Raw genomic sequence first — 228,394 nt, forward strand, 5'->3', positions numbered from 1 at the left:
GTACGCCGGTGGAGTAGTCCCGGACGACCCCGGGCAGCAGGCCGCCCAGCTGTGCGTACCGGAGACGCTGGCGGGGCCTCGGCCGCCGCGCCACAGGTGCGGTGTCAGGAGCCGGCCGGGGTCAGCCCGTCCGGCAGGTGACGGTCGGCCAGGTCCAGTTGCCGTTGGCCATGATCGTCACCCCGAAGTTGTTGCCGTTGCCGTTCGGCCTGGCGGTGATCGTTCCGCTCGTGCCGCTGACGGAGGCGTTCCAGCTGTTCTGCAGGCTCTGGCTGCCGCCGAGGCCGAGGCTGACGACCCAGGTGTTGGTGCCGCTGACCGCGACGTTGAGGTTGAACCGGTCGCCCCACTGCTGGCCGGCGGAGAGCGTCGCGGTGCAGTTGCCGGGGTTTCCGGGCGGGTTGCTGGTGGTGGGCCCGGTGGTCGGGTTGCCGCCCTCCCTGACGGTGATGTCGGAGCTCCCGCTGCTCTGGTAGCCCTCGGTGGCGACGATCTGGTACGCGTGGTTGGTGCCGAGGTTCAGCCCGGCGCGGGCCCAGGCGTCGAAGTGGTTGGCGGTGGTGATGGTGCCACCGGTCCGCTTCTGCTGGCGGACGCTCCAGTACTGGTAGAACGTGGCGGTGCCGTCGATCGACGGCTGGTTGACCCGCTGGGTGCGGTAGAGGTCGTAGGTGCTGCCGTCGCTGGTGACCGAACCCATCCGGGTGGCGCCGGTGCTCGGGTTGTACGTCCCGAAGTTCTCCACGACGTAGTACTCGATGAGCGGGTTGCGGGTCCATCCGTACAGGGCGAGGTAGCTGTTGCCGTTCGGGCTGTAGCTGCCCGAGTAGCTGATCGTCCTGCGGGAACCGGTTGCCCAGCCCTTGCCGCCGACCCAGTTGTTGGTGCCGCTGCCCCAGTTGCTGGAGTACCGGCCGTCGGCGCGCAGCGTCATGCTCGCGTTGCCGCTGTCCTTCCAGAACGAGTAGTAGAACCCGTTGTGCGTGCCCGTGGAGTTCGAGCTGACGGTCCGGTCGGCCTCGGCGTACGCGTTGGGCGCGGCTATCACCGTGGCGCCGACGGCCATCACTGCGGCGCACGCGGCGCCGAGGAGCAGCCGGAGGCCGCGCCTCCTCGGTTCGGTGGGGATGTCGTTCATGTGCTTGCTTCCTCCTCGTGACAGCTGGCGGGAGGCCAGCAGCGCGGTACGACCCTGCGGGCTGTCGGGCGTCGTACCACGCGGTGGGGGCCGGTCGTCCTGCACGACCGGAGGAGCGGGTCGCGGTGGTTGCCATCGACGGTCATGAGTCCCGTCGATGGCGACGGTATGAGGCCACCCAGCAGCGTGTCAACAACTTTCGGTAACCTTCCGGAAATCCGATGTTGACAATGGATCGATGATTGCCACGTCGTGCTGATCTGGTCCGAGATGATCACCACGGCTTTTTGACAGGAGGTTCAGGGATCCGAGCAGGAATTTCCGGAAGTTCCGGAGCTCTTCCGAACAGGATGCGGCCAGACCGGCGGGCCGCGCGCACCTCGCTCGACGCGCTGCGGAAGCTCATCGGCGGTGCCATCGGCCGATGAGAGAAGGGGCGCCGGTCAGCGCAGCGGGCCGAAGAAGGCCTGCAGGTCCGCCGCCAGCTGGGCGGGCGCCTCCATCGCCGGGAAGTGCCCGCCGCGCTCGAACTCGGACCAGTGCGCGCCCGGCGGCGCGGGGACCAGCTTGCGTACCGTCGCGTCGGCGCCGAAGACCGCGAAGCCCTGCGGCACGGCGGGTGGCGCGCCCCAGTCCGACGAGTGCGCCTGCTCGTACAGGGTGTGCGCGGCGGTGGCGCCGCAGCCCGTGTACCAGTACAGGCTGACCGTGGTGAGCAGTTGGTCGCGGTCGATCGGCAGGTCGGCCCACTCGTGGAACTTCTCCGCGATCCAGGCCAGCTGCAGCAGCGGCGAGTCGACCAGGCCGTAGCCGATGGTCTGCGGCCGGCTGTTCTGAATGGACAGGTAGCCGGAGCCCTCCTTGGTGAACGCGGTCATCCTGTCCAGGATCAGCTTCCCGACCGGGTCGCCGTCGTCGAGCCGGCCGGCCATCCCCGGAATGAACGTGGCGACGTTCGCGGCGGTCAGCGGATCGGTCACCACGTGCACGCCGATCACCTGCTCCCCGTCGATGCCGGCGACCGTGCCGGAGACGCCGGCGCCCACGTCGCCGCCGTGCACCCCGTACCGCCGGTAGCCGAGCCGGCGCATCAGCTCGACCCAGGCGTGCGCGGTGCGGCCCATCGCCCAGCCCGTCCCGGCCAGCGGGGTCGAGAAGGCGTACCCGGGCAGCGAGGGCGCGACGACGTGGAAGGCCTGACCGGCGGCCGGGTCGACCAGCGGGTCGATGAGGTTCAGGAACTCGGCGACCGAGCTCGGGAAGCCGTGCGTGATCAGCAGCGGCTTCGCGTCGGGCCGTTCGGACCGGACGTGCAGGAAGTGGATGCGCTGGCCGTCGATCTCGGTCGTGAACTGCGGGTACCCGTTGAGCCGCGCCTCCTGGGCCCGCCAGTCGTACCCCGCGCGCCAGTACTCCGCGAGGTCCTTCAGGTAGTCCAGCGGAACGCCGCGGGACCAGCCCACGTCGGGCAGTTCACCGGGCCAGCGGGCGCCGGCGAGCCGGTCGTGCAGGTGGTCGACCTCCGGTTGGGGGATCTCGATGCGGAAGGTTCGGATGTCGTCGCTCATCGCGCTTCTCCTCGTGGCCCGGCGCACTTGTGCTCACAGGTAGAAGGCTATGGGGTGGTCCAGCCCATGGGCGAGGACCGATGCGCGTGCGAATCCGGCTAGGACACCCGGAACCCGCCTGCGCTGAGGCGTCGCTCAGGCGGCGTGGTGATCGAGCAGGCTCAGCGCGCGGTGTACGTGTCCGTCCGTCTCGGCCAGCGCCCGGCCGGCCGCCTCGGTGCTGGTGCCGGCGATCAGCGTCACGACCGCGACCTTCGCGTCGCCGTCGGCCGCGCGCAGCGCCTGCCGGCAGCGCTCGGGGTCGGCGCCGGTCGCCTCGGCCAGGATGCGCAGCTGCCGGTCGCGCAGCTTGGCGTTGCTGGCCAGCATGTCGGTCATCAGGTTCGAGTACGTGTGCCCGAGACGTACCAGCGTCGCGGTGGAGAACGCGTTGAGCACCAGCTTCTGCGCGGTGCCGGCCTTCATCCGGGTGGATCCGGTGAGGACCTCCGGCCCGGTGTCCGGCGCGACGTGCACGTCCACGCCGGACGCGATCGGCGAGGCCGGGTTCGCCGACAGCAGCACGGTACGCGCGCCGCGAACGCGCGCCGCGGAGAGCGCCGCCCGGACGTACGGGGTGCGCCCGCTCGCCGTGACACCCACGACGAGGTCTCCCTCGCCGACGTCCGCGGCGGCCGCCGCCCCGGCGTCCTCGTCGTCCTCGGCGCCCTCGGACGGATGGGTGAGCGCGTGCGACCCGCCCGCGATGTGTGCCACCACCCGGCCGGGTGCCAGCCCGAACGTGGGGATCAGCTCGGCCGCGTCCAGCACCGCGATCCGCCCCGAGGTGCCGGCGCCGACGTAGTGCACGCGATGCCCGCCGGCGAGCGCCGCCACGGCCAGTTCGACAGCGGCGGCGAGGTCGGGCAGCACGTCGGCGACCGCGCCCGGCACCTGGTGGTCCTCGGCGTTGATCAGGCGCAGCAGGTCCAGCGTGGACATCCGGTCGATCGCGGCGCTGCGCGGGTTGCGTTGCTCGGTGCGCGACAGCGGCGCCTCGTCCAGGGGCCTCACCCACGACTCCGATCGGTGCCGATCCGCCGTCCGCGCACCGCCGCGTAGGTGGCGTCGAGCGCGGTCCGGGTCTCCTGGTACGTGCGCTGGGCGACGCCGACGAACACGCAGTCGATGACGGTGAGCTGGGCCAGCCGGCTGGCCATCGCGCCGGAGCGGAACGTGGTCTCGCGGGCCGCGGTGGTCAGCACCAGGTCGGCGACCCGCGTGATCGGCGCCTTGGGGAAGTTGGTCAGCGCGACCGTACGCGCGCCGCGCCGCCCCGCCTCGGTGAACGCGTCGATGGTGTCGCTCGTCGTGCCGGTGTGCGAGATGCCGAACGCCACGTCCCGCCCGTCCAGCAGCGCGGCGCTGGTCAGGGCCAGGTGGGTGTCGCTCCACGCGAACGCGACCCGGCCGATCCGGTGCAGCTTCTGCTGGAAGTCGCTGGCCACGAAGGCGCTCGCGCCGACGCCGTAGATGTCCACCCGCCGCGCGCCGGCCACCAGGTCGACCACCTGCTTCAGCACCGCGATGTCGATCTGCGTGGCGGTCTCCTCGACCGCCCGGGCGTCCGCGAAGGCGATCTTCTTGACCACCTGGGCGAGGTCGTCGCTCTCGCTGATGTCGCTGCCCACCGGCTCGTCGTCGGCGGTGGCGGCCTCGTAGGCGCGGCCGGCCTCGCGGGCCAGCGTCAGCCGCAGCTCGGAGTAGCCGGCGAAGCCCAGCGCCCGGCAGAACCGGATCACCGTGGTCTCGCTGGAGCCGGCGCGCTCGGCGAGGTCGGTGATGGTGAGCCGGGCGGCGGTGGCCGCCTCGTCGATGACCACCTGGGCCACCCGCCGTTCGGCCGGCGACAGCGATGGCAGCAGGCCACGCACCCGTACCGTGGTTTCCGCTGCTGGCGACTGCGGCGTGCCGCGCTTCCGGCCTGTCATGGAGAAAAGTTTCCTTCGCTCGGCGTCGATCGTCAATTGTCTCCACCGACGGGGTACGGTCACCGGACTATGGGCACGACGATGGTGGTCGGCGTCGATGCGGGTGCCACGACCACCCGGTGCGTGGTCGCGACCCTCGACGGCGCGGTGGTGGGCCGGGGCGCGGCCGGCGGCGCGAACCGCAACAGCAGCGGCGGCGAGGCGAGCACGGCCCTGCGCGCGGCGCTGACCGCGGCGCTGGGACCGGTCGACCGTACCCGGGTGCGCCTCGGTGTTCTCGGCGCGGCCGGTTCGGCCGGCGCCGGCCGCGAGGCCTTCCGCGCGGCCGCCGTCCGGGCCTGGCACGATGCCGGGCTGACCGGCGAGGTGGTCGCGGTGACCGACCTCGAGGTCGCGTACGCGGCCGGCACGGCCGGGCCCGACGGCGTGCTGCTGCTGTCCGGCACCGGCGCGCTGGCCGCCCGGTTCGCCGGCGGGGTGCTGCGGCGCCGCTGCGACGGCTACGGCTGGCTGCTGGGCGACGAGGGCTCCGCGGTGTGGATCGGGGTGCGCGCGTTGCGCGCGGTCCTCGCCGCACTCGACGGCCGCGGTGCGCCGACCACCCTGGTGGACGCCGCCCGCGCACACTTCACTCTGGAGCCCGGGTCGTGTCGCGAGGACCTCGCGCAGGCGCTGGTCGCGGCCGGGTTCGCGGCACCGCCCGCCGCCCTCGGCCGGCTGGCGCCCGCGGTGGGCGCCGCGGCCGGGTCCGGCGACGCGGTCGCCGGGCGGATCTGCGCCGCGGCCGCCGGCCGCCTGCTGCACACCTTCGACAGCGTCGAGCCGCCGCCCGGCGCCGTCGTGGTGCTGGCCGGGTCGGTGCTGCTCGGTCCCGGACCGGTCGGCCGGGCGGTGCGCGCCGGCCTGCTGGCGCGCACCGGCGCCGAGCCCCGCGCGGCGCTCGACGGCGCCGGCGGTGCCGCCGCGCTGGCCGTCGGCCTGCTCACCGGCGCCCCCGTGGCGCCGGTGGTGCACGCGCGGCTGACCGGCAGCGTTCACGAGCCGAGCCGGGAGTAGCGCAGGTACGGGCGGCGCCGCGCCTCGAACGCGGCCAGCTCGCCGGCCCACGCACCGACCACGTCGCCGGCCGGCGCGCCCGCGTCGATCATCGTGCGCAGCCGCGACGACCCGGTGAGCAGGTCGATCCAGTACCGGGTGCCGCCGTCCACGCGCCAGGCGAACGCCGGTTCCCGGCGCGCCTCCACCAGCATGGCGACCGCCGTACGGATCGGGTCGTACGCGGCCTGGTCGGTCACCTTCACCTCGATCCCGGCGCAGAGCCGGTTGGCGAACTTGTTGAACGTCGGCGTGAAGTAGGCCTCCCGGAACTCCACGCCGGGCAGGTTCAGCCCCGTCACCCGGTCGCACCAGCGGTGGTCGAAGCCCGGACCGCCGATCAGCTCGAACGGCCGGGTGGTGCCGCGGCCCTCGGACAGCGACGACACCCCCTCGAACATGCCGGTGCCGGGGTAGACGATCGCGGTGTCCGGTGTGGGCATGTTCGGGCTGGGCAGCACCCACGGCAGATCGGTGTCGCCGGCGCGCAGCCGGCCGGTCCAGCCCCGGCAGGCGATCACGTCGAGGCTCACCTGCCGTCCCGCCTCGGCGGGCAGGAACTCGCCGTTGTAGAAGCGGGCCAGCTCGCCGACCGTCATGCCGTGCTGCTGCACGATCTTCAGTCGGCCCACGCCGGAGGTGAAGCCGTCCGTCATCATCGGCCCGTACGCGCGGCCGCCCACCGGGTTGGGCCGGTCCAGCACCACGTAGCGCAGGCCCAGCCGGGCGGCCGCGACCATCGAGTCGTACAGCGTGTAGATGTAGGTGTAGAAGCGGGCGCCGACGTCCTGGATGTCGAAGACGACCGTGCGCACGCCGGCGGCGGTGAACATCTCGGCCCACCTGGCCTGCGAGGCGAGGTACGCGTCGTACACGGTCAGCCCGGTGCGCGCGTCGGTGCCGGTGTCCTCGCTGCCGCCGGCCTGCGCCGAGCCGCGGAAGCCGTGCTCGGGGCCGAAGACGCCGCCGATGGTCACGCCGTCGGCGTGCATGCGGTCCACCAGGTGCCGGTACCCGCGGTCCACTCCGGTCGGGTTGGAGACGACGCCGATGCGCTCGCCCCGGACCGCGTCCCAGCCGGCGGCGGCGAGCCGGTCCATCCCGGTCTGCACCGGAAGGCGGGGGAGCAGGCCGGGTTTCGCGGCGGCCGGCGCGGCGCCGCTCAGCCCGGCGGCGACGCCGGCCGCGCCCGCGGTCAGCAGGCCTCGCCGCTTCACGGGACCTTCCAGGTCAGCCCGTGCCCGTACGGGTAGAGCCCGGGTAGCTCGACCGGCAGCTTGCCGCGCGGTCGCTCGGTGCCGAGCAGGACCTTGGCCAGCGACTCCATGGAGACACCCGTGTGGCTGTAGGTGGCCAGGTACGTGGTGACCTCCGGAAAGGCCGCGAGGTCGTACGGGTCGCGGACCGCCACCACCACGACCGGCCTGCCGGTCGCGACCAGGGCCTTGACGAGGGCTCGCTGCCGGCCACCCGGGTCGGCGACCGTGGTGTCCCACGCCCTGCTGGTGAGCACCACGGTGCGGTCGTGGGTGCGCGCCGCGGCGACCGCCTCGGCGATCTTGGCGTCGTTCGGCAGGTCGGTGACCAGCGGCGTGCCGCCGAGCGCGCCGGCCAGCGCCGCGACGTTGTGGTGCGCGCTGGAACTCCACCCCGTGACCAGCACCGACCCCCCGGCGCCGGAGAAGGGGAGCAGGCCCGCGTCGTTGCGGATCGCGGTGACGGTGCGGTCGGTGACGGCCCGGACGACGCGGACGTGCCCGGGCGAGCCGACGACGCGTTCGGCGGCGGCCGGGTCGAGCGGCGTCCAGGACAGCAGGCCCCGCTTCTGCTTGAGGGCGAGGATCCGGCGCACCGAGGAGTCGATGCGGGCCTCGGTGAGCTCGCCGGAGGCGACCGCGCCGAGCACGGCGTCGTAGGCCACCCGCATGTCCGGCGGCATCAACAGCATGTCGACGCCGGCCTTGAGGGCCAGCACGGGTACGCGGTCGTCGCCGTACTTCTGCCGTACCCCGGCCATCTGCAGCGAGTCGCTGACGATCACGCCGCGGTAGCCGAGCTCGCCGCGGAGCAGCCCGGTGATGATCGGCTTCGACAGGGTGGCCGGGTCGAGGGCCGGGTCGAGCGCCGGCACCACGATGTGCGCGCTCATGATGGCGTCGACGCCGGCCGCGATCGCGGCCTTGAACGGCGGCGCGTCGATGCGCTGCCACTGCTCGCGGGTGTGCGTGATCACCGGCAGGCCGGTGTGGCTGTCGGTGGCGGTGTCGCCGTGCCCGGGGAAGTGCTTGGCGGAGGCGGAGGTGTTCGCGCCGCGCTGAAGCCCGAGCACCTGGCTCGCGGTGAGCGCGGCGGCGAGGCGCGGGTCGCTGCCGAACGAGCGCACCCCGATGACCGGGTTGGCCGGGTTCACGTTGACGTCGGCCACCGGCGCCCAGGCCTGGTTGATGCCGACCGCGCGCAGCTCGGCCCCGGTGACCTGCCCGGTGCGGTACGCGTCGCGCGCGCTGCGGCCGGCGCCGAGCGCCATCCCGCCGGGGAACTGGGTTGCCGGCGCCGGCATCCGGGAGACGATGCCGTGCTCCTGGTCGGTGGAGATGGTCAGCGGGGCGGCGGTGGCGGCGGCCTGCAGCCCGTTGCCGAGCGTGGTGATCTGGCGCGGGTTCTGCAGGTTGTTCGTCCAGCCGAAGTAGATGACGCCGCCGAGGTGGTACTTCGCGACGACCTCCGCGGGGGTGTCCACGCCGTACAGGCGGCGGTTGGCGGCGGCGTCGGCAACCGACGGCGTGTTCGCGTCGTTGCCGTAGACGTAGGTGGTGAAGAGCTGGCCGATCTTCTGCGGCAACGTCATCCGGGCCAGGATCGAATCGACCGGCGACGATGCGGGTTTCGCGGCGGCCGGAACGGCGGGGACCGTGAGACCCAGAGCGGCGAGAGCGAGAACAGCCACGGGACGCGTTCGCATGGTGTCAGAACGTAGTCGGGTGGGCGCGGGATGGCAATAACATTCGCCCCCCTTGCCAGCTACGAAGGAAACATTCATCCTCGACAGATCGACGTATGGAGAATCGTTGATGATCAGACTCCGGTTCGTACCCCCGTTCTGCGTGGTCGCCTGCCTCGTCGCCGGCACGCCCGCGGCGGCCGCCCGGCCCGTGACCGCCGAGCCCGCCCAGGCGCCGGCCGTCACCCCCGCCGACATCCGGTTCCGGCGCGACGTGCTGCGCACCGGCACCGCGCGCCAGGCCGGCCTGCTGCCGGGACCGGTCGCCGCCCTGCCCGGCACCGCCGCGTCGTACCTGGAGCCCACGCCCGACCACCCCGGACACCCCGCGTACGCGGGCGCCACCGTGCTCGCCGCGCACCACGGCGTCGTGATCTCGCGTTTCGCGGTCGGAGACGCGGTCCGCTACACCGCGGGCGCCGGCGGGATCGTCGAGCTGCCCCCGGGGCGGCGCGTCCCCGCCCGTACCGACACCGTGTGGGACCTCGCCTCGATCTCCAAGCTGTTCACCACGATCGTGGTGCTCCAGCAGGTCGAGGCCGGCCGGGTGGACCTCGACGCGCCGGTGGCGGACCACGTCGCGGAGTTCGCGGCCGGCGGCAAGGAGCAGGTGACGGTCCGGCACCTGCTCACCCACACCTCCGGGCTCCCCGCGTTCCTGCCGTTCTACTCGAGGTACGACACGCCCGACCAGCGGTTCGCCGCCGCCCTCGCCACGCCGGTCACCGCCGGGTCCGCGCCCGGCAGGCAGTACGTCTACTCCGACATCGGCCTGATCGCGCTCGGCGTGCTGATCCAGCGCGTCACCGGCGAGTCGCTCGCGGACGCGGTCCGCGCCGGGGTGACCGGCCCGCTCGGCATGCGCGACACCGGCTACAACCCCGGCCCCGGGCAGCGGAACCGGACCGCCGCCACCGAGTACCAGCCGGATGTGAACCGCGGCGTGGTCCGGGGCGAGGTGCACGACGAGAACGCCTGGTCCCTCGGGGGCGCCGCCGGGCACGCCGGCGTCTTCTCCACCGCGGACGACCTCGCGGTCCTGTGCCAGACGCTGCTCGACGGCGGCACCTACCGGGGCCGGCGGATCCTGTCCCGGCCGATGGTCCGGCAGGCGCTCGTCGACTACAACGCGGACCTGCGGCAGCGGTACCCCGAGAGCGCCCGCGGGCTCGGCTTCGAACTCGCCAAGCACTGGTACATGGACGGGATGACCTCGCCGGTCACCTTCGGGCACACCGGGTTCACCGGCACGTCGATCGTCATCGACCCGCTCGACCAGTCGTTCCTCATCCTGCTCAGCAACCGGGTGCACCCGGACCGGGCCTGGGGGAATAACAACGTGGCCCGGCGCGCCCTGGCGCGTACGTTCGCCGCCGCGCACCCGATACACACACCCGCCGGCGGCGCGCCGTGGCGGGCCGGCACCCGCGACGGGGCGGTCATGACGCTGACCGCCCCGCTGCGGCGCCCGGCGGGTGAGCGGGCGCGGGCCTCGTTCCGCTTCTGGTACGACACCCAGCCGGTCCGCGACACGGCGGCGGTCGAGTCGTCGGCCGACGGCGTGACCTGGGTGCCCCTGCCGGCGACCCTGCGCGCCGGCCGCGAGCGGTTCACCGGCGACGGCACGTACACCGGCTTCGGCGCCCGCCACTGGTGGCTGGCCGGCGCCGACGTGCCGGCCGGCACGACCCGGCTGCGTTTCAGCTACCGCACCGACGCCGACTCGCAGGGACGCGGCGTCCTGATCGACCGTCTCCGGGTGTTCGAGCCCGGAGCGATTCTCGTCGACGGCACGACCACCCTCGCCGCCGACGGCTGGAACCCAGTGAACTCATAGGCGGGAGTCGGACATGGGATACGGGATCAGTCGGCGCGGGCTGCTGCACGGCGCGGCGGGCGTCGCCGCCGCGGGCACACTCGCCGGGTGCGCCGTGGGCGGCGACGACGGCGCCGAGGGCGGTGCCAAGGGCGAGACCAGCGCGGGCAACCCGCTGGGGGTCAAGCGGGACGCGCCGCTGGAGGTGGTCATCTTCAACGGCGGCTTCGGCGAGGAGTACGCCAAGGCGCACGAGGCCATGTACCGGCAGCGCCACCCCGAGGCGGAGATCAAGCACTCCGCCACCCAGAAGATCGCCGAGACGTTGCAGCCCCGGTTCGTGGCGGGCGACCCGCCGGACGTGGTGAACAACTCCGGCGGCAGCCAGATCGACTTCAACGGCCTGGTCTCACAGGGCGCGCTGGCCGATCTCGGCGAACTGCTCGACGCGCCGAGCCTCGACGACCCGAACAGGAAGGTCCGCGACACGCTGCTGCCCGGCATCGTCGACGTCGGCTCGTACGACGGCAGATTCCTGTCGCTGAACTACGCCTACTCGGCGTACGGCGTCTGGTATTCGCGGAAGCTCTTCGAGTCGAGGGGCTGGGAGTACCCGAGGACGTGGGACGAGATGATCGCCCTCTGCAAGACCATCAAGGCGGCGGGCATCGCGCCCTGGACCTATCCGGGCAAGCACTCGCGCTACATGAGCTGGCCGATCCTGGCCGCGGCCGCGAAGCTGGGCGGCATCGAGGTGATCAAGGCGATCGACAACCTGGAGCCGAACGCCTGGAAGCACGACGCCGTCAAGGCGGCCGCCGAGGCCTATCACCGGCTCGCCGTCGACGGCTACCTCCAGCCGGGCGCCGAGGGCATGGATCACGTCCAGTCGCAAACCGAGTGGTCCCGGGGCCACGCCGCGTTCGTCTCCTGCGGATCGTGGCTGGAGAACGAGCAGAAGGCGGTCACCCCGCCGGACTTCCGGATGGCCGTCGCGCCGACGCCCAGCCTCACCGGAAGCGACCGGATGCCGTTCGAGGCCTTCCGCGGCACCGGCAGCGAGCCGTTCATCGTGCCGGCCAAGGGCAGGAACGTCCGCGGCGGCCTGGAATACCTGCGGGTCATGCTCTCGCGGCAGGGCGCCTCCGACTTCACCCGCAAGGTCAGCAGCCTCACCTGCGTCGAAGGGGCCGCCGCCGGCATCGAACTCGGCCCGGGCCTCACGTCGGTGACCGGGCTGATCGAGGCATCCAAGGGCGGCGCGTTCACCTGGCTCTACTCGTCCTACTACCGCAAGCTGGAGCGCGAGCGGGTGGACGCGGCGTGCGCCGAGCTGTACACCAGGCGGATCAACGCGGCGCAGTGGTGCGAGAAGATACAGCGGTCGGCCGACGAGTTCGCCCAGGATCCCGCGGTCAAGAAGTACAAGCGGGCCTGAGGTGCGCGGCAAGCGGCTGTTCATCGCCACCTTCCTGATCCCGCCCCTGCTGCTGTACGGCGTCCTCGTCGTCTCGCCGTACGCGCAGGCGTTCCAGATCGCCGGCACGAACTGGAGCGGGCTGTCGCCGACGTACGACTTCGTCGGGCTGGACAACTTCCGGCGGCTGTTCGGCGACGCCTACTTCTGGAACGCGCTGCGGCACAACGGGCTGATGCTCGTGCTGCTGCCGGTGGCGACGATCCTGCTCGGGCTCTTCCTCGCCTCGATGATCAGCGTGGGCGGGCGCTCGGACCGGGTGGGCGTGCACGGCGTACGCGGAGCCGGCTTCTACCGCGTCGTCTACTTCTTCCCGCAGGTGCTGTCGGTGGCGATCATCGGCGTGCTCTGGAAGGAGATGTACGCACCGCACACCGGCATGATCAACGGTGTCCTGCGCTCGGCCGGGCTGGACGGGCTCGCCGTGGCGTGGCTGGGTGACCCGAGATTCTCGTTCTGGTGCGTGCTGGCCGTGCTCGTCTGGATGAACGTGGGCTTCTACGTGGTCCTCTTCAGCGCGGCCATGCAGTCGATACCCCGCGACCTCTACGAGGCGGCGCTGCTGGACGGCGCGAACCGGCTCACCACCCTGGTCCGGATCACGGTGCCGCTGGTGTGGGACACCATCCAGGTGGCCTGGGTGTACCTGGCGATCATCGCGATCGACGGGTTCGCCGTGGTGCAGATCATCACCGACGGCGGGCCGAGCTCCTCGTCGGACGTGGTCGGCCTGCGGCTGTACAAGACCGCGTTCGCCGACGGGCAGTTCGGCTACGCCTCGGCCATCGGCGTGGCGATGTTCTTCATGACCCTCACGGTGGCGGTCACGTTCCTGCGGGCAACCCGCCGCGAGCGGGTGGAGCTGTGATGGCGGTGCTCACCGAGAGCCACCGGGAGTCGCCGCCGCTGGCGAGGCCGCCGGCTCCGCAGCGCGGGGTCCCGGTGCTCTCGCACGTGTTCCTGATCGGCTGGGCGCTGCTCACCACGCTGCCGCTGCTGTGGGCGGTGCTCAGCTCGTTCAAGAGCGACAACGAGATCCTGACCGACCCGTGGAGCCTCCCGTCGCGGCTGCGGTGGGAGAACTGGGGGCGGGCCTGGAACGAGGCCCACATCGGCCGGTACTTCCTGAACAGCGCGATCGTGGTGACCGGCGCGCTCGCCCTCACCATGCTGCTCGGCGCCATGGCCGCGTACGTGCTGGCCCGCTACCGGTTCCGCGGCAGCCGGATCGTCTACTTCGCCTTCGTCGGCGGCATGATGTTCCCGGTCTTCCTGGCGCTCGTGCCGCTCTTCTTCGTGGTGCGCAACCTCGGCCTGCTCGGCACCCTGCCCGGCCTGACGTTGGTGTACGCGGCCTACTCGCTGCCGTTCACGGTGTTCTTCCTGACCGCGTTCTTCCGCACCCTGCCCACCTCGGTCGCCGAGGCCGCGATGGTCGACGGGTGCGGACACTTCCGGCTGTTCTTCGCGATCATGCTGCCGATGGCCCGGCCCGGGCTGGTCAGCGTCGGCATCTTCAACTTCCTGTTCCAGTGGAACCAGTACGTCCTGCCGATCGTGCTCATGCAGGGTGAGGGGGCGGAGCGGAGGTGGGTGCTGGCGCAGGGGTTGACCGCGCTCGCGGTCAACGAGGGGTACCGCGGTGACTTCAGCGGCCTGTTCGCCGGGATGACCATCGCGATGCTGCCGGTGATCGCCGGCTATCTGCTGTTCCACCGGCAGGTGCAGAGCGGCCTGGCCGCCGGCCAGCTCCGCTAGGCAGGCCGGCCCGTATCCCACCGCGTCGCAGTGGCTCCCGACGAACCTCGACGTGCTGCCGGCGCTGCTGAGCCGGCTGGGCGACAGAGCAGGTAATGCCTCGCCAGGAAGCCTGGCTTGGTAAAATGGCGCGGGAGGATCACGATGTCATCCTCAGTCGCCCTCGATGATTTCGAGGCGGTTCTGTTCGATCTCGACGGGGTTCTGACCGCCACCCGTCCGGTTCATGCGGCGGCGTGGAAGCGGACGTTCGACGATTTCCTGCGTAGCTGGGATGCCGGGCACGGCACCAGCAGCGGCTGGTTCGACGAGGCGTCCGACTACGCCGCCTACCTCGGCGGCAGATCACGTCAGGAAGGCGTGCGTGAATTCCTGGCCGCCCGCGGGATCGAGCTCTCCGAGGGCAACCCGGACTCCCGGCCGGGGGAGGATTCGATCTGGGGGCTGGGCAACCGGGAGCGGTTGCTGGTCGACCGCGAGTTGCGGCGGACCGGTGTGGAGGTCTTCCCCGGGTCCATCGCCTGGGTGCGGGAGCTGCGCGAGGCCGGGCTCAAGACCGCGGTGGTGTCGAACAGCGGCAACTTCGAGCGGGTGATGGCGCACGCCGGCATCACCAATCTGTTCGACATCCAGGTCGACGGTGAGGCGGCGCCGGCACTGCGTCCGCGCGACGAGCCCGCGCCGGACGGCTTCCTGGAGGCCGCCCGCCGGCTCGGCGTCCCGCCCGAGCGGGCGATCGTGGTCGAGGACGCCATCGCGGGCGTCGAGGCCGGCCGGGCCGGCGGGTTCGGGCTCGTGGTCGGGGTCGACCGGGACGGGCATACGGAGGAACTGGCCGCCCACGGCGCCGACATCGTGGTCGCCGACATCGGCGAACTGCTCGCCGCGCCCACCGCCGAGGTGCACCGGGCAGGTCCGCGGGACCACCGGTTGGTGGCCGCGGCGCGGCGGATCATCGCGGACACGGGGGATTACCCGCCCGATCCCTGGCGCATGGTCGAGCGCGCCTACAACCCCGACTACGTCGAACAGACCGAGACGCTGTTCGCGGTATCGAACGGATTTCTCGGCATCCGGGCCTCGTTCGAGGAGGGCGAGCCGTCCTACCGGCCGACGACCCTGCTCAACGGCTTCCACGAGACGTGGCCGATCGTGTACCCGGAGAGGGCACACGGGTTCGCCAGCACCGGCCAGACCATCCTGCCGGTTCCCGACGGCACCACCATCCGCCTGCTCGTCGACGACGACCCGGTGACCTGCGAGACGACCGAGGTCCAGGAATTCGAGCGGGCACTGGACATGCGGCGAGGCGTCCTGGAGCGCTCGGTGGTGTACCAGCTGGTGGACGGCCGGCGGTTCCGGCTGCGCACCACGCGCTTCGTGTCGCTGGCTCAGCGGCATCTGGCGTGCATTCGTTACGAACTGACCGCACTCGACGCCCCCGGACACCTGACGCTCTCCTCAGACCTGGTCACCCGTCATCCGGCGGCCCAGGAACCGGCGGACGATCCGAGACGGAGCCGGGTCCTCACCGGCGAGGCGCTTGCGCCCGACGTCGAGTGTGTCGAGGACGCCCGGGTCATCCGGACCTATCGAACGCTGCGCAGCGGGCTCGTGGTCGCGGCCGGGATGGACCACGAGTTCGACGGGAATGCGATCACGTACGCACGTACCAAGCTCGACGCGGACCGCGCCAACGTCGTGTTCGACGTCGACGCCCGGCCGGGGCAGACCGCCACGCTGACCAAATGGCTGGCCTACCACTACGACGCCGCGGATGCGACGGATCTGTCCAGCCGCGCCGAGGCGACGCTGCACCAGGCTCGAGCCGCCGGCTACGCGGCCGTACTGGCCGAGCACGAGGGTCGGATCGGCGATTTCTGGACGCGCAGCGACGTCGTGTGGGAGGGCCGTCCCGCCGTGCAGCACGCCCTGCGCTTCAACCTGTTCACCATCATGCAGGCGGCATTGCGCAGCGAGGGACACGGAGTACCCGCAAAGGGCCTGACCGGCACCGGCTACGAGGGCCACTACTTCTGGGACACCGAGGTGTACGTGCTGCCGTTCCTGATCCACACCACCCCGGCAGTGGCCCGCAGCCTGCTCATGCACCGCGTACGGATGCTTCCGTACGCCCGCCGCCGGGCACGCGAGGTCGGCTGCGCCGGGGCGTTGTTCCCGTGGCGCACCATCATCGGCGATGAGGCTTCGGCCTACTACGCGGCGGGCACCGCGCAGTACCACATCGACGCCGACATCGCCTACGCCCTCGACCAGTACGTCCGCGTGACCGGCGACACCGACCTGCTGTTCCGGCACGGCGTCGAGGTCCTGGTCGAGACGGCGCGCATGTGGACGGACCTGGGCTTCTTCTCCGAGCGCCGCGGCGGCCGGTTCGTGATCCACAAGGTGACCGGACCCGACGAGTACAGCACGGTGGTGAACAACAACCTGTTCACCAACCTGATGGCCGCCGAGAACCTGAGAATCGCCGCGGACGCCGTGGACCGCGTGCGGGTGGAATCCCCGTCGGACTACCGCCGGATGGTCGATCGCACCGGCCTGCGTGACGGGGAGCCGGCGACGTGGCGCCGCGCCGCCGAACAGGTCTACGTCCCGTACGACGAGCAGGCCCGTGTCCATCTCCAGGACGACGGCTTCCTCGACCAGGCACCGTGGGACTTCGCCGGGACGCCCCTGGATCGTTACCCGCTCCTACTGCACTACCATCCGCTGGTCATCTACCGCCACCAGGTGATCAAACAGGCCGATGTCGTCCTCGCCACCGTGCTCCTGCCCGATCGTTTCACCGCCGCGCAGCGGAGCGGGATCTTCGACTACTACGACCCGCTGACCACCGGGGACTCGTCGCTGTCCGAATGCATCCAGGCGATCGCGGCGGCAGATGTCGGCAAGTACCGCAGCGCGGAGGAGTACCTCTTCGACGCCGCGGCGGTGGACATGGCCGACACCGCGGGCAATCTGCGAGACGGCGTCCACGTCGCGTCCGCCGGCGGCTCCTGGATGGCACTCGTGTACGGATTCGCGGGATACCGTTGGCGCGGACAACGGCCACAGTTCTCCCCGATGCTGCCCACGCGCACCAGCCGGCTGCGTATTCCGCTGCAGATCCGCGGATCGCTCCTCGAGGTGGACATCGAAGAGCATCTCGTCACCTACTCCCTGCGAAGCGGAGACCCGGTAACGGCGCAGCACTACGGCCGGGAGTTCACCGTCAGCGCGACCTCGCCCGCCTCCTTCCCCGGCGAATACCGCACGCACGACGCCGGACCGCGCTCCGCGGATCCCGCGGCGGTGTGACCGCCCAGGGTCCTCAGCGGTCGAGCAGCTGGGCCAGGTGCACGGCGGGCCGGTCCCGCAGGTCGGCAACCTGGGTGCGGCAGGAGAAGCCGTCGGCGAGGACGACCGCGTCGGGGGCGGCGTCGAGCGCGGGCAGCAGGTTCTGCTCGGCAACGGCGACGGAGACCTCGTAGTGGCCGAGCTCGACGCCGAAGTTGCCGGCCAGGCCGCAGCAGCCGGCCAGGCGCCGCACCCGGGCGCCGCTGGCGGCGAGCAGGTCGGCGTCGGCCTTCCAGCCGAGGACGGCGTGGTGGTGGCAGTGCGGCTGGGCGACGAGGTCGACGCCGGACAGGTCCGGCGGGGTCCAGCCCGGGGTCTTCGCGAGCAGCTCGGCGAGGGTGTGCACGGACTCGGCGACGAGCGCGGCGTCGGCGTCGCGGGGCAGCAGCTCGTGCACGTCGGAGCGCAGCACCGCCGTGCAGGACGGCTCGATGCCCACGATCGGGACGCCGTCACGGGCGTCGGCGGCCAGCGTCGCGATCGTACGCGAGAGGATCTTCCTCGCCGAGTCGAGCTGGCCGGTGGTGATCCAGGTCAGGCCGCAGCACACCGAGCCGGACGGCAGCCGCGGTTCGTAGCCGGCGGCGCGCAGCACCCGTACCGTCGCCTCGGCGACCTCGGGCGAGAAGGCGTCGGAGAAGGAGTCGGCGAAGAGCACCACCGGCTTGCGGCCCTCGGCCGCGGCCGGGGTGAAGCTGCGCCGGAACGGGCGCCGGGCGAAGGCCGGCACGGAACGCCGCCGGTCGACACCGGCCAGCCGGAGTGCGAGGCCGCCCAGGACGGGCAGCCGGACGGCCGCGTTGGCCAGCCGTGGCATCCACCCGGCCAGGCGGGCCCAGAACGGCAGCCTGCCGAGCGTGTAGTGCGAGCGCGGCCGCAGCCGGCCGGAGTAGCTCTGGTGCAGCACCTCGGACTTGTAGGTGGCCATGTCGATGCCGGTCGGGCAGTCGGAGGCGCAGCCCTTGCAGGCCAGGCACAGGTCCATCGCGTCGTGCACCGACGGGTGCGACCAGGACAGTTCGCCGCGCACGACCTCCTGCAGGATCCGGGCGCGTCCGCGGGTGGAGTCCTTCTCCTCGCGCGTGGCCAGGTAGGACGGGCACATGACGCCGCCCGCGGCGGAGTTGTCGGCGCGGCACTTGCCGACGCCGGTGCAGCGGTGTACGGCCTGGCCGAGGTCGCCGTCGTCGTGCGGGTACGCCATGGCGAGGTGCTTGACGGGGAAGCGCCCGGCGGGCCGGACGTCGGCGTCGACCGGGTCCGGATCGACCAGCACGCCGGGGTTGAGCAGGTTGCCCGGGTCGAAGGCGTGCTTGACCCCGGCGAACAGGGCGATCGCGTCCGCGGAGTACATGTGCGGCAGCAGCTCCGAGCGGGCCCGGCCGTCGCCGTGTTCGCCGGACAGCGATCCACCGAACTCGCCGACGAGCCTCGCCGCGTCGGTGAGGAACTCGCGCAGCACCGTCGTGCCGCCGGGCTGGTCGAGCGGGTAGTCGAGCCGCACGTGCATGCATCCGTCGCCGAAGTGGCCGAACGGTGCGGACGTCATGCCGTAGGAGGAGACGAGGTCGTCGAAGCGCGCGAGGTAGGCGCCCAGCTTCTCCGGCGGCACGGCGGCGTCCTCCCAGCCGGGCCAGGCGGGCTTGTCGGAGGGCGCGCGGCCCGCCAGGCCCGCGCCGTCCTCCCGGATGCGCCACAGCCGGGCCTGGCGCGCGGGGTCCGTGACGACGAGGGAGTCCTCGCCGATGCCGTCGGCCGCCAGCTTCTGTGCCCGGGCGGCAACCTCGCCGAGTTCCTCGCCGGCCAGCTCGACGAAGAGCCAGGCACCGCCGCGCGGCAACGGCGGGACGGCGTCCGGGCCGCGGCGGGCCCGCATCACGTCGAGCAGCCGCGAGTCGAGCCCCTCGCAGGAGGTCGGGCCGTGCGCGACCACCGCCGGTGCGGCCTCGCCGGCCGCGATGATGTCCGGGAAGCCGAGCACCACGACGACCCGGACCGGCGCGTCGACGACCAGCTTCACGCTCGCCCGGGTGATGACCGCCAGGGTGCCCTCCGAGCCGACGAGCGCCCTGGTGAGGTCGAACCGCTCGGGCAGCAGGTGCTGCACGGCGTAGCCGGACACCTGGCGACCGAACCGGTCGAACTCGGTCCGGGCGGTGGCCAGGCGTGCGCCGACCGCGTCCCGGACAGCGGCGATCACGGAGTCGGCGCCGTGCACGAAGGAGGCGCCGTTGTCGTCGTAGCCGGTGGTGAGGCGGTCGCCCGCGGCGGTCAGCAGCTCGAGCCCCGCCACGTTGTCGGAGGTGCGGCCGTACGCGAGCGACCGCGAGCCGCAGGCGTTGTTGCCGATCATCCCGCCGATGGTGCAGCGCGGATGGGTCGACGGGTCCGGCCCGAAGCGGACGCCGTGCGGCATGACGGCCTTCTGCAGGACGGCGTGCACGGTGCCGGGCTCGACCACCGCCGTGCGCGCGCCGGGGTCGACGTCGAGCACCCGGTTCAGGTGACGGGAGAAGTCCAGCACGATGCCCCGGCCGACGGCGTTGCCGGCCACCGACGTGCCGGCGCCGCGGGAGGTGAGCGGCACCCCGGCCTCGCGGGCGACGGCGAGCGCCGCGGCGACCTCGTCGACGTGCCGGGGCCGCACCACGGCGAGCGGGGGGATCCGGTACAGCGAGGCGTCGGAGGAGTACATCCCCAGGGTGCCGGCGTCGGCCCGCACCTCGAGCCCCGCCCTTCGCAGGGACTCCACCACTCCGTGCGGCCGCTCGCTCATAAGTAACATGTTACTCATGCCCGAGCTTGCCCTGCCGCCGGATGCACACACCCTCGCCGACGCCGTCGCCCAGGCCGTCCGGGACGGCGTCGCCGCCGGCGAGCTCGTGCCCGGCACGACCTACTCCGTCTACCAGCTGGCCGAGCTTCTCGGGGTGTCACGCAGCCCCGCCCGGGAGGGCCTGCTCCGCCTCGCGGAAGCGGGACTCATCGAGATCCGCCGCAACCGCGGCTTCCGCGTCCTGCCGCCGAGCGCGCACGACATAGAGGAGATCGTCGACATCCGCCTCGCCCTCGAACCGCCCGCCGCCCGCCACGCCGCCGAGCGGGGCACCGACGAGCAGCACGCCACCATCCGGGCTGCCCTGGACGCCATGGCCGCGGCGGCCGCGTCCGGCGACGAAGTCGCCTTCTGGCCGGCCGACCGCACCCTGCACGACCTGCTGCTGCGCGCCTCGGGCCGGCACCGCACCGCCGCCATCGTCGAGCGGCTGCGCACCACCACCGCACTGCTCGGCCCGCCGACCACCGCCAGCGGCCGCACCCTGCCCGAGATCCACGCCGAGCACGAACCGGTGGTCACCGCCGTCCTGGCCCGCGACGGCGCCGCCGCCGAGGCCGCCATGCGCGCCCACCTCGAGGCGACCCGGGGCCTGCTGGTGGGAAACCTGCGCCGCGGCCGCCCCTGACCCGCTACACGGCGAAGCCGCGGCGGGCGGCGACCTCGGCGAGGTCCGCCCATTCGTCGCCGCTCGCGCGCGGCTGGGGCAGGCAGCCGAAGGTCAGCGGCCGCGGAACGCGGTACCGGGGCGCGGCGAGCACCGGCGGGTTCTCGAAGTCGAGGACCTCGGCGAGGTTGTTGGCGGCCGCGTCCCGCACGGTCAACGGCGCCAGCCGGAACCGCCACTCGATCATCTTCAGCACCGACGTGTGGTCGTAGAGGCCGTGCGCCACCGTTCCGCGCCGCGACCGCGGCGAGATCACCAGGCACGGTACGCGGAAGCCGCGCAGCCCGGCGCCGAGCTCCGGGTTCGGGTCCGGCCCCTCCGGCGGTGGCACGTGGTCGAAGAAGCCGCCCCACTCGTCGTACGTGATGACGAGCGCGGTGCGCGGCCAGTTCGGGCCGGAGACGACCGCGTCGTACACCTTGCCGAGGAAGTGCTGGCCGAGCCGGATGTCGGCCAGGGGGTGCTCGTCCTCGGAGAGCCCCGGCACGATCCGGCCGAGGAATCCCGGCTCCACGAAGCTCACCGCCGGCAGCGTCCCGGCCTCGGCGGCCGCGTAGAACGCCGAGATCCGTTTGCTGATGCCCAGGTGCCGGGTGCCCCACAACGCGGTGAACGGCACGTCGCTGTAGTAGTAGCGCCCGGAGACCCCGGCCGCGGCGAGCCGGTCCCAGACGGCCGGCATCCGGGCGATCCGGTCGATCGACGTGGTGATCCGGTCGGTCTGTCCGGAGTGCAGGAAGAGCCGGTTGGGGTACGTCGGCGCCATCATCGCGGTGAAGTACCGGTCGCAGACCGTCCAGTCGAGGGCGGCGCGTCCGTGGAACCCGAGGTCCGCGGCCTCGAAGTAGCCGATGGAGAACACGTCGTTGTCGCCCGCGCGCAGCCAGCCGTCGCACGCGCCGCCGTTGAGCTCGACCCGGCCTCCGGCGTACGAGTGATCGGGGTCGTTGAACCCGCAGCCGTGCGGGACGGTCAGGTGGTGGGTCTGGCGCGCGACGCCGTCCCGGTCGACGAACGTGAGGCCGGCCTGCCTGCCGTCGGCGCCGGGCAGCCAGCCGAGATAGTGGTCGAACGACCGGTTCTCCATCATGACCACGACGATGTGGTCGACGCCGGAGTCCTGGGGTGCCGGCAGCGCCGCCGCCGCGGCGGCTTCCGGATCGAGGGCGGCGCCGGTCGCACCCGCGGCCGCGAGGGCGAGAGCTCCGGACAGGAAGTCACGCCGGGTCACATCACTCATCTACGGCCCCTTTGCCGCGCGGGATTGACGTTAATCGATGTTACGGCCGCCTGTGATCGACAGGAAGGGGCGCTCGAAAACCGGCTCGTCGATCGCCGGCAGGCATGGCAGGGTCACATCGACCATTGATGCCGGAGGGTGGGCCGATGCCGTTGCTGCGCCAGATCCGCGCCGACTTCGACGCCGACACGATCGTGCTGTACCAGGCGTTCCCGCCGGCCATCGCCGACTCCGCGCTGGCCGCGGGGCGTTTCGTGGCGCCGTTCTCGCTCACCCGGATGACCTGGATCAAGCCGTCGCTGCTGTGGCTCATGCACCGCAGCAACTGGGCACGCAAGCCCGGCCAGGAGCGCATTCTGGGGGTACGCGTCACCCGCGCCGGCTGGGAACAGGCGCTGTCGCAGGCGGTGCTCACCGCACCCGAACCGGCCGTCCACGGCAGCGCCGTCGCCTGGAACGCGGCGTTCGCCGCCGCCGGCGTGCACGTGCAGTGGGATCCGGAACGGTCGCTGCGGGGCGCGGCACTCAACCACTACAGCATCCAGGTCGGCATCGGCCGCGCCCTGATCCGCTCCTACGCCGAGGAGTGGGTGGTCGGACTGACCGAGCTCACCCCCACCGTACGGAAGATCGACGCACTGGTCCGCGCGGGCCGGCACGCACAGGCCCAACGGCTGCTGCCACCGCAACGCCCCTACCCGCTGGGCCGGACCATCGCCCGGCGCATTCAGGCCGACGCCTGATGCCGACGGCACCGGGCCCGCCGCGACGGTCGCGGCGGGTCCCGGTCGGCTCTGTCGCGGGTCAGGCCGGCGGCGCCTCCCACACGAACCCGTCCGGGTCGGTGAAGGGACCGGCGTCGCCGCCGACGACTATCCGGTGGGATCCGGTGCCTTCCGGCGCGACGCCGGCGTTCTTGGCGGCGGCTCGGCGGCCGTACAGCGCCAGGTTGATGGGGGAGCCGGCGGTGTCGAACTCGACGTACTTGCTGCCGAAGCTCTTCTTCACGGCCAGTCCCCGGTCGACGTAGAACTGCTTGCTGGCCTTCACGTCCGCGACTCCGAGCAGGAGCACGATGTCGTCGATCTGCCGGGTCGCCGGGCCGCTGTCCTTCTTCGACGAGGTCGCGACGCTCCAGATCGTGCCGTCCGGTGCCTGTACGGCCGCGCCGTAGCCCCAGAGGCTCTTCTTCGGCGGCTTCAGCGTCGTGGCGCCGGCCGCGAGGGCGGTGCCGACGAGGCTGTCGACGGTGCTCGGCTGGGACACCACCAGGGAGAGCGTGAAGCCGCGGAAGCCGGTCGTCGGCGCCTGCGAGGCGCGGAAGTCCACCATCTTGCCCAGGCCGAAGGCCTCGCCGTAGAAGGCTTCGGCGGCCGCGGGATCGGTGACCTCGAGGGACACGTACTCGATGGCGGTCACTTGGACACCTCCTGGATCCGGACCATGTTGCCGGCGGGGTCGCGGAAGGCGCAGTCGCGGACGCCGTACGGCTGCTCGGTCGGCTCCTGAACGACCTCGGCGTCGCCGGCCTGGACCCGCTCGAAGGCGGCGTCGAGGTCCTCGGTGGCCAGCAGGACGCTGGCGAAGGTGCCCTTGGCCATCATCTCGCGGATCGTGCGTCGCTCGTCGTCGGTGAGGCCGGGGGTCGCGGCCGGCGGGTACAGGACGATGGAGGTGCCCGGCTGTCCCGCGGGGCCGACCGTGATCCAGTGCATCCCGTTGTACCCGACGTCGTTGCGGACCTCGAAGCCGAGCGTGTCGCGGTAGAAGGCCACGGCGGCCTCCGGGTCGTCATGTGGAAGGAAGCTCGAGTAGATCGTGATGTCCATGCCAGCAACGCTAGGTGCGCCCCGCGGCCCGCGCTTCTCGATTCCTGATCGGTCTGGTCGCGTCCGGCGGCGGCGGGCCGGCCGCGAAACGGACATCGGTGACGCTCAGGTCAGCGGGGTTCCGGCGCGCAGCAGTTCGGGGGTCAGCGTCGCCGCGGCGAGGTCGCGGGTCTGCACGGCCGTCGCGCCCGCCCGGGACGCCTGGCGCAGGCATTCGGTGAGCGGGGCGCCGCCGAGGTGCGCGGCGAGGAAGCCGGCGAAGAAGGCGTCGCCCGCGCCGTTGGTGTCGATGACCTCGCCGGCCGGGGTGGCCGGTACCCGGATGACCCGCCCGCCCCGCTCGCAGGCGATCGCGCCCTGCGCGCCCAGCGTGCAGACGGCCAGGCGGCTGCCGGCGGCCGTCCGCTCGCGCAGGAACGCCTCGGGGTCGGCGAGGCGTTCCCCGCTGAGGAACAGGTAGTCGGCCGCGTCGCGGAACTCGCGTTGGAACTCGCTGACGCCGTCGTAGTCGTGCAGGTCGCACCAGACGGGCTTGCCGGCGCGGCGCGCCGCGCGCAGCACCGGACGGGCGTGGTCGGCGAGGTCGGCGACGACCACGTCGGCGGCGTCGATCAGTTCGGGCGCGACCGCGACGGTCTGCGCGGGCATGGGCAGGGTCAGGTACACCGAGAGCCGCTGTCCCTGATCGTCCATCAGGTTGACGTGGCGCTCGGAGCCGTTGGCGCTCGGTGAGACCACCAGGTCGATTCCGGGTATGCGCAGCCCGGCGGTGATGCGCGAGCCGGCGTCGTCGTCGCCGACCAGGGTGAGCAGGGTGACCTGCATGCCGAGCCGGGCGAGGTTGAGTGCCTTGCCGGCGGAGGTGCCGCCCAGGCTGTCGTGATGCGACCGGGCGAACAGGGCGTGCGGCTGCGGGGGCGGCAGATCCGCCACGCGGACGATGAGGTTCCATGCGGCTGGGCCGGCGACGAGGACGCGATGCATGACGTCATCCTCCCGCACCGGACGCCGATTGCAAGAAGTTTCAGTTACGACTGCGAGGCGCGCCGGTTTCGCGGGGCGAAGGCTCGGCCCGATGCGGGCGACGCCCGCCGCCTCGGTCTTCGTGATTAGGCTCACCATCGCTGGTAGGGGCGTACTGGTCGGCGTCCGCGTGAGCTGGGCGCGGGGCCGGATCCTCCCGTCCTGGCGCATTGACTGGAGTTGACGTCTCTTGCAAGAACTTGCAAGGCTCTGCGTGCCCGGACGCTGTCGACGCGATGACCGGCGCCGCCGGTCCCGGCGTTTTCCGGGCAGCCGACTCACCCTTGATGCGGAGAAACCAGCATGCGCCTCACCCACCGCCCGACCGCCCGCCCGACCCGCTCGCGTGCCGCCGCGGTCCGCGCCGGCATCGCGATCCTGCTGGGCGTGACCGCCGCGACCCTGGCGTCCGCCGCACCGGCGTCCGCCGCACCGGGCACCGCCGCGGCGCCCGTGATCCGCTTCTCGCCGGACTGGAGCACCACCGTCGAGGGCGCCATCGTGGCGAACGCCCCGGTGCTCATCGACTTCGACCCGGCGCGCCTGCCGGCCTGCCGCGCACAGTACGCCGGCGGCGACGCGTGGAGCATCGGCGTGGAGTACCGGATCGACGGCGGCGCGGTGCAGCGCCGGCCGGTCACCGAGCTCAACAGCAACCGCCGGCAGGTCAAGGTGCTGGCGTCCCTCGCGCTCGGCGCGGGCACGCAGGAGCTGGAGTTGTGGTTCGTCTCCGGCGACCGGGCCGGCTGCCGGGAGTACGACTCGCAGTACGGGGCGAACTACCGGTTCGCGGTCGCATCCTGACGACCCGAGCGCCGACAGACCACCACCGCGAAAGGTTACGCATGCGCGTAATAGTCCGTGCCCTGCTCACCGTGCTTCTCGGCGCTTCGGCCGCCCTCGGCGTGTGGGCCGCCCCGGCCGTCGCCTCGCCCCGGCCACCGGACCACCTCGGTGCGCCCGACCTGGGCGGCTACTGCCGCTCGCTCGGCTACGCCGACGCCATCGCGCTGGGCCGCTCGGCGTACGACTGGCACTGCCGCACCGAGGACCACCGGTACGCCGACCTGACCCTGGACGCCGCCTGCCGCTGGACCTACGGCAACCCCGACGCGGTCGACCGCATCGGCGACTTCTGGCGCTCGGGCAGCGTCCAGTGCTGGCGGGTACGCGACGAGATCATCGCACCCGACCTCGACCGCTACTGCCGCACCACCGGCGCGGACGGCGCCGTGCTGGTCGGCGGCGACGCCTACAGCTGGCGTTGCGTCACCGGCGCGGACGAGCCGGCGTACACCGGCATCGAGATGCTTGTCGCGTGCCGGGAGAGCACCTTCGGGTACGCCACTGTCGACCGCTTCGCCGACTTCCGGAACCCGTACTCCTGGCAGTGCCGGGTCTGAGCGGGTGGATCGAACGGGCGCCCGGCACGCCGCCGGGCGCCCGACCCGTCGGCGTCAGCCGAGCCGGCCGTCGTAGTCCGGGAGCTTGAACGTGCGCTCCGCGTGCCCGCCGGCCAGGTCGCTCGCGCTGTTGCCGATGTTCGCCACGATCGTGTAGCCGCGGTTCTCGATCGCCGTGCGGGCGGCGGTCTTCAGCGCCTGGTCCGGCTGCGTGTCGAACCACGGGCGCAGGTAGATGCCGGCGAACGGGTACCCCTCCCAGCGCAGGTTCGCCTCGGACTGCCAGCCGAGTATCTGCGGCCGCGCCGTCACGAAGAACACCGCCGCGCCCGAGTCCGCGGCCTGCCGGGCGACCTCGAGGACCGCCGGCGTCGCGGGCGACGTGAGGCCGGGCCGGTACGCCGTCTGCAGCGCCGTGTTGTCGATGTCCAGCACGATCGCGGCGCGCACCGACGAGTCGGGCAGGCGGTCGTCCAGATAGCTCTCCGCCCGGTCCGCCACGGCCGTGACGTCGTCGAGCCAGGTCTGGTACGGCGGCAGCGAGAGGCTCGCGGCGGCCCGGTGGGAGGTGCCCTGCACGGTGGGGGTGGCGTGTGCGGGGGCGGGTACGCCGGTGGCGAGCGCGGTGGCGGTCGCGACGGCGGCGGCACAGCGAAGAAGGCTGTTCATGCGAGCCACTCTAGGGCCGAATGCATCGTCTGGCATCAATATCTGGTTGCCGGTGGCCGGACGGCGGCTGGACGCACGGCGTCGCAATCGGGATTCCGGAATCGCCGGGAACTTCGGGCCGGGGCGCGACGACTAACTGGCTGAACTTCGCCCGGCGGGTCCACCCGGCGCGGCGACCGACCCCCTGGATGCCAGGCGCCCCGGGCGCCGCCGACACCCCCGACGAGGACAGCCGTGGCCGTAACCCCCGACCTCACCGAGCCCGCGACACCCACCAGCACGCCCGTCCGCCCGATCCGCCGGCCTTCGGCGTTCGCCGCGTTGCTGCTGCGCCTGCACTTCTACGCGGGCGTGCTGGTCGCCCCGTTCCTGGTGGTGGCGGCGCTGACCGGCCTGCTGTACACCCTCACCCCGCAGCTGGACTCCGTGCTCTACGGCGACAAGCTCGTCGTGGCCGAAGCCGGTGACACGGCGCGGCCGCTGGCCGAGCAGATCGCCGCCGCCCGCGCCGCGCATCCCGGCGGCACCCTCGCCGCGGTGCAGCCCGGCACCGGCGACGGCACCACCAGGGTCGTGTTCTCCCAGCCCGACCTCGGCGAGAACCAGCACACCGTCTACGTCGATCCGTACACCGGCGCGGTGCGGGGGCAGCTCACCACCTGGTGGGGCTCGACCCCGGTCACCACCTGGCTCGACGACCTGCACCGCAACCTGCACCTCGGCGTCGTGGGCCGGCACTACTCCGAACTCGCGGCGAGCTGGCTGTGGGTGCTCGCCCTCGGCGGAATCGTCCTGTGGTGGCGGCGGCGCCGCAGCGTCCGCAGGATGTTCGCGCCCGAGCTCGCGGCGAAGAAGGGCGTGCGCCGCACCCGCGGCTGGCATGCCGCCACCGGCGTCTGGCTCAGCGTCGGCCTGCTCATCCTCTCCGCCACCGGACTGACCTGGTCCCGCTACGCCGGCGCCTCGTTCACCGCCGTCCTCGACGGCTTCGACGCGCACACCCCGGACCTCGACACCGGCGGGGCGGCCGCGGCGGGCGGCCACCATGGCGGCGCGGCCGCCACGGCACCCGTCGATCCGGCCCAGGCCGACACCGTGCTCAAGGTCGCCCGCGACAACGGGCTGACCGGCCCGATCGAGCTCTCCGTTCCCGAGACCGGCGGCCGGCCGTGGACCGCGGCCGGCATCGACAACACCTGGCCGGTCAGTCTCGACCGGATCGCCGTCGACCCCGCCACGTCGACCGTCGTGGCGCGCAGCGACTTCGCCGACTGGCCGCTGCTCGCCCAGCTCAGCAAGCTCGGGGTGCAGGCGCACATGGGAGTCCTGTTCGGCGCGGTCAACCAGATCCTGCTCGCCGCGCTCGCCGTCGGCCTGCTCTGCGTCATCGTCTGGGGCTACCGCATGTGGTGGCAGCGCCGCCCCACCCGCGTCGCCGGCCGCGCCCTCGTCGGCGCACCGCCGGCCCGCGGCGCCTGGCTCGGCCTGCCCGCCTGGGCCGTTGCCGCCGGCGTGCCGGTCGTCTTCGCGATCGGCTGGGCCATGCCGCTGTTCGGCGTCCCGCTGGCCGCCTTCCTCGTCATCGACGCCGTCGTCGTCGGCGTCCGCGGGCGGGGCGACACCGACGTGCCGGTCTCGCCGGCACCCGCCGGCAGGTGACGGTTCCTCATCGCCGCGCTCATCCGCCGGCGAGGTGGGCCAGCTGGGCGCGCCGGACGTCGGCGCTCTGCCCCTGTACCAGAACGAACAGGGCGGAGCGGGCGTGCAGCTGCGCGGTGTCGTCGCCGGTCAGGCCGCGGCCGGCCCGGGCGACGACCAGCGCGCGGGTGAGCGCGGCGAGCGCCTCGCCGCTGGCGACCTTCGCGTCCAGGCGCTCCTGGAGCCGGTGCGGCCCGCCGCCCGCGGCGGCCGCCTCGTCGGCGAGGGCGTAGGCGGTCTCCCGGATCCGCGCGACGCGCGGGCGCCAGGCGGTGGCGACCGCCTGTACGAGCGGGTCCGGGGTCTCCGCCAGCTCCCGCAGGACCGTCTCGGCGAGTCCGAAGTGGTGGCCGCGCGCGTCGCCGGCCGTCGCGATGTCGTCGAACCGGGTCCGCTCCAGCGTCTGCCGCGAGATCACGTGATCGTCGGGGACGAAGGCGCCCTCGAGGAGCACCCGCTCGGTCCGGCTGCCGGCGACGGCGGCCAGGTCGAGCGGGGCGGTCGCGCGGGTATGCGCACCGACCCCGACCAGGGCGGTCACGACGGTCTCGGTCGACGGCTCGACCGCCGCGACCGTCAGCGCCGAGTGCAGGCCCCAGCCGCTGACCCAGGAGATGGTCCCGCTGAGAACCCATCCGCCGCCGACGCGCCTGGCCTCGATGAACCGCTTGGGGTACGCGCGCACGTCGCTGATGCAGGCGCCGAGCAGGATCTCGCCGGTGAGGGCTCTGCGGGCGGTCTCGGGCAGCGGCGACCGCGGCAGGCGCGCGGTCACCGCGGCGTGCTGGGCCCACACCAGCCAGGTGTTGAAGCAGGCGCCCGCCACGATCTCGTGGATCCGGCGGTCGGCGCCGCGGTCCAGGGACCGGCCGCCGTGCTCGGCCGAGGCGAGGTGGTTGAGCAGGCCCAGCTCGCGCAGCTCCCCGATGCGCTCCGCGGTGACGCCCTCGCGGTCGGTACGCAACGCCGTCGGGCGCAGCACCCGCTCGGCGTACTCCCGGACCCCGCGTACGAAGGGATGGTCGTCGCCGGCATTGACGGCCTGCGCGGAGGTCGGAGTCGTCGGGCTCGTCGCCGCCATGCTGCGCCGCCTTCGCTCGGGTTCCCGTGTAGTCGAACTGTAGTGTCCGATGGACCTGTGATCGACCGGAAGCGACAGGTACAGGCGGGTGGCCGAGGTGTTGTCGGCGGCCGCGTGCAGCAGCGGGGTCTCGCCGCGCTCGCGCATGCCGGGTTGTCCAGCGCCGCCGTGTCGAGGGTTGTCATAGGGCGGCTTCCGCGACGGCGACACCCCGCTCGGGAACCGCCAGCCCGAGGTGGTCCCGAAGGGTCGTCCCGGTGTATTCGGTGCGGAACGCCCCCCGCTCCTGCAGCAGCGGCACGACGGTGTCGGCGAACTCGTCGAGCCCGTCCGGGGTGACGTGCGGTACGAGGATGAAACCGTCGGCGGCGTCCCGTTGTACGAGCTCGTCGATGGTGTCGGCGACCGTTGTCGCCGTACCGATGAAGGTCTGCCGGCCGGACACCTCGATGATCAGCTGGCGGATCGACAGGTTGCCCGCCTCGGCGCGCTCGCGCCACTCGCGCGCGGTGGCCAGCGGATCGCGGTGCATCCGCACGCTGGCCCGGCCGCGCGCGATGTGGGTGTCGCCGACGTCGGGATCGATGTCGGGCAGCGGGCCGTCCGGGTCGTAGCCGCTCAGATCGCGGTTCCAGAGCTGTTCGAGCAGGCGCAGCGCGGTCTGGCCGCTGATCTGCTGACGGCGGATGACCGCCGCCCTCTCCCGGGCGTCGGCCTCGGTGTCGCCGAGGGCGAAGGTCGCGGCGGGCAGCACGAGCAGCTGGTCGTGGGTGCGGCCATAGGTGGCGAGGCGCCGCTTGACGTCGGAGTAGAACGCCTGTCCCGCCTCCAGGGTGCCGTGCAGGCTGAAGATCGCGTCGGCGGTGCGGGCGGCGAACTCGCGGCCGCCGTCGGAGTCGCCGGCCTGGAGGATCACCGGCCGGCCCTGCGGGCTGCGGGGGACGTTGAACTGCCCGGTGATGTCGAAGTGCGCGTCGCGGTGGCCGAAGGCGCCGATGCGGGGGTCCTCGATGAACCGCCCCCGGTCGCGGTCGGCGGGGACACCCGGCCCGGGCCACGAGTCGAACAGCTCGGTCGCGGCCTCCAGGAACTGGGTGGCCCGGCTGTAGCGGTCGTGCTCGGCGAGGAACCCGCCGCGCCGGAAGTTCTCCCCGGTGAACGCGTCCCACGAGGTGACGACGTTCCAGGCGGCCCGGCCGTCGGAGAGGTGGTCGAGGCTGGCGAACTGCCGGGCCACCTCGTACGGCTCGTTGAAGGTCGAGTTGATCGTGCCGGCCAGCCCGAGCCGGTCGGTGACCGCCGCGAGGGCGGCCAGCACGGTGAACGTGTCCGGCCGTCCCACCACGTCAAGGTCGTAGATCTTGCCGGCCTGCTCGCGCAGCCGCAGGCCCTCGGCGAGGAAGAAGAAGTCGAACTTGGCCCGCTCGGCGGTCTGCGCGAGCCGCACGAAGGAGCCGAAGTCGATGTGGCTGCCGGAGCGGGGGTCGGTCCACACGGTGGTGTTGTTGACGCCGGGGAAGTGCGCGGCGAGGTGGATCTGCTTGCGGGGCTTGCTCATCATCGCTCCCGGCGCTCACGTGGTGGCGTGTCGGTTGGCGGGGCGGGGCAGGCCGAGCAGCCCCCGCAGCGTCGCCGCCTCGTACGCGTGGCGGAACGCGCCCCGGTGCCGCAGCTCGGGCACCAGCCCGCGGGTGATGCCCTCGAGGTCGTCCGGCAGTGTGCCCGGGCGCAGCCGGAAGCCGGTCAGCCCGGCGCCCTGCCAGCGGATCAGCAGGTCGGCGAGCCCGTGCGGGGTGCCGGTGAACACGGTGGCGTCGGAGGTGAACGCGGCTCCGGCGAGGTCGTCCAGCCGGGCCCTGCGGTCCCGGGCGCCGGCGTCGGTGTCGCCCAGGAAGACGACCAGGTCGGCGAAGACGTGTACGGCCTGGTCCGCGCGGCCGGCGATCGCCTGTTCCTCCCGGATCTCCCGCACGATCGCCTCCGCGTGCGCGGCGTCGGCCGGCGTCACGTACACGATGTCGGTGCTCCGGGCCCCCAGCCGGTACGGGATGGCGGCGTGCGCGAGCGCGGTCACCGGCGGCTGCCCCTGCGGCGGCCGGGGCGTGATCGACGGGCCTTTGACGCTGAACCTCGCGCCCTTGAAGTCGATGTAGTGCAGCTTGTCGCGATCGATGAACCGGCCGGTGGCCGCGTCGCGGATCTCCGCGTCGTCCTCCCAGCTGTCCCAGAGGCGGCGGACCACCTCGATGTGGTCCGCCGCCTCGTCGAAGAGATCGCGGAGCAGGTCCCGGGCCTCGGGGGTGTCGAGGTCGTCGATCCGGGGCGGCGGGATCGTCCGCCGTCCGAAGTGTGCCGCCTCGTCGGGCCGGCCGGACACCTGTGCCCGCCAGCCGGCCCGCCCGTTGCTGACGTGGTCGAGGGTGGCGATCGCCTTCGAGATGTGGAACGGCTCGGTGTGGGTGACCGTCGCCGTGGGCACCAGGCCGATGTGCCGGGTGAGCGGCGCCACCCGGGCGGCGATGAGCACCGCGTCGAGGCGCCCGCGGACCTGGTCGGTGCGGTCGTCGGGGCCGTCGCGGCGCGACGACTGCAGCCCGAGGGAGTCCTCGATGGTGACGAGGTCGAGCAGGCCCCGCTCCGCCTCCCGTACGAGATCGACCCAGTAGCCGGGCCGGAACAGCTCGGTGGGGCGGGCGTTCGGTGCGCGCCAGGCGGCCGGGTGCCATCCGGCACCGTCGAGCGCCACCGCCAGGTGCAGGGGTGTGGCTGCGGGCATCGATCTCTCCTTCGTTGGCGATGACCGTAGAGCCCATCCATGATGCCCACAAGTCCTATGGGCTTGATATGCTTTACGCCGCAACCCCGGCGTCACCCCTTGCGCATATCCCAGTTTAACGATAGGAAATATGGGTATCCCTCGGCGTGCGTATGCAGGAGTGACACAGTGAGCACCTCCCTATCCACTCCGCCGGTCACCGGGAGGCCGGCGACGCCCGGCGCCCCGGCCGTCGCCGAGCCGGCCGCCACGCGTTCCCCGCGCGCGCCGGCCGGCCGCCGTCGCCGGATCGGGCTGCGGGTGCTCGCCCTCGTCGTGCTCTACCTGCTCTTGGAGCTGACCGCCAGGGCGACCCGGAACCCGACGTTCATCCCCTCGCCGGCCGCGGTGTGGGACCAGCTGGTGCAGTTGAAGAAGACCGGCATGGTCCTGGTCACCAGTCGCGAGCTGGCCACGGCGGGCAAGCCGACCCTCGACCTCGGCGTGGTCTCCACCGCGTTCGCCACCGCGCACCCGGACGCCGTCGACGCGTGGCGCAAGGCCGAGGCACAGGCGCTCGACCTGATCGCGAGCGACCCGGCGGCCGCCGCCACGGCGGTCGGCAAGGAGCTCAACATCAGCGCCGCGGACGCGCAGGCGCAGCTCGCACAGGGTGTCTTCCTCAAGCCGGCGGACCTGTCCTCGGACGAGTGGCTCGGCACCGAGGCGGAGGTCGGCAAGCTCGCACAGAACCTGGTGAGCGCCGCCGAGTTCCTGAAGGCGCAGCAGAAGATCGACGCCGTGCCCGACCTGGCCACCGTCGAGAAGGCCATCTACGTGAAGGGGCTGCCGAGTGCCCTCTCCTGAGCCCGGAACCGCCGCCGCCGGGGCCGTCGTGGCCCCGGCGGCGGAGGCGCCCGCCATCGAGATCGACCACGTCGAACACGTGTACGGCACCGGCGCCGGCGCCGTCACCGCCGTCGGTCCCGTCGACCTCACCGTGGCCGCGGGGGAGTTCCTCGTCCTGGTCGGCGCGTCCGGCTGCGGCAAGAGCACCCTGCTGCGCCTCATCGCCGGGTTCGAGGAGCCGACGTCCGGCAGCGTGCGCGCCGGCGGTGCCGTGCCGCGCCCCGGCCGCGGCGCGGGACTGGTGTTCCAGCAGCCGCGGCTGTTCCCCTGGAAGACCGTCGGCGGCAACGTCGAGCTGGCGCTGCGCTACGCCGGTGTGTCCCGGCAGGAGCGGGCCGCCCGGGTGCCCGAGCTGCTGGCGAAGGTCGGCCTGACCGACGTCGCGCACCGCCGTACCTGGCAGATCTCCGGCGGCCAGCAGCAGCGCGTGGCCATCGCCCGCGCGCTCGCAGTCGAGAACCCGCTGCTCCTGCTCGACGAGCCGTTCGCCGCGCTCGACGCACTGACCCGCGAACGCCTTCAGGAGGACCTGCGCCGGGTCAGCGCCGCGACCGGCCGCACGTCGGTGTTCGTGACGCACAGCGTCGACGAGGCCGTCTTCCTGGGCAGCCGGGTCGTCGTCCTCAGCGCCCGCCCCGGCCGGGTCGCCCTCGACGTCGCCGTGGACCTGCCGCGGACCGGGCTGCAACCCGACGAACTGCGCGGGCTGCCCGCGTACGCGGCGCGGCGCGCCACCGTCGGCCATGCAGTTCGCGACGCCGCCGCCACTTAGCCCGCCTGTCCCGGCCGGTGTCCGCCCGGCCGGGACAGGCGTCGTCGGCTATGTGATCGCCGAGGCCGACTGGTGGATGACGGCGCAACACGCGAACATCCGGAGCGCCGGAGGTATCCGCCGGTCAGGCTGAACGCTGGCTGCGGGCCAGGCTCGCGGCTCGACTTCGCCGGGACGGGGACAGCACATCCACACCCGCTCCGGCGCCCTCGCCAGGTGTCGCCTCCCACCCGCGGAGCTTGTCGGCTACCTTCCGCACCCGCTTGTCGTGCGGACCGACTGCGATGTAGAACAGCGACTCATCCACCTCACGATCGTCGCCGCCCCAGCGCACGACACCCTCGCATTCGGCGAGGATGTCCCGCAGAACCATTTCCTGCAGCGGGAAGAACCCGCCCTTCGCACTGGCGCCCGGCCGAATACGCACCGCGGTACCGGAAGCGAGGTTGGACTCCGGCAGCCCCTTGCGGAGCGTCCCGATCTCCCGCCAGCCGGTCAGGTCAATTTGCTGGATCTCCTCGATCTCGTAGTGGAAGCGGCGCACCACGTGAAGCAGCATCGCCTCGACGTCGCCGATCCACACCGCCACGCTCAACCCCGCTCCGGCTACCGACCGGGTCCACACCTGCGAGTCGCGGTCCAGGTTCGTCTGGATGGTCCACCCGTTGGCCGAGGTCTCCGGACGCTTCGGTTTGCGGGCCTCGGCTGCCGATGCGGACGAGGTGGGCAGGGCCGAGCCGACGGCGAGGGCCGCGCCCGTTAGGGCAGCGGTTCTGAGGACGGTCCGCCTATTTGTCTGGTGGTTCATGTTTCCCGTGTCTCTTTCCTGAAGTCGTCAGAACAGAAGGAAGCCCGTGAAGTACGGCAGGAGGGATGCCAGCACGCACGCGATCCAGTAATGGGACGTCCGGACGGGCGTCCTGCTGCGCATCCAAAGGTTGATCAGGGCCCAGATGGAGCCGAACAGGCCGAACACCACAGCGGCGATGACCAGCCAAGGGAGCATTCCGTCGTTCTCGGTCGGTTCCCGCTGCGTCCATCCGAGGGCAGCCAGTGGCCAGTTCACCATGATGTACCAGGCGAGGAACAACGGGACGATGGCCGGAATCCCAAGCAGCAGGTTCACACCGATGGGTAGCAGCAGCTTCCGCCTGTGGTCGTTCTCCATGATCGGCGTCCCCGGCTACTGCGCGCGACTGAGCTTGTTGTAGTTCTCCAGCACGTTGTACAGGCCGATCAGCTCGCGTCCGTACTGCTTCACGTTCTCGCCGCCCTCGTCGTTTTCGTCGCCGTTGTACCGGGCCAGGATCTTCTGGGAGTCGGCCTGACTGGTGGTGAGCGTCGGGCCAGGAAGCCCGACCTGAAACGCGTTGTACATCGTCAGGTAGGCCACAGATGAGATGTTGTAAAGCGGGTCCTGGAGACGATCCCAAACCGCACGCTTGTCATTGGTCTCGTGCAACGGCGTTCCGTTGATGATATGCCGCTCGATGCAGAAGTTGCGGGACTCGATGGTCACCCAGGCGAAGATCTGTCCCCAGCCGGTGCTGCTGTCATCCAACAGCCCGCTTCTGACGAGGTCATCCCCCAGAGGATCGCCCGGATTCAGCTTGCGCAGCTCCCACAGCACGGGTGCCTGGATGAGCGCCTTGCGGATCTTCAGCTGCCGGGCCAGGTTCGTGAACATCCAGTCGGCGTCCATGATGCGGGTGAACGCCTCCGTCGTCGTCATCATGTTCCAGGTGACGAGATCTTTGTCCTTCCAGCCCGAGCCGCCGGTCTCCGGGACGCCGATCGACGTCAGATACGTCTGGACGTCGGCGAGCAGCGCTGCCCGATACTTCGTCTTGTCGAAGTCCACGTCCAGATCGTTCGTGTTGGGGTTCGGCGGGTCGAAGTCGCCCTGGCCCGTGTCGCGGCCGGAGGCGATGTTGTTGTCGATCTCGATCTTGCCGTCGCCGGAGCCAACCGAGATCGTGGCGATCTGGTCGAACGCCCAGTTCGTCGGCAGCGGGTAGCCAAGGTTTCCGGAGAACCCGGACGACATGTCGGAGACGAACGAGGTGGCCGCGTATCCTGCGTCGGACACGCGCTGGCAGATGTTGCGGGGACCGTAGATGCCGACGCCGTAGCTGGAGAGCTCGCCGATGGTGCGGTAGATGCCCTGGAAATGCGGGAGGATGTAATCGGTCACCTCGCCGTCCATAGCGTCGTAATCGACGGCGAAGTAGATGATCGAACCTGGCTTGAAGCCGTGGATCTTCGCCCATTCGATGGCGTTCGACGCGTCGATACAGCCCTGTGGGTAATTGAAGTAATCCGCGGACCGGGACCACGTCTGGTAGATCGGGAAGCAGCGCAGCCCGTACTGCTTGATCGTGGCGAGTTCGCCCGGCTGGATCTGCTTCTCCGGCAGGCTGGTGCTGGAGGGGTTGTAGAGGTACCGGCCGATGTACTTGACGCCGGCGGCCTTCAGCGTCTGGGCACGCGCCGGCGTGATCTTCGTGACGCCGTCGCACGCCTCGCCTTTGCGGGTCTGGTCGCCATAGGAGACGAGCAGCGACGCCCACGTCTGGAAGTCACCAGCTCCAGTGATAGGAAGCTTCGCGAACGACTGGAACTCCTGCACGGCGGCCCGCACGGAGGTGGTGAAACTTCCGAAGGGAACGTTCCGCCCGTTCAGGGTCATGGCCGCGGTAAACAGGTGCGCCCACGTGTCGGTGGCGCCGACCACGACTGTATGGGACTTCAGCCCTGCCTGTGTGCCAGGCCCGAATGTGCCGTTCGCGGTGCCGTCGGCCATGCCAATCTCGTACTGGACCGCCAGCAGCATAGATTTTGCGACATCGCGCGAGTGGTGGCCGTCGCAGGGAATGATGTAGAAGTCCCTACGATTGACGTATCGGCCGTTCAGCCACTGCTGAATGGAACGAATCACCGCCGACCCGTTGTTGACGGTGACGTAAGCGTCCATATTAAACAGCGCCTTGACCACCTTGGGTTCAAGTGAACTGCCCGGGAATGCGTTGGCGACTCCCATGTCCTGCTTCAGCTTCGTTACTGCATCCTGGACGCGGGAGTTGTAGGTGCCGTCGATACCGCCGCCGTCGTAGCCCTTGCAGTACAGGGCAGACTGAAGAATGCAGGCGAAGCTCCACGACGGAACAGTAGATTGATTGAGCTTAGGATACTTTGTTTGAAGCGTCGAAAGTGTCGTCGGGCCGAAGGAGTCCGATAGCCCGGTGATGCCCATCTCGTACTGCAGCGCCCTGGTCAGGGCGTACATCGTGGTCCAGCCGGTGCGGCCGTCCTCAGCCAGCTTGGATATGCCGAGGGTGGCACCGTTGTTATACGTGCTGTTGATGAACCGCTGAGCCCGAAGGACCAGCTCGTCAACCTGGGGCATTTAAGATCCTTATTCGAGGGATGCGTGACAGTGCGAACTGCAGCGGGACTGCAGGGCGGGCCTTTCCTGGGGATTCACCCGCGAGTCTTCGCTCAAGTGGCAGGCGGCTTACACAATCTTGATCACGCTTTGTCGGTCCCGCCGGCATTAATTGGGTAGGTGCCACCGCGGGGCTCATCGCTGCGTTTCGAGAACGCGATCATCCATTCAGATGCCCCGCTAAATTGACCTAGCATTTACGATTTGCGTGAAGATCATATACGGAGCAAAACGCGCATCCAGGTTAAGTGTTTTTTGTCACACGTGGGTTATCTGAATCTCCCTAGGAGCTACCTCGTCGCACTTTTGGTCACCCTTGTACTCAAGGCTCGGGCAAAGTTGCCAGGCGTTCCGGCCTGGCGGCAATCACGTAGATACGCCCTTTCTGGTAACAGTGGTGCAAGTGTGTCCGATTCGATGGAGTAATCAATGTCCGTTAACGCCTTTCGATCGCCCAATAGGAGCTGCATCCGCCAATGGGTGATTCGCCAGCGGCTTGTGACCCTCGCCATAGGCGGCGTTTACGCTCTTGATTTTGCGGCCCGGCGCCGTCAGGATATGTCCGGCTCGAGTGCATTTGTGCGCTGGGTTTTGCCCGACTCACGTGCATTCGACCAATGGCCCCTTGGCCAGAAAGATCTGGCGAATAGCAACGGGGCGAACGCTTTTCGGTCGTAATCATTTCGCGGTCCGAGGGTGCGCGAGCCGACGGACGCACCCGTGTCGTCCTTGCTCATTCGCGCCAAAGCCTCGGTGATTTCGAACAGGCTAACCCCGCCTGCCATTCGCTAAATTCCGAATTACCACATACGGCTGGTTCTGTATGTGGACGCTTTCGTGGAGGACCAAACAGTTATGGGCGCAATGCGCATGTTCGCTGCCGCGGTGGTCGGTGCCGCCACTCTGGCGGTCTCGCCGGTGGCGGCTCACGCCGTCGACCGTGGTGACCAGAAGGCCGCTTGCAACAGCGGCGAGATCTGCTTCCAGTACATCTGGGACGGATTCAGCACCAGCCAGTACCAGCGGCACTTCTGGTACAACGACGCCAACCACACCGACGACCAGTTCGGCAACACCCCGGACCTGTACCCGTTGATGGACCTCGATGGCAACGCCAAGGGCATCTGGAACCGTGACAGCAGCTGCGCGGTGACGCTGTACGTCTCCACCAGCTACCGGAACGGGTACGCCACCATCGCCCGCGGTAAGGAGCAGTCCATCTCTCCCTGGAACCAGTCCCACAAGCGCTGCGCCTGATATCGATTCGCGTGGGTGGCGGCCCTTCGGGTGCCGCCACCCACGCGAGCTTTGCTGAGAAGGATGAAATGCGGAGGCAAGAAGCCGTGAAGAAGAAGTGGTGTGCGGTCGTTGCCGCCGCAGCTCTTACGCTGGGGCCACTGGCCGCCTGCTCGGACCAGGGCGTCGGGGCGACGCCGGCCGATGCGGCCGGCCAGCAGGTGGAGCAGCCCTTCGCCATCTTCCGCGGCGCAAGCTTGGGGGCTGTCGACTACGCCCAGCTGAAGGTGCTCAATCAGTGCCTGGCGGACAAGGGCTACCCGCAGAACCTGCAGGTCATGCTTGCGGCGCCGAGGAATCCCTTCCCGCAGTTGATCGTCACCGAGAAGACTTTCGGCCCTGCCTCTGAGGAGGAAGCGCGACGGGACGGCTTCGGGCAGGACGAGCCGGCCATTCCTCCGTCCGTCGTCAGCTTCGACCCGAACTACGACCGTGCTTCCGAGCAGTGCTCCGAGGACGCCTGGAAGAAGCTTTCGGCAAACGCCAAGAAGGTGTACTACAGCTATTTCGACCTGGGTAACTCCTTGAGTATGCCGTTTCATCTGACGGTGAATGAGCGGATGGGTCGTGCGCGCTGGACGAAGCTTCTGTCCTGCCTCGCTGACAAGGGATACCGAACGAACGACGAGGACGCCTTCTACCGCTTCCCCGATCCAGGTCTGTTCGGTGTGCCGATCGGCGCGGGCGCCGAGGACCCGGCGGCAAGCTGGACGCCGAAGGGCGTACCGGGCACGGTCGAGGTGGGCCCGGCGACACCGGCTCGGAAGTACCGGCCCAGCGCTCAAGAGTCCGATCTTGCGGTCGCCTGGTTCCGGTGCCGGCGCGACACCGGTATCGCGAAGGATCAAATGGACCTGGTCATGCAGGTGCAACGCGGCCTCGTCGCGAAGAACGAGTCCGAGCTGACCGAGCTGAACCCCCAGATTGAGCAGATCGCCAAGCAGGCGGCCACGCTGATCGGTCAGGCATGACCGCGGTGGACGGTCCGGTCCGGCGGCGGCGGCGCTTCGTGGCGCTCATCGCGACGTCGTTCCTGGCAGTGATGCTCGTGGCCGGGGCGGGAGCGTTCTTCGGGCCCCAGCTGCGGTCACCGGCTCAGGTCGCCGCGGAGGCCGCACCGCCGCCGCCGTCCGTGGTGACGGCGGAGGCCGCCCGTCGAGAACTGAGCGAGCCGGTAGTGCTCCGGGGCCAGCTGCGCCCAGGTCAGAGCATCAAGGTGCTGGCGCCGGCGGCGGCTCTGGGACCGAACAGCGTGGTGACCAAGGTCGCGGTCAAGAAGGGCGAACGCCTCCGGGAGGGCCGCGTCGTGCTGGAACGCGCCGGCCAGCCGATGTTCGTGCTGAATCTCGCATTTCCCCTGTACCGCGACATCACCGCCGGCCTGACCGGGCCGGATGTGGCCGAGATCCAGCGTGCCCTGCGTCGGATCGGCTACCGGGTGCCCGTGTCCGGCAAGTTCGACAGCGTCACCCGGCAGCAGGTCAGCCGGTTCTACCAGGATCGTGGTTACCCTGCCGGCTCTGTTGGCGACGATGACCGCAGGCCGGCGACCAACGTCGACGAGACTGATGCCGAAGAGGCGGGCGAGGACCGGCAAGGCGCGCGCCTCGAGCGAACCAGTGAGATCCCCCAAGCGGCGGTCCTCGTGGTCAACCGCCCCAATAAGATCATCACTGCGGTGCCTGCCCGCGTCGGCCAAGTGCTGACCGACGCCAAGTCAGCCCTGCTCGAGCTCGACGGCAAGGCGCCAGCCGTCGTCGCCATCGCGGATCGCGACCAGGCGGCCCTGCTGCGTGCCGGGCAGAAGGCCACCGCCACCGACGACCTCACCGGCGAGGACGCGACGGCGACCGTCACCACCGTGGGAAAGGATCCGGTGGCCGACGCGGCCGGCCAGAACGGCTTCCAGGTGCGGTTCCAGTTCACCGGCGAGCCGATCGGTGGCGGAGTGAATCGGTCCCTGCGACTCGATGTGCAGTTGGCGTCCGGCGGAGCCGAGGTGCTGGCTGTCCCGGTGACGGCCATCTACTCCCGCCCTGACGGAACCACTTTTGTCACCACCGTGTCGCCCGAGGGCAAGCAGGCTGATGTCACCGTGACGACCGGACGGACTGCCGGCGGCTGGGTCGAGATCGTTGAGCCCGACGAATCATCCCTCAGCGAGGGCGTGCCGGTCGTGGTCGGCGACCAAGCGGGCGAGTGAAATCAGATGTTGACCATGCAGGGAGTGACTCGCACCTACGACGATGGCCAACCGGTGCATGCACTGCGCGCCACTGACCTGCACATTGCCGCGGGTGACTACGTTTCGATCACCGGACCGTCCGGGTCCGGAAAATCGACGCTGCTAAACATCTTCGGTCTGCTGGACGTTCCGTCCACCGGCTCCTACAAGGTCGCCGGCGCAGAGACGGTGACCTGCGGGCAGGCACTGCGCGGCGCGATCCGTGGCCAGGTCTTCGGATTCGTCTTCCAGTCCTTTCATCTGCTGGCCGGCCGCACGGCTCTGGAGAACGTCGAGATCGGCTTGCTCTACGGGCCGCACCGGCGACGGAAACGCCGGCAGTTGGCCACCGAGGCTCTGGAACGTATGGGTCTCGCGCATCGGATGCTGGCCGACCCGCGTCAACTTTCGGGTGGCGAGCGTCAGCGCGTTGCCATCGCTCGTGCGGTGACAGCGCAGCCCCGGGTGTTGTTCTGCGACGAACCGACCGGAAATCTCGACAGCGAGAACACCGAAGTCGTGTTGAACCTGCTGCGCCAACTCAATACCGACGGACTGACCGTGGTCGTGGTCACCCATGATCCAGTGGTGGCGGCACAGGCAGGACGGCTGCTCCAGGTGACTGACGGCGTGGTGAGAGAAGCATGAAGAGATTCGGTCCCGGCCGGCACAATCAGCTTCACGAAGGGTCCCTGCAACTACGGATCGCGCGACTCAACTGGGGCGATCTGATCCGTGAGGCGTCGTTGTCGGTGCTGCGCAATCCCGGCCGTTCCCTGGCCACCGTCCTCGGCACCGTCCTCGGAGCCGCGGCCTTCGTGGCCAGCCTCGGTCTGGGAACCACCTTGAACCAGCAGGTCTCCTCGGCATTCGACATGCGACGAGCCACCGAGGTCCTGGTGGAGCCGGAGAGCGACCAGACACCGGCGAGTTGGCTTGACCAAACCGCACTGGCCCGGCTTACCCGCCTCAACGGCGTGGTCACCGCTGGCCGACGAGTGACCCTCGACGAACACCCGATCAGCCGCACCGTCGATCTCCGGCAGTCAGGCACGTCGATCACCGTCATCGGAGCCGATCCCGCCGCGGTGCGGGTCATGGCACCGAGTCTGACGCAGGGACGCGCCTACGACGACTTCCAGGAACGCAACGCCAGCCCGGTTCTCCTGCTGTCCGAGCCGATAGCGCACAAACTGAATATCGGGCGGATCGGCGTCGCGGTCTTCCTGGAAGGCCGCGCCTACACGGTCATGGGGATCTATCGCGACGTCGCGCGTCGCCCGGAAGCCATGGCCGCCGTGATCATGCCCTACTCCGTCGCCACGAAGCTCTCGGGCACCACGGCCGGCGCCGCTGCCAACCACGACGTTCTGATCGAAACAGCATTCGGGGCAGCCCAGCTGATCGGTACCCAAGCACCACTCGCGCTGCGGCCCGAAGCCCCCGCCGACCTGCGCGCCCTGGCGCCCCCCGACCCACGAACCCTGCGCAACGACATCGAGTCCAGCGTGACCGAATCCACGGTCATCATCAGCGCCGCCGCCCTGCTCATCGGAACCATCTCGATCGGCAACGCGGCCACCGCCGGTATCGCCTCGCGAACACAGGAAATCGGACTCCGTCGAGCCGTCGGCGGTCGGCGACGCCACATCTTTCTACAGCTCATCCTCGAGACCGGCGCTCTCGGCGGATTCGGTGGAGTGATCGGCGTACTCCTGGGAATCCTGGTTACCTGCGTCGTGTCGCTGGCAAAGGGATGGACGCCGGTCATCGGCATCTCATCGGCGCTCGGAGCCTGCGCGATCAGCGCCGTCGCCGGCCTGCTCGCCGGACTGATCCCGGCTACTCGGGCCGCACGAATCCCGCCGGTTCGCGCACTCCAGCGTTGACGCGTCAGCTGCCTCAGCCGCGCAGCAGGGGCAGCAGCCGGCTGCCCTGGCGCTTGATTCCGTGCAGGTAGGGCGTGTCTGAGGGGACGGGAGTGGGTGATGCCGACGCCCGTGCGGTCCGCGACGCGCCCGCCGCCTCGTAGGACGGCTCCTGGGCGGCGGCTGGCGTGCGGGCGGGCGGTCGGCCAGGATGGGTAGCCATGGCCGACCTCACCGCCTCCACGTTCGTCGATCGCCTCCGCGCGGCGCCCCGCGGCGCCGGCGGACCGGTGCCGAGCGCGGACGAGGGCGAGCCGCGCCTCGGCCTGGCGATGGGAACGATCTTCAACCTGGCCAAGGAGTACCTCGATCTTCCCCTCGGCGAGATCGAGGTCCTCCTGGACACCCCCGTCTACGAGGCCCGCGTCGGCGCTCTGTCGATCATGGACAAGAAGGCGCGCCGGAGAAGGACGGGCGCGGAGGAGCGCCGCGGGCTCTACGAGCTGTACCTGCGCCGGATGGACCGCATCGACGACTGGGGGCTCGTCGACCTCGGCGCACAGTACGTCGTCGGCGGCTACCTGCAGGACAAGCCGCGCGACGTGCTGTACCGGCTGGCGCGGTCGTCGAACCTGTGGGAGCGGCGCACCGCGATCTGGGCGACCATGTTCTTCGTGCGCCAGGGCGACACCGACGACATGTACGCCATCGCCGAGCTGCTCGTCGACGACCCGGAGCACTTCGTGCAGACGGTCGTCGGCGGGATGCTGCGTACGGCTGGTGATCACGACGGTGACCTGCTGCGCGCCTTCCTCGACCGGCACGCGGCGACGATGCCGCGCACGGCGCTCCGGTACTCGATCGAGCACCTGGACCGGCCGGAGCGTGACCACTACCTGTCGCTGGCCAAGGGCGGGGGGTCTCAGCCGCGCAGCAGCGGCAGCAGCCGGCTGCCCTGACGCTTGATCTCCGGCAGGTAGGGCGTGTCGGAGAGGACGCAGTGGGTGATGCCGAGGTTCTGGTACTTGCGCAGGGACTTGGCGACGTCCTCGGCCGATCCGACCAGCCACGTGATGCCGGCGCCACCGCCGCCGAACCGGCCCGGCGCGGTGTAGAGGTTGTCGTCCAGGACGTCCCCGCGCGCGGCCAGGTCAGCGCCTCGGCCTACCGTCGCGCTGAACGCGGACCGGCCGGTCGCCTGCGGGGCAGGCCGTCCCGGGGCATGCTGGGGGGATGGCAGCGATGACCCGGCAGGAAGCGATCGATTTCATCTCCGTCGGCAGCCGCACCGGGAAGCTGGCCACGGCCTCGCCGGCGGGTGAGCCGCATGTGGCACCGGTCTGGTTCGTGGTCGACGGCGACGATCTGGTGTTCACCACGGCGGAGCAGACGGTCAAGGGGCGCAACCTGCGGGCCAATCCGCGGGCGGCGCTCACCGTGGACGTGTCCGAATACCCCTACGACTTCGCCGTGGTCCGCGGCCCGGTCAGCCTCGAACCCCGGGACCCGGACCTGCTCGGGTGGGCCACGAGGATCGCCGAGCGGTACGTTCCGGCCCGGCTGGCGCCCGACTACGGCAAGCGCAACGCCGTCGACGGCGAGCTGTTGTGCCGGCTGCGCATCGACCGCATCAGCGGCGCCAGGGACATCGCCCTGTGACGGCCCCGCCGCTCACATGTACAGGTCGACCCCGGTGCCGTCGGACAGCCGGGCGGCCGCGATCGCGGGCAGGCGGAGACCCATCAGCGCCTGCAACAGGTCCGCCTGCGCGTTGACCTCGGCCTGCTGGGCGGACGGGGACGGCGTGCCCGCCCCGGTCGCGGCCCTGAACGCGAACATCGCTCCCGCACCGACGGAACTGACCGACATGGGTCGCCTCCTCGCAACTGGCCGGATCGCCCCGGCCCTATCGAATCCGCTCGCAACCATCGGCCGCCGTACCGCCGATGTGAGGCGAATGCCGGGCGGACCTCACCGGGTGAGGGCGTGTGCGATGTCGTTCGCGTGATCGGTAACGGACGCCGCGGTCACCGTCGCCCGTACCGGCAGGATCTCCAGGCAGCGGCGCAGCGCCGTGGCGAGCAGCGGGTTGGGCACCCGCAGCGAGACCGTGCAGTGCGGCACCCACCGGCCCGGCCGGTAGTGGTCCCACACGTCGATCCCGGCCGCGGTCAGGCGTTCGTGCACCGCCCGGTGCACCTCCAGCAGCTCCGCGGTGGGGGTGACGCCCAGCCACAGCACGCGGCCCACGAACTGGCCGACGAAGTCCAGGTCCAGCGTCAGCCCGACGCCGAGGTCCAGGTCCGCGAGCGCGGCCGCGACCGGTTCGGGCTCCAGCCGGGCCGCCGCGACCAGCGACAGGTGCGGGCGGTGCCGCTCGGCCAGCAGCGAGGCCAGGGTCGGAATGCCCTCCGCCTCCAGCGCGTGCCACAGCGTACGGAGCCGCCGCGTCGCGTTGACGTCCAGATAGAGTTCGAGAGCCGCGACCACGAGGACACCGTAGCGGCCCGGCGCCGCCGGGCATGGGATGACCCGGGCACACGGCGAGCGCGTACCCGGGTCACGGATCTCCTGCGGTTACGGGGTCAGCGGGTGCCGTTGAGCGTGGACGTCGGAATCCGGTCCGCCACCGGCGGGAGCTGCTTCGACTCGTCGGCCCGCATGGCCGTCATCCGCTGCGGCTCGCCCGTCTCCAGCGGCTCGGTGAACGGCTGGACGTCACCCTGGCAGACCTTGCCCTTGGCCGGGAGCGTGCCGCGGAGCAGGTAGTCGTCGATCGCCTCGGTGGCGCACGCCCCGGTGCCGTACGCGGTGTGCCCGAAGTTGGTGCTGGACAGCAGCCGGCTGTTCGGCAGCAGCTTCGCCGACGAGACCGCCTCCTCGTAGTTCGTGGCCGGGTCCCAGTAGCTGCCGACCACGAGCACCGGTGCCGCCGTGCGGCGGGTGAACGGCCCCGTGTAGGCGTCCTCGTCGCGCACCGTCCACGAGTTGCGGGCGCACTGCACGCTGCCCCACGCCCAGGCGCGGCCGAAGTACTTGGCGCGCTTGTCCGCCTTGGCGGTCGCCGCCGGCCAGGAGTTCGCGTCCTTGGGGTGCAGGCCGTCCGTGCACATGACGCCGCTGAACGCCTCGAAGCCGTGATCCCCATCTACGATCTGCCGTACGAGGCCACGGCGGCCGTGCAGGACGCGTGGAACCCCAAGGACCCGGCCGGGGTGCAGCTGATGGCGTGCGCCGAACAGGTGTCGGTCGGCGCGAAGGTGAAGGACTGCCAGGTCGACGAGCCGAAGCCGCAGAAGGTGCCGATGAAGGTGAGCAACTTCCGGGTGACGTTGTACGAGGTCGCCACCCGGCGCAGGCTCGCACAGGTGCGGATGAGAGGCGAGGACGAGACCTGCGGGCCGTTCATGATCTTCGTCGGCGCGGACGGGGCGACGTACAGCGACGTCGACGATCGGCAGCTTGTCGAGGCCCTGCGCCGCTACGTCGAGGAGTAGAACGCACGCCGGATCCCGGCGCCATCGGTACGGTGACGACAGAGCCCGAAGGCCCGGTGACGAGAGAGGGATCTGCCATGACGGTCAACTCTGTACAGGACGCAGGCCTGCTGGACACCCTGCAGGAGGCGGTGGACACCGCGACGGTCGGCAAGGCGTTCGGCGCCCCGATTCTGCATGAAGGGGCATTGCTCCTGCCGGTGGCCCGGGTCGGCGGCGGCGCCGGCGGGGGAAGCGGCAGCGGGCAGGAGGACGAGGGCCGGCAGGGGCGAGGGATGGGCGGCGGTTTCGGCACGGCGACCAAGCCCCTCGGGGTCTTCGTGCTCAAGGACAACGAGGTCAGCTGGCGTCCCGTCGTCGACGTCAACCGGATCGTTCTCGGCGGCCAGCTGGTCGCGGTGGCGGCGCTGCTCGTGGTCCGCGCCTTGATCAAGAGGCGGGCGCGGAATTAGCGCCTGTTTCGTAAGGGATGGCCGGGCTGCGGCGGCCCAGCCGCCGTCTCACGTCGGCCGGCGGGCCTGTACGGCCGTCCGCACCGCGGTGAGCAGTTGCGCCGTGGTGAACGGCTTGGCCAGCAACGCCGTGCCCGGCGGGAGCATGCCGTGGCGGTCGATGAGGCCCTCGGCGTAGCCGGACATCAGCAGCACCCGGCTGCCGGGGCGGTCGGTGGTGAATCGGCGGGCGAGCTCGGGGCCGGTCATGCCGGGCATCACGACGTCGCTGAGCAGCAGGTCGATGGTGCCGTGGTCGGCGGCCAGGGTGAGTGCCTCGCTGCCGTCGGCGGCCGCGATGACGGCGTAGCCCGCGTTGGACAGGTTGCGGGCGACCGTCTCGCGGATACCCTCCTCGTCGTCGACGACGAGGACGATCTCGTGGCCGCCGGAGGCCGGGACGTCGGTCGTCGCCGGCGGGGCCTCGATCGCGTCCTCGGTGGTGGGCAGGTGGATGGTGACCACGGTGCCCAGCCTCGGTGCCGACTCGATGCGCAGCGAGCCGGCCAGCTGATTGACGAGGCCGTAGGTGGTGGCGAGGCCGAGCCCGGCGCCGGTGCCCTTGGGCTTGGTGGTGAAGAAGGGTTCGAGGGCGCGGTCGAGGATCTCGGGTGTCATCCCGACGCCCGTGTCGCGCAGGGTGAGCCGGGCGTACCGCCCGGGCGGGAGGCCGGTCTCGGGGCTGTCGTCGGCGCCACTGACGTCCACGGTGGACGTGGTGATGGTGAGGGTCCCGCCGGTGGGCATGGCGTCGCGGGCGTTCATGGTGAGGTTGAGCAGGATCTGGCCGATGTTGACGGGCTCGGCGAGGATCGGGCGCAGGTCCGGCGCCAGGCGGGTGACGACCTGGATCCGGCGGCCGATGCTGGGGGCGAGCAGGTCGTTGGACTCGCGGATCGCGTCGTTGAGATCCAGCGGGGTCACGGACAGCTGCTTGCGGCTGCCGAACGTGAGCAGCTGCTGGGTGAGGTCGGTGGCCCGCCGTCCGCCCTTGCGGATCTGTGCGAGGTCGTTGAGCAGCATGCGACCGGTCTCGGCCGGCAGCCGGCCGGTCTCGGCGAGTTCGGCGATGGTCTCGGTGATCAGACCCTCGAAGCCGAGCATCGCGCCCAGGATGTTGTTGAAGTCGTGTGCGACCCCGCCGGCCAGGCGGCTGAGTCCCTCCAGGCGCTGGGCGGCCCGGATGCGGGCGTCGACGTAGCGCTTGCGCTCGTCCGCCTGCTGCTGTTGCTCGGTCTCGACGGCGGTGGTGATGTCATCGACGGTGGCGATGAAGCCGTGCGCGGCGCTGTCCGGGATCGACTGGACGTTGACCTGCAGCCATCGCTGGCGGTTGTCGGGCATGGTGACCTGACCGCGGAAGTGGTGTTGCGCGCCGGCCTGCCCGCGTCCGCCGACCACGGCGAGGATGGTCTCGCGCCGGTCGGGCGCGACACAGCGCAACCAGCGCAGACCGAGCAGTTCCTCGGGGGGTAGACCCATGATGGCGACGAATCTGCCGTTGACGTAGTTGGCGGAGCCGTGCCGGTCACCGAACACGGTGCCGACGGGGGAGTGGTCCGCCATCAGCTGGAAGCGGGCCGCGGTCTCGGCGAGCACGTTGGTCCGTTCGAGCAGTTTCGCGTCGACGGCCCGCCGGCGTGCCCGGGCGGCGTTGTCGGGATCGAAGCGGGTGTGCGTCTCGGCGGCGGTGGCGATCGCCTCGTCGACGGTGCGCAGCAGGGTCTGCGGGTCGGTGGATTTCAGCAGGACGCCGGCGACGCCGCAGGCCTCGGCGACGGGCTGTGCCTCGTCGGGCAGGTAGTTGGCGGTGAGGAAGAGGATGGGGGTGTCGGCGGTGTCGGGGGCCGCGCGCAGTTCGTGTGCGAGCTGGTAGCCGTCCATGCCGGGCATGAGCACGTCGGTGAGCACCAGGTCGGGGTGCCGGGCGTGGGCCAGCCCGAGCGCTTCGCTGCCCTCGTGTGCCTCGATGACGGTGTGCCCGCGGTAGGTCAGGATGTCGCGGACCAGCTCACGGTTGGCTCTCTGGTCATCGACGACGAGGACGGTGCTCATCGCATGTTCCCATCTCGAGACACGTAACGATGAATGATACTCACCTTGCGCTTACATATGCCTACGTTTCTAGTATTTTAGGTACTTTTGTACTCACTGCTCGCCCGGCTCGGAGCGCGGGTGAAGGGCGCCCCGGACGCCGGCGAACTCGATGTGCAGCCGGCCGAGCGCGTCGCGCGCGCCGGTCAGATCATGATTGTGTGCCGACACCTCGAGGATCTCGCAGACCGACGCCATCGCACCGGCGCCGAGGTTCGACGCCGCGCCCTTGAGGCTGTGCGCGGCGTGCCGGACCGCGTCGGCGTCGCCGGCGGCGACGGCGAGGTCCAGCTCGGCGAGCTGGCTCGGTGCCTCGTCCAGGAACGTGGTGATCAGGTTCGTGATGGTCTCGGGCTGGGCGTACTGCCGCAGGTCGGCGAGGCGATGGGCGATCGTCTCCGCGGGGAGGCCGGCACCGGGCGAATCCACCGGTTCCGCCTCCGCGTGATCCAGCCACCTGCCGAGGGCGGCGGCGAGATCGTCGGGCTCGAACGGCTTGCTGAGGTAGTCGTCCATGCCGGCGGCCAGGCACCGTTCACGATCCTCCTTCAGCGCCGCCGCGGTCATCGCGATGATCGGTGTGCGGGCCGGGGCCTCGCCCCGCGCGGCGGCCTGTTCCTCGCGCTCGCGCCATCGGCGCGTCGCCTCGTATCCGTCCATGCGCGGCATCTGACAGTCCATCAGGACGGCAAGGTAGGTGCGATCCGCGCCGCGGCTGAGGGCCTGCACCCCGTCGGCGGCGATGTCCACCTCGAACCCCAGGTGGTCGAGGACGCCGGCCGCGACGATCTGGTTGGTGGCGTTGTCCTCGACCAGCAGCACCCGTCCCCGCCGCGGCTGGGGCGTGACGGACTCCGGGCCGGTCGCCGGCTTGAGCTCCGCCGCCGGCACCTCCTCCCCGGCGATCTCGATCAGACAGTTGAACAACGCGGACTGCTGTACCGGCTTGCGGACCTCGGCGGCGATGCCCACCTCCCGCAGCCGCTCGGGCGACACGGTCTCGCTGCTCAGCAGCACGACCGGTAGCGGCGGGATGCCGGGGTGCTCCCGGATCCTGACGGCCAGCTCCGCGCCGTCGCCATCGGGCATGACCTGGTCGATGAGGGCGACGTCGTACGGTTGCCCGGCGATCGACGCCTGCCACAGCTGCTCGACCGTCTGCTCTCCCGAGTCGACCGCCGTGGTCACGATCTCCCAGCTGGTGAGCTGCTCCTCGAGCACCTCCCGGGTGGTGGCGTTGTCGTCGGCCACGAGCACCCGCAGGCCCGCGAGGCTCGCCAGATGGGCCTGCGGCACCCGCGCGGACGCGTCGCGCTTCAGCGGGATGTCGCACCAGAACGTGCTGCCCCGGCCGGGTTCGCTGTCCACGCCGATGTCGCCGTCCATCGCCGTGACCAGCTCGCGGCAGATCGCCAGGCCGAGACCGCTCCCGCCGTACTGGCGCGTGGTGGAGACGTCCGCCTGGGTGAACGCGTCGAACAGCCGGTCGTGCATCTCCCGGCTGATGCCGATGCCGGTGTCGGTGACCTGCAACCGGACGACGACCGGCCCGTCGGGTTCGGACGGCGACCCGGGCGCCAGCCGGATGACGACGGAGACCTCACCCCGGTCGGTGAACTTGATGGCGTTGGTGGTGAAGTTCAGCAGGATCTGGCGAACCCGCACCGGGTCACCGCGGAGCCACTGCGGCACGTCGTGGTGGCACTGGCCGATCAGCTCCAGCTTCTTGACGCGCGCCGTCTCGGCCACCATGTCGAGCACATCCTCGAGGATGCTGCTCAGGTTGAGGTCGGTCTCGTCGAGCATCAGGGCGCCCGCGTCGATCTTGGAGAAGTCGAGGATGTCGCTGATCACCGCCACCAGCGCCCGCCCGGCGGCGCGGATGCTCTCGGCGTAACGGCGCTGGGTCTCGTCGAGATCGGTACGCAGCAGCAGCGCGACCAGGCCGATGACGCCGTTCATCGGCGTGCGGATCTCGTGGCTCATCGTCGCCAGGAACGCGGACTTCGCCGCGGTGGCCGCCATCGCCTCGTCCCGGGCCGACGCCATGACCTGCATCGAGGTGTTGACCAGGGCGGCCATCTGCGCAAGGTCGGATGGACCGGTCACCTCGACCCGCTCCGCCAGATCCCCGTCGATGATCCGCCGGGCGGCCGTCGTCACCCGGCTCACCGGCAGGCTCACCGCGCGGGTCACCGCGTACCCGACGCCCGCGACGGCCACCAGGCACAGCAGGGAAGTCCACAGGATTAGCTGCTGCGTCGTCTCGGCACGGGCGGCGCTGGCCTGTTGCAGCTGCTGCAGCTGATGCATCTTCTGCGCATGCAGCTGCTCCAGGAGGGTCTCGATCCGATCCATCGCCACCGCGCCGCGTTGGGTGAGGACCAGCCGCACGGCGGCCTCGAACCCCTGATCGCGCCGGATCGAGATCGTCTGTTTCATCTCGCCCAGCTTCTCCGTCAGGGTCCCGTTCAGGTCGGACAGGAGCTGCTCCTGGGCCGGGCTGCCGGCCATGAGCTGCCGAAGACGCGCCAGGCTGTCGTCGAGGCTGCCGAGCGCCTGGTAGTAGGGCGCCAGGTACGACTCCTGGCCGGTGATGAGATAGCCACGCTGACCACGCTCGGCGTCCTGTACGTCGGAACGGACCACGTCGATGTGGTGCAGCGCCTCATTGGCGCGGGTCACCGGCACCTGGTCCGCCACCAGCGAACCGATCCGCACGTACGAGCTGACCGCGACCAGTATCAACCCCGCCGCGGCGACTCCGAAGCCCGCGATCAGCAGCCATCGGACGGGCCACCGCCACATCCGGCGCAGCGCCCTGTCGAGCGTCCGCCCGTCCGGCGCGGGCCCGGCCCCTCCCGACGTCGCCGCCGCGGAATCATCCGCCGTCACAAGGGCGACGCTATGTCCCCGACATCGGCCGTGTGGGCCCTTTGGAGAACCCGGCGGACTCAGCCGTCGTCCCCGTCCGGCGGCGGGTTCTTCGCGAGCAGGTCCGCGACGAGTCCGGGCAGCGCGCGGGTGTCGATGGGCTTGCTCACGTACCCGTCGCACCCGGCCTCGAGTGCCGTCCGATCGTCGCCCTTCATCGCGGCCGCGGTCACCGCGACGATCACGATCGGCCGCGTCGCCGGGTCGCCCTTGAGCCGCCGCGCCAGCTCCAGGCCGCCCATCCCCGGCATCTGCAGGTCGAGCAGGATCATGCGAGGCCGCCAGTCCTGCAGCACGAGGAGGGCCTCCTCCGCACTCGCCGCGGTGCGGACCTCGTAGCCCGGCCGGGCCAGCACGAAGTCGAGGAGCTTCAGGTTCGCCGCATGGTCATCGACGATGAGTATCGGCTCACCCGGCATTGTTCTCACCTCTCTGTTCGTCGGTCGGGACGGTGCCGGCGTGCCGCGGGAACACCGCGAAGAAGAGGCTGCCCTCGCCGAGCACGCTGGAGACCCCGACCGAGCCGCCCTGCGCCTCGACGAGCCTCTTGGTGAGCGCGAGCCCAAGGCCGGTGCCGCCGAGCTCGGGATCCGCCCCGGTCTCGAGCTGGACGAACTCCGTGAAGAGCCGCGTGACGTCCGTCGGTGCGATTCCGGCTCCGTTGTCCTGCACCTCGAGGCGGAGGCGGTCCCGGCCCTCGGTGCGGGCCCGGACCACCACGCGTCCCGCCTCCGGCGTGAACTTCAGCGCGTTGGACAGGTAGTTGAAGAGCACCTGCTTGAAGCGGGCGGGGTCGAGAGTGGCGTCGAGCCCGGGCTCGACCTCCAGCTCGACGCGGATGTTCTTCTCGGCGGCGGCCGTACGCACGATGCCGTAGACCTCCTCGACGACGGTGCGGACATCCATGGCCTCGGGCCGGAACACCCACCCGCCGGCCTCGACCTTCGACAGGTCGAGGATGTCGTTGATGAGCTGAAGCAGATGGCGTCCGCTCGTCAGGATGTCGCCCATGAACTCCCTCGCCTGCGGCGATCCGGGATCGACCTGCCCGTCGTAGAGGATCTCGCCGAAGCCGATGATCGCGTTGAGGGGTGTCCGGAGCTCGTGTGACATCTGCGCGAGGAACGTCGACTTGAAGCGGTCGGCCGATTCCGCGCGTGCCATGGCCGCGTGAAGTTCGACGGTACGCTCGGCGACCTTGAGTTCGAGGCCCTCGTTCAACTCCCGCACCTCGTTCTCCGCCTGCTTGCGCAGCTTCACCTGGCCGTTGAGATCCTCGAAGGACCTCTGCAGTCGTTCGGCCATGTCGTTGAAGGAGCCGGCCAGGCTGTCCAGTTCCGCGAGGCGGCTGCCGGGTACCCGCTGATCCAGATCTCCCATCGCCAGCAGGCGGGTGGCGGTCGAGAGTCGCTGCAGCCGCCGGGTCACCGAGGACGCGAGCACGGCGGACATCGCGAGCGACAGGAGCAGGGCCAGCGCGAAGACCATCGCCGAGCGCCTGCTGCCGGTCTGCACCCCGCCCTGGTAATACGATTCCGGCATCACCGTGAGCACGAGCCAGTCGTCGCGCCCGGTCCGCGGGTCCTGGAACGCGGCGACGTACGCCAGCCAGGTCTCCCGGTGCAGCGGCTTGGCCGTGACCTGATCGAAGCGGTACTGAACACCCGTACGGAACCGGTCCAGACCCGGCGGCGACGCGGCGAGGCCGGCGATCGCCTTCGCCGCCACCGGGTCGCCCGGCTCGGCCGACGAGCCGATCACGTTGCCCCAGCGGTCGACGACGAGCGCCATGCCTTGACGCGCCACCGGCAGGCTCCGGAGCAGGGCGCTGATCTCGCCGGCGGCGCCGGCCGGCGGCGTCGTGCGCCCGGCGAGCCGGAGGCGGATGTTGTCCGAGGTCTCCTCCTGCAGCCGGGAGGCGAGCTTGTCCGCATCGTCCTCCGCGGCCCGCAGCGTGACGTACGACGTCGCGCCCACCATGAACAGCACGAGGGTCATGAACGGCGTGAGCAGTGCTATGCGGATCGGCCAGGCGTCCTCCGCGGCGGTCGCCGCGGGGTCCTCGTCGCCCGTGCCGGCGACCCAGACCCACTCCTTGCGGCTCAGGCTCCGTTCCCGGACGTGGCCGGGGATCTCGGCCCAGAACAGGCCGAACCTGCGCGCCGCCGGCAACGCGACAAGCATCGCCACCGGTGCCAGGATCCAGGTGATGGTCGTGGTGAAGAACAGCGCGGAGCTGATGTTCTGATAGGAGATCGCGGGGGTGAACTTCTCCGAGCAGAGGTAGCCCCAGAGCATCGGCTCGACGGCCAGGAACACCGCGACGAAGAGCAGGTACCTCTTCCAGGTCCGGCGCCGGCGGAAATCGGGGTTCCGGCCGATGAGAAGGTAGGCGACCCAGAAGCAGGCCGGGTTGATGAGGTAGCCCGGCACCCACTCCAGCACGAACTCGGGAGGCACGCCCTCGATCAGGTCGGACAACGCGTAGGCGAACGGAACCGTGATGAGGGCCGGATATCCGAAGAGCAGGATGCAGACGAAGACGGCCAGATCCTTCAGGACCTCGAAGGTCTGTGCCTCGGGGACGAGCACGATGAAGGATCCGAGGTAGCCCGCCGCGGTGATCAGAATGAAGGTCAGCGGGATGCTCAGGACGGCCTTCACGTCCCATGCCTGCCGCTCCCTTCCCAGCCCCCACCGTCCGCCGGGCCTGAAGGTGAAGCCGCCGAAGGCGACGATCGCGAGCACGAACCCGACGAGGTAGGCGAGTCTTCCCCAGGCTTGCAGGACATCGGCCGGCAGGGCGGCGATCGAGTCTTCGATCCATCGGATGGCCGCTTTCATGCCGGCCGCGCATCAGGGCCCGCCATTGGCCACGACGAACCGACCGCGTCGGGCCCTCCGCCGAGCTCGCTCATTGCCCCGACTGAGCCTCCTGTCCGTAGGACCACCCTGCCATCCTCTTGCGCAAACTTCAGGGCATTGGACAGATGCGCCGGGATGCGTCTCCCACCTCAGTAGCGGAAGTCGGCGAGCCGGGCGGTGAGGCTGTCGGCGAGGCCGGTCAGGTCGTCGGCCGCCCGATGGGTGGCCCGGGCGCCGTCGGCGGTGGTGTTGGCCACCTGCGCCACGCTGGACACCGTGGTGGCGACGTCGCTGCTGCCCGTGGCCGCTTCCGAGATCGATCTGCTCATCTCCTGGGTGGTGGCGGTCTGCTCCTCGACCGCGGCGGCGATGGTGTTGGTGTAGGAGCCGACCTGCTCGATCACCTGGTGGATCTGCCCGATCGCCGTCGCGGTGGAGCCGGTGGAGGCCTGGATCGCGGCGATCCGGTCGGTGATCTGCCCGGTGGCATGCGCGGTCTGCTGCGCGAGCTCCTTGACCTCGCCGGCGACCACCGCGAAGCCCTTGCCGGACTCTCCCGCCCGGGCGGCCTCGATGGTGGCGTTGAGGGCGAGCAGGTTGGTCTGCTCGGCGATGCTGGTGATCAGCTTGACCACGTCACCGATCTCCGCGCTCGCCGCCGTCAGCTGACCGATCTCCTCGTTCGTGGTCTTCGCCGTCGTCATGGCCTGCGCGGACACGGAGGCGGCCCGGGTGGCGTTGGAGGAGATCTCATTGATCGACGCGGTCATCTGTTCGGTGCCGGCGGCGACCGTCTGCACCGCGCTGTTGACCTGGTCGGTGGCGGTCGCGGCCCGGGTGGCCTTCTCCGCGGAGTCCGTGGCGCCGGAGGCCAGTTGGGTGCTGATCGTGGACAGGTCCGCCGCCGCACCGGACAACGTGGTCGCGGTGGTGGAGATGGCCTGCAGCGACTCCCGCATGCTGCCGGTGCTGCGGTCCAGGGCCTGCGCCAGGCGACCGAGCTCGTCGGTGGTGTCGACATCGGCCCGGCGGGTGAGGTCACCCTCGGCGACCGAGTGCAGCACCTCGACGACGTGGGCAAGCGGCCTGGTGATCGACCGGGTCACCAGGAAGGCCAGGACGAACGCCAACAGCAGGCAGGCGACCCCGGCCGCACCCGCCATCCAGAAGGCTCGGCCACCGGCCGATTCCGCGTCGCGCTGCACCTGCTGCTGGCTCTGCAGGGCGTCGGAGGACAGGTCCGCCACGTTGGTGGCGACCTCGCCGAACCGCTCCAGGGACTCGCCCGAGGCCAGCGCGCCGCCCTCGCGCAGGCTCGCCGGCGTGCCCTGGCGGTAGAGGGCGACGATCTTCTGGTCGACCTGCATGAACTTCTCGTACGCGGCCGCCGCGCCGGCGACCAGGCCGCGCTGGAACTCGGTGAGCGGCTGCCCGTCGAGCTCGCTCAGCAGCTGTTGCAGCCGGGCGGCCGAGGCGACGAACTCCTTGCGCTGGCCGACGTCGTCGCTGGTGGCGTCCGGCACACCGCGTAGCGAGTCGAACAGGTAGCCGGTCTGCCAGCCCGCCATGTCCGCGGCCTGGAACCGGGCCTCGTCGGCCAGGTGCGCCACCGTCGCGGCGGCGGCCATCCGGGAGGTGCTGTCCCGCCCGGACTCGATGCCGTTGAGCCCGATCACGAGGGCGACGGCAAGCAGGACCGCGACCGTACCGAATGCCAACCCGAGCCGGGCGGCGACCCGGAGCCTCTGCAGTGCACGCGTCATTACCCATGTGAGCATCTCGGCCCGGTCGATGAGAGTGCATTGCCCGAATAGCAACCGGCTCGCGCTGCGGTCGCGGCCGGCGGCGCCATAATGAGTGGCGATCCTTCATCCAGGCCGCCTTTACGGAGGGAACGAGATGAGCGAGCACACCTACCGAGTGACGGAGATCGTTGGCAGCTCACCCGACGGCGTCGACCAGGCGATCCGCAATGCCGTGAAGCGGGCCTCGCAGACCCTGCATCACCTCGAGTGGTTCGAGGTGACCGAGATCCGTGGTCACCTGGAGAACGGCGACATCGGGCACGTCCAGGTCACGTTGAAGGTCGGCTTCCGGCTCGACGAGGTCTGAGCCCGCGACCGTGCCGGGTCTTGTACCCCCTACGTAATGGTGATTACATGATTACCCCAACATGAGGGGGACATGTGGCGACCATTCGTATCACTGAGGACGGGCCGTACCGGGTCGAGGGTGAAGTGTCGATCCGGGACACCGACGGCAACGAACTGCGTACCGAGGGGATCTGGCATCTGTGCCGGTGCGGCGGGTCGCGCAACAAGCCGTTCTGCGACTCCACCCACGGGCTGAAGGGCTGGACCGGACCGGAGACGGCCGATCGCGGCGGCGACGCTCCCGCCGACGGCCCGCCGTCCATAGCCGCCACAGTGGACGGGCCCTATGAGGTGTGCGGGGCGATCCGGCTCGTCGGCGCGGACGGTGAGCCCTACGCCGCGCGCCGGCGGCGGAAGCTGTGCCGGTGCGGGCACTCCGGCACCAAGCCGTTCTGCGACGGCTCGCACCGCTACGCCGGCTTCCGGGATCCGCTGCCGGCCGAACTGGAGAACACCCCGACGGTGTACGCCTGGCTGGGCGGGCGCGAGGCGCTCGAGCGGCTGACCACCGCGTTCTACGACGGCATCCTGACCGAGCCCGACGACCTGCTCGAGCCGGTCTTCCGCGGGATGGACCCCGAACATCCCAAGCACGTGGCCGCCTGGCTGGGCGAGACCTTCGGCGGGCCGGCCGACTACACCGCACACCACGGCGGCTACGAGCACATGGTCCAGGCGCACCGGGGCCGCGCACTGACCGAGGAGCAGCGGCAGCGCTGGGTGAGCCGGCTGGCCCGCACGGCCGACGAGGTGCTGCTGCCGGACGACCCGGACGTGCGCCAGGCGTTCCTTTCCTACCTGGAGTGGGGCTCGCGGATCGCGCTGTTCAACAGCCAGCCGGGTGTCGAGGTGATCGCGCATGCGCCCGTACCGAAATGGGGCTGGGGTAACGCGACGCCCTATGTGCCGCAGCCCTGGGACGATCCGGAGGCTGCGGCCAAGGGCCGCGCCGGCTACGCGGGTTCGTAGGCGAGGTTCGGTCGCAGCCACCGCTCGACGTCGGCGACGGTCATGCCGCGGCGGGCCGCGTAGTCCTCGATCTGATCCCGGCCGAGGCGGCCCACCGTGAAGTACTTCGCCGCCGGGTTGGCGAAGATCAGGCCGCTGACGCTGGCGGCCGGCGTCATCGCGAAGGACTCCGTCAGGGCCAGCCCTAGCTCGGTCGCCTTCAGCAGGTCGAAGAGTTCCCGCTTCTCGCTGTGGTCCGGGCAGGCCGGGTAGCCGAGCGCCGGCCGGATGCCGCGGAAGCGCTCCGCGTGCAGGTCCGCCAGCGCCGGCTCGGCGTCCGGCTCGAACCAGTCGCGGCGGGCCCGCAGGTGGATGTACTCGGCGAACGCCTCGGCGAGACGGTCGGCCAGCGCCTTGACCATGATCGCGCGGTAGTCGTCCTGCTGTGCCTCGTAGTGCGCGGCCAGGGTCTCGGCGCCGTGGATCGTCACCGCGAAGCCGCCCAGGTGGTCGTCCTGCGGCGCCACGTAGTCGGCCAGGCAGCGGTTCTCGCGGCCCTCCGGCTTGACCGTCTGCTGGCGCACCATCGCGAAGCGCACACCGTTGTCGAGGACGATGTCGTCGCCCTCGGAGCGCGCGGGCCAGTAGCCGTAGACGCCCTTCGCCTGTAGCGAGTCGTTCGCGATGATCTCGTCGAGCAGGGCGTTCGCGTCGTCGTACAGCTCGCGGGCGACCGGCTGGTCCAGGATCGCCGGGAACCGGCCCTTGAGCTCCCAGGCCAGGAACAGGAACTGCCAGTCGATCATCTCGCGCAGCGCGGGCAGGTCCGGCTCGACGGTACGCAGGCCCGTGAACGCCGGCGTCGGCAGGTCGCCGAAGTCGACCTCCTCGCGGTTGGCCCGGGCCTGTGCCAGGGTCAGCATCGGCTGGGTGTGCCGGTTGGCGTGCGCCTCGCGCAGCCGGTGCTGCTCGATGCGGTTGGCCGTGTCCAGCCGCTCGGCGCGCTCGTCGTCGAGCAGGTCGGAGACCACGCCGACGACCCGGGACGCGTCGAGCACGTGCACGGTCGGCCCGTCGTACGCGGGAGCGATGCGCACGGCGGTGTGCTGGCGCGATGTCGTGGCCCCGCCGATCAGCAGCGGCAGCTTCAGGCCGCGGCGCTGCATCTCGGCGCCCACCGCGACCATCTCGTCCAGCGACGGCGTGATCAGTCCGGAGAGCCCGATCGCGTCGGCGCCCTCGGCGACGGCCGTGTCCAGGATCCTCGCCGCCGGCACCATCACGCCCAGGTCGATGACCTCGTAGTTGTTGCAGCCCAGGACCACGCCGACGATGTTCTTGCCGATGTCGTGCACGTCGCCCTTGACCGTGGCGAGCACGACCCTGCCCTGCCCGCGGCCCGGGTCGACCCGGCCGGCGAGCCGGGCCTGCTCCTTCTCGGCCTCCATGAACGGTTCCAGGTAGGCGACCGAACGCTTCATCACCCGGGCGCTCTTGACCACCTGCGGCAGGAACATCTTGCCGGCGCCGAACAGGTCGCCGACGATCTTCATGCCGTCCATCAGCGGCCCCTCGATCACCTCGAGGGGCCGGGCCAGCCCCTTCCGGGCCTCCTCGGTGTCCTCCTCGATGAAGTCGACGATGCCGTGCACCAGCGCGTAGGACAGCCGCTCGGCCACCGGCGCCTCGCGCCAGGACAGGTCGACCTCGCGCCGGGTGCCGGAGCCGGTCACGGTCGACGCGAACGTGACCAGGCGGTCGGTGGCGTCGGTGCGCCGGTCGAAGAGCACGTCCTCGACCAGCTCCAGCAGGTCCGCGGGGATGTCGGCGTACACGGCGAGCTGGCCGGCGTTGACGATGCCCATGTCCAGCCCGGCGCGGACCGCGTGCAGCAGGAACGCCGAGTGCATGGCCTCGCGGACCACGTCGTTGCCGCGGAAGGAGAATGACAGGTTCGAGATTCCGCCGCTGGTGCGGGCGCCCGGGCAGCGCGCCTTGATCAACGGGAGGGCGTCGATGAACGCCTTCGCGTACCCGTTGTGCTCGGCGATGCCGGTCGCGACCGCGAGGACGTTCGGGTCGAAGATGATGTCCTGCGGCGCGAAGCCGGCCCGCTCCACGAGCAGGTCGTACGCCCGGCCGCAGATCGACACCTTGCGCTCGGTGGTGTCCGCCTGGCCCTGCTCGTCGAAGGCCATCACCACCACGCCGGCGCCGTAGTCGCGGATCCGGCGCGCCTGCGCCAGGAACGGCTCCTCGCCCTCCTTGAGGCTGATCGAGTTGACCACGCCCTTGCCCTGCACGCACTTGAGGCCGGCCTCGAGGACCGTCCACTTCGAGCTGTCGATCATCACCGGGATCCGGGCCACCTCCGGCTCGGTGGCGATCAGGTTGAGGAAGGTCGTCATCGCCTGCTCGCTGTCGAGCAGGTCTGCGTCCATGTTCACGTCGAGCAGGTTGGCGCCGCCGCGGACCTGCTCGAGGGCCACGTCGACCGCGCCTTGGTAGTCGTCCGACTCGACGAGCCTGCGGAACTTCGCCGAGCCGGTGACGTTCGTGCGCTCACCGATCATCACGAACCCGGTGTCCGGCCCGATCGCGAACGGCTCCAGCCCGCTGAACCGGGTGGTCTCGGCCGGGGGAGCGATCGCCCGCGGCGCCAGCCCGTCGACCGCGGCGGCGATCCGGGCGATGTGTGCTGGCGAGGTGCCGCAGCAGCCGCCGACGAGGTTGACCATGCCCGACGCGGCGAACTCGCCGACCAGGGCGGCGGTCTCCTCCGGCGTCTCGTCGTAGCCGCCGAACGCGTTCGGCAGGCCCGCGTTGGGGTGACACGCCACGTACGCGTCGGCGACCTTGGCGAGCTCCGCGACGTGGGGGCGCATCTCGGCCGCGCCGAGCGAGCAGTTCACGCCGACGATGAGCGGCTCGGCCCGCTCGATCGAGCGCCAGAAGGCCTCGACGGTCTGCCCGGACAGGGTCCGGCCGCTGAGGTCGACGATCGTCACGGAGATCCAGAGCGGCAGGTGCGGCGCGACCTCCCGGGCCGCGGCGATCGCCGCCTTCGCGTTCAACGTGTCGAAGATCGTCTCGATGAGCAGCAGGTCGACGCCGCCCTCGGCCAGGGCCGAGATCTGCTCCGCGTACGCCGCGCGCACCTGATCGAAGTCGACGGCGCGGTACGCCGGGTCCTCGACCCGGGGCGACAGCGACAGCGTTACGTTCAGCGGCCCGACCGATCCGGCGACGAACCGCCCGCCGACCTCGTCCGCCGCCTGCCGGGCCAGCCGCGCACCCTGCACGTTCATCTCACGAACCAGAGACTCGAGGCCGTAGTCGGCCTGTCCGATGCTCGTCGCCGTGAACGTGTTGGTGGTGGTGATGTCGGCGCCGGCGGCCAGGTACCGCCGGTGCACGTCCAGGATCACGTCCGGCCGGGTCAGGTTGAGCAGGTCCGGGTCGCCGGTGACGTCCCGCGGGTGGTCGACGATCAGGTCGCCGCGGTAGTCCGCGGCGGTGAGCTTCGCGTCCTGCAGCATCGTGCCCCAGGCGCCGTCCAGCACCGCGACGCGCTCGGCCAACAGCTGTCGCAGCGATGCAGTAGTGCCCTGACTTGACGTGCTCACCCAGCCACCTCCGTGATCGGAGGCGCCCTTGTCGAAGAAAGCAGGCCGAGCGTGGCGGGTTTCACCCCGTCGCAGCGCCCCTCGACCTGACAGCCGAGAATACCCGAACCCGGTCACCGGGCCGCATCGCCGGTTATGTCGGATTCCCGCCACGGCGTGCCGGCCGGCCCGGCACGATCAGGCCCGACTCGTACGCCACCACCACGGCCTGCGTGCGGTCCCGCAGCCCGAGCTTGCCCAGCACCCGGCTCACGTGCGTCTTCACCGTCTCCTCGCCGACCACGGCCGGGGTGTGGCGAACCGACGAGGTGGCCATGCCCGAGCCGCCGATGCCCGAGGGCGAGCACGACAAGGGCGAGGGGACACGGGGGAGCGTGACCGAGGCGAACGGCAACTACACCATCAGGGGTACCGGCAAGATCGGTCCCGAGATCCCGCCGGACGACATGGTGCAGATCTCCCTGTTCGGCGTGCTGGCCGGGCTCATGGCGCTGAGCGATGGACGCGGGCCTCAGCGTCCAGACGACGCGGGACTTCGCGACGGCCCACATGGGACCGTGGTCGGGGCTCGGCGTGCTCGCCGCGTACGCGGGCGTGGCCATCGTGGCGGGGGCGATCGCACTCCGGTCCCGTGACGCCTGAGCCGCCGCGGTGATCCCGGCCATAAAAGAGGAACCTCATACTCCGGTTTAGGTACGGTCGGTCCGTGCGACTCAACCGATCCACGGACATCGGGCTGCGCATCCTCATGCTGGGTGCGACCCGCACGGACCTGCTCACCGTCGACGAGCTGGCCGATTCCCTCGCGGTCGCCCGCCACCACCTGGCCAAGGTGGTCCAGCGGCTGCAGCATCTCGGGCTGCTGGAGACCGTCCGCGGCCGGCACGGCGGCGTACGCCTCGCCGTCGGTGCGGGCACGGCCTCGATCGGTGCCCTGGTCCGCGAGCTCGAGGGCGCCACCGAGGTCGTCGACTGCGACGGCGAGCCGGCCTGCCCGCTGAGCTCCGGCTGCCGCCTGCGCGGCGCGCTGCGCCGGGCGCAGGAGGCCTTCTACACGACCCTCGACCCGATCACGGTCGGTGACCTTGCCGCGCCGCCGACGCGGCAGGTGCTGCTCAGCCTCGGCCGCCGCTGAACGGCTCCCACCATCACACCTGGAGGAACAATGCTGTCCGCAACCAGTGCCCCGGTCGTCGAGGCCACGCTGCCGGTCGTCGGCGCCAACCTTCCCGCCATCACCGACGTCTTCTACGAGACGATGCTCGGCGAGAACCCGGAGCTGCTGCACCTGTTCAACCGCGGCGCCCAGGCGACCGGCGAGCAGCGGCAGGCGCTGGCCGGCGCGGTGGCCGCCTTCGCCGCGCACCTGATCGGCGCCGGACCTGGCGAGGTCGCCGTCGAGCACCTCGTGGAACGCATCGCGCACCGGCACTGCGCCCTGGGCGTCCGACCGGAGCAGTACACGATGGTCGGCCGCTACCTGCTCGGCGCGGTCCGGGCCGTGCTCGGCGATGCGGTCACCCCGCCGGTCGCCGCCGCTTGGGACGAGGTGTACTGGCTGTTCGCCGCCCGGCTGATCGGCCGCGAGGCGCGGATCTACGGCGAGGCCGGTGTCGACGGCGCCGACCCCTGGCGCGACTACCTGGTGCTGAGCCGGATCGCCGAGGCACACGACACGATCTCGTTCGTGCTGGCCCCGGCCGACGGCGGACCCGCGCCGGCCTTCCGGCCCGGCCAGTACGTCACCGTCGCCGCCGACCTGCCCGGCGGGGGCCGGCAGCTGCGGCAGTACTCGCTCTCCCAGGCGGCAGCCTCCGGGTGCCTGCGGATCACCGTACGCCGGGTCCGCGGCGCCGCCGGAGCGCCGGACGGCATCGTCTCCGGCTTCCTGCACGACCACATCCACGCGGGTGGCAGGCTGCGGCTGAGCCAGCCGTACGGGGAGCTCACGCTCCGCGACAACGACACGCCCCTGGTCCTGATCAGCGCCGGGGTCGGCGTCACGCCGATGGCGGCGATCCTGGATCACGTCGCGCGTACCCAACCCGGCCGCGACGTCACCGCGGTGCACGCCGACCGCGGCCCGGACCGGCACCCGCTGCGCGCGGAGATGGCCGCCAACGGCTCCCGGCTGCGTTCCTTCCGCAGCGTCGTCTGGTACGAACGGCCAGGCGACGCGCCGGGCGTGCGGCCCGGCCTGATCGACACCGCCGGGATCCCGCTGCCGCCGGACGCCGACGTCTACCTCTGCGGCCCGGTCCCGTTCATGCAGGCGGTCCGCGCCGGCCTGCACCGCCGCGGCGTACCGGACGAGCGCATCCGATACGAGGTCTTCGGCTCGGAGCAGTGGCGCCCGTCCCCGGAGCCCGCCACCGTCTGACCCGCCGCGCCGCCGGTGCGCAGGCGGCGGATCCGACGGCTACGCTCCGGCTGTGTTGCGGATTTCCTACCCCTTCGCCGACGCGGGGATGCGGGGGAGTGCGCGCCGAGGCCTGGGAGCAGTGCGCTGAGCGGGAGGCTCCAGGCTGGGACGTCACGGCGTTCATCGACGCTTCGAACGGATGATGATCGGGAACTCTTCAGTGGATGGCATGGCCGAGGCCTCGCCCGGAGTCGAACCGGAATCGGGTCACCCGCTTTGCAGGCGGGGCGCTCCGCCGGGAACGCCACGAGGCCGTCGCGCCGGTCCGCGGTCGCGGGTCCGGCGGTGTTGCGTGCCCCCGGCTGGACTTGAACCAGCGGCCTCGACGTTCGGAACGTCGCGCTCTGTCCTGCTGAGCTACGAAGGCATACCCACGGCGACCGATCGGCCGGTGGGACGTGTGTGCGGGCGGAGGGATTCGAACCCCCTCAGCCGAGGCACCTGGTTTACAGCCAGATCCGACTCTCCAACGTCGGCGCGCCCGCAGGTGTGTGACCGTCGTGTCGTGCCCTGGGTGGGATTCGAACCCACGTCCCCGTGTCGACGGTGAGGCAACGCGCTTCCCTGCCGGGGGCTGAGGTTCCCTGTCCCGTGGTCTTCTACACCACTGGCCCGGTCCCGGTGCATCCGCAACTCTCCCGCCGTGCCGCCGTTTCGTTTTCGGCCGCTCTATCCGCTGAGCTACCAGGGCATACGCAGCGCGGACGGGACTCGAACCCGCACCTTCCCGGGTGAAAGCCGGGTGACTCTACCTGTTCGTCCACCGCGCCAGGGTGCTGAGAAGTGTTCCGGCCTGGACTCGAACCAGGGCCCTCCGTCTTGTCGAGGCGGCGCTCTACCAACTGAGCTACCGGAACGGGAGCGGGGACCGGACTGCTCCACCCCGCGGTACGCCGCCAGGGACTCGAACCCTGCTCCCCGGATTAAAAGTCCGGAGCATAACCATCCATGCTCGCGGCGCGAGCTGTCTCCCGGGCAGGACTCGAACCCGCAACCCGCGCGTTAGGACCGCGCAGCTCTGTTCCGTTGAGCTACCGGGAGGTGATTTCGGCCCCTGGGCGGGACTCGAACCCGCAACCGTCGCCTTAGAAGGGCGCCGCTCGATCCGATTGAGCCACCAGGGGATGTTGTACGCCGTCACAGATTCGAACTGTGGACCCGAGGCTTAAGAGGCCCCTGCTCTGACCGGACTGAGCTAACGGCGCAAGGCGGAGGAGGGCGGGGTCGAACCGCCACGGGCGGCAAAGCCCCAACCGTTTTCGAGACGGCGGCCGGCGCCAACTTTCGGCTGGCTCCTCCAAGGGTGTTGCGGTCACAGTCGATCCGCGGGACCCGGTAGCTAACCCGGGTGTCGCGGCCATCTGCTTCGTCGGGCCAGTCGGATTCGAACCGACGTCCTCTCGCTCCCAAAGCGAGCGCGCTGACCAAGCTGCGCCATAGCCCGTTGGTCGGGATGGCCGGATTCGAACCGACGACCGCGCGGCCCCCAGCCGCGAGCGCTGCCAAGCCGCGCCACATCCCGATGATCTTGCGTGCCTCCACGAGGATTCGAACCTCGGACCCCCGGATCCGTAATCCGGTGCTCTATCCGCTGAGCCATGGAGGCTTGGTCTCGCCGGCAGGAGTCGAACCTGCGCCCTCCTCGTTATCAGCGAGGCGCCCCTACCAACTGGGCCACGGCGAGACGAAGCGGAGGGTGAGGGGATCGAACCCCCGCAGGACCTGGGCCCTGTCGACGGCGTAGCAAGCCGCAGCCTTCCCACTCGGCCAACCCTCCTTGCGCGCCGACGACGGGAATCGAACCCGCGGCCCTCCGCTCGACAGGCGGATGCTCTACCACTGAGCTACGTCGACATCGTGGACCCGGTCGGATTCGAACCGACAAACCTTCGCTGTGCAAAAGCGCTGCTCTACCAGTTGGAGCTACAGGCCCAATAAACGTGCTGCGTACCCGGAGCAGGATTCGAACCTGCACTGCCCGCGTTCTGGGCGCGGTGCCTCCTGCCAGTTGGGCTACCCGGGCATGGTGTGTTCGGCGTTGCGTGCCCTCGGCGCGATTCGAACGCGCACTGTACGGTCCCTCAGACCGTCGCCTCTGCCGTTGGGCTACGAGGGCGGGAGCTGCGAGCGGAGGATTCGAACCTCCATCGTCCGGGTCAGAGCCGGGTGTGCTGCCGTTGCACCAGCTCGCATCGCCCGGGCCGGCGGGGGTAGCGGTTCCCGCGGCCCGGACTTACTCAGCGCGTGGTGAGCTCTGCCCAACTGGGAACCCAGGGAGTGGTTCGCAGCGGCATCCCGGCCTCGGCCGGGGTCCGGTCACCCTTGCGCTGGTTACACCGGCCGCACGCGGCGACGGTGTTGGTCCACGTGTTGGCTCCGCCGCGCGAGCGCGGCAGGACGTGGTCGATGGTCGAGGCCTCCTTGCCGCAGTAGGCGCAGCGGCGGCCGTCGCGGACCAGCACGCCGGGCCGGGACCAGGCGGGGCCGCGGCTGTGCCGCCACCGGGTCACCACGTAGGCGACGAGCCGGACGACCTTCGGCATCGGGTAGACGCCGATGAGCCGGTCCGGTTCGGCGTCGTGGATCTCGGCGACCCTGCGGCACAGCATCCGGATCGCGTGTTTGAGGGTGACCCGGTGCAGCGGGCCGAGGTCGGCGTTCAAGACGAGGACCGCGGTCACCGGGTCCACCTCCTTCCTATCTCGTCGTCGGTACTGCTGGACATGAGTGGCTGCGGGGAGTCGAACCCCGGTCTCCGCCATGGCACGGCGGCGCACGACCGTTGTGCTACAGCCACGGGACACGCGCCTTGCCGGCGCGCGAGAGCCTTCGGCGGGGCTCGAACCCGCGGTGCCCGCCGTACCAGGGCGGGGCCCGACCCGTCGGGCGAAGGCGTGCCGCGAGCGGGATTCGAACCCGCACTGAGCCGATCTTGAATCGGCGGCCTCTGCCGTTGGGCTACCGCGGCATTCGGTGCTGGGGGTGCAGGACTCGAACCTGCACAGCCGAGGTCAAAGCTCGGTGGCCTGCCGTTAGCCGAACCCCCATGGAGCCTGGAGCGGCAGCGGGGTCTCGAACCCCGCACCTCCACGTTGGAAGCGTGGCGCTCTGGCCTGATGAGCTACTGCCGCATGTTGTCGCGTCGCCCGTCCGGGGGTTGAACCCGGTCTTCCGGATCGAGAGTCCGGTGGTCTACCTACCTCAGCCTCACGGGCGGTGTGCCCGGCGTGGGCACGAGAATCTCTTCGTGCCCACGCCGGATCGTCACCGGCGACCCACAAAAAATGGGCGCCGGAAATACATGCCATCCACTGTTGAGTTACCAAAAACCAATTCCACTGAACGTATTCAGGGCACGCACGGGTGGCAGGATTCGAACCTGCAACCTTCGGATTTGGAGGCCGGTGCTCTATACCGTTGAGCTACACCCGTAAGACGATCCGGGAACGAAAAAACCGCCCGTTCCTCGGGTACGGAGGTGGGCGGCGTAGACGCAGATACAGCTGCGCTACCCGTTCCAACGCTCCAGATCACGACTGGTTTCGTAACCTTTGAGGTGCGGCTTCACCGTCACGACGGGCGTGGCTAGCCCACACCGCGTCGGCCTCGATTGGGCGATTGCGCAGATCGGCTGCCACGACATGACGGTTCAACTCCCCTCGGAACGCTCGGTGCGGTATCGGCATCCAGGATGGCCGATAACGCTTCATTCGTCAACGGTTTTGTGAGCCGGACTTCGACCCCGCCGCTGGCGTTGGGATCACTCTGCCGCATACCGCGGAATACCCGCCAGTGATTTATCGCGGCCGACACTCGGCGTCCATTGTGAAGTGACCGAGCCGCCCCGGGCGGGCCTCCGATGCGCGGAGTGCGTCAGCCGCCGAGATTCCGCGGTCCGCGGGGCAACCGGACCGCGGTGTATCCGGTCTGGTCGGGGTGAGAGCTCAGAGCCGGCAGAGGGAGCGTCCGTGGCTACGGACATCGAGACCGAACTGCGGGCGTTGTCGGGGACGGTTTGAACGCCGGCCATCTCGCCGGAACGGGTTCAGCGGCGTTGCCATTCGGCGGGTTGTGGAACAGGCGCCGGGCTCAGGCCTTGGCGGACTCACGATCGTCGGCCGGCAGCCACGTGCCCACATACCGGAGATCCTGCAGGTATCGGACTCGGCGCAGCTCATCGTCGCGGGGTGCCCAGTCGCGGTGCGGCAGGTAGGCCAGGCGCCACGCGATGACCGGGAACAGCCACAGACCACCGATGCCGGTGAGCCACCAGAACGCGTCGCGGCGACGGTAGGAGACCTTGGGCGCCAGCCATGCGGTCACGCAGATCAGCGCCGCGGTGGGGATCAGAAAAACCAGCAGGTCGCTGCCGGTCGCATCCTCGATGGCGAGTCGGAGCGCGATGTCGCCGCCGATGACCGAAATGTCGAGGGCGGCTGCCAGTAGGACGCGCGCCAGGTGACTTCGGGGGGCAGCGGCTTCGGGCACCAGAGCAGCGTAGGAGGCCGGGCGGACCTTGGCAGTCGGCCTGGCACGCCGTTGTCGTCGGAAGTCGCTGCCGCGCGGTGCCGTGTCGCCGGGTTCCCGGCGTCATTCGGTTGTCCGTCGTCGTCCGACAGGATGATCCGTTCCTGTCTCTGACGCTCAGCGGCCCGCGATCTTTGCGTGTGCGTTCAGGGGCGGAGCAGCAAGCCGGCGGCCAGGCCGGCGGCGGTCAGCAGGAAGCCCGCGACCAGGGCGGGAGTGCGGACCGGGCGGCCGGCCAGGAGACCGGCGAGACCGGCGAGCAGGCCCAGGAGCGCGGCCGCGCCGGGCAGGGGGCGGGCCCAGTCCGGACCGCTCGTCGGGCAGACGATCTGCCCGCCGGCGTCGAAGCAGTGGTTCGACATGAGGTAGCTCGAATCGAAGATCGTGTACCCGGCGAAGAGGAAGAGCACGCCGAAAACGCCGACGAATCCGGCGACCGTGCCCGGACCGCCGTACCGCCTGTTGAGTCGGCCGGGGCGCACCGCCGCGGTTTCTGTTGCTGTCACACCGCTCCTGACTCGCGGACAAAACCAGGTGCCGGCAAACCTGCGGCGCGCATCCGACTCGGATGCGCGCCGCAGGTCTCGAAGTACCGGTCTCTCAGTGCACCATCACCGGGGTCTCGACGCGGCCGGCGTCGTCACCGCCGGCGTCCTGCTGCGCGGGTATGCGCTTGCGGGGCAGGAACGCGATCGGGATGAACGTCAACAGCACCAGAGCGAAGGCGACCATGAACGTCGTGGCGAACGAGTCGGCCACGAACGTAAGGCCGCGTTCGATCACCGACGGCTCGACCGGCAGCTGCGCGCCGTGCTGGCTGGCGATCGCGGCGCCGGCCTCGGTGACCGGCTTGCCGGTCTTCTCGTCGACCATGCCGGGGATCGGGGTCGACTCGTTGAGCTGGCTGGTCAGGATCACCGACATGATCGCGGAACCGATCGAGCCGCCGATCTGCTGGAGGATGTTCACCAGCGTGGAGCCGCGCGCCACGTCGTGACTGCCCAGGGTCCGCAGGGCCGACGTCATGATCGGCATCATCGTGCCGCCCATGCCGAGGCCCATCACGAACAGCGAGCCGCACAGCAGCCAGTACGAGGTGTCGGTGCCGACCTGGGTGAAGGTGAAGAACCCGGCGGCGATGAGCGCCATCGCGAACGGCACGGTCCGGCCCACCGGGATCTTGTCGGCCAGGGCTCCGGCGATCGGCATCGTCAGCATCGCGCCGATGCCCTGCGGCGCCATCAGCAGGCCGGCGTTGAGCGTCGACTCGCCGCGGACCTGCAGGAAGTAGCTCGGGAACAGCAGGCCGGCGCCCATGAACGCGATGATGAACACGAACAGTGAGATCGACGCGACGGCCAGGTTGCGGTTGCGGAACAGGCGCAGGTCCAGCAGCGGGTGCTTGGGCTTGAACGAGTACAGGACGAACCCGATCACCAGGAGGGCGCCGAGGAGCATCGGGATCCAGACCTTGTTGGCCGTGATCGTGCTGGTCTCGGGCAGCGACGAGACGCCGAACAGGAAGAGCGCGAGACCGGGCGAGAGCATCAGCATGCCGATGAAGTCGAACGACTCCGACGGCTGCGGGTTGTCCTTCGGCAGCGCGAACTGGGCGTAGACCAGCCCGATCGCGCCGATCGGCAGGTTGATCAGGAACACCCAGTGCCAGCTGGCGGCCTCGATCAGCCAGCCGCCGAGGATGGGGCCGGCGATCGGGCCGAGCAGCATCGGAACGCCGAGGACCGCCATCAGCCGGCCGATCCGCTGCGGGCCGGCCGCGCGCGTCATGATCGTCATGCCGATCGGCATGAGCATGCCGCCGCCGAGGCCCTGCAGCACCCGGAAGGCGACGAGCTGTTCGATCGAGTCGGCGGTGGCGCAGAGCGCGGAGCCGAGCGTGAACAGCAGCAGCGCGAGCATGTACAGCCGCTTGGTGCCGAACCTGTCGGCGGCCCAGCCGCTGAGCGGAATCACCGTCGCCAGCGCCAGGGTGTAGCCGGTCATGGTCCAGGCGACCTCGGCGTACGTGGCGTTGAACTCGGACTGGAAGGTCGGGATCGCGACGCTGACCACGGTGATGTCGAGGATCGACATGATCGCGCCGAGGACCACCACGCCGGCGATCTTGAATACGGCAGCGTCCAGTTTCGTGGGCGGCGCAACGGCCTGATCGGTCACAAAGAGCTCCATGTTTCGTAGGGCCGGCTGCCGCCCGCGGCACACCGAAACCCAAGGCCGCGCGCGCTGCGGGCGACCATGGTGTCATCTCGGCCGGGTTGCGATCATCCGGTTTTCCCAGCATCTCAGGGGCGACCACGCAACGGGCAGGTCGGTGACCGACGGCACAGTCACCCCTCTCCCGAATCGCGCGGCATATACGGCGACCTGGTGGGCATTGCAGCGATTAGCCCGCTTTCTAGAGCCAACCCTTTTGCCCGAACTCCATGTGATACGCACCATGTCGACGCGCAAAACGTGAGCGGTCGGATCTTGGACATCGGCGTGGCACCGCCGATTCGGTAGGTGCGACCCTGATGCCGGTCCTACCTGCTCAAGCGTTTGAGCTCCGACGGTCAGGGCGGCCGATGACCTTTCGATCACGGGTACGCGCGCTGGTGCGCCGATCGGGGCACGCACGCGACCTCGACCGGCGGATCATGAAGTTGCGGGCCGGGGTCGACGCCGCCGCGCCCGGTTCCACCGAGCAGGCCGAGCTGCTCAACAGCCTTGGCAACCGCCTGCTGGACCGCCACCGGCTGGCGGGGAACGTGGACGACCTGGCGGCGGCCATGGACTGCTACCGCCGCTGCCAGGACCTGGTGCCGGGTTCCGAGCTCGCCACCCTCGCGCGGGGGAACCTGGCGGTCGCCCTGGTGAACCGGTACTCGCAACTCGGTGGGCTCGAGGACCTGGAGGCCGCGATCACTAACGGCCGCGCCGTTCTCGCCGGCGTACAGGCACCGGCGGACCGGGCGCGCAACCTGAGCAACCTGTCGCACGCCCTGCACGAGCGGTACTACCGCACCCGCCATCGCGAGGATCTGGACGAGTCGGTCACCAGTGCGGAGATCGCCGTCGAGCTCGCTCCGGTCGGCGCGCCCGAGCGGGTGGCGGCGATGGTGAACCTCGCCGTGGCGCTTCTCGAACGCGCCGCCGCCACGGAGTCGTTCACCGATCTGAACCGCGCCGCCGGGCTCTACGAGGGCGCCGCCGCCATCACTCCCCCCGATTCCTGGCTACGGTCACCCGTGGCCGCGGGCCTGAACACGGTGCGGCTTCTCCAGCTCCGCCGGTCGGAGGAGCTCCAGGCCGCGGGGGAGGAGTCACGAACGATCGCGGAGCTGCGTGCGATCGCCGATCGCGCCCCGGCGGGTTCGGTGACGCGTCATGCGGCCTACTACGCGATAGGCGGCACGTTGTGGGGGCGGTACCTGCGTGACGAGGATCCCGCACGGTTGGCGGCGGCGATCGAGGCGCTGGAGGCGGCGGTCGCGGCAAGCCCCGAAGGGGCCGGCGAACTGCCGCGGTATCTCAACGCCCTCGGCATCGCGCTGAGCGAGCGGACCGTCGTGTCGGGAAGCGCCGCCGGGCTGGCCGCGGCGCTCGCGGCGTGGGTACGCGCCCTCAACCTGCTGGACAACGGCTTCGGCTCGGTGCCGATGGCCTACAAGCTCGGTCAGCAGAGCGTTGCGGCCGATCTCGGCATCGCCGAGCGGGTCGTCTCGGCGTACCTCTGGTTCGCCGAGGCGGTCGCGACCAGGGACGGCCTCGATCGCATGCTGCGCAGCGCGATGCTGGTCGCCGAGGCGACGAAGTCCCGCCTCCTGACGGAGCTGATCGGGCGCGGCGACCTGCCGGCGCCGCCGGGTGTGCCCGCGGACCGCGCCGTTCGGGAGCGGGAGATCTTCGCCGAGCTGCGGATGCTGGACACCGTGGAGCTCGTCGGTCACGGCCGGGACACCGGGTTGACCGACACCGGCGCGGGCGGCCGCCTCGCCCGGCGTGCGGCGCTGCGCGGTGAGCTCGAGGCGGTCTGGGCATCGATGACGGCCGCCGACCCGCGCGCCGCCGAGTACGTGGCGCTGCGCCGCGGACGCCCGCTCAGCTGGGAGACCCTGGCCGGTCTCGCGCAGCGGCTGGGGCCGGAGACGGCGTTGTTGTCGGCGTTCTCGACGAACCTCCGGACGCTGATCTTCGTGCTGCGCTCCGGCGAGGAGGCGCCGGACGTCTGTTCGGCCGAGATCGATTCGTCCGGGTGGCGCGACCTCCTGAACCGCTTCGACCGGGAGGTGCGTTCCGGCTCCGGCCGGCGCGCCGAGACGTGGGACCGGCCGCTGCGCCCGCTGCTCGACGCGGTCTGCGCGCATCTCGACGGCGTCGACCGGGTCGTCCTCGCGCCGTACGACGCCGCGCTGCGACTGCCCTGGTCGCTGCTGGCGGCACGGGCCGGCTGGCGACGAGGGGACGGCGGCGCGCTGCCGCTGGTCACAATGGAGTCGCTGGGCCTGCTGCCGTTCCTGCTCGATCGCCGACCGGCCGCGCGCGGACCGGCCACCGTGGTCGGCGACCCCACCGGAAATCTGACGCACGCCGAGGCCGAGGCGGTGGAGATCGCGGCGATGATGGGTGTCGATCCGCTGCTCGGGCCCGCCGCGACGAAGGACCGCGTGCTGAACGGGCTGCGCCGGTCGCCGGTCGCGCACATCGCGGCCCACGCGCTCTTCTCGCCGGGCTCTCCGCTGGATTCCGGCATCGTCCTCGCGGACGGGGTGCTGACGGCGAGGGAGATCCTGGCCGAGTCCATCACGCTCGACCTGCTCGTCCTCTCCGGCTGCGAGACCGGCGTGGCCGAGTCCCTCGGTGGATACGAGTTCGCCGGGCTTTCCCAGGCATTCCTGCAGGCGGGCGTCCGCTGTCTGGTCGCGAGCCTGTGGCGGGTCGACGACCCGGCCACCGCCGCGCTGATGACCTCGTTCTACGGCGACTGGCGCGCCGGCCTCGACCTGGACCGGTGCCTGGCCCGGGCGGTGTTCGCCGGAAGGCTCGCCGCCGGGCCGGGCCGGGCGGACTCGTCAGACGCATTCGTGCTGTCCGGTGACTGGTCGATCAAATGGCCGGTGACAGCCCCGAGATGAGAGGCGCGCCATGCTGCTTCAGGTACCAGACGTGATCGAGACGCCACTGTGGGAGGGCGAGCTGGAGCCGGACGACACCGTGCCGCCGGCGGCGTCCCAGCGCGGCCCGGAGTCCACCGGATCGGGCGCCCCGATGCGAAACCTGCCGGTCGTCAGCATCGGACGCCCCGAGGTCTGGAACGTCGTCGACTTCTTCGACGCCGGCGCGCTGCCGGCGCCGATGCGCTCGAAGCTGTCGGAGGCCGACTTCTACCTGGTACGGCTGGCCTGCTCGTTCCGGCCGGAGCACGACAACACCGAGATCGAGTGGGCGAGATTCTCGGTGTCGTTGCAGCGGGACGAGGCCGGCCTGATTCCGAGCGCGTTCGACCTTCATCCCCTGTTCGTCACGAGCGAGGTGAAGCGCAACGTGACGATCAGCCTGGCGCCCACGTTGAAGTTCCTCGAGGTCGAGGCCGGTATCGGCTCGGTCGGCTTCGGCATCGAGTACCAGGAGATTCAGCCGATCATCAGTGCGTCCGGCGCGGGCGAGTCGGAACCGGCGTGGGACTTCCAAGCCGCCAAGGGCACGCACGTCCACGGAAGCAAATGGATGCATCTGCTGGTCCGGGCCAGTCCGGCCATGACGACCTGTCACGCCCGGCTCGAGCTCAGCGCCGACGTCGTCCGCAGCGGCCTGCGGATCGCGGCGTTCAGCCGGCCCAGGCAGACCATGGCCGACCCGCTCACCGTACGTCTCTGGGGATGATCGACGGCGCGGCCGGTACGTCGGTCAGCCGTTGATCGAGTCCCGGCCGCGCTGCACGAGCAGGGGATCCGCGGGGTAGACCACCGAGGTGTCCTTGCCCTCGTACTCGAACTGGTTGAGGAAGAACCGCATCGCGTTGATGCGGGCGACCCGGGCGGCGCGCGGGTTGAGGTGTTCCATGAACCGCTTGATCGTGCCGCCTTTGCCGGCGGCGTCGCGGCCCTCGAACAGGATGACGTGCTTGGTGGCGGTCTCCAGGGACCAGTACTGGAACTTCAGCAGCTCGATCTGGCGCTGATACTTCTGCTCCTCGTAGACGTCGCGGTCGAGCCGCTCGGCCGTAGGGGTAGTCCTCGCGCCAGGTCTCCACCGGGTTGCCACCCGGGACATGATTTGATCATGGCTGTGGATACGTCTCCTTCCTTGAACCCGCCGGGTCGGCGGTGGTGGAGCGTGCTCCGCGCCGTGCTGCTGGCGATGTGGCTGCTCGCGTCCGCGGCTAGCTGGTGGTCGGCCCCCCGGCCGGCGAGCTACGCCGAGGCCAAGGCGGCCGTGGCCGAGAAGCGCCTGACCGCGTACCAGTGGGGTGACTCGTGGGACACCCAGGTCTCGCACCTCATCTGGTTCGACGGCGCGGAGCTGACTTCGACGGGCACCATCGGCCCGCTGTTCGTGTGGCGTACCGGTGACGGCCGGGTCCGCTGGACCGACACCGAGAAGTTCGACGAGGTGACGGTCAACGGCGCCGTAGCGGAGAACGACTACTCGGGGCCCGGGGCCACCGGTCTCGCCCAGGACCTGGTGGCCGCCGGAGTGGCGGACCGGACGGGTGCCGTCGACACCACGGGTCCGTGGCTCGCCGGCGCCGGTCTCGTCCTCGCGCTGCTCGTGCTCGGGGTGATCGTCGCCGGGCCGGCACCGGTGCTCGGCACCCGGTGGTTCTGGTTCTGGCTGACGCTCACCGCGCCGTACGGCCTGGGCCTGGTGTTCTGGTTGCTGCGTGACCGGCCGTGGTCGCGCACCGCCCGGCCCGCCCTCGGCGCCGACGGCAGGCAGCGGCGGGACCGGGGCTTTCTCGGTCTGCTGATCGGCATCCTCGCCTCATTGCTGGTCAGCGCCCTCGTCCTGGTTCTCAACATGGCGCTCGGCGATTGGTGGGTGCCGTCGGGAACAAGCCCGTACTGACCTTGTCGTACGTCGTTGGTACCGTTCCGCGCGGTCTTGATCACGAGGTTTGCGTACGCGGAAGGGGGTTCGCCATGGGGTTGTGGGGCAAGCTCAAGGGCGAGCTGGTCGACGTCATCGAGTGGACCGACGACAGCCGGGACACCATTGTGTGGCGGTTCCCCCGCTACGACAACGAGATCAAGATGGGCGCCACGCTCGTCGTGCGGGAATCGCAGACGGCCGTCTTCGTCAACGAGGGCCGGATCGCCGACGTGTTCCAGCCCGGCACGCACACCCTCACCACGCAGAACCTGCCGGTCCTCACGACCCTCAAGGGCTGGAAGTACGGCTTCGAGTCGCCGTGGAAGGCCGAGGTGTACTTCGTCAACACCCGGCAGTTCACCGACCTCAAGTGGGGCACGCAGAACCCGGTCATCGTCCGTGACCCCGAGCTCGGTGCGGTGCGGCTGCGGGCGTTCGGCGCCTTCGCGATGCGCGTCGTCGACCCGGCCCGGCTGCTGCTGGAGCTGGTCGGCACCGACGCGCGGTTCCGCACGGAGGACGTCCGGGAGTATCTGCGTCAGCTGGTCGTCGGGCATTTCGGCAGCGCCCTCGCCCGGGCGAACGTGCCGCTGCCCGACCTCGCGGCCCAGCAGCTGTCCATCGGGGACACCCTCGCCGCGGTGCTCACCGACGAGCTGACTGCCAACGGCATCGCGATCGCGAAGTTCATCATCGAGAACATCTCGGTCCCGCCCGAGGTGGAGGCGGCGCTGGACAGGCGCACCTCCATGGGCGTGGTCGGCAGCCTGGACGACTACACCAGGTTCCAGACGGCGAACGCGATCGAGGCCGCGGCCGGTAACCCCGGCGAGGCCGGCTCCGCGATCGGCCTCGGCCTGGGCATGGCGGCCGGTCAGCTCGCCGTGCAGTCGATGAACGTCGCGTCCGCCCCGGCCGGGCCGCCGCCCCTGCCGACGGCCGGATGGTTCGTCGGGGTCGACGGGCAGCGGCACGGCCCGTTCGACCTGGCCGTGCTGGCCGGGCAGGTCAGGTCGGGCACGCTGACCCGGGACACCGTGGTCTGGAGGAACGGCATGGCGGGGTGGGTCGCCGCCGGGCAGGTGCCCGAGCTGAGCAGCGCGTTCGCCGCTGTCCCGCCGCCCCTGCCGCCCCGATGAACCAGTACCCGTGCTCCAGCTGCGGAGCCAACGTCGAGTTCGCGCCGGGCACCGCGGTGCTCAGGTGCCCGTACTGCGCTGCCGAGACGCCGCTGGTGCCGACCGGCGCCCGGGTGCGCGAGCACCCGTACGCGGAGTTCGCCCGGATGCCCCGCGAGCCGGTCGCGATGCTGGCCGCGTACACGTTCACCTGCCGCGGCTGCGGCGCGGTGACGCACAGCGACAAGATCTCCGACCGGTGCCAGTTCTGCGCCGCGCCCCTGGTCGCGGACGCCACCGCCGGCGAGATGGTGGCGCCCGAGGCCGTGCTGCCGTTCGTCCTGGACCGGCCCGCGGTGCGGTCGGTGCTGAGCGGCTGGGCGGCGTCGCGCTGGTTCGCGCCGAACTCGCTGAAGAAGGTGTCCGAGGCGGAGTCGGCGCACAGCACGTACGTGCCGCACTGGACGTACGACGCGCGCACGATGTCGTGGTACACCGGCCAGCGCGGCACGCACTACTGGGTGACCGAGACACACACCGTGAACGGGAACTCGCAGACCCGCCGGGTGCGCAAGACGCGGTGGCATTCGGTGTCCGGCACCGTGGCCCGTGACTTCGACGACGTGCTGGTCGCGGGGACCGGCCGGCTGGCGGTGAGGCATCTGGTCAAGCTGGAGCCGTGGCCGCTGCCGCAGGCGCAGCCGTACCGGCCGGAGTTCCTGGCCGGCCACGAGACCCTGCGCTACGACGTGGAGCCCGAGGCCGGGCTGGTTTCCGCGAAGGCCCGGATGGCCGGCGTGATCGAGCGGGACTGCCGGGCCCGGATCGGCGGCGACGAGCAGCGGGTCACCTCGTTGCGTACCTCCCACTTCGACATCACGTTCAAGCTGATGCTGCTGCCGGTGTGGCTCGCCTGCTACCTGCACGCCGGAAAGACGTACCACGTCATGATCAACGGGCGCACCGGCGCGGTCGCCGGGGAGCGGCCGTACAGCGTCGCCAAGATTGTTTCCATGGGGCTCGCGGCGCTGGCGCTGATCGCGGCCCTCGTCGTCGCGGTGGACCTGTACCTCGGCGGCGCGCAGGACTGAGGCGAGCGGGCCGCGAATTGTGTCGCCGGCGACCGGCCGGTCTGCAACGCTGATCGCCATGGCAGTGCCTGATCCGCCGGGGAGGTAACCGCGCGCGGTGCTGCGGGGGACACACGCTGTGGGCCTACAACGACGCGCATCTGACGCTGCTGGAGGACTACGTCGCCGCGAGGCTGCGCGAGCGGGACCCGACCCGATCCGGCATGACACTCGTCGCCCGGCTGCCGGCCTGGATGAAGTCGGCCAAGAACCGCGACGAGATCCTCCGCGTCATCACCCGCCTCCGCGCGGCCCGCGGCGGCGACCCGGCGGGAGCCGTCAGACCGTGACGACGGGCTCGACCGCGTCCGGGCCGGCGATAGAAGCGGTCATGCGGCTGTTGCACGTCACCTAGCATGCGGTGATGCAGGAGATCGAGAAGCCGTCGCCGAGGCAACTCATCGAGGCCGCGCGCGTCACGCGGTCGCCGACGCTGGACCTGGACAGGTGCGGGCTGGACGAGCTGCCGAAGGCCGTGCGCCGGCTCACCCATCTCGAGTCCCTCAACCTGCGGTTCAACAACATCGAGGAGCTGCCGCACTGGCTGACGGAGCTCGACCGGCTGGCCGAACTCGACCTCCAGGCGAACGACATCGCCGAGGTGCCCGAGGTGATCGGCGAACTCACCGGGCTGCGCGTGCTCAGCCTGAGCGAGAACAACCTGGAGGACGAGCCCCTCGACTTCCTCGGCGGGCTGAAGAACCTCACCAGGCTCTCCCTCGTCGACACGCGGTCGGACCGGCTACCGGAGAGCATCGGCGACCTGACCCGGCTCACCGAGCTGAACCTGTACATGGACTGGTTCAACTGCTCGCCGGAGAGCCTCCCGGACAGCCTCGGGCAGCTCACCAACCTGACCCGGCTGGAGCTGTCCCGCAACGGCCTGTCGACGCTGCCGGAGTGGGTTCGCCGCCTGACGAGCCTCCAGGAGCTCGGGCTGTGGATGAACGAGGGCATGACCGAGATCCCGGAGTGGATCGGTGAGCTGACCGCGCTCACGGAGCTGTCCCTACCCTGCGCACCCGACGACGAGGTCCTGGCCGTTCTGCGTCGGCTGCCCCGGCTGCGGAAGCTCAGCCTGGACGGCGAGGACGTGGATCTTGCGTGAGTTCCGGCGGGTGGCATGATTGCGTGCCATGGCCAGGTCCGTGGATGTTCTCGCCGGCGTCGGCGAGGTGGCGTGGGAGTCGATGACCCACGCATACGGCGCCGCGACCGACGTACCGGAGGGCCTGCGCGGGCTCACCGACACCGACCCGGCCGTGCGCGAGGCAGCCCTGGATTTCATGTACGGCTCCGTCCACCACCAGGGCGACATATACGACAGCACGCTGGCCGCCGTCCCGTTCCTGCTGCGCGTGGCGGCCGACCGGCGCCGTCCGGGACGCGCCGCCGTGGTGGAGCTGCTGGCCAGCATCGGCAACGCCGCACACGCCGGGGCGCTGACCCCGGAGGAGACGCGGGCCAACGCGACGGTGGGTGCGGCGTACCCGATCCTGCTCGAACTGCTGACCGACCGCGCGCCGTCGGTCCGCGCGGCGACCTGCACCGCGCTGCTCGCCTGCCGGGACCGCGCGGCCGAGGCGCACGCCGCGCTTCGGCAACGCTTCGACACCGAATCCGACGCCGGCGTCCGCACGGCCGTCGTCGGCGCGGCCGCGGAGCTCGCCCGCCGTGCGGGCGACGGCGCCGAGACCGGAACCTGGCTCGCCGGGGTGCTCTCCGACGACCCGGACCACGGCGTACGCGTGGCGGCGCTGACGCAGGCGATCACGCTGACGGAACACGGCGGACCGCCGGTCGCCGTGGAGACCTCGCTCGCCATGCTGACACAGCACGGCGACGGCTCGCGGCGGCGCCGGGTCGACCTGGGTGAGCTGGTCATCGGAGTGAGCAACTCGATGGGGGACCGGCTCGAGGCGCGGATGGAACTGCTGGTCGCGCTGCTGCGCTCGCCCGACCCCAAGTGCCGCGAGAGCGGCATTCGGGCCGCGGGATACATGGTCAACTGCTGGCGTGCCGACTACGCGTCGCTGGCCGCGCTCGTCGCCGAGCAGGTGACCCGCGGGCCCGCGACCGCCCGGGACCGGGCCTACCAGGCGCTCGGGATAATGGACGTACACGCGGCGCCCGCGGCCGACGCGCTCGTCGCCGCGCTGATGAGCTCCGACCGGATCGTTGCGGAGTCCGCCCGGAACAGGAAGGCGGCGTGGGTCATCGCCTCGGGCTCCGGCGCCGTCGTGGGCCCGGCGCTGTCCGCGCTGGTCGGCACCGGCGACCCACGCGCGCTGCCGATGCTCGCCTGGGTGCTCGAGGCGGAGGTGGTGCCCCGCGGCATCGGCGCCCTCGTGGGCCGGTACGGCGCCCGCGCCGCCGACCTGGCCCCGCTGCTCGTGCGACGCCGGCGGGAGATGCCCGACGCCGACCAACGCCGTTCCGATCTGATCGGCGCGCTGGTCCGGATCGGTCCGGCCGCCGCCGCGACCACCGACGACCTGCTGGCCGAGCCGCTGGACCGGGGCGCCATCCGGGCGCTGGGCGCCTTCGGCCCGGCGGCGCGGCGCTCGGAGCAGCGGCTGAGGGAGATCATCGGCACCGGGCACCGGATCGAGGCGGCCTTCGCCGCCGCCGCGATCTGGCATGTGTGCGGCGACGACACCGCGGCCCGGGAGGTGCTCGACCGGTACCGCGACGAGCAGTACGGCAAGCGCGACATGACGTCGCTCCTCGCCCAGGTGGGCGCCCCGCTGGCCGACTTCGCGCCGTACCTGCGCGAGCTGCTCCAGGACGAGGACTTCTGGGTACGGATGGACGCCGCCCGCGCCCTGTGGTCGGCGGCCGGCGACGTCGACGCCACCATGCCCGTGCTGGAGTACGGGTGGCGGGAGAGCGCGGAGACCCGCCGGGCGGCCGCCGAGGTGTGGGCGCGGATGGGACCGTCGGCGGCGCCGGCCCGGCCGCTGCTGCTGGCCGAGCTGCGAGAGCGCCGCCGGTACACGATGGAGCCCTTCGCGCACAGCATCAACCCGGTACGCGACGACGAGGACCTGCTGAACCTGTGCCGCAAGGCCCTGGAAGCGATCGGTTGAACACCTGACGCCTTCGCCTACCGCGATCCGTGCCAGCGCACGGCGGCGGCGCCGGCGAAGTCGCCGGCGTGTGCGAAACCGCCGAACACCACCAGGTCCCCGTCGTGTACCCGGCCGGTGCGCACCACGTGGTCCAGGGTGACCGGCATGGCCGCGCCGAACAGGTTTCCGCACCGCTCGAAGGTGTCCGGGTGCCGGGCGGCGGGCACTCCCAGCGCCTGCCGCCAGTTGTGCAGGAAGGTCCGGTTGGGCTGGTTGGTGATCAGCACATCGATCTCGCTGCTCGGCACGCCGAGCCGGTGGCAGAGCTCGCCAACCGCCTCCGGGACCAGGCGGTTTCCGCGCTCCAGCACGGCCGCGACGGCCGGCTCGGTGAAGCCGATCCGCAGCTGCGACTGCCGGGTCTGCCAGTACCGCCGCCCGTCGTCGGCCACCAGCCGCATCTCCCCGGCGTACTCGCCGAGGTGGCGGGTGGTCACGTCGAGGATGGGCGACGGGCCGCCGACGGTCAGGTAGGCCACCCCGCAGCCGTCGCCGGGGATGGCCGCCTGGCCGAGGCGGCGCACCTCGGACTGGGTGAACAGCTGGCCGGCGGCGGTCTGTGCGTTGCACACCAGCGCGCTCCTCGCACGCGTCGTGGTGAGGAGCTGCCGGGCCAGCCGCAGCATGTGCACGAACGAGGCGCAGCCGGCGTTGGCCACGTCGACGAGCCACTCGGGGCGTAGCCCGAGGCGCCGGGCGATCTCCGTGCCGGCGCCCACGATGGGCAGGTCGGGGAGCTGGGTGTGCACCAGCAGCACGTCCACGCCGCGGATCGCGTCCGCACCGTGCCGGTCGATGAGCGGCCACACCGCGCGTTCGACCAGGTCGACGTTGGTCTCGTCGGCGGCGACGTGGTGGCGCCAGCGCGGCGCCGTGAACATCGTGCTGTCGCGCGACGGGTCCGGGCTCTGCGGGTACCGGGTGAAGAATTCCCGGCCGACGGGCTCGCCCGGCAGGTAGCCGGCCACGTCGGTGAGGCTGACCGCCCCGGTCACCGTGGCACCGCCGGCTGCGGCGGCCGGCCGACCGGCTCGCCGTTGGCGTGCCGGTACTCCAGGATCGTCTTGAGGTTGCGCAGCTCCAGGGTGTGCCCGGCGCGGAACAGGTCCCAGTACCGGCCGACCCAGGGCCGGTCCGGGCTGGGCGCGAGCCGCGGGTACGGGTTCGCGTCGTAGTACGGGTGACGGCAGTTGGTCCAGGTGATGACGCTGCCGGGCCGGTCCAGAACCAGCGCGGCGGGTACCACCCGCATCAGGTAGATCATCCACAGCCGGTCGCCCTGGTCCCAGGAGCAGTGGTAGTCGATGGTCATCGCGTCCGGGTTGGCCACCACCCGGCAGAAGATGCGGGTACCCTCTTCGATCCGGTCGTATCCGGCCGACAGGCCGGGCGCGCCGGCGGGTTCGAGGTCCCGCACGCTGTAGGTCCACTCCTGCAGGTTGTGCAACACGCGCAGATAGTCGTACGCCCGCTCGGGCGGGCAGTCGACGTGCTCCTCGACCGTGCAGTACCGCTCGTCCGCCTGCGCCGGGCCGGGCGCCGCCAGGCAGTGCGCGAGGAGCTCCTCCCGGTCGGTGTTCTCCACGCGCATCAGCCCGGGGATGCGATCAACCGGCGTGAACCTGTCGGCGCTCATCGGATGCCTCCTCGTTGTCGTTGGTGCGGTCGGTGCCGTCCAGGCCGAGCGCGGCGAGGAACGGCAGGAACGGCGGTATCTCGCGCGGGTCGAAGTCGAGCGAGACGAACGCCGGGCCGGTCCGGCCGTTGCTGCGCAGCAGCGCCCGGCGCAGCTGGCCGGCGTCGTCGGCGTGGGTGACGTCGAGGGTGGGGAAAGCGGCGCCGACCCCTGCGGCGATGTCGGTCGGCCGGAACGTGTTGTAGCTGTACCGGTCGCCGTAGAAGAGCTGTTCGCGGGTCACGCACATGCCGTGCGCGTTGTTGTTGAAGACCACGAAGGTCACGCAGGCGTCGTACTCGACCGCGGTGTGCACCTCCATGCCGTGCATGAGGAACGCGCCGTCGCCGGCGAGGACATAGGTGCGCCGGCCGCTGCCGAGGGCCGCGCCGATACCGGCTCCGAACGTGTACCCCATGCCGCCCATGCCGACGGCGACCACGAACCGGCCCCGGCGCGGGGCGGGCAGCAGGTGTATCGCGGCGGCCGCCGCGTTGCCCGCGTCGACGAACACGTTGGCGTCCTCGGGCAGCGCCCCGGCGACGGCGGCGACGGCGTCGGCGTACGAGGTGCCGGGCCCGCGGGCCGGTGGCGGCGGCAGGGGTACCGGGCCGGCATGGTCGGGGCACCGGCGCGGGCGGGCGTCGAGCCGGGCGACGATGGCGCGCAGGGTGGCTCGCACCGCGCCGCGCAGTGCGACCGCCGGCACGAACGGCGGCTCCGGGTCGACTCCGATGACGAGCGTGCCGGCCAGGAGGTCGTCGAGGCCGCCCCGGGCCATCACGGGAAGCCGGGTACCGACGAGCAGGCACACGTCCGCGCGGCGCAGGCAGTCGGCGACGCCCGGGTGCCCCATCACTCCCGACACGCCGGCGAACCGGGTACCCCGGTTGTCGTACACGTCCTTGGCGTCCGGGGTGACCGCCACCCAGGCGCCGAGGCGCCGGGCCAGGTCGGCGACCTCCGGCCGCGCGTCGTCGGCGGCCACGCCCTCGCCGGCGACGATGAGTATCCCGTCGGCCGAGCGCAGCGCGGCGATGACGCGGTCCAGCGCGGCCGGGTCGACGCCGCCGGCCGCCTCGGTGTGCGGCCATGCCGCGGCGGGGGGTGGTGCCGCCGCCTGCTGCACGTCCTTGGGCAGCAGCAGCACGGCCGGCCCGCGGGGATGCGACCAAGCCGCGGCCACGGCCTGCGGCAGCAGCTCGGCTATCGACCCGGCGGTGTGCACGTGCGCGCAGAACCGCGACAGCGGCGCGAACACCTCGCGCGCGTCGAAGGATCCGGCCTTGCCGCTGGTGTCCTGGAAGGCGCCCCGCCCGTGCTGGCCGGTGGGCGGCTGCCCGACCAGCGCGAGCACCGGTATCCGCGAGGCGTGCGCCTCGGCGAGGCCGGGTACCAGGTTCATCGCCCCGCCGCCGGAGGTGGCCGCGACCACGCCCAGCCGGCCGGTCGCGCGGGCGTACCCGTCGGCCATCGTCGCGGCGGCGAACTCGTGCTTGGCGACCAGCCCGCGTACCGCGCCGCCGCTGCGGTGCATCGCGTCGTACAGGTCCTCGATGTTGGCGCCGCCGACGCCGAACACCCGGTCCACCCCCGTACGGGCGAGCTCGGCGACGATGTGGTCGACCACGCGCACGGCCGGTTCCATCAGTCCACCCGCTCCCAGTCGACGACGAGTCCGCCGGCGCCGAGCGTCTGGAACCGGTGGCGGTACTCGGTCGGGGTGGTGCCGAGCACCTTGGTGAAGGCGCGCAGGAACGTCTCCACCGTCGGGAAGCCGCAGCGCCGCGCCACGGCGGTGACCGGCAGATCGGTGGTCTCCAGCAGCCCGCGGCTGCGGGAGATGCGGGCCCGCTCGATGTAGTGCCCGGGTGTCATGCCGACCTCGCGGCGGAAGACCCGGGCGAAGTTGCGCGGGCTCATCTTTGCCCGCTCGGCCACCTCGGCGACCAGGAGGGGGTGTGTCAGCTGGTCCAGGATCCACTCCTGTGCGGTCCGGATCGGTGCGAACTCGGCGAGCTGGGCGTCGAGCACGTCGCTGAACTGCGACTGCCCGCCGTGCCGCTTGAAGAACACCACCAGGTAGCGGGCCACCTCCAGCGCGAACTCGGCGCCGTGGTCGTCCTCGACCAGCGCCAGGCTCATGTCGATGCCGGTCGACACGCCCGCCGAGGTGATGTACGGGCCGTCCCAGATGAAGATCGGTTCCGGATCCACGATCACCTCGGGGTACCGGCGGGCCATCTCCGCGCTGAACGCCCAGTGCGTGGTGGCCCGGCGGCCGGTGAGCAGGCCGGCCTCGGCGAGCAGGAAGGCGCCACCGCACACCGACGCCACCCGGCGGGACCGGCCGGCGGCCCGGCCGATCCAGGAGACCAGCTCCCGGTTGGCGAGCGCCTCATGCAGGCCCCATCCACCGGGTACGAGCAGAGTGTCGATCGGTCCGTCCCCGGTCTCCAGCGACGCGGCCCCGATGGTCACCCCGGAACAGGTGCGTACCAGCGGTGACACCGGGGAGACGAACTCGATCCGGTACCCGGTGCCGGGCCGGTTGAGCAGCCGGTGCGCGGTGTCGAAGACCTCGACCGGGCCGGCGATGTCCAAGATCTGTGCGCCGGGATATGCGACCACTACGACACGTCGATGCATCACGGATACAACGTTTCGCCCGTTTCCGTGCGGCGGCAATGCCAAGCCCTTGACGAATCCGGCCAACATCGACACCCGGCCCTACGGCGCGATCGCCGTGCATGCAGGCGCTACGCATCGTCGTATCCACAGTGGAGCAATCAACAGGCATCTCGGTGAGATAGCTCACTCATTCCCCGTCGGGCCGGTGGAGTAATGCCATGAGGAATGTCACCGGCATCCCCGGTCACGGGCGCCATGGTCACGCATCGTTGCATTGACATATAGACATTGCGCTTTCAATAGCAGTGCGTTACCCGCATGTTTCCATTCGCCGCTCCGATGTCTGACGCGGCAGGCAACTGCCCGCACATGCCGCCCGCGAGTGGAGGGGTCGTGTCGCCCGGCGGCGCGGGTTGCGGGCCGGAGATCGACGTTGCTAGCTTCGGCGGCCTCGGGATAAGCCGAAGGATCCTCGGATTGGGCCATCCCTAGCAATAAATCCTTAGGTAGATGGCCGTCTAGTCCGCGGATTCTTCAGCGCACGAACTAGGGGGAGAATTTCAGTGACCACCATGAAGCGCCGTGAGCTGTTGAAGCTGACGGCGGCCGGGGCGGTGGCGGTGGGCACCGGCGCGCTCGGCGTCCAGGTGCTGACCGTCAGCGGCTCGCAGGCCGCACCGGACTCGAACGCCACCGCCGGCAAGAGCGAAAGCTTCGACGAGACCTACCGCGGCCGCCGCATCCAGGGCGCCGGCATCCCTGCCGCGCGGGCCCGCAGCCTCGCCGTCGACGGCGCCGGCGCGGCCATGCCGAACGTCGTCATCGACGGCACCGCGCTGCACGTGATGGTGAACGCCGACGGCACCTACACCAGCGTCGCGAACCACTACCAGACCTTCCGGACGCTGCGCGAGGTCGCCCGTGCCGCGGTCGACGAGCTCGACGGAGCCCAGCTGGTGCACGTCCAGCACCGCTGATCCCCGCTCGCGACCACCCCTCTCTCGGAAAGGCGACCCAAGTCCACCATGGGCGTACGCAAGAACCAGCGAGACCTCACCGCCACGGAGAAGCGCAACTTCGTCAACGCCGTGCTCGAACTCAAGCGCAGCGGCCGATACGACGAGTTCGTCCGTACCCATAACAGCTTCATCCTCGGCGACAGTGACAACGGCAACCGGGTGGGTCACCGCTCGCCGTCCTTCCTGCCCTGGCACCGGCAGTTCCTGCTCGACTTCGAGCGCGCGCTGCAGTCCATCAACCCCGCGGTCGACCTGCCCTACTGGAACTGGACCGTCGACCGCAGCGCCACCTCGTCGATCTGGGCCGCCGACTTCATGGGCGGCGACGGCCGCAGCAGCGACGGCCGCGTCACCACCGGCGCGTTCGCGTTCGGCGCCGGCAACTGGGCGCTGAACGTGCGCACCGACAACCGCAACTACCTGCGGCGGGCGCTGGGCGCCGGGGGCCGGACACTGCCGACCGCCGCCGAGACCAGCGCGGTGCTGGCGATCAGCACCTACGACTCCGCGCCGTGGAACAGCACCTCGGCCACCGGCTTCCGCAACCAGGTCGAGGGCTGGCGGGGCCCGAACCTGCACAACCGCGTCCACGTCTGGGTCGGCGGCGACATGCTCGCCGGCACCTCACCCAACGACCCGGTGTTCTGGCTGCACCACTGCCACATCGACAAGCTGTGGTCGGACTGGCAGCGCGCACATCCGGCCTCGGGCTACCTGCCCACCTCCGGCACCCCGAACGTGGTCGACCTCAACGACACGATGACGCCGTGGAACACCGTGCGCCCGTCGGACGTGCTCGACCACAAGGCCTGGTACACCTACGCCTAGCAACAATGCAGGAACCGGCCGGCGGCGGGCACGCCGTCGGCCGGACGGGCCTGCCTGGTGGGCGGCACGCGCCCACGTCCGCGTGTCAGTTCCAGCCGGTGGCGGTTACGGCGACCGTGTGGCAGTCCTCGCAGAGGAAGAGGCTGCGCCAGCCGTCGCCGCGTTCACGGATCTGGTTGGACACGGTGGCGATGTGGAACATCAGGCGCTTGCAGGATGGGCACGACGGGTTCGGGTAGACGCCGAGCGGCGGACCACCGACCGTCCCGACCACACCCGGAGTCAGGTCGACGTGGCCGTTGCAATAGACCAGGTCGGGACCGTACGGGCGGAGCGCAGCCCGGCGGCGAAACCCAGGTCGAGGCGAACACCGGGGGCCGATAAGCCCGCGGGCTCAGCCGTGCGTCGGGCCGGCGCCGGGGCATCAAGCCCGCGCCGGCCTCACATGACCAAGTCGCGAGTACTGCTGCCCTGCTAGCGGGTGGCCACCTCGGGAATCGTGACGGCCGGTCGCATGGCGATTATCAGGTATCTGTCGTCGAGCTCGTGCAGGAAGACGACCGCGTCGCGATAGGGCAATGATCGAGCGGATGCGACGCGGCCGTCGATCTTGATCGGGGTGGTTTCCCAGTCGCCGGGGGAGCGGTAGAGCTCGAGGTGCTCGGCGAGGTCCGGTTTCCATTGTTCCGCCTGTTCTCCGGCGGTGGTCAGGTCGAACAGGAAGGCGATGGCGTGGGCCGCGGCATCGAGGTCGTCGGTCGCGGCGATGCCGGTCTGTGCGTCGAACGACAGCTCGGCAAGCTTCATCAACTCGATGAGGGTGGCCCGAACGGATGCGTCCGCGAGGCCGTACCGAACGCGTCTGCCGGCGTAGCCCCGAGGATCGTCGAGCTGTTCCGCGGTGGCTGTTTCGGCAACAGGATGAACGAGATCATAAGTTCTATGGTCGGCCATATCGGCAAAGATACCGGCCGGCGGACGACTCGGACATATTGATCATTCCTCGGGGTGCCATAGATGGTGATCATGGTCACGGTGAGGAAGTTCGTGATCGGGTCCGTTGCTTACGCCGGCATGACGATTACACCCCTCAGCCCCGCCAGTGCACTGCTGCAGCCGGTGACGGCCGGTGCACTTCAGGCACCCAACCGGATCTGGATGGCGCCGCTGACCCGCAACCGGGCGAACCCGGACGGCACCCCGAGCGCCCTGCAGGCCGAGTACTACGGCCAGCGTGCCGGTGCCGGCGTCATCATCGCCGAAGGAAGTCAGCCGTCCGCCGTCGGCCAGGGCTACCCGAACACCCCGGGTCTGCACACCGACGGCCAGCAGGAGGGCTGGCAGCGCATCGCCGAGGCCGTGCACGCCGGCGGCGGCCGGATCGTGGTCCAGCTCATGCACGCCGGGCGGATCTCGCACAGCAGCATCATCGCCGGCGAGACGCCGGTGGCGCCCTCGGCGGTCCGCGCCGCGGGCGAGGCGTTCACCGCGACCGGCCTGCAGCCCTTCTCCGAGCCGCGCGAGCTGCGGACCGACGAGCTGCCCGGGGTGGCCGCCGAGTACGCCGACGCCGCCCGCCGGGCGGTGGCGGCCGGACTGGACGGTGTGGAGCTGCACGCCGCGAACGGTTACCTGCTGCACCAGTTCCTCGCCGACGGCGTGAACGGGCGCACCGACGCCTACGGCGGCTCGCCGCAGAACCGTGCCCGCTTCGTCGTCGAGGTCGCAGCCGCGGTCAGCGCCGCCATCGGCGCCGACCGCGTCGGGATCAGGATCTCCCCGCAGCACCCGTTCAACGACATCTCCGAGGACGACGTGTCCGTGTACGAGGTGCTCACCACCCAGCTCGCCGAGCTGGGCCTCGCGTACCTGCACGTGCTGGCCGCGCCGGGCGACCCGATCATCGGGAAGCTGCGCGCGGTCTGGCCGTCGACGTTCGTCCTCAACACCGGTTTCGGGGTGGAGTCGGATCGCGACGAGCTCGACCGGCTCGTCGCGGACGGGGTGGCCGACGCGGTGACGGTGGGACGCCCGTTCATCGCCAACCCGGACCTGGTGCGGCGGTGGACGCAGGGCGCCGAGCTCAACGAGGCGGACCCGGCCACCTTCTACGCCGGCGGCGCGAAGGGCTACACGGACTACTCCGTCCTGTCCTGAACCGGGACGCTTCCCGCCCGCCGTCCGCCGGCGGGCGGGAAGCCCTCGAATTGTCACGCGAAGTAGTCGCGGAGCAGGGCGATCCGCCCGTCGCGGAGGCGGAAGATCTGCACGAGCGACATCGTCGTCCGCCGCCCGTCGGCTTGGTCGAAGGCGACATCGATCTCGGCGATGAACACGTCGGGGTCGGCGGTGTCGTGTAGGACGTAGGCGGACGCTGCCACGTTCATCGCGCCCGGGTCGGTCAGTTGCCGGTGGTACCGGCCGATTCCGGTCCGGATCGCGTCGCGGCCAACCAGGCGCCCGTGCATCGGATGGCCGTCGGGAGCCAGTGGCGCGTCGAGCACGCCGTCCTCGGTGAACATCGCCGCGACCGCGTCCGGGTTCCGGGTGACCGCGCCGGCGTACACGTACCGTTCGAAGATTTCCCTGTGCGTCAGCTCCACTCTCCAGTTTAGCCGGTGTCGTCGCCGCGGCTGAGGTATCAATGAGCAATGGGCTCGCCCGGGCCCACGCCTTGCTGGACCGGCTCACCGGCGGCCGGATCGAGCTCGCCATCGGGGCCGGGGCCTTCTGGGACGGCATCGAGGCGATGGGCGGCCGGCGCCTGACCGCGGGCCGGTCGGTCGACGCGCTGGGCGAGGCGATCGAGGTGATCCGCCAGGTCTGGGACGCGGACCGGCCCGGTCCGCGGCTCGCATCACGAGGTGGTCGGCGCCAAACGAGGCCCGGCACCGGCGAACGCGCCGGGCGCCGCCGTCAGTAGTCCTGGTTCTCCCTCGCGTGTTCGCGCGCCTTCAGGAACCACTTGACGCCGCCCCAGGGCCACTGGCGCACCCAGTCGTCCTCGATCGACTCGTACAGGTGCCAGGCCTGCTTGAAATACCGACCGTAGGTCAGCGTGTACGCGAAGTCGTTCCAGAGCACCGGCGTCAACAGGGACGTCTCGTAGTCGTCGTGCCAGACCGACTCGTAGGCCGCGGCGTTGATCTCGTCGGCGACCTCGTCCCGCTCGAGGTACTCCTCGCGGCCGTTCTTCCAGTGGTACTCGATGTGTGCCTTGGCGATGAGCACGGGCACGTGGGTACCGGGGCAGGCGGCGGCGCGGGTACGGGCGAAGTCGAACATCGCCTCGTTGCTGCCGCTCCACTTGGGCATCAGGTTGTTGAGCATCTGCTCGTGGCCGAACAGGTGGCTCGGGTCGATCTCGATCAGCTTGTTGAACCGCCGCCAGTGCTCGTCGATGGGCAGCTGCCGGGCCCGGGCCAGGGTGATCAGGTAGTGCCAGGCCTCGGCGTTGCCCGGGTCGCGGTCCACCACCTCGTCGAGGCAGTTCTCGGCCAGTTTGAGCCGCTGGAACCACACCTTCCAGGCATCCTGTCCCACGGTATCCGCCGTGCCGCTGCCCCGGGCCTCCCACGCCCAGCTGACGGCGCGGGCGCCCCGGAGCAGGAGCGGCAGCGTCGAGCCGGGCTCGGCGCGGATCGGCTCGGTGATCCACTCCTCGAGCCCTTTGACGTCGGACGCGACCTCGACGTAGTACATGAAGTGCTCGCGGTCGGCCGCCGAGAGGATCTCCCGGGCGGTCTCCCAGTCCCGCTTCTCGAGCGCCGCGTGCAGGTTCTCGGCGCCCTCGTCGTGCAGGAACTCGCTGATCTCCACGGAGTCGGCGCCGTCGGCGCGCCGCTTCTTGAATGGCCACACGGCGTGCAGCGTAGCTTTCGCCGGCCGCGCGGTCTGCCCCGAAGATCATCTCAATTTCGGAGCGGTACGGCCGGTCATCGGGCGGTCACGAGCCGGTGGGCCGCGGCCGGCGGGCGGGGCCCTCGGCGCCGGCCGGGATCCAGCCCAGGTGCGCGGCCCGGACCCCGGCCTGGAAGCGGGTCTCGGCATCCAGCCGGGCCAGCAGCGTACGCAGGCGCCGCTGGAAGGTGCGGTAGCTCAGGCCCAGCTGCCGGGCGATCGCCTCGTCCGGTATGCCCGTCGTGAGCAGCGTCAGCAGCCGCAGCTCGTCGCGGGTCGGCCCGGCGCCGGCCTGGGTCCCGTAGGCGAGCCCGAGCGGCAGCGCCCGGGCCCACAGCGACTCGAACAGCGCGCCGAGCGCCTCCAGCAGCGCCGACGGATGGACCACGACGATGCTCTCGATGGACGACGGCGCCGCCTGTAGGGGCAGCAGGCCCATCCGGTCGTCGGCGAGGATCAGCTTGGTCGGCGCGGCGGCCAGGACCCGGGCCACCTCGCCGCGCGCGGCGCTCTGCTCGAGGTCGGCGCGCAGGTCGTGGAACTCGAGGAGCCCCTGCGGGTCGTAGATCACCCGGTAGCTGATGCCCCGGGCCAGCATGTCCAGCTCGACGGGGTTGCGGTTGCCGGAGGGCACCGCGTAGGGGGGCTTGTCGATGGCTCGGATCTCGCGGCGGGCGGCGCGCTGGACCTGCTCGAAGCGCTCCAGCACCGCCATCCGGCCGGTGACCACCTCGACCAGCGAGGCCGGATCGTCGCCGGCGTGTGCGCGGCGGTGCCGGGCGGCCAGCTGGTGCGCGTGCAGGCGGGCGCGCTGCAACTGTTCCTCCTGGCGCAGCAGCAACGCCTCCAGTGCCACATCCGGTGCCGCCGCGGTGTGCCGTTCCGGGTGGCCGGCGCTGCGGCCGACCAGGCCGGCCTCCTCGAGGTGGTCCAGCGCCACCCGGACGAGCTCCTCCGCCAGGCGGGTGCTGCGGGCCAGCTCGGGCACCGTCGCCGGACCGTCCATCAAGGCCGCATAGACCGCCTCGTCCTCTTCTCCGAGGCCGGCCACGGAGAACATCTGGCTCATCTTCGCCGGGGGTCCGGCCGCCGGGCTGGCGTCGTCGCGTCGGTGGCGAGTTCTCGCCAGGGCGGAGACGTTCCGCCGCGCCTCACCGGACCTCATCCTTTTCATAAGTTGTTAGCGGTTGGTTCATCTTCCCCCGCCCTAGCGGCCCACCGGCACCGCGTCGTGCACGACATGGCGCGGTGCTGCTTCTTTCGCACCTGGACGGAAGGACGGTCCGATGAACTCCAAGCACAGTTCCGGCTCTGCCCGCAACAGACGCCTCGGGGTCACCGTTGCCACCGTGGTCGCCTGCGTCGCCGCCGGACTGCCGCCCACCGGCGCGCAGGCCCGGCCACCGGCGTCCGCCCTCCGGGCACCGTCGTCCGCGGCCGTGACAAGTACGCACACCGTCACGCTTCTCACCGGTGACCGGGTCAGCTATCGCGAGCTGCCGGACGACCGGGCACAGGTCACCGTCCAACCCGGATCGCCCGACCGGGGCGGCGTCACCTTCGCCACGATGTCGCGCCGCTCTGCGGGCGGCCGGCCCGCGCTCTACGTCGTACCCTCGGACGCCGAACCGTTGATCGCGGCCGGCGCGCTCGACCGGGAACTGTTCAACGTGCGGGGCCTCACCCGGCAGGGACTCGACGACGACCGGTCGGCCACGCTGCCGGTCATCGTCACCGGCCGGAGCCACGGGGACCCGGGGGCGCTGCCGGCCAGCCGCCGCACCCGCGTCCTGCCCGCCGTGCGCGGCTCGGCGTTGCGGGTGAGCCGCCAGGGCGCCGAGTTCTGGAAGGCGGTCCGCCCCGCCACCCCGGCCGCCGGCCGGGCCGGGCTGAGCCGCGGCCTCGGCAAGATCTGGCTCGACGCCCGGGTGACCGCCACCCTGGATCACAGCGTGCCGCGGATCGGCGCGCCCGAGGCGTGGCGGGCCGGATACGACGGCGCGGGCGTGAAGATCGCCGTTCTCGACAGCGGGGTCGACGCCGGCCACCCGGACCTGCGGGGAAGGATCGCCGGCGCGATGGACTTCACCGGCTCCGGATCCACCGTGGACGGGCACGGGCACGGCACACACGTCGCCTCGATCATCGCGGGCAGCGGCGCGGCCTCCGGCGGCCGCTACCGCGGCGTCGCGCCCGGCGCAGAACTGATGATCGGCAGGGTGCTCGACGACGACGGGGCCGGGCTGGGCTCCATGGTGATCGCGGGCATGCAGTGGGCGGCGGACGGCGGGGCCCGGGTGATCAACATGAGCCTGGGCGGCGAGCCAACGGACGGCACGGACCCGCTGAGCGTGGCCGTCGACGAGCTGAGCCGGCGCACCGGTGCCCTGTTCGTGGTGGCCTCGGGGAACGACGGCGCCCCGGTCAGCGTGAACGCGCCGGGCGCGGCCCGGGCCGCCCTGACGGTCGGTGCCGTCGACCGCGACGACCGTCCGGCCGCCTTCTCCAGCCGGGGTCCACGCCTGGGCGACGGGCTCTTCAAGCCGGAGATCGTGGCGCCCGGCGTGGGCATCGTCGCGGCCCGCGCCGCCGGCACCGAACTCGGCGACCCCGTCGGCGACGCCTACACGGCGCTGTCCGGCACCTCGATGGCCACCCCGCACGTCGCCGGGGCCGCGGCCATCCTTGCGCAGCGCCGCCCGGTGTGGCGGGCCGACCGGCTCAAGGACGCCCTGATCAGCAGCACCGCACCGGTCGACGGCGGCTGGGCGGCCGTCGGCGCGGGGCGGGTCGACGTGGCCCGCGCGGTTCGGCAGGACATCGCCGCCACCGGCGCCCTGCAGGCCGGCGGCGACACGCCGGGCCCGGCCACCACCGAGTACCCGGTCACCTACGTCAACGACGGAACCGAGCCGCTGAACCTGCGGCTGGAGATGACCTTCACGGGCTGGAACGGCGTTCCCGCGCCGAACCTCGGCCGGCTCTCGACGACCGTACTCACCGTGCCGGCGGGCGGCCGGGCCACCGCCACGGTCACCATCGATCCGGCCGGGGCCGCCGGCGCGTACGGCGGGGCCGTCGCCGCGACCGGGGCGCAGGTCTCGCTGCGCACCGCGGTCGGTGTCTACCTGCGCCCGGAGACCTCGCAGGTGACCGTGCGGATGAGCGATCATCATGGCCGGCCGGCTCCCTTCGGCAGCGTCTACCTGGTCGATGCCGGACTGGATCCGGCCACCTCGAACGACCCCTTCGCCGCCGCGATGCTTGTCGTTCCCGTCGCGGACGGCTCCGGGGAGACGCCGGTGCGCCGCGGCGGCGTCTACACGGCGCTGGCGTCGCTGTCCGCCACCGAGCTGACCGGACGGCGTACGGATCTGATGGTGTCGCCCGAGGTCACCGTCGCCGGCGACACCGAGATCTCGCTGGACGCCCGCAAGGGGCAGCTGCACACGGTGAGCACCCGCGAGGCCACCGACGAACTGGCCCGCTCCGTCGAGGTGGTGCGCACGACCACCGGCGCCCGGATGAGCCTCATGGCCGCCGTGCGGACCGATCCCGATCTGGGCGTCTTCGTCACCCCGCAGCCGGCCGCCCGGCACGGCAACCTCGACACCTACGACAAGCGCACGCTGGCCGGCGCGGGGCTTCGGGTGCGGGCGGCCACCGAGTCCTCCACCGTGGACCTGCACCCGCGGTACGACGTCTACCGGACGCCCGCCCGCTGGCCCGGTACCCGCGAGGCCGACCTGGTCTGGGCCGGGCAGGGCAGGCCCGCCGACCTGACCGGGATCGACCTGCACGGCCGGCTCGCCCTGGTCGCCGTCGCCGCACCCGGCGACGCACCGGACCCGGCGGCCGCGGCCCAGGCGGCCACGGCGGCCACCCGGGCGGTCTCCGACGCCGGCGCCGCCGGCATCATGCTGTACGTCGACCGGCCCGGCGCGGTGCCACCGGCCCGGCCGTCGGCGACGCCGGTGCCCCAGCTGTTCCTCGGCCATGCCGAGGGCGCGGCCCTGCGGGCCTGGCTGGCCGACCGGGCGGTACGGGTCACCCTGACCGGCGACGCCTCGCCCGCCAGCGGCTACAACCTCTTCTATCCGTACGACGGCGTACCGTCCGCGCGCAGCGACGTCGCCACCGCGGCCGGGCTGGTGGTGATACCGACGCGCTACCACGCCGACCGGGCGATGACCTACGAGAAGAACTGGTACGCCTTCGGCCCGCGCAGCCTCAGCGCCGTCCGCGAACGGGTGCAGTTCGCGGCGCCGGCCGTTCGCGCCGAATATGTCGGGCCGGCGAACCCCGCCGTTACGTGGATCCGCTGGACCACCCAGAACGAGCAGCCGGCGAACTCCCCGGCGCGGACGATCTCCCTGATCAGTCGCGACGTCTTCGGCGCCACCGCCGGTCCGCTGCCCGAGGAGCGCTGGTACGAGGGCCCGGTCCTGGAGGGTGAACCGGGCGGCGGCGCCGACGGCTGCGGCCTCTGCCGCGGCGGGCCCGACGGCAGCGTGTTCTTCCCGGCCTGGCACCTGGGTGACTCGTCCGAGACGCACGCCGTCCAGTCCTGGCCGGACTACCGCAGCCAGGTCCGGCTCTTCCGCGACGGCGTCGAGGTGCCGGCGGAGGAGACGGGCAGCCTGCCGATGCCGACGTTCCGGCTCGCGCCGGCGCCGGCGGACTACCGGCTCGAGGTCGACGGACCGGCGCCGGCCGGCCCGACGGTCCGGCCCGTGCAGCACACGACCTCGCAGTGGTCGTTCCGCTCGGCGCCGCCGCGGTCGCCGTCCCTCGCCTGCCCCGGCGCGGTCTCCGGCGGCTGCGCACACCAGCCGTTGATCCAGTTGACCTACCGGCTCGGGCTGGATCCGGGCAACCGGGCCCCGGCCGGGCGGGAACACGCCTTCGAGGTGCTGGCACGGCAACCGCGGGGAGCGGAGAACGGCGGCGCGCCGGCCGGCCTCTGGCTGTGGTCCTCCGCGGACGCGGGGCGGACCTGGCGGCCGGCCGCGGTCCGGCAGCTGGCGCCCGGACGCTACGGGATCACCGTACGGAATCCCGTGAGGTCCGGCCCGGACGGCATGTGGCTGAAGGCGGAGGCGTGGGACGGCGCCGGCAACCGCCTCCGGCAGACGGTACGAGGGGCGTACGCCCTCGCCGAGCCCCGGACGACATCGGGTTGACCGGACCCCGCTACGGCCCGGTGGGATCTCCCACCGGGCCGTACCCCTCGAGCGGTTCAGCGCAGGCACTGTCGGGACGCCGCCCGCCGGTTCGGGGTGATCAGGACGTGCCGCTGTTGCGCGGCATGGCGGGCGCGATCCGGCGGAAGTCGAACGCGTTGTTGTTGGTGTCCTGATCGGCCACCCGGAAGGCGGACTGGTCGGCGAAGTCGGTGCTCTGCGCGGGCGCCGCCGCCGTCTCCGTGCAGGGGTTGGCGGACGAGAAGCCGACCGAGTCGACCCGGGCGCCCGTGGGGTTCTCGGCCGAGGGAGCGCCGCGCAGCAGCACGCCGCCGGTACGCGCGATGTTGCCGTTGTAGGCCTGGTCCGGCGGTGTGAGCCGCTCGTAGCCCTGGGCCGCCAGCAGGTAGAACTGGCCGGTCTCCGGCTGCTGCTCCTCGCTGCCGGCCAGGATGGTGCCGGCCGGCACCGTGGCGAGCAGGATGTGCTGCCCGGAGTTGGAGCAGGACCAGACGCTGAAGTTGGAGATGTCCATCGACTGTTCGCCGAGGTTGTGCAGCTCGACGAATTCGTCGGTCGTCCCGGCCGGTCCCTGTGTGGAGACCTGGCTGATCACCATGGTGGACGCCGGGGCGGGTGGCACGAGCGGCGCGGCGGCGGCGGGCGTGACGGTCAGGGCCAGCGCGGCACCCGCGGCCAGCGGGAGCGTGCCGAGGGTGGCGAGACGCCGGGTGGTGTGAGACACGGGTTCCTCCTGAGTTCAAAAACCTGTCCGGTTACCCGCGGACGGTGCGGGACCGGCTTTCGAATTCGATCCTGTCGGTGGGGAGGGCGCCGAGAAAGAGTCCGTTTTCTGGCCACCCCATGGGCTTCGTGTGTCACGCAATTGCGCCGATAACATTGTCATCTGTCAATCTGAATTGAGACTGATCCGCTTGGGCGCCGGCCGGCACGCCGGCGTTCGACAGCAGGCGCAGCGCCCGCGCCTCGGCGGCCGCCCGGTCCAGTTCGGTGCGGGGCAGGCCGAGCACCACGCACAGCCAGCCCCGCCAGTACGGTCCCGGCACGCGGCCGCCGCCCTCCCAGCGGCTGACCTGGTCGCGGCTGACCGAGCCGTTACCGGAGGCCGTCGCGAGCGCCCTGGCCAGTGCCGCCTGGGTCATGGCACGGCGCAACCGATGCCGCCTGATCAGCCGCCCGGTGGGCGGTTCGGCGTAGCGGGTCACGGGGTCCTCCTTCTGGCGTTGCGAGCATGGCGGGGCTGGGCGCCCCGCAGCGCAGTCAACACCGAAGGCGTATGGGCCGCCCGGTCGCGCAACCGCGGCGCCGCGATGAGCAGGACCTCGATCGCGCCGGGTGCACCAAAGGGGTGCGCCGGACTACACCTTTAGGAACAGGTGGCCCTTTCCGGTTCCCGTGTGGCGACGAATTTGACAATCCGACGGCGTATGTGAAAAGACGTCAACAATATCCGGGCTTTGTGGACAATCACCCCCGGATATTGGCAGAATCGGCGAAGTCAGGCATGTGCCGAGCGATCGATGTGCGCGTCGAGTACCCGGATCCGCAGGAGTACGAGGTGTCATGCACAAACTCGACAGGAACGAGCAGGCCCGGTTCGTCCCACCGGGACCGGGCCGCAACCGGGGCCGGACCAGGCGGCCACCGAGGTCGCCGTCACGACCGGTCGCCGGCCCCGGCAGCGGATCGATCGACATCCTGATAGCCGGCGACCACACCCTGCTCCGGGAGGGGCTGGCGGAGTTCGTCACGGCCGAGCCCGACTTCCGGGTCGTCGGCCAGGCCGGCAACAGCGTGACCGCCGTGCAGTCGGTGGCCGCCAAGCGGCCGATGGTCGTCCTGCTGGACGTCGGGATGCCCGACCACCCGGTCTGCGCCACGGTGCAGCAGATCAAGCGGATATCGCCGGGCACCCGGATCATCGTGCTCGCGATGGACGACGATCTGCGCCTGCTGCAGGACGTCCTGACGGCCGGCGCGCACGCCGTACTGGTCAGGTCCGCCAGCCGCCAGGAACTGGTCGGTGTGATCCGCACCGTCTGCTATGAGGCCAACAGCGTGCTGGTCGTCTCGCACCGTAACGCGACCCAGCTGGCCGTGCCGGCCGACAATCCGTTGAGCCGGCGCGAGGTGCAGGTGCTCGAGCTGGCCGCCCTCGCGCTGAGCAACGCGCAGATCGCGGCACGGCTGTGCATCGTCGAGGGCACGGTGAAGCGCCATCTGACCAACATCTACACCAAGCTGAGGGCCGTCTCGCGGATCGACGCGGTCAACAAGGCGAAGGCGGCACGCCTGCTACAGCCGCACGACCCGGTGGTCCGGTAGCGGCCCGGCTTTCATTCGTCGGGGGTGAGGTGGGCCGGCGGCCGCTGCGGGACGTTCGACCTGATCAGCGCAGCGCCGCTCAGGAGGATTGTGATGGCCGACGTGCCCGACCGCCACGCCCGCGTGATGCTACCGATCCCGGACCGGCCGGCGCCCGGCCTGACGACCTACGACGCCAAGGACCCGGATACCACGTACCCGCCGATCGAGGCATTGCGGCCGCCCGAGGGCGCGTCGAACGTGTTGATCGTTCTCCTGGACGATGTGGGTTTCGGCGCGTCTAGCGCGTTCGGTGGCCCGTGCGCGACGCCGACGGCGGAGCGGCTGGCGGCGGGCGGCCTGAAGTACAACCGGTTCCACACGACAGCGCTGTGTGCGCCGTCGCGGGCGGCGCTGCTGTCGGGCCGCAACCATCACTCGGTGGGGATGGGCAGCATCACCGAGACGGCGACGTCGGCGCCGGGCAACAGCTCGGTGCGGCCGAACACCAAGGCGCCCCTGCCGATGACCCTGAAGCTGAACGGGTACTCGACGGCCCAGTTCGGCAAATGTCACGAGGTGCCGGTGTGGCAGTCGTCGCCGATGGGGCCGTTCGACGCGTGGCCGTCGGCGGGCGGCGGGTTCGAGACGTTCTACGGCTTCATCGGCGGGGAGAACAACCAGTGGGATCCGGCGCTGTACAACGGCACCACCCCGGTCGACCCTCCGGCGACCGCGGAGCAGGGCTATCACCTCACCGAGGACCTGGCGGACCGCGCGTGCAACTGGGTGCGTCAGCAGAAGGCCCTGATGCCCGACAAGCCGTTCTTCATGTACTTCGCGCCGGGCGCCACCCATGCGCCGCACCATGTGCCCCAGGAGTGGGCGGACCGTTACCGGGGCCGGTTCGACGACGGTTGGGACGTGCAGCGTGAGCGGACGTTCGCGCGGCAGAAGGACCTCGGCGTCATCCCGCCGGGGGCGGAACTGACCGAGCGGCACGCCGAGATCACGGCCTGGGACGACATGCCGGATCAGCTCAAGCCGGTGCTGGCCCGGCAGATGGAGGTGTACGCCGGGTTCCTCGAGCACACCGATCACCAGGTCGGCCGACTGATCGACACCATCGATGAGCTCGGCGTGCTCGACGACACGCTGGTGTACTACATCATCGGCGACAACGGCGCCTCCGCCGAGGGAACCATGAACGGCGCCTTCAATGAGATGGCGAACTTCAACGGCATGGCGGCGCTGGAGACCCCCGAGTTCCTGCGCGACAAAATGGCCGAGCTCGGCACTCCCAGCTCCTACAACCACTACTCCGTGGGCTGGGCCTGGGCAATGAACGCCCCGCTCCAGTGGACCAAGCAGGTCGCGTCGCACTGGGGCGGCACCCGCAACGGGGCGATCGTGCACTGGCCGGCCGGATTCGCCGAGCGGGGCGGGCTGCGCTCGCAGTTCACCCACGTCATCGACGTGGCACCCACGATTCTCGAGGCGGCCGGGCTGCCCGAGCCGATGATGGTCAACGGTGTGCAGCAGTCGCCGATGGAGGGCACCAGCATGCTGTACACCTTCGGCGATGCCGGCGCCGCCGAACGCCACGACCTCCAGTACTTCGAGATGTTCGCCAACCGCGGGATCTACTTCCAGGGCTGGACGGCGGTGACCAAACACCGCACGCCCTGGATCATGGTCGGTGACGACCTGCCCGCCTTCGACGACGACGCGTGGGAGCTGTACGGCCCCGACGACTACAGCCAGGCCGCCGACCTGTCCGCAAAGATGCCGGACATGCTGGCCAAGCTGCGACGGCTCTGGCTCATCGAGGCCACCAAGTACAACGTGCTGCCGCTCGACGACCGGACCGCCGAGCGGCTGGAACCGGGACTCGCCGGCCGGCCCACCCTGATCCGCGGCAACTCGCAGCTGCTCTACGCGGGCATGGGGCGGCTGTCGGAGAACAGCGTGGTGAGCATCAAGAACAAGTCGTTCTCCGTCACCGCCGAGATCGAGGTGCCGGACGGCGGAGCCGACGGCGTGCTGATCGCGCAGGGCGGCCGGTTCGGCGGCTGGTCCTTCTATCTCAAGGCCGGCCGGGCCAAATTCGTCTACAACGTGCTCGGGATCCAGGAGTTCGCCGTCGCGGCCGACGCCCCGGTACCGGCCGGCCGGCACCAGGTCCGCATGGAGTTCGCGTACGACGGGGGCGGGCTGGCCAAGGGCGGCGACGTCACCCTGTACCACGACGGCACCGCCGCGGGCCGCGGCCGCGTGGGCGCCACCCAGCCGATGATCTTCTCGGCCGACGAGACGACCGACGTCGGCTACGAATCCGGCACCACGGTCACGCCCGACTACACGGCCGGCAGCAGCCGCTTCACCGGCCGGATCAACTGGGTGCGGATCGATCTCGGCGACGACGACCACGGCCACCTCGTCGATCCCGACGAACGCCTGCGCGTCGCCATGGCGCGGCAATGAGGCGGCCTCAGGACTCCGGTTCACGGCCGGGAGGCTGATCGCGTGCCGGGTACCCGAGAAGCTCGACGAGGTCACCCGCGGCCGCGGTGAAGGCCGCGTAGACGTCGTCGTCGAAGTGATTGCGCCAGTCGCCGGGCTCCCCTTTGCGGTAGTGGGAGACCGTCGTCGCGCTCCCTCGGCCGCCGCGCATTCTCGCGAAGCTGTACCGGGACTGGAGCGCCGCCAGGTCGGCGGGCGGTAGGAGGATCCCGCAGTGCCGCAGCAGCCGATCGAGTTCGTCCGCCTGGTGTTCCCCGGTCAGGTCCTCGTACCGGAAGAAGCGGACGGCCTCCGCGCTCGGAGCGGTCGCCCATGCCCGCAGGGATCGGAAGGTGCCCTTCCTGGAGAGATGACCGATGACATGCAGCAGGCCGTCCTTCGGCGAGCTGTCCTGGATGGCCCGCCGCACCTGCGGAACGTCACCCATCGGCGTGTGTGAACTCCGATAGGAGAAGTAGCTGGAGACGACCATGTCGCGCGGATCCCGGAGCACGAAGAACGCCTGGTAGCGGTCGGGCTTGGGAATGCTCATGAAGCCCTGGTGCGAGACGAACAGGGACACGACCGCGCGGCCGGGCGGGAAGGCCAGCGGCGGATGCCACCTGTAGGGGCGCGGGTCGTAGGGCAGCAGTCCGGAGTAGCGGTACACGGCGGGGTCGTTGAACAGGGCCTTGATCCATTGGCTGGCCGTCTTGCGCATGGTGCAGTGGTAGATGTTCTGGTACTCACACCGGGATTGCACCGGGACCGTGAGCCGGAGTCTGGCGTTGTGGGCTTCACACATCGCCCGTCGCGCCACCACGCGCACGGAGTTCGGTGTGTGGTGCTTGGCGAACCTGACGGCGCGATTCATCATCGCCTGGAACCTCTCCCTACCTGCGCGGCCGGGGGAGCACCGCAGGACAGCCGAGACGTCTGTTCAGGGGTGTTGGACTGTGGGTTGCGGCACTCTACACCACATTCGACGATCCGGCGCGGGCGAATACCACATATGGGTGATAGCCCTACATGGCAGCCGGGGCTACGCTGAAGACTTCGATAGCCGTGGTCCCCTGCTGCTCAAGAAGTGGGTAGCGCGCCTGTTCTTCCGGTGCCTGCCTCTCTGGAGTAGCCATGCCCGTGGAACTGAAGCCGCCCTACCTGATCAACCACGCGCCGGCCCGCGGTGACGGCCGTGTCGCGGTCACCGCGGACGTGGCCGGTGCGGTGATCGAGGTGGCCGTTCATGGCCGCTGGAATCCGTCGCTGCGCATGGACGCCTGGGCGGCGGTGACCAAGTGTTTCGCGCAGCACCCCCCGACGGTCATCGTCGATCTCCACGACCTCGGCGACCCGATGGCCGCCAGCGCTCCGGCCTGGTGGACGATGGGCACGGCGGGGGCGGCGATGCGCCCGCCGGTGTCGGTGGCGGTGTGCCTGCCGACGGCGACGGCGCTGGCCGCCCGGCTCAACCGGATCGGCGCCAAGCGGCACCTGTCGGTGTTCGCGACCATGCCCGAGGCCCACATCGCGGTGGCGGGCCGGTCGCCGATGGTCAAGTGCTTCCAGCTGCCGCTGGCGCCGCGGCCGGACGCGGTGTACCGGGCCCGGTCCCTAATCGCGGAGGCCTGTGAGGCGTGGAGGCTGCCCCGGTTGCTGGGCCCCGGCCGCCTGGTCGTCGCCGAGCTGGTCGCCAACGCCGTCGAGTACGCCGGCACCGACGTCGTGGTCACCGTCTGCCGGCGCGGCACCGGCCTCCACCTGGCCGTCAGCGACGGCGACCCGCGGCTGCCGAGGCTTCTCGACCCGCCACCACCGGACCGGTCGACGTCCGGCGTGCGGGGCCGGGGGCTGCACGCCGTGCACGCCGCCGCGATCGCCTGGGGCGCCATGCCCACGGCCACCGGCAAGGTGGTCTGGGCGGTGCCGCGCCCGGAGCCGGCGTAGACACCCGCGGGCCGTCAGGCCGCTCTGGACACGGCGCCGCGCCTACGCCGGGCGAGGAAGAAGAACGCCCCGGCCGCGGCGACGATGATGAGAACCGCCACGGCGACGATGACGGCGGCACGCTCGGCGTCGAACCGGGACGACGACGGTGGTCCCGGGTCGCCGAGGGGGTTGGCGGGCACGTCGGGCAGCGCGGCGGTGACCGCGGCGTTCGCGTCGACGATGCCGTACCCGTAGGTGTCGTCGCGGCCGGGGGCACCGCGGTCGGTGGCCGTCAGCAGGATCCTGTTGATCACGTTCGGGGCGGTCAGATCCGGGTACCGGGACCGTTGCAGGGCCACGACGCCGGTGACGAGCGCGGCGGCCACCTGATCGCCGTCGGGTGACAGGAGCGGGCCGTAGCCGCTGCCGTCCTTCGCGCCCGGGTCCAGGCCGATGATCTGGTCGCCCTGGCCGGCGGTGACGGGGTCGGGGCCGGGAGCGCGGAGGGTCACCCGGCTGTCGGGCTGTACGCCCGCGGGTAGCTCACCGTCGCGGTCGACGCCGCCGACGAGCAGGACCCCGGCGCGTTGCTGCGGCGGTAGCCGGGCGCCGTCGTGCAGGGCCATGACGACGATGACGTCGTTGGCCAGGGCGTACCGGATGCCGTCGAAATCCCGGCCGAGCCGATCGAACTGGGCCTGGGAGAAGTTGATGACGTCCACGCCCGAGTCGACCAGCCAGCGCATGCACCGGTCGGTGTCGCCGGCCGGCCCGGGGCAGATGATCGGCCTGACCTTCGCGCCGGGCGCGGCCCCCAGCTGCCCGGGCTCGCCCCGGGCCGTCATGAGCCCGATCTGCGCGGTCGCCGTGTCGTCCGCCAGCGGGTAGTCGGCGGGCGCCTGTTCGACGTCGTCCCAGAGGCCGCCGTCGACCCGCATCGCCGGCAGCACGCTGTCACCGAGATCGGGATGGCCGGCCGGCAGCCCGTTGGTGAGCAGTCCGATGGTGACGCCGTCACCCCGGCTGACCCGCTGGGCGTCGGCCACGTGGATCCGGTCGAGGTACCACTGATCGCTTCGCGGGCTCGCCAGGGCCGGCGTCGCCGGCAGAGCCACGGTCGCGACGACCAGCGCGATCGCGGCGACCACACGCCCCGAGCCCCGCGGCGGCCGCCGCATCACACCGTGACCATCTGCGGCCATGAGTCGCCCAGCTCGCCGGTGACCTTCTTGGCGTCGACCATCTTGTTGATCACCTCGGTGACGTGGTTGACGCCGTTCTCGAGGCCCTCGTACATCGCGTTCACCGCGATCTGGACCAGCTCACCGCTCTTGCCGATCGCCTCGAGCGCACCGATGACGGTCGCCGCGTCGACGATCGCCGCACCCAGGGCGCCGGCGATGTCGAACAGGGGCTTGAACAACGAGACGATGTAGGCGGCGTTGGCGGCGGCGAGCTCGGCGAGCCAGCTCGCCATGTCGCCGCCGGCGGCGGCGAGCCCGTCGATCGCCTTGACCTGGATCGGCACCCGCTGGTCGTACGCGCGCTTCGCCGGGCCGTCCCAGTTGTTGACGTTGATGGTGTACGTCGCCGCGGTGTCCGACATCGCCGTGACCGGGGCGTGTACCCGGTCGAGCCAGTCGAACGCGCGGGTGATCAGCGAGAAGACCGGGATGCCTTCGTCGAGGATCTTCTTCACCAGGGCGAGGACCTCCACGACGGCCTTCTTCAGCCGCTCCATGGCGTCGTGCACCTTGTCGCCGTAGAAGTGGGCGACCGCGATGCCGCCGAGGCCGCCCAGCCAGCTCACCTTGCCGAGATCGGAGAGCGTCCCGTTGACCGTGTCGATCAGCTTGTCGAGGGCGTCGCCGGTCTTGCGGTGCTGGTCCGCTACCTTCTCCGACGAGGCCTTGAGGGCGGTTCCGGCATCGTTGATGTTCTTACCGTCGCCGGGCGGCGGGGCCATCGGGAATCACTCCGTTCGCGTCAGGGAATGCCAGGGTCTCGCGGTGCTAGCTGCCGTAGATGCGGCTCAGGTCGTAGGCCGCCTTTCCGTCGGTGGCCTCGTACTCGTCGTGTGCGCGGTGCAGCGCCTCGTCGATCTGCTTGAACTCGGCCGCGGCCTCGCCCGCCAGCTTCTCCACGAGGTGCCAGACGCCGTCGTAGGCGTTCTTCGCCGCCTGCGCGGTGATCGGGTTGTTGGTGAAGAAGGCCGTGACCTGTAGCGCGAGGTCGCCGACCTGGTGCTGGACCGCCGTCATGTCGGTCGACAGGGCCGACCACTTGGCCGCCTCGTCAAGCAGGGCCTGCTTGACCACGCGTGTCTCATCGGGATTCCCCGCCATCAGGACCTCCGTTCTCCAGGGTGGGCCGCGCTCCGGATCAACTGGCGGCCTGGGCGGCTCGCGCGGCAGCACGGAAGGCGCCCAGGGCCTCCTGCGCGAGGGTGCCGTTGGTCGCCATGGCCGGCAGGCGGCTCAGCAGCACCCGGATGCCGTGGATCTGACCACCTTGCACGGTGATCTCGAGGAACCCCGACGGGCCGGTCACCGACGTGTCTCGGCGCTGCGGGAGCGCGACGTCCGGGTTGTCGCCGTAACGCTCGAGCATCTCGATCTGCCGCAACTGGTCCTGCACCTCGCCCAGCAGTTCGTCCGGTGCGAGATGGCGGCGGCGGTGCGACCGCAGGTCGTCCTCGGCCTCCTGCTCCAGCCGGGCGTCGTCGACGTCCCGCGCCGCCTCCTCGAACGCCTGCGCGCCGGCGGTGAGTAGCTCACCGACCGCTTCGCCGTACGCCTGCATGAGCGCCTCGCCGAGGCTCTCGCGGTGCAACCGCTGGTCCCACCGCGGGTCGAAGTGGACCTGCTCGACGAGCTGGCGACCGTCGACGGTGACCGTCACGGTTCCCGAGCCGTCCCGGCCCTCGAAACGCGCTCCCGGCCGGACCGCGGCGTTCGTGGCCTGGCTCAACGCCCGCAGCTCCACGCTGACGCGCCGCAGCCGCGAGAAGACGTCGTCGCCCGGCGGCGCCGGCCGCGGGGGTCCACCGTGGGGATACGCCATGACCGGTCGGCCCGCCTTCCGCGCTCGAGGAGCAGCCCTTCGCTGCGTCGGCAGGCACGCTACTAGCAAACGGCCGGTCGACGCTGCCCCGCCCGCCACGAAGGTGTGCGGGCGGCGTCGCGTCTCAGGCCCGGCGTCTCAGGCAGATCAGCTTTCCGCCGGAGTCGACGGCCACCGTCTCCCAGCCGCTGTTCTCCAGCAGCTCCGCGGCGGACAGCAGGACGTCCACCCGGCCGAGGTCACTCGGATGGATCTTGGTGTCGGCGTAGTACGAGGACAGGGCGATGACCAGGTAGATCAGGCGGAAGGGATACCCCTCGAGCGACACCCGGCCATAGAGAACGTCTTCGGCCTCGAAGATGCGAGGCGGGCGCGGCAGCATCGATCCAATATCGCATCAACCGTCAACGCCGCGCACCCGGCCCTCGGCCCGCCGTCAGACCTGCTGCTGTGCCTGTGCCTGCTGCTGGCTCGCGTGCCACGCGGCGTACTGCTGCGCGGCGTACTGCTGCGCGGCCTGCTCGTGTGCGGTCCGGGCCTCCGTGACGAAGACGGGGTGCGCCTTCGCGAATCCGACCGCGTTGCCGTCGCGGTCGACGAAGCCCTGCGGCAGCAGCCGGTAGCTGCCGCGGGCCAGCACCCCGAGGCCGACGACGCTTGCGACGATGGCCGCGAGCACGATCCAGATCACGGCGGGGCCGGCCAGGTCCGGGCCCGCGAACGCGACCACGATCAGCAGGACCAGCGGGAGGATCAGCCCGGCCCCGATCAGCGCTCGCTTCTTGTGCATCTCCCGGCACCGGGCGCAGAACGGCCAGGCCTCCGCGCGCACCTCCTTGCGCAGCACCAGGACCGCGATGAGGTACGGCAGGGCACCGGCGAGCAGCAGCGCGTAGGTCCAGCCCGGCTGCTTGGAGATGAACCGGACCCGCTTGCGCAGGACGGCCGGCTCGCCGTGCCGGGTGCAGACCCCGGGTACGCCGGCGCCGGAGGTGACCATACCGGCCGGGATGTCGATGCTCACGTATGCCTCACAGCGGGAGATTTGCCGACGAACGGACGAGCCGAAGATCATCGAGCCGGCCCGGCGCGAGACAATAGCAGCTCAGGGCCTCAGGCGAGGCCCGCCTCCCTGGCGAGGATCGCGGCCTGGACCCGGGAGGTGCAGCCGAGCTTGGCGAGGACCCGGGAGACGTGAGTCTTCGCGGTGGCCTCGCTGATGGCGAGGGCCGCGGCGAGGCCGGCGTTGGACAGGCCGCGGCCCAGCGCGGCGAGGACGTCCCGCTCCCGTTCGGTGAGGCTGTCGAACGACGCCGGGGCCGGCGGCGGCGCCGGTGTGGGCCCGGTGGAGACGAACGCGGTGAGGAGCCTGCGGGTCACCTCGGGCGCCAGGAAGCCGTCGCCGGCCGCGACCCGGCGTACGGCGTCGATCAGGGCCGCCGGCTCGACGGACTTCAGCAGGAAGCCGGCGGCGCCGGCGCGCAGGGCGCCGAACAGGTAGTCGTCGAAGTCGAAGGTGGTCAGGATCAGGACGTCGGCGAGCCGGGCCGAGGTGATCGCGCGGGTGGCGCTGATGCCGTCGGTGCCGGGCATCCGGATGTCCATCAGCACGACGTCCGGGCGCAGCGCGGTCGCCTGGCGTACCGCGACGGCGCCGTCCGCGGCCTCGCCGACCACGGTGATGTCGGGCGCCTGCTCCAGCATCAGCCGCATCCCGGCCCGGATGGCGGCGTGATCGTCGGCGACCACGACACGGATCTGCGCCTCGGTCACGACTCCGCCGCCTTCGCCGTGGCCTCCGCCGGGTGCAGCGGCAGCGTCGCGCGTACCCGGAAGTGGTCGCCGTCGCGGCCGGCGGTGAGCTCGCCGCCCAGCAGGGTGGCCCGCTCGCGGAGCGACACCAGGCCCGTTCCCGAGCTGAGCGCGCGGTGGTCGACGCCGTCGGCGCGGGTCAGGGTGTTGGTGACGGTCGCGGTCACCCGGTCGCCGGCCCGCCGGACCTCGAGGCGGACGGCCGAGCCCGGCGCGTGCTTGCCCGCGTTGGTGAGCGCCTCCCGCACGATGCGGTACACCGTGTGTGACACCACCGCCGGAATCCCGGGGACCTCAGCGGTGTGCGTCTCGATTCGCAACCCGCCGGCGGCGGCCTCCGCGACCAGGTCCGGCAGGCGGTCGAGGCCGGCCGGAAGCGTGGGGTCCGTCGATCCGGGGTCGTCGGCCCGCAGCAACATGATCATGGTGCGCATCTCCTCGAGCGCGGCGAGGCTGCTGGTGCGTACGGCCTGGATGGTGGCCCGGTCCCGCCCGGTGTCCGGCGGCCGGGCCAGGGCCGCGCCCGAGTGGATCGCGGTCGTCGACAGGTGCGCGGCGATGACGTCGTGCAGGTCCCGGGCCATCGACGCGCGTTCGGCGAGGACGGCCTCGCGGGCGGTCCGTTCGGCGTCGAGGGCGCCCAGTTGCCGCTGCTGGCGGATGTTGGCCGCCCACCACAGCGGCACGAACAGCAGGGTGGTCAGCTGCAGGCCGATGAACACGGCGATGCGCAGTTCCCCGGAGGCGAGGCCACCGACGACGCTCGCCGTGCCGATGACCACGAACACCACCGTCGTCAGCGCGGCCCGGGCCCGCGCGGTGGCGAACTGCCCGGCCGAGAAGAGCAGGTCGAAGAGGACCAGCACGAGCGCGATGCTGCCGCCGAGCGCCAGGTCGGCGGCGCCCGCGGCGGCGCCGACGCCGAGCGCGATCATGGGACGGCGGCGCTTGCCGAGCATGGCGAGGCAACCGAGGGCCAGCAGGACCGTGTGCCACCAGGCGGGGGCGCCGGCGAGCCGGTCGGTCCCGGAGGTGGTCCAGACGTCGGTCAGGCCGACCAGGTTGAACGCCAGGCCCGCGGCGAAGGTGCCCGCCGCGGTGACGACGTCCTGGAACCGGGTGCTGCTCCGCCAGCGCGCTTTCACCCCCACGCGCCCCATCTCACCACGCGCCTACCGGCCCGGCGTCCGTCGAAGGATGTACGGCACGCGTACCCGGCCATCCTTCGGCCGACGCGGCCGGCGCCGAGCGCACGGCAGGGTGCCGGCATGGACTTCGCGCTCTTGGGTTCGCTGGCGGCGCTCGCTCTGATCGACTCCACCAGCTTCGGGACCCTGCTGATCCCGGTCTGGCTGCTGCTCGATGCCGGACCGGCGCGTACCGGCCGCGTCTCGGTCTTCCTGGGTACGGTCGCCGCCTTCTACTTCGCGGTCGGCATCGCGATCGCGCTGGGTGCCGGCGCCTTCCTGCCGCGGATCGGCGAGGTCCTCGACACCCGCCCGGCGATGTGGGCCCAGCTCGTCCTCGGCGTCGCGTTGTTCTTCTGGAGCTTGCGGCTGGACCGCGGGAAGCGGCCGGCCTCCGGCGGCGGCCGCCTGATCCGCTGGCGCGAACGGGCCCTCGCCGACGGCGGTGTGGCGGGCCTCGCCGGGCTGGCGCTGGCGGCCGCGGCCGCCGAGGTGACGACCATGCTGCCGTACCTCGCCGCGATCGGGCTGCTGACCACCTCCGGGCTGACCGCGGTGCAGATCGCGCCGGTCATGGCCGGATACTGCCTGCTGATGATCGTTCCCGCGCTGCTGCTCCTGGCGGCACGGCTGGCCGCGGGGGACCGGGTCACGCCGCTGCTGAGGAGGATCGGCGACTGGATGGTCAACAGCAACGCGGTGGCGTGGATCGTGGGCATCGTCGGCTTCCTGCTCGCCCGCGACGCCGCCTTCCGGCTCGGCCTGATGAGCTTCTAGCGTGAGCAACCGCCGGAATCCCTGGCGCCGGAGACGTCGGATGGGCAGCATGAGGGTGACGCGGACTCCGTCCGCGCAGACCGAGTCCCGCGGAGGTTCGCCATGGCGGACGGCACGGCTGTCCCGCAGCCCGATGGTGACGACTACGAGTACGACGAGGCACACGACGCCGACGGCCGCGCCCAGCAGCCCCCGGCACCGCCGCCGGTGCGGATGCCCGAGGGCATCCATGTCGCGGACACCGGCGGTGACTACGGCTACGACAGCGCCCACGACCTGAGCTGAAGAGCCCCGCCGTTCCTTGCCGCTTCCTTGAAGCCCGGTTGAGGCTGAGTTGACCTGCGCTGCCGACATTTCTCCTCGACAGCACCGGTTGGCACTCAGAGCTCCGGTCGAAGGAAGGACGTTCTGATGCAGGGTGGCGCAATGAGCATGGTCGCGGCGGCCGTCACGGTGGCCGGCGGTATCGCGGTCAGCTCCGGCGTGATGTGGCAGGCGTCGAGTGCCGCATTCACCGCGTCGACCAGCAACGCGGCGGACACCTGGACCGCGGGTACGGTTGCGCTCGGCGACGACGACACCGGTTCGGCGATGTTCGCGGCGACCAACCTGCGGCCCGGCTCGACCGGCGCGAAGTGCATCAAGCTGACCTACAACGGCAGCCTGTCGGGCAACGTCAGGCTGTACAGCAGCGCCGTGTCCGGCGCCCTCGCGCCGTACGTGGACCTCGTGGTGGAGGAGGGCACCGGCGGCGACTTCGGCAGCTGCACCGGCTTCACGCCGGCGGGCACGGACTTCAGCGGCACCCTGTCCACGTTCGGCACCACCAAGACCGACTTCACCTCGGGCGTGGGCACCTTCGCGCCGACCGGCGCGGGCCAGGCCAGGACCTACCGCTTCACCTACACCGTGAACGCGCTCACGCCGGACGCCGCGCAGGGCGCGACCGCGAGCGCCACGTTCAACTGGCAGGCGGCGAGCTGACGTGACCACCGCGCTGCTGCCGACCCCGCCGGCCCCCACCGGCGTGGGGGAGCCGGACACCGGCACGGTGGACCAGCAGGCGCCCGCGTCGCGGCCCGGGCTCTCCCTGCGCTGGTCGATGCCGCTGCTGCGGCTGGTGGCGGTCGGCCTGCTGGCGGCCGGCGCGGCGATCGTCGCCTGGACGATCCTGCCGCTGGCCTGGGGCTGGAGCTCGGCGGTGATCGTCAGCGGATCGATGAGCCCGCAGGTGCACCGCGGCGACGTCGTGGTCACCTCTCCGCCGGCGGCGGACTGGCGGCCCGCGGTCGGCCAGGTGGTCACCGTGCCGGACCAGACGCACCCCGGCCAGACGGTCACCCACCGCGTCGTCGGGTTCGACGAGCAGGGCCGGCTGATGACGCGCGGCGACGCCAACGGCAGCGACGACGCCTTCCGTACCGCGCCCGAGCAGGTACGCGGGATCGCGCGGCTGCTCGTGCCCCGGATCGGCCTCGCCACCCTGCTGCTGCGCGAGGGGCATCCGGCGCTGTTCGTGGCGCAGAGCGCCGCGGTGCTCGGCGTGCTCGCGCTGGCGCTGCGGCTGCCGGTCCTGCCGCTGAGGCCCCTCGCGGCGATGCGCCGCCGCGCCGCGTGAGGTGATCGAGAACGTTCATGTCCGGCGCGCTCCTGCCGACGTAGACACGGAGGGAGGATCGTGATGGCTGGCGGTACACCGCGGGCACGCCGGGGCCCGCGCTCGGCGCGGCGGACCCGGCCCGGCGGCGCCGCCCGCGGCCTGCGTGCCGGGCTGGCCCTGCTGACCGTGCTGGGCCTGGTCGGGCTCGGGTTGCTGCCCACGAGCCTGGCCGCCTTCTCGGCCACGACCTCGAACTCCGCGTCGTCGTTCACGGCGCGCACCACCTTCGGGCTGATCCAGACGGCGCCGTGCTTCAGCCACGACGGCTCGGGCGGCTGCACGTCGGCCACCGGCATCGCCGCCGGCCGCAGCGCCGTGGTCAGCCCGGACGGCAGGCACGTCTACGTCGCCACCACCTACAGCCCGGACAGCGCCAGAAGTGGCGTGGCCGAGTTCTCCCGCAACGCCACGACCGGGGCCCTCACCCAGCTGGCCGGCCCGGACAGGTGCGTCAGCAACGGCGCCCTCTCCGGCTGCACCGCCATTCCCGGCGCGCTCAGCGGCGTCCAGGACGTCGCCATCAGCCCGGACGGCAGGCACGTGTACGCCGCCGCCTCCACCGGCTCGACGGTCGCGGCCCTCAGCCGCAATGCGAGCACCGGCGTCCTGACCGCGCTGGCCGGCCCGAACACGTGCGTGTACCACAGCGCCGCGACGGCCGTCACCGGTTGCACCTCGGCCCGCGTCCTCGACGGCGCCAGCGGCGTGGCCGTGAGCCCGGACGGGGAGTTCGTCTACGTGGCGTCCAGCCGGTCCGACTCGGTGACGGTCTTCGCCCGCGACGACGCCACGGGCGCGCTGACCCAGCTCGCCGGCACGGCCGGCTGCATCACCAACAGCGCGGTCGGCGGCTGTGTGACCGGCCGGGGGCTGAACCAGCCCGGTTACCTGCGCCTGTCACCCGACGGCAGCAGCGTCTACGTCGCGTCCTCGACCAGCAGGGCCGTCGCGGTGTTCCAGCGCAACCCCACCACCGGCGTGCTCACCCAGGCCGGGACCCCGAACGCCTGCGTGTACGACAGCGGCGCGAGCGCCATCACCGGCTGCACCGCCGTCAGGGGCCTCTCGGGTGTGAAGAACGTGGCGATCGCCCCCGACGGCCGCACCGTGTACACGATGGCGGTGTCCGGTGACGCCGTCGCCGCGTTCACCCGCAACACCGGCACCGGGGTGCTCACCCAGCTCGCCGCCCCGGACGCCTGCGTCTACCGGTCGGGCGCCACCGCGATCACCGGCTGCACCGCCGTCACCGGGCTCGACGGGCCGACCGCGATGACCTTCAGCGCGGACGGGCTGTTCGCGTTCGTCTCCATGTCCACGTACAACGCGGTCCTGGCGTTCCGGCTCAACACCACCACCGGAGCCCTCGCCCAGCTGGCCGGGACCGCCGGATGCCTCCGGCTGAGCGGGACGGGCAGCTGCGCCGCCGGTCTCGGGCTGTCCCTGGCCAACTACGTCACGACGAGCCCGGACGGGCGCGACGTCTACGCCGTCGGCGGCAACGCCAACTCCACCGGGTTCGTGGTACCCCTGAACCTCGCGCACTGAGCGGGACGGCTCGACCTCAGGAGTCGGTCTCGAAGGCGCGGCGGAAGGTCTCGAACTCCGGATCGGCCATGGCCTGCCGGTTCAGCGCCGGGTCGCCGTGCGCGGCGAAGTGGTCCAGGCCGACGGCGAGGAACAGCGCCGTGGCCCGCACCGCGACCGTTCCGGTCTGCCCGCCGATGCGGCCCTCGGCGGCCAGGTAGAGCTTGCGGCCCGCCACCCCGGTGCACCGTGCGTGGATGTGCAGCTGCGAGCCGACCGGCACCGGGGCGCGGAAGTCGGTCGTCAGCTGCGCCGTGACCGCGGGCCTGCCCAGCAGCCAGGCGACCGTTCCCAGGGTCTCGTCGAGGGCGCACGACAGCAGCCCGCCGTGTGCGATGCCCGGCGCGCCCTGGTGCTCGTCGGTAACCTGAAGCTCGGCGTGCACCGAGGCGTTCTCGCCGACGGTCAGCCTCATCCGCAGGCCGCTCTGATGCTCGGGCCCGCAGCCGTAGCACCGGCGAAAGTGCGAGGGCAGCAGCGTCCCGGCGGGCGGAGCGTCGGGGTGCGGCACCGCCGGCGTGGCGAGCCGGAACGACGCGTCATCGGTGATGGACATCCGGCAAAGGTAGCCGACCGCGCGGCCACAAGTTACTCACGGGTCACATGGGACGGCTCACTTTTTCTCTCCTCGAGGTCTTGCTCTACCTGGCCGGAATAACGATACTCGCCGTAACGTATTGGCCGGACCCCCGCGGAGGCACGCCTCATGACCACCCACGACTACGACGTGCTCGTCATCGGCTCGGGCTTCGGCGGATCCGTGTCCGCCCTGCGCCTGACGGAGAAGAACTACCGGGTCGGCGTGCTCGAGGCCGGCCGGCGCTACGCCAGCGGGGAACTGCCCAGGACGTCCTGGGACGCGCGCAAGTTCGTCTGGGCCCCGGCCCTCGGCCTGTACGGCATCCAGCGCATCCACCTGCTGCGCGACGTCGTGATTCTCGGCGGCGCGGGCGTCGGCGGCGGTTCCCTGAACTACGCCAACACGCTCTACAAGCCGCTCGCGCCGTTCTTCACCGACCCGCAGTGGGCACACATCACCGACTGGCGCGACGAGCTCGAGGCGCATTACGACCAGGCCCGGCGCATGCTCGGGGTCACCGTGAACCCCACCGTCACCGAGGCCGACGAGGTCCTGCGGTCGGTGGCCGCCGACATGGGCGTCGGTGACACCTTCACCGCGACGCCGGTCGGGGTCCTCTTCGGCGGCGACGGCCGGCCGCCCGGTGCCGAGGTCGACGACCCCTTCTTCGGCGGCGCCGGGCCCCGGCGCAACACCTGCCTCGAGTGCGGCTCCTGCATGACCGGCTGCCGGTACAACGCCAAGAACACCCTGGACAAGAACTACCTGTACCTGGCCGAGCGCAACGGATGCGACATCCACCCGATGACGACCGTCGTCGACGTCGAGCCGCTGCCCGGCGGCGGGTACGCCGTACACACGCGGGCGACGGACGGATCCGCCCGGCGTAAGCGGAACCGGCGCACCCTCACCGCCGGGCAGGTGGTGTTCTCGGCCGGCACCTACAACACGCAGAAGCTGCTGCACCGCCTGCGCGACACCGGCTCGCTGCCGAACGTGTCCGCCCGGCTGGGCCAGCTGACCCGCACCAACTCCGAGTCCATCCTGGGGGTCAAGGCGCGGGCCAAGAACCCCGCCTTCACCCAGGGCGTCGCGATCACGTCCTCGATCCACATCGACGCGCACACGCACATCGAGCCGGTGCGCTACGGCAAGGGCAGCAACGCGATGGCGCTGCTGCAGACCGCGCTCACCGACGGCGACCAGGGCCGGCCCCGCTGGCTCACCTGGCTCAGGACGCTGCTCACCCAGCCTCGGCAGTGGACCTGGTTCTCGCCGCGGAACTGGTCCGAGCGGACGATCATCCTGCTGGTGATGCAGGCGCTGGACAACTCCATCACCGTCCGCGGGCGCAGGAGCCTGCTCGGCGGCTACAAGCTCACCTCCGGCCCCGGCCACGGCGAGCCGAACCCCACCTGGATCCCCGCCGCCAACGACGCCGCGCGCCGGATCGCCGCCAAGATCGACGGTGTCGCCGGCGGGACCATCGGAGAGATCGCCAACATCCCCCTGACGGCGCACTTCATCGGCGGCTGCCCCATCGGCGACTCGCCGGAGACCGGTGTCGTCGACCCGTACCACCGGCTGTACGGGCACCCGGGCATACACGTCGCCGACGGCTCGACCGTGTCGGCGAACCTGGGCGTGAACCCGTCGCTGACCATCACGGCGCAGGCCGAACGCGCCATGTCGTTCTGGCCCAACCGCGGCGAGCACGACCCGAGGCCGGCGCTGGGCTCGGCGTACGAGCGCCTGGCGCCGGTCGCGCCGGTGCGGCCCGCGGTCCCGTCCGGCGCGCCGGCCGCCCTGCGTACCACCTCATGATTTCCCAGACCTACGTATGCGGAGGTTCCCGATGAGCAGTGCACCCGATTTCGGCGATCGGACCGACTTCGACGACGCCGACCGCGGCTTCGTCGCCGCGCTGACGCCCGGCGTCGTCACGGCCGCGGACGGGCGGGTCGTGTGGGACGCCGACGGCTGGACGGCCCTGTTCGAGGGCGACTGTCCGGACACGGCGGACCCGAGCCTGTGGCGGCAGGGGCGGCTCTGCGCGCGTCAGGGGCTCTACGAGGTCACCGAGGGCATCTACCAGGTACGCGGCCTGGACATCTCGAACATGACGATCGTCGAGGGCGACACCGGCGTGATCGTCATCGACCCGCTGCTCAGCGTGGAGACCGCCGCGGCGGCGCTCGGCCTGTACCGGGCGCACCGCGGCGACCGCCCGGTGACCGCGGTGATCTACAGCCACTGCCACGCCGACCACTTCGGCGGCGCCGCCGGCGTCACCGACGGCAGCGTCCCGATCCTGGCGCCGGTGGGTTTCATGGAGCACGCCGTGGCGGAGAACGTGTACGCCGGCACGGCGATGACCCGCCGGGCGGGCTACATGTACGGCGTGACGCTGCCGACCGGGCCGGCCGGGCAGATCGGGTTCGGGCTGGGGCTGGCCTCCTCCACGGGCACCGTGTCGTTGTTCGTGCCCACCGTCGACATCACCCACACCGGGCAGGAGGAGCTCGTCGACGGCGTGCGCATCGTGTTCCAGCTGACCCCGGGCACCGAGGCGCCGGCGGAGATGAACTTCCTGTTCCCCGACCGCCGCGCCCTGTGCATGGCCGAGAACGCCACGCACAACATGCACAACGTGCTGACCCTGCGCGGTGCGCTGGTGCGCGACGCCCGGATCTGGTCGCGGTACCTGACCGAGGCGATCACCATGTTCGACGGCCGGGCGGACGTCCTGTTCGCCTCGCACCACTGGCCCACCTGGGGCCACGACCACATGATGCGGTTCCTGTCCGAGCAGCGTGACCTGTACGCCTATCTGCACGACCAGACCCTGCGGCTGCTCAACCAGGGATACACCGGTACCGAGATCGCCGAGACGATCCCGTTGCCTCCGGCGCTGGAGAAGGCGTGGCACGCGCGCGGCTACTACGGTTCGGTCTCGCACAACGTCAAGGCCGTCTACCAGCGGTATCTCGGCTGGTTCGACGGCAACCCGGCCAACCTCTGGCAGCACCCGCCGGTCGAGACGGCCAGGCGGTACGTCGACTGCTTCGGCGGCGTCGACGCCGTCCTGGCCAAGGCGCGCGACTTCATCGACGGCGGGGACCCGCGGTTCGCCGCGCAACTGCTCCAGCACGCCGTCTTCGCCGACCCGGATCACGGCAAGGCGAAGGAGCTGCTGGCGCAGGTCTACGAGAGTCTTGCGTACGGCTCGGAGAACGGCGTCTGGCGCAACTTCTATCTCACGGGCGCGCAGGAGCTGCGGCACGGTCCGAGGGCCACACCGGTCGACCTCGGCGGCGGCATGGCCGCGGTGCTGTCGGTCGAGCAGATCTTCGACACGCTGGCGATCCGGGTCGACGCGCCGAGGGCCTGGCACGACACGATCGTCATCGACTGGGCGTTCACGGACCTGGGACAGGCCTACCGGACGACGTTGCGCAACGGGGTACTGCTCCAGCAGCAGGGCCCGCCGGCCGGGCGGCCCGACCTGAGCCTCACCCTGACCAAGCGGGACCTGCTGGGCGTGCTGGCCGGCAAGGGCCTCGGCGGCGCCGTACCCGACGGCGACATCGGCGTCCTCGGGCGGCTGGCCGGTTACCTCGACGCGCCCGATCCGAACTTCGCGATCGTGACGCCCTGACGGGTGCGGGATCTCCCCGCCCGTACGCTTCCGGGTATGGCCGGTGTGCGGGTGGAGCGGGGGCCGGGGCGGCCCCGGGAGGAGCGCGTCACGGGCGCGGTCCTGTCGGCGGTGCTGGACCTGGTGGCCGAGCAGGGGATGACCGCGGTCACGATGGACGCGGTCGCGGCCCGTGCCGGGGTGAGCAAGCCCGCCATCTACCGGCGCTGGCCGGGCAAGCACGACCTGCTCATCGCGGCCGCCGAGACCCGCATCGGCACGCTGACCGTGCCCGACCTCGGCGACTTCCGGGCCGAGCTGCGCACGGTGCTGGACGCGCGCCTCGAGGCCTACCGGATGCCGGGGACGGTGCAGCTGCTGGCCGCGCTGGTCTCGGCGGCGCAGGAGGGCGGCGAGGTGCGCGGCCCGTACCAGAGGTACGTCGCACGGATCATGAGCGAGACGCGGAAGATCCTGGAGCGCGGGATCGCCCGCGGCGACGTGCGCGAGGGCGTCGATGTGCAGGCCGCGGCCACGCTGGTGGCGGCGCCGCTCGTCTTCCGCCTGGTGTTCGAGCAGCAGTTGCCCGACGAGCGGCTCGCCGCAGATCTGGCCGACCTGATCGCCCGTGCGGTGGGCTCGCCGGCCTGATCCGGCGCCTGGTCAGGACCTTCGGATTTTCTCCCGCAGACCCTTGCCTCGGCGATCATCAATAACGATACTCCCCGTAACGAATGTGCGTGTCGGAGATCACTCCTGACAGCCCCCTGAGCCGCCTCGGAGCCACCATGACGGACACCGAAGTCGCACCCATCACCCCCGACAAGACCCAAGACAACCGGCGTCGTGCCTGGATCGTCACCGCGATGCTGGTGGCCTTCATGATGGTCAACTTCGCCGACAAGGCCATCCTCGGCCTGGCCGCCGACCCGATCATGCGCGACCTCGGCATGTCCGCGACCCAGTTCGGCGTCGCGAACAGCGCCTTCTTCCTGCTGTTCTCCGTCTTCGGCGCCGTCGGCGGCGTCCTGGCCGACCGGGTGCCGCCGCGGTGGGTGCTCCTGGGCATGGTGCTGCTCTGGTCGGTGTCCCAGGCGCCGATGGCGCTCGGCGCGGGTGTCGCCATGCTGTTCGCCTCGCGGATCCTGCTCGGGGCCGCGGAGGGGCCCGCCTTCCCGATCGCACAGCAGACCGCCCTCTCCTGGTTCCCGGACCACCGGCGCAACCTGCCCAGCGCACTGATCACCGTCGGTACCACGCTGGGCATCGTGATCGCCGCGCCCGCACTGACCTGGGTGGTGCGCGAGCACGGCTGGCGGTCCGCGTTCGCCGTCGTGGCCGTCGCCGGCGTGCTGTGGGCGGCGGTGTGGGCGCTCGTCGGCAGGGAGGGCCACCACGCGGTCGCCTCCGACGACGCCGCCACGACCGGGACCGCCGCGCAGGGGCCCGGCGGGATCAGCTACCGGCGCATCCTCGCCACCCGCAGCTGGCTCGGCGTCACCGCCGCCTACGCAAGCACCTACTGGATGATCGCCCTGGCCCTGGTCTGGATGCCCTCCTACCTGCACGACGGGCTGGGCTTCTCCGCCACTACGGCGGCGAACCTGGTGGCCGTCGTCTGGGCGGTCAACGCCGTCGCGCTGTTGAGCCAGGCCGGGCTGACCGGTTGGCTGCTGCGTCGCGGTGTCAGCAGCCGCTGGGCCCGTGCCCGGGTCGGCGGTATCACCCTCATCGTGGCGGCGGCCGGCTGCCTGGCCCTGGCCGGAGGGGAGCGCGGACCCCTCACCGTGCTGTTCCTGATCCTCGGCTTCGGGATCTGCGGGGTGATGGCGAGCATCGCGGTCACCACCGTGGCGGAGCTCGCGCCGGCCGAACGCCGCGGTGGCGCGCTCGGCCTCATGAATGCCGTCGTCACGGTCGCGGGCCTGGTCGGGCCCACCCTCATCGGCCACCTGGTCGACACGCAGGGTCCGGCCGGATACGACACCGCCATCGTGCTCTCCGGTGCGCTGCTCCTGCTCGGCGGCCTGGCCGCGGTCACGCTCGTCGACCCGGACCGGGACCGGCGCCGCCTGGCGCAATGACGCCCGCACCACTCGATCGAACAAGTCAGACAGGAGACCTGGTCATGAACAACCTCGCCCACAATCTGGCCGTCGCGGCGGCCCGCTTCGGCACTGCCCCCGCCATCCGGCTCGGCGACGCGGTGGTGTCGTTCGCGCAGCTCGACGGGGCCGCCGCCCGGGTGGCGGGGCTGCTACGCGACCGCGGCGTGGTGCCCGGTGACCGGGTCGGCATCATGCTGCCGAACGTGCCGCAGTTCGCCGCCGCCTACTACGGCATCCTGCGCGCCGGCGCCGTCGCGGTGCCGATGAACGTGCTGCTCAAGCCCCGCGAGGTGGCGTTCTACCTGGCCGACTCGCAGGCCAGGCTGGTGCTGGCCTGGCACGGCTTCGCCGAGGACGCCGCGGCGGGCGCGGCCGCCGCCGGCACCGGGTGCCTGGTGGTGACGCCGGGCGACTTCGAGGCCCTGCTGGGTGCCACCACGCCGCAGGACGGCGTCGTCGAGCGCGCCGCCGGCGACACCGCCGTCATCCTCTACACCTCCGGCACGACCGGCACGCCCAAGGGCGCCGAGCTCAGCCACGCCAACCTGACCCGCAACGCCGAGGTCGCGGTCGGCCTGCTGGGCCTGACTCCCGTCGACACGGTGCTCGGCGCGCTGCCGCTGTTCCACACGTTCGGCCAGACCTGCGGCCTCAACGCCGCGGTCGCCGCCGGGGCCTGCCTGGCGCTCGTGCCGCGCTTCGACCCGCAGGCGGTGCTGGAGACGATCCACCGGCACCGCGTCACGGTCTTCGAGGGCGTGCCGACGATGTTCGTCGCGCTGCTCAGCCACCCGGAGCGGGCGAGTTTCGACGTCGACAGCCTGCGGCTGTGCGCGTCCGGCGGTGCGGCACTGCCGGTCGAGGTCATGCGCGCGTTCGAGGAGGCGTACGGCTGCGTCATCCTCGAGGGCTACGGCCTGTCCGAGACCTCGCCCATCGCCTCGTTCAACCACGCCGACCGGGAACGCAAGCCCGGGTCGATCGGCACACCCGTCGCCGGGGTGGAGATGGCGCTGCGCGAGGTCGAGGACGGCGTCGGGGAGATCGTGATCCGCGGCCACAACATCATGAAGGGCTACTGGGGCCGCCCGGACGCGACCGCGGAGGCGATCGACGAGGACGGCTGGTTCCGCTCCGGCGACCTCGCGCGCATGGACGAGGACGGCTACTTCTTCATCGTCGACCGCAAGAAGGACATGATCATCCGCGGCGGGTACAACGTCTACCCGCGCGAGGTGGAGGAGCTGCTGTACGAGCACCCGGCGGTGCGCGAGGCGGCCGTCGTCGGCGCCGCGCACGCCGCGCTGGGCGAGGAGGTGTGCGCCGCGGTCGCGCTCAAGGCCGGCGCCACGGTCACCCCCGATGAGCTGCGCGAACACGTGAAGGCGCAGGCGGCGGCGTACAAGTACCCGCGGCACGTGTGGATCGTCGACGAGCTGCCGAAGTCCCCGACCGGCAAGATCCTCAAGCGTGAGATCGACATACCCGCCGGCCTGATCGCCTGATCGCCCACCCCTGCTGGACAAGGAAGTGCTCCCGATGAACATCAGCCCCACCGCCACCGCCCGACTCGACCAGATGATCGCCGAGCTGTCCGACGGCGAGCGCGGCTGGGCCCGCGAGACGCTCGCCTCGCGCCGCGCCCTGTTGATGGAGGTACACGCGAACGTCGCCGCACACGCCGAGGAGTGGGTGCGCGTAGCCGGGGAGATCAAGCAACTGCCCGCCGGCTCGCCGCTGCTCGGCGAGGAATGGACCAGCGGACCGTGGGCGGTCCTCGGGTACACGCCGGCGCTGGCCGAGACGTTGACCCGCCTGGAACAGGGCCGCGACCTGCTGGACGGGTTCCGGTTCGGCGCCGCACCCGGCGACCGCGTCGCCGTGGACGTGCTGCCCCATCACGTCTACGACCGGCTGCTGCTCAGCGGCTTCAAGGCCGAGGTCTGGATGGAGCCCGGCGTCACCGAGGGGGAGACCCGGGAACGCGCCGGCCTGGCGCTGCGCACGCCCGAGATCACCGCCGGCGTCGCCGTGGTCATGGGTGCGGGCAACGTCACCTCCATCGCCCCGCTCGACGTGCTCTACCAGCTGTACGCGTACAACCGGGTGGTCCTGCTCAAGCTCAACCCGGTCACCGACCCGCTGCTGCCGGTGTTCGAGGCGGTCTTCGCCCCGTTCATCGACCGCGGCTACCTGCGGATCGTCACCGGTGACGCGTCCGTCGGCGACCACCTGGTGACCCATCTGGACGTCGACGCGGTGCACATCACCGGCAGCGAGGCGACCCACGACGCGATCGTCTGGGGCGCGGGCGGTGCCGGTGCCGGCGCGAAGGCCGCGGGCACGCCGCGCCTGAAGAAGCCGATCACGAGCGAGCTGGGCGGGGTCTCTCCGACCATCGTGCTGCCCGGCCGCTGGTCGAAGGCGGACATCCGGTTCCAGGCCGAGCACATCGCCACCCAGCGCCTGCACAACAGCGGCTTCAACTGCATCGCGGCGCAGATCGTCATCGTCAGCGCGGCCTGGCCGCAGAAGCGCGAGTTCCTCGCCGCGCTGCGCGCCGCGGTCGCGGCCGCGCCCGGCCGCCCCGCCTGGTATCCCGGCTGCGAGCTGCGGGTCGACGGCGCGCGGGCGGCGCATCCGCGCTTCGAGGCCGTCGGCGGTACCCCCGAGCGCACCCTGCTGTGGGACCTCGACCTGGCCGACGGCGCGGAGACCGCCTTCGCGACCGAGTACTTCGGCCCGGTCCTCGGCGTCGCCGAACTGCCCGGCACCGAACTGGAGTTCCTCGACGCCGCGGTCGACGCCGCGAACGAGCGCCTGCACGGCACGCTCGGCGCCAACATCGTGATCGACCCCCGCACCCGGCGGCGGCTCGGCGGGCGGCTGCGCGAAGCCATCGCCCGCCTGCGGTACGGCACGGTCGGCGTCAACGCGTGGACCGGCGTCGGTTACCTGACCGCCCGCGCCACCTGGGGCGCCTTCCCCGGACACCCGCTCGACGACATCGGCAGCGGCCGCGGCGTCGTGCACAACTCGCTCCTGCTGCACCGGCCGGAACGCACTGTCGTGTACGGGCCGTTCCGTCCGCTGCCCCGCTCGGTCATGACCGGGCAGCTCAGCATCACCCCGAAGCCGCCGTGGTTCATCACTAACCGTACTGCTGCGGTTACTGGGCGTCGTCTTACCGCGTTCGCGGCGCGGCCCCGCTGGTCGGCCCTGCCCGGCATCTTCGCCTCCGCGCTACGCGGCTGAGCCCCGGTCCTACATGTAGTGATCAGAGGCCTACGCGGCGTTCTCGGCGTCGGTGGTCGGGCCCTTGATCATGGGGAAAGCAGAGCGCCGATTGAGGTCCGCTTGACCTGCCCCCGGCATTGTTGCCCACGTCGTAAACGGGCATGTGAAAGGGAATCGAAACATCATGAAGCTATCGCGTCTGATCGCCACCCTGGGTGTGGCCCTGGCCGGCACCGTGCTGGTCGCTCCGCAGGCGGCCTCGGCCGCCGGCGCCCAGGCACCCAGCGCTCAGGTGCCCAGCGCCCCGCTGGGTGTGCGGCAGCTCCGCTCGGCCACGGACGCCACTCTGACCGATGTGTACTGGAAGCCGGCCGTCTACGCCGACCGCTACCGGGTCAAGGTCACCGAGGGCGCCACCACGGTCGCCTCCTACCTGGTGCCGGCCACCCAGGCCCTCACCAACGGCCTGCACCAGGTGAGCGTCTCGACGCCGAACAAGTGCTCGACCTACAAGATCAGCGTTCGGGCGGAGGACACCATCGGCCAGGGCGCCGCGGCCAGCGTCACCGAGAAGTCCCTGGCCCCGACGATCGTCACCAAGGCCCGCGCCTACCGCGGCGCGGACCGTACCCGGGCGACCTTCGAGATGGCCACTCCGCAGTGGAAGGGCTACCTCGTCGCCCCCGGCGGCGGCGCCCGCCCGGACGACCTGAAGAAGCCGACGATCGCCGTCAGCACCACGCTGCAGCTGGTCCGGATCATCGACAACAAGGTGATCAACACCGTCACGACGACACAGACCGGATGGACCAACGCGAAGCTCGCGAAGGTCTACACCGGCCTGGAGGCCAAGCGTGCCTACGTGCTGAGGGTGACCGCGTCCAACGGCTGGGGCAGCTGCAGCCGCCAGGACGGCAGGATCCTGCTCAACCGCGTACCTGCCTGACCCTCCCCGCGTGAGCAACGGCCCGGCGACAGCCGGGCCGTTGCTTCGTCGTACCTGGACTCGCCGCGCACGTCGCCGCGGGGTGCGGCCGTAGCTGGAGGACGACTCACCCGACGCGAAGCCGTATGCGACGGCCGGCATCGGTCTCCGCAACGAGCCTGGCAGGACTGACACGAAGCCGAGAATCGCGCTTGAGCGCGGGTTGAGACGCAGGCCCGACAGTTGTCTTCGTCAGAACGAAGACCGAAGGAAGCGTGCGTACGTGCTGAAGGTGAGCCCCTCGAACACGTGGGGCACCTGCGCCCGCGCGGACGGCAGGATCCTGCTCGATGCCGGCAAGTAACTCCACCATCCATGAGGGACACCGTGGCTCGCGCTACGCTCCGGGGCGCGCCCGCTGAGAGGCTGAGGATGTCGACACCTGACCTGCCGAATGCCTGGGAGACTGCGCCGGCCCTGCAGGACCCGCCTCCCGACGACCTGCCCGAGGAGGAGCCGTTCCGGACGGCAACGGCGAGCTACTGGGAATGTGGCTACTCCGGCTGGCATCTGGCTCTGGCGTGGCTGGCCGGCCCCGCGACGATCGTGCGCTACCCGGACACCCGCGAGCACTACTGGGACGTCACCGAATACCCGGATGACGGGACACGCCGGCACCGCCGAAGGCTCACCGAGGCAGAGTCGGCGGAGATCGACGAGGACTGGAACGGGTACCTGAGGGACGTGGGGATTCCCGATCGCCGGCCCGGCGGCTACCGGTGGTTCCAGCTCCTGCCCGAAGGCCGGCGTCCCGCCGACGTCAGCGCCGCAGCGCATCAGGCGATCAACGACTCGGGCCTGCCCGCGGCTCATCACCCACGCGAGGCCATCCCGTTCGTCCGCAGGGCAATCGAACAGCTATACCGTTCGTGATGGGTTCCGCGTGTGGTCGACCGAGGGAGAAACCGTGAAGGACGACGTCTGGTCGATGGTGCACGCGGAGCGTGCGGCGCTGATCGATGACCTGACGCGGCTCGCCGACGAGCGGTGGGAGCAGCGGTCGCTGTGCGAGGGGTGGACCGTTCACGACGTCGTCGCCCACCTGGTCGACTCGGCCCGGACCACCCGCCTCGGTTTCGTGGCGGGCCTCGTCCGGGCGCGGTTCGACTTCGACCTTCAGAACGCACGCGGCGTGCAGCGCGAACGCGGCGCCTCACCGCAGGAGACGTTGGAGCGACTTCGTCAGGTGGCGTCGCGCAGGTCCACCCCTCCCGCGCCCCTCGACAGCCGGCTCGTCGAGGAGGTCGTGCACGGTGAGGACATCCGTCGGCCGTTGGGCCTCACCCGCACGTATCCGCAGGAGGCCGTGGTCAGAGCGCTTCGCCTGCAGGTACGTACCCCGGCGTCGTTCGGCGGAGCCAAGGAGCTGGCGGCCCGCCTCCAGCTGAGGGCATCGGACGCCGGCCTCTCGATCGGAGACGGTCCGCAGGCGAGCGGAACCGCGCTCGCACTGCTCCTCGCCGTGTCCGGGCGGCGGGTGGCGCTGGACGAACTCGACGGGCCGGGAGTCGCCACGCTGGCAGCCGCCTGAGAAGGACGACGATTCGGCCGGCCGAGCGCGCGCCTCAGAATGTCGTACCCGTGATCCATGATCGGAGCATGACGGCTACCTCGGAGCAGGCGGAGTACCCGGTCCGGATACTGATCAGCGACTGGCTGCTCATCGACGGGACGATGGACAACCACGTCCAGTCGGCCATCGACGGTGCTGTGCCGGACAGCGTGCCGGGTTGGGATGTCGCGGCGAAGAGATCGGCCAGGAAACCGCCGAGGGTGGCCCGGCTGGGTAACAGCATTCGCCAGGCGGGTTGGGACCAGATTCCGGGGTGGCCGCATGACGGCGAGGGCTTCCGAACCTGGCCGGCCCCTGGACAGACGGCGACGATGACCCTTACCGGCCTTCAATGGAAGTTGGTCGTGTTCGCTCTGAACTGCTGGGCAGACGTCGACGAGCGCATGTCCGACGCCGAGGGAGCGGCCAGGTCCCGGGCCATCGCCACCGCCGTCGGTCAGCGGCTTGCCGAACAGGGCTGGTCGCCGGAATCGCCATGACGCACGATCGCGCCGCGGTGCGTGGCGACGGTCCCGATGCGCTCACCAGCCGCCGTCCGGCTCCCAGGCCCGCTCGCACTCGCGTTCGCCGGTTTGGCAACCTGTCCGCTCCGGCGCTGTGCCGGGGCTGCACCCTTCGGTCAAGAGACTCGACTGGACAACCTCGGGGCTCAACGTTCCTCCCGGTGACGGCATGCTCCCGGGCGGACCGGCGTCGGCATTGACCTTCCGGTGACTGCCAGCTGCCCCGTCCTGACCGTTCAGGCCGAGGAGCGCACGCCCGATGACGACACGACCGGAATCACGACCCGATCAGCAGATCCGCGCCCGATCCCGGCGGCACACCACCGTGGCGGTCATCGCGGCTCTCGCTGTGAGCCTGACGGTCGCCGGCCTGCCCAGCCCGGCTTCGGCACAGGTGCCGGCCGCGGCGACGCGGTGGTCGTCGCTGATGTACCACAGCCTCACGCCGGGCCCGGAGTACGTCGCGCTCCGCAAGAAGCTCGCCTCCCAGCGTGCCACCCTCGCGAACCGGGCCGACCTGGTCACCGCCCGCAAGGCGGCGCACGGCGCCGCGCAGACCGACGTGACGAAGGCCGTCGCCGCCGACACGCGCACCCGTACCCGGTATGCGGTCGCCAGGGAGAACCTGACAAGCGCGAGGAACAAGCTGACCGTGGCGTCGCAGCGGCGGCCGCGCAGCGGCGCCGCGGTGGCCGCGGCGAAGAAGTCGGTCACGGCCGCGGCGAAGACGGCGGCCGCCCGCAGGGGCGAGGCGCGCACCGCGGCCGCGGCGCTGAAGGCGGCGCAGGCCACCGCCCGGACCGCCACCGTCGACGTGGACAAGGCGATCGCCGCGTGGCAGACCTCCAAGGCTGCGGTCCAGACGAACCAGCGGAAGCTCATCGAGCTCGACAAGTCCACCGAGTTGGCCGCCAAGGCCGCCGCGACCAGCCGGGACGTCGTCAACGACGTCCGTGGCAAGTTCGTCGTCGCCGACACCACCTCCGTCAACGGCGTCACCGTGCACAAGAGCGTCGCGTTCGCGTTCCGCCGGATGCTCAGCGACGCGAAGGCCGACGGGATCGCGCTGTCGGGTGGCGGGTTCCGGACCAAGCAGCGGCAGATCGAGCTGCGGAAGATCAACGGCTGCCCCGACGTCTGGACCGCGCCGGCCTCGTCGTGCCGGGTGCCGACGGCGATTCCGGGCCGGTCGCTGCACGAACTCGGCCTGGCCGTCGATGTCACGTCCGGCGGGCGGTCGCTCACCGCGAAGAGCGCCGGGTTCAAGTGGCTGTCGGCGAACGCCCGCAAGTACGGGTTCGTGAACCTGCCGTCCGAGCCGTGGCACTGGTCGATCACCGGCGGATGACCGGCGCGGCCGACCGTCTCCAGACCGACGGCGGTTCCGGGAGAATGGCCGGATGACCCTGCGCATCACGCCGTTGACCGACCCGAACCGCAGCGCGTCGAGCTACCGGCTGGCCTGGCTGGCGGCCGGTGCCGACGGGCGGCCGCTCGGCGCGGCCTTCCTGCGGGTGCCCGCCGTCGGCGACTCGGGCGAGGTGGAGCTGCACGTACATCCGGCCGAACGGCGGGTCGGCGTCGGCACGCGGCTGCTCGAGACGGTCACCGGCGCGGCCGGCGAGCTCGGGCTGCGCGGCGTGCTCACCGAGGCGGTCGCGGAGGACTCGGCGGGGGACCTGTTCTGCGCGGCGCGCGGGCTGCGGCGGGTTCTGGCGCTCACGTACACCCGGTTGGATCTGACCGGCGCCGAGCCGGTCGCCGACCCGGTGCCGGGCTACCGGCTGGTCCAGTGGGAAGGCACCGTGCCGGACGACCTCGCGGAGACGTTCGCCCGGTCCCGCCGGGCGATGGACGACATGCCGATGGACGACGCGGGTACGGTCCCGCAGCCGTGGAACGTCGAGCGGCTGCACGCGGTCGCCGAGGCGGTCGCGAGGCGCGGCGAGACGCTGTTCACCGTCGCGGCGGTGGCCGCGGACGGCGAGATCGCCGGCTTCACCGAGCTCGTGGTGCCGGGCGACGGCACCGGCGACGGCCAGCACTACGGCACCGGGGTGCTGCCCGAGCACCGCGGTCGCGGCCTGGCCCGGTGGATGAAGGCCGACGCGATCGGCCGGGCCCGCGTCCGCTTCCCCCGGCTCGCCGGGCTGCTCGCGGACACCGCGGACAGCAACGCGGCGATGCGCCGGACCAACGAGTCCCTCGGCTACCGGCCGACCCACCGCAGCGTGCTCTACCGCCTGGACCTGGCGACCTGCGACTGACCGCTCGGAGTCGGCGGCGGGATGCCGCGGATCCGCCACCCCCGCCCGTGACGGCGTCGTCAGGGGCAGGGGTGGAGGTCCTGGCCGGTTCCGCACATGGGGACGTCCGGCGACGTTGCGGCGACATAGCCCAGGAACACCAGCCACGCCAGGATCAGGATCAGGCCGATGACGCCGAAGGTGTCCAACCTCCGCGGCTTCCTGTCGTTCTCGTCGGTCATGTCAGGGACAGTAGGCAGCACCCACAAGACCTGTCGGATCCCCTAAGCGGATCCGCAGATCACGTCGTCCATGAGCCGGAAGGTGCGCCCGTACACCGCGCGGGCCGCTTCCTCGTCGGCGAGTTGCGTGGACAGGGACAGCACCGCCACGCGGTCGCCGTCCGTGCTGACTGCGTTGGCGGTGCTCATGCCGAGCACGTCGCCGCCGTGCGACCAGTAGCCGCCGCACCGGTTCGGGATGAACATGATGCCGAGGCCGTACCGCGCGCCCGGGATGAAGTCCTGGAACGTATCGGCGAGCACCGTCTCGTGCAGCTGCGCCAGCTGCCGCGGCTTGAGCAGGTGACCGTCTTGCAGCGCCTGCCAGAAACGGGCCAGGTCGGTCGGCGTCGTGATCAGACTGCCGGCCGCGTCGGCGACGGTCGGGTTGAACAGGGTGGTGTCGGTCAGCGCACCGCCGGGTGCCCACTGCTGGTAGCCCTTGGCGTACGGTGCCGGCAGGGACGGCCGGTCGCCCGGCTCCGATGTCCGCCGCAGCCCGAGCGGCCGGAGGACGCGGGCGCGTACCTCGGTGGCCCATGACCGGCCGGTCACCCGCTCGATGATCATTCCGGCGAGGATGTAGTTGGTGTTGGAGTAGTCCCATCGGGTGCCGGGCGCGAAGTCGGGTTCGTGCTTGGTCGCCAGGGCCACGAGATCCTCGGCGTCGTAGTGGTCGAACCGGTGCGCCAGATAGGCCTCGCGGGAGCCGAGCGCCGCGATGTCCCTGGTGTAGTTGTAGAGGCCGCTGGTGTGCTGCAGCAGGTTGCGGACGGTGATCCGGCGGCCGTCGTTGCCGTTGCCCGCGACGGTCCCCGGCAGCCACCGTTCGACGGTGTCGTCGAGCGACAGCCGGCCCTCGCCGACGAGTTGCAGGACGACGACGGACACGAACGTCTTGGTGTTGCTGCCCATCCGGAAGTGGCCGTCGAGCGGCACCGGGGTGCCCCGCTCGAGGTCGCCGACGCCGGCCCGCGCGCGGGTGGTGTCGCCGCCGACCCGGACGAGGCCCTGCACCCCGGTGATGCCGAGGTCGTGCAGGTCGTCGACCGCGACCTGCAGCCGCCGGTCGTCGCGGGTCGCTCCGGCCGTTGCCGGCACCGCGGCGCCGGCGACCAGGGTCGCTGCCAGGGTGACGGCCAGGCCGCACCGGGCAAGGTGTTCTCGCATGTCGGGCTCCTCCAAGGGATCCGGGCGAACCAGGAGCCCTGACCGTACGAAGCCCTTCGATGTGCCTCCATCCGGCGATCCCCCCAACCGGGGTGGGGCTAACCCCCGTAACGCCGCCGTGACCGGACGGGTCAGGCCGGCGGTATCCGCCGGCGCACGTCGTCCGCCGTTGCCGGGCCGGGTTGCCACGTGGACACCCAGTCCCCGTCCTGCGGCGCGAGGACGATGCCCTCCTCCAGGAAGGCGTAGCGACCGTCCAGCACGCGCCGGGCCACCTCGACGTCCGGCGAGTCGGTGTTGTCCCAGAGGGCGGTGAAGAGCGCCTCGGCCCGCAGCCGCGCCTGCCGGCAGAAGACATGTGCCAGCTCTACACCCTCGGGATGCAGCTGCCGCTCCCCTTGAGCGCGCACGCACACCGCTGACATCGCGAAGAGTTCGGCTCCGATGTCGACGATGCGGCCGAGGAAGCCGTGCTTGCGCTCCAGCTTGCCCTGCCAGCGCGACATCGCGTAGAAGACCGACCGGGCGAGCTTGCGGGACGACCGCTCGACGTACCTCAGGTGCGCGGCGAGGGGACCGAACTCGCCGTATCCGGCCGGCAACTGGCCGCGGCCGACGGTCAGGGTCGGCAGCCACCGCGCGTAGAAGGCGCCGGCCCGCGCCCCGGCGTTCACCTTCCGGCCGGCCCCGGCGTCCGGGTCGATGATGTCGCCGGCGACGGAGAGGTGCGCGTCGACCGCCTCGCGGGCGATGAGCAGGTGCATGATCTCGGTGGAGCCCTCGAAGATGCGGTTGATCCGCAGGTCGCGGAGGATCTGCTCGGCCTCGACCGCGCGTTCGCCGCGGGCGGCCTGCGACTGCGCCGTCTCGTAGCCCCGGCCGCCGCGGATCTGGATCAGCTCGTCGGCGACCTGCCAGGCCATCTCGCTGGCGAAGAGCTTGATCAGGGCGGCTTCGATGCGGATGTCGTTGCGGTCGTCGTCGGCGATCGTGCAGCAGAGATCCAACATGGATTCCATCGCGTAAGTCGTGGCGGCGATGAATGCGATCTTCTTGGCCACGGCCTCGTGCTGCCCGACCTGGCGGCCCCACTGCACCCGTTCCGCGGACCACTCCCGGGCGATGTTGAGCGACCACTTGGCCGCGCCTATGCACATCGCGGGCAGCGACAACCGGCCGGTGTTGAGCGTGGTCAACGCGATCTTGAGACCCTTGCCGAGGCCGCCGATGACGTTCTCCTCCGGCACGAACACGTCGTGGAACCGGGTCACGCTGTTCTCCAGCCCGCGCAGGCCGAGGAACTCGTTGCGCCGCTCCACCGTGATCCCGGGCGCGTCGCCCTCCACCACGAACGCGGTGATGCCCCGGTCCGGCACCCGGGCCATCACGACCAGCAGGGTCGCCATCGTGCCGTTGGTGGCCCACAGCTTCACCCCGTTGAGCCGGTAGCCGCCCTCGACCGGCTGGGCGACGGTGCCGAGGCGCGCCGGGTCGGAACCGACGTCCGGCTCCGTGAGCAGGAACGCGGACACCTCGCCGGCGGCCAGCCGGGGCAGGAACGCCTTCTTCTGCTCGGCGGTGCCGAAGATCTTGAGTGGCTGCGGCACGCCGATCGACTGGTGCGCCGACAGGAGCGCGCCCAGGGCGGGGCTCACCGAGCCGATGAGCGTGAGCGCCTTGCAGTAGTGCAGGTTGGAGAGCCCGAGGCCGCCGTACTCCTTGTCGATCTTCATGCCGAACGCCCCGAGCCGGGCCAGGCCGTGGAAGACCTCGTCGGGGATCCGGGCCTCCCGCTCGATGCGCGCCCCGTCCACGTCCGAGCGGAGGTAGGCCTCCAGCTTCGCGATGTAGTCGTCCGCATCGGGGGCGGGCGCCACGCCGGGCCACGGATCGATCAGATCGAGCTGGAACCGCCCGAGGAACAGTTCCTTGCCGAAGCTCGGCTTGCGCCACTCGGACTGGCGAGCGGCCTCGGCTACCTGTCGCGCCTGCTTCTCCGAGACGTCGGCCGGCTTGGTCACGGTTTACCCCTTTGACCTGGGAACGGCTAGCACATCCCCGTGAAGATGCTCATCCCCGCCGGGGTCTCGCAAGCGCCACGTTACCCACGGGTGTTACCGGAAGGTAGTCGTCTGCGCTATTCGTCTGTTCGTCCGTGGCCCGGTTGCGGGGGAATGGGCTGGGATGTCAGGGCCGGACGGGACCGGCGGAGCCGCAGGCCCTGGGAGACCGCGACGCCGGCCAGCACGATCACCGCGCCGGTCGGCTGGTTCCAGTGCAGGTGCTCGTGCAGGACCAGGACGCCGACCAGGGTGGCGACCACCGGCATCAGATAGGTCACCGACGTCGACGTGCTGGCGCCGGCCACCCGGATCACACCGAGGTTGAGCACGAACGCGATGCCGGTGCCGAGGGCGCCGAGGGCCAGCACGCAGAGCAGCACGTCGGTGGAGAGCCCGGCCGGGTCCGGCGGCGGGCCGGCCAGCAGCGGCGCCGCCACGGCGAGCATGGCCAGCGCGGCCAGCAGTTGGGCCGCGGCCATGGAGACGCCGCTGCCGGCGCGCCCGGCGATGAACTTCTTCTGGTACGGAATCGCGACGGCGTAGCACATCGCCGCGCCGAAGCACATGAGCTGCCCCGTGAGCTGGGCACCCCCGACGCCGCGCCAGACGCCGAGCACCACCAGCACGCCGGCGAACCCGATGCCGAGACCGGCCGCCCGGCGGGCGGTGATCCGCTCGGTGCGGAACAGCAGCACCGCCAGCGGCAGCGCGACCAGCGGCGTGGCCGCGTTCCAGATGCCGGCCAGCACCGACGACACCCGCTGCTCGCCGAAGCCGAACAGGGTGAAGGGCAGCACCACGCCGAGCAGCGCGACCACCGCCAGGTGTCCCCACAGCCGCGCATCCCTCGGCAGCCGGTCCCGGGTGACCGCGAGCACCACCAGCAGGATCAGCACGCCCGCGGCGACCCGGCCGAAGGTGAGCCACAGCGGGTGCAGCTCGCGGACGCCGACCTTGATGAACAGGAAGCTGGTGCCCCAGATCGCGGCGAGCGCCAGATATTGGGGGAGCCACCGGCGCAGCTCGACGGGGGCGGCGGCCATGGCGGGCGCGGGTGCACCGTCGGGTTGGGCCCGAAGGTCAGGACCGGTATGCGTTGTCACCCCTGACACTCTGCCGGTTGCGTACGACAATCTCGCGCGGTTTTCCGACCTGAAGGCCCCGGTCAGGGTGTGTTCTCGGTTACGCCGTGCCCCCGGGAGTGCTCGCGCAGGAACGGCAGCGTGACGGCGAGGAAGCTTTCGGGCGCCTCGGCGTACGGCGCGTGCCCGGTCCGCAGGGGGCACCAGGCGGCGTGCGGGAGCAGGCGGCGGGCCCGGCGACCGTCGAGGCCGACAAGCGGGTCACCGGTTCCCCACGCGAGCAGGGTCGCGACGGTGAGGCCGCCGGCGGCCGCCCGCAGGTCGTGCGCGGGGTTGTTGAAGCTGCGCCAGATCGCGGCCTCGACGGCGATCGCCGCGGGGTCGTCGCGGCGTGCCGCGTCGCGGGCCAGCATCTCGGCGACGGTCCGGTTCCGGCGACGCAGGTACAGGCGGCTGAGCCGGCCGGCGAGCAGCCGGGTGACCGTCTCGGTGCCCTTGAGCCGGACGAACGCCCTGTTCGGCGGCGTCGGGCGGGTGAAACCGCCGCTGTTGACCAGCACGAGGGCCCGGGCCCGCCCGGGGTGCTCCAGCGCGAACCTGACGGCGCAATACCCGCCGACGCTGTTGCCGATGAATGCCGCATCGTCGATGCCCAGCGCGTCGAGCAACTCCGGGACGAGGCCGGCGTATCCCATGGCGGTCGCCGACGACGGCGGCCGCGGCGGGGGCGATTCGCCGTAGCCGGGCCAGTCCACGCCGTACACGGTGAACAGCGCCGAAAGGGCGGGCAGGACGGCCGCGAAGTCCCGGCTGTCGCCGGGGTTGGCGTGCAGGAGCACGACGGCCGGTCCGGCGCCGCTGCGGTGCACGACGACCGGCCCGGCGGAGGTACGCACTGTCGTCCGGTCGGCCGGGCGATCACCTCGGTTCATGCGGATCCCGGCCTCCGGTCACCAGATGACGACCGGGCGGAAAGCCGGCCGGGGCGTCGCGGAGCGGCGCGCTGATTCGCCTGGACCGTAGCCATCGACCGACCGGTCGGTCAACGGGGAGGGAACGGTCGCAGCAGCCCGAGCCGTTCCAGCTCGAGTTCCACGCGCGGCGCCAGCACCGCGGCGGCGGTGCTGGTGAGGTGGGCGCCGTCGCGGTAGAGCAGCACCCCCTCGCGTACGGCCGGGCAGCGCGGCCCGCTCGGGCAGAGCGCGCCGGTCACGTCGACGACCGACACACCCGGCCGGCGGCCGCGCGCGAGCCGCTCGGCCAGCGCGTCGCGCGGCAGCGCCGCCTCCCGCGCGACGCTGCACCGGCGCCAGGACTCCAGCGCGCCCGACACGCACGTGGGCACGTCCCGGCCCAGGGTCGGGGTGTCCCGCAGGTACGCGACCGGCGCGCCCGTCGCGACGAGCCGGTCCAGCGTGTCGTCCCAGCCGCGCCCCAGCGCGCGGGCGCCGGCCGGGTACCGGTTGAGGCTGGCCGCGACGATCAGGCGGGGCCGCGGCCCGGCGGCGAGCCGGGCGAGCGCATGCCGGCGCCAGACGTCGCACTCGGTGTATGCGCGGCCGAGCTGCGGGCTGCGCACGGTCAGCCGGGGCAGCGGGCAACCCTGCTTGACCAGCACCTCCACCGCCCAGCCACGACGCGACGCCAGCGCGAACACCCCGGCGAACCACTGCCCGGCGTGCGAGTCGCCGATCAGCACGATCCGGTCGCGCGCGCCGGGCGGGCCGTACCGGCACGCGGGGCTGGTCGTGGCCTGCGGCGGGACCTCGCAACCCGCGATCGGCGGGTAGTCGACGCGGGCCCGGGCCGGTGCCGGGCGCACCGGTCCCGCCTGCCCGGCCGGCCCGGGCGCGGCCAGCAGCCACGGCCCGCTCGCCGCGCCGGGGGGAGCGGGACCCGCGGACCTCCGCGCGTCCGCCTCCAGCCCGCGGATCGCCCCGCTGCCCAGCAGCAGCGCCGCGACCAGCGGGACGGCGACCGAGGTGGCGCCGACGGCGAGGCCCCGGCGCGGCCGGGCGGCGACCACCAGCGAGAACCGCAGCGGGCGTTCGACCAGCCGCGTGGTCAGCGCGGCGGCCAGGCCCGCCGCCACGACCAGGGCCAGGCGCGCGGGCGGGTCCAGCTCGCCGAGGCGGGCCTGCGCCAGCACGAGCACCGGCCAGTGCCACAGGTACCAGGCGTAGGAGAGCCGCCCGACCGTCCGCGCCGGCGAGGTGGCGAGCAGCCGGCCCGCCTCCGCGCCCGACGGCGAGCGGTCGTCGGCCCGGTGGCCGGCGAGCACGATCGCGGCGGCACCGAGCGTCGGGACCAGCGCCGCCGTGCCGGGGTACCCGGTGAGCCCGTCGAACGTCGCCGTCGCCCACCCGATCGCCGCGAGCCCGGCCCAGCCGATCACCGCCCGCGCACCGGCCGCGCCGCGGCCCGACAGCATCCGGGCCAGGTACGGCGCCGCAAGGGCGGCGGCCGCGCCGACCCCGAACTGCCACGCCCGCGACGGCGACCCCAGGTACGCCAGCGGCGCCGACGCCGCGGTCCAGCGCAGGCTCAGCGCGAACGAGCCGGCGGTCACCACGCACACCGCGATCGCGATCCCCGGCAGCGCGGCCCGGCCACACCGGCGGGCCAGCACCGCGATCAGCAGCACCAGCGGAGCCCACCCGAGGTAGAACTGCTCCTCCACCGCAAGCGACCAGAAGTGCAGCACCGGGCTGGGCTCGGCGTGTGCGGCCAGGTAGTCGGTCCGGTCCGCGACGAACCGCCAATTCGCCGCGCTGACGGCGGCGAAGATCAGGTCGTACGCGACGTCGGCGCGGCCCAGCGGCGGCAGCAGGAACCAGCAGGCGGCCGCCGTCGCCGCGAGCACCACGCCGGCCGCCGGCAGGATGCGCCGGGCCCGCCGGGCGTAGAAGTCGGCCAGCGAGAAGGTGCCGTGCGCCGTGACGCGGGCCAGCAGCAGGCCCGTGATGAGAAAGCCGGAGACGACGAAGAAGACGTCCACGCCGACGTATCCGCCGGCGAAGAACGGCACGCCCGCGTGGAAGCTCAGCACGGTGAGGATCGCGACGGCCCGCAGGCCCTCGATGTCGGGCCGGAAGTTCAGCCGGTACGCGAGCGCCGCCGGGGCACCGGGCGCGACCGGAGCCGGTACGGCGGTCAGCGCCATGGCCGGCGTCACCGGGCCCAGGGCAGCATCGCGTCCACCCAGCCGGAGGCGACCAGGGCGATCAGCGCGAGTACGGCGGTCAGGGCCGAGGCCTCCGGCCAGCCGATCCGGTCGGCGCCGATGTCCCTCATCGGGCCTCACCCCGCCAGAGCGCGGCGATCAGCGGCACGGTCAGGTACGAGGTGAGCGCGGCGTAGCCCGCGACGCCCCAGTGCTGCGCCCAGCCGTACCGCTCCACGTCGTAGGCGACGCCGCACCAGGTGGCGACCGTGGTGGCGGCCAGCCAGCAGAGTGCGACCCGGCCGACGGTACGGGCCAGCGGTGAACGCCCGCCGCCGGCACCGGTCGGCACCCACGCCGCCGACCGGTGCCGCAGGGTGTGCAGCAGCGCGAGCGTGCCGGCGAAACTCATCATCAGGTGTGCGCGGATGACCTCCATCCGCCACCGGGTCGCCGAGACCGAGGGCATCAGCACCAGCCAGACCCACAGCGGCGCGAGCAGCGGCAGCACGTGCCAGGGCCGGATCTCGGCCGGGAAGAAGAACATCATCACCAGCGGCGGCAGCGGCGCCGCGAAGACGTTCACCGCCGCCAGCAGGTAGCCGAGCACGCCGTTGCCGTACGCCAGCCGCAGCCGCCACGGCGCCGGCATGCCGCGGAAACCGCGGTCGACGAGCAGGTGCAGGTTGCCCATCGCCCACCGGTACTGCTGGTTGACGAACGCGGGCAGCGTGTCGGGGGACAGTCCCTTGGCGACCAGGACGGGTACGTAGCGGGTGCGGTACCCGGCGCGCAGCATCGCCAGCCCGGTGTACAGGTCCTCGCTGTGGTCGAGGCGCGCGAACCCGCCGATGCGCAGCAGCGCCGACCGGCGGTATACGGCGTTGCTGCCGCAGCAGATGGCCGCGTCGTCGGCGTCGCGCGACGGCTGCAGCCAGCGGAAGAACCACTCCTGTGCCGAGCCGGCGGCCCGCTGCAACCACGGCATCGCCGGGTCGGTGTCGAAGCACTGCGGGCTCTGCACGATGCCGATGTCGGGCGCCTCCAGGTAGGGCACCAGGTGCCGCAGGAAGTCCGGGCGCGGGCAGAAGTCCGCGTCGAGGATCGCGATCAGCTCGCCGTCGCTGAGCGCCAGGGCGTCGTTGAGGTTGCCGGCCTTCCTCAGGCGCCCCCGGTCGGGCCGGGTGCGGTAGGTGAACCCGTACTCGCCCGCGAGCATCCGGACCTCGGGACGGGCGGCGTCGTCGAGCACCCAGAACCGCAGCGCCCCGCCCCACCGCAACCGCGCCACGTGCTCGTACGCGTTGCGCAGCACCGTGATCGGCTCGCCGCAGGTGGGCAGGAACACGTCGACGCCCGGCGCGACGGCCGGTCGCCACGCCCGCAGGAGCAGCTCGTGCGAGTCGCGGGTGATCCGGCGCTGACGCTGACCGTCCACGCAGGACAGCAGCCAGCCGGCGGCGTTGAGCGCCAGCACGATCAGGAAGACCCACAGCGCGGGTTGCCGCAGCGCGAAACAGAAGAGCGTGACCGCCGTGAAGGTGTACGAGAGCGACACGCACAACAGCACCCACCGGCGCTGCGGGCCGAAGTATGCGTACAGCTCGGTGTCGCCCGGCGGGGACGGTAGCGACGGTGCAGGAGTGTCGACGGCGTTGCTGACCGGCGGCGCGTCGAGCGCGGCGGACGCGGGCATGGCGGTGCTCCCCAAAAGTCCCTTGTGTGGCCCCTCGCGGGCCCGAATCCCTCGCCTCCAGAAAAGCATAGGTTTGTTAACTGATTTGGGCCGTGCGGTGATGTCAGGAATGCGGGCTGACGCGATTGCGACGATGTCGGCATGCGTACGTTCGATGATCTCGTCGACGAGGCGGCAGCGGCGGACGTGTCCGGGTGGGACTTCGGCTGGCTCGACGGGCGGGCGACCGAGGACCGGCCACCCTGGGGATACTCGCGACTGCTCGCGGCCCGCCTGGCCGCTGCCGGCTCGGCCCTGGACATCGACACCGGGGGCGGCGAGATCATCGCCGAGGCTCCGCGCCTGCCGCCGGCGATGGTCGTCACCGAGGGATGGCCTCCGAACGTCGCACGCGCCCGTCGCCTGTTGTCGGCCCGCGGCGTGCGGGTCGTGCCGGTCGAGCAGGGCGGGCCCCTGCCGCTGCCGGACGCCGCCTTCGAGCTGGTGAGCAGCCGCCACCCGGTGAGCCCCGACTGGCGCGAGATCGCCCGGGTGCTGGTCGACGGCGGCACGTACCTCGCCCAGCACGTCGGGCCCGCGTCGGCGTTCGAACTGATCGAGTGGTTCACCGGTCCGCTGCCGCGGAATCGACTGGGCCGCGATCCCGGGCGTGAGGCCGCGGCGGCCCGGTCGGCGGGCCTACGGGTCGTCGACCTGCGCACCGCGCGTTGCCGGATGGAGTTCCTCGACATCGGCGCGGTCGTCTACCTGCTGCGCAAGTGCGTCTGGTGGGTGCCCGACTTCTCCGTCGACCGCTACCGGGAAGCCCTCGAGCGACTCGACGCGCACATCCGCGAACACGGCTCCTACCGTGCACACTCCACCCGCACGCTCATCGAGGCCAGGCGCGAGCCCCGCACTTGATCGCGTGCCCTACCGTCGCCGCGTGGCGGGTTGGGCGTGGCGGGTGCGGCTGGTGGCGGTCTTCGCCGCGGGCGGCTTCCTGGCGGTGGCGCTCGGGATCCGGGTGGCGGCCGGCGGCGGAGTCCTGGACAGCTCCGGCGCCCTCGCGCAGTACTCGGGAACCGTGCTGTACGCATCCATGATCTACGCGGGTGTGTTCCTCGTGGTCCCCGCCGCCGGCGCCTGGGCGGCGGGGGCGGCGGCGATCGCCTTCTGCTGGCTCGTCGAACTCTCGCAACTGACCGGCGTGCCGGCGGAGCTGTCCGAGCGCAGCCTGCTCGCCCGGCTGGCCCTTGGCGTGCAGTTCGACGCTGCCGACCTGGCCTGGTACCCCGTGGGTGTGCTGCCGCTGGTGGCACTCCAGCACGCCATCGCCCGAAGATCGGCGCGGCGCCTCACAGCCGCCGGGCGCGCAGCACGGCGGTCAGCATCCGGAGGATGAACGCGCCGCCGGTGGTCTCCGGCCTGCCCACGAGGAAGGCGTGGATCATGAAACCGCACCGCCCCGCCGTTTGGCACACTCGCCCGATGATCGGTTCTGTGCGGCGGCGCGAGGTCATCGGCCACATCGCGCGCCGGATTCCCGCGTCCGACGGTGGTACCTGCCCCCGGGTCGCCGTCGACGGCCCGGACGGATCCGGCAAGAGCACGTTCGCCGACGAACTCGCCGCGGCGGTGCGCTCGCTCGGGCGTACCGTCGTGCGGGTGTCGCTCGACGACTTCCACAATCCGCGGGAGGTGCGCTACCGGCTGGGGCGCGAATCCCCCGAGGGCTTCTGGCGGGACTCGTTCGACTACCCGCGTTTCCGCGCCGACGTCCTGGAGCCGTTCGCGCCGGGCGGCTCCCGGCGGTACCGGCCGGCCGCGCACGACCTCGCCACCGACGCGATGCTCGACCCGCGACCGCGCACCTCGCCGGCCGGGACGGTACTGATCGTCGACGGGCTGTTCCTGCACCGGGACGAGATCGTCGAGGCCTGGGACCTGTCGGTGTTCCTCGACGTCCCGTTCGGCGTGACGGCGAAGCGGATGGCGCTTCGCGACGGCACGAACCCCGACCCCGAGCACCCCGGCATGCGACGCTATGTCGAGGCGCAGCGCCACTACTTCCGCGCCTGTTCGCCGCAGCGGCGCGCCGGCATCCTGATCGACAACCAGGACTTCGGCGCACCTCAAATCATCCGGGGATGACGGAGCCCGGTCCCGGCGGGCCGTCGAGGTCGGCGACGATCGCGTCCGGCGCGCGCATGCGCCACGCGTCGGTGACCAGTTCACCGAGGCGATCGGCGTCCACCCGCGCCAGCCTCAGCATGACCAGGGGCAACCCGTCGTAGGCGTGCGTGGTGAAGAAGAGACCGGGCTCGCCGAGGAGCAGCGCCTGCTTCTCCGCCTCGTCGCCGACGTACAGCACCGCGATGTCGGTCCGGATCAGGCGTGGCCTGCCCGGCCTGCGCTCGGGGTAGGACCAGACGAATCCCTTGCCGGCGACCCGGAAGTCGAAGCCGTCGCTGTCGATCTCGGCCACGTGGGGGAGCGCGAGCGCCAGACGCCGGACGTCGTCGGCGTCAGCCATCGAGGCCTCCCGGACGCCGGCGCCGGGGCGGCGCGACGGTCCGGCCGTTCGTGTGCACCATCCGACGGATGTTATCCGCTGTCACCACGCCGTCAGGCCCGGCGGATGCTCGGCCGCGAAGACGCCGGCACCGCCCTACGCTCGCCCTGACGACGAGGCTCTCCCTCGGGGCTGTACGACATCGACCGGGAGGAGATCCACGAGCGGACCGACGGCTCGGACGACGGCTTCCTGTACTGCCGCGGCTTCATCGTCGCGGCGGGCCGGGAGTTCTACGATGCGGTGGACGCCGACCCCGCGATGGCGGTGATGGACGCGGAGTGCGAGACGATGTGCTACTTCTTCGCCCACCTGCATGACGAGCGGTTCGGCGGCTACCCGGACACCGGCTCGGGCATCTCCCGGGAGTCGTGCCGCAATCCCGACGGCTGGTGACAGCCAACCCCGGGCCTGCTCGACTACGACCGGGCGACCGGGCGACCGGCGACCGCCGGCAGGGCGGCGTCCTAGCCTGGGTGCATGGACAACCGCAGCGAGGTCCGCGCGTTCCTCACCTCACGCCGGGCGAAGATCAGCCCCGAGCAGGCGGGCATCCCCGCGTACGGTGGCCGCCGGGTTGCCGGGCTTCGGCGCGGCGAGGTCGCCGCGCTGGCCGGAGTCAGCGTGGAGTACTACACCCGACTCGAACGCGGCAACCTCGCCGGTGCCTCCGAGAGCGTCCTGGCGGCCGTCGCCCGGGCGCTGCAGCTCGACGAGACCGAGACGTCGCATCTGTACCACCTGGCCCGCGCCGCCGGCCACGCGCCGGCGCACACCCACCGCCGCGACAGCGCGCCGGAGGTCCGGCCCGCGATCCGCCGCGTGCTGGACTCGATGACCGCCGCTCCCGCGCTGCTGCGCAATCACCGCTTCGACATCCTCGAGGCCAACCCGCTCGGCGAGGCCCTCTACGCCCCCATGTTCGCCGGCCCGGACCGGCCGGTGAACACGATGCGGTTCATCTTCCTCGACCCGAACGCCCAGGCGTTCTTCGCCGACTGGCAGCAGGTGGCGCGCTCGGCCGTCGGCGCGCTGCGCATCGCCGCCGCCCGGCACCCGGACGACCATCGGCTGATGAACCTCATCGGCGAGCTGTCGATGCGCAGCGAGGCCTTCCGCACCTGGTGGGCCGCCCACGACGTCTACGTGCACCGGCACGGAAGCAAACGGTTCCGGCACCCCGTCGTCGGCGAGCTGGAACTCGACCACGAGCTGCTCGACCTGCCGGGTGAGGACGCGACGATCGTGATCTACACCGCGGAGGCGGGTACCGCCTCCGGCGACGGCCTCGCGCTGCTCGCCACCTGGTTCGCCTCGAACGAGGACGGCGCGGGCATCAGCCGCGAGCGCCGTCCCTGACTCCGCGGATGCTCAGTCCTCCACGCAGAACTCGTTGCCCTCCGGGTCGCGCATCACGACCAGGTCGCCCTGGTCGTGTGCGACCGTCGCACCGAGAGCTTGGAGGCGTTCGACCTCGGCCGGCAGGCCGCCGGCCGCGCGGAGATCGAAGTGCATCCTCAGCTTGGCGGTCTTGTCCTCGGGCACCCGCTGGAACCACAGATCGGGCCCGCCCCAGCCCGGTGCCTCCACGAACGCCTTGTCGGAGGTGGAGTCCTCGTCCAGCTCCCCGCCGAGCGCGCCCGCCCAGAAGCGAGCCACCACGAGCGCGTCGCGGCAGTCGAAGGTCACACTCTTGATGTAGCTCACGCGGCACCTCCAGCGGTCATTCTCCGTCAGCGGCCGATCAGGAACAACGCGCCCGCGACGACCAGGCCGGCCTCCACGAGCAGGACGAAGACACGGTCGCTGATCCGAGCGACGATCCTCTTCCCGGCACCGGCGCCGAGCAGGGTCGCCGGGGTCAGCGCGAGGCCGTAGAGCAGAACCTGCCGGGTGATCAGCTCCCCGGTCCCGTACGCGCCGATCTTGGTCAGGTGCATGACCAGGGCGCTCGCCGCCTCGGTGCCGACGTACGCCGCCCGGGTCAGCCCCACCGCCAGGAAGAACGGCGCGGTCAACGGGCCGACCGAGCCCAGCAGGGCCGAGCCCAGCCCGGAGGCGGCACCGACGGCGGCGAAGGCCGGGTCCGGTGGCCGGCGCGGCCGGCGTCGCCACCGCCGCCAGAGCACCACACCGATCAGGAACGCCCCGAGCAGGCGCTTCAGCGGCGCGGGCGGCGCGTGGGCCAGCAGTAGCCCGCCGGCGACCGCGCAGGGCACCGCACCCAGCGCGAACCAGGCGATCAGCGACCAGCGCAGCTCGCCCCGGTTGAGCCAGACCCGCGAGCCGTTGCTGGACAGCTGGGTCAGCGTCAGCATCGGCACGGCGGCACGCAGCCCGAACAGGGCGGTGAACACCGGCAACAGCAGGACCCCGCCGCCGAACCCGGCGACGGCCGAGAGCAGCGCGAGGCCGAACGCCGCCAGCGAGGCGAACACCAGTGTGTGCGGCACATCGATCAGCTCAGGCCCGGCGGCCGGCAATGTCGAGCGATAAACGGTCGCCGCCTGCGGCGGGCTCTACTTCGGTCCCGCCGGCGACGGAGGTCTACCGGGCCCGGCGCCCGGCTTGTAGGGTGGGCACCGGCTCGGGCGGCTGTTCACATGGATAACCAGCCGCCCTGGCGTCATCCGTCAACCATGTCCCGACTCGGGAAACGCTGTAGGTTGAGACGGTTGACGGGAGCTGATATGGGCGCTGCCGGAATCAGGGTTAACGGCCAGGAATTCGCGTTCGGGGACATCGCGCCACATACCACCGCTCTGGAGTGGCTGCGGACGCAGGGCTTCACCGGCTGCAAGGAAGGCTGCGGCGAGGGCGAGTGCGGGGCCTGCTCCGTGCTGGTGGCGCGACCCGGCCTCGACCGCCCCACGGAGTGGGTGGCGGTCAACGCCTGCCTGCTGCCCGTGCTCGGGCTCGACGGCCAGGAGATCGTCACGGCCGAGGGGCTCGGCGGCCCGGAGAGCCTGCACCCGGTCCAGTACGAGATGGCGGTCCGGGGCGGCTCCCAGTGCGGGTACTGCACGCCGGGCTTCGTCTGCAGCATGGCCGCCGAGTTCTACCGCCCCGGCCGGCAGGCGCAACCGGAAGGCGCGCCGGCGGACCACGAGCACGGCCCGAACGGGTTCGACCTGCACGCGCTCAGCGGCAACCTGTGCCGGTGCACCGGGTACCGGCCGATCCGCGACGCCGCGTACGCGCTCGGGCCGCCGGAGCGGGACGACCCGCTCGCCCGTCGCCGGGAGGCGCCGGCGACACCGGCCCGGCAGACGCTCGTACGCAATGACGACGGTGAGTTTCTCCGCCCGGCCGCGCTGGCGGACGCGCTCCGGCTGCTCAGGGACCGGCCGACCGCGACCGTCGTCGCGGGCGCGACCGACTGGGGTGTCGAGGTCAACCTGCGCGGCGCGCGCGCCGCGTGCGTCATCGCGATCGACCGGGTACCCGAGCTGCGGGAGCTGGTGGTCGGTGCCGAACACATCGAGATCGGCGCCGGGCTGACCCTTACCGAGATCGAGCGTCGGCTCGCGGGCCGGGTACCGCTGCTGGGCCTGCTCTTCCCGCAGTTCGCGTCCCGGCTGATCCGCAACAGCGCCACCATCGGCGGCAACCTCGGCACCGGATCCCCGATCGGCGACGCCATGCCGGCCCTGCTGGCGCTCGACGCCGACGTGGTGCTGGCCGACGCCGACGGCGAGCGGCAGGTGCCGCTGGCGGACTACTACGTCGAGTACCGGCGCAGCGTCCGGCGGGTGGACGAGCTGATCCGGGCGGTGCGGATCCCGTTGCCGCTCGCCGGCCTCGTGGCATTCCACAAGATTGCGAAGCGCCGCTTCGACGACATCTCCAGCGTCGCTGCCGGCTTCGCCCTGGAGGTCGCCGACGGGACGGTCGTGCGGGCCCGGATCGGCCTCGGCGGCGTCGCCGCGACGCCGATCCGCGCCCGCGCCACCGAGTCGGCGCTGGAGGGGCAGCCCTGGTCCGCGGAGACCGCCGCGGCGGCGGCGCGGGTGCTGGGCGGGGAGGGCTCGCCCCTCGACGACCACCGGGCCAGCGCCGCGTACCGGAAGGCGATGCTCGCACAGAGCCTGCTGAAGCTGTACGCGGAGAACCCGAACCCGGCGGAGGGGATGGCATGAGCGAGCTTGCGAGCGAATCATCGGCTCAGTTTGAAACTCATGTCGTCGCCGGAGCGTCAGCGGAGGGGATGGCATGAGCGAGCTTTCTGAGCGTCCGGAGAATCCTGCCGTCGGGGTGGCCGTTCCGCATGAGAGCGCGGCGCTGCACGTCACCGGCGCGGCGCTGTACACCGACGACCTGATCTACCGGACCAAGGACGTGCTGCACGCCCACCCCGTGCAGGTGCCGCACGCGCACGCCCGGGTCACCGCGCTGCGCGTGGAGCCGGCGCTGCGCGTGCCCGGCGTCGTCCGCGTGCTCGTCGCCGCCGACGTGCCGGGGGTCAACGACGCCGGCGTCAAGCACGACGAACCGCTGTTCCCGGACGAGGTGATGTTCTTCGGCCACGCCGTCTGCTGGGTGCTCGCCGAGACGTTCGAGGCGGCGCGGCTGGGTGCGGCCGCCGTCGAGGTCGACGTGGAGCCGCTGCCGTCGCTGGTGACCGTCCAGGAGGCGATCGCCGCGGACAGCTTCCAGGGCGCCACGCCGCAGATCCTGCGCGGCGACGTCGAGGCCGGCATCGCCGGCGCCGCGCGGGTCTTCAGCGGCGAACTCGAGTTCGCCGGGCAGGAGCACTTCTACCTGGAGACGCACTGCGCGCTGGCCCACGTCGACGAGGCCGGGCAGATCTTCGTGCAGTGCAGCACGCAGCACCCGTCCGAGACGCAGGAGATCGTCGCGCACGTGCTGGGGCGGCACAGCAACGAGGTCACCGTCCAATGTCTGCGCATGGGCGGCGGCTTCGGCGGCAAGGAGATGCAGCCGCACGGCTTCGCCGCCATCGCGGCCCTGGGCGCGACGCTCACCGGCCGTCCGGTACGGGTGCGCCTCACCCGTACCCAGGACCTGACGATGTCCGGCAAGCGCCACGGATTCCACGTGGACTGGCGGGTGGGCTTCGACTCCTCCGGCCACCTGCAGGCCCTCGACGCGACGCTGACCTCGGACGGCGGCTGGAGCCTCGACCTCTCCGAGCCGGTGCTGGCGCGGGCGTTGTGTCACACCGACAACGCGTACTGGCTTCCGCACGTGCGGCTCACCGGCCGCATCGCGCGGACCAACAAGACCTCCAACACGGCGTTCCGCGGCTTCGGCGGACCGCAGGGGATGCTGGTCATCGAGGACATCCTGGGCCGCTGCGCCCCGCTGCTCGGCATCGACCCGATGGAGCTGCGCCGGCGCAACCTCTACCGGGCCGGGCAGACCACGCCGTACGGCCAGCCGGTACGGCACCCGGAGCGCCTGCACCGGCTCTGGGAGCAGGTTCTCGACAGCGGCGCGGTCCTCGCCCGGCAGGAGGAGATCGCCGAATACAACGCCGGGCATCCGCACTCCAAGCGCGGCCTGGCCGTCACGCCGGTGAAGTTCGGCATCTCGTTCAACTTCACCGCGTTCAACCAGGCGGGTGCGCTCGTGCACGTCTACAAGGACGGCTCGGTGCTGATCAATCACGGCGGCACCGAGATGGGCCAGGGCCTGCACACCAAGATGTTGCAGGTCGCCGCGACCACGCTGGGCCTTCCGCTCGAGCGGATCCGGCTGGCGCCGACGCGTACCGACAAGGTGCCCAACACCTCCGCGACCGCGGCGAGCTCGGGCGCGGACCTCAACGGCGGGGCGGTCAAGAACGCCTGCGAGCAGATCCTCGAGCGGCTGGCCCGGGTCGCGGCCACGGTGCTGGGGGTCAACGCCGCCGACGTCCGCATCGCAGACGGCGTCGCCCGGGGCGTCGGCGCCGCGGCGGGCGTCGCCTGGAACGAGCTCGTCCGCGTCGCGTACTTCCAGCGGGTGCAGCTCTTCGCGGCGGGCTACTACCGCACCGAGGGACTGCACTGGGACTCGTCGGTGATGCGGGGCTCGCCGTTCAAGTATTTCGCGTACGGGGTGGCGGCCGCCGAGGTTGAGGTGGACGGCTTCACCGGCGCCTACCGGACCCGGCGGGTGGACATCGTGCACGACGTCGGCGACAGCCTCTCGCCCTTGATCGACATCGGACAGATCGAGGGCGGTTTCGTGCAGGGCGCGGGTTGGCTGACGCTGGAGGACCCGCGCTGGGACGCCGGCGCCGGGCCCGCGCGCGGGCGGCTGAGCACCCAGGCGGCCAGCACGTACAAGCTGCCCAGCTTCTCGGAGATGCCCGAGGTCTTCAACGTCACCCTGCTGGCCGAGGCGGAGGAGGACGGGGTCGTCTACGGATCCAAGGCGGTCGGCGAGCCGCCGCTCATGCTGGCCTTCTCGGTGCGGGAGGCGCTGCGGCAGGCGTCGGCCGCGTTCGGTCCGGCCGGCGTGGCCGTCGACCTCGCCTCTCCGGCCACGCCGGAGGCCGTGTACTGGGCGATCGAGCAGGCGCGCGCCGCCGCCGGCGGCCACCTGGTGGAGGCGGACGTCGCCCCGCCCCAGCCCGGCGCCGGGACGCACGCCATGCATCCCGAGTCGGAGCAGGTGGGGCAGGCGGTGAGTCGTGTCTGACCGTTCCTGGCTCGGCGCGGTGACACACCTGCGAGCCGTACGCGAGGCCGGCGTCCTGGTCACGCTCGCCGCGGTGCGCGGGCATGCTCCCCGCGACGCCGGCGCGAAGCTCGTCGTCGGCGCGACCCGGACCTGGGGTTCCATCGGCGGCGGCAACGTCGAGGCGGTCGCGATCGACCGGGCCCGCGCGCTGCTGGGCGCGGCGGGCGCGGCACCCGTACTGTTCACGCTGGAGCTGTCGGACAAGGCCCCGCTCCGGCACGGCGTCCAGTGCTGCGGGGGCAGCGTGACGGTGCTGCTCGAACCGCTGCCCGTGGTGCCCGCGGTGGCGGTCTTCGGCGTCGGCCACGTCGGCCTGGAGCTCGCGCGCATTCTGGCCCGGCACGACATCGAGCTGCACCTCGTCGACACCCGCCCGGAGCAGCTCGCCGACGCCCGGCTGGCGGCACTCGCCGACGCGGTGGCCGGCGTGCACGTCCACCAGGTGGCGGTGATGCCGGAGATCGTGCTGGGGGAGCTCGCCGCGGGCACCCATGTGCTGATCATGACCCATGACCACGCGGAGGACTTCGCGCTCTGCGACGCGGTACTGCGCGGCGGCGAGTTCGGTTCCATCGGCCTGATCGGCTCGGCGGGCAAGTGGGCCCGGTTCCGCACCCGGCTCGTCGCGCAGGGCCATGACGAGGCGGCGATCGCCCGCATCACCACGCCGATCGGACTCGCGGACATCCGCGGCAAGGAGCCCGCGGCGATCGCCGTCGGAGTGGCGGCCGACCTGCTGCGCAGGTTCGAGCTGGAGACGGACGCGGCCCGTACCGTTGCCATGGACGCCAGGCCATGACCCTCTACCGTGCCCAGGCCATCGACACCCCGGACGATCCGTTCACCGGCGGCGTGCTGCGCGCCGACGCCGACGCCGGCCTGCTGGTGGAGGACGGCGTGATCGTCGAACGGGGCGGCTTCGCCGACCTGCGGTCGCGGCACCGCGGTGCCGACCTGGTCGAGCTGCCCGACGGGGTCCTGCTGCCCGGACTCGTCGACACCCACGTGCATTTTCCGCAGGTACGGGTGATCGGCGGGCTCGGCATGCCGCTGCTGGAGTGGCTGGAGCGCTGCGCACTGCCCGAGGAGGCACGGCTGGCCGAGGCGGGCTACGCACACGCCGTCGCCGGCGAGTTCGTCGCCGGCCTCCTCGGCGCGGGCACCACCACGGCGCTGGTCTTCGGCTCACACTTCGCGCCGGCGGTGGACGCCCTGTTCACGGCGGCCGCCGAACGAGGCCTGCGGATCACCAGCGGCCTCGTGGTCAGCGACCGGATGCTCCGCGACGACCTGCACACCTCCGCGCGGTGCGGATACGACGAGGGGCGCGCGCTGGCGGAGCGCTGGCACGGCGCCGGCCGCAGCCGGTACGCGGTGACCCCGCGTTTCGCGCTGTCGTGCAGCGACGACCTGCTCGCCTCGTGCGCGCAGCTGCACCACGAGCTGGCGGACAGCTGGTTCACGTCGCACATCAACGAGAACCTCGACGAGATCGCCACGGTCGGGCGGCTGTTCGGCGGCGGCAGCTACCTCGACTGCTACGACCGGCACGACCTCGTGGGCCGGCGCACCGTCCTGGCGCACGACGTCCACCCGACGGATGCGGAACTGAAGCGGATGGCCGAGGCGCAGGCGAGCGTGGCGCACTGTCCGACCAGCAACGCGGCGCTGGGCAGCGGCATGTTCCCGCTCAACCGCCACCTGGCGTACGGGGTGCACGTCGCGCTCGGCACCGACGTCGGCGCGGGTACCGGCTTCTCGCTGCTCAAGGAGGGGCTGCAGGCCTACTTCCTCCAGCGTCTGCGGGGCCCGGACGGCGTCGCGCTCAACGCGGCGCACCTGCTGCACCTGGCCACGGCGGCAGGTGCGCGGGCGCTCGGGCTCCGCGAGCAGGTCGGCGACCTGGGCGTCGGCCGGCGGTTCGACGCGATCTGGGTCCGGCCGCGGCCGGGCACGCCGCTCGACATCGGCGTGCGCAACTCGAGCGGACCGGAGGAGGCCCTCGCGAAGGTGTTCGCGCTGGCCACACCCCACGACATCGCACAGGTCTGGATCGACGGCGAAGCGGTGGGGCTTCCGTAAACGGATCCGCACCCTGGGCGGCGCGGACACCGTCCACGGCGGCTCCGGCGGCCGGGACTCATCAACTGCGAGTTCGTCTTCTGAGCGGTCCGCCGGGCGGCTACGCGGTGACCCCGTTGACCGGTCGGCGCGTGGACAGGCGACGGCGGAGCCCGGCGACGACGGAGGCCGTCGCGGAGGTGGCCGCGGTCAGGCCGGCCAGCAACATGATCATGCCGACGCCGTACATGCCGGTGCTGTCGGCGGGGGCCGCCGTCGCGGTCCAGGCCGCGGTGAAGGCGAGCGTCAGGGCCGCCGACGCCCAGAGCGGCCGGACTCCGAGCAGCAGCGCGCCAACGAACACCACCAGCAGCGACACTGCGCACCCGGCGACCTGCCAGGCCTCGTACGGGCCGCTGCTGACCTGCGTCACGGGGTCCGTCTGATACTCGGTGTCCCAGGCCATCCAGACGTACCACTGCGACGCCGACAGCAGCGCGACCACGAGTGCACCGGCAATCTGGCGAATCAACCGGCGGGGGCCGCCGAACAATGAGGTCATGCGATGAACCTACGGCGGCGGCCCCGGACCGGGCATGAGCATCGATACTCAGATGACAGCGGCGCGGCTGCTTCGTGTGATCGCATCCCTCGGCTTCAATCCGCGAGGGTCGAGTGCGGCAGGGTCATCATGGAACATCGCGGCACCGGACGCGTCGACACCGTTCCGACCGCCCGGCAGCACCGGCACGGCGCCCAGTGGAGCTGGTGGTGACTCAGGTCGTCAGGTCGCCTCGGCTGTTGGGGGACTGGCCGGCATCCTGATGACGAAGGTGGTGCCCGGTCCATTGTGGTCGCCCAGCGTGATGCTGCCGTGGTGGCGTTCGATGATGGTGCGGGTGATGACCAGGCCGAGGCCGACGCCCGGGATGCGCATGTCGATGGCGGTGGAGGCGCGGAAGAAGCGGCGGAAGAGGTTGGCCCGCTCGGTCTGCGGGATGCCGATGCCGGTGTCGGACACCGTCCAGCGGATCCAGCCGTCCCCGTCCGCGGTCGCGCAGACCGTCACCGTGCCGCCGGCCGGGGTGTACTTGATGGAGTTGGTCAGCAGGTTGTCGGCGACCTGGCGCAGGCGGTCGGGGTCGGCGCGCATCGGCAGCCGGCCGGCCGGAAGTTCGACGACGAGGGTCAGGCGTTTCTCGTCGGCCCGCGGACGCAGGGTGTCGACCGCGGCGCCGATGATGGCGCTCAGCTCGGTGTCGACGGGGCGGAAGGCGAGGTTCCCGGACTCGAGCCGGCCCAGCTCGAGCAGGTCGTCGGCCATCACGGTGAGCCGGTTGGTGTTGCGGGAGATGATGTCCAGGTAGCGGCGCTGGTCCTCGGGGGTGAGGGTGCCGATCTCCTCGTCGAACATCGCGGCGGTGCTGGCGATGATCGACAGCGGGTTGCGCAGCTCGTGGGTGACCAGGGCGACGAACTCGTCCTTGGTGCGGGCGAGCTCGATGGCCAACTCCTCGGCGCGGCGCCGTTCCCAGTACTGCCCGATCTGCGCCGCGATGCCCGCGAGGAATGCGGTCAGCGCGTCCTCGGGGTCCTCGGCCCGGTCGCCGTAGACACACAGCGCGCCGATCGCGTGTTTGCCGACGCAGACCGGTACGCCGACGGCGACGTGCAGGCCGGCGCTGGCGGCGGCGCGCCCGTCGCGCGGCAGGGTCGTGTCCTCGGCCAGGTCCGGGATCCACCGGGCCGCTTCCTCGGCGTAGACGTGTCCGGGCAGGCCGGTACCGGGCTCGACCGCGGGAATCTCGAAGTCGCCCAGCTCGCGACCGGGCGCGGTGTGCCGGGAGGCGCAGTGCAGCGACTGTCGGGGCTCGTCGGCCAGCCAGACCTCGGCCATGGGCCAGCCCATCGCTGTCCCCAGAACCTCGACGACCCGTTCGACGGCCGTGTCGCTGGACTTGGCCTCGGCCAGCCCCCGGGCGACGGCGGACTCCACGGTGGTGAAGCGTCCGGCGCGGTACGACGCGGTGATGTCGTGGCAGAAGGCGTGGAAGATCCGCCCCGTCGGCCCGTTGGTCGCGGCCACCGTCATCTCCACCTGGAACTCGTGGCCCTCGGCGTCCTGTACGGGCATCCGCAGCCGTTGCCCGAGCACCTTGCTGGGTTCTCCGGCGGCGAGCTGGGCCAGCCCGGCGCGGTGCGCGTCCCGGTGCCGCTCGGGGAAGACCAGGTCGACGACCGGTTCACCGCAGGCCTGCGCATGGGTGTAACCGAACAATGCCTCGGCCGCGGGATTCCAGCCGACCACCCGCCCGTCCGTGTCGACGGCGACGTAGGCCTCCAGCGCGGCGGCGAGAACGGCCTGCGGCTCGTGCAGCACACCGTGATCACAACTGACCTGTGGGCCGCAGGATTTGAGCATCACACTCCTACGGTGCTCCTCCGAACGTGAATAGCAGCCGCTGCTGCGAGCGTAGCCCGCGTATGCGGCGGCCGATCCCGTTACCGGCACACGGATGCCGTTGTCCGGTAACCGCCCGGCCCGCACCGGAGTGCGCTTCAGCCGGGCGTTCGGCGGTTTGTCGTCATCCCCGCCGGTTGCCCGCGCTGACCACTACCCGGCGCTTTCCGGTGGGGACCGGCCAGGCCTCGGCACGCGCGGACGGCGCCAGGGCGGCCCGGCGGGCGGGCTGGACGCCGCCGGCCGGTGCCGGCGTGGTGGGCAGGACCGGCGCCGGCGCGCCGGGCCGCTCCGCGGCGGGCAGGGTGAAGGCGAAGCGGGAGCCGCCGCCGGGGTTGTCGCCGGCGGTGATGGTGCCGCCGTGGCGGGCGACGATGCGGTGGCAGATGGCCAGGCCGAGTCCGGTGCCCGCGTACCCCTTGGTGGGGTGGGCGCGGTGGAAGTTGTCGAAGATGGCCTCGTGCTGCCCGGCCGGGATGCCGATGCCGTTGTCGGCGACGGCGATCCGTACGGTGCCGTCCCGGTGGGTGCTGGTGACGGTGATGCGCGGGGTGACGCCCGGGGCGGTGTACTTGATGGCGTTGCCGATCAGGTTGTCCAGCAGCTGCCGGACGGCGCCGGCGTCGGCGTGCACCGGGTCGAGCGCGTCGACGACGACCTGGGGCACCGGCTGGCCGGCGGTGACCGCGGCGTCGGTGCGTGCGGCGGTGATGTCGCGGACCAGCTCGGTCAGGTCGACCCGGGCGGGTGCGAGGTCGGCGTCGCGGGTGGAGGTGTAGGCGAGCAGGTCGTTGATGAGTCCGCGCATGCGGGTGGCGGCGTGGGTGACCCGGGTGAGGCCGTCGCGGGACCGGTCGATCGCGGGGTGCGCCGGCGCGGCGTCGAGTGCCTCGGTCGCGACCTCGGTCCAGCCCTCGACGACGGTCAACGGGCTCTGCAGGTCGTGGGCGACGACGCCGGCGAAGTCGGCGAGCTGGTCGCGCTGGCGGCGTTCGGCGGTGACGTCGTGGTAGAGCACGACGGCGCCGTGTGCGCCGTTGTCGTCCCGCAGCGGGGTGGCGGTGACCCGGAACACACGCGTGTCGCGGCCGTCCGGGTCGCGCACCAGCACGTCGAGCGGGTCCATCGACTCGCCGCGCGCGGCACGGGTGGAGGGCAGGTCGGCGGCCTCGATCGGGCTGCCGTCGAGGTGGCTCAGCCGGGGCCGCACGTCACCGACGACCGCGGCGGGCCCGAGCATCCGTGCGCCGGCGGGGTTGAGCAGGGTGATCCTGCCCTCGGCGTCGATGACGGACAGCCCGTCGGCCATGGAGTCGACGATGGCGTTCATCAGCGCGCCGTGCTGCGCCGCCTGTTCCTTCTGCGCGGCCAGCTCGGTGAGCAGCGCGGCGCGTTCGTCGCGGCCCAGTGCCAGCAGCAGGCCGACCGTGGTGATCAGGACGACGAACATCTGGGCGACAAGCGTGCGCATCAGGGGATCGGCGATCGCGGCCAGCGGACCCTCGCCGTGCAGGGTGAACCACACCGCGGCACTGCCGAGAGTCAGGTTCTGGAGCACGACGAAGGTGGTGCTCAGCCGCAGCGCCGCCCAGACCGTGACCACGATCAGCGGGAACGCCAGCGGCAACCCGTTGTCGTAGACGAACCCGATCAGGTAGGCGCCCGCGGAGCCCAGCACGACGGCCATGGACTCGCCGGCCCGCCGGGCCGGCACCGCGCGCAGCTGCCGGCCGATCGCGCGCCACCAACCGTCCGACGCCCGGGCCGAGAACGCGCCGGCCGTGTGGCCGAGCCACAGCCCGGCGGTGCCGATCACGAACATGCCGGTGACCTGCCGGGCCATCCAGTCCGCGAACCCCACGGCCGGCACGTGCCCCGTCGTCAGCCACAGGCCGGTCAGACCGATCGCCGCGCCCGCGGCGGCGGCGGCGACCGCGAAGCTCAGCAGGCTGCCCAGCTCCCAGAGGCTGGACAACCGCCGGGTGCCTCCGGCGCCCCAGAGGGCCGGCCGGAACCGGCGCAGCAGACACACGAAAACCACGGCCATCGCAAGGTTCGCCGCGGCAAGCATCCCGCCCAGGACCGGCCCGGTGCCGGTGAGGGTGTTGCCGGCCCACGAGATCGTGATCAGCGCGGCCACGTCGACCCACCGCAACCGGGAGCCACGCTGGGCGCAGAACCACACCACTGCCACACCCGACGCGGGCCACACCAGCGCCATCAGGGAGTCACCCATAACGGTCATCCGGCCCGCGATGATCGCGGCTGCGTACAGCGCGGCGAATGCCGTTGTACGGGCTAGCGATGCACGCGTGCTCAACCGGTTCCCCCCTGGGTCCGAAGATCGCAGGACCCGGCCGAGTCGATCGGGTCCACTCCTCAGTTCGGACCGATCGCCGCACCCCTGGTAGCAAAACGGTTGCCACACGGTAGGAAGCCGGTTTCGCGCGGCGGGACCCGTACCCAGGAGAACATTCGGATGTCTCGATGGGAGCGGTCGCGTTGCGGCGTGCCCGGGTCAGCCGCCGCGGCAGTGGTCCGCGAGGTCGAGGGCGAGCTGGAGGTCCGCCCACTCCCCGGTCAGTTCGAAGACCGAACGGGCGACGCCGACCAGCGTCGTCTCGTATCCGGCCCGGGCCGGGTGCGCCGGGTCCAGGCTGAGCACGGCGCCCTGGGCGTGGTCGAGCGCCGAGCGGAGGCTCGCGTCGTCGACCGGTCCGGGCAGGCGGGCGGCGTACACCAGGGCGGTGGCGTAGGCGGCCTGCGCGGCGGCCCGGTCGATGCCGAAGGTGCGGTCGACCTCGACGGCCCGGCGTGCCGTTGCGGCCGCCTCGCGTACCCCGGCGGGGTCTGAGTCGAGCTTGTAGCGGACCAGGAGGACGCCGGCCAGGTTGGTCAGCAGGCGTGCGTGCACGGTGGTGGACGGCACGGCGTGTTCGACCGCGCGGCGCAGGATCGAGACGGCCTCCTGATGTGCCTGCGGTGCGTCGCGTCGCGGGAGGCCGCGCAGGAATCGCAGGGCCGCCCGGTTGAGCTGCTCGGCCAGGCCGTTCTCCTCGTCCTCCTCGGCGAGGCGCGCCATCGGGCGGGGCGGCACCAGCTTCAGGTCGGTGAAGCGCACGAGCCGGCGGAACAGGCCCAGCGACCGGTCCAGGTCGGTGGGGTCGGCGCCGTCCGTGGCGTCGTGCCGGAACCAGTAGAGCGCGGCGAGCGGGGTGACGACCCGGGGGTCGATCTCCGGCCGGGCACCGTGCGGGTGCTCGACCACCCGGCGCCACAGCCGGTCCGAGACCGCGCGGGCCTGCGCCCCCGCGACGTTGCGCGCCGCGCCGGTGTCCAGGTATCGCCGCACGCGCCGCCAGCCCTCGTCGACGTCGTGTGCCAGCGCCGGCGGCAGCTCAGCAGCGAACGAAGAAATAGACATCGAGGCTCACCCGGTTGGTGGCGTCGGATTCGTAGCTGAACTCCCGCACCTGGACGCTGGCGAACCCGGGCAGGGCGTCGCGGAGCATGAGACCGGCGGCGAGCGCGGCCTTGCGTGCCAGGGCGCGGTTCGCGTTGGGCGCGAAACCGAAGGCGAGCACCATGCCCGCGTACTGGTTCTGCAGGCCCTTCTCCCGGATCTGGTCCCGGATCTCGCCGACCAGCCGGGAGCGGGCGGCGGCGCTGCGGCCGGCCAGTCCGGACAGCGAGACGTTCTCCACCACGAAGGTCTGCGGTTTCAGGTCGAAGGACTGTGGACAGCGCGGCCGGGCCGATGCGGAGGACGAGGGCGACGGTGACGGCGACCGCGACGGCGACACGGAAGGCGACGGGGACTCGCCGGGCGCTGTACCGGGCGTGCCCGCCGCGGTCGAGCTCAACACGGTGAGGAACAGCACGAGCAGCAGGTCGGCGAAGAGCCAGCCGGACATCATCGCCAGCGAGGAGAACCCGGACCGCCTCATCGCCGGTATCCGTCGCGGACCGCCCCGTCCGCGTTGCCGCGCGGGATCCGCTGCTCCCCGACGAGCAGCCCGCTGGACTCCAGCCGGATCTGCAGCGCCCGGATCTGCGCGACCAGCGTGCCGAGGTCCTGGGTGCGCTCGGTGAACCGGTCGAGCGCCACGCTGAGGCCCTGCGTCGCCTCGCGGGCGTCCTCGGCGACGCGCGTGTGCGCCAGGCCCTCGCGCACGGCGACCGCGGTGGACTCCTCGAGCCGTTCGGCCGCCGTCTGGATCGCCTGCCGCAGCGCCGCCTCCTCCTTCTCGACCGACTGTCGCAGGGCGACGAACTCCTTGACCATGGCGGCCGGCGTGGTCATGCCCTCGCCCATCCTGGTGAGGGCGTCGGCGGCCTTCCGCCACTCCAGCAGCGCGTCGTGCAGGTCGGTGCCGGGGCCGGCGTTCGCCACCGCGTGCAGGTCGGTGCCGACCTTGTTGATGGCGCCGACGAGCTGTTTGGTGCTGCTGCCCAGCTGCCCGGCGGCCGAGGCAAGTTGCCGGGCGGTCGTGCCGCTGTTGGCGCCGGGGGAGGCCAGCAGCAGGGACGCGGTGGTCAGGTGGGTGGTCAGCAGCCGCCGCAGGTCGGTGGTGTCGCGCTCGCCGGTGTCCAGCAGTACGACCGTCAGCGTCAGCACGGCGACCAGCACGAGGACGGCGACCACCGCCAGTGCCGCCTCGCTGAGGCCGATGCCGCCGCCCGGGGCGTCCTGCCAGTACTCCAGGAGGTTGCCCGGGTAGCCGGCGCGGGACCAGGAACCGAGCACCTGGTGCAGGCTCCACCAGGTGATCAGGATCGGGGCGAAGACCATGAGGTCCCGCAGGGTCGCGAGCGCGGTGACCAGCCGGGTGCGCCCGGCCTGCGGGATCATCAGGTCCGGCGGGTACGCGGCGAGCAGGTCGACGCCGGCCAGCCGCGCGCCGCCACCCTCCAGCTCGTCGGCCAGCACGCGCAGGGCCCCGCCGTTGGCACCGGGCTTCCTCGCGAGGAGCTTCAGCTGGCGACCGACGTTCAGGAGCGTGGGTTGGGTCATCCAGTCACCGCTTCTCGATTACCGATAGGTCTTCAGGACCATGAACGCGATCAGGGTCAGCGCCAGCACGGCCAGGACCCCGGCGACGATCGCCATCAGGGCGCGGTCGTCGGCCGGCTCGTCGACCGCGGCGGCGACGACCGGGCCGGCCGGTGCCGGCGCCGGTGCGGGACCGCCGCGCGGTGCGGCCGGCGGTGCCGGGGCGGGCTCGGCGCGTGCCCGCGGAACCGGCAACTGGGCGATGCCGTCGGCGGCGTAGAGCTGCCGCAGGGCGAGCTCGTCGACAAGCGACACGCTCTCCTGCGTCGTGGCCAGCAGGCGGAAGGCGCCGAGCACCGGCGCCGGCACCGCGCCGTCGAAGTCACCCACGAGGTAGCGGATCGTCCCCGCCTCGCCGGCGCGCTCCGCGAACAGCCCGCCGAGCAGGCCGGACAGCTGGTACATGACCTCGGCCGGCGTACGGATGCGCCGGAGCACCGGCACGAGCAGGTGCGCCCGTCGCATCGCCGCGTACACCTGCTCGCCGTCCGAGCCGTCGACGCGCCGCCGGGACAGCTCGCCCAGCAGGAGGGCGGGAATCCGGGGCGGCTCCGGCGTGGACACCGTGATCTGCTCGATCAGCGTGGTGGTCGGCAGGCCGGACAGGACGAGCACCACCGTGGCGTTGTCGACGTCGAGCGGCACGCGCAGCCTGGACAGGTCCGCGAGCAGGGCGATCCGGTGCCGGACCCGCTGGTCCGGCGGCCAGTCCCGGGCCGCGGCCAGGGAGCGGCCGACGGCCCGGTGCACCGCCTCCTCGCCCGGTGTCAGCGCCACGGTCGCGGCGGTGAGCTCCGCCGGCGCGCCGGGCACACCGACCACGCAGGTCAGGGCGTGCTCGACGAGGTGCTCGGCGAGCGCGGGCCACTCCTCGGCGCCGCCGCCCTCGCCCCAGTCCTGCAGCAGTCCGGTCAGCATCGCCGCGGACAGCCGGGGCAGCAGCTCGGCGAGTTCGCCGGCGACCTGCGGCCGGTCGAGGTAGTCGCGCTCGGGTTCGGTGACGTCGCCGCGCCCGGCGCGGTGCAGCAGCGAGTACGGGCTCCTGAGTACGCCGGGCGCGACGACCGACCCGCGCTCCCAGGCGGCGATCTCCCGCGGCTTGGCCAGCACGCTCCGCGGCCGGACCGGGCCGATGGCGCGCAGGCTGTCCCGGCGGTATGCGTCGGCGTACAGGGCGAGGAACCGCTCGCGCCCGTCCGGGCCGGGCGGGTCCCAGCTCAGGCTGAGCCGGGGGCGGGTGGTGACGCTGTCCGGTACCTCGTCGAGGAAGATCAGCCGGGGCCGGGCGGCGCCGTCGTCGGCGGTCTCGGCGGTGGCGAACGTCCACGGTTCGTAGGCCGGGCCCAGCAGGTCGACCAGCCCGCACACCACCTCGGGAACCGGCAGCTGCGCGCCGAGCACGGAGAGCGGGGTGGCCGGGTCGGCCATCGCCGCGCGGGCGAGCTGCTCGATCGGGCCGGGCGGGATCTCCCGTGCGCGCCGGCGCAGCGACCGCAGCCCCAGGTCCGCCTCCTCGGCGAGCCGGGCCGCGTCCAGCGGCGGCAGCCGCCCGTCCCCGGGCGTCGGCATGCCCTCGCGGAACCAGCCGTACCAGTCGACGAGCCCCAGCGCCCGCCCGGTGGTCAGCGCCGCGGCCGGGCCGATCAGCACGTGGGTGAGGGTCGAGCCGGGCCGGTCGTTGTTGTCCTTGACCGGCAGCTTGTGCACGACCACGCCGATGCCGTCACCGGCGAGGTAGGACAGCCCGGGCCGGGCTGCCGCCCAGATCTCCCGGTCCAGCCGGGACCGCCAGGCGTCGGTGTCCGCCGGCGCCATCGACGACGCGACCGGGCCGACCCCGCGGTTGCCGGTCAGGGTCACCTCGGCCCAGCGGAACACCACCTGATGCACGCGGTCCTGCGGGTTCGTCATCGGTGCGGCTCCTGGCCCGGGTGAAGTGCGGGTGCGACCAGCACCCCGGCCATCTGGAACAGCGACAGCAGGGGCTTGAGCGTCCGCCGGGGCCCGAAGCCCTCCGCCGCGTAGGTGCGGCCGTCGTCCGGCGCGGTTCCGGTCGCGGAGGCGAAGTGCAGGCTGGAGCGCAGGAAGCGCTCGGCGCCGCGCAGGTAGCCGTGACCGCGCTGGTAGAGCAGCCGGTAGACGTCGCGGCTCTCCTCCTCGACGGTGCTGAGGTCGAACTCCTCGGCGTCGCCATAGCCGAACCACCGGTCGAGCTCCGGATCGCCGTAGAAGCGCAGGAGGTCGGACTTGGCGACGACGAGCGCGGACGGCAGCGGCAGGAGGCCCTGCGGGGTGTGGTCGTGCACCCGGCTCAGCCGGTTGAGGACCACCTCGAAGGCCAGGTCGCCGGCCGCCTGCGCGCCGCGCTGGCCGCGGCGGCGGCTGAGCTGCTCGCCGTCGACCACGAAGATGAGCGCGTTGAGCGCGCTGATGAAGCGGTTCGCCCGCTCGGCGTTCTCCAGCTGCTCGCCGGCCACGTCGAAGAAGACGACCGCGTGGTCGCGGCCGGTGACCGGGCTGCGCACGCGCAGCGCGTCGGCCAGCTCGATCGTCTCGCCCCGGGTGAGCGACAGCACCTCGCGCTGCACCAGCAGGCGGTTGACGTAGCGGGTGACGAAGTTGGTGTGCAGCCGCAGGTCCAGCGCGTCGACCCGCAGCGGCAGCCGGTTGGTCTGCGAGGCCGACAGCAGCGATCCGATCATGGCGGCGAGCAGCGTGGTCTTGCCGGTGGCGCCGGAGCCGATCACGCCGACGACCAGGGGCGTGCCGTACTGCGCGTAGTGCAACGGTAGGTGGTGCGGCGACTCGGAGCCGTCGCCGTCGCAGATCTGGAAGGCGGTCATCTCCTCGGCCCGGGTGAGCACCCGGTTGCGCCGGTCGGTGGGCACGAACGGCCGCTGGTTGCCGTTCGCGTCGAGCAGGACCGGCCGGGGTGGCCGGCGGCCGAGCGCGGTCAGGCAGATCGGGCAGCGGACCTGGACGTCCGCGCGTGGCGTGCTCACCCGTCACCACCCCGCCAGGGCGGCGACGGCCGTCAGGATGACGGCCAGCGCGACGACGGCGGCGACCAGTCGCAGCCGGCGGTCCGGGTTGAGCGCCCGGGGCTGACCGGCGCCGAACACCGGTCCCGAGACGAGCCCGAGATGGTCGTCGATCGCCTGCCGACGGCGCATCGCGGCGAACGCAGCCTCGGCGTCGCGGTCGCGCTCCTCGAAGGCCGGCGGCCGCGGCCCGGGCAGGGCCGGCGGTCGCCAGCGCCGGCGCACCTCGCCGAGCGCGGGCCGCCGCTCGGCCGGCTCGGCGAACATGCCGGTCAGGCGGGCGCGCAGGTCGTCACTCTGCAGCTCGATCCGGCCCTGCATGTCGGCGGCCTCGCCCGGTGTCTCGCCGGTGAACATCCAGAACAGGACCGCGGCCGCGCCGTAGAGGTCGTCGGCGGTGCTGACCACGCCCTCGCCGCGGAGCTGCTCGGGCGCGGTCCAGGGCGGCGCCGCCGGCCCCGGCTCCCGGCGGACCGGTGGCAGCGTGCGCACCGCGTGGCCGAAGCCGGTCAGCTGGAGCCGCGCGCCGTCCCAGTAGAGCCGGCGGGGCGTGATCGCCCGGTGCGCGATGCGCGCCTCGGCGAGGAAGGTCAGGGCGTCCAGCAGGGATTCCGCCGCGGCGCGCAGGGCGGTGCTCGGCAGGCCCCGCACCCGTTCCGCGGAGAGCTCCTCTCCGGCGCAGGTGACCACCGCGAGGGTCGGGCGGTCGGACGCGTTGAAGCCGACCAGCCGGGACAGCTCGGGCGGGAACGAGGGGAAGGTCTGTGTCAGCTGGACGCCGATCGTCACCTCGTTGCGCAGCACCTGCTGTGCCTCCACCGTGTCGGCGGTGAGCAGCAGCACGGGCTCGCCGGTCAGGGTGCTGCCGCGCTCGACGTGCAGCCCGTCCACGATGGAACGGACGCCCGACCATTCGAACTCCAGGGGCACGGGTGGTGCCGACCTTTTGTGCGGCTGGATAAGGTGGATGCGATCGCGCCTGGGCGCCATTCGGGCGTACCCCTCCTGGCTCGAGAATGGGCCTCAGGGTAGCGCCGCCGGACGAGGGATGACAATCCCTCGATGATGTCTTCCGTGTGGCCCGGTAAAACGCAAGGATGACGATCTGAAGACCCTTTCATGATCGTTTTAGACGCCGGCGGCACCACCCCTTCCGGACGGGAGAAATTGCAGCGTGACCCGCCTGACCTACGCTGAACTCGTGCAGCAGGACGCCTTCCGGGTGCTCGCTGAGCTATACCCCGACGAGGACTCGATCGGCTTCCTGTTGGAGGACATAGGCCTTTCGGCCAACGACTTTCCGCCCTTCGGGCGACTCCCCGCGAAGGATCAGTGGCGATCCATCTGTCGCGTTATCGACAGGGGGAGGTACGTCAATGTCGACCTCGTCACCCTACTTTCCAAGATCGCGCATCAGTATCCCGGAAACGGCTCGCTGAAAGCATTGCTCGAACCGGCACGGAATGACTATGAGCTGCGCGTTCTCTGCCTCTCCGCGGGCCCGATCGACGAGAACCGGCTGCGCCTGGGTGCCGAGCATCGCGCCATTCTGGACGCCACCGCCCGTTCCCGCCGCCCGGTGCTGGCCATTCTCCAGCCGGCCGCCCGGACCGACGACCTGATCAACCGGGTCATCGACGCGGAACCGCACGTCGTCCACTTCGCCGGGCACGGCAGCGCGGCCGGCGAGCTCCTGCTCGAGGACGAGGGCGGGTGGGCCCGGCCGGTGCCGGTCGAGGCCCTGGCCCGGCTGCTCGCCAGCATTCCCAAACTCCAGTCCGTCGTGCTCACCTCCTGCTTCTCCGGTGCGTACGCCGGGCTGCTGCGCCACGTCAGCGACGCGGTCGTCGGATCGCCGCGGCCGCTGGCCGACCAGTGCGCGCTGGCCTTCGTCGGGCCGTTCTACCGGGCCCTCGGCGAGGGCTGGGACGTGCGCAAGTCCTTCCAGGTGGCCACCGCCGCGATGGACGTCACCGGCTGCCCGCAACACGAGCTGCTGATCGAGCCCGCCGCGTGACGACTCAGGCCGGGGAGTCGCGTAGCGACGCCGTCGACGCCAGGTTCAACGACGGACTGCGCCGCGGCGAGGACCCGGCCAGCATGATGGTCTCGGGGCGGGCGGTCACCACCGGCAACTCCCGGTGGTTCCAGTCGTTCTGCGGGTCGTGCTCGCACAACTTCCGGCTCGGCGACCCCGTGCTGGTCGAGGTCGGCGACCGCGGCGAGATCCGCGAGGTGCGCCACGACGGCCGTCCCTGGTGCGGCGGCTCGGACGACCTGCCCCCGCTCGATCCGGAGATCGCCGGCCGCTTCTTCGCGGGCATCGAGACGATCGACCCGCCGGTGACCCCCTACCTGGAGCGGCTGCTGCCCGGTCACCCGATGCTCCAGGTCCGCGAGGGCGTGCGCCCCAAGAAGCGCCGCTTCCACTGCATGGTCTGCAACAACACCTTCCGTCCGCTGGAACTGGTCGTCATCTGCGTGTGCAGCCCGCAGCGGAAGGTCTGCGCGCTGACCGTGCACCGCGACGCACCGCACAACCTGCTCTGCTACGACGACCTGCTCTCCGCGCAGCGCGGCGGCCGGATCACCGTCTGCCCGATGAACTACCGGGAGATCCGGTGACCGAGCCGCGGTACGCCCGGCACGCCCTCATCCCGGACTGGGACCAGGACCTGCTGAAGGCGGCCCGGGTCGTCGTGATCGGGGTGGGCGCGCTCGGCGGCGAGGTGGCCCGGCTGCTCGCCCTGGCCGGCGTCGGCCGGCTGACCCTGGTCGATCCGGACGTGGTGGACGAGTCGAACCTGAGCCGCTGCACGCTGTTCCGCGCCGCCGACGTAGGCCGTTCCAAGGTGGACACCGCCGCGGCGGCCCTGGCCGACCTCGCACCGGACACCTTGGTGGATCCCAGGCCGGCGCCGCTGACCGCCGGGGCCGGCCGGGCCGAGCTGCGCGACGCCACCCTGGTGGTCAGCGCGCTGGACAGCGTCGCCGCCCGGGTCGAGCTGGCCACCCGCTGCAACAGCGTCGGCGCGGGCCTGCTCGACGCCGGCACCCGGCCGTGGGGCGGCGAGGTCCGGCACTACAGATGCGCCGGCGCCTGCTACGCCTGCCCGCTGACGCCGGGGGAGCGGGCGGTCCGCGACGACCCCCGGGGCTGCGGCCAGTTCGCCGCACCGGTCGAGGCGGGCGCCTCCGGCGCGGTCTCCTCGCTGGTCGGCGCCTGGCAGGGCGCGCTGGCGCTGCGGCTGCTGTTCGGCCTCGAGGTCGCCGGGCTGACCCGGATCGACGTGACGGCCGGCGCGTCGGCCGGTCCGGGGCCGCGGCGCGCGGCGGACTGCCCGTGTCACGACGACATTCCGGCCGCCGCGGTGACCGCGGTGCCGTTGACGGTGCGCGCGACGGTCGCCGAGACGCTGGCGCTGGTCGGCGCCGGCGAGGACGTGATGGCCTGGGCCGCGTTCGCCCGGGACGGGAGCGCCGCGGCCGGCACCCCGCGGGCGCGCACCTTCCTGCGCTCGGCCGACCCCGGCCGGTCGCTGGCGGAGCTCGGCGTGGCGCCGGGCGAGATCCTCCCGATCAGGGCGGTGCCGGGAGGCGCGGTGCGCTACATCGAACTGTCGACCACGTCTGAGGAGCCCCGCCGATGAGGAATCGCAGAGAGTTCATCGACGAGCTGGGGCGGGTCTTCGCCCAGGAGACCACCGCACACGCCCTGCTGGAGGACATCGGCTATCCCGTGCAGTACGGGCCGCTGTGGGTGGCGCAGGCCAACACGGTCCGCTACTGGAACCAGGTGGTCACCGAGCTGGAGAACGGCCGGGTCGCCGGCCACGGCCCCGAGACGCTGGCCGAGGCCGCGCACCGGCAGTACCCCGGCAACCGGGTGTTCCTGACCGCCATCGAGCCGCCCGAGGAGCTGGCGGCGCCGCGGCGGGTGGACCAGCCGGCCCCGGCGCCCCGCCCGGCCGCCGCCGCGCCGGCCGCACCGCACGCCGCGGAGCCGGCACCGCGGGTGTGGCCGACCCTCTTCTTCACCGGCAGCGAACGCTACGACGCGTTCATGAGGCTCGTGCGCGAACGCCTCGGGCCGGAGCCGCGGCTGCTCTACGCCGCGGCCACCGAGACCGCGGTGTACATCCCGGACGGTGCCCGGGCCGGGGCGATGGTCGCCGAGCTGGAGGCCCTGGCCCGGCAGATCGACCCGGAGGCGGACATTCAGGTGCGATTCGAGGAACTCGACTTCCAGCCCTATCTGATCCAGACGCTGAACATCATCGGACCGGACCAGCAGGTCTTCGTCGCGGAGAACGTCCCGGCGACCACCCCGGTGCGCGACATCCCGCACGCGGTCCTCGGCGAGTACGCCGCCGACGCGCGCGAGGACCGCTTCGGCCGGAACCGGCGGATGGTCGTCGACCGCGTCGAGCCGGGCACCGACGGAGGGCCGCCGCGGATGACCCGCCTCGAACCCGAGCACACCCTGCACGAGGCCGGCGTCGAGGAGGGCGACCAGCTCCAGGTCCAGGCCGACAGCACCGCCGGTGCGATGGCCGGGCAGCGGCGCATCGAGGCCCTGGCGCGGGTACGCAACGAGATCGAGGAGTACGCGGCCGGCCACCCGTTCTTCAAGATCATCACTCGGGACGACAACCTGCTGCCCGAGTACTACGAGATCGAGTTCGACGCGCCGGGCTTCGGGCCGCCGAACGAGCCGGCCGGCGACGACGAGCGGGTGAACCCGGTCCTGCAGGACACCCACCGGTTGTCGCTGATGCTGCCCGAGCAGTTTCCCCTGTTCCCCCCGTTCGTGCTGTTCAGCGAGCCGTTCTTCCACCCGAACATCCAGGCCGTCGCGGGCAGCCCCGGCCAGCCGCTGGGCACCGCCTGCCTGGGCCCCATCCGGGACGCGTACCGGCCGGATCTCGACTTCCACGACCTGTGCCAGCTGCTCGTCGACATCGCGAGCTGGCGCAACTACGGCGCGCTGCCGCCCGGGGTCCTGGACAGTCACGGCTTCCTCGACCCGGTCGCGGCCGGCTGGGCGCTGTCCCCCGAGGGCCAGCAGCGCATCGTCGCCCGCGGCGGGCTGTCGCTGGCCGTCCGCGAACGCGTCGAGGAGGTGGAGCGGCGGCCGCTGCCGATCCAGGTGCGCCACGCCGGTCTCGCGGTGATCCCGGAGCCCGGCGATGAGCGTTGACCGCGTCGGCGGCCTTCGGCAGAAGCCGAACGTCCTGCTCTACCGCGACGACGTACGCAAACCGTTCGCCTTCGTCCCGCTGTTCCAGCTGCTGCGCCTGGCGCTGGGCGACCGGGTACCGCGCGGCCGGGCGGTCGACCTGGCCGTCGCCCTGCTCGACCGCCCGGATCCGACCCCGTCCGACGAGGGCTCCTTCGTGCACCTGCACGGCAACCTCGGCGTGTTCAAGCTTTACGTCTTCGTCGACAAGCAGCGGACGTACACCGGCGAACATCCGGTGCGGGAGCTGCTGGAGCCCCTGCTGCGGCAGCTCGTCGCCGGGATCGCACCGGCGGCCGCGAACGCGCCGCCGCCGCGCTGGTTCTTCGAGATCACCCGGCTGAACGAGGGGTACATGGTCGTGCTGCCGTCGGCCCCGTTCGCCGAGGAGACGGCGGGTTCCGAAGAGCAGGCGCCGCAGCGCCTCCCGCTGACGGTGCGGCGGGTCGGTGAGGAGCCGCCGGCCGGGGCGGATCAGGCCGCCGAGCCCGAGGCCCGCTCGCTGCCCACCGTGATCCTGCGGATCCGGGTCGGCCAGGACACCGACGACATCCGCGCGCTCAGCGACCTGATCCGCCCCGCGCCCAAGGTCGAGGGCGCGGTCGAGGTCGACCTCGACCGGCCGCGCAGCGTCCCGTTCTCCATCCGCAAGGTGTCCGCGCCGGAGCTGCCGCTGCTGGAGACCGCCGGCCTGGAGCTCCGGCCGGACCAGGAGGACGCCGTGACGGTCGTGCTCCGGCCGGGGCCGCACCGCGATCTCTGCCGGGAGCTCGACCTGAGCCTCAAGATGGAGGAGGGCGGCTTCCTGGCCGGCCGGGTCTTCCGGGTGAGCCCCGGCGAGGACCGCTACGTGGTGCTCATCGAGCAGGTGCTGCCGGCCAAACACACCGGCGCCTCGTCGGTCCACTTCACCTTCACCGGCGACTCGTTCCAGGAGATGACCCGGGAGCTCAGCGGGGGACCGATGCGGCTGGTCGGCTGGTACCACACGCACCTGTTCTCCAGCGACGGCGCCATCGAGCTGTCGGGTGTCGACGTCAAGCTGCACCACAGCACGTTCCGTCAGCCCTGGCAGGTGGCCGGGCTGATCAATCTGACCAGGACCGAGCGACGTCTGCGGTTCTACAACGCGACCGACGATGACATGGAGACCTGCTCGCTGTGGGTGACCGATGAGCGCGATGGACGCGGCGCTGCGCGTCATGATCTGGGCGACCGATGATGCCCGGGGCCCGGCACCGACCGGCGCCCTGAGCGACGCGATCGAGCTGGCGGCGCCCCCGCCGGTGCTGCGGCGCGCGGTCGCCCGGCTCGCCGCGGTGTCCGCCGCCCAGCTGATGCTCGACGCGCCGCCGCTGGGCGGACCGCCGGTGCTGGGCTGCGAGGCGATCCTGGTGGCCGCGGCCGTCGGCGTGCACCGCGACCCGGCCTCGGTCGAGCTGTTGCGGGCCGCGGGCCGGCCGTCGGGCGGCTACGACCTCCTCGCGCGGCACGCGGTGGCGGCACCGGCCGTGCGGGAGGGACTGGGCAGCGGAGCGTTCCGCGACGCCCTGCTCGACGCCTCCCCGCTGACCGCGCTGCTCGACCATCCCCGGCCCGGCCGGGAGTCGGGCGCCGAGGACGCGCTCGACGACTTCCTGCTGCCGCACCCGCAGGGCCGGGTGCTGCTGGTGCGGCACTTCGGCCGTCCGCCCGAGTCGCCCGGGCAGAGCCGCTGGCGCGGCGGCCTCCTGCAGCGGCTACGGCCCGAGGAGCCGGAGCTGGTGCTGGACGTCTACGAGTCCGCGATCAGCCGGCACCGGCCGGCGCTTGTCGAGTGGGTCCGGCAGGCCCGCCGCGGGCTCGGCCTCGGCGTGGCCGTCGACCGCGGCCGCATAGAGCCGGTGGCGAAGTGGTGGCAGGCGCTGTCCTACCTGGAGCGGGGCCGCGACGCCGCGGCGCTCAGGACGAGGTTCGGCCTGACCGGGTACTCCTTCGGCCTCGAGCTGTACCGGACCGCCTGGAGACTGGGTGTGGTGAGATGACCGACGGCCGGCAGATCGAGATCATCGCGTGGAGCGAGGCGGACCGGGCCCGCCTGTACGGCGCCCCCCGGACGGCCACCGTCGCCGAGGCGCTGCGGGACGGCGCCTTCCTGCTCCGGCAGCCGTTCGACCGGCGCCTCGCCGACCTGCGGGTGGGCGACGTCGACCTGGTCGTCCGGATGCAGGCCGACATCAGCCTGGACGAGCCGCTGTACCGGGCCGTGCCCGTGCCCCGGCAGGCGCAGCCGCCCGGGCGGCAGGCGCCGGCCCCGTCGGCCGGTCCGCCGCCACCGGCGCGGGAGGCGGTGCCGTCGTTCCCGGAGCAGCTCAACGACCGCAGCGCGGTCGGGCTCGCGTACGCCGCCGAGATCGAGACCATCGCGTCGTTCCTGCGCCAGGGCCTGTCGGTCCTGGTGTCCTGCGAGAAGCTGGTGGTCGAGCAGCTGGGCCCGCTGATCGCCGAGCGCTCCGGCCGGCAGGCGGTGGTCCTGGACACCCCGCCCGAGGACTCCGACCCCGGCGCCTCGCTGATGATGCCGCGCAGCCAGCGGCAGCGGCAACTCGCCCGGCTGCGCGAGCTGCTGCGCGAGCTCAAGGACGGCATGTTCCTCATCGTGCCGCACGCCGACCTGCTGGCCGGCGGGCCGGACAACCAGCTCAACTCCGAGACGCGCGAGGTCGTGGAGCTGCTGTACAACCACTCCGAGCACGTGGTGCTGGCGTTCGCCGACCCGTCGATCGGCCTGCCCGAGGTGCTGGCCAGCCGGTTCACCGCCCGGATCGGCCTGGCCGGCAGCCCGCGCACGGTGCCCGATCCGGTCGACAGCCATCCGCGGCTGCTGGGCGAGGTCCTGGTCACTCGGCCGGAGCGGGAGCTCTTCCAGGGCTACGACCCGGACGAGTTCCACAAGCATGTGGCCGGGCTCAACCCGATCCGGGTACGCCAGGCCATGCGGTACGCCTTCCATCAGCACCGGGGCCGGGAGAAGCCGACGGGGCTCGACCTGTTCAAGACGATCCGCGGCTTCAAGGCGCAGATGTCGGCGAGCTTCGAGGTGCCCAACGTGTCCTTCGACGACATCGGCGGCTACCACGAGGTCAAGAAGGAGATCGACGACGCGCTGAAGATCATGCAGGGCACGACGGCCGCGGACGCCGACGAGGAGCTGCTGCAGAGCGACCTGATACCCCGCGGCTTCATCTTCCACGGACCGCCGGGCACCGGGAAGACGCTGTTCGCCAAGGCGATCGCCAACCGGCTGAACGCCACCATCATGGTGGTCTCCGGGCCAGAGGTCACCGACAAGTACGTCGGCGAGGGCGAACGCAAGATCCGTGAGCTGTTCGCCGAGGCGCGCCGCAACGCGCCCTCGGTGATCGTGTTCGACGAGTTCGACGCCATCGCCGGCCGGCGCACCGGCCGCGACGACGGCGGCAGCCGCGCCGGCAACGCGATGGTCGCGCAGCTGCTGACCGAGCTGGACGGGTTCCGCGAACAGGTGCCGTTCCTCGTCGTCGGCACGACCAACCAGCTCACCCTGATCGACCCGGCGCTGCTGCGGCCGAGCCGGTTCCGGGGCATCCGGATCGGCGAACCGGACCGGATCGCCCGGCGGGCGATCATCGAGGTGCACGCCCGGCGATTCAAGATCGATCTTGCGCCGCAGCTGATCGACCTGATGGTGGACGCCACGGAGCTGCGCAGCGGGGACGACATCCAGTCCCTGCTGCGCGACGCCTACGTGGGACAGAAGCTGCACGGCCGCCCGGCCGGCGACTCGTTCGTGATCGGCGAGCTGGTGGGCCGGATGAACCGCGCCATCAAGGAACACCGGGAGAGCAGCCTGTGACCGCCGCACACCGGGGCTGGGCCCCCGAGACGACCGGCACGATCAACCGTCTCGACGCCGTCCGCAACCGCCTCGCCAGCCGGTACGTCGGCCGGGACCTTCCGGTACGCCTGCTGCAGCTGGGGCTCGTCTGCCGCGAGCACGTGCTGCTGCTGGGCGACCCCGGCACCGCGAAGACCGACCTGGTGCTCCGGTTCGCGGACCTGATCAACGCGGAGAAGTTCGCGTACATGCTGACCCGGTTCACCGAGCCGTCGGAGATCTTCGGATCGCTCGACATGGCCGCCTTCCGTGCCAGCACCTACCGGGTCCGGACCACCGGGATGCTGCCGCGCGCGCAGGTCGCGTTCCTCGACGAGATCTTCCACGGCAGCAGCGCGATCCTCAATTCGCTGCTGACCCTGATCAACGAGCGCACCTTCCACAACGGATCGGACCCCGTCGCCGCGCGCCTGCTGACCCTGATCGGCGCGGCGAACGAGCCGCCGGAGGACCCGGTCCTGCGCGCCTTCGCGGACCGCCTGCTGCTGCGGGTGGAGCTGCAGCCGATCGCCGCCGACCACCTCGGCGAATTGCTCGACCGGGGCTGGTCACAGGAGCTCGAGCGGCTCCGCGAGACGCCGCCCGCGGCGAACGAGGAGCGCGCGACGACCCGCCGCGAGGAGCCGATCCTGGACGTCGAGGAGGTGGTCCGGCTGTCCCGGGTGCTGCGCGACGTCGACCTCACCGGTGTACGCGACCACTACGAGGACGTGATCCGCGAGCTGCTGGCCGCCAACGTGACGCTCTCCGACCGGCGCGTCGTACGCGGCCTGAAGCTCGTGGCCGGCGCGGCGCTGCTGCGCGGCGCCGAGCGCGCCCAGCTCGCCGACTTCTGGCCGCTGATGCACTTCTGGACCGACCCCGCCGACGTGCCGGTGTTCACCGAGGTGGTGCAGGGCCGGGTGCAGGCCGACGGCGGCGACCCGCTGGAACGCGTCGAGGAGGTCGCCACGCTGCTCTTCCGCGCGGACAACGCGTTCCGCCAGACGCTCGCCCGGCTGAACGGCGCTCAGACCAGCCCGCACGTGCTCGAGGGTGGCCTCACCGAACTGCACCGTATCCGGCTGTACCTGCACCGCTTCCACCCGGGCGAGGCGGACGCCGACGGCCGGATCAACCAGATGATCAGCAACCTGCTGAACCGGGCCGACGCGAACGTCGCCTAGACCGATCGGAGACCGACATGTGCAATCCCCGGCGTATCCGGGTGCGGGCCAGCCGCCAGCTCTCCGAGGCATGGCGCGCCGAGGTGACCCGGACGGCGGAGGCCACCGGCACCGCCACCGGCGAGGCCCGGCTCGTCCAACCCCTCGGGCGCAGCCTGCCGGCGCCGGTCCGGCAGCGCCTGGTCGAGCTGCTGCGGGCCGACCCGGCCTGGCGGGTGGTCGGCGACGCGCTGCGGCACGACATGCCCGGTGGGTTCGTGCAGTACCGCCCCGACACCGGCGAGGTGGAGATCGTCGCGCGGGTGACAAGCGAGTTCTCGGTCGAGGCGAGCGTCACCCGCACCGACGCGGGCGAGGCGACCGGGACGGGCGACGCGGAGTTCGAGATGCCGTACTACGGCGACGGCTACCGCGGGCTGACCCGGGAGGTCGCCGAGCGGGAGGGCGAGCAACTGGCCGGCGACGCCGCCGAGGCGCAGGCCCGCGAGGAGGCGGTGCGTGCCGCACAGGCCGAGCAGGCCGCCGCCGAGCAGCGGCTCAACGAGATGGCCGGCGACATCGACGACGAGGCCCGGACGCGGGCGCTGGCCGCGATCGAGGACGAGCGCCGCCGCCGTGACCTGGCGGCCGCCGACGAGGCCGCGCTGCTCGCGCAGACCTACCAGCAGGACTACCTGCGCGAGATCACCCTGCCGCTGGCGCAGGCGTACCGCGACATCCTCGTCGCGCACGCGACCCGGGTGAACGCCGCCGGGCTGACCGTGCACGAGACCGGCGACGTCATCGACATCCAGTTCGAGCAGAGAGAGGCCTGAGTGTGAACTACCGGGTCCAGGTCCGGATCAACAAGCGGACCGGCGAGATCGAGGTGTTCCAGGTCGAGGACACGGGCGTCGGCCGCCGCCAGGCGCACGACGCGGCACACGACGAGGTCACCGAGCGCCTGGGCGCGCTCGTCGAACGCCGCGCCGAGATCGAGGAGGTGCTGCCGCTGCCCGGCGTGCCGGCCGAGGCCGTGCCGCGCGCGCCGATCCGGCACGAGCAGATCGACGAGACGCCCGTCGAGCGGGAGCGACTGGAGAATTGAGCAACCGCGCCGAACTGCTGGAGCGGGCCGCCGAGAGCTACGAGAAGGCGAGCCTGCCGCTCGACGCCGGCCGCTGCTATCTCGCGGCCGGCCTGGTGCTCAGGGCGGCGCAGTGTTTCGAGAACGGCGGCGAGCGGGAGACCGCCGCGGCGGCGTACCGCAAGGGCGGCGCCGCGGAGGCGGCCGCCTCGATCTTCATCGAGCTGGGCCGGCCGGACGACGCCGTCGCCTGCCACGAGGGCGTCGGCGACCTGCTCAGCGCCGGCTGGGTGCTGGCCCTGCACACCGGACGGACCGCGCAGGCCCGGGCCCTGCTCTCCGACGCCACGTTCGCCACCACCGCGGGCGAGCTGCGCCGGGCGCTCGGGCTGTCCCTGTGCGCCGCCCGGCTGCGCGGCGATCCCGCCGAGCTGGTGCGGGTCGTCGAGCGGTGCGCCGCCGAACTGCCGTCGATCTCCCCGCTCGAGGCCCGCGCCGACGTGCGGGACTGGGCGGTACAGGTGGCCGACCAGGTGGGCCGCCACGACCTGTCGGCGCGGATACACGCCGCCGCCTACCACGCCCGGGTGCCGAACGCCGTCGCCCGGTGGCGCGGCTGGGCCGCCGCGATGCTGGGCGACACCTTCGGCGTGCCCGACCGGCCCCTGCCCAACGAGGACTGACCGTGGCGTTCTTCCGGCGACGTTCCACCACCAACCGGGTGCCGCGGCAACCGGCGCCCAGGATCACCCTGCGCTCGGCGGACCTCCCGGCCGCCGTACCGCCGGAGCCGCCGGAGACCGCGGGCTCGCCGGAGGTCCTGCTCGCCCGGTTCGCCCGGCCGGCGGGGGCGCTCGCCTGCTGGGCGCAGCTGCGCGCGGCGGCCGGTCCGGCGGCCGCGCCGGAGGTGCGCCGCGCACCGGACGGGACGCTGTGGCTGCGCGCCTCGGTGCCCGTCGAGCTGGGCGCCGGCGTCGTGTGGGCGAGCGGCGGAAGCCCGTACGCCGGCCGGCCGCCGGTGCCGGTCTCGCCGGCGGACCGGGTCGCCGCGCCGGACGACGACGCGCTCGCCGGCTTTCCGCCGGTGCCCCTGATCGAGCTGCTGGCCGCGGTGCCGGCCCGGCTGCGCGAGTCGGTGGCGACCCGGCACGAACTGCTCCTGCTGATCAACGGACCGCTGGCGAACCACGTCATCCGCCGCGCCATCGGCGCCGGCGCCGAGGTGAACTTCCAGCCGGTGGTGGCCACCCGGCGGTCCGCATCGGCCGCCGGGCCGGCCGGCGCTGCCGGCCCGGCCGTCCTGGTCCGGGTGCTCCGCGCCGGCGGCCTGCCCCGCTCGCTGGTACGCACGCTGGCCCGGCTGCCGCAGGCCGTCGTCGGCGAGTCACCCGGTACCGACCCGCGCCTCGTCGTCGCCCTGGACCACCGGCTGCCGATCGACCCGGCCGAGCTGCTCGCCGAGATCCCGCCGGACGAGCTGTGGGTGCTCGGCGGCGCGGAGGGCGGCTCGTGGTCGGTACGCCGCAGCGGCTCCGGCTGGTTCAGCGCGGACGAGCTGTACAGCGCGCGCGGGCTGGCCGCGGCGCCGGCGCTGCCGGACCGGCGGTCCAAGTTCGTACCGAAGGACATCCGCGTGCAGCTGGTCCGGGACCTCGAGCGCGGCGGCCGCCCGGACGCCGTGATGATCGACGAGTCCGACCTGGACGACCTGCGGGTGTATCTGACCGGACGCCCGCTCGGCGAGACCGGCTACCTCACGCCCGGCCCGGGCGGCTTCCTCATCCAGGAGCCCGGCGGCCTGGTCGGCGACGTACCGTTCGGCCGCCCGCTGCGCCGGATCGGTCCCGGCGGGCTGTTCGTCCCGGACGGCTTCCGGCTGCGCCCGGCGATTCCGGCGAGCGGGCGGCAGACCCTGTTCGCCGTGGCGCCGCGCGCGGCCGTGGTGGTGTCCGAGGGCGAGGTCCGCCGGTTCGATCTGGGCAACGCGGTGCCGATCTGGTCGCTGTGGGCGGCCGAGCTGCCCGAGGTGCGCACCGAGGTGACCGGGCGCGCCGCCGAGGTGCTGCTGCGGCTCGACATCCTCGTGGAGGCCCGCCCGTCCGCGCCGACCCCGGACTCCGAGCGGGAACTGGCCGGCCCGGAACGCGCCGAGCTGCACCGCGACGCGCTGATCGCGCACAACGACGGCGATCCGGTACGCGCCGCCGGGCTGCTCCAGCAGGCCGGCGACTTCGCCGCTGCGGCGCGCCTGCTGGAGGCGGCGGCGCTGCGCCGGGACGCGCCGTGACCTGGACCGCGCGGCGGGTCGCCGGATACCGCGCCGACCGGCCGGGCTACGTGGCGCTGCACCCGCTCGGCGCCGCGGTGCTGATCGCGGACGCGCTCGGCTGGCGCCTGCTCGCCGACGACGGCACGCCGCTCTGGTCGCGTACCGGGCCGGAGCACCGCGTGACGCCGGCCGAGATGGCCTGGACCCCGGCGGGCGACACCCTGTTCGCCGTCGTCGGCGGCCGGGTCGTGGCGGTGCGCGCCGACACCGGCGCCGACCTGCCGCTCGGCGACCCCGCGGCGGGCGTCACCGACGCGACCACCCTGACCATCGACGAGTCCGGATCGGACGTTGCGGTGGGCACCCGCGGCGGGTCGGTGCACATCCTTCATCTGCGGGGCGCCCGGCCGGAGCGGCTGACCGCGATCGACCCGGTGGCGGCCGTCGCCTGGAGCGGGCCGAACAGCCTGCTGGTGGCGACCGCCGACACCGTGCAGCAGTGGGACACCGAACGCCGGGCCATGGTGCGCACCTCGGCGATCGCGCTCGACGGCGTCGCCGCCCTGGCCCGCGGGCCGGTCGACGGGCGCACCGCGCTGATCGACCGCCGCGGCGTGCGGCTGCTGGGCCCGCGCGGCCCCAGCAGCGACCTCATCAACGGGGTCGGCGCGGCGTCGGCCCTGGCCTTCAGCCGGGACGAGACCCGGCTGCTGGTCGGCACCCCGGCCGGCGTCTGCGTGCTGGACACCGCCCTGGTGCAGCGGGCCGTGCTGCCCGGCGCGGTCCTCGGCCGCGGGCACCTGTCGCGCGCGCGATGTGGCCTGGTGGCGGTCCGGCAGGACGACGAGACCGTAGCCGTCTACGACAGCACCGACGCCCTGCGCCGGCTGGACCGCGAGACGAACGCGTTCGCCGTCCGGCGGTGGGCGTCGGCGATGGCCGCCAGCGTCGGCCGGGCGCGCAGCGTCGCGTACGACGAGAGGCCGCTGACCGCGCACGCCGAGCCGATCGGCGAGGCGGGGGAGGGCAGCGGCAGCCCCGGCTTCGTCTGGACCCCCGACGGCTGGATCGCCGAGTCGCCGGCCGGCCGGCTGATCCGCGCCCGGGCCGAGGCCGCCGGCCCGGAGTGGGCCGGATACCTCGACGAGCCGGTGCTGGAGCTCGCCGCCGACCCGCGGCTGCGGTACGTCGCCGTCGCCGCCCGCAACGACAGCGGCGTGGTCCGGGTGCTGGACGCGGCGACCGGCGCGGAGCGCGGCGCGTTCGCGGGCGGCCAGTCGCCGGTGCTCGCGCCGGACGACCGGGACCTGCTCGCCGTGCCGGAGCCGGGCACCGACCCGCGTGCCGTGCTCGTCTACGACCTCGGCGACCCCGTGCCGTTCGCCCGGCTCCCGGCCGACGAGGGCCTCGGCCGCATCGCCTGGTCCGCCGACGGCCGCCGGCTCGCCGGCGCCGCGGACGGCAAGGTGATCATCTGGGACGCCGTGCGCTGGCAGCGGGAGCGGATCGTCCGGCTGCCGCGGACCGGCACGCTCACCACCCGGGTGGCCTGGTCGCCCGACGGCGAGTTCCTGGCCGCGCAGCCGTCCGCCGGCCACGGCCGCACGCAGGTGTACCTGGCCGCCACCGGGGAGCACTACCGCGAGCTTGGCCCGGTCGGCGGGCGCGACTGGGCACCCGCCCTGGCCTGGTCCCCGGACTCGAAACTGCTGGCGGCGGCGTCCGCCGACAACCCGGCCGGCGAGGTCGAGGTGTGGGCGGTCTCCGACGGCCGGCTCCGGTGCCGCATCCCGGCGCCGTCGGCCGGCGCCGGTTCGGTGTGGACCGTCGCCTGGTCGGCCGGCGACGACGCGCTGGTGGTGTCTTACACCGGCGGCCGGGTGGTGCGCTACCGGCTGAGCCGGCCGCCGGCGGCCGGCGGCGACGCGATGCGGCATCCGGCCGCGCTGCTCGCCCGCCTCGGCACCTACGGGACGCTGTCGCGGGGCGTGCCGCTGTCGCTGCTCGCCCGGCTGCACGACCTGCTCGGCGAGGACGCCGCGGTGCCCGGCCTGGACGCGGTGGCCGATCTGCGTGGCCTGCGTGCCCTGCGCGCGCTGCGCTGGCCGGTGGACGCGCGGGTCGGCCTCGTCGCGATGCTCGCGGCCGACCTGGCGGGCGACGGGCGGTACCAGGCACCGGCCGGGACGGTCCACGAGGATCTGATCCGGCAGCTGCTCGACGTGCTCCTCGGCGTGAATGTCCAGGCCGACGGGCCGGAGCCGCTCGTCAGCGATCTCGCGCGGGTGCTCGGCGACGTCGACGGCCGGACGCTCACCCTGCTGCGCCTGCTCGGCCCGCGCGCGGTCGCCGACGACCCGACGCTGCCCGCCCGGATGCGGGTCCTGCGCGCCGAGCTGGCCCCGCTCGCCACGCGGGAGCTGCGCCTGCTCGGCGTCCGGCTGGACGTGACGGACGCCGGGCGCACCGAGGGCGGGGGAACCGGCGAGGAGCGGGCCGGCCTGGCCCGGCACGGCCGGTTCAACCGGCTGCTGCCCACCCAGCTCGCACTCGACCAGGACGTCTTCGACATGCAGTACGCCGAGGGCAACCTGCTCTACCGCACCCGCACCGGACGGCTGCCGCCGGAGCCGCGCTCGGCCGTGCTCCTGCTCGACGACACGCCCGCCGCGCACGGGCGCGTGGGCATCACGCTGCGGACCTGCGCGCACCTGCTGGCCACCTCGCTGATCGAGCACCACCGGCGGTGCCTGCTGGTGCCGCTCGGCGACCCGGCCGACCAGGCGTCGCTGGACGAGCCCGCCGACCTGCTGCGCATCTGGACGGCGCGCTCCTACCGCCCGCCGCGCATGGCCGAGGCGGTGCAGGCCGTCGGGTCGCTGCTGCCCGGGCTCACCGATCAGCTCGGCACGCCCGCGCTGGTGGTGCTGCTGACCCATCCGTACCAGCCGGCGCCGCGCGTGAACGACCTTCAGACGATCGCCGTCGCCTACCCACAGGCGCCGCCACCGGTGTTCGCCCGCCGGCCGGACCGGCACCTGATCACGGCGGCGCCGTCCCCGGCCGTGCTGCGCTCGGTGCTGACCCGGGTGCTGCGCGCGTCCTGACCCCGGGGGCCGGTCAGCCGCACCACATCTGTTCGATCTCGTCCGGCTCCAACGACTCGAGCAGCGCCTCAAGGGCCTCCGGGCGCATACCGTCACCGAGAATCTCGACGCCGGACGGGGTCACCGAGATGCGCAGCCGGATCAGGCCGCCGTCCGGATGCTGGTCGTACTCGGCGGCGTCGATGAGGTCCGGAAGCTCCGGAACGCCCTCGTACCTGGTCATCTCAGTTCCACCGCCCGTCGATCGGGTGATCGCAGCGGGCGCAGCGCCCGGCGCGGATCTCGGATGTCTCCAGCTGCCAGACGCCCCGGCGGACCACCGTCTCGTCGCAGGCCGGGCAGCGCGTCGCCCGCCCCTCGGCGCCCAGCGCCCGCTCGACGTAGACGTGCCGCAGGCCCGCGGCGTGTCCGATCCGGACGGCCTCGGCCAGGTCGGCCGGCGCCGTCGGGTCGTGGCCGGTCATCCGGTACGTCGGGGTGAACCGCACCAGATGCCATGGCACCTGCGCGCCCACCGAGGCGACGGTGCGCGCGATCGTGGCGAGCTGCTCCGGCGCGGCGCTCGTACCGGGGATCAGCGGGGTGGTGATCTCCAGCCAGACGCCACGGCGGGCGAACTCGCGGACGGTGTCCAGGACCGGCTCGAGCGGCGCACCGGTGAGCCGCCGGTGCGCGGCCGTGTCGGCCGCCTTGACGTCGATGTTCACGGCGTCGACCAGGCCCGCGGCCCGGTCGACGGCCTCGGGCGTCAGAAACCCGTTCGACTTCCACATCACCCGTACGCCCGCCGGCCGCGCGAGCGCGACGACGGCCTCGGTGAGCTCCAGCGCCAGCGACGGCTCGGTGTACGAGAAGCAGATGTCGGCGTCCTCGGCCACCGCCCGGGCGACCACCTCGGCGGGTTCGATCGGTTGGCCGTTCCACGCCACCGAGGACTCCCGGCCGTACTGGGAGATGCGGTGGTTGATGCAGTAACCGCAGGCGAAGGTGCAGCCGGGCGCGGCGAGCGTGAGGCTCCGGCCGCCCGGCCGGAAATGGTAGAAGGGTTTCCGCTCGTTGGCGTCGACGTGCTGCATCACGCTCGCGAAGGTGGCGGTCTCCAGGACGTCCCCGGTGCGCCTGCGGACGCCGCAGGTGCCTACCTGTCCGTCGCGCAGCATGCAGCGAAGTGGACAGAGGTCGCACCGGATCCGGTCACCGCGCGTGCTGAATAGTGTTGCCGGGCGCCACTGCACAGTCGCCGGTCCCCTCGTAGGCTCGCCGTCCCATCTTCCCGAGGCGGGTCGACGCGGGCATTCCCCCGTTCGGACGGCGCGCTGCCGGATGGGCGACGTGCGTCTCTTTCGGCGGGGGAGCCCGTCGCGTATAACTAACTAACCGGTACGAACATTATTTTGGGCCTGATGGTCCGCCTGATGGCCCAAGGGCACATCCGCAGGAAGGCGGCGCACCCATGCTCATCGCCGATCATGCTGTGGTGAGCGGCCCGGCCGGCGGGCCAAGGCTCTCCATCGCCACCGCGTGCCTGTCCGGGACCCTCGAGGACAAGCTGGCGGCGGCCGCCGCGGCCGGCTTCCACGGCGTCGAGCTCTTCGAGAGTGACCTCATCGCGTCGCCGTGGTCGCCGTCGCGGGTACGCCAGGAATGTGCGCGCCGCGGCCTCACCATCGACGTCTACCAGCCGTTCCGCGACTTCGAGGCGGTGCCGCCGGACACGCTGCGTGCCAACCTGCGGCGGGCGGAACGAAAGCTCGACCTCCTGGAGCGGCTCGGTGCCGGCACGCTGCTGCTGTGCTCGTCGGAGTCCACGGAGTCGGTCGACGACGACGAGCTGGCCGCCGATCAGCTGGCCGAACTGGCCGAGCGGGCCGGGCGGCGTGGCCTGCGGATCGCGTACGAGGCGCTGGCGTGGGGCCGGCACGTCAACACCTACGCACACGCGTGGCGGATCGTCCGGCGTGCGGACCATGCCGCCCTCGGCCTCTGCCTGGACAGCTTCCACGTCCTGTCCCGCGGCGAGGATCCCGCGGGCATCCGGGTCGTGCCCGGTGCCAAGGTGTTCCACCTGCAACTGGCCGACGCGCCGCGCCTCAAGATGGACGTCGTCCAGTGGAGCCGGCACCATCGGCTCTTTCCCGGGCTGGGCTCCTTCGACCTGACCGCCTTCGTCGGTCACGTCGTCAGCACCGGGTACCCCGGTCCACTCTCGCTCGAGGTGTTCAACGACATCTACCGGCAGGCCGACCCGCGGCACGCCGCCATCGACGGGATGCGGTCGCTGCTCGCCCTGCAGGAGTCCGTCACCGCCGCCCGGCGCCCGCCGCCACCGCGCGCACCCGTGCCGCCGCCCGGCCTCCCGCCGGCGCCGCGGCTCGGCGGGCACGTCTTCACGGAGCTGGCCGTCGACGAGGTGTCCGGCCCGGTCGTGGCGCGCACGCTGGCCGCGGTCGGCTTCGCCCGGACCGGGCAGCACCGGTCCAAGCCGGTGCAGCTCTGGCAGCAGGGCGACGCCCGGATCCTGCTGAACTTCGCGCCGCAGCGCACGATCGTGCCCGGCACGGCGGTGATCTGCGCGGTGGGGGTGGAGAGCGACGATCCGGCCGGGTCGGCCCAGCGCGCGGACCGGCTGCTGGCGCCGGTGCTGCCCCGGGTGCGGCTGCCGCAGGAGGCGGACCTGAGCTCGGTGGCCGCGCCCGACGGCACCGCCGTCTTCTTCTGCCGCAGCGGCGCCGACGCCGGCGGCTGGCCGGCGGACTTCGCCGCCACCGGTGATCGGGCCCGGGACGACGGCCTGGTCACCAGGACCGACCACATCGCTCTCACCGAGTCGGTCGACGACTTCGATCAGGTCTCCCTCTTCTACACCTCGGTGCTCGGCCTGCGGTCCGGCCCGACGACGGAGCTCGCCGCGCCGTTCGGGCTGCTGCGCAGCCGGTCCGCCACCAACGCGGAGCGGACCTTCCGGATAACGCTCAACACGGCGCCGCTGCGCCGAGGCAGCTGGTCGCCCGGGATCCCGAGCCCACAGCACGTGGCGTTCGCCAGCGACGACGTGATCGCCAGTGCGCGGGCCATGCGCGACCTCGGTGCGCCGGTCCTGAGCATCCCGGACAACTACTACGACGATCTGGACGCCCGGCTCGCCCCGCCGCCGGATCTGCTCGCCGCGCTGCGGGAGCACTCCATCCTCTACGACAGCGACGAGGAGGGGGAGTACCTGCACTTCTACACCGAGATGCTCGGGTCCCGGCTCTTCTTCGAGGTGGTGCAACGGGTCGGCGGATACGGCGGGTACGGCGCCGCGAGCAGCGCGCCTGTGCGCATGGCCGCGCACCGGCACCGGCGCCTGCAGGGGCTGCGCGACACCGCGGGGCGGCCGGACGGCCGGGCGCACGACTACTCGCTCGCCCACCTGACCGCGCTGAGCCTGTCCCCGCCGGAGCTCGTCGAGGCCGCCGCCGACGCGGGCTATCGCTACGTCGGCGTACGGCTGACCCGGGTCACGCCGCAGGAGCCGCACTATCCGCTGGCCACCGACCCCGCCCTGATGCGTACGACCAAGGTCCGGCTGGCCGCCACCGGCGTCGAGGTGCTGGACATCGAGCTGGCGCGGCTCGGACCGCACGAGGATCCCCGTGACTTCCAGCGTTTCCTGGAGGCGGGCGCGGAGCTCGGCGCCCGGCACGTCATCACGCAGCTGCCCGATCCGGACCGCAACCGCAAGGTGGACCGCTTCGCCCAGCTCTGCGAGCTGGCCCGGCCGCTCGGCCTCACCGTCCATCTCGAGTTTCCGTCCTGGACCGAGACGCCGGACCTCGGCGAGGCGACCCGGGTCCTGCGCGCCGCCGATCAGCCGAACGCCGGCATGCTCATCGACCTGCTGCACTTCGCCCGTTCCGGATCCAGCGTGGCGGATCTGCGGGAGCTGCCCGCCGAGTGGTTCCACTTCGCGCACGTCTGCGATGCGCCCGCCGGCGTGCCGCCGACCAACGAGGAGCTCATCCACACCGCGCGGTTCGAACGGCTCTATCCCGGGGAGGGCGGCATCGACCTCGACGGCATCCTGGCCGCCCTGCCTCCGGGCCTGACGTACGCACTGGAGATCCCGCGTGCGCAGCTGGTGGCCCAGATCGGTGCGAAGGAGCACGCCCGCATGGCGATAGCCGCCGCCCGCCGGCGGCTGGAGGACGTGCCGGCCGCCGCCTAGCGCGAGCCGCCGGTCCGCTCGTCCACCATGTACTGCGCGTACCAGTCCGGCCAGTCCGGGTCGGCCTTGCCGATCTCCTCCTCGTGCCTGCCGTGCGCGGCGGCCGCGCGGCGCAGCGCCCCGGCCAGGTCGGCGGCGGAGTCGTAGGCCGCGGGCCCGGGCGCCACGCGTCCCGGCAGGCGGGTCGTCACCTCCTGGACGAACCACAGGTTGCCGTCCGGGTCGGTGAACGAGACGAACGAGCCGTAGCTCTGGCGGTCCGGCGCCGGGCCGGCGGCCCGCCCCTCGGTACCGGCGTGGTGGAACACCCCGCCGGCGTCGTGGAACACCTCGCTCACGTCGGCGCCCCGATCGCTCAGCTCGGCCCGGGCCGCCTCGATGTCGTCCACCACCAGGTGCAGCCCGTCCGCCGAGCCGGGAGCCGCCTTCGTGGCTCCGACGCTGAGGATGACCGAGCAGGGCGAGCCCGGTGGGGTCAGCTGCGCCAGCCGGAAGTCCGGACCGGCGGCGAAGTCGGCGTCCTCGCGCCACCCGAGCGCCTTGTAGAAGTCCTTGGCCCGATCCACGTCGGCGACCGGCAGCACCACAACCTCGAGCTTCGTGTCCATCGTCGAAGTCTATGAGCGCATCCTCCGGGGGAGGCGGACGATCGGGAGATCGGAGCCGGTGACGCAGATACTGGGTTCTGTAGCGCTATTTCCCTGCCTTTGCTAGTCGTAGCGTCTGTTTCCCCTCGGATATACCAGGGATAGAGTGTGCCGCGTGCCGGAAACCCGGCAGGGGAGGAACCGACAGTGAAGATCCGCTATGCCCTGGCCGCGCTCGCCGTCTCGGGTTTGCTCGCATCGACCGGCTGTGGTGACGGCGCCGACAGCGGGACCGGCGCCCCGTCCGGCGTCACCGGCACCGTGACGGTGTTCGCCGCCGCCTCGTTGACGGAGTCGTTCACCACCATCGGCAGGGACTTCGAGACCGCACACCCGGGTTCGAAGGTCGTGTTCAGCTTCGCCGGCAGTTCGGCCCTTGCCGCCCAGATCAACGAGGGTGCGCCGGCCGACGTGTTCGCCTCCGCGGCGCCCGCGAACATGAAGATCGTCACCGACGCCGGCAACGGTGCGGGCGCCGCCGTTACCTTCGTCAAGAACCAGCTCGTCATCGCGGTGCCCGAGGGCAACCCCAAGGGCGTCAAGGGCCTGGCCGACCTGACCGGACCCGGGTTGAAGGTGGCGTTCTGCGCCGAACAGGTGCCCTGCGGCGCGGCGGCGAGCAAGGCCCTCGACGCCGCCGGGGTCGACGTCACCCCGGTGACCCTGGAACAGGACGTCAAGTCGGCACTGTCCAAGGTGAGGCTCGGCGAGGTCGATGCGGCGCTGGTGTACCGGACCGACGCGAAGGCCTCGGCGGCCGACATCGACGGCATCGAGTTTCCCGAGTCGGCCGGCGCCGTCAACGAGTACCCGATCACCGTGTTGAAGAACGCACCGAACCCGGCCGGCGCGCAGGAGTTCGTCGCCTACGTGCGGTCGGACCAGGGCAGGGCCGTGCTCACCGCGGCCGGCTTCCAGGCACCCTGACCGCGCCTCACCGGTGTTTACCCCGGTTTGTGCGGGTGCGTTAACAGTCGGCAACCCGCTGGCGTGACCGGCCGGTAACGATCAACTCCTAGCTTGTGGGAACGCCGCCACCGTGATCGTCGGCGCAGTTGGCCGGGGATGCGATCCGGGGGTGGGCGTGGCCGGCAATGGCGACATCACGCAGGTCAGGACCGTCTGTTCGTACTGCGGCGTCGGATGCGGCATGGTCCTCGACGTCGGCCTCGGCCCCGACGGGCGCCGCAAGGTCTTCCGGGCCGGCGGTGACCGGGCGCACCCGGCGAACGCGGGCCGGCTCTGTACCAAGGGCGCGACCAGCGCGGACCTGCTCGCCGCCACCGGCCGGCTGACCGCCGCGAAGGCGCGCGCCGAGCGTGACGCGGCGCCGGTGGACCTGGACGTGGACGCGGCGATCACCGAGACGGCCCGGCGGCTGCGGTCGGTCATCGACGAGCACGGGCCGGACGCGGTCGCCCTCTACGTCTCCGGGCAGATGACCCTGGAGGCGCAGTACCTGGCGAACAAGCTCGCCAAGGGGTACATCGGCACCAACCAGATCGAGTCGAACTCCCGGCTCTGCATGGCCAGCGCCGGCAGCGGTTACAAGCTGTCGCTCGGCGCGGACGGCCCGCCCGGCTCCTACGACGACTTCGACCACGCCGACGTCTTCCTCGTCATCGGCGCGAACATGGCCGACTGCCACCCGATCCTGTTCCTGCGCCTGCTGGACCGGGTGAAGGCCGGCGCGAAGCTGATCGTCGTCGACCCGCGGCGCAGCGCCACCGCGGACCGGGCCGACCTGTTCCTGCAGATCCGGCCCGGCACCGACCTGGCGCTGCTCAACGGCCTCCTGCACCTGCTCGTGGCCGATGGCCGGGTGGACGAGGAGTTCATCGTCGCGCACACCGAGGGTTTCGAGGCGATGCCCGCGTTCCTGGCCGACTACCCGCCGGCGACGGTCGCGGAGATCACCGGGATACCGGAGGCGGACATCCGCCGCGCGGCCGAGTGGATCGGCGCGGCCGGCGAGTGGATGAGCTGCTGGACGATGGGCCTCAACCAGTCGACCCACGGCACCTGGAACACCAACGCGCTGATCAACCTGCACCTGGCGACCGGCGCGATCTGCCGGCCCGGCTCCGGCCCGTTCTCGCTGACCGGGCAGCCGAACGCGATGGGCGGGCGGGAGATGGGCTACATGGGACCCGGGCTGCCCGGCCAGCGCTCCGTTCTCGTCCCGGCGGACCGGGAGTTCGTCGAGAACGCGTGGGGCCTGCCCGCGGGCACGCTGCGCACCGACGTCGGCAAGGGCACGGTGGAGATGTTCTCCCGGATGGCCGAGGGGCACATCAAGGCCTGCTGGATCATCTGCACCAACCCGGTCGCGTCGGTCGGCAACCGGCGCACGGTCATCCAGGCCCTGGAGGCGGCGGAGTTCGTCGTCACCCAGGACGCGTTCGCCGAGACCGAGACCAACGCGTACGCCGACATCGCGCTGCCGGCGGCGATGTGGTCCGAGACCGACGGCATCATGATCAACTCGGAGCGGAACCTGACCCTCGTCCGCCCGGTCGTCGACCCGCCCGGCCAGGCGCTGCCGGACTGGCAGCTGATCGCCCGCATCGCCTGCGAGATGGGCTACGCCGACGCGTTCACCTACACCAGCGCCGAGCAGGTCTTCGCCGAGATCCAGGGGTTCAGCAACCCGCAGACCGGCTACGACCTGCGCGGGGTCTCGTACGAGCGGCTGCGGGACGGCCCCGTGCAGTGGCCGGCGCCGCCGGGCGGCGGCACCCGCAACCCGATCCGCTACCGCAACGACGGCGTCAGCCAGCACGCCCGCGTGTCGCCGGACGGCGACCGTCCCCGCCTGAGTTTCGCGACCGCGGGCGGCCGGGCCGTGTTCTTCGCCCGTCCGCACCTGAGCGCGGCGGAGCTGCCCGACGACGACTTCCCGTTCGTGCTCAACACCGGCCGCCTGCAACACCAGTGGCACACCATGACCAGGACCGGCAAGGTGGCCAAGCTCGCCCGGCTCAACCCGCGGCCGTTCGTCGAGATCAATCCGGCCGACGCGGCCGCGCTCGGCATCGCCGACGACGACCAGGTCGAGGTCGCATCCCGCCGCGGCCGGGCCGTGCTGCCCGCCGTGGTCACCGACCGGGTGATGCCCGGCAACTGTTTCGCGCCGTTCCACTGGAACGACCTGTTCGGCGAGTACCTCAGCGTCAACGCCGTCACCAACGACGCCGTCGACCCGATCTCGTTCCAGCCCGAACTCAAGGTCTGCGCCGTCGCCCTGGCCCGCGTCGCGACCCCGCCGGCCGCGACCACGGCACGGCCGGACTCGCAGGTCGCGCTGCTGCGCGGCACGCTCAACCTCGACGAGGACCCGCCGCAGCTCAGCGCCGGGCAGCGCCGCTACCTGTCCGGGTTCCTGACGGCGCTCGCCGCCGCGCCGGCCGGCGTACCGGTGCTGCCGGGCTCCGCGCCGTTCGACCCGGACACCGCCCTCTGGGTCAACGGGCTGCTCGCCGGCACCTACTCCCGCGCGACCGCCCCCGGCGACACCGCGAGCCGGCATCCCCCGGCCGGCGGCCCGCCGGAGGCTCCGGCGCGTCAGGTGCAGGTGCTGTGGGCGTCGCAGACCGGCACCGCCGAGGAGTTCGCCGCCACCGTCGCGGCACGGCTGACGGCCGCCGGCCGGCAGCCGGTGCTGCGCGCCATGGACACCGCGGCAACCGACGCGCTGCACGCCGAGGCCGACCTGCTGATCGTCACCAGCACGTTCGGCGACGGCGACGCCCCCGACAACGGCGACGCCTTCTGGCAGAGCCTCACCACGAGCGACGCGCCGCGCCTGGACGGGCGCCGATACGCGGTGCTCGCCTTCGGCGACTCCAACTACGCCGACTTCTGCGGGCACGGCCGCCGCCTCGACGCCCGCCTCGCCGAGCTCGGCGCCGTCCGGCTCGCCGCCCGCGCCGACTGCGAACCCGACTACGACGAGACCGCCGCCGCCTGGCTGGAACAGGTCCTCGCCGCCCTCAGCGACGACGCCGGCCCGGCACCGCGGCCCGGCACGCCCGCGCCGACGAAGGCGTACCCGTTGACCGCTGCGCTGGCCGGCAACCGGCTGCTGAGCCGGCCCGGCTCCGCCAAGGAGGTCCGCCGGTTCACGTTCGACACCGGCGGGGCCCTCGCCTACGAGGCCGGCGACGCCCTCGGGGTGTGGCCCGCCAACTGTCCGGACCTCGTCGCCGAATGGCTCGCCGTCACCGGCCTCGACCCGGGGGCGCCGATCGAGCTGGCCGGCCTCGGCACCGTCGGCCTGGCCGACGCGCTGCACCGGCACCTCGACGTCACCCGTGTCACCACCGACCTGCTGCGCTTCGTCGCCGATCGAAGCCACGACGCGCACCTCAAGACCCTGCTGCGCGCCGACAACAAGGGCGAACTGGCGAAGTGGACGTGGGGCCGCCAGGCCGTCGACGTCATCGCCGGGTGGCCGATCCGCGCCGCCGCGCAGGACTGGGCCGGCGTACTCAAACGGCTGCAACCCCGCCTCTACTCGATCTCCTCGACCCCCGCGGTCGACACCGAGGAGGTCAGCATCACCGTGTCCGTCGTCCGTTTCGACAACCACACCGGACGCTCCCGCAAGGGCGTCTGCTCCACGCACCTGGCCGACGCGGCGCCCGGCACCGGCATACCCGTCTTCGTGCAGCGCACGCCGCACTTCCGGCCGCCCGCCGACCCGCACGCCCCGATGATCATGATCGGCCCCGGCACCGGCGTCGCGCCGTTCCTCGCCTTCCTGCAACAGCGGCAGGCGTCCGGCGCGACCGGCCGCAACTGGCTGTTCTTCGGCGAACAGCGGCGCGCCACGGACTTCTACTACGCCGACGAGCTCACCGCCCTGCGGGAGACCGGCGTGCTGAACCGCCTCGACCTCGCGTTCTCCCGTGACCAGCGCAACAAGGTCTACGTGCAGGACCGGATGCGCGAACACGGTGCCCAGCTGTGGGCCTGGCTGCGCGACGGGGCACACCTCTACGTCTGCGGCGACGCCAGCCGCATGGCCCGCGACGTCGACACCGCCCTGCGCGACATCGCCGTCGCGCACGGGCACCTCACCCCGGACGACGCCGACGCCTACCTCAAGCAGCTGACCGCCGACAAACGCTACGCCCGCGACGTCTACTGACCGCGTCGGACGCCGCGGGCCCGTTGCGTGTCAGGTGTTGTTCGCGAGGGCCACCAGCCGGCTGCGGTCGCCGTTGAAGTAGTCGCGGTCCACGGCGCCGCTGATGCCGGGGACCGAGCCGCCGGCGGTGTACTGCCAGAAGCTGTAGTACGGCGCGCCCGCCGGAAGTGCGCCCGGTGCGGCGGCCCAGCGGGCGATCCACAGCGGATGGTTCGCCCAGGGTCCGCTCCAGTTCCCGGTGCAGCTCGTCCACCAGCTCGTGGTGGTGTAGATGACCGCGTAACGCCTCGTGCGGCTGCGGTAGGTGTTGAGGAAGTCCGAGATCCACGTGCGCATCGCGGCCTGGCTCAGGCCGTAACACGTCGCACCGAAGTTCGGGTCCTTGTAGCTGACGCCCTCGGTGCTCTGATGTACGCGAAGCCGATGCCGGCGTTGCGCACGCTCGTCCAGTTGATCGAGCCCTGGTAGCGGGACACGTCGATGCCGGCGGTGGTCGCGGCCAGGGCCGGTGCGGCCGTGACCGTGAGGGTGGCGGATATTGCCGAGCAATCTATACCCGTGAATGTCTGGCCGCGGCGGAGCCGACGGGGCGTCAGGCGTGCGAACGGTGGGGAAGGTGCAGCTCCCGCGGCTCGGGCGGGAGGTCGTCGATGCCCGCCTCGACGGCCTGCTGGTGGCGCTTGTGCGCGGACGGCAGGGCGATCGCGGCCACGACGGCCAGGACGGCGACGCCCGCGCAGACCCAGAAGCCGGTGGTGAAGGCGCCGTCGGCCGGCATGCCCCGCGCGGTGGTGCCGGAGGTGATGACCGCGGCGACCACGGCGGTGCCGATGCAGCTGCCGATGGTGCGGGCGATGGTGTTGACGCTGGTGGCCTCGCCGGTCTGTGCCGCCGGGACGCTCTCGATGATGGCGTTGGACATGGCGGCGAAGGCGAAGCCGATCCCGGCGCCGGTGAGGATGCCGGAGGCCAGAATCTGCCAGATCCGGTCGTGGGCCAGGGCGGGCAGGGTGAACGCGGCCACGACGAAGACGGTGCCGAGGAACATCGGCAGCTTCGGGCCGTACCGGCGGTTGAGGATGCCCGCCAGGGGGCCGAAGACGACCATCATGACGACGGTGGGCAGCAGGAACAGGCCGGCCTGCGACACGGACTTCCCGAAGCCGTACCCGGTGGCCTCGGGCAGCAGGAGCAGCGTCGGGACCAGCAGGAACGTGCCGAACATCGCGAAGCCGAGGATCAGGGCGACCAGGTCGGTCGCCCACACGCCGCGGTTCCTCATCAGCTTCATGTCGATGAGCGGTTCCTTGACCCGCAGCTCGACGAGCACGAAAACGATCAGGCCGACGGCGCCGAGGGCGAGCAGGCCGACGGTCCGGGCCTCGCCCCAGCCCCACGCCTGGCCCTTGCTGATGGCCAGCAGCAGCGCCACCAGCGACACCGACAGGATGGCCGCGCCGAGCACGTCGAGCCGGCCGGGGGAGCGGACCGGTGACTCCTTCATGCCGAAGATCGCGCCGGCCAGCGCGACGGCCACGAGGACCAGCGGAAGCCAGAACAGCCAGTGCCACGAGAGATGCTCGACGATCGGGCCGGCGGCCACGATGCCGATACCGGCGCCGACGCCGAAGATCGCCGAGATCAGGCCGATGATGGGTGCGACCCTCTCCCGGGGCAGTTCGTCGCGGACCATGCCGATCGACAGCGGCAGGATCGCGCCCGCCGCGCCCTGCAGCACGCGACCGGCGATCAGCACGGCCAGGCTCGGGGCCAGCGCGGCGACCAGCGTCCCGGCGGCGAGGGCGGCCAGCACGCCGATGAGGACCCGGCGCTTGCCGGCGATGTCGCCGAGCCGGCCGAGAATGGGCGTCAGGACCGACGCCGACAGCAGGTACGCGGTGACGACCCAGCTGACGTCGCTGGTCGAGGCGTTCAACTCGCGTCCGATGGTCGACAGCGCCGGCGACACCAGCGACTGGAGCACCGCGAACGCCAGCCCGCCGAGCGCCAGGTACAGCACCAGCAGCCTGCCGCCCCGGCTCCCGCCGTCCGCCGGAACTCCTCCGGCGGGCGCGGCTTCTTCGATGGTGTAGGTCATGACGTTCCCGACGCTAGAAGTAAACGTTTGCTGACTTAATTATCGGCAGGCGGCCGGTTAAGTCAACAAGTGTTTACCTCACATCGTCGGCGCGGGTGCGTTGCGGGCGGCGAGGGCCTGGCGCCGGCCGTCCCGGTTCAGCCTCAGGTAAGCCACCAGCCCCACCGGCAGCAGGAACCAGAAGGAGACGATCCGGTAGGCGAGCACGACCGCGGCCGCGCCCGCCTGGGGCGCCCCGGCCGCGACGAATCCCGCGAGCAGGCTCGCCTCGATCAGACCGACGCCGCCGGGCGTGAGCGGGATCTGCCGCACCACCTGCACGGCCAGGTACACCGAGGCGAGGTGGAAGGCGGACAGCGGCAGCTCGCAGGCGTGTGCGACGGCGACCAGGCAACCGAGGTCGAGCAGCCAGTTGAGCACGGCGAAGGAGATCGTCACGGCCCAGTGGCGCAGGCGCACGGCGCGCGCCTCGCGGAGCACCCGGCGCGCCTGGAAGAGCCCCCGTGCGATCCGTCCCGGCCCGGGGCTCGGCATCCGGCGCGGCGCGGCGGCCGCGAGCGGTGCGCGCCGCCGGTACGCGACGACGGCCCAACCGCCGAGCGCGACGACCAGCACCGCCACGCCCGCCAGGGCCGCGGCTCGCCATCCGCCGTGCGGCGCGAACGCCGAGGTGCCGATCGCGCCCGCGTACAGCAGGGTCAGGCCGACGACGGAGGCCGCGCCGGACAGCACCATGCCGGTGGTGGCCGCGGCCGTGCTCGCGCCGTGGCGGCGGTACTCCCGCAGCGCGAACGCCGCGGACATCGCCGAACCGGCCGGCAGGACCATGCTCATCGCCGAGCGGCTGTAGGTGATGGCCAGCGCGTCGCGCCGCGAGACCCGGACGGCGAGGGCGGCGAGCAGGGTGCGCTGCTGCCGGGCGAAGGCCGCCTGCGACAGGACCTGTGCGAGCACGGCGGCGGCGAGCCAGCGCGGGTCGGCGGAGCCGATGATGGACAGGATCTGGGCGAGATCGGGTACGCGTCCCCGCAGCGCGACCGCGGCGGCGACGCCGGCGGCCGCCAGCAGCAGGACGCGGGCCCAGCGCCCGCGCAGCCACGCCATGCCCGCCGTCGTCGTGACAGCCCCCGCTGTGGTCATCGAGCCCGCTCCGCCCGGCCGGTAGTAAACATCCGCTGACATACAATCTACTGTTGATACCATCAAAATCAACAGGCGTTTACTACCTACTGAGCGGCGGATCACAGTGCCGTGACCAGCCACGTCAGCGTTTGTTTACCTGCCGTAGCGCCCCGGGATACGATTTCGGGGCGATGGAGAGGATGCCCAGGTGACGGCGAGCCCAGCAGGGGTGGATCCCCCTGCGACGTGTGAAGACGCTCCCGCACAGCGGCGGCGCCGCGACGCCGGCCGGACCCGGCAGGTCCTGCTCGAGGCGGCGCGGACCAGGTTCGCGCGCGACGGCTACGCGGCGACCACGGTGCGGGACATCGCCGAGGAGGCCGGCGTCAACGTCGCCCTCATCAACCGCTACTTCACGAACAAGGAAGGCCTGTTCGAGGCCTGCCTGACCACCGCCGTCACCGACGTGCGCCGGGACGAGAACGGCGTGCCGGTGGACGGGATCGCGGAAGGCATCGCCAGGCGGATCGGCGGCGCGGCCGACGACGACCGGCTGCGCGTCGCTCTGCTCCTGCTGCTGCGCTCCTCCGGCGACGACCGCGTCGACGAGCTGCGGCGCTCGGTGCTGCACGCGGTCAGCGAGAAGATGGCGACGGCCGCGGGCGGCGCCGACCCGGACGACGCGGCCCTGCTGCGCGCTCAGATCGTGCTGGCCACGACCCTGGGGATCGTCACGCTGCGCTCCTCGCTGGGTCTTCAGCCGCTCGCGTCGGCCACCGAACAGCAGCTGCTGGACCCGCTGCGCGACCTGGTCCAGGCCGTCCTCCCCGGCGCCGGCACACCCTCCTGACCCGGGACGCCGGGGCCCGCCGGATCTTCAGGACCACATTCGATCGTGTCCGGCCAGTCGGTGTTCACGGCAACACCACGGATCCGCGCGGACGACCTATCGGCGGAACTGGATCCAGTTCACGTTCACGAAGTCGGCCGGCTGCCCGCTCGAGAAGGTGAGGAAGACCTGGTGCCGGCCGGACACGTCGGAGACGTTGCCCGGCACCGAGCGCCAGGTCTGCCAGCCGCCGGTGTTGCCGAGCGCGAAGCTGCCGATCGGCGCGTTGCCGCGGCTGTCGATGCGGACCTCGACCAGGCCGCTGACGTTCGCCGCGGCACCCGAGGCCACCCGGGCCACGAAGTCGCGGACGCCGCCGGTGCCGAAGTCCACGTCGTTGAACTGCAGCCAGTCGCCGTTGCCGAGGTAGCCGACGTGCTGGCCGCCCTCGGTCGCGGCCTCCTCGGCGACCGCGGAGGACGCGTCGTACGACTCGGCCTCGATCTGCGCGTAGGCGTCGCGGACCGTGCCGGACGGCGGTGTCGTGGCGGGCGGTGTCGTGGTGGGCGAGGTGGTCGGCGGCGTGGTGGTTCCGCCCGACTGGTACACGGCGACGTAGTCGACAAGCATGGGAACGCCGGACTGCGTGGCCGCGGTCGGTCCGCCGCCGAACGCCGCCGGGAAGCCGCCGCCGATGGCCACGTTGAGGATCACGAACATGCCGTGCCGGGTGGCGTTGTTCCAGGTGGTGTCGTCCAACTGGCCGGCGTTGACCTGGTGGTACTGCACACCGTCCAGGTAGAACCGCAGCTGTTCGGGCGAGACGCCGCGGTCGTGCTCCACCGCGTACGTGTGGAAGCCGGTCCGGCAGGTGCCGCACGCGTGCTCGCCGCTGGTCAGGCCGGTGGTCTCGTTGCAGGGGCCGCCGGAGGCCACGCCGCAGTGCAGTGCCGAGAAGACCGAGTTCCGGCCGTTGATCGACTCCATGATGTCCCACTCGCCGATGCTCGGCCAGTTCGTCGCGCCGACCGGGCGCGCCGCCGCGCCCAGCGTCCAGAACGCCGGCCAGTAGCCCGCGGCGGCGGCCCCGGTGACGTTGGGCTGCTGCAGGCGGCCCTCGATGCGCACCTTGCCGCCGGCGGGCGCGGCGAAATCGGTGCGCTGCGTCTCCACCCGGCCCGAGGTCCAGTGCCCGGCGGAGTCACGGATCGGCTTGATCGCGAGGTTGCCGTTGCCGTCGTGGTAGACGTTCTGCGTCGAGTCGGTCATCGTCTCGATCTCGCCGGTGCCCCAGTTCGCGGCGCCGCCCGGGTACGACGTGCCGATGTCGTAGAGCCAGTCGGACCGGTTGAGCCCCGTGCCGGCGGCCCCGGTGAAGTCTTCACTGAAGACCAGGGTCAGGCCGGACGGCGCCGACGGGACGGCCGCGTCGGCCTGCAGGGCGAAGACGGCAGACGCGCCGCCGGCTGTCAGGACTGTGGCGGCGGCGAGACACCGGCGACGCCATCGGTACGCGGAACTCGGCATGACATCGGCCTTTCGATGACTGGATCGTCGGGGGAGGGGCCCACTCCCGGCGCTACGTGAGAGCGCTCTCACAAAGTTTCCAGTCTGTTACAGACCTTTGTCAATATCCATGAACGTCGATCAATTGCGGCCGGGCGCTACGCGGCGGGGTGAGTCCTGGTCCACATCGTGCGGGTCATCTCGTACTCGACCTCACCCGAGTCCGCGCCCGGCAGCGGGTCGTCCCAGGACGGGAAGTACGTGCGCACGTACCGCATGCCGATCGCCTCCATGACGCCCCGCGACCCCCGGTTGACCGCCATGGTCTGCGCGATCACCCGGCTCTGCCCGACGGTCTCGAAGGCGTGCCGCAGCAGCACCCGGGACGCCTCGCTCGCCAGGCCCCGACGCCACCAGCGGCGCAGGAGGCGGTATCCCAGGTCGCAGACGGCCGGGTCGTCGGGTTGATCGGGACCGTGTGCCGGCGGAAGCATCATGAGCCCGACGAACTCGCCGTCGTCCTCGCGCTCCGGCGCCGCCGAGCCGGGCGTTGCGCCGCCGGACCCGAACGCCATCCAGAACCCCAGCCCGTCCACCTTCCCGGCGAGCGCCATCCGCTGCGCGTGCGAGACGAGCACCTCGTCCCTGGTGCGCGCCCGCCCCCAGAGGTAGCGCAGCACCTCCGGGTCGGAATCGAGCTCGACCTCCAGGCCGAGATGCCGGTCCGCCAGCGGGATCAGCAGCAACCGGGCGGTGCGCAGAATCGGTTGGGGCATCCCGCCACCTTCACACGACGACAACGATCCGCGCGATGACGGCACGCGTGAGGGTGCCGGTCAATCGCCGGGGGTGAGTCGCCGCAGCATCCAGTCGGCCAGCGCGCGTACGGCGCCGGCGACCAGGCCGGTGACGGTGGCGGCGGCGAACCTGCCACGCAGGCTGCGGCGCTGGTCCCTGTCGCCGGACATCGGGTGCTCCTCACGGAAGGAAGGTGCCGGGCGGCTTGCACCCACTCTCGAGGCCGCCACGGAGATCACTTTCAGTTGCGACGGCGACGACTTCCGCTGGGGCCGCGAGCCCGGCGGCGCCCCGGCCCGGCCCGGCCCTGGAGCTGGGAACGCGGGTGAATGCCGAAATGCGACCGAAGGCCTCGCCGCCGGGATCGGGTACGCGACAGCGCTTGCCCGGCGCGCGGCCGATGATGCGCTTGAGCACGTCCGGCGCGCACGCCCGGGAGGCACTCGGTGATCACCGTAGGTACGTGGAACCTGGAGAACCTGTTCTGGCCCGATGACGAGTTCGGGCCCGACGACAAGGCCGTCTACGACGGGAAGCTGGCCGCGTTGGCCGCGACCATCAACGCGGCCGGTCCGGACGTGCTCGGCCTGCAGGAGGTCGGGCAGCCGGAGGCCCTGGCCGACCTCGTCGCCCTGCTGGACGGCGACTGGCACACGGTGCTGTCCACCCGCTTCGAGCCGCGTCGCCCGATCCGCGTGGGCGTGATCTCCCGGCACCCGCTCCAGGTCGTCACGGACACCGCCGTGTTCGCGCCGCTGCTGCGCCCGGTGCAGGGCGGCGACGAACCGCGGAAGACGGTCTCCGGCATGGGCCGCGGCGTCCTGGGCGTCGATGTGGACCTGCCCGGCGGGCAGCGCGTGACCATGCTCGTCTGCCACCTGAAGTCGAAGCTGCTGTCGTTCCCCGGGCCCAACGGCGCCAGCCGGTTCTCGCCGCGCAACGAGGCCGAGCGGGCCCGCTACGCCGCCTACGCCCTCTACCGGCGTACCGCCGAGGCGGTGACGGTCCGCGTCGCCGTCGACGACCTGCTGCACGGCGCCGGCCAACGGCCCCTGGTCCTGGTCGGCGACCTGAACGACGAGCCGTCCGCCGCGACTACCCAGATCCTGTACGGCCCGCCCGGCTCGCAGCTCGGCACCGCCGGCTTCAGCCGGCCCGACCGGGGCGACGACTCCCGGCTGTGGAGCCTCGCCCCGCTCATCCCCGAGGAGACCCGGTTCTCCCGCGTGTACCAGGGCCGGCCCGAGCTGATCGACCACATCCTCGTCAGCCACGCCCTGCTGGACCGGGTCCGCGAGGTCCGCACGGTCACCGACCGCAGGCTCCCCTCGGTCGGCGACGACCCGGCGGAACGCCGCAGCGCCCCCGATTCCGACCACGCGCCGATCTTCGCCACCATCGACGTGTAGCCGACCGGTGATCGTTTGCCGTCGGCCGGTAGGGTGCCGGCGCATGGGATCCGTGAAGCCGTGGCACCTCCTCGTCCTCGCCGTCTGCATGCTCGGTGTCGCCGGCATCGTGGCCGCGCTCCTCTTGCTGGTCCGGCGCAGGTAGGGCGGCCCGCGCCCGCGGCCTGCCGGCGGCATGACCGAAGACATCGATGTCGGCCTATAGTCTGCGGATGGGCACACGTCTCCGGCGGCTCGTCGCGGCCGCCCTGTTCGCCCTCGTCGCCGCCGTGACGACGCCCGCACTTCCCGCCGCAGCCGGCACCGCCGCGGACTATCCCGAGTTCCCCTACCCGGCGACCGCCTACAACGAGGCGCACCGCGGGCAGTTCCACTTCAGCTCGCGCGCCGGCTGGATGAACGATCCCAACGGCTCGTTCTGGTACCGCGGTCGCTACCACCTCTTCTACCAGCACAACCCGCACGGGCCGGCCTGGGACACCATGCACTGGGGGCACGCCACCAGCCCGGACCTGGTGCACTGGACGCAGCTGCCGATCGCCCTCGAGCCGGGCGTGCACGCGGGCGACCTCTGGTCCGGCAACGGCGTGGTGGACACCGCCAACGTGACCGGCCTCAAGAGCGGCGCGGACGACCCGATCCTGGTCTTCTCCGGCACCGACGGCGCCACGATCCACTACAGCCTGGACGGCGCCCGGACCTTCCAGACGTACGGCGGCGGCCGCAAGGTGGCCGTCCCGGCGGGCACCAGCCGCGACCCGAAGGTGTTCTGGCACGCGCCGTCGCGGCGCTGGGTGATGGTGATGTGGTCGGACGGCGGCGGCAACGGCGCCGACTTCTTCACCTCGGCCGACCTGCTGAACTGGACCTGGCGCAGCCGGTACGCGGCGGGCTGGTTCTTCGAGTGCCCGGACATGTTCCAGCTGCCGGTCGACGGCAACGCCGACGACCAGCGGTGGGTCCTGACCGACGCGAGCGGCGAGTACGTGACCGGCGACTTCGACGGCACCACGTTCCTGCCGCGGACCGCGATGCGGCGGATGGACCACGGCGCCAACGATGCCGGCGGCACGTTCTACGCCGGGCAGACCTTCCTCGGCGATCCCCGCGGCCGGGTGATCCAGACGGCGTGGCAACCGGCCGCGCGGGGCAGCGTCTGGAGCGGCAACCTGACCTTCCCGGCCGAGCTGCGGCTGCGTACCGGTCCCGACGGGGTCGGGCTCACCCGCACCCCGATCGACGAGCTGGCGTCGCTGCGCTCCGGCACGGTGACCATCGCCGACCGGACGGTGACGCCGACGGCGCCGGTGTCGCCGGCCGCCGCGGACACCTACGAGGTGACCGCGGTGTTCGACGCGGCCTCGGCCACCGCGACGCGTTTCGGGCTGAGGCTGCACACCCGCGCGGACGGCACCTACGACCGCGCCGTCACCTACGACCGCGCGGCCCGCACCCTGTACGGCGCGCCCCTGGCGCCGGTGAACGGCCGGGTGAGCATGCGGGTCCTCGTCGACCGGGGACAGCTGGAGGTGTTCGGGGGCGACGGCGCGTTGTCGGTAAGCGACGTCGTCCGCTTCGACTCCGCCCCCGGCAGCCAGGGCATGCAGGCCTACGCCGAGGGCGGCTCGGTGCGGCTGGTCTCGCTACGGTTCGACCGGCTGGGCTCGGCGTGGGGCACCGAGGAGTCGACGCTGACCGGCAACCTCGCCGGACCGTGGGCGGCCACCGGCGGCACCTGGACCGACGTGGCCGGCGGCAAGCAGGGCACAGCGACCGGCGACGGCTTCTACCTGAGCTCCACGGTCGCGGGCGACGGAACGTACGAGGCGGACGTCAGGCTGCGCGACGCGGCCGCGGCGGGCCTGACGTTCCGGGACCGCTACACCGCCAATGTGGACGCGGCCGGGCTGGTCAAGCTGTGGCGCCCGGGACGCGACATCGCGACGTACGCGACGCCGATCGCCCGCGACCGCACCTACCACCTGAGGGTGGTCGCCGCCGGGTCGCGCCTGCGGGTCTACCTGGACCACGGCAGCACGCCGGTGATCGACGCCGAGGACGGCACCTACGCCACCGGCCGCGCCGGCGCGAACGTCTTCGCCGGCACCGCGGTCATCGGCAACGTCAATCTCGGTGTGGCCGGCTTCGCCACCAACCTGGCCGGGCCGTGGCATCCGGCCGGCGGCACCTGGACCGCGCCCGGCGACGGCGTGCACGCGCGGGCCTCCGGCGATGCGTTCTATCTCAGCGGCACCACCGGCACCGACTTCACCTACGAGGCCGACGTGCGCCCGGTGAACGGGGTCGCCGCCGCGCTCACCTTCCGGGCCACCGCCGACGCGTCACAGCACTACACGGCGAACGTCGACACCTCCGGCGTGGTCAAGCTGTGGCGGCCGGGCCGGGACATCGCCGTGTTCCCGACACCCATCGTGGCGGGGCGCGCCTATCACCTGACTGTCATCGCCGCCGGCGCGCGCCTGCGTGTGCGGCTCGACGGCGTCCAGGTCATCGACGCCGTCGACTCTGCGTACTCCGCCGGTCTGTTCGGGCTGAACGTCTTCGACGGCACCGGCGCCTTCCAGAACGTCCGGGTCGGCGCCGCCGGGCTCCGGTGACGGGCGCACGACAGCGGAAAGGCGGCGTTCGACGTACCGTCAGCGTGCGGTGACGGTCTACGATGATCGGCGCACGCGGGCATGGTCCACTATCGACTACGATTGGCGAAGATCTCATGGGTGTGGCGAGTTGGCGGGTTCTTGACGGCGAGGACGCCGAGTTCGTGATGTCCTCCTCCGTCGCCCAGTGTGCCTGGGTGAGCCAGCTGCGACCGTTGATCGTCGAGCTGAGCAAGCCCGGGGACACGGTGTTCGACCCGTTCGCCGGCTGGGGCACGACCCTGGTCGCGGCCGCCGTCGAGGGGCGACGCGGCATCGGGATGGAGATCTCCGAGGAGCGGGTCGCCGAGGCACGCGAACGGCTGGCCGGATACAGCGATCAGACGATGCTGTGCGGCGACGCCCGCAAGCCGCCGGTGCCCGACGAGTCGGTCGACCTGGTGCTGTGCGATCTTCCCTACTTCGGCACGAGTGCCGAGCACGCGTCCACCGAGGAGGGCACGCTCTACGCCCTCCAGGAGTACGACGACTACCTCGGCGCCATCGAGGACGTCTTCGCCCAGCTGGCCCGGGTGCTCAAGCCGGGCGCCCACGCCGTGATCTGCGTGCAGAACCGCCGGGTGGCGGGCCGGTTCGTGCCGCTGGCCTGGGACGCCGCGCGGGTCCTCGGCCGTCACCTGGTGCTCGGCGACGAGCGGATCCACCTGTACCAGAAGGCGGCGAGCGGCGACGACCCCACCGTGACCAACCGGGCGCACGAATACCTGCTCGTGGCCACCAAGGCCTGAGAAGCCCCGACCCGAGCCGGTCAGGACAGGCGCCACCGGCCCAGTGCCGGGCCGTCCGGCGCGTAGACGAGCCAGGCCGGTGCCGCGGCCGCGAACGGCAGCTCGACGGTGAGCCGCTGTCCCTCGGCGAGCGTCACCGGCGCGCCGGAGCAGCCGGCCAGCACGGGCTCACCGTGACCGTCCGGGCCGACCAGCTGGAACGCGGCAGGGTCCCAGGTCATCGACCCCTGTGTCGCCGACACCGTCAGCGCGACGGTCACCAACGGGGCCTGCGAGCAGGCGTCGTTGCGCGTGCCGACGGTGCCGGGCGTCAGCCGCATCTCGCCGTCGGCGTCGACCACCTCGAGCGTCTCGGCGGAGCTCAGCCCGAGCGCGTTCGGGTTTCTCGCCCGCAGACCCGCGCCGGACAGGATGCCCGCGGCCTCCCTGACCTGTTCGTCGTCGAGCGGTCGATCACCCGCGGCCGGCGAACCGCCGGTCGCCCGCGTCACGTCCCGGCCGACCAGCAGGCCGATCGTCAGCCAGCCCAGGAACAGCGCCGCGATCAGGATCCCGATGCCACCCGCGGCCCAGGTCCTGGCCGGCCTGACGGGTTCCTTCTTCGCCACCTGTTCGGCGTCCCAGTCCCACATGTGCGCGCCTCCCTCAAAGCCCGAGCAGCATAGGGCAGGCGCGGCCGCCGTGGCCGTTCAGTTTCGAGCGGTGCGGGCCCGGGAGAGATGGTCCAGCAGAAGCGGGTGCAGCTGATCGGGTACCCGCAGGGGCAGCAGGTGGTCGGCGCCCGACAGCATGACCAGGCCGGCGTCGCGGATGCCCTTCTCGTACCGGCGGCCGATGTCCGTGATCGGCTCGACGTCGCGGTCGCCGAGCACGATCAGCGTCGGCACGGCGATCTCGCCCAGTCGGGGCTCGGCCGCGGGCTCCTCGACCTCCTGCTCGTCCTGCAGAAACCAGTCCGCCTGGTCGAGAACCACCGCGGCGGCCGGGTCGTCGGCGCGCAACCGCCCGGCCTCGTCGAACGACAACGGCCCCCACAGTCGCAGCATCTCCAACGCCAGGCCGGCGCCGTCGTGGCGCTCCCATGCGGCCATGCGGCCTTCGCGGCCGGGCAGCGCGGGCCAGTCGTAGCCGGACATCCCCGGCGCAACCAGCGCCAGCGACCGGATCCGGCCGCTCTGGGCCAGCGCGACATCGACGCCGGTCGCGCCGCCCTGGGACAACCCGACCCAGTGCACCGACTCGACTCCGGTCGCGGCGAGCACGTCGAGCGCGTCGGCGACGAGCGAGTGTGGGCCGGTCGGACGGGGAGAGAGCCCGTATCCCGGCTGGTCATAGCGGATCACCCGGTAGCCCGCCGCGACCAGGACGGGAACCGCGGCGTCCCAGACCCGTCGATCGGTGACCCCGGCGTGTGCGAGCACGACCGGCTCGCCCTGTCCCTCGTCCTCAACATGAAGTGCCATCGGCTGCACGTTAGCCGAGACCCCCATGGCGGCAGGACCGCCGGGCAGGGGCCGGGGGCGACTCGGTGGCTCAATGCCCGGATTCACTACGTTTGTGTCGGGTGACTTGTTGTGGTGGTCGCCACGAAACGGTAGCGCCTCCGTCATTCTGCGTTAATCCAACGTAGCGTTGAGCGTTGCCCCGGGCGGGTCCGCACGGCCGTACGCCTGGTTGACGCCGATCCGCGAGGTGAAGATGGTGCACGCCCGGTGACCCTGACGACTGATCTGCGCCTGGTAGAGCTTCCCCCCATCGCCATCCCGTCGGCGGGCCCGGCGGTGTTCCGCTCCTCCTCCACCCCGGTCCGGCGCACGCTCGTCGACATCCTCCACGACACCGTGAGCGCACACCCCGCCGCCGGCGCCCTCGACAGCGGCGCCACCGTGCTGACGTACCGCGAACTGGCCGACGAGGTCGACACGGTCCGGGCGTCGCTCGCCGGGCACGGCATCGGCGTCGGCGACCGGGTCGGCGTCCGGATCTCCTCCGGTACGGCCGAGCTGTACCTCGCGATCCTCGGAGTGCTCGCGGCCGGTGCGGCGTACGTGCCGGTCGACGCCGACGATCCCGAGGAGCGTGCCGAGCTCGTCTTCGCCGAGGCGGGCGTCTGCGCGGTGCTCGGTGACGGCCTGGCCGTCTCGCCGCGCCGCGCCCCCGGGGGCCGGCCCGGGCGGCCCGGGCCGGACGACGACGCCTGGATCATCTTCACCTCCGGCTCGACCGGAACCCCGAAGGGCGTGGCCGTCAGCCACGGCTCGGCGGCGGCGTTCGTGGACGCCGAGGCGCAGCTGTTCCTGGCCGGCGGGGCCGTCGAGGCGATCGGCCCGCGGGACCGCGTCCTGGCCGGGTTGTCGGTGGCGTTCGACGCGTCCTGCGAGGAGATGTGGCTGGCCTGGCGGCACGGCGCCTGCCTGGTACCCGCCGAGCGGTCGCTGGTGCGCAGCGGCGTCGACCTGGGTCCGTGGCTGGCCGGGCAGCGGATCTCCGTGGTGTCGACGGTGCCGACGCTCGCCGCGTTGTGGCCGGTCGAGGCGCTGGACGAGGTCCGGCTGCTGATCTTCGGCGGGGAGGCCTGCCCGCCGGAGCTCGCGGAGCGGCTGGCCGTCGAGGGGCGCGAGGTCTGGAACACCTACGGACCGACCGAGGCGACCGTCGTCGCCTGCGCCGCGCGGATGACCGGTGACGCTCCGGTGCGCATCGGGCTGCCCCTCGCCGGCTGGCAGCTCGCGGTCGTCGACGGGTCGGGCGAACCCGTGTCGATGGGCGAGACCGGCGAGCTGGTGATCGGCGGGGTGGGGCTCGCGCGCTACCTGGACGCGGGCAAGGACGCCGAGAAGTTCGCGGCGCTGCCCGCGCTCGGCTGGCGGCGGGCGTACCGCAGCGGGGACATCGTCCGGGCGGAGCCCGAGGGGCTGTTGTTCGTCGGCCGCGGCGACGAGCAGGTCAAGCTCGGCGGGCGCCGGATCGAGCTGGGCGAGGTCGACGCCGCGCTGCAGGCGCTGCCGGGTGTCGCCGGCGCGGCCGCCGCGGTGCAGCGGACCGCCGCGGGCAACCAGCTCCTGGTGGGATACGTGGTGCCGCGCGACGGCACCGACTTCGATGCCGCGGCGGCGGCGCTGCGGATCCGTGAGCAGCTGCCGGCCGCGCTCGTTCCGCTGCTGGCCGTCGTCGACGCGCTGCCGACGCGCACGTCCGGCAAGGTGGACCGGGCCGCGCTGCCCTGGCCGCTGGCCACCGAACAGGACGCGGCGGCCGAGTTGACCGCGACCGAGAAGTGGCTCGCCGGCGGCTGGGAGGAGATCCTCGGCGTACGTCCCACCGAGGCGGACGCCGACTTCTTCAGCAACGGCGGCGGCAGCCTGACCGCGGCGCAGCTGGTGGCGTGGATCCGGGGCCGGCATCCGCGGGTCTCGGTCGCCGACATCTATCTGCACCCGAGGCTGTCGCGGCTCGCGGCCCTGCTCGACGGGCTCGACACGACGGCGGCGGTCCGCCGTGAGGTCCGGCCGACGCCGCGGCGGGCCGGGCTGGTGCAGGGCGTGCTCCTGCTGCCGATGCTCGCGCTGGTCGGGCTCCGCTGGCTGACGGTCCTGGCCGCGCTGGGCAACGCGCTGGCCCTCGTCGTTCCGGCGCCGTGGGCGCCGGCCGTGTCCTGGTGGTGGGTGGCGCTGGGCTGGGCGCTGCTGTTTAGCCCGCTGGGCCGGATCGCACTGTCGGCCGGGGGAGCGCGGCTGCTGCTGCGCGGGGTGCGCCCGGGCAGCTACCCGCGCGGCGGCGGCGTGCACCTGCGGCTGTGGGCCGCGGAGCGGCTCGCCGAGGTGACCGGCGCGACCGGCGTCGCCGGCGCGTCCTGGATGATCACCTACGCCCGGGCCCTCGGTGCACAGGTCGGCCCGGACGTCGACCTGCACTCCGCGCCGCCGGTCACCGGTCTGCTGAAGCTGGGCCGCGGCGCGGCGATCGAGCCGGAGGTCGACCTGTCCGGCTACTGGGTCGACGGCGACGTCGTGCGCATCGGCCGGGTCCGCGTCGGCGCGGGTGCCCGGGTCGGGTCCCGCAGCACCCTCCTGCCCGGCGCCCGGGTCGGCAAGGGCGCGCGGATCGCCGCCGGCTCGACCGTGGCCGGCGCCGTGCCGGCGAACCAGCGCTGGGCCGGCTCACCGGCGGCACCCGCCGCCAAGGACCCGGCCGGGTGGCCCGCGCAGCGCCCCCGGCGGCCGCGGCTGCGATCCCGGTTCTGGACCGCCGCGTACGGGCTGACCGCGCAGTTGCTGGGGCTGGTGCCGGTCGTGGCCGCCCTGCCGGCGCTCGCCCTGCTCGGCTGGGTGCTGGCCTTCCGGCCGACGGCCGCCGCGGTGCTGGCCGCCGTCGCGGTGTCGACGGTCGCCTACCTCGTCGGCTATGCGCTGCTGGTGCTCGTCGCCGTCCGGGCGCTCAGCATCGGCCTGGGCGCCGGATACCACCCCGTACGGGGTCGCGTGGCGTGGCAGGTCTGGGCGACCGAGCGGCTGATGGGCATGGCCCGGGTCGGGCTGTTCCCGCTCTACGCCAGCCTGTTCACGCCCGTGTGGCTGCGGCTGCTCGGCGCCAAGGTGGGTCGCGGCGTCGAGGCGTCGACGGTGCTCGCGCTCCCGGCGATGACCACCGTCGACGACGGTGCGTTCCTGGCCGACGACACGATGGTCGCCACGTACGAGCTGAGCCACGGCTGGCTGCGGGTCGCACCGGCCCGGATCGGCAAGCAGGCGTTCCTGGGCAACTCGGGGATGGCGGCGCCGGGCCGGTCGGTACCCAAGCGCGGCCTCGTCGGCGTGCTGTCGTCGGCGCCGCGCAAGGCGAAGAAGGGCTCGTCGTGGCTCGGCGCCCCGCCGATGCCGTTGCGCCGCACCGTGGAGTCGGCCGACACCAGCCGCACGTTCGACCCGCCGGTCCGGCTGAAACTGGCTCGGGCGGCGATCGAGTTTTGCCGTATCGTGCCGGTGATGTTCACCGCCGCCCTCGCCGTCAGCGTCCTCGCCGCGCTGGCCTACGCGTGGCAGCTCGCCGGGGCGCTCGCGGCCGCGCTGGCCGCCGGGCCGGTGATGCTCTGCGCGGCGATCGTCGCCGCTGCCGTCGCGACGGCCGCGAAGTGGCTGCTGGTCGGGCGGTTCAAGGTCGCCGATCGCGCGCTGTGGACCTCCTTCGTGTGGCGCAACGAGCTCGCCGACACGTTCGTCGAGGTGCTCGCCGCGCCGTGGCTGGTCCGCTTCGCGAGCGGAACGCCGCTGCTCACGGCGTGGCTGCGTACGCTCGGCGCGAAGATCGGCCGGGGCGTGTGGCTGGAGACCTACTGGCTGCCCGAGTACGACCTGGTCCGGCTCGGCGACGGCGCAACGGTGAACCGCGGTTGTGTGGTGCAGACCCACCTGTTCCATGATCGTGTGATGAGCATGGATGAGGTGACCCTGGGCGCGGGGGCCGCGCTCGGCCCGCACGGCATCGTTCTGCCCGGCGCGAGCATCGGCGCGCGGACCACCGTCGGGCCCGGCTCGCTGGTGACCCGCGGCGACGCCGTGCCCGAGGACAGCCGGTGGCTCGGCAACCCGATCGCGACCTGGCCGGCGCCGGCCGCCCGCCGGGCATGATCCGGAGGGTACCGGGGGCTCGCGGCGCCTGGCCCGGTGCCGACCGCTCGACCGACCCGTACCTTCCCCAGCACGGCAACGGCGGCTACCGGGTCGTGCACTACGACCTCGACCTCGACTACCGGGTCGTGTCCAACCGCCTCGCCGGCCGGGCGACCGTCACCGCCGTGGCGGTACAGCCGCTGTCGCGGTTCACCCTCGACCTCGGCCACTTCCGGATCCAGGACGTCCGGGTCGACGGGCGGCCGGCGAAGTACGCGCACCGGCCGGACAAGCTGCACATCCGGCCCGAACGCCCCGTCTTCGCCGGCGACACCTTCCGGGTCGACATCCGGTACTCGGGCAAGCCGGTGCCCATCTCCGGCCGGTGGGGCGACGTCGGGTGGGACGAGCTCACCGACGGGGTGCTCGTCGCCAGCCAGCCGAACGGGTCGCCGTCGTGGTTCCCCTGCAACGACCGGCCCGGCGACAAGGCCGCCTTCCGGGTGGCGCTCACGACCTCTTCGCCGTACACCGTCCTGGTGACCGGTGATCTCGTCTCCCGGCGCCGCGGCGCGGGCAGCACCACCTGGGTGTACGAGCGCCTCGAGCCCACCGCGCCGTACCTGATGAGCGTCCAGATCGGACGGTACGAGCTGGTCGACCTCGCCCCGGGCGGGGTCGTGCAGCGCGCCGCGATCCCGCGTACGGTCCGCGCCGCGTTCGCGCACGACTTCGGCCGGCACGGCGAGATCATGGAGGCGCTGCAGCGGCTCTTCGGGCCGTACCCGTTCAGCGAGTACGTCGTGGTGGTCACCGACGACGAGCTCGACGATCCGGTCGAGGCGCAGGGGATGGCGGTCTTCGGGCGCAACCACGTCGACGGGCGGCGCACCCATGAGCGGCTGATCGTGCACGAACTGGCGCACCAGTGGTTCGGCAACAGCCTCACGGTCGCGGACTGGCGGCACATCTGGCTCAACGAGGGCTTCGCCACGTACGCGGAGTGGCTGTGGTCCGGGGTCTGCGGCGACCTGCCGACGGACACCCTGGCGGCGCAGTGGCACGCCCGCGTCGCGGCCCGCCCGGCGCAGGTCATCGTCGCGAATCCCGGCGCGGACCGGATGTTCGACCCGCTGGTCTACAAGCGCGGCGCGCTCACGCTGCACGCCCTGCGCAAGCGGGTCGGCGACGAGTCGTTCTTCGCCCTGCTGCGGGCCTGGGCCGCGGAGTACCGGCACGGGACCGTGACGACCGAGGGGTTCCGGGCGCACGCGCAGAGCTTCGCCAGGGAGCCGCTGGACGGCCTGTTCGCCGAATGGCTGGACCGGCCCGCGCTACCTCCGCTCCCGCGGTAGGCGCTGCGGGCAGGCCCGCCCGGCGCGCAACCTGGCCTCGAGCCGGGCGAGCTCCGGCATCCGCGGCTCGTCCGCGTCCCCGGGGACGTTCATCGGTGAAGGCTCAGAGGCGCAGCTCGGCCCAGTCCAGCAGGCCGGCGCCGAGGTCGCGGACGGTCGCCAGCAGACCGAGCCGGGCCGTGCGGATCGTCGGGTCGTCGGCCATGACGAAGACGTCGTCGAAGAACCGGCCGATCGGGGCGACGATCCGGCCCGTCGCGGCCGTGAAGCGGACGAGGTCCGGCTCCGGCGACGAGCGCAGGTCGGCGACGGTCGCGGACACCGCCTCGTGCAGCGCGACCTCGGCGGGTTCCTTGAGCACCTCCGGGTCGTACTGGGCCGGGGTGTCCTGCGGGACGATCCGCCGCGCCCGCTGGATCGCCGCGACGACGGCGACGAAGTCCGAGTCGGCGGCGATGAGCGAGTCGAGCTGGTCGAGCAGGCCGGCGGCGAGCGACGGGCGGGCGTACTGCGGCAGCACGGCACGGACCCGGTCGAGCGGACGGTTCTCCTCGATCAGGGTCTGCTCGAACCGCTTGGCCAGGAACACGCCGCACGCCGACAGCGTCTCGGCGGTCACCGGCACCGGCTGCAGCGTGGCCGCGGCGGCGAGCGCGTCGTCGAGGTCGAGCGCGGCCAGGGCCGGGTGGGCCCGGTGCACCGCGACGAGGCCGAGCACGGCGCGCCGGACCGCGAACGGGTCGCTGCTGCTGGTCGGCAGCCCGACGGTGGCGGCGAGCCCGATGAACAGGTCGAGCCGGTCGGCGAGGGACAGCAGCGCGCCCTCGGTGCCGGCGGGCAGGGCGTCGCCGGTGTTGCGGGGCAGCTCGGCCTCGTAGACGGCCTGGGCGACGGCCTCGCTCTCGCCCGCGTTGAGCGCGTAGTCGCGGGCCATCACGCCGGCCAGGCTCGTCATCTCGGTCACCAGCTGGGAGCCGAGGTCGAACTTGACGAGCTCGGCGGCCCGCCGCAGGGTTGGCGAGTCCAGGCCGAGCCGCCCGGCCAGCGTGGTGGCGAGCGTGGCGATGCGGCCGGCGCGGTCGGCCATCGAACCCAGCTTGTCGGTGAAGGTGAGCCGGGTGAGCCGCTCCAGCATCGTCGCCGCCGGCGTCTGGCGGTCGGCGCGGTAGAAGAACGCCGCGTCCTCGTACCGGGCGCGCAGCACGGCCTCGTTGCCGGCGCGGACCAGGTCGACGTTCACCGGCCCGTTCGCGACCGTGACGAACATCGGCAGCAGGGCGCCGTCGGCGTCGCGGACGGGCAGGTAGCGCTGGTGCTTGCGCATCACGGAGGTGAGCACGGCCTCGGGCAGCGACAGATAGCCCGGGTCGAACGCGCCGAGCAGCGGCGTCGGCGCCTCGACGAGGTAGGTGATCTGGTTCAGCAGCGCCGCCTCGCCGGCCAGGTCGATGACGCCCCGGGAGCGCACGAGGTCGGTGGCGCCGTCGGCGATCGCCTCGAGGCGGACCTCGGGGTCGGCGACGATGCCGTTGGCCGCGAGGGTCTCGAGGAAGGTCTCCGCCGAGGCGACCGGGACGACCGGCGACTCCGCGGTGCGCAGCAGGCGGGTGGTGCGGCCGGCGGCGAGGGTGGACACCGCGATCGGCACGACGTCGTCGCCCCAGAGGGCGGTCAGCCAGCGCACCGGGCGGCTGAACGACAGCTGCGGATCGTTCCAGCGCATGTTCTTCGACGCCCGCAGGCCGGCGACGATCTTCGCCAGCATGCCGGCGAGCACCTCGGTCGCCGCGCCTCCGGCCTCCTGCCTGACGACGACCACGTGGCGCGCGCCCTTGACGTCGCGTTCCTCGACGTCGGCGAGGGTCGCGCCCTGGCCCTGCAGGAAGCCCTCGAGCGCCTTGGTGGGCACGCCGTCGGCGTTGTACGCGGCCGCGACCTTCGGGCCCTTGACCACGCGTACGTGGTCCTCCTCCCGGGCCGCGACCGACTCCACCACCGCGATCAGGCGTCGCGGCGTCGCGAGGACCCGGATCTCGCCGTGGTGCAGCCGGGTCGCGGCGAGGCCGTCGGTGATCGTCCGGCGGAGCTCCTCGCGCGCGGCGCGGGCCTCGCTCGGCGGCAGCTCCTCGGTGCCGATCTCGAAGACCAGCGTGCGCGGCTCGTCGCCGGTCCGCCCGGCCGCGGCCGGTTCGGCCGGCTGGGCCGGCTCGATCAGGCCGAGCGGGTGCCCCAGCTCCTCGCGGCGGGCCTGCCACAGCTTGGCGACGTCGCCGGCGAGGCGGCGCATCCGGGCGAACTCGGCGGCGCGGTCGGCGGTGGAGACGGCGCCGCGTGAGTCGAGGACGTTGAAGGCCTGCGAGCATTTGAGTACGTAGGTGTGCGCGGGTACGGGCAGGCCGGCGTCGATGAGTCGCTGTGCCTCGGCGGCGTAGATCTCGAGCAGTTGCCGATTCGCGGCCACGTCGGCGTCGTCGAGGTAGTAGCGCGACATCTCGTATTCGCTCTGGCCGAAGACCTCGCCATAGCTGATGCCGGGCGAATATTCGATTTCCTTGAAATGCTGTTTGTCCTGCAGCGCCATGACGATGCGCTCGATGCCGTAGGTGATCTCGACCGAGGGCGGGTTGAGGTTCAGGCCGCCGGCCTGCTGGAAGTAGGTGAACTGGGTGATCTCGAGGCCGTCGAGCCAGACCTCCCAGCCGAGTCCCCAGGCGCCGAGTGCGGGGGAGGCCCAGTTGTCCTCGACGAAGCGGACGTCGTGCGCGGCGACGTCGATGCCGAGCGCGGTGAGGCTGCCCAGGTAGAGCTCCTGCGGGTTGCCGGGGTCCGGCTTGAGGATGACCTGGAGCTGGGTGTGCGTCTGCAGCCGGTTCGGGTTCTCTCCGTAGCGGGAGTCGTCGGGGCGCACGGACGGCTCGGTGTACACCACCCGCCACGGCTCCGGCCCGAGCACGCGCAGGAAGGTGGCCGGATTGAGGGTGCCGGCGCCGACCTCGGTGTTCATCGGCTGTACGGTCAGGCATCCCTGAGCCGTCCAATACGCCGTCAACCGGGCCAGTGCCTCCTGCATCGTGAGCATGGAGCCGGAGTCTATACGAGCGCTCCGGTTCCGATGCACCGCGCCGAGCCTTTTGCATCGGACGGTTTACACTTCGCGGCCGTCCGGAAATTGATTGTATTGACTGCCTCCAATTGATTTGCGTCCCCGTTCGGCGCGGTGATATCGCACTTCGCCTTGGGTCGAACCCGGCCCGGGACGAGACCGGCCTCCCACGGGTTGTCGGGGCGGTCACCCGGGGCGGTTCTCAACCGTCGATCGCCGGTGCCGATAGGCGGGATGTGCAGAAGAGGACGGCGGGGCGCCTGGTGGGGCGAACGCGCCCTGTCCACCTCGCGTACCTGGTCACGGCGCTCGCCGCCTGCGTGTTGCACCTGGCGAGCCCCACCGCGGTGCGCCTCGCGATCGTGACCGCCGCCAGCGCCCTGGCGGTCGTCGGTATCACCATCGGCATGCGGCTCAACAGGATCCAGCGGCGCAGCACCTGGTACATCCTGCTGCTCGGCACCGTGCTCTTCACGATCTTCAACTACCTGTGGTTCATGGATCTGGGCCTGGGCGTCCCGGTCGGCGCACACGGCCCGGCCGTGCTGCTGCTGCAGGTCGTCGCGTACGTGTGCATTCTCAGCGCGGCCCTGATGGTCGTGTTCCGGCACGGCGCCGGCGACCGCGGCGGCATCCTCGACGCCGCCCTGATCGGCATCGGGCTGATCACCCCCGGGTGGGAGATCCTGCTCCGGCCGCACCTGCAGAGCGTCGGGGCGGCGGCACCCACCCAGGCGGTCTACCTGGTCAAGTTGCTGATGCTGACGGCCAGCATGGGAGCGCTGCTCCGGATCGCCCGCACGGCGGGCACCGCGCGGGTCTCGCTGAACTACTTCGTGATCAGCCTGGTCTCCACCATCGTGAGCGTGGTCACCTCGCTGCTGAGCACGCGCCCGGACAGCGACTACTACTCGCCGCTCGTCGACGTGTGCGCGATCGTCGGCTACCTCGGCCTGGCCGCGGCGGCGCTGCATCCGAGCGCGACGGAGTTCACCCAGCCCAGCGGCTGGCGCCGCGGCGAGCTGGCGCCGGTGAAGCTGCGCCATCTCGGCTTCGTGCTGGCGCTCGTGCCGGTCGTCGGCAGCGTGCCGATGCTGTTCGGCGAGACCCCCGACACGCTGCTGCTGTCGCTGGGCACGCTTGTCGTGACGCCCTTGGTGATCATGCGAATCGGCCTGCTGCTGGCGGAGCGCACGGCGGACCAGGAGGCGCTGCGCTACCAGGCGCACCACGACGAACTGACCGGCCTGATCAACCGGCGCCGGTTCTTCGCCGTGCTCGAGCAGGAGGTCGAACGCTGCCACCACGGTGAGTCCCCGGGCCTGGCCGTCCTCTACTGCGACCTCAACAAATTCAAGATCGTCAACGACGAGTACGGCCACGAGGCGGGCGACCACGTCCTGCGCACGTTCGCGGAGCGGCTGACGGGCGCGCTGCGTGCCGACGACATCGCGGCCCGGATCGGCGGCGACGAGTTCCTGGTGCTCTGCCGGGACGCCGACGCCACCGACGCGGAGGGCCTGCGCCGCCGGGTGGAGGAGCTGGCGACGGAACCGGTGTGGTGGGCCGGCCACGAGCTGCCCCTCGGGGTGGCGGTCGGCATGGCCGCCGGCGCCGGCGCCGACCTGTCAGGAGACGCCCTGGTCAAGGCCGCCGACACCGAGATGTACGTCCGCAAGTCGCCCGAGCCGGCGCCGCCGGTGACCGTGGGGCGGCACCGGGCCCTGGTGTGACCGGTCAGTCCCGGTAGACCGGGGCCGGCGGAGCGGGCGCCCGGCCGAGGCTGGGCAGCCAGCGCTGGTAGCTGCGGGACCAGGTGCCGTCGGACCGGATGCGCTCCAGGACTCCGTTGACGAATCGCACCAGCTCGGGCGACCGGCGGGAGATGCCGACGCCGGCCGGCTCGTCGGAGACCGCGGCGCCGGTGATCTCGGTCGTCGGATCCTGCGCGGCCAGGCCGGCCAGCAGCACGTCGATGGTCGAGACGGCATCTACCTGACCCTGCTGGAGCAGCACCAGGCAGTCCAGGGTGCTGTCCGTGCTGACCGGGATCGGGCGGGACGGCTGTGCGGCGATCGCCCGGATGCTCGTGCTGCCGCGGGTGGCACAGACCTTGCGGCCGCCGAGGTGGGCGAATTCCCGGATCCCGGAGCCGCGGCGCACCAGCAGGCGCTGGTGCGAGGTCAGGTACTCGGTGGAGAACGAGACCTGCTGCCAGCGTTCGCAGGTCATGGTCATCGTCCGGATCACCATGTCCACCTCGCCGCGTTCGATGACCGGGATGCGGTCGGCCGTGGTGATCGACCGGAACTCGATCGCCTTCGGGTCGCCGAACATCGCCCTGGCGATCGCCCGGGCGATGTCGATCTCGAAGCCGACGAGATCACCGGTGGCGGGATCGCGGTAGCTGAACAGGTACGCGTTCTGGTCGATGCCGACCACCAGCCGGCCGCGCTGCGCGATGCGTGCCATCGCCGTGCCCGCCGGCATGCGGCCCGGTCCGGGCAGCGGGCCCGCGGGTCGCAGGCTGGCCCGCGGCACGCAGTCCGGTGCGGGCCCGGCGCTGGGCACGTCGGCCGGGTCCTCGACGTTCAGCGGCCGCGGCACGACCGCGCGCGCGGCGGACGCGGCGACCCGCGGCTCGTCGTCGGCGCCGCCGCACCCGGCGGCCACGGTCAGCAGGAGCAGCGCCGCGCACGCCGCCCGGAGTCCCGCCTGCGAGCTCACCGGTATTCTCCGATCCGCGGCCGGATGCCGGCGATCACCGCGCCAACCAGGCCGAGGGTGATCAGCACGAGTCCCCATCCGAGACCGCCGAGCGCGCCGCCGGCGTGCCCGGCGTGGCGATCCACCCGATCGTTGGTGCCGGCGAGGGCGGCCTCCAACGCGGTGTCGAGCCGGCCGAAGACGGCGGACGGGCTCTGCGGCCCGGTGTCGGTCGCCATCCTCACCGCCTGCTGGTAGTCGCCGCCGTCGTCGAGCCTCCGGACCTGACCGTGCAGGTCGGACCAGCGGCGGGCCTCGGCGCGGGCCGCCTCGATGACCGCGCGGTCGGCCTCGGTCGGCGCCTGCGACGACGCCCGGCCGAGCAGGCCGCCGGTGCCGTCCGGGCCGATCAGTTCGGCGAGGGCGGCGCGGAAGTCCTTCTCGAACCCGGCGCCGCTGCCGCGGGCGATGAGCGTCAACGCCTCGTCCGCGCGGGCCTGCAGGGACGCCCGGCGGGCGTCGGCGAGCAGCGCGACGAGCGCCGAGCCGTCCCGGCGGCCGGCCTCCAGCTGACGGGAGGCGACACCGGTGGCCGTGATCGACCAGGCCGGCGAGGCGACGGCGATGAGGCTCGCGACGACCAGCCCGACGTTGAACACCCGGTTGGTGCGCCGGGCCACCAGCACCTGCGCCGCCAGCAGGGAGGCGAGGGTCACCAGGCCGGCCAGCAGGACGGCCCAGGGGAGTCCGGCGGCACCGCGCTGCGCGTCGAGCAGTCGTCGCTGTGCGGACTCGAGCAGGTCCTGCGCGGCCGGCAGTAGGGTCAGCCGCATCAGGCCGGAGGCCTCCCGGACGTACGCCCCGCCGAGCGGAACGCCGAGGCGGTTGTACGAACGGGCCGTCTCCACGAGGCCGGTGTACACCGGCAACTGGTCGGCGAGCACGGTCAGCCGGGCGGCGTCCTCGTCGCCGGCCGATCGCAGCGCGACCGTCAGCGCCGCGGTCGCGCGGGCGATGTCGTCGAGATAGCGCGTGCGCAACCCGGCCGGCTCGACACCGTTGGCCAGGAAGGCGTTCGTGGCGGTCGCGTCGGCGTCGGACAGCGATCGGTACAGCTCCTGTGCGCCCACGCTGAGCGGCCCGCTGACGTCGGTGATGTCGGAGGTCAGCGCGGACCGGTGCCAGGCGGTGGCGGCGCCGGCGATGCCGCTGCACAGGGCGATCATCACCAGCCCGGCGGCCACCAGCCGGTAGAGATCAGGCGTGGCGATCCGCCCCCCGAACCTGCCTTTGAGCGGGACACGCGGCACCCTCAACCCCCATCGCTCCCAGCCGGATATCGGGAGTCGAGACGACGGTAGGCCATCGATACAACGGCGGTCGCCTCAGCCGCGGTGCCCGGTGGCCGATAGGTGAGTCCGACCGCGCCGCCCGCAGGAAGGGGATCCCCCGATGACCCGCCGTCCGGGAGTTCTCTGCACCGCCGCAGCCCTCGTGCCGCTCGTGCTGGGCGGGTGCGCCGTCTCGTCGACCGCGGGCGCCGAGGAGAACCTGGCTGCCGAGGCGACGCCCGCCGCGCAGAGCTGGATCGTCGTCGCGGGGGGATCCGCGAAGCCGACACCACCCGCCTCACGGGCACCGTCCGCCGCACCCGCGGAGTCGGGCTTCGGAGGGCTGCCGCCGGTCTCGGCGCCCCCCGCGCCGGCGGCCGACGTGCGGCCCGGGGAGCCGCAGTGCGTCAAGGCGCACCCGCAGGGCCGGATCGAGGTCGCGATGGTGAGTCCCGGCCGCACGACCGCGACCGTGACCTGGTACCACCCCGGCGACACGTCCGTCATCGCCTACCGGGTGGCGGGCATCTCGCAGGAGCTCGTGGTCGGGCAGCAGCCGGAGCTCTCGTGGACCGTGGTCGAACCGGGGCGGGGCTGCCGGGAGATGACGGCCACCGTGCGCGGCCTGCAACCGGCCACCTCGTACGTCTTCGCCGTCAACGCGACCCGGATCCGGCACTCCAGCGGCAGCGCCTACAACGTGACCGTCGCCCGCTCGCGCGCCGTGGTCACGGCCGGCTGAGCCGGTACCGGGTCCGCCCGCCGGACAATCACGTCCTTGAATGGATGGAAACGATCCCGTAGCATCCTCGGCACGATTGTTACCGTTAACAATCGTGGGGAGGTTTCCATGTCTCACCTGCCTGTCAGCCGACGCCGGCTGTTGCAAGCCGCCGGTGCCGGTGCCCTGGCCTCCGCGGCCGGCATCGGTCCCTTCGAGGCTGGTCCCGCCGCGGCGGCCGTCGTCCCACCGGTGCGGCCGGACATCGGCGTCTCGGCGTATCCGTTCCCGCTCGGCCAGGTGCGGCTCACCGCCGGCCGATGGCTGGACAACCAGAACCGGACACTGAGCTACCTGCGGTTCGTCGACGTCGACCGGCTGCTCTACAACTTCCGGGCCAACCACCGGCTGTCCACCAACGGTGCCGTCGCGACCGGCGGGTGGGACGCACCGACGTTCCCGTTCCGCACCCATGTGCAGGGCCACCTGCTGACCGCATGGGCGCAGGCGTACGCGGTGCTCGGCGACACCACCTGCCGCGCCAAGGCCGACTACATGGTGGCCGAGTTGGCCAGGTGCCAGGCGAACAACGGCGCCGCCGGATTCGGCACCGGATACCTGTCCGGCTTTCCCGAGTCCGACTTCATCGCCCTCGAGGCCCGGACCCTGACGAACGGGAACGTGCCCTACTACTGCGTGCACAAGACCCTCGCGGGCCTGCTCGACGTGTGGCGGTACACCGGCAGCACCCAGGCCCGGAACGTGCTCCTCGCGCTGGCCGGCTGGGTCGACACGCGTACCGCGCGGCTGAGCTCGAGCCAGCTGCAGGCCATGCTCGGCACCGAGTTCGGCGGCATGAACGAGGTGCTGGCCGACGTCTACCAGCAGACCGGGGACGGGCGCTGGCTCACCGCCGCGCAGCGGTTCGACCACGCCGCGGTGTTCAACCCGCTCGCGGCGAACCAGGACCAGCTCAACGGCCTGCACGCCAACACGCAGGTGCCGAAGTGGGTCGGCGCGGCCCGGGAGTACAAGGCGACCGGCACGACCCGCTACCGGGACATCGCCGTCAACGCCTGGCGGATCGCCACCGGCGCGCACACGTACGTGATCGGCGGCAACAGCCAGGCCGAGCACTTCCGTGCCCCGAACGCGATCGCCGGCTACCTCACCAACGACACCTGCGAGCACTGCAACTCCTACAACATGCTGAAGCTGACCCGGGAGCTGTGGCAGCTCGATCCGAACCGGGCCGACTACTTCGACTTCTACGAGCAGGCCCTGCTCAACCACGTCATCGGGGCGCAGAACCCGGCCGACGGCCACGGCCACGTCACCTATTTCACGCCGCTGAACCCCGGTGGGCGCCGGGGTGTCGGTCCCGCCTGGGGCGGCGGCACCTGGTCCACCGACTACAACAGCTTCTGGTGCTGCCAGGGCACCGGGGTCGAGATCAACACGAAGCTGATGGACTCCATCTACTTCCACAGCGGCACCACGCTGACGGTGAACCTCTTCGTGCCGTCGGTGCTGAGCTGGACCCAGCGCGGCATCACCGTCAACCAGAGCACCACTTACCCGGTCAGCGACACCACCACCCTGACGCTGTCCGGCACCATGAGTGGATCGTGGAGCATCCGGCTGCGGATCCCGTCCTGGACCACCGGCGCGACCATCAGCGTCAACGGCACGGTGCAGGGCGTCACGGCGACGCCCGGCAGCTACGCCACCGTGACCCGGACCTGGGCGGCCGGGGACACGATCACGGTGAGACTGCCGATGCGGGTGGTCATGCGGGCCGCGAACGACAACGCGGACATCCAGGCGATCACCTACGGTCCGGCGGTGCTGTGCGGCAACTACGGCAACACCGCGCTGTCCGGCCTGCCCGCGCTTACCGTCTCGACGATCACCCGGACCGGAACCGGCAGCCTGGCGTTCACCGCGACCGCGAACGGCGCCACGGTGAACCTCGGCCCGTTCCACGACGCACAGGGCTTCAACTACACCGTCTACTGGAGAACGGGCGCCGCCGGCATCAGCTACAAGCTGGTCAATGCCGGCAGCGGCCTGGTACTCGGCATCCAGGACATGTCCACCGCCGACGGCGGCCTGGCCCTGCAGTGGGACGACAGCGGCACCCCCGACCACAACTGGGTGATGGTGACCGACGGCGGCGCGGTCAGGTTCCGCAACGTCAACAGCGGCAAGGTCCTCGGCGTGGAGAACATGTCCACCGCCGACAACGCCCGCGTCCTGCAATGGTCGGACAACGGCACCGCCGACCACCGCTGGACCATGATCGACAATGGCGACGGCACCCACCGGATCCGCAACGTCAACAGCGGCAAGCTGCTCGCCGTCCTCAACGGCTCCGTCGCCCGGGGCGGACAGGCCGTTCAGGACCCCGACAACGGCAGCGCGGACAACCGCTGGCGGCTGGTCCGCGCCACCTGAGCCGGGGGACGGACAGCAAGTGCGAGTACTGGTGGCTGTGAGGCCTCATCATGTTCGGTGTTCATCGAAAGGGACTTGCGGGAAGATTTGCATCGTGATTGGAGACCGATGGCGACCGTGTTGGTTGTCGATGACGATCCGATCAGCCGGGACTTTCTGCGCACGTTGCTGGGCTACCGGGGGCATCAGGCCTGCGAGGCCGCCGACGGCGACGCCGCCCTGATGCTGGCCCGCCGGCGACTGCCGGATGCGGTGATCACCGATGTCATGATGCCGAACCTGGACGGCTACGAGCTGGCCCGGATGCTGCGCAGCCAGCCGACGACCAGCCACATCCCGATAGCCTTCAGCACCGCGCACTACGGCCACGACGAGATCGAGCCCATGGCCCGCGCCTGCGGTGTCCGGGATGTGATCTTCAAGCCGGCGCAACCCGGTATGGTGCTGGCGACGATCGACGCCCTGCTGGGCGCCGGCGGCCTCGCCGGGCAGGTGCAGACGGGTGATCTCGTCGGATCCATCGACGACATCACCGTCGCCACGCCCGCCCGGCAACCCGTGCAGCCGGCCGACGACCTGGCGGAGCAGTGGCGGATCCTGGCCGCCGACGTCGCGGAGCGGCTGGCCGAGACCCACCAGCTCACCCAGTCCGGCACGTGGGACCTCGACCCGGAGGCCGGTCTGATCGTGCTGTCTATCGGCCTGCGCGACCTGCTCCGGCTGCCCTCCGCCCGGGTGCGTCTCGAGCAGCTCCGGCAGCGCGTGCACCCCGAAGATCTCGCCAAACTGCTGACCGTCGCCGGGAACACCTGGCGCACCGGCGTGCCCAACCTCGCCGAGGTACGCGTCGCGGACATGGACGGCGTGGTACACGAGCTGATCGTGTCGTGCCGCACGACCGCGCCGGGGCTGCGGCACACGGACACGCCCCGGGTCGTGTGGGGAGTCGCGCAGGACGTCACCGACGTCCGCCACGCGCAGCGCACCCACCTGCGCGCCCAGGCGGAGTGGCACGCGGAGCGCCGCGCCGTCGACGAGTTCCACCGTGCCGTGCTGCCCCAGGCGCTGCCCCTGGTCACCGGCGCGAGCCTGGGCGCGGTCTACCTCGCCGCCCCCGAACGGCTGGACGTCGGCACCGGCTGGTACGACGCGCAGCAGATCTCCGGCGGCCGGATCCTCCTGTCGGTCGGCGAGGTCGCCGGTCACGACCAGCCGGCCGCCGCCGCCATGGCCCCGATCCTCGCGGCGCTGCGCGCCTACTCCTTCGAGGATCCCGACCCGGCCCGCCTGCTGACCCGGCTCAACCGGCTCCTGACCGGCATGCTGCCGGGCGACACGTTCGTCACCGCCATCGTCGCGATCTACGACCCCGACACCGGCTGCCTGTGCATAGCGAACGCCGGTCACCCCGTACCCCTGGTGGTCATGCCCCGCAGCGGCGGCGTGCCGGCGATCGCCCTGCTGCGACAGCGCGGCCCGGCGCTCGGGCTCTTCCCCGACGCCGAGTTCACCGGGCAGTACCTGACCATGGCGCCGGGCGCGGTGCTGTGCGCCTACACCGACGGGCTGATCGACCGCCACAGCGGCCCGGCGGCAGACGACGCGCAACGGCTCCCGTACGCGGTGGTCCGGGCGCTCGGCGAGCTCGCGGCCGACCAGCCGCATCAGCCGCCGGACGCACAGGACCTGGCGGAGCAGATCGTCAGGCAGGTGCTCGGCGGCGACTCGCCGGACGACGACGCCTGCGTCGCCGTTCTCTGGGTCGGCGGGGACGGCGCCTGAGCGCCGGTCAGCGCCGGCCCACCCCCAGCGAGTCGTCCACGAGGCGGAGCAGGTCCTCGATCTCGTACGGCTTGGTCAGCCACTGTGCGCCCTGCGCCATGAGCCGCAGATGGACCGAGGGATCGGTCTCGCCGCTGACCACGATCACGGGAATGGCGCGGGTGGCCGGGTCGGCGCGCAGCTGGGCGAGTACCTGCTCGCCGCTGATGTCGGGCAGGGTGAGGTCGAGCAGCACCAGATCCGGCACCAGCCGCGCGGCGTGATCCAGGCCGGAGCGGCCGTCCGGTGCCGAGCCGAACACCACCTCGGGGCGGCTGGTGAGGATCCGTTCGACGAGGATGGTGTTGATGGCGCTGTCGTCGATGTAGAGCACGGTCCCGGCCACCGCGGCACTCTCGGCGTTCCCGGTCGGTTCGAATGACACCGGATACCTCAGTTCGTCGCCGTCGAAGTCGTGCGGGCGTCCAGGACGGCGCGGACCGTCCGGGTGATTCCTGTGGCGGTGTAGGGCTTCTCCAGGAAGGCGATGCTCGGGTCGTCCCGGGTGGTGGGCGTGAGCACGCCGCGGGTGTGCGCGGAGGTGAAGATGACGGGCAGGCCCGGCAGCATGGCGGTGATCCGGTCGGCCAGCTGCTGACCGTTCATGCCCGGCATGATGACGTCGGTGACCAGCAGGCTGATGTCCGGGTTACCGCGCATGATCTTGAGTGCGTGGTGACCGTCGACGCCGGCCAGGACCTGGTATCCGGCGGTGCGCAGGATCCGTTCGGTGAGCGTACGGACGGCGGGGTCGTCCTCGATGAAGAGGATCGTCTCGGTGCCCGTCGCCAGCCGCTGCGGCACGGGGTCCGGCGGTAGCCCGACCGCAAGCTCCGCCGCCGTCATCGGCAGGTACACCTCGACCGCGGTGCCCTGCCCCGGTCGCGAGTTCACCTGGATGCATCCGCCGGCCTGCGTCACGATGCCGTACACGGTGGACATGCCCAGGCCGGTGCCCTTGCCCTGTTCCTTCGTGGTGAAGAAGGGTTCGAAGATGCGGGCGGCCACCTCCGCCGACATGCCGCAACCGCCGTCGGCGACGGTGATCAGGACGTACTCGCCGGGCTGGGCGCCCAGCTGGGCGGCGGTCTCGCCGTCGAGGTCGATCCGGTCGGTGTTGATGCTCAGCGTCCCGCCGTCGGGCATCGCGTCGCGGGCGTTGACGGCCAGGTTGACGAGCACCTGCTCCAGCTGACCCGGATCGACGCGCACGTGCAACGACGAGGTCGACGTCGTCACCGCAAGCTCGACGTCCTCGCGGATGAGCCGGTGCAGCATCCCCTCCAGTCCCGTGACGAGACCCACGACGTCGACGACGCGCTCCTCGGCGGTCTGGGTCCGGGAGAACGCCAGCAGCTGGCGCGTCAGCGCGCCGGCCCGGGTCGCCGCCTCACGGATCATGTTGAGGTCGCGGGTGGACGCCTCGTCGGCCCGGGCGATCAGCAGGGCCGCGTACCCGTCGATGACGGTCAGCAGGTTGTTGAAGTCGTGCGCAACCCCGCCGGCGAGCTGACCCACCGCGTCCAGCTTCTGCGCCTGGCGCAGCTGCGCCTCGATGTTCTTCTGCGCGGTCACGTCGGCGACCATCGCGAGGACACCGTCGTCGTCGACGCGCGCCGTCAGGGCGACCTGCGCGCACATCACCTGACCGCCCTCGCGGTGCATCCCGAGCTCGAGCCGCCGGGTTCCGCCCTCCGCGACGCCGGCCAGCTCCCGCTCGGCGACGGGCCGGTCGGCCTCGGTCACCAGGTTCATGATCGTCGTGCCCGACAACTCGTCCTGTGGCCGGCCGAGCATCGCGGCGAACCGGCTGTTGGCGTAGCTGATCCGGCCCTCGCCGTCGAGGAGCAGCACACCCTCGCTCGTGGTCTCCACGATTCCGCGGTAGCGCTCCTCGCTGGCGCGCAGCGTGGCCTCCGCCGCCTGCCGCAGCCGCAGGTCCTCGAACACCGCCGCGCCGCGCACCAGCGCCGGGAACCGGCCGCGCAGCGTCCAGTACCAGACCGCGACCGCGGCGGTAATGACGTCCCAGCCCGCGACGGAGAGACTCGACCCGAAGGCGTGGCGCATGGCCATCCCCGAATGCATTCCCCAGCCCAGGTAGGGAAGCAGCAGGTGCACGGTATGCGAGCCGTGGTGCACCGCGCAGCTGAAGAAGATCGCCGCGGTCGCCAGCCCGAGCGGATTGTTGCGCCATTGCCGTGTCCGCCACAACCCTCGCCCGATAGCGAATGAGATCGCCAGATATGCAACGAGAATTATCGCATTGGCCAATGCGGTCAGCTGCCACCACTCCACGGTTCGCACACCACCCGACCACGCAGACAGGCCGACCACTCCCGGCCGGCCAAACCCACACGATATCCACATGCGAGTGACGCCGACCATCACCTGATCGGGGTACACGCACTTCAATGCGGTTATCGTCAGCCGTCGGCCGGGCGCGACAGTTCGTTGATCAGCGCCAGTAGCTGCCGGGCGCTCTCCTGCACCAGCTCGAGCTGGCGTTCCTGCTCGTCGTTGAGTGGTCCCGGAAGCCGCAGCAGCAGGGTGCCGGTGAAGCCGATGACGGCCTGCAGCGGGGTACGCAGCTCATGGCTGGTGCGGGTGGAGAGCACGCCCTGCGTGCGGTTCGTCGCGGCCGGATCCGGGGCCGGCGCCGGCGGCTGTCGCGGGTCGCGGCCGTCCTCGGCGGCGGCGTGGATGCGGCGGGAGGTGGCGGCCACGCCGACGATCCGGCCCGTGTCGTCGGCGATGGGCGAGACACTCAGCCGGACCGTGACGGTGCTCCCGTCGCGGCGGATCCGCTCGGTCACGTACTGGTCGAGCCGTTCGCCGCGGGCGAGCCTGCGCAGGACGACCGCCTCGCCGGCCCGGGCACCGGGCGGGTAGAGCTGCTCGGCGCCGCGCCCGATGATCTCCTCGGCGCGATATCCGTAAAGCCGCTCGGCGGCCCGATTCCACGTCGTCACCACGCCGTCGAGCGTGACGCCGACAATCGCGTCGTGCGAGGAACGCACGATGTCCGCCAGGCCGGCGTCATCCGAGGCGACCGGCGCGGACGCCTCGGCAAGCCTCGCCTCACCCGCGGGCCACCCGAGGCTGTCGCCGGGCGCGTTCATATTCGAATCCGCAAGAGAAGTCCTAGCGCCAGGGCCGGCCTAATGACCATGTAAAAGGCCTTCCGCCGAGCCACCAAACATTTCGCAGCAAATAGGCTAGCCCGCTGACTTTCGACCGCACAAGCGACCATCGGCCCTAGACATAGTCCCGCTCGCGGGTCACCCCTGGCCGAAGATGGAGCCGACCCACTCGGGGTGGTCGATGAACGGGTTGCGGTTGTGCTGGTAGCTGCCGAAGATCAGCTCGTTCCGGCGCAGCTCGAACGCGTCCGGCGGGTCCTGCAGGTTCCACTGCCGCAGCGCGGAGAGCCGGCCGAGCCTCGGGCCGGTGCCCCCGGCGGCGTCGTCGACCTCGAGGTCGGGGAAGGAGTCACCGCCCTCGTACCGCACCGCCATGTAGAAGATCATTCGTGCGACGTCGCCCCGGACCGCGGCCCGCGGCTCCCACGAGTCGGCGTCGGTACGGTTGCCCGGAGCGTCGGCGACGGCGGTGCCGCCGTTGTCGAAGTCCTTGTTGCCCCGCTCGGAATTGACGTTCACATCCTCGGGACGAAGATGGTGCAGATCGGTGCCGGGGCCGGCGCCGGTGCCGAAGCCGCCGTGCGACTGCGCCCAGACGTGCTCCCGGTTCCAGTCACCGAGGTCGCCGCCGTTGAGATTCTTCGACCGGCTGACCCCGGAGTAGAGCAGGATCACGTTCGCCGAGTTCGAGGGGTCCTGGTCGGTGACCTTCAGCGCGTTCCAGACCAGGTCGTACGACAGGGTGGTGATCCCGCTGGAGATGATGCCGTGCAGCGCGTTCTTCAGGGCGGCGCCGGACTTGCCGGCCGCGGCCGCGTAGTAGCCGGTCGGTGGCGGCGCGGTGGTGCCGGTCGGCGTCGGCGTGGGGTTGCCGCCGCCGGCCGTCATCGCGGACGGGGACTTGAGGCCCGCGTGCGCGAAGTACGCGGTCAGCGTGCCGGTCACGGTGAGCGCGTCGCCGATCAGGCCCGGGTTGCTCCGCAGCCCGAAGCTCGCCCGGTATGCGCTGGTGATCTGCACGTACAACATGTCACCGGTGTCGGTCTCGCCGCTGCTGTCGGCGATCGCCAGCGCCGTGTCCCCGGTGAAGTCGTCGAAGAGCACGGTATCGGCGGCGGTGGGCTGGCCGACGACGTACCCGCGTACCGTGCCGGTGCCGCCGGTCTGGCCGCCGATCGCCTGCGCGACGGTCATGGTCGCGGCCGCCACCGGGCGCATGCCGGGCGCGGTTCCCGCCGCCGCCCTGAACATCGGGACGGCCAGGGCGAGCAGTACCAGGAGCGCCGGCATCGTGAGCGCCGCGGCGCGCCGGTGCGAACTCGGTCCGGACATCTCCGCTCCGTTCACCAGGCACATCGACGACTATCAGCAGTATGGAAGGGGGGAACGCGGAGAGTTCCATACCAGCTTCGTCATATGTCCCAGCGTCACGGCGGCGGCCGCCCCGCCGATACCCGGCGCGCTCAGCTCTGCTGGTAGCTCACCGCGGCGAAGCCGCAGGGCGCGTGCAGGTGCAGGTAATAGGCGCCCTCGCCGAAGTCCAGGTCGGCGCCGCCGACCAGGCCGAGGTAGTCCATCGGCTGCCCGCAGCCGGGGCAGTCGGCGTGCTCGGCGTCCTGGATCCAGTCGGGACGGCCGCCCAGGGTCGAGCCGCCCTCGTCCCAGGCGCTGGCCTGGAACGGCGAGGCCCGACGCGTTCCGACGGCGGGCAGCATCGCCGGCGGATCCTCCGGCCGGGCGGTGTCCGGCAGGTACTCCGGGCGGCCGTTGCCGGCGAACCAGGCGGCGCCGCCGTCGGGCGTGACCCGGCAGTACAGCGTCGTGTAGCAGGCGCAGAGGTGGCAGGTCGCGATCCTCAACCGGCCGGCCCACCCCGTGTGCGCCAGGGCTTCGGCCACCTCGGGGAGGCCGGCGTCGAGGTCGACGACGGTCCACAGCGGGGAGGTGCACCACGGGCAGGCCGGGCCGCCGGCGGGCCCCGGCACCTCATTCATGATCATTCGGTACGCCGTAGGCGCGCACAGCTCGCGGCGGCCGCCGTCCGGGGCGACCGTCCAGCCGGCCTCGTGTGCGTAGGCCAGCGCACCGACGTACAGCCGATCCGCGCCGGGCGGCGGCGACTCCTGCCATCGCCGCAGCGCCCGCTCGGCGTGCGGATCCGAGGCGTGCGCCAGGATCAGGAACAGGTGATTGAGCCGGTCCGCCGCCCGGCCGGCGTCGACGTCCTCGACGATCCGGCGGACCAGGTCGCCGTCGGCGCCGCGGTAGAGGATCGGTGGCCACAGCACGCCCGCGTCGAGGAGCAGGCTCAGCTGTCCGGCGAGGCGCGCCGGCTCGGCGGCGGCGATCGCGGTCAGTTCCTCGAGTGCGTCCTCGTCGCCGGCTACAGCCGCCCGCACCAACCCCTCGATCATGGCGGCATGTTAACCGGCCGGTCTAGTCCGATCACCGCGGGAAACCCGCTGGCGGTGCCGCGTGCCGCTCGATAGCCTCCGGTTTCCGGCTCGGCGAGGAGGTCCCGATGACGTGCATGGTTCACAGCGAGGTGGCCGTTACCGCTACGACCCGCGAGTTCGCCGCGATCTGAGATCGGCCGCCCTCCTGGGCGGCGCCTCACCGGCGAGATGCCGAACTCCTCGCCTCGTAGCGGTCCAGCCGGCCGCGGAACTCTCCGCGCCGCCGGCTCCTGGCGCCGTCATCCGGCGCCGCATCACCGCTTACCGCGCTGACACGAGGAGAAATCGTGGTTTCCGCATCGTCCTTCGAGCCGCTGGCAGCGGCCGAAGGCGGACCGAGTCATGTCATCCGTTCCGGCGAGACGATCAGGCGTCCCGCCCAACCCTTCACCGGCACCGTCCATGCGCTCCTGCGCCACCTCGAGGATGTCGGATTCGCCGGCGCCCCGCGGGTGGTCGGCGACGGCATCGACGTCGCCGGCAACGAGGTGCTCACCTACGTCGACGGCAGCATCGTTCATCCGCATGCGTGGACGGACGAGGGCGTCGCGCAGGTCGGCAGGCTGCTCCGCGATCTGCACACCGCGACGGCCGGCTTCCGTCCACCGCCGGACGCGGTGTGGCAGCACTGGTGGATGCATCGCCAGGGCCTGGATTCGGTGATCGGCCACTGCGACGCCGGACCGTGGCACACCGTTGCCCGGGACGGGGCGCCCGTGGCGTTCATCGACTGGACCCTGGCCGGACCCGTCGACCGTCTGGACGAGGTCGTGGCCACCGGGTGGTGGCACGCGCAGTTGCACGACGACGACGTCGCCGAACGCAACGACCTGCCCGACGCGGCCACCCGCGCCGGGCAGTTGCGGCTGTTCCTCGACGGCTACGAGCTGCCGAGGGCCGACCGGCCGGGGCTGGTCGGCCGAATGATCGAGTTCGCGATCCGGGACTGTGCCGCCGAGGCGGTCCGTGCCGGCATCACCCCGGACTCGGCTGACCCGGCGCCGCTGTGGGCGCTGGCCTGGCGGGCCCGCTCCGCCGCGTGGATGATCCGCCACCGCACCCTGCTCGAACGGGCCGTCACGGCCTAGCAGGGGCGGGGCCGGGGCCGTCGATGCGTCGGCGGCCCCGGCCTCCCTCGACGGACGGCGGCGTCGTCAGTGCGCGCGCTCGGCGGGCTGACGCCGGGCGGCGGTCATTGTCACCGGCCTGCCGCCCGGGTTGTTGTCGTACCCGCCGCCTAGTCTCGGCCGATGACCGTGCACAGCCTGTCGCGCACCGACGCGCGCCGCCTCGCCGTGCGCGCGCAACTGCTGGACGCCGACCGGCCGGGCGGGATGTTCGACGTGGTGCGCGGCTTGACGCTGCTGCAGAACGATCCGGCCGCGCCCGTCGCGCCCAGCGCCGACCTGGTGCTGTGGAGCCGCCTCGGCTCGTCCTATTCGCCGGCGCAGCTGCGCGACGCCATCGACGAGCAGGCCCTCCTGGAGCTGCGCGGCATGATCCACCCGGCGGAGGACCTCGCGCTGCACCGGGCGGAGATGGCCGAGTGGCCCGGGCGCCCCCCGCTGCGCGACTGGCAGGAGGGCGTGCGGGAGTGGGTCGACGTCAACAACGGTTGCCGGGTCGACATCCTCGCCCGGCTGCGCGCCGACGGGCCGCTGACCACCCGCGAGCTGCCGGACACCTGCGTGATCCCGTGGCGTTCGTCCGGCTGGAACAACAATCGCAACATCACGAAGATGATCGATTTCCTGGTCCAGCGGGGCGAGGTCGCGGCCGCCGGCCGGCGCGGCGCCGACCGGTTGTGGGACCTGGCCGAGCGGGTCTACCCGGACGAGACGGTCCCCTACGAGCAGGCGCTGGGCATCCGCGACGAGCGGAGGCTGCGCGCGTTGGGCATCGCCCGCGCACAGGTGCGGGCCGCACCCGGCGGGCCGGATGCCGCGGGCGAGCTCGCGGTGGTCGAGGGCGTGAGAGGCCGATGGCGGATCGACCCGGAGCTGCTGGACCGTGCCTTCGCCGGCCGCACCGCCCTGCTGTCCCCGCTGGACAGGCTGGTCTACGACCGCAAGCGGCTGGCCGAGCTGTTCGAGTTCGACTACCAGCTGGAGATGTTCAAGCCGGCCGCCGAGCGCCGCTGGGGCTACTGGGCCCTGCCGATCCTCTACGGGGACCGCCTCGTCGGCAAGCTCGACGCCACCGCCGACCGCAGGGCCGGCATGCTGCGGGTGGACGCGATACACGAGGACGCCCCGTTCACCAGGGCGATGGCCGCCGCGGTGCGGCACGAGATCGAGGAACTGGCCGACTGGCTCCGCCTCGACCTGATGATCGCCTGAGCGACAGAGGCGTTCAGCGGCCGGGTGTCAGCGCGGGAGCGCCCCGGCGAGGACCGTGCCGACGGTCCGGCGACCGCGCCGGCGTCCGGCGGGCCGGCCTCCCGGTCGGTGAACAGCATCGACCCGGCCCCGATCAGGATCGGCGCGAGGGTGGCCACGTCGGCGTCGGACGCGATCCGGCCCAGGCCGCGCTCGGCATCGAGGTAACCGGCCACCATCCGGGTCGCCTCGGAGACGATCGGCAGCCCGGGGGATCGGACCCGCCGCAATCGAAGGGCAATCCCGGTCGGCACCACGCACCCGTTCACCGTGACGGCGGTGCGCCCCTGATCCCGGCTGCGCAAATGCGTGGCGTGACGCCGGCCGATCGGGAATCATTCCGGCCCGGGGGTGACCTGGATGAAGACTCGACTGCGGCGGTTGCGAATCGGCGCCCGCACCTTCGTGTGGCGCGCGGAGATTCGTCACGTGCAGGCTGAACACGACTGCCATCGGTGCATCCGGGTCCGGGCCTGGGGTGGCGACAAGCGGGGCCGGGTGCTCCAGGCGGACCTGCTGTCGACCACCTGGCCGTCACCATGGACCGCATGCGCGACGGACGGCGCCTACCCCACGGCGGGCGACGTGCGGCCCCTGATCGGCTACGCCCTGGAACACGGGTGGCAGCCCGACCTGCGGGGAGGCGAGTTCATACTCTCCGAGCGCGAGCATTCGGCCCGGTTCTCCCTGCCCGGCTTCCTGCTCACCGATCGACTGTGTACAGCGGACAGCCCGGATCCGACCGCCCAGGTGATCGCCGCCTACGAGGCACGCCCGCGAGACTGACGCATCGGTCCGCCGGCCGGCCGGTCAGCCTTCTGCCCGGAACCAGGAACGAGCCGCGTCGGTGCTGAGCAGGATCGCGTACACCATCGGCCAGGCGAGGTCGCCGGCGGCCGCCGAGATGCCCGAGTCGAACAGCCGGAAACCGGCGAGGGCGACCCCGGCACCGCACAGCACCAGGACCGCCCGCCGCGCCCACCGCCGGCCTCGCTGCACGGCACGCGCGAGCCCGAGGTACAGCAGCCCGATCAGCACGTATGCCGCGGACCGCAGCAGAGAGCCCCGGGCTCCGGAAGTCAGCGCGAACACCAGGGTCAGCGCGCCGCCGACGTAGAGCAGAATCGCCGCGGCGTGGACGGTACCGGGAGCCCCGGCGGGCGGTTCACTGTCCAGATCCGGGCCAGGCATGGCAGGCATTGAACCAGATCGCATGATCGGCCGGGGGACGTGTCGCGCCTACCTGTCGCTGTTGAGTACCGCGACTCAGGACGGGCGGTGGCGGGTCGAGCAGGCTGTGACCAGGAAAGACGCCCCACGCCGACCGGCACCACGCCGGTGGCTCCCTACCCCCGCTCGGAGAGTCCCGTGACCAACCAGCCATCGTCCTCGGCCAAGCCCACCCCCGCCTTCGTCGGCGCCTCCTGGGCGGTGCTGGTCCTCGGAGTGGTGTCCTTCGCCGCCGGGTTGTGGAACGCCACGATGACCAGGAGCGAGAAGGGCTTCTACGCCGCCGTCCTGGTGCTGGGCGTGTTCGCCGCCGTGTCACTGCAGAAGTCGGTGCGCGACCGCGTCGAGGGTCTGCCGGTGTCCGCGTTGTATCTGGGGCTGTCGTGGGCGGTGCTCGCTCTGGGCGTCCTGATGCTGGTGATCGGCCTGTGGAACAGCGGACTGGCACTCAGCGAGAAGGGCTTCTACGGTCTGGCGTTCGCGATGACGCTGTTCGCCGCCGTCGCGGTGCAGAAGAACGTGCGCGACACCCTGCAGTTCCGGGCGCCGTCGCGCCCCGGCGCCCTCCCGGCCGTGCCCGTCACGGACCACCTGAACGGCATCATCACCGGCCACGCGCGGTGACGAGGTCCTCGCCGCTGAACGTGCCGGCCCACCACCCGCCCGCCGTGCGCCTCGATCGTCGACGCGAGCCGGTCGAGCTTTTCCCCGAACTCCTTGTCCGCGCCGGAGAACAGGCCGACGAGTGCCACGTCGGCTCCGACCAGGGAAGAGGCGTGTCGCACGCGGACATCCTCTCATCGCGTCCCGCGACCTGCCGGGACGGTTCGACACCAAGACCGGGTCGAGCCGGCTCACCAAGCACGTGATCGCCGGACAGGCTCGCCACGGCCCGTGCGGCGGTCCCGCGCCTCAGGGCGAACAGGGCGAGCAGCATGTGCTCCGGTCGGACGACGCGGCTGTGCAGGCCGTCGGCGTTGCGCCGGGCCAGCTCGACGGCCCGCCTCGCCCGGTCGTCCAGGTGGGCGAGGGGTGACTGTTCACGGATCACCGCGTCCTCCGGTACTCACGTCGCGTGCATACCGCCAGTGTGCCCGAGCCTGTCGGCCATCTAGGATGCTCGATCGTGAAGAGGAACCCCGGCGGGGTGCGCGTCGCGGTCCAGATCGCGCCGGCGCGGGCGGACTACGCCCAGATCCGGCGGGCGGCCGCCGAGGCGGACGCGCTCGGCGTCGACGTGATCTTCAACTGGGACCATTTCTTCCCGCTCGGCAAGGACCGGAGCGGCAAACACTTCGAGTGCTGGACGGTGCTCGGGGCGTGGGCCGAGTCGACCGGGCGCGCCGAGATCGGCGCGCTGGTCACCTGCGTCGGTTACCGCAACGCCGACCTGCTCGCCGACATGGCCCGCACCGTGGACCACATCAGCGGCGGCCGGCTGGTCCTCGGCCTCGGTGCGGGCTTCCGCGAGGCGGAGGCCACCGAGTACGGGTACCCGTTCGGATCGCCGGCCCAACGGGTCCGGGACCTGGGCGACGCGCTGCGGCGCATCGAGCGCCGCCTCGCCGTGCTGAACCCGCCACCGACCCGGAAGGTGCCGATCCTGGTCGCCGCCGACGGCCCGAACGCCCTGCGGCTGGTCGCCCGGCACGCCGACATCTGGCACACCTTCGCCGAGGGTGAGGCGCTCGGCGACAAGTCCCGGCAGCTCGACACCCACTGCCACGAGCTGGGCCGGGACCCGGCCGAGATCGAACGCTCGTCGTTCGTCTCGGGCGACCCCTGGCGCGTGGGGCCCGAACTACGCAAGCGCGGCATCGGCATGTTCACCGTGATCACCAACGGGCCCGACTACGACCTGGCGGAACTGCGCCGCTGGCTCGCCTGGCGCGACGAAGGCTGACGCGCGGAACCGAGGGTCTCGATCCCTAGGATCATCGACCATGACCCGCACCACGCCGCCGCGGCCGCTGGACATCACGGAACTCTTCCCCGAGCTGCGGGAGCATTCGGCGACGGCGACCCGGCTGCATCCCCGGCCCGGTACCCCGACATCCGCCGGCAGCTCGGTCGGTGGCCCGCTGCTCTGGCCGGCCGACGAGGCCTGGCCGGTGTGCACGGACGGCGACACCCACTACGTCTTCAAGCTCCGGACGCCGGCGACGGTCCGTCGCGGCCGGGAGATCTACGCGGCGGCGCAGGCCCGGGCCGACGCGACCGGCACCCGGTACGCCCTGACCGACGAGGAACGGGCGCGGCTGCCGGACTTCGACTTCTCCGAGCCGCACGCCCTGGTGGACCAGCCGATCCCGCTGGTACCGGTGGCGCAGCTGTACCGGCGCGACGTCCCCGACTTCGCCGGCCCGGACGGCGCCGACCTGCTGCAGGTGCTCTGGTGCCCGCTGGACCACCCCGATGAGGGTTACAACCCGCGGGTACGGCTGTACTGGCGGCGCAGCGCCGACGTCGGCAGGCCCCTGGACGCGCCACCGGAGCCGCCCGTCGTCAGCGACTCCTATCTGCCGGCTCCCTGCGTCCTGCACCCGGAACAGATCCGCGAGTACCAGTACGGCGGGCTACTGCCGGAGGAGCTCGACGCCCGGATCACCGCCTGGGAGGAGCACGAGGAGGGTGTCGACTACCAGTCCGACCTGTCGCTGGCGCCTGGGTGGAAGGTGGGCGGCTTCGCGAACTGGTCCCTGACCGACCCGCATCCCGTGGACTGCGCGGAGTGCGGCACCGCGATGACGCTGCTGTTCACCGCCGACTCCGGCGAGTGGCACGGGTCGGGCGGAAGCTGGCGCCCGGTGCAGGAGCCGGCGGAGGCCTCGCGGAACCCCGCAGATGTCTACATCGGACGAGGCTATGCCCTGTACGTCTTCCGCTGCCCGGCCTCGTTCGATCACCCACCCGCCACGACCATGCAGTGATCCCGTGTACGCCGGCTACCGTCGCCTCG

195 protein-coding genes, 27 tRNA genes, 2 pseudogenes and 1 riboswitch are annotated in these 228,394 nt (G+C 72.0%); of the genes and pseudogenes, 102 read left to right on the top strand and 122 right to left on the bottom strand.

The features are described from left to right. Positions 1-121: 121 nt before the first annotated feature. From AB0B58_RS18665 to AB0B58_RS18680, 4 genes are all read right to left on the bottom strand, one after another. Positions 122-1,138, bottom strand: a complete 1,017-nt coding sequence (locus AB0B58_RS18665; RefSeq protein ID WP_360224893.1) for a glycoside hydrolase family 11 protein — start codon at positions 1,136-1,138, stop codon at positions 122-124. A gap of 443 nt (positions 1,139-1,581) precedes the next feature. After that, positions 1,582-2,706 carry an epoxide hydrolase family protein gene (locus tag AB0B58_RS18670; protein ID WP_360224895.1) on the bottom strand — a complete coding sequence of 375 codons (1,125 nt, stop codon included), beginning with the start codon at positions 2,704-2,706 and terminating at the stop codon, positions 1,582-1,584. A gap of 135 nt (positions 2,707-2,841) precedes the next feature. Continuing rightward, positions 2,842-3,759: an N-acetylmuramic acid 6-phosphate etherase gene (gene murQ / locus AB0B58_RS18675; RefSeq protein ID WP_360224897.1), complete on the bottom strand. Its 918-nt coding sequence runs from the start codon at positions 3,757-3,759 to the stop codon at positions 2,842-2,844. Continuing rightward, entirely contained in the window at positions 3,756-4,676 is a 921-nt protein-coding gene (locus tag AB0B58_RS18680; RefSeq protein ID WP_360224899.1) for a MurR/RpiR family transcriptional regulator, read from the bottom strand. Before AB0B58_RS18680 ends, murQ begins: the two co-directional genes overlap by 4 nt. A 69-nt stretch (positions 4,677-4,745) precedes the next feature. Between AB0B58_RS18680 and AB0B58_RS18685 the strand changes: the two genes are divergently transcribed. After that, on the top strand, positions 4,746-5,732 hold the full coding sequence (locus tag AB0B58_RS18685; RefSeq protein WP_360224901.1) for a BadF/BadG/BcrA/BcrD ATPase family protein: 987 nt from the start codon (positions 4,746-4,748) through the stop codon (positions 5,730-5,732). Here AB0B58_RS18685 and AB0B58_RS18690 read toward each other — a convergent pair. Both AB0B58_RS18690 and AB0B58_RS18695 read right to left on the bottom strand, forming a co-directional pair. Continuing rightward, on the bottom strand, positions 5,711-6,988 hold the full coding sequence (locus AB0B58_RS18690; protein WP_360224903.1) for a DUF1343 domain-containing protein: 1,278 nt from the start codon (positions 6,986-6,988) through the stop codon (positions 5,711-5,713). The genes AB0B58_RS18685 and AB0B58_RS18690 overlap by 22 nt on opposite strands. Continuing rightward, complete coding sequence (locus AB0B58_RS18695) at positions 6,985-8,718, bottom strand: glycoside hydrolase family 3 N-terminal domain-containing protein (protein WP_360224905.1); 1,734 nt, start codon at positions 8,716-8,718, stop codon at positions 6,985-6,987. Before AB0B58_RS18695 ends, AB0B58_RS18690 begins: the two co-directional genes overlap by 4 nt. Positions 8,719-8,842: 124 nt before the next feature. Between AB0B58_RS18695 and AB0B58_RS18700 the strand changes: the two genes are divergently transcribed. The 6 genes and pseudogenes from AB0B58_RS18700 (at position 8,843) to AB0B58_RS18725 (ending at position 17,144) form a co-directional block, all read left to right on the top strand. After that, positions 8,843-10,609: a serine hydrolase gene (locus AB0B58_RS18700; protein ID WP_360224907.1), complete on the top strand. Its 1,767-nt coding sequence runs from the start codon at positions 8,843-8,845 to the stop codon at positions 10,607-10,609. Positions 10,610-10,622: 13 nt separating this feature from the next. Further along, a complete protein-coding gene (gene ngcE, locus AB0B58_RS18705) occupies positions 10,623-12,026 on the top strand; it encodes an N-acetylglucosamine/diacetylchitobiose ABC transporter substrate-binding protein (protein WP_360224909.1) in 1,404 nt (467 codons plus the stop codon). 1 nt (position 12,027) lies between these two features. Beyond that, entirely contained in the window at positions 12,028-12,933 is a 906-nt protein-coding gene (locus AB0B58_RS18710; RefSeq protein ID WP_360224911.1) for a sugar ABC transporter permease, read from the top strand. Then, a complete protein-coding gene (locus AB0B58_RS18715; protein WP_360224913.1) occupies positions 12,933-13,823 on the top strand; it encodes a carbohydrate ABC transporter permease in 891 nt (296 codons plus the stop codon). The genes AB0B58_RS18710 and AB0B58_RS18715 overlap by 1 nt, the downstream gene beginning before the upstream one ends. 144 nt (positions 13,824-13,967) lie before the next feature. Continuing rightward, positions 13,968-14,705 (top strand): annotated as a pseudogene (locus AB0B58_RS18720) (HAD-IA family hydrolase); the annotation flags it as partial. Positions 14,706-14,816: 111 nt separating this feature from the next. Next, on the top strand, positions 14,817-17,144 hold the full coding sequence (locus tag AB0B58_RS18725; RefSeq protein WP_360225312.1) for a glycosyl hydrolase family 65 protein: 2,328 nt from the start codon (positions 14,817-14,819) through the stop codon (positions 17,142-17,144). Positions 17,145-17,157: 13 nt separating this feature from the next. Here AB0B58_RS18725 and AB0B58_RS18730 read toward each other — a convergent pair whose 3' ends face one another. After that, on the bottom strand, positions 17,158-19,959 hold the full coding sequence (locus AB0B58_RS18730) for an FAD-binding and (Fe-S)-binding domain-containing protein (protein ID WP_360224915.1): 2,802 nt from the start codon (positions 19,957-19,959) through the stop codon (positions 17,158-17,160). A 16-nt stretch (positions 19,960-19,975) separates the two neighbouring features. Here AB0B58_RS18730 and AB0B58_RS18735 point away from each other — a divergent pair, with 16 nt between their 5' ends. After that, positions 19,976-20,647, top strand: a complete 672-nt coding sequence (locus AB0B58_RS18735; protein ID WP_360224917.1) for a GntR family transcriptional regulator — start codon at positions 19,976-19,978, stop codon at positions 20,645-20,647. A gap of 4 nt (positions 20,648-20,651) precedes the next feature. Here the strand turns inward: AB0B58_RS18735 and AB0B58_RS18740 are convergent, their stop codons facing one another. Continuing rightward, positions 20,652-21,926: an alkaline phosphatase family protein gene (locus AB0B58_RS18740; protein ID WP_360224919.1), complete on the bottom strand. Its 1,275-nt coding sequence runs from the start codon at positions 21,924-21,926 to the stop codon at positions 20,652-20,654. Positions 21,927-22,072: 146 nt separating this feature from the next. Here AB0B58_RS18740 and AB0B58_RS18745 point away from each other — a divergent pair, with 146 nt between their 5' ends. Further along, positions 22,073-22,669, top strand: coding sequence for a DUF4291 domain-containing protein (locus AB0B58_RS18745; protein WP_360224921.1), 597 nt, complete (start codon positions 22,073-22,075; stop codon positions 22,667-22,669). Positions 22,670-22,730: 61 nt separating this feature from the next. Here AB0B58_RS18745 and AB0B58_RS18750 read toward each other — a convergent pair whose 3' ends face one another. From AB0B58_RS18750 to AB0B58_RS18760, 3 genes are all read right to left on the bottom strand, one after another. Further along, positions 22,731-23,345: a glyoxalase gene (locus AB0B58_RS18750; protein ID WP_360224923.1), complete on the bottom strand. Its 615-nt coding sequence runs from the start codon at positions 23,343-23,345 to the stop codon at positions 22,731-22,733. Next, positions 23,342-23,755: a VOC family protein gene (locus AB0B58_RS18755; RefSeq protein ID WP_360224925.1), complete on the bottom strand. Its 414-nt coding sequence runs from the start codon at positions 23,753-23,755 to the stop codon at positions 23,342-23,344. Before AB0B58_RS18755 ends, AB0B58_RS18750 begins: the two co-directional genes overlap by 4 nt. Positions 23,756-23,860: 105 nt before the next feature. Further along, positions 23,861-24,739, bottom strand: coding sequence for a carbohydrate kinase family protein (locus AB0B58_RS18760; protein WP_360224927.1), 879 nt, complete (start codon positions 24,737-24,739; stop codon positions 23,861-23,863). Between the two features lie 342 nt (positions 24,740-25,081). Here AB0B58_RS18760 and AB0B58_RS18765 point away from each other — a divergent pair, with 342 nt between their 5' ends. After that, positions 25,082-25,582 (top strand): DUF6209 family protein, encoded by a 501-nt coding sequence (locus tag AB0B58_RS18765; protein ID WP_360224929.1) that lies wholly within the window; start codon positions 25,082-25,084, stop codon positions 25,580-25,582. Positions 25,583-25,623: 41 nt separating this feature from the next. Beyond that, on the top strand, positions 25,624-26,181 hold the full coding sequence (locus AB0B58_RS18770; RefSeq protein WP_360224931.1) for a hypothetical protein: 558 nt from the start codon (positions 25,624-25,626) through the stop codon (positions 26,179-26,181). 54 nt (positions 26,182-26,235) lie between these two features. Here AB0B58_RS18770 and AB0B58_RS18775 read toward each other — a convergent pair whose 3' ends face one another. Further along, positions 26,236-26,850, bottom strand: coding sequence for an HAD family acid phosphatase (locus AB0B58_RS18775; RefSeq protein WP_360224933.1), 615 nt, complete (start codon positions 26,848-26,850; stop codon positions 26,236-26,238). Between the two features lie 234 nt (positions 26,851-27,084). Here AB0B58_RS18775 and AB0B58_RS18780 point away from each other — a divergent pair, with 234 nt between their 5' ends. Then, positions 27,085-28,509, top strand: coding sequence for a PepSY domain-containing protein (locus AB0B58_RS18780; RefSeq protein WP_360224935.1), 1,425 nt, complete (start codon positions 27,085-27,087; stop codon positions 28,507-28,509). A 19-nt stretch (positions 28,510-28,528) separates the two neighbouring features. Here the strand turns inward: AB0B58_RS18780 and AB0B58_RS18785 are convergent, their stop codons facing one another. The 3 genes from AB0B58_RS18785 to AB0B58_RS18795 all read right to left on the bottom strand — a co-directional run bounded on the left by AB0B58_RS18785 (position 28,529) and on the right by AB0B58_RS18795 (position 32,405). Then, the gene (locus AB0B58_RS18785; protein WP_360224937.1) at positions 28,529-29,629 is read right to left on the bottom strand and encodes an acyl-CoA dehydrogenase family protein; all 1,101 of its coding nucleotides are present in this window, start codon (positions 29,627-29,629) and stop codon (positions 28,529-28,531) included. A gap of 181 nt (positions 29,630-29,810) precedes the next feature. After that, positions 29,811-31,187 (bottom strand): NtaA/DmoA family FMN-dependent monooxygenase, encoded by a 1,377-nt coding sequence (locus tag AB0B58_RS18790; protein ID WP_360224939.1) that lies wholly within the window; start codon positions 31,185-31,187, stop codon positions 29,811-29,813. Positions 31,188-31,202: 15 nt separating this feature from the next. Then, positions 31,203-32,405 carry an LLM class flavin-dependent oxidoreductase gene (locus tag AB0B58_RS18795; RefSeq protein WP_360224941.1) on the bottom strand — a complete coding sequence of 401 codons (1,203 nt, stop codon included), beginning with the start codon at positions 32,403-32,405 and terminating at the stop codon, positions 31,203-31,205. A gap of 168 nt (positions 32,406-32,573) precedes the next feature. Here AB0B58_RS18795 and AB0B58_RS18800 point away from each other — a divergent pair, with 168 nt between their 5' ends. Together AB0B58_RS18800 and AB0B58_RS18805 are read left to right on the top strand one after the other, a co-directional pair. After that, positions 32,574-33,251: a hypothetical protein gene (locus AB0B58_RS18800; protein ID WP_360224943.1), complete on the top strand. Its 678-nt coding sequence runs from the start codon at positions 32,574-32,576 to the stop codon at positions 33,249-33,251. Further along, positions 33,238-34,065 carry an ABC transporter ATP-binding protein gene (locus AB0B58_RS18805; protein ID WP_360224945.1) on the top strand — a complete coding sequence of 276 codons (828 nt, stop codon included), beginning with the start codon at positions 33,238-33,240 and terminating at the stop codon, positions 34,063-34,065. The genes AB0B58_RS18800 and AB0B58_RS18805 overlap by 14 nt, the downstream gene beginning before the upstream one ends. Positions 34,066-34,189: 124 nt before the next feature. Here the strand turns inward: AB0B58_RS18805 and AB0B58_RS18810 are convergent, their stop codons facing one another. From AB0B58_RS18810 to AB0B58_RS18820, 3 genes are read right to left on the bottom strand one after another with little or no spacing between them, the layout of a single operon-like run. Continuing rightward, entirely contained in the window at positions 34,190-34,873 is a 684-nt protein-coding gene (locus AB0B58_RS18810) for a hypothetical protein (protein ID WP_360224947.1), read from the bottom strand. A 27-nt stretch (positions 34,874-34,900) separates the two neighbouring features. Then, positions 34,901-35,233 carry a hypothetical protein gene (locus tag AB0B58_RS18815; protein WP_360224949.1) on the bottom strand — a complete coding sequence of 111 codons (333 nt, stop codon included), beginning with the start codon at positions 35,231-35,233 and terminating at the stop codon, positions 34,901-34,903. Between the two features lie 15 nt (positions 35,234-35,248). After that, the gene (locus AB0B58_RS18820; RefSeq protein WP_360224951.1) at positions 35,249-37,471 is read right to left on the bottom strand and encodes a glycoside hydrolase domain-containing protein; all 2,223 of its coding nucleotides are present in this window, start codon (positions 37,469-37,471) and stop codon (positions 35,249-35,251) included. A 903-nt stretch (positions 37,472-38,374) separates the two neighbouring features. On the opposite strand from AB0B58_RS18820, the gene AB0B58_RS18825 reads away from it, so the two are divergent. The 5 genes from AB0B58_RS18825 to AB0B58_RS18845 all read left to right on the top strand — a co-directional run bounded on the left by AB0B58_RS18825 (position 38,375) and on the right by AB0B58_RS18845 (position 42,919). After that, on the top strand, positions 38,375-38,767 hold the full coding sequence (locus AB0B58_RS18825; RefSeq protein WP_360224953.1) for a hypothetical protein: 393 nt from the start codon (positions 38,375-38,377) through the stop codon (positions 38,765-38,767). An 86-nt stretch (positions 38,768-38,853) separates the two neighbouring features. Continuing rightward, on the top strand, positions 38,854-39,777 hold the full coding sequence (locus AB0B58_RS18830) for a hypothetical protein (protein WP_360224955.1): 924 nt from the start codon (positions 38,854-38,856) through the stop codon (positions 39,775-39,777). Next, entirely contained in the window at positions 39,774-41,009 is a 1,236-nt protein-coding gene (locus AB0B58_RS18835; protein ID WP_360224957.1) for a peptidoglycan-binding protein, read from the top strand. Before AB0B58_RS18830 ends, AB0B58_RS18835 begins: the two co-directional genes overlap by 4 nt. Before the next feature lie 15 nt (positions 41,010-41,024). Beyond that, the gene (locus AB0B58_RS18840; RefSeq protein ID WP_360225314.1) at positions 41,025-41,678 is read left to right on the top strand and encodes an ABC transporter ATP-binding protein; all 654 of its coding nucleotides are present in this window, start codon (positions 41,025-41,027) and stop codon (positions 41,676-41,678) included. Further along, complete coding sequence (locus AB0B58_RS18845; protein ID WP_360224959.1) at positions 41,675-42,919, top strand: ABC transporter permease; 1,245 nt, start codon at positions 41,675-41,677, stop codon at positions 42,917-42,919. The genes AB0B58_RS18840 and AB0B58_RS18845 overlap by 4 nt, the downstream gene beginning before the upstream one ends. Before the next feature lie 13 nt (positions 42,920-42,932). On the opposite strand, the gene AB0B58_RS18850 is transcribed toward AB0B58_RS18845, so the two are convergent. Beyond that, positions 42,933-43,121 (bottom strand): hypothetical protein, encoded by a 189-nt coding sequence (locus AB0B58_RS18850; protein WP_360224961.1) that lies wholly within the window; start codon positions 43,119-43,121, stop codon positions 42,933-42,935. On the opposite strand from AB0B58_RS18850, the gene AB0B58_RS18855 reads away from it, so the two are divergent. After that, positions 43,120-43,857 (top strand): DNA alkylation repair protein, encoded by a 738-nt coding sequence (locus tag AB0B58_RS18855; protein ID WP_360224963.1) that lies wholly within the window; start codon positions 43,120-43,122, stop codon positions 43,855-43,857. The genes AB0B58_RS18850 and AB0B58_RS18855 overlap by 2 nt on opposite strands. 283 nt (positions 43,858-44,140) lie before the next feature. After that, entirely contained in the window at positions 44,141-44,557 is a 417-nt protein-coding gene (locus AB0B58_RS18860; protein WP_360224965.1) for a PPOX class F420-dependent oxidoreductase, read from the top strand. 12 nt (positions 44,558-44,569) lie between these two features. Here the strand turns inward: AB0B58_RS18860 and AB0B58_RS18865 are convergent, their stop codons facing one another. The 3 genes from AB0B58_RS18865 to AB0B58_RS18875 all read right to left on the bottom strand — a co-directional run bounded on the left by AB0B58_RS18865 (position 44,570) and on the right by AB0B58_RS18875 (position 46,011). Further along, positions 44,570-44,767 carry a hypothetical protein gene (locus tag AB0B58_RS18865; RefSeq protein ID WP_360224967.1) on the bottom strand — a complete coding sequence of 66 codons (198 nt, stop codon included), beginning with the start codon at positions 44,765-44,767 and terminating at the stop codon, positions 44,570-44,572. Positions 44,768-44,869: 102 nt separating this feature from the next. Continuing rightward, complete coding sequence (locus AB0B58_RS18870; RefSeq protein ID WP_360224969.1) at positions 44,870-45,388, bottom strand: 2'-5' RNA ligase family protein; 519 nt, start codon at positions 45,386-45,388, stop codon at positions 44,870-44,872. Between the two features lie 95 nt (positions 45,389-45,483). After that, positions 45,484-46,011, bottom strand: a complete 528-nt coding sequence (locus AB0B58_RS18875; protein WP_360224971.1) for an alpha/beta hydrolase — start codon at positions 46,009-46,011, stop codon at positions 45,484-45,486. A gap of 24 nt (positions 46,012-46,035) precedes the next feature. Between AB0B58_RS18875 and AB0B58_RS18880 the strand changes: the two genes are divergently transcribed. Both AB0B58_RS18880 and AB0B58_RS18885 read left to right on the top strand, forming a co-directional pair. Next, complete coding sequence (locus AB0B58_RS18880) at positions 46,036-46,395, top strand: hypothetical protein (protein WP_360224973.1); 360 nt, start codon at positions 46,036-46,038, stop codon at positions 46,393-46,395. 77 nt (positions 46,396-46,472) lie between these two features. Continuing rightward, entirely contained in the window at positions 46,473-46,847 is a 375-nt protein-coding gene (locus AB0B58_RS18885) for a spore germination protein GerW family protein (RefSeq protein ID WP_360224975.1), read from the top strand. 48 nt (positions 46,848-46,895) lie between these two features. On the opposite strand, the gene AB0B58_RS18890 is transcribed toward AB0B58_RS18885, so the two are convergent. From AB0B58_RS18890 to AB0B58_RS18910, 5 genes are all read right to left on the bottom strand, one after another. Beyond that, positions 46,896-48,941, bottom strand: coding sequence for a response regulator (locus tag AB0B58_RS18890; RefSeq protein WP_360224977.1), 2,046 nt, complete (start codon positions 48,939-48,941; stop codon positions 46,896-46,898). Between the two features lie 93 nt (positions 48,942-49,034). After that, a complete protein-coding gene (locus tag AB0B58_RS18895) occupies positions 49,035-51,875 on the bottom strand; it encodes a response regulator (RefSeq protein WP_360224979.1) in 2,841 nt (946 codons plus the stop codon). A 59-nt stretch (positions 51,876-51,934) separates the two neighbouring features. Further along, positions 51,935-52,333 carry a response regulator gene (locus tag AB0B58_RS18900; RefSeq protein ID WP_360224981.1) on the bottom strand — a complete coding sequence of 133 codons (399 nt, stop codon included), beginning with the start codon at positions 52,331-52,333 and terminating at the stop codon, positions 51,935-51,937. Continuing rightward, positions 52,323-54,758: an ATP-binding protein gene (locus AB0B58_RS18905; RefSeq protein WP_360224983.1), complete on the bottom strand. Its 2,436-nt coding sequence runs from the start codon at positions 54,756-54,758 to the stop codon at positions 52,323-52,325. The genes AB0B58_RS18900 and AB0B58_RS18905 overlap by 11 nt, the downstream gene beginning before the upstream one ends. Before the next feature lie 170 nt (positions 54,759-54,928). After that, entirely contained in the window at positions 54,929-56,542 is a 1,614-nt protein-coding gene (locus AB0B58_RS18910) for a methyl-accepting chemotaxis protein (RefSeq protein WP_360224985.1), read from the bottom strand. Positions 56,543-56,678: 136 nt separating this feature from the next. Here AB0B58_RS18910 and AB0B58_RS18915 point away from each other — a divergent pair, with 136 nt between their 5' ends. After that, positions 56,679-56,891, top strand: a complete 213-nt coding sequence (locus AB0B58_RS18915) for a dodecin (RefSeq protein ID WP_360224987.1) — start codon at positions 56,679-56,681, stop codon at positions 56,889-56,891. Between the two features lie 74 nt (positions 56,892-56,965). Beyond that, on the top strand, positions 56,966-57,901 hold the full coding sequence (locus AB0B58_RS18920; RefSeq protein ID WP_360224989.1) for a CDGSH iron-sulfur domain-containing protein: 936 nt from the start codon (positions 56,966-56,968) through the stop codon (positions 57,899-57,901). Here the strand turns inward: AB0B58_RS18920 and metH are convergent. Both metH and AB0B58_RS18930 read right to left on the bottom strand, forming a co-directional pair. Continuing rightward, complete coding sequence (gene metH, locus AB0B58_RS18925) at positions 57,886-61,461, bottom strand: methionine synthase (RefSeq protein WP_360225316.1); 3,576 nt, start codon at positions 61,459-61,461, stop codon at positions 57,886-57,888. The two genes, AB0B58_RS18920 and metH, sit on opposite strands and share 16 nt — an antisense overlap. A gap of 58 nt (positions 61,462-61,519) precedes the next feature. After that, a riboswitch (S-adenosyl-L-homocysteine riboswitch) is annotated at positions 61,520-61,595 on the bottom strand. Between the two features lie 44 nt (positions 61,596-61,639). Next, a pseudogene (locus tag AB0B58_RS18930) lies at positions 61,640-61,789 on the bottom strand (LuxR C-terminal-related transcriptional regulator); the annotation flags it as partial. A 215-nt stretch (positions 61,790-62,004) separates the two neighbouring features. On the opposite strand from AB0B58_RS18930, the gene AB0B58_RS18935 reads away from it, so the two are divergent. From AB0B58_RS18935 to AB0B58_RS18945, 3 genes are all read left to right on the top strand, one after another. After that, the gene (locus tag AB0B58_RS18935) at positions 62,005-62,148 is read left to right on the top strand and encodes a hypothetical protein (protein WP_360224991.1); all 144 of its coding nucleotides are present in this window, start codon (positions 62,005-62,007) and stop codon (positions 62,146-62,148) included. A gap of 64 nt (positions 62,149-62,212) precedes the next feature. Next, on the top strand, positions 62,213-62,641 hold the full coding sequence (locus AB0B58_RS18940; RefSeq protein WP_360224993.1) for an Rrf2 family transcriptional regulator: 429 nt from the start codon (positions 62,213-62,215) through the stop codon (positions 62,639-62,641). Positions 62,642-62,671: 30 nt separating this feature from the next. Next, the gene (locus AB0B58_RS18945) at positions 62,672-63,886 is read left to right on the top strand and encodes a globin domain-containing protein (RefSeq protein ID WP_360224995.1); all 1,215 of its coding nucleotides are present in this window, start codon (positions 62,672-62,674) and stop codon (positions 63,884-63,886) included. A 218-nt stretch (positions 63,887-64,104) separates the two neighbouring features. On the opposite strand, the gene AB0B58_RS18950 is transcribed toward AB0B58_RS18945, so the two are convergent. The 31 genes from AB0B58_RS18950 to AB0B58_RS19100 all read right to left on the bottom strand — a co-directional run bounded on the left by AB0B58_RS18950 (position 64,105) and on the right by AB0B58_RS19100 (position 70,633). Beyond that, positions 64,105-64,182: transfer RNA gene (locus AB0B58_RS18950), tRNA-Cys, on the bottom strand. Between the two features lie 39 nt (positions 64,183-64,221). After that, a tRNA-Arg gene (locus AB0B58_RS18955) sits at positions 64,222-64,295 on the bottom strand. Positions 64,296-64,331: 36 nt separating this feature from the next. After that, a tRNA-Tyr gene (locus AB0B58_RS18960) sits at positions 64,332-64,413 on the bottom strand. 211 nt (positions 64,414-64,624) lie between these two features. Next, positions 64,625-64,698, bottom strand: a tRNA-Glu gene (locus AB0B58_RS18965). 14 nt (positions 64,699-64,712) lie between these two features. After that, positions 64,713-64,785: transfer RNA gene (locus tag AB0B58_RS18970), tRNA-Val, on the bottom strand. A gap of 32 nt (positions 64,786-64,817) precedes the next feature. After that, positions 64,818-64,889: transfer RNA gene (locus AB0B58_RS18975), tRNA-Lys, on the bottom strand. Between the two features lie 6 nt (positions 64,890-64,895). Then, positions 64,896-64,969 (bottom strand) — tRNA-Arg (locus tag AB0B58_RS18980). Between the two features lie 9 nt (positions 64,970-64,978). Further along, a tRNA-Arg gene (locus AB0B58_RS18985) sits at positions 64,979-65,052 on the bottom strand. Positions 65,053-65,058: 6 nt separating this feature from the next. Further along, positions 65,059-65,133 (bottom strand) — tRNA-Lys (locus AB0B58_RS18990). A 4-nt stretch (positions 65,134-65,137) separates the two neighbouring features. After that, a tRNA-Ser gene (locus AB0B58_RS18995) sits at positions 65,138-65,227 on the bottom strand. A gap of 70 nt (positions 65,228-65,297) precedes the next feature. Continuing rightward, positions 65,298-65,372 (bottom strand) — tRNA-Pro (locus AB0B58_RS19000). A gap of 1 nt (position 65,373) precedes the next feature. Continuing rightward, positions 65,374-65,450: transfer RNA gene (locus AB0B58_RS19005), tRNA-Pro, on the bottom strand. 11 nt (positions 65,451-65,461) lie between these two features. Beyond that, positions 65,462-65,534, bottom strand: a tRNA-Arg gene (locus AB0B58_RS19010). Position 65,535: 1 nt separating this feature from the next. Beyond that, positions 65,536-65,612, bottom strand: a tRNA-Ile gene (locus AB0B58_RS19015). Positions 65,613-65,618: 6 nt separating this feature from the next. Beyond that, a tRNA-Ser gene (locus AB0B58_RS19020) sits at positions 65,619-65,705 on the bottom strand. A gap of 5 nt (positions 65,706-65,710) precedes the next feature. Then, positions 65,711-65,782, bottom strand: a tRNA-Asp gene (locus AB0B58_RS19025). 4 nt (positions 65,783-65,786) lie between these two features. Beyond that, a tRNA-Ala gene (locus AB0B58_RS19030) sits at positions 65,787-65,861 on the bottom strand. A 15-nt stretch (positions 65,862-65,876) separates the two neighbouring features. Next, a tRNA-Leu gene (locus AB0B58_RS19035) sits at positions 65,877-65,951 on the bottom strand. 20 nt (positions 65,952-65,971) lie between these two features. After that, positions 65,972-66,044: transfer RNA gene (locus AB0B58_RS19040), tRNA-Leu, on the bottom strand. Positions 66,045-66,049: 5 nt separating this feature from the next. After that, positions 66,050-66,120, bottom strand: a tRNA-Gln gene (locus AB0B58_RS19045). Positions 66,121-66,165: 45 nt separating this feature from the next. Beyond that, on the bottom strand, positions 66,166-66,609 hold the full coding sequence (locus AB0B58_RS19050) for an HNH endonuclease (RefSeq protein ID WP_360224997.1): 444 nt from the start codon (positions 66,607-66,609) through the stop codon (positions 66,166-66,168). A 45-nt stretch (positions 66,610-66,654) separates the two neighbouring features. Next, a tRNA-Gly gene (locus AB0B58_RS19055) sits at positions 66,655-66,725 on the bottom strand. Between the two features lie 27 nt (positions 66,726-66,752). Beyond that, positions 66,753-66,822 (bottom strand) — tRNA-Thr (locus AB0B58_RS19060). 1 nt (position 66,823) lies between these two features. Then, positions 66,824-66,896, bottom strand: a tRNA-Leu gene (locus AB0B58_RS19065). Positions 66,897-66,904: 8 nt separating this feature from the next. Further along, positions 66,905-66,975: transfer RNA gene (locus tag AB0B58_RS19070), tRNA-Gln, on the bottom strand. Positions 66,976-66,982: 7 nt separating this feature from the next. Further along, positions 66,983-67,059: transfer RNA gene (locus AB0B58_RS19075), tRNA-Gly, on the bottom strand. Between the two features lie 11 nt (positions 67,060-67,070). After that, positions 67,071-67,144 (bottom strand) — tRNA-Glu (locus AB0B58_RS19080). Between the two features lie 142 nt (positions 67,145-67,286). After that, positions 67,287-67,360, bottom strand: a tRNA-Trp gene (locus AB0B58_RS19085). 657 nt (positions 67,361-68,017) lie between these two features. Continuing rightward, positions 68,018-68,416 (bottom strand): hypothetical protein, encoded by a 399-nt coding sequence (locus AB0B58_RS19090; RefSeq protein WP_360224999.1) that lies wholly within the window; start codon positions 68,414-68,416, stop codon positions 68,018-68,020. A 185-nt stretch (positions 68,417-68,601) separates the two neighbouring features. Next, positions 68,602-68,961 (bottom strand): hypothetical protein, encoded by a 360-nt coding sequence (locus AB0B58_RS19095; protein ID WP_360225001.1) that lies wholly within the window; start codon positions 68,959-68,961, stop codon positions 68,602-68,604. Positions 68,962-69,055: 94 nt separating this feature from the next. Then, a complete protein-coding gene (locus AB0B58_RS19100) occupies positions 69,056-70,633 on the bottom strand; it encodes a DHA2 family efflux MFS transporter permease subunit (RefSeq protein ID WP_360225003.1) in 1,578 nt (525 codons plus the stop codon). A gap of 407 nt (positions 70,634-71,040) precedes the next feature. Here AB0B58_RS19100 and AB0B58_RS19105 point away from each other — a divergent pair, with 407 nt between their 5' ends. Then, positions 71,041-73,590: a CHAT domain-containing protein gene (locus AB0B58_RS19105; RefSeq protein WP_360225005.1), complete on the top strand. Its 2,550-nt coding sequence runs from the start codon at positions 71,041-71,043 to the stop codon at positions 73,588-73,590. A gap of 31 nt (positions 73,591-73,621) precedes the next feature. Continuing rightward, the gene (locus AB0B58_RS19110) at positions 73,622-74,338 is read left to right on the top strand and encodes a hypothetical protein (protein ID WP_360225007.1); all 717 of its coding nucleotides are present in this window, start codon (positions 73,622-73,624) and stop codon (positions 74,336-74,338) included. 24 nt (positions 74,339-74,362) lie between these two features. On the opposite strand, the gene AB0B58_RS19115 is transcribed toward AB0B58_RS19110, so the two are convergent. Continuing rightward, positions 74,363-74,728 carry a hypothetical protein gene (locus AB0B58_RS19115; protein ID WP_360225009.1) on the bottom strand — a complete coding sequence of 122 codons (366 nt, stop codon included), beginning with the start codon at positions 74,726-74,728 and terminating at the stop codon, positions 74,363-74,365. 9 nt (positions 74,729-74,737) lie between these two features. Here AB0B58_RS19115 and AB0B58_RS19120 point away from each other — a divergent pair, with 9 nt between their 5' ends. The 6 genes from AB0B58_RS19120 (at position 74,738) to AB0B58_RS19145 (ending at position 80,884) form a co-directional block, all read left to right on the top strand. After that, the gene (locus AB0B58_RS19120; RefSeq protein ID WP_360225011.1) at positions 74,738-75,523 is read left to right on the top strand and encodes a hypothetical protein; all 786 of its coding nucleotides are present in this window, start codon (positions 74,738-74,740) and stop codon (positions 75,521-75,523) included. Between the two features lie 74 nt (positions 75,524-75,597). Further along, the gene (locus AB0B58_RS19125) at positions 75,598-76,686 is read left to right on the top strand and encodes an SPFH domain-containing protein (protein WP_360225013.1); all 1,089 of its coding nucleotides are present in this window, start codon (positions 75,598-75,600) and stop codon (positions 76,684-76,686) included. Beyond that, on the top strand, positions 76,683-77,756 hold the full coding sequence (locus tag AB0B58_RS19130; protein ID WP_360225015.1) for a hypothetical protein: 1,074 nt from the start codon (positions 76,683-76,685) through the stop codon (positions 77,754-77,756). The genes AB0B58_RS19125 and AB0B58_RS19130 overlap by 4 nt, the downstream gene beginning before the upstream one ends. Before the next feature lie 203 nt (positions 77,757-77,959). Beyond that, positions 77,960-78,085, top strand: coding sequence for a hypothetical protein (locus tag AB0B58_RS19135; protein WP_360225017.1), 126 nt, complete (start codon positions 77,960-77,962; stop codon positions 78,083-78,085). 74 nt (positions 78,086-78,159) lie between these two features. Next, entirely contained in the window at positions 78,160-78,903 is a 744-nt protein-coding gene (locus AB0B58_RS19140) for a leucine-rich repeat domain-containing protein (RefSeq protein ID WP_360225019.1), read from the top strand. A gap of 28 nt (positions 78,904-78,931) precedes the next feature. Continuing rightward, entirely contained in the window at positions 78,932-80,884 is a 1,953-nt protein-coding gene (locus AB0B58_RS19145) for a hypothetical protein (protein ID WP_360225021.1), read from the top strand. Between the two features lie 17 nt (positions 80,885-80,901). On the opposite strand, the gene AB0B58_RS19150 is transcribed toward AB0B58_RS19145, so the two are convergent. From AB0B58_RS19150 to AB0B58_RS19165, 4 genes are read right to left on the bottom strand one after another with little or no spacing between them, the layout of a single operon-like run. Continuing rightward, on the bottom strand, positions 80,902-81,921 hold the full coding sequence (locus tag AB0B58_RS19150; RefSeq protein WP_360225023.1) for a ketoacyl-ACP synthase III family protein: 1,020 nt from the start codon (positions 81,919-81,921) through the stop codon (positions 80,902-80,904). Beyond that, positions 81,918-82,562, bottom strand: a complete 645-nt coding sequence (locus AB0B58_RS19155; RefSeq protein WP_360225025.1) for an SRPBCC family protein — start codon at positions 82,560-82,562, stop codon at positions 81,918-81,920. Before AB0B58_RS19155 ends, AB0B58_RS19150 begins: the two co-directional genes overlap by 4 nt. Continuing rightward, positions 82,534-84,249 carry a thiamine pyrophosphate-binding protein gene (locus tag AB0B58_RS19160; RefSeq protein ID WP_360225027.1) on the bottom strand — a complete coding sequence of 572 codons (1,716 nt, stop codon included), beginning with the start codon at positions 84,247-84,249 and terminating at the stop codon, positions 82,534-82,536. The genes AB0B58_RS19155 and AB0B58_RS19160 overlap by 29 nt, the downstream gene beginning before the upstream one ends. Continuing rightward, a complete protein-coding gene (locus AB0B58_RS19165; RefSeq protein ID WP_360225318.1) occupies positions 84,249-85,250 on the bottom strand; it encodes a GlxA family transcriptional regulator in 1,002 nt (333 codons plus the stop codon). Before AB0B58_RS19165 ends, AB0B58_RS19160 begins: the two co-directional genes overlap by 1 nt. A 554-nt stretch (positions 85,251-85,804) precedes the next feature. On the opposite strand from AB0B58_RS19165, the gene AB0B58_RS19170 reads away from it, so the two are divergent. Then, a complete protein-coding gene (locus AB0B58_RS19170) occupies positions 85,805-86,209 on the top strand; it encodes a tyrosinase family oxidase copper chaperone (protein WP_360225320.1) in 405 nt (134 codons plus the stop codon). Between the two features lie 48 nt (positions 86,210-86,257). Then, positions 86,258-87,079, top strand: a complete 822-nt coding sequence (locus tag AB0B58_RS19175; protein WP_360225029.1) for a tyrosinase family protein — start codon at positions 86,258-86,260, stop codon at positions 87,077-87,079. Positions 87,080-87,164: 85 nt separating this feature from the next. On the opposite strand, the gene AB0B58_RS19180 is transcribed toward AB0B58_RS19175, so the two are convergent. Together AB0B58_RS19180 and AB0B58_RS19185 are read right to left on the bottom strand one after the other, a co-directional pair. Beyond that, entirely contained in the window at positions 87,165-87,353 is a 189-nt protein-coding gene (locus tag AB0B58_RS19180; RefSeq protein ID WP_360225031.1) for a hypothetical protein, read from the bottom strand. 200 nt (positions 87,354-87,553) lie between these two features. Continuing rightward, positions 87,554-88,033, bottom strand: coding sequence for a hypothetical protein (locus AB0B58_RS19185; protein ID WP_360225033.1), 480 nt, complete (start codon positions 88,031-88,033; stop codon positions 87,554-87,556). 120 nt (positions 88,034-88,153) lie between these two features. Here AB0B58_RS19185 and AB0B58_RS19190 point away from each other — a divergent pair, with 120 nt between their 5' ends. Beyond that, positions 88,154-89,236, top strand: a complete 1,083-nt coding sequence (locus AB0B58_RS19190; protein WP_360225035.1) for an alkene reductase — start codon at positions 88,154-88,156, stop codon at positions 89,234-89,236. A 53-nt stretch (positions 89,237-89,289) separates the two neighbouring features. Here AB0B58_RS19190 and AB0B58_RS19195 read toward each other — a convergent pair whose 3' ends face one another. Next, entirely contained in the window at positions 89,290-89,682 is a 393-nt protein-coding gene (locus AB0B58_RS19195) for a nuclear transport factor 2 family protein (protein WP_360225037.1), read from the bottom strand. A 41-nt stretch (positions 89,683-89,723) separates the two neighbouring features. Between AB0B58_RS19195 and AB0B58_RS19200 the strand changes: the two genes are divergently transcribed. Then, positions 89,724-90,002, top strand: coding sequence for an LLM class flavin-dependent oxidoreductase (locus tag AB0B58_RS19200; protein ID WP_360225039.1), 279 nt, complete (start codon positions 89,724-89,726; stop codon positions 90,000-90,002). Here AB0B58_RS19200 and AB0B58_RS19205 read toward each other — a convergent pair. Beyond that, the gene (locus AB0B58_RS19205; RefSeq protein WP_360225041.1) at positions 89,996-90,940 is read right to left on the bottom strand and encodes a hypothetical protein; all 945 of its coding nucleotides are present in this window, start codon (positions 90,938-90,940) and stop codon (positions 89,996-89,998) included. The two genes, AB0B58_RS19200 and AB0B58_RS19205, sit on opposite strands and share 7 nt — an antisense overlap. Before the next feature lie 85 nt (positions 90,941-91,025). Beyond that, positions 91,026-92,039, bottom strand: coding sequence for a hypothetical protein (locus AB0B58_RS19210; RefSeq protein WP_360225043.1), 1,014 nt, complete (start codon positions 92,037-92,039; stop codon positions 91,026-91,028). Between the two features lie 226 nt (positions 92,040-92,265). Between AB0B58_RS19210 and AB0B58_RS19215 the strand changes: the two genes are divergently transcribed. Then, positions 92,266-96,162, top strand: coding sequence for a S8 family serine peptidase (locus AB0B58_RS19215; RefSeq protein ID WP_360225045.1), 3,897 nt, complete (start codon positions 92,266-92,268; stop codon positions 96,160-96,162). Between the two features lie 100 nt (positions 96,163-96,262). Here the strand turns inward: AB0B58_RS19215 and AB0B58_RS19220 are convergent, their stop codons facing one another. Both AB0B58_RS19220 and AB0B58_RS19225 read right to left on the bottom strand, forming a co-directional pair. Beyond that, the gene (locus tag AB0B58_RS19220) at positions 96,263-96,907 is read right to left on the bottom strand and encodes a lamin tail domain-containing protein (protein ID WP_360225047.1); all 645 of its coding nucleotides are present in this window, start codon (positions 96,905-96,907) and stop codon (positions 96,263-96,265) included. A gap of 133 nt (positions 96,908-97,040) precedes the next feature. Further along, a complete protein-coding gene (locus AB0B58_RS19225) occupies positions 97,041-97,388 on the bottom strand; it encodes a helix-turn-helix domain-containing protein (protein ID WP_360225049.1) in 348 nt (115 codons plus the stop codon). 358 nt (positions 97,389-97,746) lie between these two features. Here AB0B58_RS19225 and AB0B58_RS19230 point away from each other — a divergent pair, with 358 nt between their 5' ends. After that, entirely contained in the window at positions 97,747-98,508 is a 762-nt protein-coding gene (locus tag AB0B58_RS19230) for a response regulator transcription factor (protein ID WP_360225051.1), read from the top strand. 93 nt (positions 98,509-98,601) lie between these two features. Next, positions 98,602-100,971, top strand: a complete 2,370-nt coding sequence (locus AB0B58_RS19235) for an arylsulfatase (protein ID WP_360225053.1) — start codon at positions 98,602-98,604, stop codon at positions 100,969-100,971. Positions 100,972-100,978: 7 nt separating this feature from the next. Here the strand turns inward: AB0B58_RS19235 and AB0B58_RS19240 are convergent, their stop codons facing one another. After that, positions 100,979-101,866 carry a sulfotransferase domain-containing protein gene (locus AB0B58_RS19240; protein ID WP_360225055.1) on the bottom strand — a complete coding sequence of 296 codons (888 nt, stop codon included), beginning with the start codon at positions 101,864-101,866 and terminating at the stop codon, positions 100,979-100,981. A gap of 257 nt (positions 101,867-102,123) precedes the next feature. On the opposite strand from AB0B58_RS19240, the gene AB0B58_RS19245 reads away from it, so the two are divergent. After that, on the top strand, positions 102,124-102,936 hold the full coding sequence (locus AB0B58_RS19245; RefSeq protein ID WP_360225057.1) for an ATP-binding protein: 813 nt from the start codon (positions 102,124-102,126) through the stop codon (positions 102,934-102,936). Positions 102,937-102,950: 14 nt separating this feature from the next. Here AB0B58_RS19245 and AB0B58_RS19250 read toward each other — a convergent pair whose 3' ends face one another. From AB0B58_RS19250 to AB0B58_RS19285, 8 genes are all read right to left on the bottom strand, one after another. After that, on the bottom strand, positions 102,951-104,066 hold the full coding sequence (locus AB0B58_RS19250) for a S8 family serine peptidase (RefSeq protein WP_360225059.1): 1,116 nt from the start codon (positions 104,064-104,066) through the stop codon (positions 102,951-102,953). Between the two features lie 29 nt (positions 104,067-104,095). Continuing rightward, positions 104,096-104,884, bottom strand: a complete 789-nt coding sequence (locus tag AB0B58_RS19255) for a hypothetical protein (RefSeq protein WP_360225061.1) — start codon at positions 104,882-104,884, stop codon at positions 104,096-104,098. A gap of 46 nt (positions 104,885-104,930) precedes the next feature. Further along, positions 104,931-105,263, bottom strand: a complete 333-nt coding sequence (locus AB0B58_RS19260) for a hypothetical protein (RefSeq protein ID WP_360225063.1) — start codon at positions 105,261-105,263, stop codon at positions 104,931-104,933. Between the two features lie 37 nt (positions 105,264-105,300). Beyond that, on the bottom strand, positions 105,301-105,981 hold the full coding sequence (locus AB0B58_RS19265) for a YbaB/EbfC family nucleoid-associated protein (RefSeq protein WP_360225065.1): 681 nt from the start codon (positions 105,979-105,981) through the stop codon (positions 105,301-105,303). A gap of 124 nt (positions 105,982-106,105) precedes the next feature. Then, entirely contained in the window at positions 106,106-106,363 is a 258-nt protein-coding gene (locus AB0B58_RS19270; protein WP_360225067.1) for a hypothetical protein, read from the bottom strand. Positions 106,364-106,417: 54 nt separating this feature from the next. Further along, complete coding sequence (locus AB0B58_RS19275; RefSeq protein ID WP_360225069.1) at positions 106,418-107,005, bottom strand: hypothetical protein; 588 nt, start codon at positions 107,003-107,005, stop codon at positions 106,418-106,420. Positions 107,006-107,094: 89 nt separating this feature from the next. Continuing rightward, a complete protein-coding gene (locus AB0B58_RS19280; RefSeq protein ID WP_360225071.1) occupies positions 107,095-107,754 on the bottom strand; it encodes a response regulator transcription factor in 660 nt (219 codons plus the stop codon). Continuing rightward, the gene (locus AB0B58_RS19285) at positions 107,751-108,944 is read right to left on the bottom strand and encodes a histidine kinase (protein ID WP_360225073.1); all 1,194 of its coding nucleotides are present in this window, start codon (positions 108,942-108,944) and stop codon (positions 107,751-107,753) included. The genes AB0B58_RS19280 and AB0B58_RS19285 overlap by 4 nt, the downstream gene beginning before the upstream one ends. Before the next feature lie 117 nt (positions 108,945-109,061). On the opposite strand from AB0B58_RS19285, the gene AB0B58_RS19290 reads away from it, so the two are divergent. The 5 genes from AB0B58_RS19290 to AB0B58_RS19310 all read left to right on the top strand — a co-directional run bounded on the left by AB0B58_RS19290 (position 109,062) and on the right by AB0B58_RS19310 (position 112,965). Beyond that, the gene (locus AB0B58_RS19290) at positions 109,062-109,757 is read left to right on the top strand and encodes a GAP family protein (RefSeq protein ID WP_360225075.1); all 696 of its coding nucleotides are present in this window, start codon (positions 109,062-109,064) and stop codon (positions 109,755-109,757) included. Positions 109,758-109,859: 102 nt separating this feature from the next. Then, positions 109,860-110,042 (top strand): hypothetical protein, encoded by a 183-nt coding sequence (locus AB0B58_RS19295; protein WP_360225077.1) that lies wholly within the window; start codon positions 109,860-109,862, stop codon positions 110,040-110,042. Positions 110,043-110,168: 126 nt separating this feature from the next. Further along, on the top strand, positions 110,169-110,741 hold the full coding sequence (locus AB0B58_RS19300) for a hypothetical protein (RefSeq protein WP_360225079.1): 573 nt from the start codon (positions 110,169-110,171) through the stop codon (positions 110,739-110,741). A gap of 1 nt (position 110,742) precedes the next feature. Then, on the top strand, positions 110,743-111,375 hold the full coding sequence (locus AB0B58_RS19305) for a S26 family signal peptidase (RefSeq protein WP_360225081.1): 633 nt from the start codon (positions 110,743-110,745) through the stop codon (positions 111,373-111,375). A gap of 63 nt (positions 111,376-111,438) precedes the next feature. Continuing rightward, positions 111,439-112,965 (top strand): beta-propeller fold lactonase family protein, encoded by a 1,527-nt coding sequence (locus AB0B58_RS19310; RefSeq protein ID WP_360225083.1) that lies wholly within the window; start codon positions 111,439-111,441, stop codon positions 112,963-112,965. Between the two features lie 16 nt (positions 112,966-112,981). Here AB0B58_RS19310 and AB0B58_RS19315 read toward each other — a convergent pair whose 3' ends face one another. Then, positions 112,982-113,560, bottom strand: a complete 579-nt coding sequence (locus AB0B58_RS19315; RefSeq protein ID WP_360225085.1) for a PaaI family thioesterase — start codon at positions 113,558-113,560, stop codon at positions 112,982-112,984. A 150-nt stretch (positions 113,561-113,710) separates the two neighbouring features. Between AB0B58_RS19315 and AB0B58_RS19320 the strand changes: the two genes are divergently transcribed. The 12 genes from AB0B58_RS19320 (at position 113,711) to AB0B58_RS19375 (ending at position 127,894) form a co-directional block, all read left to right on the top strand. Continuing rightward, positions 113,711-115,408: a GMC family oxidoreductase gene (locus AB0B58_RS19320; RefSeq protein WP_360225087.1), complete on the top strand. Its 1,698-nt coding sequence runs from the start codon at positions 113,711-113,713 to the stop codon at positions 115,406-115,408. A 31-nt stretch (positions 115,409-115,439) separates the two neighbouring features. Beyond that, positions 115,440-117,242 (top strand): alkyl sulfatase dimerization domain-containing protein, encoded by a 1,803-nt coding sequence (locus AB0B58_RS19325; protein ID WP_360225089.1) that lies wholly within the window; start codon positions 115,440-115,442, stop codon positions 117,240-117,242. 36 nt (positions 117,243-117,278) lie between these two features. Then, complete coding sequence (locus AB0B58_RS19330) at positions 117,279-117,872, top strand: TetR/AcrR family transcriptional regulator (RefSeq protein WP_360225091.1); 594 nt, start codon at positions 117,279-117,281, stop codon at positions 117,870-117,872. A 137-nt stretch (positions 117,873-118,009) separates the two neighbouring features. Further along, the gene (locus AB0B58_RS19335) at positions 118,010-119,305 is read left to right on the top strand and encodes an MFS transporter (protein ID WP_360225093.1); all 1,296 of its coding nucleotides are present in this window, start codon (positions 118,010-118,012) and stop codon (positions 119,303-119,305) included. A 44-nt stretch (positions 119,306-119,349) separates the two neighbouring features. Then, positions 119,350-120,834 (top strand): long-chain fatty acid--CoA ligase, encoded by a 1,485-nt coding sequence (locus AB0B58_RS19340; RefSeq protein ID WP_360225095.1) that lies wholly within the window; start codon positions 119,350-119,352, stop codon positions 120,832-120,834. A 34-nt stretch (positions 120,835-120,868) separates the two neighbouring features. Continuing rightward, entirely contained in the window at positions 120,869-122,584 is a 1,716-nt protein-coding gene (locus AB0B58_RS19345; protein WP_360225097.1) for an aldehyde dehydrogenase family protein, read from the top strand. A 166-nt stretch (positions 122,585-122,750) separates the two neighbouring features. Continuing rightward, positions 122,751-123,512, top strand: a complete 762-nt coding sequence (locus tag AB0B58_RS19350) for a hypothetical protein (protein WP_360225099.1) — start codon at positions 122,751-122,753, stop codon at positions 123,510-123,512. Positions 123,513-123,923: 411 nt separating this feature from the next. Next, positions 123,924-124,424, top strand: coding sequence for a DUF5956 family protein (locus AB0B58_RS19355; RefSeq protein WP_360225101.1), 501 nt, complete (start codon positions 123,924-123,926; stop codon positions 124,422-124,424). A gap of 55 nt (positions 124,425-124,479) precedes the next feature. Beyond that, on the top strand, positions 124,480-125,082 hold the full coding sequence (locus tag AB0B58_RS19360; RefSeq protein ID WP_360225322.1) for a maleylpyruvate isomerase family mycothiol-dependent enzyme: 603 nt from the start codon (positions 124,480-124,482) through the stop codon (positions 125,080-125,082). Between the two features lie 50 nt (positions 125,083-125,132). Further along, positions 125,133-125,603 (top strand): hypothetical protein, encoded by a 471-nt coding sequence (locus AB0B58_RS19365; protein ID WP_360225103.1) that lies wholly within the window; start codon positions 125,133-125,135, stop codon positions 125,601-125,603. Positions 125,604-125,886: 283 nt separating this feature from the next. Continuing rightward, complete coding sequence (locus tag AB0B58_RS19370; RefSeq protein ID WP_360225105.1) at positions 125,887-126,975, top strand: M15 family metallopeptidase; 1,089 nt, start codon at positions 125,887-125,889, stop codon at positions 126,973-126,975. A gap of 52 nt (positions 126,976-127,027) precedes the next feature. Continuing rightward, on the top strand, positions 127,028-127,894 hold the full coding sequence (locus AB0B58_RS19375) for a GNAT family N-acetyltransferase (RefSeq protein ID WP_360225107.1): 867 nt from the start codon (positions 127,028-127,030) through the stop codon (positions 127,892-127,894). Positions 127,895-127,953: 59 nt separating this feature from the next. Here the strand turns inward: AB0B58_RS19375 and AB0B58_RS19380 are convergent, their stop codons facing one another. The 8 genes from AB0B58_RS19380 to AB0B58_RS19415 all read right to left on the bottom strand — a co-directional run bounded on the left by AB0B58_RS19380 (position 127,954) and on the right by AB0B58_RS19415 (position 137,328). Then, on the bottom strand, positions 127,954-128,115 hold the full coding sequence (locus AB0B58_RS19380) for a hypothetical protein (RefSeq protein WP_360225109.1): 162 nt from the start codon (positions 128,113-128,115) through the stop codon (positions 127,954-127,956). A 42-nt stretch (positions 128,116-128,157) separates the two neighbouring features. Then, on the bottom strand, positions 128,158-129,324 hold the full coding sequence (locus AB0B58_RS19385) for a serine hydrolase domain-containing protein (protein ID WP_360225111.1): 1,167 nt from the start codon (positions 129,322-129,324) through the stop codon (positions 128,158-128,160). A 131-nt stretch (positions 129,325-129,455) separates the two neighbouring features. Continuing rightward, positions 129,456-131,345 carry an acyl-CoA dehydrogenase family protein gene (locus tag AB0B58_RS19390; RefSeq protein ID WP_360225113.1) on the bottom strand — a complete coding sequence of 630 codons (1,890 nt, stop codon included), beginning with the start codon at positions 131,343-131,345 and terminating at the stop codon, positions 129,456-129,458. Positions 131,346-131,461: 116 nt separating this feature from the next. Next, positions 131,462-132,430, bottom strand: coding sequence for a DMT family transporter (locus tag AB0B58_RS19395; protein WP_360225115.1), 969 nt, complete (start codon positions 132,428-132,430; stop codon positions 131,462-131,464). A 122-nt stretch (positions 132,431-132,552) separates the two neighbouring features. After that, a complete protein-coding gene (locus AB0B58_RS19400) occupies positions 132,553-133,401 on the bottom strand; it encodes an alpha/beta fold hydrolase (protein ID WP_360225117.1) in 849 nt (282 codons plus the stop codon). 110 nt (positions 133,402-133,511) lie between these two features. After that, positions 133,512-135,644 carry an SGNH hydrolase domain-containing protein gene (locus AB0B58_RS19405; RefSeq protein ID WP_360225119.1) on the bottom strand — a complete coding sequence of 711 codons (2,133 nt, stop codon included), beginning with the start codon at positions 135,642-135,644 and terminating at the stop codon, positions 133,512-133,514. Continuing rightward, entirely contained in the window at positions 135,641-135,763 is a 123-nt protein-coding gene (locus AB0B58_RS19410; RefSeq protein WP_360225121.1) for a hypothetical protein, read from the bottom strand. Before AB0B58_RS19410 ends, AB0B58_RS19405 begins: the two co-directional genes overlap by 4 nt. Next, positions 135,760-137,328 (bottom strand): glycosyltransferase family 2 protein, encoded by a 1,569-nt coding sequence (locus AB0B58_RS19415; protein ID WP_360225123.1) that lies wholly within the window; start codon positions 137,326-137,328, stop codon positions 135,760-135,762. The genes AB0B58_RS19410 and AB0B58_RS19415 overlap by 4 nt, the downstream gene beginning before the upstream one ends. Before the next feature lie 141 nt (positions 137,329-137,469). Between AB0B58_RS19415 and AB0B58_RS19420 the strand changes: the two genes are divergently transcribed. From AB0B58_RS19420 to AB0B58_RS19430, 3 genes are all read left to right on the top strand, one after another. Beyond that, positions 137,470-138,231 carry an SAM-dependent methyltransferase gene (locus tag AB0B58_RS19420; protein ID WP_360225125.1) on the top strand — a complete coding sequence of 254 codons (762 nt, stop codon included), beginning with the start codon at positions 137,470-137,472 and terminating at the stop codon, positions 138,229-138,231. Positions 138,232-138,253: 22 nt separating this feature from the next. Further along, on the top strand, positions 138,254-138,712 hold the full coding sequence (locus AB0B58_RS19425; protein ID WP_360225127.1) for a DUF2809 domain-containing protein: 459 nt from the start codon (positions 138,254-138,256) through the stop codon (positions 138,710-138,712). Positions 138,713-138,798: 86 nt separating this feature from the next. Further along, positions 138,799-139,461 carry a uridine kinase gene (locus AB0B58_RS19430; protein WP_360225129.1) on the top strand — a complete coding sequence of 221 codons (663 nt, stop codon included), beginning with the start codon at positions 138,799-138,801 and terminating at the stop codon, positions 139,459-139,461. Here the strand turns inward: AB0B58_RS19430 and AB0B58_RS19435 are convergent. Next, positions 139,448-139,843 carry an MmcQ/YjbR family DNA-binding protein gene (locus tag AB0B58_RS19435; protein ID WP_360225131.1) on the bottom strand — a complete coding sequence of 132 codons (396 nt, stop codon included), beginning with the start codon at positions 139,841-139,843 and terminating at the stop codon, positions 139,448-139,450. The genes AB0B58_RS19430 and AB0B58_RS19435 overlap by 14 nt on opposite strands. 282 nt (positions 139,844-140,125) lie before the next feature. On the opposite strand from AB0B58_RS19435, the gene AB0B58_RS19440 reads away from it, so the two are divergent. Next, on the top strand, positions 140,126-140,278 hold the full coding sequence (locus tag AB0B58_RS19440; RefSeq protein WP_360225133.1) for a hypothetical protein: 153 nt from the start codon (positions 140,126-140,128) through the stop codon (positions 140,276-140,278). Positions 140,279-140,362: 84 nt separating this feature from the next. After that, positions 140,363-141,241, top strand: coding sequence for a helix-turn-helix transcriptional regulator (locus AB0B58_RS19445; RefSeq protein WP_360225135.1), 879 nt, complete (start codon positions 140,363-140,365; stop codon positions 141,239-141,241). Positions 141,242-141,253: 12 nt separating this feature from the next. On the opposite strand, the gene AB0B58_RS19450 is transcribed toward AB0B58_RS19445, so the two are convergent. Together AB0B58_RS19450 and AB0B58_RS19455 are read right to left on the bottom strand one after the other, a co-directional pair. Beyond that, positions 141,254-141,589 carry a VOC family protein gene (locus AB0B58_RS19450; protein ID WP_360225137.1) on the bottom strand — a complete coding sequence of 112 codons (336 nt, stop codon included), beginning with the start codon at positions 141,587-141,589 and terminating at the stop codon, positions 141,254-141,256. A 26-nt stretch (positions 141,590-141,615) separates the two neighbouring features. Beyond that, the gene (locus tag AB0B58_RS19455; protein WP_360225139.1) at positions 141,616-142,335 is read right to left on the bottom strand and encodes a sulfite exporter TauE/SafE family protein; all 720 of its coding nucleotides are present in this window, start codon (positions 142,333-142,335) and stop codon (positions 141,616-141,618) included. Positions 142,336-142,572: 237 nt separating this feature from the next. Here AB0B58_RS19455 and AB0B58_RS19460 point away from each other — a divergent pair, with 237 nt between their 5' ends. The 4 genes from AB0B58_RS19460 to guaD all read left to right on the top strand — a co-directional run bounded on the left by AB0B58_RS19460 (position 142,573) and on the right by guaD (position 148,654). Beyond that, positions 142,573-144,021 carry an FAD binding domain-containing protein gene (locus AB0B58_RS19460; protein ID WP_360225141.1) on the top strand — a complete coding sequence of 483 codons (1,449 nt, stop codon included), beginning with the start codon at positions 142,573-142,575 and terminating at the stop codon, positions 144,019-144,021. A 73-nt stretch (positions 144,022-144,094) separates the two neighbouring features. Next, positions 144,095-146,530, top strand: coding sequence for a xanthine dehydrogenase molybdopterin binding subunit (gene xdhB, locus AB0B58_RS19465; protein WP_360225143.1), 2,436 nt, complete (start codon positions 144,095-144,097; stop codon positions 146,528-146,530). Beyond that, positions 146,523-147,371, top strand: a complete 849-nt coding sequence (gene xdhC, locus AB0B58_RS19470) for a xanthine dehydrogenase accessory protein XdhC (RefSeq protein ID WP_360225145.1) — start codon at positions 146,523-146,525, stop codon at positions 147,369-147,371. The genes xdhB and xdhC overlap by 8 nt, the downstream gene beginning before the upstream one ends. Beyond that, the gene (gene guaD, locus AB0B58_RS19475) at positions 147,368-148,654 is read left to right on the top strand and encodes a guanine deaminase (protein ID WP_360225147.1); all 1,287 of its coding nucleotides are present in this window, start codon (positions 147,368-147,370) and stop codon (positions 148,652-148,654) included. Before xdhC ends, guaD begins: the two co-directional genes overlap by 4 nt. 100 nt (positions 148,655-148,754) lie before the next feature. On the opposite strand, the gene AB0B58_RS19480 is transcribed toward guaD, so the two are convergent. The 9 genes from AB0B58_RS19480 to AB0B58_RS19520 form a co-directional block, all read right to left on the bottom strand. After that, complete coding sequence (locus AB0B58_RS19480; RefSeq protein WP_360225149.1) at positions 148,755-149,195, bottom strand: hypothetical protein; 441 nt, start codon at positions 149,193-149,195, stop codon at positions 148,755-148,757. Positions 149,196-149,417: 222 nt separating this feature from the next. Further along, a complete protein-coding gene (locus AB0B58_RS19485) occupies positions 149,418-151,013 on the bottom strand; it encodes an ATP-binding protein (RefSeq protein ID WP_360225151.1) in 1,596 nt (531 codons plus the stop codon). Positions 151,014-151,218: 205 nt separating this feature from the next. After that, the gene (locus AB0B58_RS19490) at positions 151,219-153,414 is read right to left on the bottom strand and encodes an ATP-binding protein (RefSeq protein WP_360225153.1); all 2,196 of its coding nucleotides are present in this window, start codon (positions 153,412-153,414) and stop codon (positions 151,219-151,221) included. 198 nt (positions 153,415-153,612) lie between these two features. Further along, the gene (locus AB0B58_RS19495) at positions 153,613-154,518 is read right to left on the bottom strand and encodes a hypothetical protein (protein WP_360225155.1); all 906 of its coding nucleotides are present in this window, start codon (positions 154,516-154,518) and stop codon (positions 153,613-153,615) included. Then, on the bottom strand, positions 154,493-155,041 hold the full coding sequence (locus AB0B58_RS19500) for a hypothetical protein (protein ID WP_360225157.1): 549 nt from the start codon (positions 155,039-155,041) through the stop codon (positions 154,493-154,495). Before AB0B58_RS19500 ends, AB0B58_RS19495 begins: the two co-directional genes overlap by 26 nt. Then, positions 155,038-156,108 (bottom strand): hypothetical protein, encoded by a 1,071-nt coding sequence (locus AB0B58_RS19505; protein ID WP_360225159.1) that lies wholly within the window; start codon positions 156,106-156,108, stop codon positions 155,038-155,040. The genes AB0B58_RS19500 and AB0B58_RS19505 overlap by 4 nt, the downstream gene beginning before the upstream one ends. An 18-nt stretch (positions 156,109-156,126) precedes the next feature. Continuing rightward, positions 156,127-158,058 carry a hypothetical protein gene (locus AB0B58_RS19510; protein WP_360225161.1) on the bottom strand — a complete coding sequence of 644 codons (1,932 nt, stop codon included), beginning with the start codon at positions 158,056-158,058 and terminating at the stop codon, positions 156,127-156,129. Then, positions 158,055-159,149: a hypothetical protein gene (locus AB0B58_RS19515; RefSeq protein ID WP_360225163.1), complete on the bottom strand. Its 1,095-nt coding sequence runs from the start codon at positions 159,147-159,149 to the stop codon at positions 158,055-158,057. Before AB0B58_RS19515 ends, AB0B58_RS19510 begins: the two co-directional genes overlap by 4 nt. A gap of 3 nt (positions 159,150-159,152) precedes the next feature. Next, complete coding sequence (locus AB0B58_RS19520) at positions 159,153-160,118, bottom strand: protein kinase domain-containing protein (protein WP_360225165.1); 966 nt, start codon at positions 160,116-160,118, stop codon at positions 159,153-159,155. A 244-nt stretch (positions 160,119-160,362) separates the two neighbouring features. Here AB0B58_RS19520 and AB0B58_RS19525 point away from each other — a divergent pair, with 244 nt between their 5' ends. The 13 genes from AB0B58_RS19525 to AB0B58_RS19585 are packed head-to-tail and all read left to right on the top strand — an operon-like array spanning position 160,363 to position 175,951. Next, positions 160,363-161,205: an effector-associated domain EAD1-containing protein gene (locus AB0B58_RS19525; RefSeq protein ID WP_360225167.1), complete on the top strand. Its 843-nt coding sequence runs from the start codon at positions 160,363-160,365 to the stop codon at positions 161,203-161,205. Next, positions 161,202-161,813: a hypothetical protein gene (locus tag AB0B58_RS19530; RefSeq protein WP_360225169.1), complete on the top strand. Its 612-nt coding sequence runs from the start codon at positions 161,202-161,204 to the stop codon at positions 161,811-161,813. Before AB0B58_RS19525 ends, AB0B58_RS19530 begins: the two co-directional genes overlap by 4 nt. Then, complete coding sequence (locus AB0B58_RS19535; protein WP_360225171.1) at positions 161,810-162,838, top strand: ThiF family adenylyltransferase; 1,029 nt, start codon at positions 161,810-161,812, stop codon at positions 162,836-162,838. Before AB0B58_RS19530 ends, AB0B58_RS19535 begins: the two co-directional genes overlap by 4 nt. Continuing rightward, positions 162,835-164,388, top strand: a complete 1,554-nt coding sequence (locus AB0B58_RS19540) for an effector-associated domain EAD1-containing protein (protein ID WP_360225173.1) — start codon at positions 162,835-162,837, stop codon at positions 164,386-164,388. The genes AB0B58_RS19535 and AB0B58_RS19540 overlap by 4 nt, the downstream gene beginning before the upstream one ends. Next, positions 164,378-165,649 (top strand): JAB N-terminal domain-containing protein, encoded by a 1,272-nt coding sequence (locus AB0B58_RS19545; protein WP_360225175.1) that lies wholly within the window; start codon positions 164,378-164,380, stop codon positions 165,647-165,649. Before AB0B58_RS19540 ends, AB0B58_RS19545 begins: the two co-directional genes overlap by 11 nt. Continuing rightward, positions 165,600-166,451: a hypothetical protein gene (locus tag AB0B58_RS19550; RefSeq protein WP_360225177.1), complete on the top strand. Its 852-nt coding sequence runs from the start codon at positions 165,600-165,602 to the stop codon at positions 166,449-166,451. The genes AB0B58_RS19545 and AB0B58_RS19550 overlap by 50 nt, the downstream gene beginning before the upstream one ends. Further along, positions 166,448-168,301 carry an ATP-binding protein gene (locus AB0B58_RS19555; RefSeq protein WP_360225179.1) on the top strand — a complete coding sequence of 618 codons (1,854 nt, stop codon included), beginning with the start codon at positions 166,448-166,450 and terminating at the stop codon, positions 168,299-168,301. Before AB0B58_RS19550 ends, AB0B58_RS19555 begins: the two co-directional genes overlap by 4 nt. Next, positions 168,298-169,509: an AAA family ATPase gene (locus AB0B58_RS19560; RefSeq protein WP_360225181.1), complete on the top strand. Its 1,212-nt coding sequence runs from the start codon at positions 168,298-168,300 to the stop codon at positions 169,507-169,509. The genes AB0B58_RS19555 and AB0B58_RS19560 overlap by 4 nt, the downstream gene beginning before the upstream one ends. 17 nt (positions 169,510-169,526) lie before the next feature. Continuing rightward, positions 169,527-170,324: a hypothetical protein gene (locus AB0B58_RS19565; protein ID WP_360225183.1), complete on the top strand. Its 798-nt coding sequence runs from the start codon at positions 169,527-169,529 to the stop codon at positions 170,322-170,324. Between the two features lie 2 nt (positions 170,325-170,326). Beyond that, positions 170,327-170,596 carry a hypothetical protein gene (locus AB0B58_RS19570; RefSeq protein ID WP_360225185.1) on the top strand — a complete coding sequence of 90 codons (270 nt, stop codon included), beginning with the start codon at positions 170,327-170,329 and terminating at the stop codon, positions 170,594-170,596. Further along, the gene (locus AB0B58_RS19575; RefSeq protein ID WP_360225187.1) at positions 170,593-171,258 is read left to right on the top strand and encodes a hypothetical protein; all 666 of its coding nucleotides are present in this window, start codon (positions 170,593-170,595) and stop codon (positions 171,256-171,258) included. Before AB0B58_RS19570 ends, AB0B58_RS19575 begins: the two co-directional genes overlap by 4 nt. 2 nt (positions 171,259-171,260) lie before the next feature. Then, complete coding sequence (locus AB0B58_RS19580) at positions 171,261-172,862, top strand: hypothetical protein (RefSeq protein ID WP_360225189.1); 1,602 nt, start codon at positions 171,261-171,263, stop codon at positions 172,860-172,862. Further along, positions 172,859-175,951, top strand: coding sequence for a hypothetical protein (locus tag AB0B58_RS19585; protein ID WP_360225191.1), 3,093 nt, complete (start codon positions 172,859-172,861; stop codon positions 175,949-175,951). Before AB0B58_RS19580 ends, AB0B58_RS19585 begins: the two co-directional genes overlap by 4 nt. Before the next feature lie 13 nt (positions 175,952-175,964). Here AB0B58_RS19585 and AB0B58_RS19590 read toward each other — a convergent pair whose 3' ends face one another. Beyond that, positions 175,965-176,174, bottom strand: coding sequence for a radical SAM-modified peptide, FtsH ternary system-associated (locus tag AB0B58_RS19590; protein ID WP_360225193.1), 210 nt, complete (start codon positions 176,172-176,174; stop codon positions 175,965-175,967). 1 nt (position 176,175) lies between these two features. Then, positions 176,176-177,186, bottom strand: coding sequence for an AmmeMemoRadiSam system radical SAM enzyme (amrS, locus tag AB0B58_RS19595; protein ID WP_360225195.1), 1,011 nt, complete (start codon positions 177,184-177,186; stop codon positions 176,176-176,178). A gap of 242 nt (positions 177,187-177,428) precedes the next feature. Here amrS and AB0B58_RS19600 point away from each other — a divergent pair, with 242 nt between their 5' ends. After that, complete coding sequence (locus tag AB0B58_RS19600; RefSeq protein ID WP_360225197.1) at positions 177,429-180,158, top strand: TIM barrel protein; 2,730 nt, start codon at positions 177,429-177,431, stop codon at positions 180,156-180,158. On the opposite strand, the gene AB0B58_RS19605 is transcribed toward AB0B58_RS19600, so the two are convergent. Further along, positions 180,155-180,766 (bottom strand): VOC family protein, encoded by a 612-nt coding sequence (locus AB0B58_RS19605; RefSeq protein WP_360225199.1) that lies wholly within the window; start codon positions 180,764-180,766, stop codon positions 180,155-180,157. The genes AB0B58_RS19600 and AB0B58_RS19605 overlap by 4 nt on opposite strands. A gap of 186 nt (positions 180,767-180,952) precedes the next feature. Here AB0B58_RS19605 and modA point away from each other — a divergent pair, with 186 nt between their 5' ends. Next, positions 180,953-181,732: a molybdate ABC transporter substrate-binding protein gene (modA, locus tag AB0B58_RS19610; RefSeq protein WP_360225201.1), complete on the top strand. Its 780-nt coding sequence runs from the start codon at positions 180,953-180,955 to the stop codon at positions 181,730-181,732. 157 nt (positions 181,733-181,889) lie between these two features. Beyond that, positions 181,890-185,957: a bifunctional nitrate reductase/sulfite reductase flavoprotein subunit alpha gene (locus AB0B58_RS19615; RefSeq protein ID WP_360225203.1), complete on the top strand. Its 4,068-nt coding sequence runs from the start codon at positions 181,890-181,892 to the stop codon at positions 185,955-185,957. A 30-nt stretch (positions 185,958-185,987) separates the two neighbouring features. On the opposite strand, the gene AB0B58_RS19620 is transcribed toward AB0B58_RS19615, so the two are convergent. The 3 genes from AB0B58_RS19620 to AB0B58_RS19630 all read right to left on the bottom strand — a co-directional run bounded on the left by AB0B58_RS19620 (position 185,988) and on the right by AB0B58_RS19630 (position 189,195). Further along, complete coding sequence (locus AB0B58_RS19620) at positions 185,988-186,293, bottom strand: GH25 family lysozyme (protein ID WP_360225205.1); 306 nt, start codon at positions 186,291-186,293, stop codon at positions 185,988-185,990. A 256-nt stretch (positions 186,294-186,549) separates the two neighbouring features. Beyond that, on the bottom strand, positions 186,550-188,055 hold the full coding sequence (locus AB0B58_RS19625) for an MFS transporter (protein WP_360225207.1): 1,506 nt from the start codon (positions 188,053-188,055) through the stop codon (positions 186,550-186,552). A gap of 78 nt (positions 188,056-188,133) precedes the next feature. Next, positions 188,134-189,195: a YbhN family protein gene (locus tag AB0B58_RS19630; protein ID WP_360225209.1), complete on the bottom strand. Its 1,062-nt coding sequence runs from the start codon at positions 189,193-189,195 to the stop codon at positions 188,134-188,136. Positions 189,196-189,385: 190 nt separating this feature from the next. On the opposite strand from AB0B58_RS19630, the gene AB0B58_RS19635 reads away from it, so the two are divergent. Then, positions 189,386-190,027, top strand: a complete 642-nt coding sequence (locus AB0B58_RS19635) for a TetR family transcriptional regulator (RefSeq protein WP_360225211.1) — start codon at positions 189,386-189,388, stop codon at positions 190,025-190,027. Positions 190,028-190,123: 96 nt separating this feature from the next. On the opposite strand, the gene AB0B58_RS19640 is transcribed toward AB0B58_RS19635, so the two are convergent. The 3 genes from AB0B58_RS19640 to AB0B58_RS19650 form a co-directional block, all read right to left on the bottom strand. Next, complete coding sequence (locus AB0B58_RS19640) at positions 190,124-191,533, bottom strand: carbohydrate-binding protein (protein WP_360225213.1); 1,410 nt, start codon at positions 191,531-191,533, stop codon at positions 190,124-190,126. Positions 191,534-191,670: 137 nt separating this feature from the next. Continuing rightward, positions 191,671-192,288, bottom strand: a complete 618-nt coding sequence (locus AB0B58_RS19645; protein ID WP_360225214.1) for a GNAT family N-acetyltransferase — start codon at positions 192,286-192,288, stop codon at positions 191,671-191,673. A gap of 60 nt (positions 192,289-192,348) precedes the next feature. Continuing rightward, positions 192,349-192,480: a hypothetical protein gene (locus AB0B58_RS19650; RefSeq protein ID WP_360225216.1), complete on the bottom strand. Its 132-nt coding sequence runs from the start codon at positions 192,478-192,480 to the stop codon at positions 192,349-192,351. A 276-nt stretch (positions 192,481-192,756) separates the two neighbouring features. Between AB0B58_RS19650 and AB0B58_RS19655 the strand changes: the two genes are divergently transcribed. From AB0B58_RS19655 to AB0B58_RS19665, 3 genes are all read left to right on the top strand, one after another. After that, positions 192,757-193,719, top strand: coding sequence for an endonuclease/exonuclease/phosphatase family protein (locus tag AB0B58_RS19655; RefSeq protein ID WP_360225218.1), 963 nt, complete (start codon positions 192,757-192,759; stop codon positions 193,717-193,719). Positions 193,720-193,931: 212 nt separating this feature from the next. Further along, a complete protein-coding gene (locus AB0B58_RS19660) occupies positions 193,932-196,337 on the top strand; it encodes a glycoside hydrolase family 32 protein (RefSeq protein WP_360225220.1) in 2,406 nt (801 codons plus the stop codon). 116 nt (positions 196,338-196,453) lie between these two features. Continuing rightward, complete coding sequence (locus tag AB0B58_RS19665) at positions 196,454-197,125, top strand: DNA methyltransferase (protein ID WP_360225222.1); 672 nt, start codon at positions 196,454-196,456, stop codon at positions 197,123-197,125. A gap of 20 nt (positions 197,126-197,145) precedes the next feature. Here AB0B58_RS19665 and AB0B58_RS19670 read toward each other — a convergent pair whose 3' ends face one another. Together AB0B58_RS19670 and AB0B58_RS19675 are read right to left on the bottom strand one after the other, a co-directional pair. Then, positions 197,146-197,757, bottom strand: coding sequence for a hypothetical protein (locus AB0B58_RS19670; protein WP_360225224.1), 612 nt, complete (start codon positions 197,755-197,757; stop codon positions 197,146-197,148). A gap of 57 nt (positions 197,758-197,814) precedes the next feature. Then, positions 197,815-198,588, bottom strand: a complete 774-nt coding sequence (locus AB0B58_RS19675) for an alpha/beta hydrolase (RefSeq protein ID WP_360225226.1) — start codon at positions 198,586-198,588, stop codon at positions 197,815-197,817. Positions 198,589-198,837: 249 nt separating this feature from the next. Between AB0B58_RS19675 and AB0B58_RS19680 the strand changes: the two genes are divergently transcribed. Both AB0B58_RS19680 and AB0B58_RS19685 read left to right on the top strand, forming a co-directional pair. Further along, positions 198,838-202,752, top strand: a complete 3,915-nt coding sequence (locus tag AB0B58_RS19680; RefSeq protein ID WP_360225228.1) for a Pls/PosA family non-ribosomal peptide synthetase — start codon at positions 198,838-198,840, stop codon at positions 202,750-202,752. Next, positions 202,749-204,089, top strand: coding sequence for a M1 family metallopeptidase (locus tag AB0B58_RS19685; RefSeq protein ID WP_360225324.1), 1,341 nt, complete (start codon positions 202,749-202,751; stop codon positions 204,087-204,089). The genes AB0B58_RS19680 and AB0B58_RS19685 overlap by 4 nt, the downstream gene beginning before the upstream one ends. Positions 204,090-204,192: 103 nt before the next feature. Here AB0B58_RS19685 and AB0B58_RS19690 read toward each other — a convergent pair whose 3' ends face one another. Continuing rightward, the gene (locus AB0B58_RS19690; RefSeq protein ID WP_360225230.1) at positions 204,193-207,168 is read right to left on the bottom strand and encodes a glycine--tRNA ligase; all 2,976 of its coding nucleotides are present in this window, start codon (positions 207,166-207,168) and stop codon (positions 204,193-204,195) included. Between the two features lie 287 nt (positions 207,169-207,455). Between AB0B58_RS19690 and AB0B58_RS19695 the strand changes: the two genes are divergently transcribed. Continuing rightward, entirely contained in the window at positions 207,456-208,925 is a 1,470-nt protein-coding gene (locus tag AB0B58_RS19695) for a GGDEF domain-containing protein (RefSeq protein ID WP_360225232.1), read from the top strand. Positions 208,926-208,929: 4 nt separating this feature from the next. On the opposite strand, the gene AB0B58_RS19700 is transcribed toward AB0B58_RS19695, so the two are convergent. Further along, a complete protein-coding gene (locus AB0B58_RS19700; RefSeq protein WP_360225234.1) occupies positions 208,930-209,919 on the bottom strand; it encodes a glutamate ABC transporter substrate-binding protein in 990 nt (329 codons plus the stop codon). Beyond that, positions 209,916-211,208, bottom strand: a complete 1,293-nt coding sequence (locus tag AB0B58_RS19705; protein WP_360225236.1) for a hypothetical protein — start codon at positions 211,206-211,208, stop codon at positions 209,916-209,918. Before AB0B58_RS19705 ends, AB0B58_RS19700 begins: the two co-directional genes overlap by 4 nt. A 142-nt stretch (positions 211,209-211,350) precedes the next feature. Here AB0B58_RS19705 and AB0B58_RS19710 point away from each other — a divergent pair, with 142 nt between their 5' ends. From AB0B58_RS19710 to AB0B58_RS19720, 3 genes are all read left to right on the top strand, one after another. Continuing rightward, positions 211,351-211,971 (top strand): fibronectin type III domain-containing protein, encoded by a 621-nt coding sequence (locus tag AB0B58_RS19710; protein WP_360225238.1) that lies wholly within the window; start codon positions 211,351-211,353, stop codon positions 211,969-211,971. A 108-nt stretch (positions 211,972-212,079) separates the two neighbouring features. Beyond that, a complete protein-coding gene (locus AB0B58_RS19715; protein ID WP_360225240.1) occupies positions 212,080-214,407 on the top strand; it encodes a beta-L-arabinofuranosidase domain-containing protein in 2,328 nt (775 codons plus the stop codon). A gap of 108 nt (positions 214,408-214,515) precedes the next feature. Further along, entirely contained in the window at positions 214,516-216,189 is a 1,674-nt protein-coding gene (locus tag AB0B58_RS19720) for a fused response regulator/phosphatase (protein ID WP_360225242.1), read from the top strand. Between the two features lie 7 nt (positions 216,190-216,196). Here AB0B58_RS19720 and AB0B58_RS19725 read toward each other — a convergent pair whose 3' ends face one another. The 5 genes from AB0B58_RS19725 to AB0B58_RS19745 all read right to left on the bottom strand — a co-directional run bounded on the left by AB0B58_RS19725 (position 216,197) and on the right by AB0B58_RS19745 (position 221,785). After that, entirely contained in the window at positions 216,197-216,613 is a 417-nt protein-coding gene (locus tag AB0B58_RS19725; protein WP_360225244.1) for a response regulator, read from the bottom strand. Positions 216,614-216,621: 8 nt separating this feature from the next. Further along, positions 216,622-218,442, bottom strand: a complete 1,821-nt coding sequence (locus tag AB0B58_RS19730; RefSeq protein ID WP_360225246.1) for an ATP-binding protein — start codon at positions 218,440-218,442, stop codon at positions 216,622-216,624. Positions 218,443-218,654: 212 nt separating this feature from the next. After that, positions 218,655-219,350 carry a PAS domain S-box protein gene (locus AB0B58_RS19735; RefSeq protein ID WP_360225248.1) on the bottom strand — a complete coding sequence of 232 codons (696 nt, stop codon included), beginning with the start codon at positions 219,348-219,350 and terminating at the stop codon, positions 218,655-218,657. A 159-nt stretch (positions 219,351-219,509) separates the two neighbouring features. Continuing rightward, positions 219,510-220,703: an endonuclease gene (locus AB0B58_RS19740; protein ID WP_360225250.1), complete on the bottom strand. Its 1,194-nt coding sequence runs from the start codon at positions 220,701-220,703 to the stop codon at positions 219,510-219,512. Positions 220,704-220,834: 131 nt separating this feature from the next. Next, the gene (locus AB0B58_RS19745) at positions 220,835-221,785 is read right to left on the bottom strand and encodes a hypothetical protein (RefSeq protein WP_360225252.1); all 951 of its coding nucleotides are present in this window, start codon (positions 221,783-221,785) and stop codon (positions 220,835-220,837) included. 329 nt (positions 221,786-222,114) lie between these two features. On the opposite strand from AB0B58_RS19745, the gene AB0B58_RS19750 reads away from it, so the two are divergent. The 3 genes from AB0B58_RS19750 (at position 222,115) to AB0B58_RS19760 (ending at position 224,991) form a co-directional block, all read left to right on the top strand. Further along, positions 222,115-222,915, top strand: a complete 801-nt coding sequence (locus AB0B58_RS19750) for an aminoglycoside phosphotransferase family protein (RefSeq protein ID WP_360225254.1) — start codon at positions 222,115-222,117, stop codon at positions 222,913-222,915. A 162-nt stretch (positions 222,916-223,077) separates the two neighbouring features. Then, positions 223,078-224,166: a DNA glycosylase AlkZ-like family protein gene (locus AB0B58_RS19755; RefSeq protein WP_360225256.1), complete on the top strand. Its 1,089-nt coding sequence runs from the start codon at positions 223,078-223,080 to the stop codon at positions 224,164-224,166. A gap of 399 nt (positions 224,167-224,565) precedes the next feature. Further along, on the top strand, positions 224,566-224,991 hold the full coding sequence (locus tag AB0B58_RS19760; protein ID WP_360225258.1) for an integrase: 426 nt from the start codon (positions 224,566-224,568) through the stop codon (positions 224,989-224,991). 24 nt (positions 224,992-225,015) lie between these two features. Here the strand turns inward: AB0B58_RS19760 and AB0B58_RS19765 are convergent, their stop codons facing one another. Next, complete coding sequence (locus AB0B58_RS19765) at positions 225,016-225,396, bottom strand: hypothetical protein (protein WP_360225260.1); 381 nt, start codon at positions 225,394-225,396, stop codon at positions 225,016-225,018. Between the two features lie 177 nt (positions 225,397-225,573). Here AB0B58_RS19765 and yiaA point away from each other — a divergent pair, with 177 nt between their 5' ends. The 3 genes from yiaA (at position 225,574) to AB0B58_RS19780 (ending at position 228,365) form a co-directional block, all read left to right on the top strand. Beyond that, positions 225,574-226,059, top strand: coding sequence for an inner membrane protein YiaA (yiaA, locus tag AB0B58_RS19770; protein ID WP_360225262.1), 486 nt, complete (start codon positions 225,574-225,576; stop codon positions 226,057-226,059). A gap of 502 nt (positions 226,060-226,561) precedes the next feature. Further along, positions 226,562-227,338 (top strand): LLM class F420-dependent oxidoreductase, encoded by a 777-nt coding sequence (locus tag AB0B58_RS19775; RefSeq protein ID WP_360225264.1) that lies wholly within the window; start codon positions 226,562-226,564, stop codon positions 227,336-227,338. Positions 227,339-227,378: 40 nt separating this feature from the next. Continuing rightward, positions 227,379-228,365 (top strand): hypothetical protein, encoded by a 987-nt coding sequence (locus AB0B58_RS19780; protein WP_360225266.1) that lies wholly within the window; start codon positions 227,379-227,381, stop codon positions 228,363-228,365. Positions 228,366-228,394 lie beyond the last annotated feature (29 nt).

Source organism: Actinoplanes sp. NPDC049118 (assembly GCF_040648555.1).
GTDB lineage: Bacteria > Actinomycetota > Actinomycetes > Mycobacteriales > Micromonosporaceae > Actinoplanes.

Bases quoted from the DNA above. Each gene is read 5' to 3' on its own strand.
- AB0B58_RS18860 (WP_360224965.1), top strand. From the start codon at position 44,141: ATGACCCGGCAGGAAGCGATCGATTTCATCTCCGTCGGCAGCCGCACC.
- AB0B58_RS19140 (WP_360225019.1), top strand. From the start codon at position 78,160: ATGCAGGAGATCGAGAAGCCGTCGCCGAGGCAACTCATCGAGGCCGCG.
- AB0B58_RS19320 (WP_360225087.1), top strand. From the start codon at position 113,711: ATGACCACCCACGACTACGACGTGCTCGTCATCGGCTCGGGCTTCGGC.
- AB0B58_RS19355 (WP_360225101.1), top strand. From the start codon at position 123,924: ATGTCGACACCTGACCTGCCGAATGCCTGGGAGACTGCGCCGGCCCTG.
- AB0B58_RS19260 (WP_360225063.1), bottom strand. From the start codon at position 105,263: ATGGCGGGGAATCCCGATGAGACACGCGTGGTCAAGCAGGCCCTGCTT.
- AB0B58_RS19345 (WP_360225097.1), top strand. From the start codon at position 120,869: ATGAACATCAGCCCCACCGCCACCGCCCGACTCGACCAGATGATCGCC.
- AB0B58_RS19170 (WP_360225320.1), top strand. From the start codon at position 85,805: ATGAAGCGCCGTGAGCTGTTGAAGCTGACGGCGGCCGGGGCGGTGGCG.
- AB0B58_RS18900 (WP_360224981.1), bottom strand. From the start codon at position 52,333: ATGCCGGGTGAGCCGATACTCATCGTCGATGACCATGCGGCGAACCTG.
- AB0B58_RS18855 (WP_360224963.1), top strand. From the start codon at position 43,120: ATGGCCGACCTCACCGCCTCCACGTTCGTCGATCGCCTCCGCGCGGCG.
- AB0B58_RS19190 (WP_360225035.1), top strand. From the start codon at position 88,154: ATGACGATTACACCCCTCAGCCCCGCCAGTGCACTGCTGCAGCCGGTG.
- AB0B58_RS19590 (WP_360225193.1), bottom strand. From the start codon at position 176,174: ATGACCAGGTACGAGGGCGTTCCGGAGCTTCCGGACCTCATCGACGCC.
- AB0B58_RS19410 (WP_360225121.1), bottom strand. From the start codon at position 135,763: ATGAGGGACATCGGCGCCGACCGGATCGGCTGGCCGGAGGCCTCGGCC.
- AB0B58_RS18820 (WP_360224951.1), bottom strand. From the start codon at position 37,471: ATGCCCCAGGTTGACGAGCTGGTCCTTCGGGCTCAGCGGTTCATCAAC.
- guaD (WP_360225147.1), top strand. From the start codon at position 147,368: ATGACCCTCTACCGTGCCCAGGCCATCGACACCCCGGACGATCCGTTC.
- AB0B58_RS19120 (WP_360225011.1), top strand. From the start codon at position 74,738: ATGGCTGTGGATACGTCTCCTTCCTTGAACCCGCCGGGTCGGCGGTGG.
- AB0B58_RS18785 (WP_360224937.1), bottom strand. From the start codon at position 29,629: ATGGCGGCGACGAGCCCGACGACTCCGACCTCCGCGCAGGCCGTCAAT.
- AB0B58_RS19330 (WP_360225091.1), top strand. From the start codon at position 117,279: ATGGCCGGTGTGCGGGTGGAGCGGGGGCCGGGGCGGCCCCGGGAGGAG.
- AB0B58_RS19155 (WP_360225025.1), bottom strand. From the start codon at position 82,562: ATGAGCGCCGACAGGTTCACGCCGGTTGATCGCATCCCCGGGCTGATG.
- AB0B58_RS19460 (WP_360225141.1), top strand. From the start codon at position 142,573: ATGGGCGCTGCCGGAATCAGGGTTAACGGCCAGGAATTCGCGTTCGGG.
- AB0B58_RS18845 (WP_360224959.1), top strand. From the start codon at position 41,675: ATGAAGAGATTCGGTCCCGGCCGGCACAATCAGCTTCACGAAGGGTCC.
- AB0B58_RS18715 (WP_360224913.1), top strand. From the start codon at position 12,933: ATGGCGGTGCTCACCGAGAGCCACCGGGAGTCGCCGCCGCTGGCGAGG.
- AB0B58_RS19335 (WP_360225093.1), top strand. From the start codon at position 118,010: ATGACGGACACCGAAGTCGCACCCATCACCCCCGACAAGACCCAAGAC.
- AB0B58_RS18665 (WP_360224893.1), bottom strand. From the start codon at position 1,138: ATGAACGACATCCCCACCGAACCGAGGAGGCGCGGCCTCCGGCTGCTC.
- AB0B58_RS19510 (WP_360225161.1), bottom strand. From the start codon at position 158,058: ATGACGAACCCGCAGGACCGCGTGCATCAGGTGGTGTTCCGCTGGGCC.
- AB0B58_RS19300 (WP_360225079.1), top strand. From the start codon at position 110,169: ATGCAGGGTGGCGCAATGAGCATGGTCGCGGCGGCCGTCACGGTGGCC.
- AB0B58_RS18850 (WP_360224961.1), bottom strand. From the start codon at position 43,121: ATGGCTACCCATCCTGGCCGACCGCCCGCCCGCACGCCAGCCGCCGCC.
- AB0B58_RS19690 (WP_360225230.1), bottom strand. From the start codon at position 207,168: ATGCTCACGATGCAGGAGGCACTGGCCCGGTTGACGGCGTATTGGACG.
- AB0B58_RS19230 (WP_360225051.1), top strand. From the start codon at position 97,747: ATGCACAAACTCGACAGGAACGAGCAGGCCCGGTTCGTCCCACCGGGA.
- AB0B58_RS19245 (WP_360225057.1), top strand. From the start codon at position 102,124: ATGCCCGTGGAACTGAAGCCGCCCTACCTGATCAACCACGCGCCGGCC.
- AB0B58_RS19545 (WP_360225175.1), top strand. From the start codon at position 164,378: ATGAGCGTTGACCGCGTCGGCGGCCTTCGGCAGAAGCCGAACGTCCTG.
- AB0B58_RS18835 (WP_360224957.1), top strand. From the start codon at position 39,774: ATGACCGCGGTGGACGGTCCGGTCCGGCGGCGGCGGCGCTTCGTGGCG.
- AB0B58_RS19115 (WP_360225009.1), bottom strand. From the start codon at position 74,728: ATGTCCCGGGTGGCAACCCGGTGGAGACCTGGCGCGAGGACTACCCCT.
- AB0B58_RS19715 (WP_360225240.1), top strand. From the start codon at position 212,080: ATGTCTCACCTGCCTGTCAGCCGACGCCGGCTGTTGCAAGCCGCCGGT.
- AB0B58_RS19385 (WP_360225111.1), bottom strand. From the start codon at position 129,324: ATGCGAGAACACCTTGCCCGGTGCGGCCTGGCCGTCACCCTGGCAGCG.
- AB0B58_RS19745 (WP_360225252.1), bottom strand. From the start codon at position 221,785: ATGATCGAGGGGTTGGTGCGGGCGGCTGTAGCCGGCGACGAGGACGCA.
- AB0B58_RS18685 (WP_360224901.1), top strand. From the start codon at position 4,746: ATGGGCACGACGATGGTGGTCGGCGTCGATGCGGGTGCCACGACCACC.
- AB0B58_RS19215 (WP_360225045.1), top strand. From the start codon at position 92,266: ATGAACTCCAAGCACAGTTCCGGCTCTGCCCGCAACAGACGCCTCGGG.
- AB0B58_RS19445 (WP_360225135.1), top strand. From the start codon at position 140,363: ATGGACAACCGCAGCGAGGTCCGCGCGTTCCTCACCTCACGCCGGGCG.
- AB0B58_RS19755 (WP_360225256.1), top strand. From the start codon at position 223,078: ATGACCGTGCACAGCCTGTCGCGCACCGACGCGCGCCGCCTCGCCGTG.
- AB0B58_RS18700 (WP_360224907.1), top strand. From the start codon at position 8,843: ATGATCAGACTCCGGTTCGTACCCCCGTTCTGCGTGGTCGCCTGCCTC.
- AB0B58_RS18725 (WP_360225312.1), top strand. From the start codon at position 14,817: ATGGTCGAGCGCGCCTACAACCCCGACTACGTCGAACAGACCGAGACG.
- AB0B58_RS19240 (WP_360225055.1), bottom strand. From the start codon at position 101,866: ATGATGAATCGCGCCGTCAGGTTCGCCAAGCACCACACACCGAACTCC.
- AB0B58_RS19735 (WP_360225248.1), bottom strand. From the start codon at position 219,350: ATGAACGCGCCCGGCGACAGCCTCGGGTGGCCCGCGGGTGAGGCGAGG.
- AB0B58_RS19210 (WP_360225043.1), bottom strand. From the start codon at position 92,039: ATGTTCTCCGTGGCCGGCCTCGGAGAAGAGGACGAGGCGGTCTATGCG.
- AB0B58_RS18670 (WP_360224895.1), bottom strand. From the start codon at position 2,706: ATGAGCGACGACATCCGAACCTTCCGCATCGAGATCCCCCAACCGGAG.
- AB0B58_RS19665 (WP_360225222.1), top strand. From the start codon at position 196,454: ATGGGTGTGGCGAGTTGGCGGGTTCTTGACGGCGAGGACGCCGAGTTC.
- AB0B58_RS19685 (WP_360225324.1), top strand. From the start codon at position 202,749: ATGATCCGGAGGGTACCGGGGGCTCGCGGCGCCTGGCCCGGTGCCGAC.
- AB0B58_RS19370 (WP_360225105.1), top strand. From the start codon at position 125,887: ATGACGACACGACCGGAATCACGACCCGATCAGCAGATCCGCGCCCGA.
- AB0B58_RS19315 (WP_360225085.1), bottom strand. From the start codon at position 113,560: ATGTCCATCACCGATGACGCGTCGTTCCGGCTCGCCACGCCGGCGGTG.
- AB0B58_RS19310 (WP_360225083.1), top strand. From the start codon at position 111,439: ATGGCTGGCGGTACACCGCGGGCACGCCGGGGCCCGCGCTCGGCGCGG.
- AB0B58_RS19160 (WP_360225027.1), bottom strand. From the start codon at position 84,249: ATGGAACCGGCCGTGCGCGTGGTCGACCACATCGTCGCCGAGCTCGCC.
- AB0B58_RS19555 (WP_360225179.1), top strand. From the start codon at position 166,448: ATGACCGACGGCCGGCAGATCGAGATCATCGCGTGGAGCGAGGCGGAC.
- AB0B58_RS19295 (WP_360225077.1), top strand. From the start codon at position 109,860: ATGGCGGACGGCACGGCTGTCCCGCAGCCCGATGGTGACGACTACGAG.
- AB0B58_RS19650 (WP_360225216.1), bottom strand. From the start codon at position 192,480: ATGTCCGGCGACAGGGACCAGCGCCGCAGCCTGCGTGGCAGGTTCGCC.
- AB0B58_RS19670 (WP_360225224.1), bottom strand. From the start codon at position 197,757: ATGTGGGACTGGGACGCCGAACAGGTGGCGAAGAAGGAACCCGTCAGG.
- AB0B58_RS18945 (WP_360224995.1), top strand. From the start codon at position 62,672: ATGCTGTCCGCAACCAGTGCCCCGGTCGTCGAGGCCACGCTGCCGGTC.
- AB0B58_RS19325 (WP_360225089.1), top strand. From the start codon at position 115,440: ATGAGCAGTGCACCCGATTTCGGCGATCGGACCGACTTCGACGACGCC.
- AB0B58_RS18745 (WP_360224921.1), top strand. From the start codon at position 22,073: ATGCCGTTGCTGCGCCAGATCCGCGCCGACTTCGACGCCGACACGATC.
- AB0B58_RS19420 (WP_360225125.1), top strand. From the start codon at position 137,470: ATGCGTACGTTCGATGATCTCGTCGACGAGGCGGCAGCGGCGGACGTG.
- AB0B58_RS19175 (WP_360225029.1), top strand. From the start codon at position 86,258: ATGGGCGTACGCAAGAACCAGCGAGACCTCACCGCCACGGAGAAGCGC.
- AB0B58_RS19765 (WP_360225260.1), bottom strand. From the start codon at position 225,396: ATGCCTGGCCCGGATCTGGACAGTGAACCGCCCGCCGGGGCTCCCGGT.
- AB0B58_RS19265 (WP_360225065.1), bottom strand. From the start codon at position 105,981: ATGGCGTATCCCCACGGTGGACCCCCGCGGCCGGCGCCGCCGGGCGAC.
- AB0B58_RS19145 (WP_360225021.1), top strand. From the start codon at position 78,932: ATGGCCAGGTCCGTGGATGTTCTCGCCGGCGTCGGCGAGGTGGCGTGG.
- AB0B58_RS18905 (WP_360224983.1), bottom strand. From the start codon at position 54,758: ATGAAAGCGGCCATCCGATGGATCGAAGACTCGATCGCCGCCCTGCCG.
- AB0B58_RS19435 (WP_360225131.1), bottom strand. From the start codon at position 139,843: ATGGCTGACGCCGACGACGTCCGGCGTCTGGCGCTCGCGCTCCCCCAC.
- AB0B58_RS19760 (WP_360225258.1), top strand. From the start codon at position 224,566: ATGAAGACTCGACTGCGGCGGTTGCGAATCGGCGCCCGCACCTTCGTG.
- AB0B58_RS18735 (WP_360224917.1), top strand. From the start codon at position 19,976: ATGCCCGAGCTTGCCCTGCCGCCGGATGCACACACCCTCGCCGACGCC.
- AB0B58_RS19400 (WP_360225117.1), bottom strand. From the start codon at position 133,401: ATGAACCGAGGTGATCGCCCGGCCGACCGGACGACAGTGCGTACCTCC.
- AB0B58_RS19270 (WP_360225067.1), bottom strand. From the start codon at position 106,363: ATGCTGCCGCGCCCGCCTCGCATCTTCGAGGCCGAAGACGTTCTCTAT.
- AB0B58_RS19625 (WP_360225207.1), bottom strand. From the start codon at position 188,055: ATGACCTACACCATCGAAGAAGCCGCGCCCGCCGGAGGAGTTCCGGCG.
- AB0B58_RS19550 (WP_360225177.1), top strand. From the start codon at position 165,600: ATGAGCGCGATGGACGCGGCGCTGCGCGTCATGATCTGGGCGACCGAT.
- AB0B58_RS19740 (WP_360225250.1), bottom strand. From the start codon at position 220,703: ATGTCCGGACCGAGTTCGCACCGGCGCGCCGCGGCGCTCACGATGCCG.
- AB0B58_RS19185 (WP_360225033.1), bottom strand. From the start codon at position 88,033: ATGGCCGACCATAGAACTTATGATCTCGTTCATCCTGTTGCCGAAACA.
- AB0B58_RS19620 (WP_360225205.1), bottom strand. From the start codon at position 186,293: ATGCGCACGTGGATCTCGGACTTCCTCAACACCTACCGCAGCCGCACG.
- AB0B58_RS18865 (WP_360224967.1), bottom strand. From the start codon at position 44,767: ATGTCGGTCAGTTCCGTCGGTGCGGGAGCGATGTTCGCGTTCAGGGCC.
- AB0B58_RS19500 (WP_360225157.1), bottom strand. From the start codon at position 155,041: ATGAGGCGGTCCGGGTTCTCCTCGCTGGCGATGATGTCCGGCTGGCTC.
- AB0B58_RS18815 (WP_360224949.1), bottom strand. From the start codon at position 35,233: ATGGAGAACGACCACAGGCGGAAGCTGCTGCTACCCATCGGTGTGAAC.
- AB0B58_RS19375 (WP_360225107.1), top strand. From the start codon at position 127,028: ATGACCCTGCGCATCACGCCGTTGACCGACCCGAACCGCAGCGCGTCG.
- AB0B58_RS19505 (WP_360225159.1), bottom strand. From the start codon at position 156,108: ATGACCCAACCCACGCTCCTGAACGTCGGTCGCCAGCTGAAGCTCCTC.
- AB0B58_RS19350 (WP_360225099.1), top strand. From the start codon at position 122,751: ATGAAGCTATCGCGTCTGATCGCCACCCTGGGTGTGGCCCTGGCCGGC.
- AB0B58_RS19540 (WP_360225173.1), top strand. From the start codon at position 162,835: ATGAGGAATCGCAGAGAGTTCATCGACGAGCTGGGGCGGGTCTTCGCC.
- AB0B58_RS19255 (WP_360225061.1), bottom strand. From the start codon at position 104,884: ATGGCCCCGCCGCCCGGCGACGGTAAGAACATCAACGATGCCGGAACC.
- AB0B58_RS18755 (WP_360224925.1), bottom strand. From the start codon at position 23,755: ATGGACATCACGATCTACTCGAGCTTCCTTCCACATGACGACCCGGAG.
- AB0B58_RS18680 (WP_360224899.1), bottom strand. From the start codon at position 4,676: ATGACAGGCCGGAAGCGCGGCACGCCGCAGTCGCCAGCAGCGGAAACC.
- AB0B58_RS18875 (WP_360224971.1), bottom strand. From the start codon at position 46,011: ATGTGCACGGACGGCCTGCACCCCAAGGACGCGAACTCCTGGCCGGCG.
- AB0B58_RS19675 (WP_360225226.1), bottom strand. From the start codon at position 198,588: ATGGCACTTCATGTTGAGGACGAGGGACAGGGCGAGCCGGTCGTGCTC.
- AB0B58_RS19645 (WP_360225214.1), bottom strand. From the start codon at position 192,288: ATGCCCCAACCGATTCTGCGCACCGCCCGGTTGCTGCTGATCCCGCTG.
- AB0B58_RS19780 (WP_360225266.1), top strand. From the start codon at position 227,379: ATGACCCGCACCACGCCGCCGCGGCCGCTGGACATCACGGAACTCTTC.
- AB0B58_RS19340 (WP_360225095.1), top strand. From the start codon at position 119,350: ATGAACAACCTCGCCCACAATCTGGCCGTCGCGGCGGCCCGCTTCGGC.
- AB0B58_RS18840 (WP_360225314.1), top strand. From the start codon at position 41,025: ATGCAGGGAGTGACTCGCACCTACGACGATGGCCAACCGGTGCATGCA.
- AB0B58_RS19640 (WP_360225213.1), bottom strand. From the start codon at position 191,533: ATGCCGAGTTCCGCGTACCGATGGCGTCGCCGGTGTCTCGCCGCCGCC.
- AB0B58_RS18770 (WP_360224931.1), top strand. From the start codon at position 25,624: ATGCGCGTAATAGTCCGTGCCCTGCTCACCGTGCTTCTCGGCGCTTCG.
- AB0B58_RS18790 (WP_360224939.1), bottom strand. From the start codon at position 31,187: ATGAGCAAGCCCCGCAAGCAGATCCACCTCGCCGCGCACTTCCCCGGC.
- AB0B58_RS18825 (WP_360224953.1), top strand. From the start codon at position 38,375: ATGCGCATGTTCGCTGCCGCGGTGGTCGGTGCCGCCACTCTGGCGGTC.
- AB0B58_RS19130 (WP_360225015.1), top strand. From the start codon at position 76,683: ATGAACCAGTACCCGTGCTCCAGCTGCGGAGCCAACGTCGAGTTCGCG.
- AB0B58_RS19605 (WP_360225199.1), bottom strand. From the start codon at position 180,766: ATGGACACGAAGCTCGAGGTTGTGGTGCTGCCGGTCGCCGACGTGGAT.
- AB0B58_RS19290 (WP_360225075.1), top strand. From the start codon at position 109,062: ATGGACTTCGCGCTCTTGGGTTCGCTGGCGGCGCTCGCTCTGATCGAC.
- AB0B58_RS18910 (WP_360224985.1), bottom strand. From the start codon at position 56,542: ATGACGCGTGCACTGCAGAGGCTCCGGGTCGCCGCCCGGCTCGGGTTG.
- AB0B58_RS18890 (WP_360224977.1), bottom strand. From the start codon at position 48,941: ATGAGCACCGTCCTCGTCGTCGATGACCAGAGAGCCAACCGTGAGCTG.
- AB0B58_RS19165 (WP_360225318.1), bottom strand. From the start codon at position 85,250: ATGCATCGACGTGTCGTAGTGGTCGCATATCCCGGCGCACAGATCTTG.
- AB0B58_RS18740 (WP_360224919.1), bottom strand. From the start codon at position 21,926: ATGAGTGATGTGACCCGGCGTGACTTCCTGTCCGGAGCTCTCGCCCTC.
- AB0B58_RS19235 (WP_360225053.1), top strand. From the start codon at position 98,602: ATGGCCGACGTGCCCGACCGCCACGCCCGCGTGATGCTACCGATCCCG.
- AB0B58_RS18915 (WP_360224987.1), top strand. From the start codon at position 56,679: ATGAGCGAGCACACCTACCGAGTGACGGAGATCGTTGGCAGCTCACCC.
- AB0B58_RS19480 (WP_360225149.1), bottom strand. From the start codon at position 149,195: ATGACCTCATTGTTCGGCGGCCCCCGCCGGTTGATTCGCCAGATTGCC.
- AB0B58_RS19360 (WP_360225322.1), top strand. From the start codon at position 124,480: ATGGTGCACGCGGAGCGTGCGGCGCTGATCGATGACCTGACGCGGCTC.
- AB0B58_RS19720 (WP_360225242.1), top strand. From the start codon at position 214,516: ATGGCGACCGTGTTGGTTGTCGATGACGATCCGATCAGCCGGGACTTT.
- AB0B58_RS19125 (WP_360225013.1), top strand. From the start codon at position 75,598: ATGGGGTTGTGGGGCAAGCTCAAGGGCGAGCTGGTCGACGTCATCGAG.
- AB0B58_RS18775 (WP_360224933.1), bottom strand. From the start codon at position 26,850: ATGAACAGCCTTCTTCGCTGTGCCGCCGCCGTCGCGACCGCCACCGCG.
- AB0B58_RS19135 (WP_360225017.1), top strand. From the start codon at position 77,960: ATGACACTCGTCGCCCGGCTGCCGGCCTGGATGAAGTCGGCCAAGAAC.
- ngcE (WP_360224909.1), top strand. From the start codon at position 10,623: ATGGGATACGGGATCAGTCGGCGCGGGCTGCTGCACGGCGCGGCGGGC.
- AB0B58_RS18935 (WP_360224991.1), top strand. From the start codon at position 62,005: ATGGACGCGGGCCTCAGCGTCCAGACGACGCGGGACTTCGCGACGGCC.
- AB0B58_RS19710 (WP_360225238.1), top strand. From the start codon at position 211,351: ATGACCCGCCGTCCGGGAGTTCTCTGCACCGCCGCAGCCCTCGTGCCG.
- AB0B58_RS18760 (WP_360224927.1), bottom strand. From the start codon at position 24,739: ATGCATCGCGTCCTCGTCGCCGGCCCAGCCGCATGGAACCTCATCGTC.
- AB0B58_RS19105 (WP_360225005.1), top strand. From the start codon at position 71,041: ATGACCTTTCGATCACGGGTACGCGCGCTGGTGCGCCGATCGGGGCAC.
- AB0B58_RS19200 (WP_360225039.1), top strand. From the start codon at position 89,724: ATGAGCAATGGGCTCGCCCGGGCCCACGCCTTGCTGGACCGGCTCACC.
- xdhB (WP_360225143.1), top strand. From the start codon at position 144,095: ATGAGCGAGCTTTCTGAGCGTCCGGAGAATCCTGCCGTCGGGGTGGCC.
- AB0B58_RS19430 (WP_360225129.1), top strand. From the start codon at position 138,799: ATGATCGGTTCTGTGCGGCGGCGCGAGGTCATCGGCCACATCGCGCGC.
- AB0B58_RS18810 (WP_360224947.1), bottom strand. From the start codon at position 34,873: ATGAACCACCAGACAAATAGGCGGACCGTCCTCAGAACCGCTGCCCTA.
- AB0B58_RS18730 (WP_360224915.1), bottom strand. From the start codon at position 19,959: ATGAGCGAGCGGCCGCACGGAGTGGTGGAGTCCCTGCGAAGGGCGGGG.
- AB0B58_RS18885 (WP_360224975.1), top strand. From the start codon at position 46,473: ATGACGGTCAACTCTGTACAGGACGCAGGCCTGCTGGACACCCTGCAG.
- AB0B58_RS19380 (WP_360225109.1), bottom strand. From the start codon at position 128,115: ATGACCGACGAGAACGACAGGAAGCCGCGGAGGTTGGACACCTTCGGC.
- AB0B58_RS19630 (WP_360225209.1), bottom strand. From the start codon at position 189,195: ATGACCACAGCGGGGGCTGTCACGACGACGGCGGGCATGGCGTGGCTG.
- AB0B58_RS19395 (WP_360225115.1), bottom strand. From the start codon at position 132,430: ATGGCCGCCGCCCCCGTCGAGCTGCGCCGGTGGCTCCCCCAATATCTG.
- AB0B58_RS19415 (WP_360225123.1), bottom strand. From the start codon at position 137,328: ATGCCCGCGTCCGCCGCGCTCGACGCGCCGCCGGTCAGCAACGCCGTC.
- AB0B58_RS19495 (WP_360225155.1), bottom strand. From the start codon at position 154,518: ATGTCTATTTCTTCGTTCGCTGCTGAGCTGCCGCCGGCGCTGGCACAC.
- AB0B58_RS18795 (WP_360224941.1), bottom strand. From the start codon at position 32,405: ATGCCCGCAGCCACACCCCTGCACCTGGCGGTGGCGCTCGACGGTGCC.
- AB0B58_RS18765 (WP_360224929.1), top strand. From the start codon at position 25,082: ATGCGCCTCACCCACCGCCCGACCGCCCGCCCGACCCGCTCGCGTGCC.
- AB0B58_RS19565 (WP_360225183.1), top strand. From the start codon at position 169,527: ATGTGCAATCCCCGGCGTATCCGGGTGCGGGCCAGCCGCCAGCTCTCC.
- AB0B58_RS19660 (WP_360225220.1), top strand. From the start codon at position 193,932: ATGGGCACACGTCTCCGGCGGCTCGTCGCGGCCGCCCTGTTCGCCCTC.